The 225,358-nt window shown below is 72.3% G+C and carries 219 protein-coding genes, 4 tRNA genes, 3 pseudogenes and 1 riboswitch (2 of these 227 only partly in view); of the genes and pseudogenes, 81 read left to right on the plus strand and 145 right to left on the minus strand.

Annotated features, from left to right (window positions below; genetic code table 11):
* The 3 genes from V6U89_RS03765 to mshB all read right to left on the minus strand — a co-directional run.
* A protein-coding gene (locus V6U89_RS03765) for a hypothetical protein (protein WP_334569175.1) crosses the window boundary here: on the minus strand, positions 1–318 show its 5' portion. It extends 147 nt beyond the left edge of the window; the window shows 318 of its 465 coding nt (coding positions 1–318); its start codon is at positions 316–318; its stop codon lies off the left edge, out of view.
* A gap of 81 nt (positions 319–399) precedes the next feature.
* Entirely contained in the window at positions 400–837 is a 438-nt protein-coding gene (locus V6U89_RS03770; RefSeq protein WP_334569419.1) for a hypothetical protein, read from the minus strand.
* A gap of 17 nt (positions 838–854) precedes the next feature.
* A complete protein-coding gene (gene mshB / locus V6U89_RS03775; RefSeq protein WP_334569176.1) occupies positions 855–1,778 on the minus strand; it encodes an N-acetyl-1-D-myo-inositol-2-amino-2-deoxy-alpha-D-glucopyranoside deacetylase in 924 nt (307 codons plus the stop codon).
* 87 nt (positions 1,779–1,865) lie between these two features.
* Here mshB and V6U89_RS03780 point away from each other — a divergent pair, with 87 nt between their 5' ends.
* Positions 1,866–4,007 (plus strand): prolyl oligopeptidase family serine peptidase, encoded by a 2,142-nt coding sequence (locus tag V6U89_RS03780; RefSeq protein WP_334569177.1) that lies wholly within the window; start codon positions 1,866–1,868, stop codon positions 4,005–4,007.
* A gap of 56 nt (positions 4,008–4,063) precedes the next feature.
* Here the strand turns inward: V6U89_RS03780 and V6U89_RS03785 are convergent, their stop codons facing one another.
* From V6U89_RS03785 to V6U89_RS03805, 5 genes are all read right to left on the minus strand, one after another.
* On the minus strand, positions 4,064–5,806 hold the full coding sequence (locus tag V6U89_RS03785) for an ABC transporter substrate-binding protein (RefSeq protein ID WP_334569178.1): 1,743 nt from the start codon (positions 5,804–5,806) through the stop codon (positions 4,064–4,066).
* 155 nt (positions 5,807–5,961) lie between these two features.
* Positions 5,962–6,948, minus strand: coding sequence for an ABC transporter permease (locus V6U89_RS03790; protein WP_334569179.1), 987 nt, complete (start codon positions 6,946–6,948; stop codon positions 5,962–5,964).
* A 10-nt stretch (positions 6,949–6,958) separates the two neighbouring features.
* The gene (locus V6U89_RS03795; RefSeq protein WP_334569180.1) at positions 6,959–7,969 is read right to left on the minus strand and encodes an ABC transporter permease; all 1,011 of its coding nucleotides are present in this window, start codon (positions 7,967–7,969) and stop codon (positions 6,959–6,961) included.
* Positions 7,966–9,093 (minus strand): ABC transporter ATP-binding protein, encoded by a 1,128-nt coding sequence (locus V6U89_RS03800; protein WP_334569181.1) that lies wholly within the window; start codon positions 9,091–9,093, stop codon positions 7,966–7,968. The genes V6U89_RS03795 and V6U89_RS03800 overlap by 4 nt, the downstream gene beginning before the upstream one ends.
* The gene (locus V6U89_RS03805; RefSeq protein WP_334569420.1) at positions 9,090–10,145 is read right to left on the minus strand and encodes an ABC transporter ATP-binding protein; all 1,056 of its coding nucleotides are present in this window, start codon (positions 10,143–10,145) and stop codon (positions 9,090–9,092) included. Before V6U89_RS03805 ends, V6U89_RS03800 begins: the two co-directional genes overlap by 4 nt.
* 286 nt (positions 10,146–10,431) lie before the next feature.
* On the opposite strand from V6U89_RS03805, the gene V6U89_RS03810 reads away from it, so the two are divergent.
* The 6 genes from V6U89_RS03810 (at position 10,432) to V6U89_RS03835 (ending at position 17,922) form a co-directional block, all read left to right on the plus strand.
* Entirely contained in the window at positions 10,432–10,980 is a 549-nt protein-coding gene (locus tag V6U89_RS03810) for a Uma2 family endonuclease (protein ID WP_334569182.1), read from the plus strand.
* Between the two features lie 33 nt (positions 10,981–11,013).
* On the plus strand, positions 11,014–12,450 hold the full coding sequence (locus tag V6U89_RS03815; RefSeq protein WP_334569183.1) for a TldD/PmbA family protein: 1,437 nt from the start codon (positions 11,014–11,016) through the stop codon (positions 12,448–12,450).
* Positions 12,447–13,853, plus strand: coding sequence for a TldD/PmbA family protein (locus tag V6U89_RS03820; RefSeq protein WP_334569185.1), 1,407 nt, complete (start codon positions 12,447–12,449; stop codon positions 13,851–13,853). The genes V6U89_RS03815 and V6U89_RS03820 overlap by 4 nt, the downstream gene beginning before the upstream one ends.
* A 268-nt stretch (positions 13,854–14,121) precedes the next feature.
* Positions 14,122–14,925 carry a hypothetical protein gene (locus V6U89_RS03825; protein ID WP_334569187.1) on the plus strand — a complete coding sequence of 268 codons (804 nt, stop codon included), beginning with the start codon at positions 14,122–14,124 and terminating at the stop codon, positions 14,923–14,925.
* Positions 14,926–14,938: 13 nt separating this feature from the next.
* Positions 14,939–16,855, plus strand: a complete 1,917-nt coding sequence (locus V6U89_RS03830) for a fumarate reductase/succinate dehydrogenase flavoprotein subunit (protein ID WP_334569188.1) — start codon at positions 14,939–14,941, stop codon at positions 16,853–16,855.
* A complete protein-coding gene (locus tag V6U89_RS03835; RefSeq protein ID WP_334569189.1) occupies positions 16,855–17,922 on the plus strand; it encodes a succinate dehydrogenase/fumarate reductase iron-sulfur subunit in 1,068 nt (355 codons plus the stop codon). Before V6U89_RS03830 ends, V6U89_RS03835 begins: the two co-directional genes overlap by 1 nt.
* Before the next feature lie 91 nt (positions 17,923–18,013).
* Here the strand turns inward: V6U89_RS03835 and V6U89_RS03840 are convergent, their stop codons facing one another.
* Complete coding sequence (locus V6U89_RS03840; RefSeq protein ID WP_442933865.1) at positions 18,014–18,403, minus strand: (deoxy)nucleoside triphosphate pyrophosphohydrolase; 390 nt, start codon at positions 18,401–18,403, stop codon at positions 18,014–18,016.
* 238 nt (positions 18,404–18,641) lie between these two features.
* Between V6U89_RS03840 and V6U89_RS03845 the strand changes: the two genes are divergently transcribed.
* Positions 18,642–18,950 carry a 4a-hydroxytetrahydrobiopterin dehydratase gene (locus V6U89_RS03845; RefSeq protein ID WP_334569191.1) on the plus strand — a complete coding sequence of 103 codons (309 nt, stop codon included), beginning with the start codon at positions 18,642–18,644 and terminating at the stop codon, positions 18,948–18,950.
* A gap of 297 nt (positions 18,951–19,247) precedes the next feature.
* Positions 19,248–19,586 carry a hypothetical protein gene (locus V6U89_RS03850; protein WP_334569192.1) on the plus strand — a complete coding sequence of 113 codons (339 nt, stop codon included), beginning with the start codon at positions 19,248–19,250 and terminating at the stop codon, positions 19,584–19,586.
* Positions 19,587–19,650: 64 nt separating this feature from the next.
* Here V6U89_RS03850 and V6U89_RS03855 read toward each other — a convergent pair whose 3' ends face one another.
* Positions 19,651–20,724, minus strand: coding sequence for a DUF4190 domain-containing protein (locus V6U89_RS03855; protein WP_334569193.1), 1,074 nt, complete (start codon positions 20,722–20,724; stop codon positions 19,651–19,653).
* 85 nt (positions 20,725–20,809) lie between these two features.
* On the opposite strand from V6U89_RS03855, the gene V6U89_RS03860 reads away from it, so the two are divergent.
* From V6U89_RS03860 to V6U89_RS03870, 3 genes are all read left to right on the plus strand, one after another.
* A complete protein-coding gene (locus V6U89_RS03860; protein ID WP_088960401.1) occupies positions 20,810–21,172 on the plus strand; it encodes a PH domain-containing protein in 363 nt (120 codons plus the stop codon).
* A gap of 34 nt (positions 21,173–21,206) precedes the next feature.
* Positions 21,207–21,860 carry a class I SAM-dependent methyltransferase gene (locus tag V6U89_RS03865; protein WP_334569194.1) on the plus strand — a complete coding sequence of 218 codons (654 nt, stop codon included), beginning with the start codon at positions 21,207–21,209 and terminating at the stop codon, positions 21,858–21,860.
* A gap of 231 nt (positions 21,861–22,091) precedes the next feature.
* Positions 22,092–22,901, plus strand: coding sequence for a permease-like cell division protein FtsX (locus V6U89_RS03870; protein WP_334569196.1), 810 nt, complete (start codon positions 22,092–22,094; stop codon positions 22,899–22,901).
* 3 nt (positions 22,902–22,904) lie between these two features.
* On the opposite strand, the gene V6U89_RS03875 is transcribed toward V6U89_RS03870, so the two are convergent.
* Entirely contained in the window at positions 22,905–23,414 is a 510-nt protein-coding gene (locus V6U89_RS03875) for a hypothetical protein (protein ID WP_334569197.1), read from the minus strand.
* 246 nt (positions 23,415–23,660) lie between these two features.
* Here V6U89_RS03875 and V6U89_RS03880 point away from each other — a divergent pair, with 246 nt between their 5' ends.
* Entirely contained in the window at positions 23,661–24,188 is a 528-nt protein-coding gene (locus tag V6U89_RS03880) for a hypothetical protein (protein ID WP_334569198.1), read from the plus strand.
* A 71-nt stretch (positions 24,189–24,259) separates the two neighbouring features.
* Here the strand turns inward: V6U89_RS03880 and V6U89_RS03885 are convergent, their stop codons facing one another.
* Entirely contained in the window at positions 24,260–24,394 is a 135-nt protein-coding gene (locus V6U89_RS03885; protein ID WP_334569199.1) for a hypothetical protein, read from the minus strand.
* A 300-nt stretch (positions 24,395–24,694) separates the two neighbouring features.
* On the opposite strand from V6U89_RS03885, the gene V6U89_RS30160 reads away from it, so the two are divergent.
* Both V6U89_RS30160 and V6U89_RS03890 read left to right on the plus strand, forming a co-directional pair.
* Positions 24,695–24,949: a zinc finger domain-containing protein gene (locus V6U89_RS30160; protein ID WP_442933856.1), complete on the plus strand. Its 255-nt coding sequence runs from the start codon at positions 24,695–24,697 to the stop codon at positions 24,947–24,949.
* 155 nt (positions 24,950–25,104) lie between these two features.
* Positions 25,105–25,464 (plus strand): hypothetical protein, encoded by a 360-nt coding sequence (locus V6U89_RS03890; RefSeq protein WP_334569200.1) that lies wholly within the window; start codon positions 25,105–25,107, stop codon positions 25,462–25,464.
* A gap of 196 nt (positions 25,465–25,660) precedes the next feature.
* Here the strand turns inward: V6U89_RS03890 and V6U89_RS03895 are convergent, their stop codons facing one another.
* The 3 genes from V6U89_RS03895 to ychF form a co-directional block, all read right to left on the minus strand.
* Positions 25,661–26,440 (minus strand): hypothetical protein, encoded by a 780-nt coding sequence (locus tag V6U89_RS03895; protein WP_334569201.1) that lies wholly within the window; start codon positions 26,438–26,440, stop codon positions 25,661–25,663.
* Positions 26,404–26,991, minus strand: a complete 588-nt coding sequence (locus tag V6U89_RS03900; protein WP_334569202.1) for a SigE family RNA polymerase sigma factor — start codon at positions 26,989–26,991, stop codon at positions 26,404–26,406. Before V6U89_RS03900 ends, V6U89_RS03895 begins: the two co-directional genes overlap by 37 nt.
* 254 nt (positions 26,992–27,245) lie before the next feature.
* On the minus strand, positions 27,246–28,331 hold the full coding sequence (gene ychF / locus V6U89_RS03905) for a redox-regulated ATPase YchF (protein WP_334569203.1): 1,086 nt from the start codon (positions 28,329–28,331) through the stop codon (positions 27,246–27,248).
* Between the two features lie 104 nt (positions 28,332–28,435).
* On the opposite strand from ychF, the gene V6U89_RS03910 reads away from it, so the two are divergent.
* Entirely contained in the window at positions 28,436–29,020 is a 585-nt protein-coding gene (locus V6U89_RS03910; RefSeq protein ID WP_334569204.1) for an exonuclease, read from the plus strand.
* Positions 29,021–29,067: 47 nt separating this feature from the next.
* Here the strand turns inward: V6U89_RS03910 and V6U89_RS03915 are convergent, their stop codons facing one another.
* The gene (locus V6U89_RS03915; RefSeq protein WP_334569205.1) at positions 29,068–29,802 is read right to left on the minus strand and encodes a peptidase E; all 735 of its coding nucleotides are present in this window, start codon (positions 29,800–29,802) and stop codon (positions 29,068–29,070) included.
* A gap of 68 nt (positions 29,803–29,870) precedes the next feature.
* The gene (locus V6U89_RS03920) at positions 29,871–30,410 is read right to left on the minus strand and encodes a MarR family winged helix-turn-helix transcriptional regulator (RefSeq protein WP_334569206.1); all 540 of its coding nucleotides are present in this window, start codon (positions 30,408–30,410) and stop codon (positions 29,871–29,873) included.
* 52 nt (positions 30,411–30,462) lie between these two features.
* Here V6U89_RS03920 and V6U89_RS03925 point away from each other — a divergent pair.
* A pseudogene (locus V6U89_RS03925) lies at positions 30,463–31,284 on the plus strand (EamA family transporter); the annotation flags it as partial.
* A 77-nt stretch (positions 31,285–31,361) separates the two neighbouring features.
* Here V6U89_RS03925 and V6U89_RS03930 read toward each other — a convergent pair.
* Positions 31,362–31,811: a hypothetical protein gene (locus V6U89_RS03930; RefSeq protein ID WP_334569207.1), complete on the minus strand. Its 450-nt coding sequence runs from the start codon at positions 31,809–31,811 to the stop codon at positions 31,362–31,364.
* A 174-nt stretch (positions 31,812–31,985) separates the two neighbouring features.
* Here V6U89_RS03930 and V6U89_RS03935 point away from each other — a divergent pair, with 174 nt between their 5' ends.
* The 8 genes from V6U89_RS03935 (at position 31,986) to valS (ending at position 43,252) form a co-directional block, all read left to right on the plus strand.
* Positions 31,986–32,495, plus strand: a complete 510-nt coding sequence (locus tag V6U89_RS03935; protein WP_334569208.1) for a SigE family RNA polymerase sigma factor — start codon at positions 31,986–31,988, stop codon at positions 32,493–32,495.
* Positions 32,492–32,953, plus strand: a complete 462-nt coding sequence (locus V6U89_RS03940) for a hypothetical protein (RefSeq protein ID WP_334569209.1) — start codon at positions 32,492–32,494, stop codon at positions 32,951–32,953. The genes V6U89_RS03935 and V6U89_RS03940 overlap by 4 nt, the downstream gene beginning before the upstream one ends.
* A 154-nt stretch (positions 32,954–33,107) precedes the next feature.
* Positions 33,108–34,616 (plus strand): DNA-3-methyladenine glycosylase 2 family protein, encoded by a 1,509-nt coding sequence (locus tag V6U89_RS03945; RefSeq protein ID WP_334569210.1) that lies wholly within the window; start codon positions 33,108–33,110, stop codon positions 34,614–34,616.
* Positions 34,613–35,122: a methylated-DNA--[protein]-cysteine S-methyltransferase gene (locus V6U89_RS03950; RefSeq protein WP_334569211.1), complete on the plus strand. Its 510-nt coding sequence runs from the start codon at positions 34,613–34,615 to the stop codon at positions 35,120–35,122. Before V6U89_RS03945 ends, V6U89_RS03950 begins: the two co-directional genes overlap by 4 nt.
* Before the next feature lie 37 nt (positions 35,123–35,159).
* The gene (locus V6U89_RS03955) at positions 35,160–36,965 is read left to right on the plus strand and encodes an ABC transporter ATP-binding protein (RefSeq protein WP_334569213.1); all 1,806 of its coding nucleotides are present in this window, start codon (positions 35,160–35,162) and stop codon (positions 36,963–36,965) included.
* Positions 36,962–38,836, plus strand: a complete 1,875-nt coding sequence (locus tag V6U89_RS03960; protein WP_334569214.1) for an ABC transporter ATP-binding protein — start codon at positions 36,962–36,964, stop codon at positions 38,834–38,836. The genes V6U89_RS03955 and V6U89_RS03960 overlap by 4 nt, the downstream gene beginning before the upstream one ends.
* A 194-nt stretch (positions 38,837–39,030) precedes the next feature.
* On the plus strand, positions 39,031–40,578 hold the full coding sequence (locus tag V6U89_RS03965) for a S1 family peptidase (protein WP_334569216.1): 1,548 nt from the start codon (positions 39,031–39,033) through the stop codon (positions 40,576–40,578).
* A gap of 55 nt (positions 40,579–40,633) precedes the next feature.
* Entirely contained in the window at positions 40,634–43,252 is a 2,619-nt protein-coding gene (gene valS / locus V6U89_RS03970) for a valine--tRNA ligase (RefSeq protein ID WP_334569217.1), read from the plus strand.
* A gap of 125 nt (positions 43,253–43,377) precedes the next feature.
* Here the strand turns inward: valS and V6U89_RS03975 are convergent, their stop codons facing one another.
* From V6U89_RS03975 to V6U89_RS03990, 4 genes are read right to left on the minus strand one after another with little or no spacing between them, the layout of a single operon-like run.
* Positions 43,378–44,088, minus strand: coding sequence for an ABC transporter permease subunit (locus V6U89_RS03975; protein WP_334569218.1), 711 nt, complete (start codon positions 44,086–44,088; stop codon positions 43,378–43,380).
* The gene (locus V6U89_RS03980) at positions 44,088–45,047 is read right to left on the minus strand and encodes an ABC transporter ATP-binding protein (protein WP_334569219.1); all 960 of its coding nucleotides are present in this window, start codon (positions 45,045–45,047) and stop codon (positions 44,088–44,090) included. Before V6U89_RS03980 ends, V6U89_RS03975 begins: the two co-directional genes overlap by 1 nt.
* Positions 45,044–45,925, minus strand: a complete 882-nt coding sequence (locus V6U89_RS03985) for an ABC transporter permease (protein ID WP_334569220.1) — start codon at positions 45,923–45,925, stop codon at positions 45,044–45,046. The genes V6U89_RS03980 and V6U89_RS03985 overlap by 4 nt, the downstream gene beginning before the upstream one ends.
* Entirely contained in the window at positions 45,918–46,832 is a 915-nt protein-coding gene (locus tag V6U89_RS03990) for an ABC transporter ATP-binding protein (protein ID WP_334569221.1), read from the minus strand. The genes V6U89_RS03985 and V6U89_RS03990 overlap by 8 nt, the downstream gene beginning before the upstream one ends.
* 178 nt (positions 46,833–47,010) lie before the next feature.
* Between V6U89_RS03990 and V6U89_RS03995 the strand changes: the two genes are divergently transcribed.
* The 4 genes from V6U89_RS03995 to galT all read left to right on the plus strand — a co-directional run bounded on the left by V6U89_RS03995 (position 47,011) and on the right by galT (position 51,199).
* Positions 47,011–47,580 (plus strand): DM13 domain-containing protein, encoded by a 570-nt coding sequence (locus V6U89_RS03995; RefSeq protein WP_334569222.1) that lies wholly within the window; start codon positions 47,011–47,013, stop codon positions 47,578–47,580.
* Positions 47,581–47,677: 97 nt separating this feature from the next.
* Complete coding sequence (gene cysC / locus V6U89_RS04000) at positions 47,678–49,210, plus strand: adenylyl-sulfate kinase (protein ID WP_334569223.1); 1,533 nt, start codon at positions 47,678–47,680, stop codon at positions 49,208–49,210.
* 109 nt (positions 49,211–49,319) lie between these two features.
* Positions 49,320–50,126, plus strand: a complete 807-nt coding sequence (locus V6U89_RS04005) for a DeoR/GlpR family DNA-binding transcription regulator (protein WP_334569224.1) — start codon at positions 49,320–49,322, stop codon at positions 50,124–50,126.
* Entirely contained in the window at positions 50,123–51,199 is a 1,077-nt protein-coding gene (gene galT / locus V6U89_RS04010) for a galactose-1-phosphate uridylyltransferase (protein WP_334569225.1), read from the plus strand. The genes V6U89_RS04005 and galT overlap by 4 nt, the downstream gene beginning before the upstream one ends.
* Positions 51,200–51,589: 390 nt before the next feature.
* On the opposite strand, the gene V6U89_RS04015 is transcribed toward galT, so the two are convergent.
* A complete protein-coding gene (locus tag V6U89_RS04015; RefSeq protein ID WP_280836870.1) occupies positions 51,590–52,807 on the minus strand; it encodes an NADP-dependent isocitrate dehydrogenase in 1,218 nt (405 codons plus the stop codon).
* Positions 52,808–52,942: 135 nt separating this feature from the next.
* On the opposite strand from V6U89_RS04015, the gene V6U89_RS04020 reads away from it, so the two are divergent.
* Complete coding sequence (locus tag V6U89_RS04020) at positions 52,943–53,776, plus strand: MBL fold metallo-hydrolase (protein WP_334569226.1); 834 nt, start codon at positions 52,943–52,945, stop codon at positions 53,774–53,776.
* Between the two features lie 138 nt (positions 53,777–53,914).
* Here V6U89_RS04020 and mdh read toward each other — a convergent pair whose 3' ends face one another.
* Positions 53,915–54,865, minus strand: a complete 951-nt coding sequence (mdh, locus tag V6U89_RS04025; RefSeq protein WP_334569227.1) for a malate dehydrogenase — start codon at positions 54,863–54,865, stop codon at positions 53,915–53,917.
* Between the two features lie 101 nt (positions 54,866–54,966).
* Entirely contained in the window at positions 54,967–55,827 is an 861-nt protein-coding gene (locus V6U89_RS04030; RefSeq protein ID WP_334569228.1) for a bifunctional methylenetetrahydrofolate dehydrogenase/methenyltetrahydrofolate cyclohydrolase, read from the minus strand.
* Between the two features lie 404 nt (positions 55,828–56,231).
* Here V6U89_RS04030 and V6U89_RS04035 point away from each other — a divergent pair, with 404 nt between their 5' ends.
* The 5 genes from V6U89_RS04035 to V6U89_RS04055 all read left to right on the plus strand — a co-directional run bounded on the left by V6U89_RS04035 (position 56,232) and on the right by V6U89_RS04055 (position 61,863).
* Entirely contained in the window at positions 56,232–57,836 is a 1,605-nt protein-coding gene (locus V6U89_RS04035; RefSeq protein ID WP_334569230.1) for a peptide ABC transporter substrate-binding protein, read from the plus strand.
* 79 nt (positions 57,837–57,915) lie between these two features.
* Positions 57,916–58,854 carry an ABC transporter permease gene (locus V6U89_RS04040; protein ID WP_154941917.1) on the plus strand — a complete coding sequence of 313 codons (939 nt, stop codon included), beginning with the start codon at positions 57,916–57,918 and terminating at the stop codon, positions 58,852–58,854.
* The gene (locus V6U89_RS04045) at positions 58,847–59,803 is read left to right on the plus strand and encodes an ABC transporter permease (RefSeq protein ID WP_334569231.1); all 957 of its coding nucleotides are present in this window, start codon (positions 58,847–58,849) and stop codon (positions 59,801–59,803) included. The genes V6U89_RS04040 and V6U89_RS04045 overlap by 8 nt, the downstream gene beginning before the upstream one ends.
* A gap of 7 nt (positions 59,804–59,810) precedes the next feature.
* Entirely contained in the window at positions 59,811–60,848 is a 1,038-nt protein-coding gene (locus V6U89_RS04050) for an ABC transporter ATP-binding protein (protein ID WP_210779651.1), read from the plus strand.
* Positions 60,832–61,863, plus strand: coding sequence for an ABC transporter ATP-binding protein (locus tag V6U89_RS04055; RefSeq protein WP_334569232.1), 1,032 nt, complete (start codon positions 60,832–60,834; stop codon positions 61,861–61,863). The genes V6U89_RS04050 and V6U89_RS04055 overlap by 17 nt, the downstream gene beginning before the upstream one ends.
* A gap of 118 nt (positions 61,864–61,981) precedes the next feature.
* On the opposite strand, the gene purH is transcribed toward V6U89_RS04055, so the two are convergent.
* Both purH and purN read right to left on the minus strand, forming a co-directional pair.
* Positions 61,982–63,553, minus strand: coding sequence for a bifunctional phosphoribosylaminoimidazolecarboxamide formyltransferase/IMP cyclohydrolase (purH, locus tag V6U89_RS04060; RefSeq protein ID WP_334569233.1), 1,572 nt, complete (start codon positions 63,551–63,553; stop codon positions 61,982–61,984).
* Entirely contained in the window at positions 63,550–64,170 is a 621-nt protein-coding gene (purN, locus tag V6U89_RS04065) for a phosphoribosylglycinamide formyltransferase (RefSeq protein ID WP_334569235.1), read from the minus strand. Before purN ends, purH begins: the two co-directional genes overlap by 4 nt.
* 176 nt (positions 64,171–64,346) lie before the next feature.
* Here purN and V6U89_RS04070 point away from each other — a divergent pair, with 176 nt between their 5' ends.
* On the plus strand, positions 64,347–64,652 hold the full coding sequence (locus V6U89_RS04070; RefSeq protein ID WP_334569237.1) for a CD225/dispanin family protein: 306 nt from the start codon (positions 64,347–64,349) through the stop codon (positions 64,650–64,652).
* A 26-nt stretch (positions 64,653–64,678) separates the two neighbouring features.
* Positions 64,679–65,269 (plus strand): DUF4190 domain-containing protein, encoded by a 591-nt coding sequence (locus tag V6U89_RS04075; protein ID WP_334569239.1) that lies wholly within the window; start codon positions 64,679–64,681, stop codon positions 65,267–65,269.
* Positions 65,270–65,643: 374 nt separating this feature from the next.
* Here V6U89_RS04075 and V6U89_RS04080 read toward each other — a convergent pair whose 3' ends face one another.
* Entirely contained in the window at positions 65,644–67,059 is a 1,416-nt protein-coding gene (locus tag V6U89_RS04080; protein WP_334569240.1) for a cell division protein PerM, read from the minus strand.
* Between the two features lie 156 nt (positions 67,060–67,215).
* On the opposite strand from V6U89_RS04080, the gene V6U89_RS04085 reads away from it, so the two are divergent.
* Positions 67,216–67,479, plus strand: coding sequence for a DUF4190 domain-containing protein (locus V6U89_RS04085; RefSeq protein WP_334569241.1), 264 nt, complete (start codon positions 67,216–67,218; stop codon positions 67,477–67,479).
* Positions 67,480–67,590: 111 nt separating this feature from the next.
* Here the strand turns inward: V6U89_RS04085 and sucD are convergent, their stop codons facing one another.
* The 3 genes from sucD to V6U89_RS04100 form a co-directional block, all read right to left on the minus strand.
* On the minus strand, positions 67,591–68,478 hold the full coding sequence (sucD, locus tag V6U89_RS04090; RefSeq protein WP_334569242.1) for a succinate--CoA ligase subunit alpha: 888 nt from the start codon (positions 68,476–68,478) through the stop codon (positions 67,591–67,593).
* 2 nt (positions 68,479–68,480) lie between these two features.
* Positions 68,481–69,659: an ADP-forming succinate--CoA ligase subunit beta gene (gene sucC / locus V6U89_RS04095; protein ID WP_179801801.1), complete on the minus strand. Its 1,179-nt coding sequence runs from the start codon at positions 69,657–69,659 to the stop codon at positions 68,481–68,483.
* 527 nt (positions 69,660–70,186) lie between these two features.
* Positions 70,187–70,591, minus strand: coding sequence for a cobalamin B12-binding domain-containing protein (locus tag V6U89_RS04100; RefSeq protein WP_154941907.1), 405 nt, complete (start codon positions 70,589–70,591; stop codon positions 70,187–70,189).
* A 384-nt stretch (positions 70,592–70,975) separates the two neighbouring features.
* Here V6U89_RS04100 and V6U89_RS04105 point away from each other — a divergent pair, with 384 nt between their 5' ends.
* Complete coding sequence (locus V6U89_RS04105) at positions 70,976–71,692, plus strand: M23 family metallopeptidase (protein WP_334569243.1); 717 nt, start codon at positions 70,976–70,978, stop codon at positions 71,690–71,692.
* Between the two features lie 262 nt (positions 71,693–71,954).
* Entirely contained in the window at positions 71,955–72,725 is a 771-nt protein-coding gene (locus tag V6U89_RS04110; RefSeq protein ID WP_334569244.1) for a M23 family metallopeptidase, read from the plus strand.
* Between the two features lie 58 nt (positions 72,726–72,783).
* On the opposite strand, the gene pcrA is transcribed toward V6U89_RS04110, so the two are convergent.
* Positions 72,784–75,189, minus strand: coding sequence for a DNA helicase PcrA (pcrA, locus tag V6U89_RS04115; RefSeq protein WP_334569245.1), 2,406 nt, complete (start codon positions 75,187–75,189; stop codon positions 72,784–72,786).
* Between the two features lie 201 nt (positions 75,190–75,390).
* On the opposite strand from pcrA, the gene V6U89_RS04120 reads away from it, so the two are divergent.
* Entirely contained in the window at positions 75,391–77,244 is a 1,854-nt protein-coding gene (locus tag V6U89_RS04120; RefSeq protein WP_334569246.1) for a bifunctional metallophosphatase/5'-nucleotidase, read from the plus strand.
* A gap of 260 nt (positions 77,245–77,504) precedes the next feature.
* Positions 77,505–77,846, plus strand: a complete 342-nt coding sequence (locus V6U89_RS04125) for a chorismate mutase (protein WP_154941902.1) — start codon at positions 77,505–77,507, stop codon at positions 77,844–77,846.
* A 187-nt stretch (positions 77,847–78,033) separates the two neighbouring features.
* Here V6U89_RS04125 and V6U89_RS04130 read toward each other — a convergent pair whose 3' ends face one another.
* From V6U89_RS04130 to V6U89_RS04165, 8 genes are all read right to left on the minus strand, one after another.
* Positions 78,034–79,047, minus strand: a complete 1,014-nt coding sequence (locus tag V6U89_RS04130) for an ABC transporter ATP-binding protein (protein ID WP_334569247.1) — start codon at positions 79,045–79,047, stop codon at positions 78,034–78,036.
* Positions 79,040–80,068, minus strand: a complete 1,029-nt coding sequence (locus tag V6U89_RS04135; protein WP_334569422.1) for an ABC transporter ATP-binding protein — start codon at positions 80,066–80,068, stop codon at positions 79,040–79,042. Before V6U89_RS04135 ends, V6U89_RS04130 begins: the two co-directional genes overlap by 8 nt.
* A gap of 26 nt (positions 80,069–80,094) precedes the next feature.
* Positions 80,095–81,072: an ABC transporter permease gene (locus tag V6U89_RS04140; protein WP_334569248.1), complete on the minus strand. Its 978-nt coding sequence runs from the start codon at positions 81,070–81,072 to the stop codon at positions 80,095–80,097.
* A gap of 72 nt (positions 81,073–81,144) precedes the next feature.
* Positions 81,145–82,071 (minus strand): ABC transporter permease, encoded by a 927-nt coding sequence (locus V6U89_RS04145; RefSeq protein WP_334569249.1) that lies wholly within the window; start codon positions 82,069–82,071, stop codon positions 81,145–81,147.
* 143 nt (positions 82,072–82,214) lie between these two features.
* Complete coding sequence (locus tag V6U89_RS04150) at positions 82,215–83,855, minus strand: peptide ABC transporter substrate-binding protein (protein WP_334569250.1); 1,641 nt, start codon at positions 83,853–83,855, stop codon at positions 82,215–82,217.
* A gap of 687 nt (positions 83,856–84,542) precedes the next feature.
* A complete protein-coding gene (locus tag V6U89_RS04155; protein WP_334569251.1) occupies positions 84,543–85,715 on the minus strand; it encodes a thioester domain-containing protein in 1,173 nt (390 codons plus the stop codon).
* 184 nt (positions 85,716–85,899) lie between these two features.
* The gene (locus tag V6U89_RS04160; RefSeq protein ID WP_334569252.1) at positions 85,900–86,586 is read right to left on the minus strand and encodes a response regulator transcription factor; all 687 of its coding nucleotides are present in this window, start codon (positions 86,584–86,586) and stop codon (positions 85,900–85,902) included.
* A gap of 2 nt (positions 86,587–86,588) precedes the next feature.
* On the minus strand, positions 86,589–87,830 hold the full coding sequence (locus V6U89_RS04165; protein WP_442933857.1) for a PspC domain-containing protein: 1,242 nt from the start codon (positions 87,828–87,830) through the stop codon (positions 86,589–86,591).
* A gap of 198 nt (positions 87,831–88,028) precedes the next feature.
* On the opposite strand from V6U89_RS04165, the gene V6U89_RS04170 reads away from it, so the two are divergent.
* The 3 genes from V6U89_RS04170 (at position 88,029) to V6U89_RS04180 (ending at position 91,952) form a co-directional block, all read left to right on the plus strand.
* Entirely contained in the window at positions 88,029–89,624 is a 1,596-nt protein-coding gene (locus V6U89_RS04170) for a PspC domain-containing protein (protein WP_334569253.1), read from the plus strand.
* On the plus strand, positions 89,621–90,418 hold the full coding sequence (locus V6U89_RS04175) for a hypothetical protein (RefSeq protein WP_334569438.1): 798 nt from the start codon (positions 89,621–89,623) through the stop codon (positions 90,416–90,418). The genes V6U89_RS04170 and V6U89_RS04175 overlap by 4 nt, the downstream gene beginning before the upstream one ends.
* 286 nt (positions 90,419–90,704) lie before the next feature.
* Positions 90,705–91,952 (plus strand): phosphatidylserine decarboxylase, encoded by a 1,248-nt coding sequence (locus tag V6U89_RS04180; protein ID WP_334569255.1) that lies wholly within the window; start codon positions 90,705–90,707, stop codon positions 91,950–91,952.
* A 58-nt stretch (positions 91,953–92,010) separates the two neighbouring features.
* On the opposite strand, the gene V6U89_RS04185 is transcribed toward V6U89_RS04180, so the two are convergent.
* The 3 genes from V6U89_RS04185 to V6U89_RS04195 form a co-directional block, all read right to left on the minus strand.
* Positions 92,011–92,841 carry a CDP-alcohol phosphatidyltransferase family protein gene (locus V6U89_RS04185; protein WP_374103704.1) on the minus strand — a complete coding sequence of 277 codons (831 nt, stop codon included), beginning with the start codon at positions 92,839–92,841 and terminating at the stop codon, positions 92,011–92,013.
* Positions 92,842–93,278: 437 nt separating this feature from the next.
* Positions 93,279–94,190 (minus strand): NUDIX hydrolase, encoded by a 912-nt coding sequence (locus V6U89_RS04190; RefSeq protein WP_334569256.1) that lies wholly within the window; start codon positions 94,188–94,190, stop codon positions 93,279–93,281.
* A 112-nt stretch (positions 94,191–94,302) separates the two neighbouring features.
* Complete coding sequence (locus tag V6U89_RS04195; RefSeq protein ID WP_334569257.1) at positions 94,303–95,250, minus strand: NUDIX hydrolase; 948 nt, start codon at positions 95,248–95,250, stop codon at positions 94,303–94,305.
* Between the two features lie 144 nt (positions 95,251–95,394).
* On the opposite strand from V6U89_RS04195, the gene V6U89_RS04200 reads away from it, so the two are divergent.
* Positions 95,395–95,760, plus strand: coding sequence for a PspC domain-containing protein (locus tag V6U89_RS04200; RefSeq protein ID WP_334569258.1), 366 nt, complete (start codon positions 95,395–95,397; stop codon positions 95,758–95,760).
* 10 nt (positions 95,761–95,770) lie between these two features.
* Here the strand turns inward: V6U89_RS04200 and guaA are convergent, their stop codons facing one another.
* Complete coding sequence (gene guaA, locus V6U89_RS04205; protein ID WP_334569259.1) at positions 95,771–97,327, minus strand: glutamine-hydrolyzing GMP synthase; 1,557 nt, start codon at positions 97,325–97,327, stop codon at positions 95,771–95,773.
* Positions 97,328–97,483: 156 nt separating this feature from the next.
* The gene (locus tag V6U89_RS04210; protein ID WP_334569260.1) at positions 97,484–99,181 is read right to left on the minus strand and encodes a GMC family oxidoreductase; all 1,698 of its coding nucleotides are present in this window, start codon (positions 99,179–99,181) and stop codon (positions 97,484–97,486) included.
* Positions 99,182–99,318: 137 nt separating this feature from the next.
* On the opposite strand from V6U89_RS04210, the gene V6U89_RS04215 reads away from it, so the two are divergent.
* Positions 99,319–100,443 (plus strand): LCP family protein, encoded by a 1,125-nt coding sequence (locus V6U89_RS04215; protein ID WP_334569261.1) that lies wholly within the window; start codon positions 99,319–99,321, stop codon positions 100,441–100,443.
* On the opposite strand, the gene V6U89_RS04220 is transcribed toward V6U89_RS04215, so the two are convergent.
* The 4 genes from V6U89_RS04220 to guaB all read right to left on the minus strand — a co-directional run bounded on the left by V6U89_RS04220 (position 100,440) and on the right by guaB (position 106,121).
* Positions 100,440–101,888, minus strand: coding sequence for a M1 family metallopeptidase (locus V6U89_RS04220; protein WP_334569426.1), 1,449 nt, complete (start codon positions 101,886–101,888; stop codon positions 100,440–100,442). The two genes, V6U89_RS04215 and V6U89_RS04220, sit on opposite strands and share 4 nt — an antisense overlap.
* 61 nt (positions 101,889–101,949) lie before the next feature.
* Positions 101,950–103,359 carry a M1 family metallopeptidase gene (locus V6U89_RS04225; RefSeq protein ID WP_334569262.1) on the minus strand — a complete coding sequence of 470 codons (1,410 nt, stop codon included), beginning with the start codon at positions 103,357–103,359 and terminating at the stop codon, positions 101,950–101,952.
* Between the two features lie 50 nt (positions 103,360–103,409).
* Positions 103,410–104,528, minus strand: coding sequence for a GuaB3 family IMP dehydrogenase-related protein (locus V6U89_RS04230; protein ID WP_088960331.1), 1,119 nt, complete (start codon positions 104,526–104,528; stop codon positions 103,410–103,412).
* Positions 104,529–104,558: 30 nt separating this feature from the next.
* A complete protein-coding gene (gene guaB, locus V6U89_RS04235) occupies positions 104,559–106,121 on the minus strand; it encodes an IMP dehydrogenase (RefSeq protein ID WP_334569263.1) in 1,563 nt (520 codons plus the stop codon).
* Between the two features lie 196 nt (positions 106,122–106,317).
* On the opposite strand from guaB, the gene V6U89_RS04240 reads away from it, so the two are divergent.
* On the plus strand, positions 106,318–106,728 hold the full coding sequence (locus V6U89_RS04240) for a DUF5319 domain-containing protein (protein WP_334569265.1): 411 nt from the start codon (positions 106,318–106,320) through the stop codon (positions 106,726–106,728).
* 35 nt (positions 106,729–106,763) lie between these two features.
* Here V6U89_RS04240 and V6U89_RS04245 read toward each other — a convergent pair whose 3' ends face one another.
* The gene (locus tag V6U89_RS04245) at positions 106,764–107,582 is read right to left on the minus strand and encodes a helix-turn-helix transcriptional regulator (RefSeq protein ID WP_334569268.1); all 819 of its coding nucleotides are present in this window, start codon (positions 107,580–107,582) and stop codon (positions 106,764–106,766) included.
* A 254-nt stretch (positions 107,583–107,836) separates the two neighbouring features.
* Between V6U89_RS04245 and V6U89_RS04250 the strand changes: the two genes are divergently transcribed.
* Positions 107,837–108,220 (plus strand): WhiB family transcriptional regulator, encoded by a 384-nt coding sequence (locus tag V6U89_RS04250; RefSeq protein ID WP_154941882.1) that lies wholly within the window; start codon positions 107,837–107,839, stop codon positions 108,218–108,220.
* Between the two features lie 432 nt (positions 108,221–108,652).
* On the opposite strand, the gene V6U89_RS04255 is transcribed toward V6U89_RS04250, so the two are convergent.
* The 3 genes from V6U89_RS04255 to groES all read right to left on the minus strand — a co-directional run bounded on the left by V6U89_RS04255 (position 108,653) and on the right by groES (position 112,546).
* Entirely contained in the window at positions 108,653–110,392 is a 1,740-nt protein-coding gene (locus V6U89_RS04255; RefSeq protein WP_442933858.1) for a molybdopterin-dependent oxidoreductase, read from the minus strand.
* A gap of 128 nt (positions 110,393–110,520) precedes the next feature.
* Complete coding sequence (groL, locus tag V6U89_RS04260; protein WP_334569269.1) at positions 110,521–112,161, minus strand: chaperonin GroEL; 1,641 nt, start codon at positions 112,159–112,161, stop codon at positions 110,521–110,523.
* A gap of 70 nt (positions 112,162–112,231) precedes the next feature.
* Positions 112,232–112,546 (minus strand): co-chaperone GroES, encoded by a 315-nt coding sequence (gene groES, locus V6U89_RS04265; protein ID WP_084757526.1) that lies wholly within the window; start codon positions 112,544–112,546, stop codon positions 112,232–112,234.
* A 320-nt stretch (positions 112,547–112,866) separates the two neighbouring features.
* Here groES and V6U89_RS04270 point away from each other — a divergent pair, with 320 nt between their 5' ends.
* The 8 genes from V6U89_RS04270 to V6U89_RS04305 all read left to right on the plus strand — a co-directional run bounded on the left by V6U89_RS04270 (position 112,867) and on the right by V6U89_RS04305 (position 120,436).
* A complete protein-coding gene (locus V6U89_RS04270; RefSeq protein ID WP_334569270.1) occupies positions 112,867–114,054 on the plus strand; it encodes a THUMP-like domain-containing protein in 1,188 nt (395 codons plus the stop codon).
* A gap of 28 nt (positions 114,055–114,082) precedes the next feature.
* Positions 114,083–114,562, plus strand: coding sequence for a Cys-tRNA(Pro) deacylase (ybaK, locus tag V6U89_RS04275; protein ID WP_334569271.1), 480 nt, complete (start codon positions 114,083–114,085; stop codon positions 114,560–114,562).
* Positions 114,563–114,808: 246 nt separating this feature from the next.
* Positions 114,809–115,906 (plus strand): sugar ABC transporter substrate-binding protein, encoded by a 1,098-nt coding sequence (locus V6U89_RS04280; RefSeq protein ID WP_334569273.1) that lies wholly within the window; start codon positions 114,809–114,811, stop codon positions 115,904–115,906.
* A gap of 33 nt (positions 115,907–115,939) precedes the next feature.
* The gene (locus V6U89_RS04285; protein WP_210775402.1) at positions 115,940–116,764 is read left to right on the plus strand and encodes an ATP-binding cassette domain-containing protein; all 825 of its coding nucleotides are present in this window, start codon (positions 115,940–115,942) and stop codon (positions 116,762–116,764) included.
* Entirely contained in the window at positions 116,761–118,020 is a 1,260-nt protein-coding gene (locus V6U89_RS04290) for a sugar ABC transporter permease (RefSeq protein WP_334569275.1), read from the plus strand. The genes V6U89_RS04285 and V6U89_RS04290 overlap by 4 nt, the downstream gene beginning before the upstream one ends.
* A gap of 19 nt (positions 118,021–118,039) precedes the next feature.
* Positions 118,040–119,221, plus strand: coding sequence for an ROK family protein (locus V6U89_RS04295; protein ID WP_334569276.1), 1,182 nt, complete (start codon positions 118,040–118,042; stop codon positions 119,219–119,221).
* A 44-nt stretch (positions 119,222–119,265) separates the two neighbouring features.
* Positions 119,266–119,562: a DUF1707 SHOCT-like domain-containing protein gene (locus V6U89_RS04300; protein WP_334569277.1), complete on the plus strand. Its 297-nt coding sequence runs from the start codon at positions 119,266–119,268 to the stop codon at positions 119,560–119,562.
* Positions 119,563–119,698: 136 nt separating this feature from the next.
* Entirely contained in the window at positions 119,699–120,436 is a 738-nt protein-coding gene (locus V6U89_RS04305) for a DUF4142 domain-containing protein (protein WP_334569279.1), read from the plus strand.
* 51 nt (positions 120,437–120,487) lie between these two features.
* Here the strand turns inward: V6U89_RS04305 and V6U89_RS04310 are convergent, their stop codons facing one another.
* The 4 genes from V6U89_RS04310 to tsaB are packed head-to-tail and all read right to left on the minus strand — an operon-like array spanning position 120,488 to position 122,962.
* Positions 120,488–120,742, minus strand: coding sequence for a hypothetical protein (locus V6U89_RS04310; RefSeq protein WP_179805953.1), 255 nt, complete (start codon positions 120,740–120,742; stop codon positions 120,488–120,490).
* A gap of 23 nt (positions 120,743–120,765) precedes the next feature.
* The gene (gene tsaD, locus V6U89_RS04315; protein WP_238449178.1) at positions 120,766–121,812 is read right to left on the minus strand and encodes a tRNA (adenosine(37)-N6)-threonylcarbamoyltransferase complex transferase subunit TsaD; all 1,047 of its coding nucleotides are present in this window, start codon (positions 121,810–121,812) and stop codon (positions 120,766–120,768) included.
* The gene (gene rimI / locus V6U89_RS04320; protein ID WP_334569281.1) at positions 121,812–122,288 is read right to left on the minus strand and encodes a ribosomal protein S18-alanine N-acetyltransferase; all 477 of its coding nucleotides are present in this window, start codon (positions 122,286–122,288) and stop codon (positions 121,812–121,814) included. Before rimI ends, tsaD begins: the two co-directional genes overlap by 1 nt.
* A complete protein-coding gene (tsaB, locus tag V6U89_RS04325; protein WP_334569282.1) occupies positions 122,285–122,962 on the minus strand; it encodes a tRNA (adenosine(37)-N6)-threonylcarbamoyltransferase complex dimerization subunit type 1 TsaB in 678 nt (225 codons plus the stop codon). Before tsaB ends, rimI begins: the two co-directional genes overlap by 4 nt.
* A gap of 175 nt (positions 122,963–123,137) precedes the next feature.
* On the opposite strand from tsaB, the gene V6U89_RS04330 reads away from it, so the two are divergent.
* Positions 123,138–123,839: a helix-turn-helix domain-containing protein gene (locus V6U89_RS04330; RefSeq protein ID WP_334569283.1), complete on the plus strand. Its 702-nt coding sequence runs from the start codon at positions 123,138–123,140 to the stop codon at positions 123,837–123,839.
* Here the strand turns inward: V6U89_RS04330 and V6U89_RS04335 are convergent.
* The 6 genes from V6U89_RS04335 to V6U89_RS04360 form a co-directional block, all read right to left on the minus strand.
* Complete coding sequence (locus V6U89_RS04335; RefSeq protein ID WP_334569284.1) at positions 123,828–124,529, minus strand: uracil-DNA glycosylase; 702 nt, start codon at positions 124,527–124,529, stop codon at positions 123,828–123,830. The two genes, V6U89_RS04330 and V6U89_RS04335, sit on opposite strands and share 12 nt — an antisense overlap.
* A gap of 53 nt (positions 124,530–124,582) precedes the next feature.
* A complete protein-coding gene (gene tsaE / locus V6U89_RS04340; protein ID WP_334569285.1) occupies positions 124,583–125,065 on the minus strand; it encodes a tRNA (adenosine(37)-N6)-threonylcarbamoyltransferase complex ATPase subunit type 1 TsaE in 483 nt (160 codons plus the stop codon).
* A complete protein-coding gene (locus V6U89_RS04345; RefSeq protein ID WP_334569286.1) occupies positions 125,062–126,153 on the minus strand; it encodes an alpha/beta fold hydrolase in 1,092 nt (363 codons plus the stop codon). The genes tsaE and V6U89_RS04345 overlap by 4 nt, the downstream gene beginning before the upstream one ends.
* The gene (alr, locus tag V6U89_RS04350; RefSeq protein ID WP_334569287.1) at positions 126,150–127,268 is read right to left on the minus strand and encodes an alanine racemase; all 1,119 of its coding nucleotides are present in this window, start codon (positions 127,266–127,268) and stop codon (positions 126,150–126,152) included. Before alr ends, V6U89_RS04345 begins: the two co-directional genes overlap by 4 nt.
* Before the next feature lie 88 nt (positions 127,269–127,356).
* Entirely contained in the window at positions 127,357–128,829 is a 1,473-nt protein-coding gene (locus V6U89_RS04355; RefSeq protein WP_334569288.1) for an NAD(P)H-hydrate dehydratase, read from the minus strand.
* 55 nt (positions 128,830–128,884) lie between these two features.
* Positions 128,885–129,253, minus strand: a complete 369-nt coding sequence (locus tag V6U89_RS04360) for a holo-ACP synthase (RefSeq protein ID WP_088960309.1) — start codon at positions 129,251–129,253, stop codon at positions 128,885–128,887.
* Positions 129,254–129,420: 167 nt separating this feature from the next.
* On the opposite strand from V6U89_RS04360, the gene V6U89_RS04365 reads away from it, so the two are divergent.
* Both V6U89_RS04365 and V6U89_RS04370 read left to right on the plus strand, forming a co-directional pair.
* Positions 129,421–129,717, plus strand: coding sequence for a hypothetical protein (locus V6U89_RS04365; protein WP_334569289.1), 297 nt, complete (start codon positions 129,421–129,423; stop codon positions 129,715–129,717).
* A complete protein-coding gene (locus V6U89_RS04370) occupies positions 129,714–131,459 on the plus strand; it encodes an alpha/beta hydrolase (protein ID WP_334569290.1) in 1,746 nt (581 codons plus the stop codon). Before V6U89_RS04365 ends, V6U89_RS04370 begins: the two co-directional genes overlap by 4 nt.
* Positions 131,460–131,611: 152 nt before the next feature.
* On the opposite strand, the gene glmS is transcribed toward V6U89_RS04370, so the two are convergent.
* Positions 131,612–133,525, minus strand: a complete 1,914-nt coding sequence (gene glmS / locus V6U89_RS04375; protein ID WP_334569293.1) for a glutamine--fructose-6-phosphate transaminase (isomerizing) — start codon at positions 133,523–133,525, stop codon at positions 131,612–131,614.
* Between the two features lie 241 nt (positions 133,526–133,766).
* Here glmS and V6U89_RS04380 point away from each other — a divergent pair, with 241 nt between their 5' ends.
* The 4 genes from V6U89_RS04380 (at position 133,767) to V6U89_RS04395 (ending at position 138,568) form a co-directional block, all read left to right on the plus strand.
* Positions 133,767–134,828 carry an MmpS family transport accessory protein gene (locus tag V6U89_RS04380; protein ID WP_334569294.1) on the plus strand — a complete coding sequence of 354 codons (1,062 nt, stop codon included), beginning with the start codon at positions 133,767–133,769 and terminating at the stop codon, positions 134,826–134,828.
* A gap of 31 nt (positions 134,829–134,859) precedes the next feature.
* Entirely contained in the window at positions 134,860–136,095 is a 1,236-nt protein-coding gene (locus tag V6U89_RS04385) for a pyridoxal phosphate-dependent aminotransferase (RefSeq protein WP_334569295.1), read from the plus strand.
* Positions 136,092–137,201 carry a threonine aldolase family protein gene (locus tag V6U89_RS04390; RefSeq protein WP_334569296.1) on the plus strand — a complete coding sequence of 370 codons (1,110 nt, stop codon included), beginning with the start codon at positions 136,092–136,094 and terminating at the stop codon, positions 137,199–137,201. Before V6U89_RS04385 ends, V6U89_RS04390 begins: the two co-directional genes overlap by 4 nt.
* Before the next feature lie 416 nt (positions 137,202–137,617).
* Positions 137,618–138,568, plus strand: a complete 951-nt coding sequence (locus tag V6U89_RS04395; protein ID WP_334569298.1) for an aldo/keto reductase — start codon at positions 137,618–137,620, stop codon at positions 138,566–138,568.
* 122 nt (positions 138,569–138,690) lie between these two features.
* On the opposite strand, the gene glmM is transcribed toward V6U89_RS04395, so the two are convergent.
* The 7 genes from glmM to V6U89_RS04430 all read right to left on the minus strand — a co-directional run bounded on the left by glmM (position 138,691) and on the right by V6U89_RS04430 (position 144,242).
* Positions 138,691–140,046, minus strand: a complete 1,356-nt coding sequence (gene glmM / locus V6U89_RS04400) for a phosphoglucosamine mutase (protein ID WP_334569300.1) — start codon at positions 140,044–140,046, stop codon at positions 138,691–138,693.
* 113 nt (positions 140,047–140,159) lie between these two features.
* Positions 140,160–140,624, minus strand: coding sequence for a 30S ribosomal protein S9 (gene rpsI, locus V6U89_RS04405; protein WP_334569302.1), 465 nt, complete (start codon positions 140,622–140,624; stop codon positions 140,160–140,162).
* Positions 140,625–140,644: 20 nt separating this feature from the next.
* Entirely contained in the window at positions 140,645–141,088 is a 444-nt protein-coding gene (rplM, locus tag V6U89_RS04410; RefSeq protein WP_154941857.1) for a 50S ribosomal protein L13, read from the minus strand.
* A gap of 191 nt (positions 141,089–141,279) precedes the next feature.
* Entirely contained in the window at positions 141,280–142,662 is a 1,383-nt protein-coding gene (locus V6U89_RS04415) for a nitrate/nitrite transporter (protein ID WP_442933859.1), read from the minus strand.
* A gap of 124 nt (positions 142,663–142,786) precedes the next feature.
* Positions 142,787–143,080 carry a type II toxin-antitoxin system PemK/MazF family toxin gene (locus V6U89_RS04420; RefSeq protein ID WP_088960296.1) on the minus strand — a complete coding sequence of 98 codons (294 nt, stop codon included), beginning with the start codon at positions 143,078–143,080 and terminating at the stop codon, positions 142,787–142,789.
* On the minus strand, positions 143,070–143,327 hold the full coding sequence (locus V6U89_RS04425; RefSeq protein WP_132230932.1) for a DUF6364 family protein: 258 nt from the start codon (positions 143,325–143,327) through the stop codon (positions 143,070–143,072). The genes V6U89_RS04420 and V6U89_RS04425 overlap by 11 nt, the downstream gene beginning before the upstream one ends.
* A gap of 213 nt (positions 143,328–143,540) precedes the next feature.
* Positions 143,541–144,242, minus strand: coding sequence for a class I SAM-dependent methyltransferase (locus V6U89_RS04430; protein WP_334569304.1), 702 nt, complete (start codon positions 144,240–144,242; stop codon positions 143,541–143,543).
* A 146-nt stretch (positions 144,243–144,388) separates the two neighbouring features.
* Between V6U89_RS04430 and V6U89_RS04435 the strand changes: the two genes are divergently transcribed.
* From V6U89_RS04435 to V6U89_RS04455, 5 genes are read left to right on the plus strand one after another with little or no spacing between them, the layout of a single operon-like run.
* Positions 144,389–146,497: a molybdopterin oxidoreductase family protein gene (locus V6U89_RS04435; RefSeq protein ID WP_334569305.1), complete on the plus strand. Its 2,109-nt coding sequence runs from the start codon at positions 144,389–144,391 to the stop codon at positions 146,495–146,497.
* The gene (locus V6U89_RS04440) at positions 146,494–147,924 is read left to right on the plus strand and encodes an FAD-dependent oxidoreductase (protein WP_334569307.1); all 1,431 of its coding nucleotides are present in this window, start codon (positions 146,494–146,496) and stop codon (positions 147,922–147,924) included. Before V6U89_RS04435 ends, V6U89_RS04440 begins: the two co-directional genes overlap by 4 nt.
* Before the next feature lie 55 nt (positions 147,925–147,979).
* Positions 147,980–150,514, plus strand: a complete 2,535-nt coding sequence (gene nirB / locus V6U89_RS04445; protein WP_334569308.1) for a nitrite reductase large subunit NirB — start codon at positions 147,980–147,982, stop codon at positions 150,512–150,514.
* A 32-nt stretch (positions 150,515–150,546) separates the two neighbouring features.
* Complete coding sequence (nirD, locus tag V6U89_RS04450) at positions 150,547–150,894, plus strand: nitrite reductase small subunit NirD (protein ID WP_334569309.1); 348 nt, start codon at positions 150,547–150,549, stop codon at positions 150,892–150,894.
* Positions 150,894–151,982, plus strand: a complete 1,089-nt coding sequence (locus tag V6U89_RS04455; protein WP_334569310.1) for a uroporphyrinogen-III synthase — start codon at positions 150,894–150,896, stop codon at positions 151,980–151,982. Before nirD ends, V6U89_RS04455 begins: the two co-directional genes overlap by 1 nt.
* Positions 151,983–151,995: 13 nt before the next feature.
* Here the strand turns inward: V6U89_RS04455 and V6U89_RS04460 are convergent, their stop codons facing one another.
* The 4 genes from V6U89_RS04460 to V6U89_RS04475 form a co-directional block, all read right to left on the minus strand.
* Entirely contained in the window at positions 151,996–152,616 is a 621-nt protein-coding gene (locus V6U89_RS04460; protein WP_088960288.1) for a GTP-binding protein, read from the minus strand.
* A complete protein-coding gene (locus V6U89_RS04465; protein WP_088960287.1) occupies positions 152,597–152,959 on the minus strand; it encodes a DUF742 domain-containing protein in 363 nt (120 codons plus the stop codon). Before V6U89_RS04465 ends, V6U89_RS04460 begins: the two co-directional genes overlap by 20 nt.
* A gap of 89 nt (positions 152,960–153,048) precedes the next feature.
* Positions 153,049–153,456: a roadblock/LC7 domain-containing protein gene (locus tag V6U89_RS04470; protein ID WP_007465177.1), complete on the minus strand. Its 408-nt coding sequence runs from the start codon at positions 153,454–153,456 to the stop codon at positions 153,049–153,051.
* Positions 153,453–156,686 carry a sensor histidine kinase gene (locus V6U89_RS04475; protein ID WP_334569311.1) on the minus strand — a complete coding sequence of 1,078 codons (3,234 nt, stop codon included), beginning with the start codon at positions 156,684–156,686 and terminating at the stop codon, positions 153,453–153,455. Before V6U89_RS04475 ends, V6U89_RS04470 begins: the two co-directional genes overlap by 4 nt.
* Before the next feature lie 435 nt (positions 156,687–157,121).
* On the opposite strand from V6U89_RS04475, the gene V6U89_RS04480 reads away from it, so the two are divergent.
* Complete coding sequence (locus tag V6U89_RS04480; RefSeq protein WP_334569312.1) at positions 157,122–158,303, plus strand: ABC transporter substrate-binding protein; 1,182 nt, start codon at positions 157,122–157,124, stop codon at positions 158,301–158,303.
* 130 nt (positions 158,304–158,433) lie between these two features.
* On the opposite strand, the gene V6U89_RS04485 is transcribed toward V6U89_RS04480, so the two are convergent.
* Together V6U89_RS04485 and V6U89_RS04490 are read right to left on the minus strand one after the other, a co-directional pair.
* Positions 158,434–159,324: an ABC transporter permease gene (locus tag V6U89_RS04485; RefSeq protein WP_442933860.1), complete on the minus strand. Its 891-nt coding sequence runs from the start codon at positions 159,322–159,324 to the stop codon at positions 158,434–158,436.
* Positions 159,325–159,427: 103 nt separating this feature from the next.
* A complete protein-coding gene (locus V6U89_RS04490; RefSeq protein WP_334569315.1) occupies positions 159,428–160,456 on the minus strand; it encodes an ABC transporter substrate-binding protein in 1,029 nt (342 codons plus the stop codon).
* Between the two features lie 268 nt (positions 160,457–160,724).
* Here V6U89_RS04490 and V6U89_RS04495 point away from each other — a divergent pair, with 268 nt between their 5' ends.
* The 4 genes from V6U89_RS04495 (at position 160,725) to V6U89_RS04510 (ending at position 165,959) form a co-directional block, all read left to right on the plus strand.
* Positions 160,725–161,504: an ABC transporter ATP-binding protein gene (locus V6U89_RS04495; protein WP_334569318.1), complete on the plus strand. Its 780-nt coding sequence runs from the start codon at positions 160,725–160,727 to the stop codon at positions 161,502–161,504.
* 2 nt (positions 161,505–161,506) lie between these two features.
* The gene (locus tag V6U89_RS04500; RefSeq protein WP_334569431.1) at positions 161,507–162,457 is read left to right on the plus strand and encodes an LLM class F420-dependent oxidoreductase; all 951 of its coding nucleotides are present in this window, start codon (positions 161,507–161,509) and stop codon (positions 162,455–162,457) included.
* The gene (locus V6U89_RS04505; RefSeq protein ID WP_154941843.1) at positions 162,454–162,762 is read left to right on the plus strand and encodes a cupin; all 309 of its coding nucleotides are present in this window, start codon (positions 162,454–162,456) and stop codon (positions 162,760–162,762) included. The genes V6U89_RS04500 and V6U89_RS04505 overlap by 4 nt, the downstream gene beginning before the upstream one ends.
* A gap of 65 nt (positions 162,763–162,827) precedes the next feature.
* Positions 162,828–165,959: a hypothetical protein gene (locus V6U89_RS04510; RefSeq protein WP_334569320.1), complete on the plus strand. Its 3,132-nt coding sequence runs from the start codon at positions 162,828–162,830 to the stop codon at positions 165,957–165,959.
* A 58-nt stretch (positions 165,960–166,017) separates the two neighbouring features.
* Here the strand turns inward: V6U89_RS04510 and thiC are convergent, their stop codons facing one another.
* The 10 genes and pseudogenes from thiC to V6U89_RS04560 all read right to left on the minus strand — a co-directional run bounded on the left by thiC (position 166,018) and on the right by V6U89_RS04560 (position 175,834).
* Positions 166,018–167,610, minus strand: a complete 1,593-nt coding sequence (gene thiC / locus V6U89_RS04515) for a phosphomethylpyrimidine synthase ThiC (protein ID WP_334569321.1) — start codon at positions 167,608–167,610, stop codon at positions 166,018–166,020.
* A gap of 17 nt (positions 167,611–167,627) precedes the next feature.
* Entirely contained in the window at positions 167,628–168,416 is a 789-nt protein-coding gene (gene thiD / locus V6U89_RS04520) for a bifunctional hydroxymethylpyrimidine kinase/phosphomethylpyrimidine kinase (RefSeq protein WP_334569322.1), read from the minus strand.
* Between the two features lie 248 nt (positions 168,417–168,664).
* Positions 168,665–169,258, minus strand: a pseudogene (locus V6U89_RS04525) (thiamine phosphate synthase); the annotation flags it as partial.
* A gap of 131 nt (positions 169,259–169,389) precedes the next feature.
* A complete protein-coding gene (locus tag V6U89_RS04530; protein WP_334569323.1) occupies positions 169,390–170,169 on the minus strand; it encodes a thiazole synthase in 780 nt (259 codons plus the stop codon).
* Positions 170,166–170,366: a sulfur carrier protein ThiS gene (gene thiS / locus V6U89_RS04535; protein ID WP_088960276.1), complete on the minus strand. Its 201-nt coding sequence runs from the start codon at positions 170,364–170,366 to the stop codon at positions 170,166–170,168. The genes V6U89_RS04530 and thiS overlap by 4 nt, the downstream gene beginning before the upstream one ends.
* The gene (gene thiO, locus V6U89_RS04540; protein WP_334569324.1) at positions 170,357–171,496 is read right to left on the minus strand and encodes a glycine oxidase ThiO; all 1,140 of its coding nucleotides are present in this window, start codon (positions 171,494–171,496) and stop codon (positions 170,357–170,359) included. Before thiO ends, thiS begins: the two co-directional genes overlap by 10 nt.
* Complete coding sequence (gene thiE / locus V6U89_RS04545) at positions 171,490–172,116, minus strand: thiamine phosphate synthase (RefSeq protein WP_334569326.1); 627 nt, start codon at positions 172,114–172,116, stop codon at positions 171,490–171,492. The genes thiO and thiE overlap by 7 nt, the downstream gene beginning before the upstream one ends.
* Positions 172,111–172,219: riboswitch (TPP riboswitch) on the minus strand. (Overlaps the previous gene by 6 nt.)
* Positions 172,220–172,462: 243 nt before the next feature.
* Complete coding sequence (locus V6U89_RS04550) at positions 172,463–173,425, minus strand: aldo/keto reductase (RefSeq protein WP_334569327.1); 963 nt, start codon at positions 173,423–173,425, stop codon at positions 172,463–172,465.
* 82 nt (positions 173,426–173,507) lie between these two features.
* Entirely contained in the window at positions 173,508–175,187 is a 1,680-nt protein-coding gene (locus V6U89_RS04555) for an ABC-F family ATP-binding cassette domain-containing protein (protein ID WP_334569328.1), read from the minus strand.
* Positions 175,188–175,228: 41 nt separating this feature from the next.
* Positions 175,229–175,834 carry a class I SAM-dependent methyltransferase gene (locus V6U89_RS04560; protein ID WP_334569432.1) on the minus strand — a complete coding sequence of 202 codons (606 nt, stop codon included), beginning with the start codon at positions 175,832–175,834 and terminating at the stop codon, positions 175,229–175,231.
* Between the two features lie 127 nt (positions 175,835–175,961).
* Here V6U89_RS04560 and V6U89_RS04565 point away from each other — a divergent pair, with 127 nt between their 5' ends.
* Positions 175,962–177,047, plus strand: coding sequence for a hypothetical protein (locus V6U89_RS04565; protein WP_334569329.1), 1,086 nt, complete (start codon positions 175,962–175,964; stop codon positions 177,045–177,047).
* A gap of 174 nt (positions 177,048–177,221) precedes the next feature.
* On the opposite strand, the gene truA is transcribed toward V6U89_RS04565, so the two are convergent.
* The 58 genes from truA to V6U89_RS04855 form a co-directional block, all read right to left on the minus strand.
* Entirely contained in the window at positions 177,222–178,052 is an 831-nt protein-coding gene (truA, locus tag V6U89_RS04570) for a tRNA pseudouridine(38-40) synthase TruA (protein ID WP_334569330.1), read from the minus strand.
* 74 nt (positions 178,053–178,126) lie between these two features.
* Complete coding sequence (rplQ, locus tag V6U89_RS04575; protein ID WP_334569331.1) at positions 178,127–178,687, minus strand: 50S ribosomal protein L17; 561 nt, start codon at positions 178,685–178,687, stop codon at positions 178,127–178,129.
* A 34-nt stretch (positions 178,688–178,721) separates the two neighbouring features.
* A complete protein-coding gene (locus tag V6U89_RS04580) occupies positions 178,722–179,744 on the minus strand; it encodes a DNA-directed RNA polymerase subunit alpha (protein ID WP_007073009.1) in 1,023 nt (340 codons plus the stop codon).
* 96 nt (positions 179,745–179,840) lie between these two features.
* Positions 179,841–180,467 carry a 30S ribosomal protein S4 gene (rpsD, locus tag V6U89_RS04585; protein ID WP_334569332.1) on the minus strand — a complete coding sequence of 209 codons (627 nt, stop codon included), beginning with the start codon at positions 180,465–180,467 and terminating at the stop codon, positions 179,841–179,843.
* 14 nt (positions 180,468–180,481) lie between these two features.
* Positions 180,482–180,889: a 30S ribosomal protein S11 gene (gene rpsK, locus V6U89_RS04590; RefSeq protein ID WP_013288613.1), complete on the minus strand. Its 408-nt coding sequence runs from the start codon at positions 180,887–180,889 to the stop codon at positions 180,482–180,484.
* Positions 180,890–180,907: 18 nt separating this feature from the next.
* The gene (rpsM, locus tag V6U89_RS04595; RefSeq protein WP_091079342.1) at positions 180,908–181,288 is read right to left on the minus strand and encodes a 30S ribosomal protein S13; all 381 of its coding nucleotides are present in this window, start codon (positions 181,286–181,288) and stop codon (positions 180,908–180,910) included.
* A gap of 261 nt (positions 181,289–181,549) precedes the next feature.
* Positions 181,550–181,663 carry a 50S ribosomal protein L36 gene (gene rpmJ / locus V6U89_RS04600; protein WP_012184307.1) on the minus strand — a complete coding sequence of 38 codons (114 nt, stop codon included), beginning with the start codon at positions 181,661–181,663 and terminating at the stop codon, positions 181,550–181,552.
* A gap of 93 nt (positions 181,664–181,756) precedes the next feature.
* Positions 181,757–181,978 carry a translation initiation factor IF-1 gene (gene infA / locus V6U89_RS04605; RefSeq protein WP_007073013.1) on the minus strand — a complete coding sequence of 74 codons (222 nt, stop codon included), beginning with the start codon at positions 181,976–181,978 and terminating at the stop codon, positions 181,757–181,759.
* A gap of 356 nt (positions 181,979–182,334) precedes the next feature.
* Positions 182,335–183,186 carry a type I methionyl aminopeptidase gene (gene map, locus V6U89_RS04610; protein ID WP_334569333.1) on the minus strand — a complete coding sequence of 284 codons (852 nt, stop codon included), beginning with the start codon at positions 183,184–183,186 and terminating at the stop codon, positions 182,335–182,337.
* 94 nt (positions 183,187–183,280) lie between these two features.
* On the minus strand, positions 183,281–183,934 hold the full coding sequence (locus V6U89_RS04615; RefSeq protein WP_088960266.1) for an adenylate kinase: 654 nt from the start codon (positions 183,932–183,934) through the stop codon (positions 183,281–183,283).
* Positions 183,935–185,263: a preprotein translocase subunit SecY gene (secY, locus tag V6U89_RS04620; RefSeq protein WP_334569334.1), complete on the minus strand. Its 1,329-nt coding sequence runs from the start codon at positions 185,261–185,263 to the stop codon at positions 183,935–183,937.
* Positions 185,264–185,495: 232 nt separating this feature from the next.
* On the minus strand, positions 185,496–185,939 hold the full coding sequence (gene rplO / locus V6U89_RS04625) for a 50S ribosomal protein L15 (RefSeq protein WP_280836956.1): 444 nt from the start codon (positions 185,937–185,939) through the stop codon (positions 185,496–185,498).
* Complete coding sequence (rpmD, locus tag V6U89_RS04630) at positions 185,939–186,121, minus strand: 50S ribosomal protein L30 (RefSeq protein ID WP_088960263.1); 183 nt, start codon at positions 186,119–186,121, stop codon at positions 185,939–185,941. The genes rplO and rpmD overlap by 1 nt, the downstream gene beginning before the upstream one ends.
* A complete protein-coding gene (gene rpsE, locus V6U89_RS04635; protein WP_334569335.1) occupies positions 186,121–186,735 on the minus strand; it encodes a 30S ribosomal protein S5 in 615 nt (204 codons plus the stop codon). The genes rpmD and rpsE overlap by 1 nt, the downstream gene beginning before the upstream one ends.
* 33 nt (positions 186,736–186,768) lie before the next feature.
* On the minus strand, positions 186,769–187,158 hold the full coding sequence (rplR, locus tag V6U89_RS04640; RefSeq protein WP_088960261.1) for a 50S ribosomal protein L18: 390 nt from the start codon (positions 187,156–187,158) through the stop codon (positions 186,769–186,771).
* Positions 187,155–187,697 (minus strand): 50S ribosomal protein L6, encoded by a 543-nt coding sequence (gene rplF, locus V6U89_RS04645; RefSeq protein WP_154941823.1) that lies wholly within the window; start codon positions 187,695–187,697, stop codon positions 187,155–187,157. The genes rplR and rplF overlap by 4 nt, the downstream gene beginning before the upstream one ends.
* A 16-nt stretch (positions 187,698–187,713) precedes the next feature.
* Positions 187,714–188,121, minus strand: a complete 408-nt coding sequence (gene rpsH, locus V6U89_RS04650) for a 30S ribosomal protein S8 (protein ID WP_013288624.1) — start codon at positions 188,119–188,121, stop codon at positions 187,714–187,716.
* A 96-nt stretch (positions 188,122–188,217) separates the two neighbouring features.
* Complete coding sequence (locus V6U89_RS04655) at positions 188,218–188,403, minus strand: type Z 30S ribosomal protein S14 (protein ID WP_007465272.1); 186 nt, start codon at positions 188,401–188,403, stop codon at positions 188,218–188,220.
* Between the two features lie 4 nt (positions 188,404–188,407).
* The gene (gene rplE, locus V6U89_RS04660) at positions 188,408–188,977 is read right to left on the minus strand and encodes a 50S ribosomal protein L5 (protein ID WP_154941822.1); all 570 of its coding nucleotides are present in this window, start codon (positions 188,975–188,977) and stop codon (positions 188,408–188,410) included.
* Positions 188,977–189,297 (minus strand): 50S ribosomal protein L24, encoded by a 321-nt coding sequence (gene rplX, locus V6U89_RS04665; RefSeq protein WP_207914040.1) that lies wholly within the window; start codon positions 189,295–189,297, stop codon positions 188,977–188,979. Before rplX ends, rplE begins: the two co-directional genes overlap by 1 nt.
* On the minus strand, positions 189,294–189,662 hold the full coding sequence (rplN, locus tag V6U89_RS04670) for a 50S ribosomal protein L14 (RefSeq protein WP_007073026.1): 369 nt from the start codon (positions 189,660–189,662) through the stop codon (positions 189,294–189,296). Before rplN ends, rplX begins: the two co-directional genes overlap by 4 nt.
* Before the next feature lie 98 nt (positions 189,663–189,760).
* Positions 189,761–190,036, minus strand: a complete 276-nt coding sequence (rpsQ, locus tag V6U89_RS04675) for a 30S ribosomal protein S17 (RefSeq protein ID WP_091262798.1) — start codon at positions 190,034–190,036, stop codon at positions 189,761–189,763.
* On the minus strand, positions 190,033–190,269 hold the full coding sequence (rpmC, locus tag V6U89_RS04680; protein WP_013288628.1) for a 50S ribosomal protein L29: 237 nt from the start codon (positions 190,267–190,269) through the stop codon (positions 190,033–190,035). The genes rpsQ and rpmC overlap by 4 nt, the downstream gene beginning before the upstream one ends.
* The gene (rplP, locus tag V6U89_RS04685) at positions 190,269–190,694 is read right to left on the minus strand and encodes a 50S ribosomal protein L16 (protein WP_073834927.1); all 426 of its coding nucleotides are present in this window, start codon (positions 190,692–190,694) and stop codon (positions 190,269–190,271) included. The genes rpmC and rplP overlap by 1 nt, the downstream gene beginning before the upstream one ends.
* Before the next feature lie 3 nt (positions 190,695–190,697).
* Positions 190,698–191,570: a 30S ribosomal protein S3 gene (gene rpsC, locus V6U89_RS04690; RefSeq protein ID WP_334569337.1), complete on the minus strand. Its 873-nt coding sequence runs from the start codon at positions 191,568–191,570 to the stop codon at positions 190,698–190,700.
* On the minus strand, positions 191,570–192,028 hold the full coding sequence (gene rplV, locus V6U89_RS04695; protein ID WP_088960255.1) for a 50S ribosomal protein L22: 459 nt from the start codon (positions 192,026–192,028) through the stop codon (positions 191,570–191,572). Before rplV ends, rpsC begins: the two co-directional genes overlap by 1 nt.
* Before the next feature lie 40 nt (positions 192,029–192,068).
* Positions 192,069–192,350: a 30S ribosomal protein S19 gene (rpsS, locus tag V6U89_RS04700; RefSeq protein WP_007073032.1), complete on the minus strand. Its 282-nt coding sequence runs from the start codon at positions 192,348–192,350 to the stop codon at positions 192,069–192,071.
* A gap of 12 nt (positions 192,351–192,362) precedes the next feature.
* Positions 192,363–193,202 (minus strand): 50S ribosomal protein L2, encoded by an 840-nt coding sequence (gene rplB / locus V6U89_RS04705; RefSeq protein ID WP_088998353.1) that lies wholly within the window; start codon positions 193,200–193,202, stop codon positions 192,363–192,365.
* 12 nt (positions 193,203–193,214) lie between these two features.
* A complete protein-coding gene (gene rplW, locus V6U89_RS04710) occupies positions 193,215–193,517 on the minus strand; it encodes a 50S ribosomal protein L23 (RefSeq protein ID WP_073834931.1) in 303 nt (100 codons plus the stop codon).
* Positions 193,514–194,164 carry a 50S ribosomal protein L4 gene (rplD, locus tag V6U89_RS04715; protein WP_154941819.1) on the minus strand — a complete coding sequence of 217 codons (651 nt, stop codon included), beginning with the start codon at positions 194,162–194,164 and terminating at the stop codon, positions 193,514–193,516. The genes rplW and rplD overlap by 4 nt, the downstream gene beginning before the upstream one ends.
* Positions 194,161–194,826 carry a 50S ribosomal protein L3 gene (gene rplC, locus V6U89_RS04720; RefSeq protein WP_334569339.1) on the minus strand — a complete coding sequence of 222 codons (666 nt, stop codon included), beginning with the start codon at positions 194,824–194,826 and terminating at the stop codon, positions 194,161–194,163. The genes rplD and rplC overlap by 4 nt, the downstream gene beginning before the upstream one ends.
* Positions 194,827–194,837: 11 nt before the next feature.
* A complete protein-coding gene (rpsJ, locus tag V6U89_RS04725; RefSeq protein ID WP_007073037.1) occupies positions 194,838–195,146 on the minus strand; it encodes a 30S ribosomal protein S10 in 309 nt (102 codons plus the stop codon).
* Positions 195,147–195,499: 353 nt separating this feature from the next.
* Entirely contained in the window at positions 195,500–196,693 is a 1,194-nt protein-coding gene (tuf, locus tag V6U89_RS04730) for an elongation factor Tu (protein ID WP_334569340.1), read from the minus strand.
* Between the two features lie 222 nt (positions 196,694–196,915).
* On the minus strand, positions 196,916–199,012 hold the full coding sequence (gene fusA / locus V6U89_RS04735) for an elongation factor G (RefSeq protein WP_334569341.1): 2,097 nt from the start codon (positions 199,010–199,012) through the stop codon (positions 196,916–196,918).
* 75 nt (positions 199,013–199,087) lie between these two features.
* A complete protein-coding gene (rpsG, locus tag V6U89_RS04740; RefSeq protein ID WP_088647009.1) occupies positions 199,088–199,558 on the minus strand; it encodes a 30S ribosomal protein S7 in 471 nt (156 codons plus the stop codon).
* 1 nt (position 199,559) lies between these two features.
* Complete coding sequence (rpsL, locus tag V6U89_RS04745; protein WP_007465318.1) at positions 199,560–199,934, minus strand: 30S ribosomal protein S12; 375 nt, start codon at positions 199,932–199,934, stop codon at positions 199,560–199,562.
* A 470-nt stretch (positions 199,935–200,404) separates the two neighbouring features.
* Entirely contained in the window at positions 200,405–200,776 is a 372-nt protein-coding gene (locus V6U89_RS04750) for a hypothetical protein (RefSeq protein WP_334569433.1), read from the minus strand.
* Between the two features lie 544 nt (positions 200,777–201,320).
* Positions 201,321–201,689, minus strand: coding sequence for a hypothetical protein (locus V6U89_RS04755; RefSeq protein WP_154941815.1), 369 nt, complete (start codon positions 201,687–201,689; stop codon positions 201,321–201,323).
* A 118-nt stretch (positions 201,690–201,807) separates the two neighbouring features.
* Positions 201,808–205,695, minus strand: coding sequence for a DNA-directed RNA polymerase subunit beta' (locus tag V6U89_RS04760; protein ID WP_334569343.1), 3,888 nt, complete (start codon positions 205,693–205,695; stop codon positions 201,808–201,810).
* An 80-nt stretch (positions 205,696–205,775) separates the two neighbouring features.
* Positions 205,776–209,207: a DNA-directed RNA polymerase subunit beta gene (gene rpoB, locus V6U89_RS04765; protein ID WP_334569345.1), complete on the minus strand. Its 3,432-nt coding sequence runs from the start codon at positions 209,205–209,207 to the stop codon at positions 205,776–205,778.
* A 573-nt stretch (positions 209,208–209,780) separates the two neighbouring features.
* Positions 209,781–210,164, minus strand: coding sequence for a 50S ribosomal protein L7/L12 (gene rplL / locus V6U89_RS04770; protein WP_334569346.1), 384 nt, complete (start codon positions 210,162–210,164; stop codon positions 209,781–209,783).
* A 54-nt stretch (positions 210,165–210,218) separates the two neighbouring features.
* Positions 210,219–210,764 (minus strand): 50S ribosomal protein L10, encoded by a 546-nt coding sequence (rplJ, locus tag V6U89_RS04775; RefSeq protein WP_210775457.1) that lies wholly within the window; start codon positions 210,762–210,764, stop codon positions 210,219–210,221.
* Between the two features lie 356 nt (positions 210,765–211,120).
* Entirely contained in the window at positions 211,121–211,381 is a 261-nt protein-coding gene (locus V6U89_RS04780) for a hypothetical protein (protein ID WP_442933861.1), read from the minus strand.
* Positions 211,378–212,193 carry an ABC transporter ATP-binding protein gene (locus V6U89_RS04785; protein WP_334569348.1) on the minus strand — a complete coding sequence of 272 codons (816 nt, stop codon included), beginning with the start codon at positions 212,191–212,193 and terminating at the stop codon, positions 211,378–211,380. Before V6U89_RS04785 ends, V6U89_RS04780 begins: the two co-directional genes overlap by 4 nt.
* A gap of 79 nt (positions 212,194–212,272) precedes the next feature.
* Positions 212,273–212,989, minus strand: a complete 717-nt coding sequence (gene rplA / locus V6U89_RS04790; RefSeq protein WP_334569349.1) for a 50S ribosomal protein L1 — start codon at positions 212,987–212,989, stop codon at positions 212,273–212,275.
* Between the two features lie 83 nt (positions 212,990–213,072).
* On the minus strand, positions 213,073–213,504 hold the full coding sequence (gene rplK / locus V6U89_RS04795; protein ID WP_088960243.1) for a 50S ribosomal protein L11: 432 nt from the start codon (positions 213,502–213,504) through the stop codon (positions 213,073–213,075).
* Positions 213,505–213,700: 196 nt separating this feature from the next.
* Positions 213,701–214,423, minus strand: coding sequence for a transcription termination/antitermination protein NusG (gene nusG / locus V6U89_RS04800; RefSeq protein WP_334569350.1), 723 nt, complete (start codon positions 214,421–214,423; stop codon positions 213,701–213,703).
* 38 nt (positions 214,424–214,461) lie between these two features.
* On the minus strand, positions 214,462–214,866 hold the full coding sequence (gene secE, locus V6U89_RS04805; RefSeq protein WP_179801891.1) for a preprotein translocase subunit SecE: 405 nt from the start codon (positions 214,864–214,866) through the stop codon (positions 214,462–214,464).
* A 212-nt stretch (positions 214,867–215,078) separates the two neighbouring features.
* A tRNA-Trp gene (locus V6U89_RS04810) sits at positions 215,079–215,151 on the minus strand.
* Positions 215,152–215,278: 127 nt separating this feature from the next.
* A complete protein-coding gene (locus V6U89_RS04815; RefSeq protein WP_334569351.1) occupies positions 215,279–215,671 on the minus strand; it encodes a MaoC family dehydratase in 393 nt (130 codons plus the stop codon).
* A 1-nt stretch (position 215,672) separates the two neighbouring features.
* The gene (locus V6U89_RS04820; RefSeq protein WP_334569352.1) at positions 215,673–216,119 is read right to left on the minus strand and encodes a MaoC family dehydratase N-terminal domain-containing protein; all 447 of its coding nucleotides are present in this window, start codon (positions 216,117–216,119) and stop codon (positions 215,673–215,675) included.
* Positions 216,120–216,247: 128 nt separating this feature from the next.
* Positions 216,248–216,415, minus strand: coding sequence for a 50S ribosomal protein L33 (gene rpmG / locus V6U89_RS04825; RefSeq protein ID WP_013288652.1), 168 nt, complete (start codon positions 216,413–216,415; stop codon positions 216,248–216,250).
* 132 nt (positions 216,416–216,547) lie between these two features.
* Positions 216,548–216,620, minus strand: a tRNA-Met gene (locus V6U89_RS04830).
* Positions 216,621–216,646: 26 nt separating this feature from the next.
* A tRNA-Thr gene (locus V6U89_RS04835) sits at positions 216,647–216,719 on the minus strand.
* Between the two features lie 96 nt (positions 216,720–216,815).
* On the minus strand, positions 216,816–219,344 hold the full coding sequence (locus V6U89_RS04840; RefSeq protein WP_334569354.1) for a putative bifunctional diguanylate cyclase/phosphodiesterase: 2,529 nt from the start codon (positions 219,342–219,344) through the stop codon (positions 216,816–216,818).
* Positions 219,345–220,005: 661 nt separating this feature from the next.
* Positions 220,006–220,293: a DUF1905 domain-containing protein gene (locus V6U89_RS04845; protein WP_334569355.1), complete on the minus strand. Its 288-nt coding sequence runs from the start codon at positions 220,291–220,293 to the stop codon at positions 220,006–220,008.
* A gap of 521 nt (positions 220,294–220,814) precedes the next feature.
* Entirely contained in the window at positions 220,815–221,771 is a 957-nt protein-coding gene (locus tag V6U89_RS04850) for a sulfotransferase family protein (RefSeq protein WP_334569356.1), read from the minus strand.
* Between the two features lie 538 nt (positions 221,772–222,309).
* A tRNA-Tyr gene (locus tag V6U89_RS04855) sits at positions 222,310–222,393 on the minus strand.
* Positions 222,394–222,542: 149 nt separating this feature from the next.
* Here V6U89_RS04855 and V6U89_RS04860 point away from each other — a divergent pair.
* The 6 genes and pseudogenes from V6U89_RS04860 to V6U89_RS04885 all read left to right on the plus strand — a co-directional run.
* The gene (locus tag V6U89_RS04860) at positions 222,543–223,037 is read left to right on the plus strand and encodes a YajQ family cyclic di-GMP-binding protein (RefSeq protein ID WP_334569357.1); all 495 of its coding nucleotides are present in this window, start codon (positions 222,543–222,545) and stop codon (positions 223,035–223,037) included.
* A 176-nt stretch (positions 223,038–223,213) separates the two neighbouring features.
* Positions 223,214–223,561, plus strand: a complete 348-nt coding sequence (locus V6U89_RS04865; RefSeq protein WP_334569358.1) for a hypothetical protein — start codon at positions 223,214–223,216, stop codon at positions 223,559–223,561.
* Positions 223,558–223,644: pseudogene (locus tag V6U89_RS04870) on the plus strand (MerR family transcriptional regulator); the annotation flags it as partial. The gene V6U89_RS04865 and the pseudogene V6U89_RS04870, both read left to right, overlap by 4 nt.
* 4 nt (positions 223,645–223,648) lie before the next feature.
* Positions 223,649–223,915, plus strand: a complete 267-nt coding sequence (locus tag V6U89_RS04875; protein ID WP_334569359.1) for a MerR family DNA-binding protein — start codon at positions 223,649–223,651, stop codon at positions 223,913–223,915.
* Entirely contained in the window at positions 223,867–224,175 is a 309-nt protein-coding gene (locus V6U89_RS04880; protein WP_334569439.1) for a hypothetical protein, read from the plus strand. Before V6U89_RS04875 ends, V6U89_RS04880 begins: the two co-directional genes overlap by 49 nt.
* 747 nt (positions 224,176–224,922) lie before the next feature.
* Positions 224,923–225,358: the 5' portion of an FIMAH domain-containing protein gene (locus tag V6U89_RS04885; RefSeq protein ID WP_334569360.1), read on the plus strand. It continues 119 nt past the right edge of the window; 436 of the gene's 555 nt are visible here — the first part of the coding sequence; its start codon is at positions 224,923–224,925; the stop codon falls past the right edge of the window.

Below are 225,358 nucleotides of genomic sequence, written 5' to 3' on the forward strand. Positions count from 1 at the left end.
CTGGGCGAAGAACAGCCCGGCGCCCCCGCCGAACGGGTTGTCGCCGACCAGCAGCGGCCCGACCAGCACGGTCAACAGCAGCGCCACCAGCACCGCCGCACCGACGTCGGCGCCCCAGGCGCCCACCGGGCGGGTACGGCCCTGCACGAAGACGACCCCGGCGAGGATCAGCCCGATCACCACGAACATGCCCAGCGATACCCGGTCGGCGGCGGTGTCGTTCCCGTCGAAGCCGAGCTTGATGATCACCCGAGCCGCCACGTTGACCGCGAACAGCGCCCCCGCGAGCACACCGACCGCGCGCCACCGATTCCCCATCGCACGCCTCCCGCCGTACCGCCCGCCCCACCGGCGAGCCTTCTGGCAGGAATGTCTACCACCACAGGCGGTGCGGCGTCATCACCCGTCGTGACGTCGTTGCGGCGGGCCGAGGATCTGCCGGAACGCCATCACCGCGAAGGTCATCGCGCCGGCGGTGATCATGCCCAGGCCGACCCAGTTGTCGCCGGCGACGAGCAGGTCGCCCTCGGTGGTGCGGACCGCCGCCACGGCCATCAGCACGAACCACGGCAACGCCGGCAGCGCCACCGCCCACTTGCGGCCGACCGTGGCGTACGCGAACCAGCTCACCGCGATCGCCGCGCCGATGGTGACCAGCACCGACACCCCGATCAGGTGACCGCCCACCCGGATGGTGGACAGCAGCAGCCCGAGCAGCGCCACCAGCACCCCGCCGACCACCGAGACCAGCCCGCCGGCGATCCGCAGGGCGACGTCGAGCAGCCGCGCGGACCGGCCCGGGGGCGGCGGGGTGACCTGCTCCTCGACCACCGTCATCGGCGCGGCGGGCAGGGTCACCGGAGCCCGGCCACCGCGACCGGGGAGCGATCGGTGTCGTCCGCGGCCAGCCCGGCGAAGAGGTCGTCCTCCCAGCCGTACGGGCCCTTGCCGGGGCCCTTCTCGCCCACCGCGAGGGTGAAGTACTCCACGCCCATGAACTCGGCGCCGAAGTTGCCGGCGATCGAGTACAGCCACGAGCTGGCCGGGATCTGGGTGGCGTGCGCGCGCATCGCCGCCTCCTTGGCGGCATGCTGGTCGGTGGCGTCGATCCGCGCGGCGATCTCCGGATCGGGCGTACCGAAGGGCAGCTCGTCTGCGCTGTCGATGCCGTCGAAGGGGTTGTCGGACGCCTCGGTGAAGGCGGTCAGGCCGGCCTCCAGCACGCTGCGCGGCATGGCCGTCCAGTAGACCTTGGCCGGGGCGAAGCCCTCGGCGGCGGCCAGCTCGTGCGCCCGCATCGCCACCCGGTGGGCCTGAATGTGGTCGGGGTGGCCGTAGAAGCCGTTCGGGTCGTACGTGATCATGACCTGCGGGCGGACCTCGCGCATGATCTCCACCAGGTGCCCGGCGGCCTCGTCGAGGTCGGCCTGCCAGAAGGCCCGGGGGTGCTCGTTGGTGGCGAGCCCCATCATGCCGGAGTCGCGGTAGCGGCCGGCGCCGCCGAGGAAGCGGTGGTCGGTGACGCCGAGCGCGGCACAGGCGGCCGCCAGCTCGCCGATCCGGTAGCCGCCGAGCTGGTCGGCCTCGGCGGCGGCGAGCTGCGCCAGCTCCGGCACGTGGATCTCGCCCTCCTCGCCGAGCGTGCAGGTCACCAGCGTGACGTGGGCGCCGCTGGCGGCGTACCAGGCCATCGTCGAGCCGGTGCCGATGGACTCGTCGTCGGGGTGCGCGTGAACCAGCAGAAGGCGTCGATCGGGCAGCGTCGTCACGTCCGTCACTCTAACCGGCGGTCTCCGTCCGCCGAGCCTGACGCGTCCGCCCAGGTCGGCCACATCACGTCGCGAGCCGCCCTACGATCTGGAGCTGTGGACTTTCCCGAGCTGGCCGCCCGTACCCGTCGGTTCAGCCACGGGGCGCCGCGCGCCGTTTCCGTGGCCGACGACGGTTCCCGGGTGGTCTTCCTCCGCTCGGGCGGTCCCGAGGACCCGGCCGAGCAACTCTGGTCGCTGGAGGTCGCCAGCGGCGAGGAGCGGCTGATCGCCGACCCGGCCGCGCTGCTCGGCGCCGACACCGAACCGGGCGCGCTCGCCCCCGGCGAGCGGGCACTGCGCGAACGGCTGCGGCTCAGCAGCGCCGGCATCGGCTCGTACGCCCTCGACGCCGCCGGCCGGGTGGCGGTCTTCGCGCTGGCCGGCCGGCTGTTCCGGGCCGACCTCGTGCACGGCGACGTGGTCGAGGTGGAGACCGTCGGGCCGGTGATCGACCCGCGGCCGGACCCGACCGGCGAGCGGCTGGCGTACGTCACCGACGCCGCCGAGGGGGTGCGCCGGGGCCAGCTGCGGGTGGTCGAGTCCGACGGCACCGACAGCCTGCTGGCCGGCGAGGACTCCGGCGTGACCTGGGGGCTGGCCGAGCACGTCGCGGCCGAGGAGTTCGACCGGTTCCGCGGCTACTGGTGGGCGCCGGACGGCCGGTCGGTGCTGGCCGCCCGGGTGGACGAGTCCCGGCTGCCGCGCTGGCACCTGCACGACCCGGCCGACCCGACGAGCCCGCCGACCACGGTCGCGTACCCCCGGGCCGGCGGGCCGAACGCCGAGGTCAGCCTGCACCTGCTCGACCTCGACGGCGGCTGGGTCGACGTGCACTGGGACCGGGAGACCTACCCCTACCTGGCCTCGGTGGGCTGGGCCGACGGCGGGCCGCTGATCACGGTGCTGCGCCGCTCGCAGCAGCACGGTCTGGTGCTGGCCGTGGACCCGCGCACCGGGGAGACCCAGGTGCACGCCGAGCTGGCCGACCCGCGCTGGGTGGAGCCGATCCCGGGCACGCCGGCGCACCTGCCGGACGGCCGGGTGCTGGTCGGCGGGGAGCTGGCCCACGACGGGTACGACGCCCGCTGCCTCTTCGCCGACGGCACCCTGCTCACCCCGCCCTCGCTCTACGTACGCCGGGTGGTGGGGCGGCTGCCCACCGGCGGCGGCCCGGCGGACCTGCTGGTCGAGGCGAGCGAGGGCGAGCCGAGCCAGCGCCACCTGTACCGGGTCCGCACGGTGATCGGCGGCGGCGTGGACGCCCGTCGGATGAGCGGCACCCCCGGCTGGCACACCGCCGCGGTCGGCGGGGACGTGCTGGTGGTGGGCACCGCCTCGCTGGACGACGCGGGGACGAGCTGGTCGGTCTGGCGCGGTGACCGGGAGGTGGCCCAGTTGCGCTCGCTGGCCGCCACCCCGCCGTACGCCCCGCGCCCGATGCTGGTCCGGGTGACCGACCGGCGGCTGCCGTCCGGCGTGCTCTACCCGAGCGACCACGTCAAGGGCACCCGGTTGCCGGTGCTGCTGGATGTGTACGGCGGCCCGGGGCACCAGGAGGTGGTGGCCGCCCGGGCGGCCTGGCTGGAACGGCAGTGGTGGGCCGACTCCGGCTTCGCGGTGGTGACCGTCGACAACCGGGGCACCCCGGGGGTGGCGCCCTCGTTCGAGAAGGCGGTACACCGCCGGCTGGCCGACGTGATCCTGGCCGACCAGGTGGACGCGCTGACCGCGCTGGCCGGCAAGCACCCGGACCTGGACCTGGACCGGGTGGCGATCCGGGGCTGGTCGTTCGGCGGCTGGCTGGCCGGGCTGGCCGTGCTGCGGCACCCGGAGCTGTTCCGCTGCGGCATCGCCGGCGCGCCGGTCACCGACTGGCACCTGTACGACACCGCCTACACCGAGCGCTACCTGGGCCTGCCGGACGACGGGATCGACGTGTACGGCCACCACTCGCTGGTGGAGCTGGCCGCCGAGCCGCTGCTCGAGTCGGAGCAGGCCCGGCCGCTGCTGCTGGTGCACGGCCTGGCCGACGACAACGTGGTGGCCGCGCACACGCTGCGGCTGTCGGCGGCGCTGCTGGCCACCGGGCGCCCGCACGCGGTGCTGCCGCTGACCGGGGCCAGCCATATGGCCGCCGACGGGCTGTCCGAGCGGCTGCTCCGGCTGGAGCTGGACTTCCTGCGTACGCACCTCTGACTCGCGGAAGGCCCCGGCCGACACCGTTGTCGACCGGGGCCCGTCCCTACCGCGAGTTACTGCTTGACGTACGCGTTCACGAAGGCCGGGTAGCCGAAGACGCTGGAGATGAAAACCCCGCCCGCCTTGGAGCCGTGCACGACGTAGGCCACGTCGACGTAGAGCGGCACCACCGGCGCGTGCTCCTTCATGATCCGCTCATCGAGCTTGCCCCACTCCGGGCCCTGGTCGGCCGGGGACATGGCCAGGATCCGGTCGAACTCGGCGTTGATGGCCGGGTCGTTGAAGTAGGACTGGTTGCTGTTGCCCTCGGCCTTGATCGACCGGCCGTCGTAGAGCACCGGCAGGATGGACGCGCCGCTCGGCCAGTCCGCCGCCCAGTTGCCGATGTACAGGTCCCAGGGGTTGTTCTTCTTCTTGATCTCGTCGAGCTTGGCGTCGTCCGGGATGTTCCGGATCGTGATCTTGAAGCCGGCCTTCTCCAGGTTGCTCTTGATCTGGGTGGCCATCTCCTGCTCCTCCGAGTCGTCGGAGGCGCCGAGGACGAGCTGCGGCGTCTGGCCGCCGAGCAGTTCCTTGGCCTTGTCGATGTCGCCGCTGGCGCCTGCCGGGTAGGCGTCGTACGCCTTGTAGCCGATCGTCGCCGGCGGCATCAGCGTGGTCAGCGGGGCCGCCACGGTGGAGCCACCGATGGTCTTGATCAGGCCGTCGCGGTCGATGGCGTAGTTGAGCGCCTGCCGGACCTTGAGGTCGGTGACCCGCTGGGTGTTGATGACCAGCTGGTTGGCGCTCGGCGTCGGGGAGAGGATGGTCCGCGACTTCAGGTTGGCGTCACCGGCGACCTTGGCCACCAGCGAGGCGGGCACGAAGTTCCACGCGACCGCGCTCTGGTCCGCGCCGTTGTCGGCGATCACCCGGTTGTTCGCGGCGTCGGCGGTCGGGCCGAACGTCCAGACGAACTGGTCCGGGTACTGGTGCCGCACCGGGTCGGTCTTCGGGTCCCAGTTCGGGTTGCGGTCCAGGGTCAGCTGCACGCCGACCTGGTGCTTGGCGACCTTGTACGGCCCCGACGAGAACGGCTTCTGGTCGAGGTTGACGCCGGTGTCCATCTCGGGCTTGAGCGGCGCGGTGGTCGGCAGCGAGACGGCGAACGGCAGGTCGCAGCGGGGCTTGGCGAACTCGAAGCGCAGGGTCTTCGGGTCCGGTGTGGTCAGGCCCGGGGGCAGCCCGGTCTTGTTCTTCTTGAAGTCCCACTTGGTGTCGAACTGCGGGCTGTCGACCAGCCACTCCTGAATGTAGGTCGGGCCGCCGGGCAGGTCCGGGTCGAAGGAGCGGGCGATGCCGTACGCGATCTCCTTGGCGGTGATCGCGCTGCCGTCCTCGAACTTCACCCCGTCCTTGATCTTGAATTCCCAGACCTTGCAGTCGTTGTTGACGTTGGTGCCGGGCGTCTCGGCCAGGTCACCGACGAGCACCAGGCCGCCCTTGCCGTCGTCCTTCCAGGTGGTCAGGTAGCGGGCGAAGAGCGGGTTGGCCATCAGGCCGGCGAACGAGTACGTCCGCTGCGGGTCCAGGTGGGAGATGGGGGTCTCCCGGATGATGCTGAAGGTGCCGCCCTTCTGGGCCCCCTCGACCTCGGCCGCCGGCCCCTGGGAGTCCTTCGGGTCGGTCGCGATCACCCCGGTCTGCTTCCGGTTGTTGTCCACCGACGGACCGTCGTCGGTGTTCTTCGTGCACGCGCCCAACGCCACAACCAGTGCGATGGCGCCGGATGCGGCTGCCGCCACCCGTGGTCGCATGTCGTACCTCCTCCACCGTGTGCTCTGCGGGCGCCGGGCGGGGAACCGCCGACGTCCCGAGGATCGTAAAGAAGAAAACCTTCGAGTTGTGTAACAGTTGTCGATAAATTTCAACGACTCGTACCTCGGGTGTCCGCTCCCGACCCGCGACGGCCTCAGCCCAGCCGGACCCGCGGGTCGATCGCGGCGTAGAGCAGGTCCACCACCAGGTTGGCGACCACCACGAAGAAGGCCGAGATCAGCACGGTGGCCATGATGGTGGGCAGGTCACCGCCCTTGACCGCGTCCACGGCGGTACGCCCCAGCCCGGTCAGGCCGAAGGTCAGCTCGGTGATCACCGTGCCGCCCAGCGCCCCGCCGACGTCCAACCCGGCGATGGTGACCACCGGGGTGATCGCCGCGCGCAGCGCGTGCCGCCCGTACACCTGGGGTTTGGCCAGGCCCTTGGCCCGCGCGGTCCGGACGAAGTCCTCCGAGAGCGTCTCCAGCATCTGCGCCCGGGACAGCCGGGCGTAGATGGCGGAGAAGAGGAAGGCCAGCGCGACCCAGGCGAGCACCAGCCCGCTCGCCCACCTGAGCGGGTTGTCGAGGATCGACGTGTAGCCGGGCACCGGCAGCAGCCGCGTGGTGTAGACGAAGACCAGCAGCAGCATCGCGCCGACGAAGTAGAGCTGCAACGAGGCGCCGGTCAGCGAGAAGCCGATCGCGGCCCGGTCCACCCAGGTGCCCCGGCGCAGCGCGGAGATCATGCCGAGGCCCACCCCGAGCAGCAACCAGAGGATCGCCGCCGGGATCACGATGCTCAGCGTCACCGGCAGCACCCGGGCGATGGTGTCGGAAACCGCCTCGTTGGCCACGTACGACCAGCCCAGGCAGGGGGCGTCACACCGCCCGCCCTGGGCGCTGCCCAGGTCCCGGCCGGTGAAGATGCCCTTCATGTAGCCGGCGTACTGGGTGACGAGCGGGTCGCGCAGCCCCAACTCCTGGCGTACCCGCTCCAGCCGCTCCGGGTTGCAGTTCTTCGGGCACATGCCGTTGACCGGGTCGCGGGGCAGCGCGAAGAACATCAGGAAGGTCAGCACGCTCACCACGAAGAGGGTGAGGGCGGCGGAGAAGATCCGCGTGATCAGGAAACGGGCCATGTCGGCACCCCTACCGCGACGACTTCGGGTCGAGCGCGTCGCGCAGCGCGTCCCCGAAGAGGTTGAAGGCCAGCACCAGCGCGAAGATGGTGACGCCGGGGAAGAAGACGTACGCCGGGTCGGTCTGGAGGTAGTCCAGGCTCCGGTAGATCATCCGGCCGAAGCTCGGCGTCTCGTCGGTCAGGCCGACCCCGATGAAGGCCAGCGCCGCCTCGCTGGTGATGAACTGCGGCACCGCCAGCGAGAAGGCCACCAGGATCGGCGCCCAGATGTTCGGCAGCAGTTGCCGGAAGAGCATGTGCCCCAGGCCGGCGCCGCTGGCCCGGGCCGCCTCGACGAACTCCCGCTCGCGCAGGGCGATCACCTGCCCGCGGACCAGCCGGGCGGTGCTGGTCCAGCCGAAGACCGCGAAGATCGCGATCAGCATCGCCACGCCGAACGCCTCGGGCACCGCGTCGCGCTCGCCGTAGAAGCGCAGCACCAGCGTCGGCATCAGGGCCAGCGCGATGATCAGGAACGGCATGGCCAGCACCAGGTCGGTGATCCAGGTGATCACCGCGTCGACCCAGCCGCCCAGGTAGCCGGCGACGACACCGAGCGTCACGCCGAGCGCGGTGCTGAGCACCGCCGCCGAGAAGGCGATCAGCAGGGAGGTCCGCAGCCCGTACACCATCCGGATGAAGATGTCCCGGCCGGTGCCGGGCTCCAGCCCGAACCAGTGCTCGCCGGAGATGCCGCCCAGGTAGCCCAGCGGCATGCCGCAGCACCGGTCCAGCTTGTCCTTGAAGTCCTCGCCGGGGCCGACGCCGTACACCATGGACAGCAGCGGGGCGATCAGCGCGACCACCACGAAGAAGACCAGCAGGGCGGCACTGACCCGGGCGGTCCGGTCCCGGCGCAGCCGGGCCAGGGCGAGCTGCCCGGGCGACCGGCCGACGACGCCTCTGCTCCGCGGCGCGTCGCCCTCGCCGCCGGACTCGATCTCGGCCAGCGCCACGCCCTCGACCGGGGACAGGCTCACTTCGCCACCTCCTCGCCGCTCGCGCCCACCGAACCGGCAGGGGGCGTTGACCTGGCCGGAGCCGCCGACTCCACCGACTCCGCTCGCCGCGCCGGGACGACCGGGCCGGCGGCGGCCACCGGGCCGACCTCCGGGCTCGTGCCGGCCGGCTCCCCTTCCGGGAAGTGGCAGGCGGTGGCCTGCCGGCCCCGGTCCCGGGGCGCCAGGGCCGGTTCCTCGGTGGCGCAGACGTCCTGCGCCTTCCAGCAGCGGGTCCGGAACCGGCAGCCCGAGGGCGGGTCCAGCGGTGTCGGGACGTCGCCGGCCAGCCGGATCCGCCCGGCCGGGCCGAGCGCCGTCACGTCCGGGATCGCCGACAGCAGGGCCCGGGTGTACGGATGCTGCGGCCGTTCGTAGATGTCGGTCCGGTCGCCGATCTCGACGATCCGGCCGAGGTACATGACGGCGACCCGCTGGCAGAAGTGCCGCACCACGGCCAGGTCGTGGGCGATGAACACGAACGCCAGGTCGAGGTCGCGTTGCAGGTCCCGGAGCAGGTTGATCACCTGCGCCTGGATCGAGACGTCCAGCGCGGAGACCGGCTCGTCGGCGACGATCAGCTTGGGCCGCAGCGCCAGCGCCCGGGCGATGCCGATGCGCTGCCGCTGCCCGCCGGAGAACTCGTGCGGGTAGCGGTTGTAGTGCTCCGGGTTCAGCCCGACCAGCTCCAGCAGTTCCTGCACCCGCTTGCGCACCCCGCCGGGCGGCTCGATGCCGTTGACCTGCAGCGGCATCGCCACGATCCGGCCCACGGTGTGCCGGGGGTTCAGCGAGGCGTACGGGTCCTGGAAGATGATCTGGAGGTCCTGCCGCAGCGGCCGCAGCTCCCGCCGCCGGGCGTGGGTGATGTCCCGGCCGGCGAACTCGATGGTCCCGGCGCTGGGCTCCAGCAGCCGCACCAGCATCCGGCCGGTGGTGGTCTTGCCGCAGCCGGACTCCCCGACCAGGCCCAGGGTCTCCCCCGGCCGCACGTCGAAGTCCAACCCGTCGACCGCCCGCACCAGCCCCCGGCTGCGCAGTCCGGTGCGCACCGGGAAGTGCTTGGTCAGCCCGCGCACCCGCAGCAGCGGTTCGGTCTCACTCATCGGGCCACCCCCACCTGTGCCACGTCCTCCTGGTAGAGCCGGGTGCGCTCCTGCGCCGACAGGTGACAGGCGACCAGGTGGCCGGCCTCGCCCGCCGGCCCCAGCTCGGGCACCTCGGTGCGCGAGCGGTCACCGTTGCGGCCGGCGTACCGGCAGCGCGGGTGGAACGCGCAGCCCGACGGCAGGTTGATCAGCGAGGGCGGCGTGCCGGGGATCGGCAGCAGGTCCGCGTCCGCGTCGCCGTGCAGCGAGGGCACGCTCGACAGCAACCCCCAGGTGTACGGGTGCTGCGGGCGCCGCAGCACCTGCTCGACCGTGCCCCGCTCGACCGCCCGGCCCCCGTACATGACCAGCACGTCGTCGGCGACCTGGGAGACCACGCCCAGGTCGTGGGTGATCAGGATGATCGCCGAGTGGAACTCGGCCTGCAGGTCGGTGAGCAGGTCCAGGATCTGCGCCTGCACGGTCACGTCGAGGGCGGTGGTCGGCTCGTCGGCGATCAGCAGGTCCGGGTCGTTGACCAGCGCCATCGCGATCATCGCCCGCTGCCGCATGCCGCCGGAGAACTCGTGCGGGTACTGGTCGAAGCGGCGCGCCGGCTGCGGGATGCCGACCCGGCCGAGCATGTCGACCGCCCGGGTACGCGCCTCCCGCCGGCCCGCCCCCGGGTGGTGCACCCGGTACGCCTCGGCGATCTGCCGGCCCACGGTGTAGTAGGGGTGCAGCGCCGACAGCGGGTCCTGGAAGATCATCGCCAGGTCGCGGCCGCGCAGCCGGCGCACCTCCTCGTCCCCGAGGCCGACCAGTTGCCGACCGCCGAGGGTGATCTCCCCGGTGATGGTGGTCCGCTTCGGGTCGTGCAGGCCCAGGATGGCCAGCGAGGTGACGCTCTTGCCCGAGCCGGACTCGCCGACGATGCCGAGGGTGCGCCCGCGCGCCACGTCGAAGGAGATCCCGTCCACGGCCCGGACCACGCCGTCGGTGGTGGCGAAACTGACCCGCAGGTCGTCGACGCGCAGGTGGGGCGCCTCGGCGGCGCGCTGCTCCGGCACGCCGGGGCGGTCGTCCGACTGCCCGGACGGCACGGATTCCGGACTGTCCACGACCGCCTCCCTCAGGTTGTAGAGAACCTACAACAAAGCTCCGAGGGTGAAAATAAGCTACAGCGGCGGAGCTGTCAGCGGGCCACAGCGTAACGAGTCGACAACGGGCGTGAACAGCCCTCACCAGGACATCCACCGCGGCAACTCGATGTCGTCGGCCCACGCTCGCACGTCAGGTGCGACGATGGTCGCGGCGGGCACGGAAGGATTCGACGCCAGAGAGGTGGAGGTGACGATGACCGCGGCGGTGTTCGACCACGACGGCCCGTGGACCGAAGAGGAGTACCTCGCCCTCGGCGAGACGCAGCAACGCGTCGAACTCTTCGACGGGAGCCTCCACGTGACCCCAGCCCCCACTCCACGCCACCAGCGCATCTCGCGCAAACTGGGCAACATCCTCGAAGCTGCGGCCGAGACCGCCGGGCTAGAACTCCTGGAGGCGGTGAACGTCCGGCTCCGACCGGGCCGGATCCCCATTCCCGATCTCGTCATCACCGGGCCGGTCGACCTGGACGAACTCATCATCGACGCGGTCGACGTCCGGCTCATCTGCGAGATCATCTCGCCGAGCAACGCGGCCACCGACAAGGTGCTCAAGATGCACTACTACGCCGCCGCCGGCATCGAGTGGTACCTCCTCATCGAGCAGGAGACCGGCACGTTGCACCTCTACCGGCGGCAGGGCAGCCACTACGTGGAGCAGTCGGTGACCAAGCCAGGTGACACGTTGGAGCTGAGCGAGCCGGTGAAGGCCACCATCCGGCCGGAGGAGCTCGTCCCCTGACGAAGGTCGGTCGGCTCGCCTAGGGTCGGGCGCATGACCGAGTTCGACGCGGCCTCCGCCGCCGTCCAGGCCGCCCTCGACGCGGGCGCCCGGTACGTGGACGCCCGGGTGATGCACCGCCGCTACGAGTCGATGTCGGCCCGCAACGGCGCCATCGAAGAGCTGACCCAGGACGAGAGCATCGGCCTGGGGGTGCGGGCGCTGGTCGGGTCGAGCTGGGGCTTCCACGCCGTACCCGAGCTGTCCGACGCCGCGGCCCGCGATGCCGGCCGGCGCGCCGCGGCGGTCGCCGCCGCGAGCGCGCGGGTGCCCGGCCCGCCGATCGACCTGGTGCCGACCGAGGCGGCCGTGGCGAGCTGGGCCTCCGAATGCCGGGTCGACCCGCTCGGGGTCGCCCTCTCCGCCAAGGGCGACCTGCTGGTCGGGGCCACCGCGACGATGCGGGAGCACGGCGCCGACCTGGCCGAGGGGCTCTACCAGGTCTGGGACACCGCCAAGTGGTTCGTCTCCAGCGAGGGGCACCGGATCGATCAGCGCATCCGCGAGTGCGGCGGCGGCATCTCGGCCACCTCGATCGGTGACGGGGAGACCCAGCGCCGCTCCTACCCCAGTTACCGCGGCCAGTACGGCACCACCGGCTGGGAGTTGGTCGAGTCGCTGGACCTCGCGGCGCACGCCGCCCGCATCGCCGAGGAGTCCCGGGCCCTGCTCACCGCGCCCGAGTGCCCGGCCGGCGAGACCGACCTCATCCTCGGCGGCGAACAGCTCGCCCTGCAGATCCACGAGTCGGTCGGCCACGCCATCGAGCTGGACCGCATCCTCGGCTGGGAGGCCGCCTTCGCCGGCACGTCCTGGTTGGACCTCGCCCAGCTCGGCACGCTGCGCTACGGCTCCGAGCTGATGAACGTCACCATCGACCCGACCATCCCCGGCGCGCTGGGCAGCTTCGGCTTCGACGACGAGGGCTCCCCGGCGGTCAAGCGGGACGCGGTCCGCGAGGGGCGCTGGGTGGGGGTGCTCGCCGGCCGGGACTCGGCCGCGGTCGCCGGTCTCGACTACGGCGGCAGCGTACGGGCCGACGGCTGGGCCCGGCTGCCGATGGTGCGGATGACCAACGTCGGCCTGGAGCCCGGCCCGCACACCCTCGACGAGATCATCGCCGCCACCGACGACGGCGTGCTGATGGACGTCAACCGCTCCTGGTCGATCGACGACAAGCGGCTCAACTTCCAGTTCGGCTGCGAGATCGGCTGGGAGGTGAAGAAGGGCCGGCGCGGGCGGATGCTGCGCAACCCCACCTACACCGGCATCGGCCCGCTCTTCTGGCGCTCGATGGACATGCTCTCCGCCGAGACCGTCTCCTGGGGCACGCCCAACTGCGGGAAGGGCCAGCCCGGCCAGGTCGGCCACACCGGCCACCCGGCCGCCCCGGCCCGCTTCCGTTCCGTCCGAGTGGGGGTGCACGCATGACCGAGCTGGACGTCGCCGGTCAGGTGGTGGAGCTGGTCCACCGGCTGGCCGGCTTTGACGCGCAGGCCGAGGTGGCGGTGACCCGGCACGACCTGGCGCTGACCCGGTTCGCCAACTCCTTCATCCACCAGAACGTGGCCGAGTCCGGTGTCGCGGTGCGGCTGCGCCTGCACGTCGACGGCCGGACCGCCGCCGGCGGTGGCAGCCTGGTCGACGCCGACGGCCTGCACGCGCTGGTCGAACGGACGGTGGCGGCGGCGCGGCTCTGCCCGCCGGACCCGGCCTGGCCGGGGTTGACCCCGCCCACGGCGGTGCGCTCCAGCGGCCTGCTCGACGAGGACACCGCCTACGCCGAGCCGGACGCGCGGGCCAACCGGGTCCGCGCCTTCGTCGACGCGGTGGGCGGCCTCGAGGCGGCCGGCTACTGCCGGACGTCGTACCGGTCCGGGGCGTTCGCCAACACCGCCGGCCACACCGCGCAGGGCCGCACCACCGAGGCGGCGATGGACGGCATCGCCCGCGCCGGCGGCGCGGACGGGGTGGCCCGGCTCTGCACCGACCGCCTGGCCGACCTCGACGGGGCGGCGCTGGGCGCCCGGGCCGCCGGCAAGGCGCGCGCCGCCGCCGACCCGGTGGAGCTGCCCCCGGGCCGGTACGAGGTGGTGCTGGAGCCAGCGGCCGTGGGTGACCTGCTGCAGAACTTCGCCTGGTACGGCTTCAACGGCAAGCGGTACGCCGAGCGGCAGTCCTTCGCCGAGCCGGGCACCGCCCAGTTCGACCCGTCGGTGACCCTGGTCGACGACCCGCTGCACGCCTCCGCCCTCCCGTACGACCTGGAGGGCACCGCCCGGCGGGCGCTGTCGCTGGTCGAGGGCGGGGTGACCCGCGCGGTGGCACACGACCGGCGCAGCGGCGCCGAGGTGGGCACCGGGTCCACCGGCCACGGCATGGTCGGCGCGTCCACCTTCGGCCCGATCCCGCGCAACCTCCGCCTGCTCGCCGCGGCCGGCCCGGCCGGGCGGCCCGACGGCGGCGCCGAGGTCACGCCCGGGGCGGGGGCGGACGGGGCGGTGGCGGACGCGGACACTGCCGCGCTGGTCGCCGGGATGGAGCGCGGGCTGCTGGTCAGCGACTTCTGGTACACCCGGGTGCTCGATCCGAAGAGTCTGGTGATCACGGGGCTGACCCGCAACGGGGTGTGGCTGGTCGAGGACGGCGTACCGACCCGGGCGGTCCGCGACTTCCGGTTCACCGAGTCGTACCCGCGGGCGCTGGCGCCGGGCGCGTTGCTCGGCCTCGGGCGACGGCCGGTCCGCCAGCCGGACCGGCTGGACGGGGTCTGGTGGGAGGCGCCGGCGCTGCGCCTGGCGGCGTGGAACTTCACCGGCGGCGCCTCCGGCTGACCGTCCGGCGTCGACCGGAGACGATCTTTTCCAGCCGACGAACATTGATCATGCTCCGGGTCTTTCCAACGTGCGGGACACACGGGACACTGCGTTGCGCGGCCGGGCCGTGGAGATCGGCGTAACGTGTGTCACTTAGCTGCGCCGTCATGCCGGTGCGGTCGTTGGTGTGCGCAAAGACGTGGCAGTGGACCCAGTCCCACCGGTCCGCTGACCGAACGGAACGTGATCCGCCGCCCGCGAGGGCCCCGTCAGGGAGACGACTCGAATGACATCAACGGCAACGAGGCCGCTGGCGCGGGCGCGCGCCGCCATCGCGGCGAAGACGTTGCGGACCGACCGGTGGTGGCTCGCCCCACTGCTCACCTTCCTCGGGCTCAGCGCCTGGGTCGCGTACGCGACGGTCCGGGTCTTCATGCACAAGTGGTACTGGGTCGACGCGTACCACTACCTGACCCCGTTCTACTCTCCCTGCGTCACCGAGCGGTGCACCGAGGGCTCCTCGCACTTCGGCAGCTTCCTGCCCGGCTGGTGGATCATCCCGGACGCCGCGCTGACCCTGCCGTTCCTGCTGTTGTTCCGGTTGACCTGCTACTACTACCGCAAGGCGTACTACCGCTCGTTCTGGCTGTCGCCGCCGGCGTGCGCGGTGCCGGACGGGCACAAGGCGTACAGCGGCGAGACCCGGTTCCCGCTGCTCGGGCAGAACCTGCACCGCTACTTCTTCTACGCCGCCGCGATCATCTCGCTGATCAACACCTGGGACGCGATCCTGGCCTTCCACTCGCCGAAGGGCTTCGGCTTCGGGCTGGGCAACCTCATCCTGCTCGGCAACGTGGTGATGCTGTGGGCGTACACCATCTCCTGCCACTCCTGCCGGCACATCATCGGCGGGCGGCTCAAGCACTTCTCGAAGGCTCCGATGCGGTACAAGGCCTGGACCTTCGTCTCCGCCCTGAACGTCCGGCACATGCAGCTCGCCTGGATCACCCTCGGCACCCTCGCCCTGACGGACTTCTACGTCATGGCGGTCGCGGCCGGCTGGTTCAACGACCTGCGGTTCATCAACTAGAGGGCGCCTGGACATGACGACTACCACTCGCATCGAACGACACCACTACGACGTCGTCGTGATCGGAGCCGGCGGCGCCGGCCTGCGCGCGGCGATCGAGGCCCGGCTGGCGGGCAAGAAGACCGCCATCATCTCCAAGTCGCTCTTCGGCAAGGCGCACACCGTGATGGCCGAGGGTGGCGCGGCGGCCGCCATGGGGAACGTGAACAACCGGGACAACTGGCAGGTCCACTTCCGCGACACCATGCGCGGCGGCAAGTTCCTCAACAACTTCCGGATGGCCGAGCTGCACGCGAAGGAGTCGCCGCAGCGGATCTGGGAGCTGGAGACGTACGGGGCGCTCTTCGACCGCACCAAGGACGGGAAGATCTCCCAGCGCAACTTCGGCGGTCACGAGTACCCGCGGCTGGCGCACGTCGGCGACCGCACCGGCCTGGAGCTGATCCGCACCCTCCAGCAGAAGATCGTCTCCCTCCAGCAGGAGGACAAGCGCGACCACGGCGACTACGAGGCCCGGATCAAGGTCTTCTCCGAGACCACGATCACCGAGCTGCTGCTCGACGGTGACCGGGTCGCCGGCGCGTTCGGCTACTACCGGGAGTCCGGCGAGTTCGTCCTCTTCGAGGCACCGGCGGTGGTGCTGGCCACCGGCGGCGTCGGCCGGTCCTACAAGGTCACCTCGAACTCCTGGGAGTACACCGGGGACGGTCACGCGCTGGCGCTGCGCGCCGGGGCGACGCTGATCAACATGGAGTTCCTCCAGTTCCATCCCACCGGCATGGTCTGGCCGCCCTCGGTGAAGGGCATCCTGGTCACCGAGTCGGTGCGCGGCGACGGCGGCGTGCTGAAGAACTCCGAGGGCAAGCGGTTCATGTTCGACTACGTCCCCGACGTCTTCCGCAAGCAGTACGCGGAGACCGAGGAGGAGGCGGACCGCTGGTACACCGACCCGGACAACAACCGGCGCCCACCGGAGCTGCTCCCCCGCGACGAGGTCGCCCGCGCGATCAACAGCGAGGTCAAGGCCGGCCGGGGTACGCCCGCGGGCGGCGTCTACCTGGACATCGCCTCCCGCCGCTCGGCCGAGGAGATCCGTCGCCGGCTGCCCTCGATGTACCACCAGTTCAAGGAGCTGGCCGACGTCGACATCACCGCCGAGCCGATGGAGGTCGGCCCGACCTGTCACTACGTGATGGGTGGCGTGGAGGTGGACCCGGACTCGGGCGCCGCGTACGGCACCGTGCGCGGGCTCTTCGCCGCGGGTGAGGTCTCCGGGGGCATGCACGGCTCGAACCGGCTCGGCGGCAATTCCCTGTCCGACCTGCTGGTCTTCGGCAAGCGGGCCGGGGGGCACGCGGCGTCGTACGCCGAGCAGCTCGGCGCGCGGCCGAAGGTGTCGATCGGCGCGGTGGAGGCGGCGGTGGAGACGGCGCTGGCACCGCTGCAGCGGGACACCGGCGAGAGCCCGTACACCCTTCAGCAGGACCTCCAGGCGGTGATGGGGGATCTGGTCGGGATCATCCGGCGGGAGGGTGAGCTGGTCGACGCGCTGCGCCGGCTGGCGGAGCTGCGTGAGCGGGTGGCCAAGGTCAGCGCCAGCGGCGGCCGGCGCTACAACCCGGGCTGGCACCTGGCCCTGGACCTGCGCAACATGCTGGTGGTGTCGGAGTGCACCGCGAAGGCGGCGCTGGAGCGGCAGGAGTCCCGCGGCGGGCACACCCGGGAGGACTTCCCGGCGATGGAGCCGAAGTGGCGGAGGGTCAACCTGGTCTGCTCGCTGGACGGCGACACCGTACGCCTGGACCACAAGCCGCTGCCGACGATGCGGCCGGAGCTGATCGGCCTCTTCGACCGTGCCGAGCTGGCCAAGTACCTGACCGACGAGGAGCTCGCGGAGTTCGACGCCCTCGCTGAGGAGGCGGGCAAGTAATGGGCAACAAGCGACAGTTCCGGATCTGGCGGGGCGACGAGACCGGCGGCGACCTGCAGGACTACACGGTCGAGGTGAACGAGGGCGAGGTGGTCCTCGACGTCATCCACCGGCTCCAGGCCACCGACGCGCCCGACCTCGCCTGCCGGTGGAACTGCAAGGCGGGCAAGTGCGGCTCCTGCTCGATGGAGATCAACGGCAAGCCGCGGCTGAGCTGCATGACCCGGATGTCGACCTTCGAGGAGGCCGAGACGGTCACGGTGACCCCGCTGCGCACCTTCCCGGTCATCCGGGACCTGGTCACCGACGTCTCGTTCAACTACGAGAAGGCCCGGGAGATGCCGGCCTTCGCGCCGCCGGCCGACGTGGCGCCCGGGGACTACCGGATGCAGCAGGTCGACGTGGAGCGCTCGCAGGAGTTCCGCAAGTGCATCGAGTGCTTCCTGTGCCAGACCGTCTGCCACGTGATCCGCGACCACGAGGAGAACAAGCAGGCCTTCGCCGGCCCCCGGTTCTTCATCCGGGCGGCGGAGCTGGACATGCACCCGCTGGACGCGAAGACGGACCGCAAGGATTACGCGCAGGCCGAGCAGGGGCTGGGCTTCTGCAACATCACCAAGTGCTGCACCGAGGTCTGCCCCGAGCACATCAAGATCACGGACAACGGGATCATCCCCATGAAGGAGCGGGTCGTCGACCGCAGGTACGATCCCCTCGTGTGGCTTGGTAGCAAGATCTTCCGTCGGGGTGACACGCCCCAGAGCACCGCGGGCAGCGCGGGGAAGGAGTCCGCGGTGCACAGCGGCGCTCGTCAGAGTGGGGTCCACTCGCACGCGGGAGGTTCGCACGATCCGCTCGCCGAGGTGCAGGCCCAGCAGGGTGTGAACTGGCACCGCGAGGTCCCGCACCCGACCGCCCCGGCGGTCGACGCCACCGGCCGGCTGCCGCTGACGGAGCTGACCTTCGACCGGGCGGCGGCGCCGTCCCCGTTCGGCGACGACGTCACCTTCCCGCTGCCGCCGGAGCACCTCAACTTCGCTCACCCGAGCCAGGACGAGAAGCACTGATCAGGGCAAGCATCGACGGGGGCCGCGGCGACAGCCGCCGGCCCCCGTCCCCTTTCCGCCCCCCTGTCGCTTTCCCCGCCTCGTCCCGGGGTCAGGGGGCGGTCAGGAGGAGGGGGCGGAGGGCGGCGACGATGGGGGCGTCGGCGGGGAGCCAGATGACGGTGTCCAGCTCGGCGGCGGAGAGCCAGCGCATGGCCTGGTGCTCCAGCGCCTTCGGCTGGTCGTCGTGCAGGAGCCGGGCCGCGTACACCTTGAGCACCGAGCGGCCGTGGGCCATCCGGACGTCGCGCCCCACGCGGTCGCCGATCTCGACGCGTACGGCCAACTCCTCGGCGCACTCACGGGCCAGCGCGGCGGTCTCGCTCTCGCCCGGCTCGACCTTGCCGCCGGGGAACTCGTACATCCCGGCCACCTCCGGCGGCGCCGACCGCGCGCAGGCCAGCACCCGCCCGTCGCGGATGATCGCCGCCCCGACGATCACCTTCGGCTCGCGCCGCTCGTCCTGTCCGCTTCCGCCTACCCGTTCGGTCCGCACGGGCGTCCAGCGTGCCAGATCAATCGTCGGTTTGGGTACCGTCCCCGACCGGTAGGTCAGCAGAACACGGAAGTGTGGGCGTGGACACACCGTCCCACTGACGACAGACTAGGGAACATCGCGAGGGACACGGGACGGCGACGATTTGGCCACAAGCCGGCAACGACGCCTGGGAGGTGCGGTGATGCGCGGGCTGTTCAACACCCGGGCGAAGCACGACTACCTCAGCGACGCGCTGACGCTCCTCACCGGTTGGACCCGGGAGGGTGAGCAGATCCGGCGGACCCTCGTGATGGACGACACCCAGCACGCGGCGCTGACCGAACGCGTCAAGGTGGTCGCGGACGCGCTCCGGCTACGTCCCGAGATCAGTCGCCGGGACGAGGAGACCCAGATCCGGGTCGGGCATGGCGACGGTGAGCCGCTGACCGAGGGCGAGGTCCTGCTGGCGGCCCGCATCGAGGACGCGTACCGGGCGGTCACCGCTTCCTGAGCGGCGCCCGTCGAGGCCCCAGCCCGGTGGCAGGTGTCCATCGTCGGCCCCCGTCCCCCACCGCCGAGGTGATCGGCGGCGTCGCTGCCAGCCTAGGGCTCACCGCCCGGCCTCGCCGGAACGTGCGGGACCGGGCCGGCCGAGTGGCCGGTCGGCAAGGTCCCTCGCCCCCTCCTGAAACTTTCCTGAAAATCTGTCGTTTCGGTGAAGTCACCCAGGGTACAAGCTTTGGCACGGGCAGGCAGAAAGAGCCCGTAGAGGACCAAACACCCCGAAGTTATCCCCCTTGGAGCTGACATGACCACGCCCACCGGCACCAACGTCACCACCCACGGCGTGGACCACCACGGCGACCACCTCGGTCACCACGACGTGCGGGTCGCCCGTCGGCACGGCGACGAGACCAAGCCTTCGTGGAAGACCACCGAGCTCGCCGTCTACCTGCTCTCCGTGATCGGCGTGCTGATCGCCTCGAACGCCGTCGGCGACGGCGCCGCCAACAACGGCGGGGACTACTTCGCCGCCGACAAGGCCTGGTGGTACATCACCCTGCTGACCATCGGTTACCTGGTCAGCCGGGGCCTGGCGAAGTCGGGCAGCCGCACCCGCGACGACGACCCGCGCACCAACCACTGACGACCGCACCTCCGCAGCCCCGCCGCGCCGCGTCCCCCGACGCGACCGGCGGGGCTCGCGCCTGTCAGCGCGCCGGTTCGCCCTGCACGGTGGACAGACCCAGGGCCCGGCGTACGGCCAGCTCCGTCTGCGGCTCGCGACGCTGCTCGGCCTGCGCCACCAACCGGAGCGTCTGGTCACGGTCGGCGGACTTCTCGGCGTCCCGCCAGTACGCCGCGGCCTCCTGCGCCTCGGCGATCAGCTTCTCCATCGGCTCCTTGACCTGCGCCGGCCACGTCTGGGCGCTGAGCGCGAGCCAGAACCGGCCGTTGGCCGTCGCCGTGCGGGCCACCATGGCGCGCAGCTCGGCCGGCGCGGCGGTCGGGCCCTGGGCGGCGAGGACGGCCCGGGCCTCGTCGAGCTCGCGGGTCGCCATCAGGTAGGCCAGCTGCTCGGGGCGGACCACGGTGGCGTCCTGGCGCAGCTGCCGGGTCAACGGCGTCGACCCGGCGGCCAGATAGCAGGTGATCTGCGGATAGGTCGGCCACTCGACCCGCGACGGGACGTACCAGCGCAGCCGCACGTCCGGCGGGAGCGAGAGCGGGTCGAGGACATAGCTGCGCTGCTGCTGCCGGCAGGCCGTCTCGGCCCGCGCCGACAGCGCGGCCGTGCCCGGGTACGCCTCGCCGGCGTGCCGAACGTAGGCGGGCAGGCGGTCGACCAGCTCCGCGTCGTGCGGCGCGGTGCAGGGCACCGTGGTGACCTCCTCCGGCGCGGTGCGCGTACCCGTGGGGGTGTCGTCGACGCGGAAGCAGTCACCCGCCCGCAGCCCTCGGACGCCGACCGGCGGGTCGGGCCGGGACACCACCTGAGTGAGGACCAGTACCAGCGCCAGCGCCCAGACGCCGCAGAGCACCAGCCCGGCGACCGCCAGGCCCCGGCCCCGCTCCCCGGTCCGCCTGATCCGGCGCAGCGCGACCACCCCGAGCACCGCCCCCAGCACGCCGCCGAGCAGTCCGAGGACGAAGGCGGCGATCGCCAGGCGGTTCAGCCGCCCGTGCGACGCCCGGGGCCCCGCCCACGGCTCCCACTCGCCCCCGGCCGCCTCGACGAGGCCGGGCGACGCCGGTTGCCTCGACCTGGTCTCATCCATGGTCATGTCGCGTTCCTTCCCCCGTGTCCCCGGTGCGGCGTGCAGACTAGTCGACCGGGCCGGCTGGCGTCCGCTTCCTACCGTGGGATCCATGGCCAATGCGACGTACGACCGCAAGGAGCAGTTCCAGCAGATCCAGAGTGGACTGCTCGACGGAGAGCAGATCATCGCCGTCTACGACGCCGTCGGCACCGGCACCGGGTTCATCGGGCTCACCGACCGGCGCGTGATCATCCAGGACCGGTCGTTCATCGGCAAGCGGTACGCCATCACCAGCATCCCGTACTCGAAGATCACCAGCGTGAGCGTGGTGAGCAACAAGTCGTGGGGCGGCTCGTTCTTCTCCACCGGAGCGATCGCCGTCCACGTCGGCACGCACACCTACGAGGTGGAGTTCCGGGGCGCGCAGAAGAGCCACCACGTGCACAACGTGATCCTGCACTACATCTCCTGACTCCCCATTGGCGCGACCCTGGCAGGCTCGTGGCATGTCTCAGGCGACAGACCACGACCGCATACGCCGGAGCTACGACACGGTGGCCGAGGCGTACTGGGAACGCATCGGCGACGAACTGGCCGGCAAGCCCCTCGACCGGGCGCTGCTCGCGGCCCTCGTCGAGGGGGTCGGCGACGCTCCGGTGGCCGACCTCGGGTGCGGACCCGGGCACGTGGCGGCCTGGCTGGCGGAGCGCGGCGTCACCGCCGTCGGCGTCGACCTCTCCCCCGCGATGGTCGCCGCCGGCCGGCGCAGGTACCCGGAGGTGGAGTTCCGCCAGGGCGACCTGCTGAGCCTGCCGGCGGCGGACGGCGAGTTCGGCGCGGCGGTGGCGCTCTACTCGGTCATCCACCTGCGCCCGGCGGAGCTGCGGCCGGCGTTCGCCGAGATGCGGCGGGTGCTGCGGCCCGGCGGCTCGCTGCTGGTCGCGTTCCACCTGGGCACCGAGGTGCAGCGGCTGACCGACTGGTGGGGCCTTGAGGTCGATGTGGACTTCCACTACCACGAGGTGGAGACCGTCGCCGGGGCACTGCGCGAGGCCGGTTTCACCGAGGAGGCCCGGCTGGAACGGGCACACCACCCGCAGGAGGGCGAGACGCAGCGCTGCTACCTGCTGGTCCGGCGCCCGGACGAGGGGACGAGCTGAGCGGGCGTGTCGGGGGCCGTCGCCAGGGTGCGGCGATGACCGGAGAACAGCTCACGCCCCCGCCCTGCTGCGGGAGGCCCACGCCGGTGGCTTCGACTACGCCGGCGGCGACGGCATCGATTTCGAGCCGGTGATCGACTTTCTCTGCCGCTGAGGCCGGGTCGGTCCGGGGCGCCACACGGTGTGAGTTGGCGCCCCCACGACTCGTTGCCGGTTGGCTAGGGTGCTCGGGTGCGTAGATCGGCTTCCGTCCTGGCCGCGCTCCTGGCGGCCGCCCTGCTGAGCGGCTGCACCGGCGGGCCCTCGGCCGAGGACCGGCCCGTGAACCTGAAGGCCCGGGTGTTCCTGAGCACCGACGCCAGTGACGCCCAGGCGAAGGCCGTCGAGACCCACCTGCGCGGCGTCCCGGACATCACCGGCCTGACCTTCATCACCCGCGAGCTGGCGTACGAGAGGATGCGAGCGGACCTGAAGGACCGTCCGGACCTGCTGGAGACGCTCACGCCCGGGCACATGCCGCAGTCGTACGAGTTCACCATGCCGACCCGCCGGATCTTCGAGCGCACCTACCAGGGGCCGCTCCGCGGTGAACTACGAAAGCTCGACGGCGTCGACTCGATCGTCTTCCCGGGCAGGAAGTCGCAGCCGTCGGTGGACGAGTGCGTGATGAGCGTCCGTACGGCGGCCGATCCGGCGCCGAAGCTCGACATCGTCGTCTTCCTCATGAACGAGGCGTCCGAGGCGGAGAGGCAGGCGGTGCAGTCACGCCTGCGCGCGGTGCCGGGCGCGAGCGACGTACGGCTGCGCAGCCGGGAGGAGGGGTACGAGATCCTCAAGGAGAGCTACCGGGACGTCGCCCCCGAGATCGCCGCCTCTGCCAAGCCGGAGGACCTGCCGGAGGCGCTGGTCCTGACCATGGTGGACCGCGACGCGGTGTTCCGCGCCAACGACGATCGGATCGACGAGCAGGTCTGTCGCCTGACCGGGGTCGAACGGGTCATCGTCCCGCCGAAGCCGCTGGCCCGCCGGCATTCGGCATAACCGTCAGCACTGGTCGAGGCGGCGGAACTCGTCGACGGAGACGGTCTCCCCGGCGCGCCAGGTCCGCACCATCCCCGAGCGGAGCTGCGGGTCGGCCAGCACCTCCTCGGGTACGAAGCTGACGCCGTCCAGCTTCCCGTCCCCGGAGCCCGGGCCGGTCAGCACGCCGGCCAGGACGTACTCGTGGTCGGCGGTCAACGCCCGCGGGTCCTGCCCCGGTCCGGGCTGCCGCGGCCAATCGTCCGTCCAGGCGTCCCCCGGATCGCCCAGCACGACGCTGTCGGGACGGTCGTCGCCCGCCGGCCGGAGGGTCACCCGTACCTCGCCGTGCGAGACGTCGGTCAGGGTCAGGTGGTCCAGCTCCTGGTCGGGACAGACCGCCATCAGGCCGACGACGCGTCCCTGCGGGTCGACGCTCACGCCCAGCTCGCCACGCAGGCGCGGGGTGCAGCCCGCGAGACCGCACCCGACCAGAATCAGGGCCGTCGCGACGGCCACCGGGCGCTTGCGCATCTCGTCCCCCAGGGGTGCGGCTCTCCTCACCCTAGGAACGCCCGGACACAGGCGGGTCACAGTGGAGCCACCCCTGCGGTCAGGGCCGGCACCTGGCTGCTCGCAGATGACGACGAGCGATGGGTACGGCTCGACCTCGGCGTGAGCCGGCCGGCGACGCAGACGGTCCTGTCCGACCGCCCCACTAGGGTCGGGTCGGTCCTCGGGAGATCGCGAGCCCGGCCAACGGTCGACAGGAGAATGAACGTGGGTGCTTCAGGTTGGTCGTACAGCGTCGCCTACCAGCCGGACGTCGCCGCCGCGCTCCGGCAGCTACGTCAGGACGTGTACGACCGGGGCGAGTACTACCGCGAGGAGCCGGACCCGACGCACGCCCTGGCCGAGGACGAGTTCCGCGCGACGCTCGATCCCGCGCACGACGACAGCGGAATCAACGAGTTCCTGCTGAACGATTGGCAAGCCGCGCAGCGGCGGCCCCGGCCGGTCGACCCGGACTCGCTGCTCGCCGCGCAACCGTACTCGGGTACGCACTCCGTCATCGACATGGTCGACGGCGTCTCGGACGAGCCGACGGCGTGCACCGTGTCCCCGCTGACCGGCGAGCAGTTGCTCGCTTACTTCGGCACTGTTCACCCCGCGCCGGACCAGGTCCTCGCGTGGATGAAGAGCTTCGATCCCTACCCGATCCGGGAACGCTGGGAGGGCGTCTACGTCGTCAGCTACGTCGACGGCCACCCGGACCAGATCCACTTCACCGGGTTCTCCGGCGACTGACCCATCGACTCCCAGGACAAGGCTCCTCGCCACCGGCCGGGTGGCCGTTCAGCCCCCGGCCGGTCGCGGTATCACTGGAAACGCCTGCCGGGCCTTCTGGCACCGGTCGGCTTGTTGATCACGGAATCCTTGGCTCGGCGGCGCACCACGATCGCGCTCGCTCTCCGCCGCAACCCCTTCAGGATCCTGTCCTTCATCGCCAGCATCCCCTCTCGCGTACGTCAGATCAGTCGTGCACGTTTCCGCACCGGACAATCGATCCTTCGCGTACCTCAGTCCGCGTACCCGATGAGGCTGCAGCCATTCATCAGCGTCGGGTCACACTGCCCCTGGCCGACGTCGGCTGGCAGACCGAACGCCCCGACCACCGCGCCTGACCCGAAGAGACAGGTCGGAACCGGACAAGCGTCACCGTCGGGCTGGCTTCCTGGCAGGCCCGTATCGCGCTTTTCCGCAGGTCAACAGGGGGTGCGTGTGACGGCAAGCAGAGCGGGAAGGTCAGTCGGATGACCGACCCAGGGGAGCTGGCGCGAAGCGCGCTCCAGCGAATCCACCAGGCTGCCGTGAGACATCGGGACCTTGAGCTGCACCACGCGGCCGATGACATCGTCCGAGCGGCCCAGGCGAGGGGCCTCGATACGGGGTCCGTCGAGTCGTACCGCCCCTGCCCGGTGTGCGGTGCTGAGCCGGGACAGTTGTGCATGAGCGTCCCTGACCGCCCAGTGCAGCCGGGCAACATGCACGTTGAGCGCATGCAATAGGGCCACTTTCCGTTCCCTCCAAGCGGGCACAGCACGCCGTCATTCGATCCAGCGGATCCACCGGGCCGCCGAGAGCTTGCCGGCGCGGCTTCTCGTCCCTTGAGGCGATGATTGCGTCCCTCCTCGGCTGCCATGTCATTGGTACCGTTGGTGCCGTGCCCACAGCCGGAAATCTGGCGGCACCGCTGCCGACACCTCCGCGCCGAACCGTGGCAGCGGTGGTGACGAGCCTGATCGGGGCTGTTCCCGGAGTGGCCCTGTCGCTTGCTCCGCTGGCACTCATTCATCAGTACGTGGAGGTGTTCGCGGCCACCGCCACGCCGGACAGCGGATTCAACATCTACACCCTCGGGGCGCTGGCCTGCTTGGCGCTCGGCGGCTTGCTGCTGGTGAGCGCGCTTGTGTCGTTGTTCTTCCGGCAGACCCGGGCGCTCGGTATCGGGTACCTGTCAGGGCTCGTAGCCGGGCCGGTCTCCTTCATGTTTGTCCTCGTGGTCGCGAGGCTGGCCGCATAGGGCCTGCAGAGCGGCATCATCCTCACTGTCTACCGTCGACCCGCCCTTCTGGGGAGCGGGCCGTCGCCGTACGAGCCATCAAGGAGACCTTGACGGCTCGTACGGACGTTGGCCGGTCGGCCGGTGGTCTGCTCGGCTCGCCCGGGCACGACCCGTCGTCATCGGCGAGGCGGGCCCGAGCCAGTTACTTGGACGATCACGTATGGGCGTGGGCCGGCGGTTTGACCTTCACCGGAGTGCCGTAGTCGGACAGTTCGGTGACCACGTGCAGGTGGTAGGTGAAGACCTTCCCCCTGGTGACGGACACCGTACGGTCGTAGGCCACCTTCGCGATCCGCTTGTCCCCGCCCAGCGTCACCTGGCCCACGAGACGGTCGACGGCGCCCCGCGAGGGAACGTCCTTCACCTGGACCTCGAAGTGGTAGGCGCCATCGGGGGCCTCGGTGACCTTGGCCCCGGCCCGCCGGAGGGTACCGAACAGCCCCTGCGGATCCGCCGAAGCGGTCAGGCCACCGCCCAACGCGAGGTCGTAGTCCAGGTTGGCTTGCTGGCCCGGGTATCGGCTCCAAACGATCTTACCGTTGTCAGGCGCGGTGCCGTCCCGGGCGCCGATGTACCGGACGCCGTTGACCAGCCGCTCATGTTCGAAGCCCGCAGCGACCATGGGACGCAGACCCGTGTACGGCGAATCCAGGTAGCCCGTGGCCGTTGCCGGATCGAAGGCTCCCTTGGTCACCCAGCTCGGGCTCACCGGCTCGGGCAGTTCATTCTTCGGCGGGAGCTTGTCCTTCACGGTGGTCGTGACCTTCACCCGGTAACTGATGTTTCCGCTGGCCGCGGCAGCTGCGGCGAGCCGCAGCTGCGGCGTGTCGGCCGTCGTCGCCGGCGGCCGCTCGGCAACCGGCCCGGGCGGGACTGCCGTGCCGCCGGTGCCCACGGTCAAGGCCGCGGCCAGCACCCCGGCCACACCGACCACGCCGGCGGCGTACGCGGTGCGGTGCAAGGCGGTGCGCCGCCGGTGCCGTCGAGCGGCCTCCCCCAGTACGTCACGGGTGAACGCCAAGCCGGCGACCTGGTCCCGCATCCCGACGTCGACTTGACGGTGCCAACCGAGCAGCCGAGCATCTCGGCGGCTTCGGATTCGCTGAACTGCTCCCAGTAGCGGAGCACCAGCACGGCCCACTGCCGCGGCGGCAGCATGGCCAGCGCCTGGATGACTGCCTGCCGGAGGTGCAGCGCATCGGTACCGTCCGCCTGGCCCGGTGGCTCGATCTCGGCCAACACCTCCGGCCGGCGCCTGCGGAGCCGCCACCGGTCAACGGCAAGGTGGTACAGCGTGCGACGCAGGTACCCCTCCCTGTCGCCCTGTACCCGGCTCCAGTTCCGCATCAGCCGCTCCAGCGCCACCTGCAAGAGGTCTTCCCCGGCGACCCGGCTGCCGGTCAGCAGTACCGCCGTCGCGAGGAGCGCACCGCCGCGTTCGGCGACGAGGACGTCCAACCCGTCGAAGCGTTTCTTCCGCCGCACCCGATCTCCCGTCCCCACCAAGGACGACGGGTACGGCCCGAAGGTTGACTGGCCGGCGACGTTTTTCGGCCCCCCGACCTCGCGCACGGCACGGCACGGCGGCGGGTTCAACTTCCGCGCCGCACACCCGGGTCAGTCCAAGCCGGTTGCCGAAGGGGGCGGTGCGATCTACGCGGCTGCGGTGCTGGATCGGCGTCGGCGAGCGCTCCCGGTGTGGCTCAGAGCGACGGCCCAACCGCCTGAAGGGGCCGCAATCAGACGTTGAAGCGGAACTCCACCACGTCGCCGTCCTGCATGACGTACTCCTTGCCCTCGATCCGGACCTTGCCGGCGGCCTTGGCCGCCGCCATCGATCCGGCCTCGACCAGGTCGGCGTAGGAGACGACCTCGGCCTTGATGAAGCCGCGCTGGAAGTCGCTGTGGATGACGCCCGCGGCCTCCGGCGCGGTCGCGCCGACCGGGACGGTCCAGGCGCGCGCCTCCTTGGGGCCCGCCGTCAGGTACGTCTGAAGCCCGAGCGTGCGGAAACCGATCCGGACGAGCTGGTCCAGGCCGGGCTCGTTCTGCCCGATCGACTCCAGCAGCTCGCGGGCCTCCTCCTCGGGCAGGTCCACCAGCTCGGCCTCGATCTTGGCGTCCATGAAGACCGCCTCGGCGGGCGCGACCAGCGCGCGCAGCTCGTCGAGGAACTCGGCGTTGGCCAGCTCGGCCTCGTCGACGTTGAAGACGTACAGGAAGGGCTTGGTGGTGAGCAGGTGCAGCTCGCGCAGGTGCTCCAGCTCGATCTTCGCGGCGGCGGCGCCGGCGTAGAGCGTGGTACCGCGGTCGAGGACGTCGACGGCGGCCTTGGCGGCGGCGACCGCAGCGGCCCGGTCCTTGCGGAGCTTGGCCTCCTTCTCCAGCCGCGGCAGCGCCTTCTCCAGGGTCTGCAGGTCGGCGAGGATCAGCTCGGTGTTGATCGTCTCGATGTCGTCGGCCGGGGAGACCTTGCCGTCGACGTGCACCACGTTCGGGTCGGAGAACGCGCGCACCACCTGGCAGATCGCCGAGGCGTCGCGGATGTTGGCCAGGAAGGCGTTGCCCCGGCCCTGCCCCTTGGAGGCGCCCCGCACCAGGCCGGCGATGTCGACGAACGACACCGGCGCCGGCAGCACCTTCTGCGAGGAGAAGATCTCGGCGAGCTTGGCCAGCCGCTCGTCCGGCAGCCCGACCACGCCGACGTTGGGCTCGATCGTGGCGAACGGGTAGTTCGCGGCGAGCACGTCGTTCTTGGTGAGCGCGTTGAACAGGGTGCTCTTGCCGACGTTGGGCAGGCCGACGATGCCGATGGTGAGACTCACGACGAGCCAGCTTACGCCGGTGTCCGCCGACCCCCGGCAGGTAGGCCCACCAGCCGGGCGAAAAGACGTCCCGGGTACGCCGGGAGCGTTGCTAGCCTGCCCGGATGACGAGCGGGGCGGGCGAGCGGCTGCCGGAGCTGTACGTGGCGGTGGACGTCGAGGCGGACGGCCCGATCCCCGGCCCGTACAGCATGATCTCGCTGGGCATGGCGGTGGCCGGGCGACCGGACCTCACCTTCTACACCGAGCTGAAGCCGATCTCCGAGGAGTTCGTGCCGGCCGCCCTCGCGGTCTCCGGGCTCGACCGGGACCGGCTGCTGCGGGAGGCGCCCACCGCCGAGGAGGCGATGGGAGCCGCCACGAGCTGGGTCAACGGGCTGCGCCGGATCGGCCGGCCGGTCTTCCTGGCCGCGCCGGCCGTCTGGGACGGCATGTTCGTGCACTGGTACTTCGTCCGGTTCACCGGCCGCAGCCCGTTCGGCGCGACCGGCTCCGGCGTGGACCTGCGCAGCTGGTGGATGGGGCGGACCGGCTGCGAGTGGGTGCGGACCCGCAAGGGGATCATCAAGCACGAGCTGGGCCTGACCGACGTGCCGCACACCCACCACGCCGGGGAGGACGCGGCCGAGCTGGCCCAGGTCTTCGACGCCGCGCTCCGGCACCGCCCCGGGCGGGCCGAGGCGGGCTGAACCCGGGCCGCACAGTCCGCGTACCAGAAGGGGCCGGCGACCGGCGCTCAGGCGGTGAGCAGCCGGGGTTCGATCCGGGTCTCCCGGGCGCCGCCCGCGCCGTCCGGGGTCAGCTCGTACGCGGCCACGCCCTCGCGGTCGGCGACCGCCTCGGCCAGCCGGGTACCCCGGTAGACCAGCCCCACCCCGTCGTCGGTGCAGTGGCTGACCGGCAGGGTGCCGTCGCCGACCAGCCGGTGCATCAGCGGGCGGCGCTGCTCCTCGCTGTCGTAGTGCACCCCGTTGCCGTACGGCAGCCACCCGAGGCCGTCGGTGAAGGCCCGCAGCGTGCGGCCGAAGCTGTCGGTGGCGCCGCCGACGTGCCAGCAGATCGAGCCGGCGGAGACGCCGCCGAGCACCACGCCGGCCTCCCAGCACTCGCGCAGGATCTCCGGCAGGCCGTGCACCCGCCAGACGGCGCAGAGGTTGGCGACACTGCCGCCGCCGACCCAGATGATGTCCTGGGCGAGCAGGTGGGCCCGGATGTCGTCGACGGTCGGCATCGGGAACAGCGCCAGGTGGGACGGGCGGAAGCGGGTGCCGGCGAAGGCGCCGTAGAAGACGGTGAACGCGGTGGGCTGGTCGCCGACCGCCTGGTTGAGGTAGCAGATCTTCGGCTCGTCGGCCCCGGCCAGCTCGGCCATCAGGTCGAAGACCGGCCCGGGCTTCGCGTCCCAGGGGCCACGGTCCCGGCTGCTGAAGCCCATGCTGGTCGCGACGATGGTGGGTTCGCTGGCGGGCACGGATGATCCTTCCGTCGGGTGGCTGACGCCCCCATCCTGCGTCATCGCCGGCCCGGCCGTCGGCCCGGTCAGCCCGCTTCGGCGGCGGCGAGCAGTGCGCGCAGCAGATCGCCGAGGCGGGTCTGGTCCGCCGGGGGCAGCGCGTCGAGGATCCGTCGCTGCACCGCCAGGCCCGCCTCGGCGGCCTCCTCGACCGCGCGGCGGCCGGTGTCGGTCAGGGTCACCCGCAGGCCCCGCCGGTCGGCGGGGTCGGGCGCGCGGCGCAGCAGCCCGGCCCGTTCCAGCCGGTCGAGCCGGCCGGTCATCCCGCCCGAGGTGAGCATCAACGTGGCGGCCAACTCCTTCGGTGCCAGCGTGTAGGGCTCGCCGCTGCGGCGCAGCGCGGCCAGCACGTCGAACTCGCCACGGCCGATGCCCCAGTCGGCGTAGACGCGCTCCTGCGCGTCGCCGACGATCCGGGCCAGCCGGTAGATCCGGCCGAAGACCGCCATCGGCTCGGGTCGCATCCCGGCGCGCTCGCGCCGCCACTGCTCGACGATGAGGTCGACGTCGTCCCGGTCGGTCACCCCCGGATTGTGCCCCACGTCGCCCTTCCGCTTTTCGCTCACGGATGATTAGCTTAGCACTAAGCTACTTACTTCAAAGGGAATCGAGTGCCCGATGAGCCGTCGCCGCACCGACATCGCGTTGACCGCCCTCGCGCCCACCGTCTGGGGCACCACCTACCTGGTCACCTCCGAGCTGCTGCCGCCGGACCGGCCACTCTGGTCCGGCGCGCTGCGGGCGCTCCCCGCCGGGCTGCTGCTGCTCGCGCTGACCCGCCGCCGGCCGCACCGCTCCTGGTGGTGGCGGGCCGCCCTGCTCGGCGCGCTGAACATCGGCGCGTTCTTCCCGCTGCTCTTCCTCGCGGCGTACCGGCTGCCGGGCGGGACCGCCGCCGTGCTCGGCGCCGCCCAGCCGCTGCTCGTCACCGGCCTCACCGTGCTGGTGCTGCGGGACCGGCCGCACCGGCTCGCCCTGCTGGCCGCCGTGGCCGCCCCGCTGGGCGTCGCGCTGGTCGTGCTCCGGCCGGACGCCGGCACCGACCCGCTCGGCGTGGCCGCCGGCCTGGCCGGCACCGCCGCGATGGCCACCGGGCTGGTGCTCACCCGCCGCTGGGGCCGGCCGGCCGGGATCAGCACCCTCGCCGCCACGAGCTGGCAGCTCACCGCCGGCGGCCTGCTGGTCACGCCGGTCGCCGTCGCGGTCGAGGGCCCGCCGCCGGCCCCGGACGGCCCGGCCCTGCTCGGGTACGCCTGGCTCGGGCTGGTCGGCACCGCACTGGCGTACGTGCTGTGGTTCCGCGGCGCGGCGCGGCTGCCGTTGACGCAGGTCTCCGTGCTCGGCGCGCTGAGCCCGCTGACCGCCGCCGCGCTGGGCTGGCTCGTGCTGGACCAGGCGCTCAGCCCGACCCAGCTCACCGGCTTCGCGCTGGCGGTGGCGGCGATGGTGGTGGCGCAACTGCCCGCCCGTCCCGGTGGGATGGCGTCCGGACCCGTCGGCCGCCTCGGCGGGGCGGGTCAGCCGGCCAGACGCCAGTCCGCCCCGAGGGCGTCGGCCTCCGGCAGCGCCCCGGCGGGCAGCTCGGCGGCCGCGGCCAGCGGCAGGGTGAACCGGTGCGCGGCGGACGGGTCGGCCGCGTACGACTCGCCGAGCATCCAGCGCACCTCGTCGGCCGTCCAGCCCAGCCCGCGCCGGCCGGCGATCTCGCGGACCAGCCGCAGCCCCGGGCGGGTGTCGTCGTCGTAGAAGCGCATGCACCAGTGGTGCGCCCACATGCCCAGCGCCCGCAGGCCGGCCGGATCCAGCGACGCGGCGAGCCGGCCGCACGCCGTCTCCCCGAAGGGGCGCCCCGGCTCACCGACCCGGTCCCGCTCGATCGCCCCGTACGCCGCCGGCGCCACCGCCCGCATCCGGTCGTAGAAGCCCTGCACCACCGCGCGGTCGAGCCGTGCCCGCCCCGACCGCATCAGCGGGCACCCCGCCCGGCCACGCTCGCCATCGCCCCCGCACCCTTCTTGAGTTGGTGGCCGGACCGTACCGACCACTACCGACAATTTCTCGCGTCCGATTCCTTGCCACGCAACGGATAGCTGGCCCGAGCTGCGGCGTCTGTATCGGTAGGAGCGAACCGGGGAGGATGTGTGGACGACGACGAACGGGCCCGGCTGGCCGAGTTCGTGGCGAGCCGTACGCCGGCGCTGATGCGGGTCGCGTACCTGCTCACCGGCGACCGGCACGCGGCGGAGGACCTGGTCCAGTCGGCGCTGGCGCGGACGATCCCGCGCTGGCGGACGCTGCGCAACGCCGACCCCGAGGGCTACCTGCGCACGGTCATGTACCGGGAGCAGGTGAGCTGGTGGCGGCGGCTGCGCCGGTCCCGGGAGTCGCTGCTCACCGGCGCGCACGAGGTGCCCGCCGCCGATCCCAGCGGCGGCACCGACCTGCGGCTGGCCATGCGGGCGGCGCTGCGGCACCTGCCGCCGGCCCAGCGGACCGTGGTGGTCCTGCGCTACTACGAGGACCTCACCGAGACCCAGGTGGCCCAGGTGCTGGGCTGCTCGGTCGGCACCGTCCGCAGCCGTACCCACCGCGCGGTCGCCCGGCTGCGCGAGCTCCTGCCGGATGTCGAACTGCTGGAGGTACGGCGATGACGTCCCCCCTCGAAGACCTGATCCGCACCACCCTGACCGACCTAGCCGAGGAGGCCCCGACAGTGCAGGACCAGTTGCCGCCGGCGGAACGACGGGCCCGGACCCGACGCCGCGCCACGATCACCATGGGCGCGGTGGGCACGCTCGCCGCCGTCCTGATCGCCGCCCCGCTCGCCATCGCCCAGACCGGCTCGGACGCCCCGCGCCCGGCCGCCCCCACCGCCCCGACCCCGGCGCCGCGCTCGGCCGAGCCGATCCCCTCCCCCAGCTCCGAGACACCCGCGCCCCGGCCACCGCTGCCCGGCCCGTCCACTCCGCAGACTCCCCCGCCGGGCGTCCCGAGCCCCGTCCGAGCCGTGCCGTCGGCCAGCCCGGCGCAGCCTGACGCATTCCGGTTGCCGGGGGTGCCGAGCCCGATCGACACCGGGACGCCGCGCCTCAGCCCGTCCCCGCGCTGACCCCGCGAACGCGCTTCCGGGCGACCCTGCGCCCGGGGCGCGAACGCCATGCGCCCGGTGCCCCGGCCGGCTGTCGGCCGGGGTGTCGGGCGGCACCACGCCCAGGTCCGATTCCCGCGAGCCATCGGCCTGACCAGCGGGCATCATCGGTGGCGTGGAATTGGACTTCGAACGGTGCTACCGGGCCGTGGACAGCCGTGACCAGCGCTTCGACGGCTGGTTCTACACCGGCGTGACGTCGACCGGGATCTACTGCCGGCCGTCCTGCCCGGCGATGACGCCGAAGCGGCAGAACGTCCGGTTCTTTCCGTCGGCCGCCGCCGCGCAGGGCGCCGGGCTACGCGCCTGCCGCCGCTGCCGCCCGGACGCGGCGCCCGGCTCGCCGCAGTGGGACGTCCGGGCCGACGTGGTGGGTCGGGCCGTCCGGCTGATCGCCGACGGGGTGGTCGACCGGGACGGCGTACCGGGGCTGGCCACCCGGCTCGGCTACACCGAGCGGCACCTGCACCGGATGCTCCGCGCCGAACTGGGCGCGGGCCCGCTGGCGCTGGCCCGGGCCCAGCGGGCGCAGACCGCCCGCACCCTGATCGAGACGACCGGGCTGGGGATGGCGGAGATCGCCTTCGCGGCCGGGTTCGGCAGCGTCCGGCAGTTCAACGACACGGTCCGCGAGGTCTTCGGCACCGCCCCGTCGGAGCTGCGGGTGGCGCGGGGCGGCCGGCCGGTGGCGGGCGGCGCGGGGACGATCACGCTGCGGCTGGCGTACCGGCCACCGCTGCACGCCGCCGCACTGCTGGACTTCCTCGCGCTCCGCGCGCTGCCGGGCGTGGAGGAGGTACGCGACGGGACGTACCGCCGGGGGTTGCGACTGCCGCACGGCGCCGCGGAGGTGGCGCTGACCCCGGCGGCCGGCCACGTCTCGGCGACCCTGCGCCTGGCCGACATGCGCGACCTGGCCCCCGCGGTGGCCCGCTGCCGCCGGCTGCTCGACCTCGACGCGGACCCGCAGGCCATCGACGAGACCCTGGCCGCGGACCCGGCCCTGACGGCCGCGGTGGCGGCCGAGCCCGGCATCCGCCTGCCCCGCGCGGTGGACGGCTTCGAGGCGGCCCTGCGCGCCGTGGTCGGCCAGCAGGTCTCTGTCCGCTCCGCCCGCACCACCCTCACCCGCCTCCTCACGGCCGCCCGCCCCCTGAACACCCCCGATGATCATGAAGTTGTTGCCCCCGACGATGGCGTGTCGCGACAACAACCTCATGATCACGGCGCGGGCGCGGAGGGCGGGCTGCGGGGGTTCCTCCGGGCGGAGGAGGTGGCGGGGCTGCCGGACGGGGCGTTCGGGATGCCGGCGGGGCGGCGGGAGACGGTGCGCGCGCTGGCCCGGGCGGTCGCCTCCGGCGAGATCGACCTCGACCCGGGCGGGGACCGGGAGGAGGTCGTGCGGCGGCTGACCGCGGTGCCGGGGATCGGGGCATGGACCGCCGGCTACGTGGCCATGCGGGCCCTCGGCGACCCGGACGTCCTGCTCCCCACCGACCTGGCGGTACGCCGGGGCGCCGCCGCCCTCGGCCTGCCCACCGACCCGAAGACCCTCGACACCCACGCCGAACGCTGGCGCCCCTGGCGCTCGTACGCGGTGATCCGACTCTGGAGAGCAGCATGAGCATCGACAGCACCGTCATCGATACCCCCGCCGGCCCGCTGAGCATCCTGGCCGGCCCGGACGGAGCCGTCCGGGCGGCCGGCTTCACCCCGGCCCCGGAGACCCTGCTCCCGCTCGTGCACCCGAGCCTGCGCGGGACGCTGCGGCACCGCGCCGACCTCGGCCCGGTCACCGTCGCCGTCCGGTCCTACCTGGACGGCGACCTGACCGCCATCGACGGGGTGCCGGTGCGGCAGCACAGCGGCGGGGCGTTCATGACCCACGCCTGGGAGGTGCTGCGCGAGGTGAAGCCGGGCGAGCCCTTGACGTACACCGGGTTCGCCGGGCTGGCTGGCCGGCCGGCCGCCGTACGGGCGGCGGCCGCCGCCTGCGCCCGCAACGCCGCCGCCCTCTTCGTCCCCTGCCACCGGGTGCTGCGCACCGACGGGACGCTCGGCGGCTACCGCTGGGGGCTGGACGTGAAGAAGTGGCTTCTCGGGCATGAGCGGCGGTTGACGGCAAGCTGACACCGGCACCGCTCCCAGCTGACGCTACGGTCGGGTAGTGCCTGCGCAGCGTGATGGCGACCCCGCCATACCGGTGCAGGTCCACCCGCGCCCGCTGCACAACCTCCGGCGACTGGGCCCCTACCTGCGCCCGTACGCGGGCGAGTACTGCTGGCTGCTGCTCGCGGCGCTGGCCGCCACCGCGGCCAGCCTGGCGGTGCCGCTGGTGGTGCAGCGGGTGGTCGACGGCCCGATCGCCCGGCACGACGCCGACGGGCTGCTCCGCCTCGGCGGCCTGGCGCTGCTGCTCGGGCTCGCCGAGGCGATGCTGATCTTCATCCGGCGGTGGACCCAGTCCTCCTCCTCGGTGGGCATGGAGTCCGCGATCCGCGCCGACATCTACGCCCACCTGCAACGGCTCCCGGCGGGCTTCCACGACCGGTGGCAGTCCGGCCAGCTGCTCTCCCGGATCACCAGCGACCTGTCGGTGATCCGCCGGTTCCTCTCCTTCGGCCTGCTCTTCCTGGTGCTCAACCTGGTCACCTACCTCGCGGTGGTGGCCCTGCTGATCCGGCTGCACGGCCCGCTGGGCCTGCTGGTGGCGGCCAGCGCGGTGCCGCTGTTCCTGATCAGTCGCCGGTTCGCCCGGCACTACCACGCCGCGTCCCGCCGGATGCAGGACCAGCAGGGCGACGTGGCCACCCTGGTCGAGGAGACCGCGCAGGGCCTGCGCACCATGAAGGCGTACGGGCGGGGGCCGGAACTGGCCGCCCGGTTCGGCGAGCGGGCCCGGACGCTGCACGACATCGGCGTCGACAAGGCCCGGCTGCTGGCCCGCACCTCCGCGCTGTTCGACCTGGTGCCCAACCTGACCCTGGGCGTGGTGCTGGTCTGCGGGGCGGCGCTCGCCGCCCGGGGCACCCTCACCATCGGCGAGCTGGTCGCCTTCGTCAGCCTGCAACTGATGCTGATCTGGCCGGTGCAGTCGCTGGGCTGGATCATCGCGAACGCCCAGGAGGCGGCGACCGCGGCCGACCGGATCCAGGAGGTACTCGACACCCCGCCGTCCATCGTGGACGCGCCGCACGCGGTCACGCTCGCCCCGACGGAAGTGCGGGGCGAGCTGCGCTTCGAAGGCGTCTCGTTCCGCTACCCCGGCGCCCCGCAGCCGGTGCTGCGGGAGATCGAGCTGACCCTGGAGCCGGGCGAGACGCTGGCGCTGGTGGGCGCGACCGGCAGCGGCAAGAGCACCCTGCTCTCCCTGGTGCCCCGGCTGCACGAGGTGACCGGCGGGCGGATCACCCTGGACGGGCACGACCTGCGTGACCTGCGGCTGGCCTCGCTGCGCCGGCTGGTCGGGGTGGCCTTCGAGGAGCCGACGCTGTTCTCCATGTCGGTCTGGGAGAACCTCACCCTGGGCCGCCCGGACGCCGACGAGGCGGAGGTCCGCGCCGCGCTGGCGCTGGCCCAGGCCGACTTCGCGTTCGACCTGCCGTGGGGGCTGGCGACCCGGGTCGGCGAGCAGGGGCTGTCGCTCTCCGGCGGACAGCGGCAACGGCTCGCGCTGGCCCGGGCGGTGCTCGGCCGGCCCGCGCTGCTCGTGCTCGACGACCCGCTCTCCGCCCTGGACGTGCACACCGAGGCGCTGGTCGAGGCGGCGCTGAGACGGGTACTGCGGGACACCACGGCGCTGCTGGTGGTGCACCGCCCGTCGACCGTCGCGCTGGCCGACCGGGTGGCGCTGCTCGACGGGGGCCGGATCGCCGCGGTGGGGCGGCACTCCGAACTGCTCGCCACCGTGCCGGCGTACCGGGCGGTGCTCTCCGCCGAGCCGAACTCCGCGCCCGGCCTGGTGCGCTCGTGACACCCCGGCTGCCCCGGCAGCGGGCCGAGCCACCGGATGTGTCCCGCTGGCGGGGGCTGGCCACCGACCCGGACGCCGACCGCAGCCGCGCCGAGGACACCACACCCGAGGCGGTGGCCCGGCTGCGCGCCCGCAGCCGGGTGCTGCTGGGCGAGCTGCTCCGCCCGCATCGGGGCCGGCTGGGCCTGGCCGCAGGCCTGCTGCTGGCGCAGAACGCGGCCGCCATGTCCGGGCCGTACCTGGTCATGCTCGGCATCGACCGGGCCATCGCGCCGCTGCGGGCCGGCGACGCGCGCCCGCTGGCCGCCGTCGCCGGCGCCTTCGTGGTCGCGGCGGTGACCGAGTACGCGGCCCGGCGCGGCTTCCTCACCCTCTCCGCGCGGATCGGCCAGGCCGTCCTGCTGGAGCTGCGCCGGCGGGTGTACGGGCACTTCCTGCGCCTCTCGGTGGGCTTCCACGAGCGCTACACCTCGGGCCGGGTGGTGTCCCGGCTGACCAGCGATCTGGAGTCCATCGCCGAGCTCGTCGACGGCGGCATCGACAGCCTGGTGACCGCCGCACTGACGGTGCTCTCCGTGGCCGCCATCCTGCTCTGGCTGGACCTGCCGCTGGCCGCGGTCACCCTGCTCGCCTTCCCGTTCCTCTACCTGCTGTCCCGCTGGTTCGCCCGCGCGTCGGCCGACGCGTACCGGCGCAGCCGGGAGGCGGTGGCGCTGGTCATCGTCCACTTCGTGGAGTCGCTGCGGGGCATCCGCGCTGTGCAGGCGTACCGCCGGGAACCGCGCAACCAGCAGATCTTCGGGGCGGTCAACGACGGGTACCGGCGGGCCAACCTGCGGGCGTTCCGGCTGATCGCCACGTACTCGCCGGGGATCAAGGTGATCGGCAACGTCACCGGGGCGGTGGTGCTCGGGTACGGCGGCTGGCGGGTGCTCGACGGTGCGACGGAGGTGGGGGTGCTCGCCGCCTTCCTGCTCTACCTGCGCCGCTTCTTCGAACCGATGCAGGAGCTGAGCCAGTTCTACAACTCGTTGCAGTCGGCGACGGCGGCGCTGGAGAAGCTGGCCGGGGTGCTCGACGAGCGGCCCGGCGTACCCGAACCGGCGCAGCCGGTGCCGCTGCCCAGCGGGCCGGGGCGCGGGGCGGTGGCGTTCCGGTCGGTCTCCTTCGGCTACCGGCCGGGCACGCCGATCCTGGTCGGGCTGGACCTGCGGGTGCCGGCCGGGCAGACGGTCGCGCTGATCGGGCCGACCGGAGCCGGAAAGTCCACCGTCGCCAAGCTGCTGGCCCGCTTCCACGACCCGGACAGCGGCAGCGTCGAGCTGGACGGGATCGACCTGCGCGACCTGGCCGACCCGGAACTGCGCCGCGCGGTGGTGCTGGTGACCCAGGAGAACCACCTGTTCAGCGGCACGGTGGCGGAGAACATCCGGTTCGGCCGCCCGGGCGCCGACGACGCGGCGGTGCAGGCCGCCGCGCGGGCGATCGGCGCGCACGACTTCATCGCCGCGCTCTCCGACGGGTACGCCACCGAGGTGCACCGGCGCGGCGGCCGGCTCTCCGCCGGGCAGCGGCAGCTCGTCGCGTTCGCCCGGGCGTTCCTGGCCGACCCGCGGGTGCTGATCCTCGACGAGGCGACCTCGTCGCTGGACGTGCCGACCGAGCGGCTGGTACAGCGGGCGCTCGCCACCGTGCTGCGCGACCGCACCGCGCTGGTGATCGCGCACCGGCTCTCCACCGTGGAGACCGCCGACCGGGTACTGGTCCTCGACGGTGGTCGGGTGGTGGAGGACGGACCGCCCGCGCGGCTCGCCGCCGCCGGCGGCCGGTACGCCGCCCTGCACCGGCAGTGGCGCGACTCGCTGGTCTGAACCGCCGGTCCCCGGGGCGCCGGCGCGACGACGCGGGCAACCCGGGGGCCCGTCGCCCGGCTAGACTGCCGGGCGTCGATCGGCCCGGCGATCGCCCAAGGGCGACGTCCGGTGGGACCGGTCAGGCACAGCCGAACACACGGGGAGGTTGCGGCGTGCGGATCCGACGACGAGTGGTTGTCGCGGCAGCGTTGGTGGTCAGCACGGTGGGCGCGGCGACGGTCGCCCTGGCGCGGGAGGACGACGCCGGTCCGGCGCCGGCCGCCGCGCCGGCGGGCGCGGTCGAATCGGCCACCGCCGGGACGACCCCGGCGGACGCGGCGCCCAGTGCGGACAGCGGCATCGGCAGCCAAGCCGGCGCGGGCCGCTCCACCGTGGACACCCGACCGGTCACGGCCGTCGGGCGGCCCGCCGGTGAGGTGGCGAAGGACGCGCCTGCCTCGGTGGCCTACCTGAGCGACCGCTACCGGGTCAGCCAGGACGAGGCAGCCCGCCGGGTCGCCCTCCAGGAACTCTCCGCGCCGCTCGCGGCCACCCTCGCCACGAGGTATCCCACCGAGTACGCCGGCATGTGGCTGGACCAGGCCGGCGGCGGCGTGCTGACCATCGCGGCCACCGACCCGGCCCCGGTCACCACGGCGGTCGCCGGGGTGCCGGACGCCACCCACGTGAAGGTCGTCCCGGCGCGCCACTCGCTGCGCGAGCTCACCGAGGCGGCGGCCCGCGTGGCCGGCGCGCTCGACGCGACCGCCGGCACCGACGTGGTGGTCGACGAGCAGGCCAACGAGGTTCTGGTGCTCACCGGCGGCGCGGTCGCCGCGGACGACGCTCGGCTGGCCGGCGCGATCGAGGCCGCCGGGGTGCCGGCCCGGACCCGGCAGCTACCGGCCGCGATCGAGAAGTCGTGCAACCCGCTCAACTGCGCCCAGGCGCCGATGCGCGGCGGCATCCGGCTGGACGTGCCCCGGGACGACGACACGGTCGGCGGCTGCACCAGCGGCTTCAACCTGCGGGCCCGGTCCGGGCGGTACTACGTGCTGACCGCCGGGCACTGCGTGGTCGGCGGGCGGCACACCGAACTCGACCGGACCTGGCACCAGTTCCTCGGCCCGAAGGTGCCGGTCGGCGTGGAGTCCACCAGTCCGGTGCTCGCCGAGAACACCACCACCCACGACTACGCGGTGATCCCGTACCAGGACGGCGCGATCGACCGGTGGGCGTACCCACGGCGCAGCGGTGGCGACCAGGCCAGCCTGGTCAACTACTGGTGCGTGACGGGCAACCCGGCCCCGGCCTGCGCCACCAAGGGCAGCCACGACGTGAAGATCACCGGCTACACCGCCTACAGCGCGGTGCAGGTCGGTTGGGTGGTCTGCGCGACCGGCTCGGCGTACACGCCCAAGGCGGGCGAGGTGTACGTCGACTCCGGGGCCGGCGCCGGTTACGTTCCCGGCACCCGCTGCGGCACGGTCACCAGCAAGACCAACGGCCGCATCGGCGTGCGGGTCTGCGCCCGCCCCGGTGACAGCGGCGGGCCGCTCTTCACCGAGTCCGACGGCCGGGCGCTCGGCATCCTGAACGACGGCGACCCGGGCAGCGGCGCCTGCACGAACCCGAACGAGCAGAACTACTACATGCCGGTCTCCACCGTCCTGGACCGGGTGAACGCCAACACCGGCCTCGGCATGCAGCTCGCCACCCGTGGCCCGCTGCTCACCCCGATCGGCTCCACGAACCGTTAGGCGACACCGTCGATAAGCCGTGGGCAGCGCGACGCGGGCTGCCTACGATCGACGGATGACTGATACGGCGAGGACGGCCCGCGCCGGCGTCCCCGAGCGTCCGACCCTGGACGGGCTCGAGGAGACCTGGGCGCGCCACTGGCAGGAGGAGGGCACGTACGCGTTCGACCGCTCGAAGGAGCGGTCGGACGTGTACGCCATCGACACCCCGCCGCCGACCGTATCGGGCGAGCTGCACATGGGGCACGTCTTCTCGTACACCCACACCGACATGGTGGCCCGCTTCCAGCGGATGCGCGGCCGGACGGTCTTCTACCCGATGGGCTGGGACGACAACGGCCTGCCCACCGAACGACGGGTGCAGAACGTCTACGGGGTGCGCTGCGACCCGTCCCTGCCGTACGACCCGCACTGGCAACCGCCGGCGACGCCGGTCAGCGAGGAGCGGCGGAAGGACCCGACGCCGATCGACCGGCGCAATTTCGTGGCGCTGTGCGAGCGGCTGACCGCCGCCGACGAGCAGGTCTTCGAGGCGCTGTGGCGGCGACTCGGGCTGTCGGTGGACTGGTCGCTGACGTACACGACGATCGGGCGGGTGGCGCGGGCGACGAGCCAGCGGGCGTTCCTGCGGAACCTGGCCCGGGGCGAGGCGTACCAGGCGGAGGCGCCGACGCTCTGGGACGTCGGCTTCGCCACCGCGGTGGCCCAGGCGGAGCTGGAGGACCGGGAGCGGCCCGGGGCGTACCACCGGCTGCGGTTCACCGGGCCCGGCGGGCGCGAGGTGCTGATCGACACCACCCGGCCGGAGCTGCTGCCGGCCTGCGTGGCGCTGGTCTGCCACCCCGACGACGAGCGGTACGCGGACCTGGTGGGCCGCTCGGTGCGGAGCCCGGTCTTCGCGGTCGAGGTGCCGGTGCACGCGCATCCGGTGGCGGACCCGGCCAAGGGCACCGGCATCGCCATGGTCTGCACCTTCGGCGACCTGACGGACGTGACCTGGTGGCGGGAACTCCAGCTGGACACCCGGGTGGTGATCGGCCGGGACGGCCGGCTGCTGCCGGAGCCGCCGCACGGGGTGCCGGCCGAGCCGTACGCCGCCCTGGCCGGGCAGACCGTCAACGGCGCCCGGCGAACGATGGTGCAGCTGCTGGCCGACGCCGGTGACCTGGTCGGCGAGCCGCGCGCGATCACCCACCCGGTGAAGTTCTACGAGCGCGGCGACCGGCCACTGGAGATCGTCTCGACCCGCCAGTGGTACCTGCGCAACGGCGGGCGGGACGCCGGCCTGCGCGAGGAGCTGCTGGCCCGGGGCGGCGAGCTGCGCTGGGTGCCGGAGCACATGAAGCACCGGTACGACCACTGGGTGGGCGGGCTGACCGGTGACTGGCTGGTCAGTCGGCAGCGCTTCTTCGGGGTGCCGGTGCCGGTGTGGTACCGGCTCGACGACGTTGGCGAGCCGGACTGGTCCCACCCTCTCACACCGGACGAGGCGATGTTGCCGGTCGATCCGTCCAGCGATCCGGCGCCCGGTTTCGAGGAGTCGCAGCGCGGGCTGCCGGGTGGCTTCATCGGCGACCCGGACGTGCTGGACACCTGGGCGACCTCCTCGCTGACCCCGCAGATCGTCGGCGGGTGGGAGACCGACCCGGACCTGTTCAGCCGGGTCTTCCCGATGGACCTGCGCCCGCAGGGGCAGGAGATCATCCGGACCTGGCTCTTCTCGACGGTGGTCCGGGCCCACCTGGAGCACGGCGTGCTGCCCTGGCGGGACGCGGTGCTCTCCGGCTGGATCCTCGACCCGGACCGGAAGAAGATGTCCAAGTCGAAGGGGAACGTGGTCACCCCGATGGCGCTGCTGGAGCAGCACGGTTCCGACGCGGTGCGGTACTGGGCGGCCAACGGCAAGCCCGGCATGGACCTGGCCTTCGACCCGGCGCAGATCAAGGTGGGCCGGCGGCTCGCCACCAAGCTGCTCAACGCCTCCCGGTTCGCCCTGGGGCTGGGCGCCGCGGACGCGTTGCGCGCCCCGTACGACAACTCCAGCTCGGCGCGTCTGACGCCGCGCCGCGACCTGGAGCTGTCGGCCACCGCGCCGCTGGACACCGCCATGCTCGCCGAGCTCTCCGACGTGGTCGCCGCCGCGACGTCCGCCTTCGACGCGTACGACCACACGGCGGCGCTCCAGGTCACCGAGGCGTTCTTCTGGCGGTTCTGCGACGACTACATCGAGCTGGTGAAGGAGCGCGCCTACGGCTCCGGGCCGGGTGCCGAATCGGCGCGGGCGGCGCTGGCGACCGCGCTGTCGGTGCAGTTGCGACTCTTCGCCCCGGTCCTGCCGTACGTGGCCGAGGAGGTCTGGTCCTGGTGGCGGTACGGCTCGGTGCACCGGGCCACCTGGCCGACCACGTACGAGGTGGGGCGGGCGGTCGAGGGCCCCGCCGACCCGCAACTGCTGCGGCTGGCCGGGGACGCACTCGGCCAGGTGCGCCGGGCCAAGTCGGAACGGAAGCTGTCCATGAAGGCGGAGGTGCCGCTGGCCGAGGCGCTCGGCCCCGCCGCCCTGCTGGAGCAGCTCACCCTGATCGCCGACGACCTCCGCGCCGCCGGCCGCATCGCCAAACTCGACCTGCTCCCCGACCGCACCCCCGAACTGGTCATCGCCTCCGCCTTCTAACCCCCGCCCCCACCCCGCCCCCGAGATGCCCCCACTTTCAGAGAAGGAGTGGCCATTCAGCGCGCTGAGGCCACTCTTTCTCTGAAACTGCATCCCGGGGGGCGGGGGGTGGGGGGTGGGTGGGGTCAGCTGGTTTCGCCGGCCATGGAGAAGGAGCGGAGGCGGTCGATCGCCAGGACGGTGAAGCCCACCGCGACGACGCCGGTCAGCACGGCCGCGACGGGGACGGAGACGGTGGTGGAGAGCAGGTCGGTGGGGGCCATCCGGTCGGCCATGGCGACCACCCACTGCTGGATCGAGAGCACCTTGGTGCCGCGGACGAAGTTGCCCAGCAGCCCCTCCCACATCAGCACGTAGACCAGCCCGAGCAGGACCGGCCGCCGGGTGACCAGGCTCAGCGCCAGGAACAGCGCCGAGTACGCCAGCGCGCCGAGCGCCGAGGCGGCGGCGAGGGCCAGCCCGAGGCGTACCGAATCGGCGAGCACGCCCGCGACGAAGAGCGGCACGGCGACGGTGGTCGCGCTGACCACGGTGGCCACCGCCAGCTTCGGCAGCACGATCTGCCAGCGCGGCAGCGGCTTGGTGAGGATGTGCACCACGGTGCCGTCGTCGATCTCGGCCCCCAGCACGCCGGTGCCCACGATCAGGGCGACCACCGGCAGCACCACGGCCAGGCCGAGGCCCACCAGCACCGGCGGCCCCCAGTCAGCCGGCTCGACCCCGAGCGACCGGCAGAGCATCGCCAGCCCGAGCATCAGGAGCGGCAACGGCAGCAGGATCAGGAAGCGACGCCGGCCGAACAGCCCGCGCGCGGTGATCCAGGAAACGGTCGACATCAGGCCTCCACCAGGTAGGAGAAGACGCTCTCCAGGGACTCGTCCTCGGGCAGCAACTGCCGGACCCGGACGCCGTGGGCCAGCGCGATCTTCGGTAGCGCCCGGGTGAAGGCGCCGTAGTCGCCGGCCTTGACGGTCAGGCCGGTGCGGTCCAGCTCGACCCCGGTGACCGAGGGCTCGGCCATCAGCGCGACCGCCAACGCCCGGTCGTCGGTGGAGCGGACGGTGAACACGTGCGGCCGGTTGGTCATCAGCCGGCGGATGGTCCGGAAGTCCCCGGAGGCGGCGAGCCGGCCGGCCACCATCACCTGCACGGTGCCGGAGACCTGCTCGACCTCCTCCAGGATGTGCGAGCTGAACAGGATGGTCCGGCCGGCGTCGCCGAGGGAGTGCAGCAGCCCCATCATGTGCAGCCGCTGGCGCGGGTCCATCCCGTTGAACGGCTCGTCGAGCAGCAGCACCTGCGGGTCGTGCACCAGCGCCGCGGCGACCCGCGCGCGCTGCCGCATGCCCTTGGAGTACGTCCCGATCCGCCGGTCCTGGGCCTCCTCCAGCTCGACCAGGGCGATCGCCCGCCGGGCTGCCGCCGCCGGGTCGGGCAGCCGGTGCAGCTTCGCGCTGGCCAGCACGAACTCGTACGCGGTGAGGAAGGTGTGCACCGCCTCCCGCTCGCTGACCAGCCCGAGCCGGCGGTAGACCTCCGGGTGGCGCCAGGTCGGCTCGCCGTCCAGGGTCACCGCGCCGCGGGACGGGGCGAGGAAGCCGGCCATCATGTGCAGCAACGTCGTCTTGCCGGCGCCGTTCGGGCCGAGCAGGCCGGTGACCCCGGGGCCCAGCCGCATGGTGATGTCGTTGACCGCCACCACGTTGCCGTACCAGCGGGACACCCCGGCCAGGTCGAGGGTGCTGGTGGCGGTGGTCGGGACGCTCGCCGTGGGATCGGCGCTGATCGTGGTCATCGGGCGGCCACCTTCCGGTATCGCAGCAGCAGCAGGGCGACGCAGCCGGCGACCAGCAGCACGGCGGCGAGGGCGTAGACCGGGCCGAAGCCGCCGATGTCCGGTCCACCCTGGTCCTCGGAGACCAGCAGGTCGCCCAGTGACCAGATGCCCACCCCCTGCACGATGGTCGACGGGGAGCCCAGTCCGGCCAGCTCATTGACGGTGCGGGAGGGCAGGATGGACAGGGTGCCGACGATCGGGGTGGTCATCAGGAAGACCGCCACGATCCCGCCGGCCGCGAACGCCCGCTTGCCGGTGAGCGAGGCGACCAGCAGGCCGACCGAGGCGAAGACGACCGCCCAGAGGCCGGCGTAGAGCAGCCCCGGCAGCAGGTCGAGCAGCTCGTTCCAGACGCCGCGCATCCCGTCACCGGTGGTGAAGGCCGCGCCGAGGAACATCACCAGCTGCGGCCCGCCGAGCAGCAGCCAGAGCGCGCTGATCAGGGCCAGCAGCTTGGCCAGCGCGTAGTCGCCGCGCGGCAGCGGCCGGGAGAAGTACAGCGGCAGCACGCCGCTGCGCAGGTCGCGGGAGACCAGCTCCGGCGCGGCCACCGCGGCGAAGAAGATGACCAGCCAGCTCATCGAGTCGGCGAACTGGGCGTACGTCATCACCACCTCGCCGATCTGGCTGCGCACCGCGGTGGCGCCGGCGGCCACCATGGTGACGATGCCGACCACCAGCCAGGGGAAGATCTTGGCCTTGGCGCTGCGGCCCAGCCCGAAGGCGGTCCGCAGGCCGTGCAGGTAGAGCGCGCCGAAGACGTGCCGGCGGCCGAGGCGGGGGCCGGTGTAGCGCTGGTAGCCGATGTCGTGGATGACGCCGGTCGGCTCAGACATGGCTGGGCTCCCTCGTGGCGAAGAGTTCGGCCACCCGGTGCCGCCGCTGGTCGAGCCGGTGCAGCGGCAGGTCCAGCTCGGCGACCGCGCCGAGGATCAGGTCGTAGGTGGCCTCGTCGGCGAGCGGGACGAGCAGCATCCGCCCGTCCCGGCTGACCGGCAGGTCGAGCGCGGCGAGCCGGGAGGCCAGTTCGTCCGTACCCTCGCTGACCTCGACGGCGAGCACGTCGGTGGCGGAGGTCATGGCGGCGATCGGGCCGGCCCGCAGCAGCCGACCACCGTCGATGGCGACCAGCGTGTCGCAGATCCGCTCCACCTCGCCGAGCAGGTGCGAGCAGACCAGCACGGAGATGCCGAACTCGGTGCCGATCCGGTGCACCAGGGCGAGCATGTCGTCCCGGCCGGCCGGGTCGAGGCCGTTGGTCGGCTCGTCGAGGAGCAGCAGGTCCGGGTCGTGCACCAGGGCCTGGGCCAGCTTGACCCGCTGCTTCATGCCGGTCGAGTAGCCGCCGACCGGCCGGTAGCGCTCCTCGTAGAGGCCGACGTGCCGCAGCGCCTCGGACGCCCGCTCGCGGGCCGTCGTCCGGGGCAGCCCGCTGATCCGGCCGAGGTGGGTGACCAGCTCGGCGGCGGTGAGGTCGGGCGGCAGCGCGTCGTGCTCGGGCATGTAACCCACCCGGGCCCGGACGGCCGCCGGGTCGGTGGTCGGGTCGAGGCCGAGGACGGAGACTCGGCCGCTGGTCGGGGCGAGCAGGCCCAGCAGGATCTTGATCAGGGTCGACTTGCCGGCGCCGTTCGCGCCCACCAGGCCGATGATCCCGGGCTCCACCGCGACGGTCAGGTCGGCCAACGCGGTGACCCGCCCCCCGTACGTCTTGGTCAGCGACTCGGTCGCTATGAGTGTCACGCCCGTCAGCGTAGGAAGCCGACGCCCGCGCGGGTATCAGGAATCGCCCGGGGTCGCCCCTGAGAACCCGTCCGGGGGACACCGGTCGGATTCCGCGCCCGGGCCCGAGCGGCCGGTAAGGGTTTCGTAACCCGGCGGCGGGATGACCGGGGCGGCCGGGCCCGGCAGACTGGACGACGTGGTCACCCGCCTGCTGCGTACCCCGCTGACCTGGGCCGTCGTCGTCGTGCTCGCCGCCGGGGCGGCCGTCGGGCTGTGGTGGTTCCAGCCCTGGAAGGCGGTCACCGACACCCGGGTCGCCGAGCGGCTGTCCGACGTGGACGTGGCCACCACGCCGTCGGCCGGTCCCGCTCCGACGGGGGGCGCGGGACCGGCCGGGCCGACGCCGACCCCGGCGGGGCCGGCGCTGCTCAGCCGGGGAGAGTTCGTCACCCACGAGCACGACACCTCGGGCACCGCCCGGGTCGTCCGCGCCGGCGACGGGCGGCACCGGCTGGAACTGGTGGGTCTGGCCACCTCCAACGGCCCCGACCTGCGGGTCTGGCTGACCGATCAGCCGGTCCGCGCCGGCTGGGACGTCTTCGACGACGGCCGGTGGGTCGAGCTGGGCCGACTCAAGGGCAACCGTGGCGACCAGGCGTACGACATCCCGCCGGGCACCGACCTGGCCGGGCTGACCAGCGTGTCCATCTGGTGCAAGCGGTTCGCGGTCTCGTTCGGGGCCGCCCCGCTCACCCCGACCGGTTGAGCCGTCCCCAACCGCCCGGCCCGCAGTGGAGTGGCGCTCTCGACCGATCGCCGGTCGGCTGCGAAACTGTGTGCCGGTCAGCGAGTGAGGGGTACGGATGAGCAACGGGTGGGTGCTGCCCGACGAGGTGCTTCGGGACGCGCCGGCGTACACGCCGCGCCCGGGTGAGCTGGCCGATCTGGAGCTGTTGCTGACCGGGGCGTACGCGCCGCTGGCCGGCTTCATGACCCGCGCCGACCTGGCCTCGCTGCAGCGTCGCGGCCGGCTCGCCGACGGCACGCCGTGGCCGGTGCCGGTGACCCTCCAGGTGCCGGCGGCGCTGGCGGCCGGGCTGGACCCGGCCGACCCGGGGCGCCGCACGCTGGTGCTCAGCGACGGCGAGGGCGCACCGGTGGCCGCGCTGGAGGTCGCCGACGTCTGGGCGGCCCGCGAGGGCGTGGCCGGGGTGGGCGGCCCGGTCCGCCGGCTCGGCGACGGCGGGCACGGCCCGTTCCAGCGGCTGCGCCGCAACCCGGAGGAGGTCCGGGCGCTGCTGCCTCCGGGCCGGGTGCTCGGCGTGATCGCCGACCGGCCCCTGCACCGGCCGCAGCTGGCGCAGATCGCGCACGCCGCCCGTACCCTGGGCGCCCACCTGCTGGTGATGATCCCGGTGGGCGAGGGGGCCGGCTCGGGCGGCGTGCCGCCGGAGGCCCTGGTGCGCAGCGTCTTCGCCGCCCGCGACCGGATGCCCCCGGCGACCCTGGTCGCGGTGCCGATGCCGCGCGGCCGCGACGAGATCGGCGACGCCCTGCTGCGGGCCCGGATCTCCGCCGCGTACGGGGTGACCCACCTGCTCTCCACCGGTGAGATGCTCTCCGGCGCGGGCCTGCGGGTGCTGGTTCCCCGCGAGCTGGCCTACGACAACCGGGACGGGCAGTGGCGCTGGCGGGAGGACATCCCACCGCGCAACCGGCGGCTGGCGCTGCGCCAGGAGGAGATCGACGACCTGCTGGACCGGGGCTTCCCGCTGCCCGAGTGGCACACCCCGCCGGCGGTGGCCAAGGAGCTGAGCCGGGCCCGCCCGCCGCGGCGGCACCGGGGCCTGGTGGTCTTCCTGACCGGCCTGTCCGGCTCCGGCAAGTCGACCATCGCCCGCGGGCTGGCGGACGTGCTGCGGGAGCAGGGCGACCGCACGGTGACCCTGCTCGACGGCGACGTGGTGCGCCGGGAGCTGTCGGCGGGGCTGGGCTTCAGCCGGGCGGACCGGGACGCCAACGTCCGCCGGATCGGCTGGGTGGCCGCCGAGGTCGCCCGGCACCGGGGGGTGGGCATCTGCTGCCCGATCGCCCCGTACGCCCAGGCGCGGGCGACCGCCCGGGAGATGGCGCTGGCGGCGGGGGCCGGTTTCGTGCTGGTCCACGTGGCCACCCCGCTGGAGGTCTGCGAGCGGCGGGACCGCAAGGGCCTGTACGCCCGGGCCCGGGCCGGCCTGCTCACCGGGATGACCGGCGTCGACGACCCGTACGAGGAGCCGACCGACGCCGAGATCGTGGTCGACACCACCGACCTGGCCGTCGACGAGGCGGTGCTGTCGGTGCTGAACCACCTCACCGAGACCGGCTGGGTGGAGCCCCGCCTCCAGTCCGCCTGATTCCCGTCAGGGTCACCTTTCGTCGCTGCCCCCTGCGCGCTAGTGTTCATCTTTGTTGGAACACGTTCGAGCGCGTGTGAGAGTGCGCGGGAGCCGGAGGTACGGACGGATGCTGGCGCGGCAGCGGCAGGCGGCCATCCTCGACCGGGTCCGCACCACCGGTGGCGTCCGGGTCACCGAGCTGGCGGCGGAGTTCGGCGTCTCCGACATGACCATCCGGCGTGACCTGGAGACGCTGCACGAGCAGGGCCTGCTGGCCAAGGTGCACGGCGGCGCCACCGTTCCCGGCTCCAGCTCCACCGACGAGCCGGGTTTCCACGCCAAGTCGGTGCGGCAGCTCGTGGAGAAGGCCGCCATCGCGGGCCGGGCCGCCGAGCTGGTCCGCCCCGGCGCGGCGGTCGCGCTCTCGGCCGGCACCACCACCGCCGAACTGGCCCGCCGCCTGGTGGATGTGCCCGGGCTGACCGTGGTGACCAACTCGCTGCCGGTGGCCGAGATCCTGCACGCGCAGGGCCGCCCCGACCAGACCGTGGTGCTCACCGGCGGGGTGCGCACCCCGTCCGACGCGCTGGTCGGCCCGCTGGCCGTGGAGGCGATCCGCTCGCTGCACCTGGACCTGCTCTTCCTCGGCGTACACGGGATCACCGAGCGGGCCGGTTTCACCACGCCGAACCTGATGGAGGCGGAGACCGACCGGGCCCTGGTGGCCGCGGCCGACCGGCTGGTGGTGCTGGCCGACCACACCAAGTGGGGCACCGTGGGCATCTGCTCGATCGTCGGCCTCGCCGCCGCCGACGTGCTGGTCACCGACGACCGGCTGGCTCCCGAGGCGCGCCGGGTACTGGACGAGAAGGTGGGAGAGCTGGTGGTCGTGGCGAGCACGGGCCGGGCGACGACGGAGGGGACGGCGCGGTGAAGCGTACGGCGATCGAACTGGCGGACGGCCGCGAGCTGATCTACTTCGACGAACGGGACGACGCGGTCCGCGACCAGCCGGACCGGCGCGAGCTGCCCCCTCCCCCGCCCGCCTCCCAGCTGCGGTACGACCCGCTGACCGACGAGTGGGTGGCGGTGGCGGTGCACCGGCAGACCCGCACCTTCCTCCCCCCGGCCGACCAGTGCCCGCTCTGCCCCACCCGCGGCGACCGGCTCAGCGAGATCCCGGCCCCCGACTACGACGTGGCCGTGTTCGAGAACCGGTTCCCCTCGCTCAGCCAGCGGGTGGCCGACGAGCCGGCCGAGATGACCCCGTTCACCCCGGTACGCCCGGGCCGGGGCCGCTGCGAGGTGGTCTGCTTCACCGACGACCACAACGCCTCGTTCGCCAGCCTGCCACCGCGCCGGGTGCGCACCGTGCTGGACGCGCTGGCCGACCGGACCGTGGCGCTCGCCGAGCTGCCCGGGGTCGAGCAGGTGTTCTGCTTCGAGAACCGGGGCGTGGAGATCGGGGTGACCCTGCACCACCCGCACGGGCAAATCTACGCGTACCCGTTCGTGCCGCCGCGGACCCGGTCGCTGCTGGCCGCCGCCCGCCGGCACGCCGAGCGCACCGGCGGGGGCAACCTCTACGCCGACGTGCTCGCCGCCGAGCGGGCCGCCGGCAACCGGGTGGTCACCAGCAACGAGCACTGGACGGCGTACGTCCCGGCGGCCGCCCGCTGGCCGTTCGAGGTGCACGTGGCGCCGCACCGGCCGGTGCCCGACATCCCGGCGTTGACCGACGCCGAGCGGGACGCGTTCGGCCCGCTCTACCTGGATGTGCTGCGCCGCTTCGACGGGCTCTTCGACCTGCCGATGCCGTACATCGCGGCCTGGCACCAGGCACCGGTGCGGATCGACCGGGAGCTGGGTCACCTGCACCTTCAGCTGTTCAGCATCCGGCGGGCCAAGGACAAGCTGAAGTACCTGGCCGGCTCGGAGTCCGGCATGGGGGTCTTCATCAACGACATCGCGCCCGAGCGGGCCGCGGAGCTGCTTCGCGCCACCTGACCCCGGCCCGGGTCCCGGCGGCGAGTCGGGCGGCGAGTGCGGCCGCGCCCGGGAAACAGGGCGCGGGGGGCCCGGGACAGGGCCCCCCGCAGGGAAGGGACGGCTGGCTGTGCGCGACAGCCGGGAAGGTTTGGCTGATCGGCACTCGTGCCGCGAGGCGACCGCGGTCAACCTTCCTGGACGAGACTGGCATCACGTCCACCCACTTCAACGACCCACGCCCACCTCGGTGACGCCGGGGGCCACGGCCACGGATTGATCGCCACCGTTCGCGGCGGGTCGCGCGGATCCGCTCGATCGGACACCGCGACCCGCCGCAGACCGCTCCCCGGGGTACGACGGAGCCCGCCGGCGGAGGCCGGCGGGCCCGGTCGGTGACACGTACGAGGATCAGGCGGAGAGCTTGCGCGCCAGGTTCTCGTCGAGCGCGTTCATGAACTCGTCGGTGGTCAGCCACGGGGCGTCCCGCGAGATGAGCAGCGAGAGGTCCTTGGTCATCTGGCCGCCCTCGACGGTGTCGACGATGACCTGCTCCAGGGTGTTGGCGAACTCGGTGACCGCCGGGGTGCCGTCCAGCTTGCCCCGGTGGGCCAGGCCCCGGGTCCAGGCGTAGATCGACGCGATCGGGTTGGTCGAGGTCTTCTCGCCCTTCTGCCACTGCCGGTAGTGCCGGGTGACCGTGCCGTGCGCGGCCTCGGCCTCGACGGTGCGGCCGTCCGGGGAGAGCAGGACCGAGGTCATCAGGCCGAGCGAGCCGAAGCCCTGCGCGACGGTGTCGGACTGCACGTCACCGTCGTAGTTCTTGCAGGCCCAGACGTAGCCGCCCTCCCACTTGAGCGCGGCGGCGACCATGTCGTCGATCAGCCGGTGCTCGTAGGTGATGCCGGCGGCGTCGAACTCGGCCTTGAACTCGTTCTCGAACACCTCGGCGAAGATGTCCTTGAACCGGCCGTCGTACGCCTTGAGGATCGTGTTCTTGGTGGACAGGTAGACCGGGTAGTTGCGGTCCAGGCCGTACCGGAACGAGGCCCGGGCGAAGTCCCGGATCGACTCGTCGAAGTTGTACATGCCCATGGCGATGCCGCCGCCGGGGAAGTTGGCGACCTCCATCTCCATCGGGGCGCCGCCGTCGGCCGGGGTGTAGGTGATGGTCACCGTGCCCGGGCCGGGGACGACGAAGTCGGTGGCCTTGTACTGGTCACCGTGGGCGTGCCGGCCGATGATGATCGGCTTGGTCCAGCCGGGCACGAGCCGCGGCACGTTGGACATGATGATCGGCTCGCGGAAGACGACGCCGCCGAGGATGTTGCGGATGGTGCCGTTCGGCGACCGCCACATCTTCTTCAGGCCGAACTCCTCCACCCGGGCCTCGTCCGGGGTGATGGTCGCGCACTTGACGCCGACGCCGTGCTCCTTGATGGCGTTGGCGGCGTCGACGGTGACCTGGTCGTTCGTCTCGTCGCGGTGCTGGATCGAGAGGTCGTAGTAGTGCAGGTCGACGTCGAGGTAGGGCAGGATCAGCTGCTCACGGATCTGCTTCCAGATGATCCGGGTCATCTCGTCGCCGTCGAGTTCCACGACCGGGTTGTTTACCTTGATCTTCGCCATCGACCGGCGCTCCTCTCGGGGGACACGTGCTCAAGCAGTACGAGCGTACTGGAAACGGGCCGGCACCCCCCAGCCGGCCTCGGTCGGCCGGATAACCGGATGCCCGGCACGGGAGTTCACTGGCACCATCGCCCGATGCCACTGAGCCGCACCCTCGGGTCTATCACGGTCACCGCGCTCACCGACGGCGAGGGGGCGTTCTTCCAGCCCCGCGCCGAGGCGTTCCCCGACGCCACCGCGGCGCACTGGCGCGAGGCGGACCGGCGCGACCCCACCTCGGTCACCCCCGACGGCCGCTGGTGGCTGCCGTTCCGCAGCTTCGCGGTGCGCGCCGGCGACGGGCCGGTCACGCTGGTCGACGCCGGCATCGGACCGGCCGGCTCGCCCGCCGCGAGCTGGGCGCCGGTGCCGGGGCGGCTCCCCGCCGAACTGGCCGCCGCCGGCATCGACCCCGCCGACGTGCGCACCGTCGTCCTCACCCACCTGCACAGCGACCACATCGGCTGGGCGGTCACCGGCACGCCCGGCCGCCCGTACTTCCCGAACGCCGACTACCTGGTGCAGCGGGCCGAGTTGGACGCGATGGAGACGATCAATCCGGGGCTGCCGGCCGGCCTGGTCGCCCCGTTACGCGCCGCCGGCCAGCTCCGGGTGGTCGACGGCGACACCCCGCTCACCCCGGAGGTACGCCTGCTGAGCACCCCCGGACACACCCCCGGCCACCAGTCGGTGCTCATCGACTCCGGCGACGAGCGCCTCCTGCTCACCGGCGACCTCCTGGTGCACGCCGTGCAACTCGTCGACCCCGACCTGGCGTACGCCCACGAGGAGGACCCGGCCACCGCCCGCACCTCCCGCACCACCCTCCTGCGCACGCTCGCCACGGCCCCCACCCCCACCCACCTGGCCACCCCCCACCTGGGCACCCCCTTCACCCCCCTCCAACCCCACCTCCCGTCGCCCCGGTGATCATGAAGTTATTGCTGCGACACGCCGGGCGGACCGGCAACAACTCCATGATCGACGAGGTGGGGAGCCGAGGGTGGGGATGGTGAAGGGGGCACGCCGGTGGGTACCGGCGTGCCCCCTTCGGGTGGTGCTGGTGGATCACATGCTGGCGATGTCGCTCTGCTTGGCGCGGACGGCCTCCGCGGCCTCCTTCAGGCTGGCCAGCTCGTCGGCGTCCAGATCGGTCTCGACGACCCGCTTGACGCCCTCGGCGCCGATCTCGGCCTCGACGCCCAGGTAGACGCCGGAGATTCCGTACTCGCCGTCGACCCAGGCACAGACCGGCATGACGTCGCCGGAGTCCTCCGCGACGGCCTTGGCCATCCGGGCGGCGGCAGCCGACGGGGCGTAGTACGCCGAGCCGGTCTTCAGCAGCGCCACGACCTCGGCGCCACCGTTGCGGGTCTTGACGACCAGCTCCTCGATCTGCTCGGCCGGCATCGCGTCGCGCAGCGGCTTGCCGTTCACCGTGCTCTTCGACGGCACCGGGACCATGGTGTCGCCGTGCGAGCCGAGGGTCAGGGTCTTGACCGACTTCACCGGCACCTGGAGGGCCTCGGCGACGAAGTTGGTGAACCGGGCGGTGTCGAGCATGCCGGCCTGGCCGAGCACCCGGTTCTTCGGGAACTGGGTGGCGAGCTGGGCCAGCGCGGTCATCTCGTCCAGCGGGTTGGAGACCACGATGACGACCGCGTTCGGGGCGTACTTGGCGACGTTCTCGGCTACCTGACGGACGATCTTGGCGTTCGTCTCCAGCAGGTCCATCCGGCTCATGCCCGGCTTGCGCGGCAGGCCGGCGGTGATCACGACGACGTCCGAGCCCTCGATGGCCTCGTAGCCCTCGCCGTTCGGGCCGGTGGTGACGCCGACGACCTTGGTCTCGAAGCCCTCGATCGCGCGGGACTGGTTGAGGTCCAGCGCGAGACCCGCCGGCTTGCCCTCCACGATGTCGGTGATCACGACGGTGTCGAAGACGTCGTACTCGGCCAGGCGCTGTGCGGTGGTGGAGCCGTAGAAGCCGGCCCCGACGACAGTGACCTTCTTACCCATGGTCGTCCCACTCCCTGCTACCAGTCGGTTTTCCGGACCGTATCAGCCATCCTGGCACCGATCCGGGCAGGGGCGGACGGTTATGACACCGATGGGCGTCCTCAGCCCCGCTCGGCGCGTTCCACCACGTTGGTGAGCAGCATGGCGCGGGTCATCGGCCCGACGCCGCCGGGCATCGGGACCACCTTGCCGGCCGCCTCGGCCGCCTCCGGGTCCACGTCCCCGGTGTACCGGCCCTTGCCGTCCGCGCCGATCACCCGGGTGATGCCGACGTCGACCACCGTCGCGCCCGGCGTGATCATGTCGGCGGTGAGCAGCCCGGGTACGCCCGCGGCGACGATCACGATCTCGGCGGCGCGGGTGTGCGCGGCGAGGTCGAGGGTGCCGGTGTGGCACAGGGTCACGGTGGCGTTCTCGCTGCGCCGGGTGAGCAGCAGGCCCAGCGGGCGGCCGACCGTGTTGCCCCGGCCGACCACGGCGACCGTCGCACCGCGCAGCGGTACGTCGTGCCGGCGCAGCAGCTCGACGATCCCGCGCGGGGTGCAGGGCAGCGGGGCGTCGTAGCCGAGCACCAGCCGGCCGAGGTTGACCGGGTGCAGGCCGTCCGCGTCCTTGTCCGGGTCGATCATCTCCAGCACGCGCTGGGTGTCCAGGTGGGGCGGGAGCGGCAACTGGACGATGTAGCCGTGGCAGGCCGGGTCGGCGTTCAGCTCGGCGAGGACCGCGTCGACCTGCTGCTGGGTGGCGTCGGCGGGCAGCTCGCGGCGGATGGAGGCGATTCCGACCTCGGCGCAGTCCCGGTGCTTGCCGTTGACGTACGCCTGGGATCCCGGGTCGGCCCCGACCAGGACGGTGCCGAGGCCCGGGGTGATGCCGCGCTCCGCGAGCGCCTTGACCCGCGTCCGCAACTCGTCCTTGATCTCTGCCGCGGTCGCCTTGCCGTCCAGGATCGTCGCCGTCACGTCCCGATCGTCTCACGGCGACGGCCGCTGGTTGGGACGACGACCAACCGTGACTTTCCGTTACGTGGGTTTAATCACCGAGAGTTACCTCATGTGGGGTCCGCCACAACTCGGGACGGACAGCGGATCATGAACCGACACAGAGCAGACAGCCGGCCGACAACCGCGCACGGCGGTCGGCAGCGCCCCACCGACGCGGAAGGCCAGCCTTCGAAACCGACATTGAGCAGCGCCTTCACATAGCAGAGGGGTGGCAGGGCGACAAGACGGGGGCGAGCCTTCCGTTACTGGTTCGCAACGCTCTCGTTGCCGAACAGCCGGTCGCGACCTACCGTTGCCAAACGTTGCGCAGCGTTACCCAGCGCCGGGCCAGACTGCGCAGCGTGAGGAGATGAGGAGACTCAATGCGAGTTCGTAGGCTTGCCGCCTGGACCGCTCTCCCGCTCGCGGTGACGCTTGGCCTGGTGGCCTGCGGCTCGGGCGGCGACGGCGGATCAGGGCAGAGCGACCCCAACGCGGCCGTGCGGATCGAGATCGCCGAGCCGCAGCACCTGGTGCCCACCAACACCAACGAGACCAGTGGTTCGCAGGTGCTCGCCGCCCTGTTCAGCCCGCTGGTCGACTATGACGAGGCCAACAAGCCGTACGAGGTGGCGGCCGAGTCGGTGACGTCGTCGGACAACAAGGTCTGGACGATCAAGCTGAAGGACGGCTACACCTTCCACAACGGCGAGAAGGTCACGGCCGAGAACTACATCGACGCCTGGAACTACGGCGCGTACGCCCCGAACGGCCAGAACTCGAGCTACTTCTTCGAGAAGGTCGCCGGCTACGCGGACCTGCAGGGCGAGAAGCCGGCCGCGAAGACGCTGTCCGGGCTGAAGAAGGTCGACGACCGCACCTTCACCGTGACGCTGACCGAGCCGTACAGCGAGTTCAAGACGATGCTCGGCTACACCGCCTTCTACCCGCTGCCGAAGGCGGCCTTCTCCGCCCCGGGCGTGCTGGCCGAGGGCTACGAGCAGGCGCCGATCGGTCAGGGCCCGTTCAAGATCAAGGGCAGCTGGCAGCACGACGCAAAGGTCGAGGTCGAGAAGTACGACGCCTTCCCCGGCCAGAAGCCGAAGGTGGCCGGCGTCGAGTTCCGGATCTACCAGCAGCCGACCGCGGCCTACGCGGACGTGCTGTCGGACAACCTGGACGTCATCAAGACCATCCCGACCGAGAGCCTGTCGACGGCCGCCACCGACCTCGGTGACCGGTTCCAGCAGAGCCCGGCCTCGTCGCTGCAGGTGCTGGCGTTCCCGACGTTCCAGAAGGAATTCAGCAAGCCGGAGGTCCGCAAGGCGATCTCCATGGCGATCGACCGGGACGAGATCACCAAGTCGATCTTCAAGGACTCGCAGCAGCCGGCCCGTTCCTTCGTCTCGCCGGTCGTGGCCGGCTACCGGGAGAACACCATCGGCGCGGCGGGCGAGTTCGACCCGGCCAAGGCCAAGGCGATGTACCAGGCCGCGGGCGGCCCGTCCAAGATCGAGCTGTCGTACAACGGCGACGGCGGTCACAAGGACTGGATCGACGCGACCTGCAACCAGCTCAAGGCCAACCTGGGCGTGGAGTGCGTCGGCACCGCCGAGCCCAAGTTCGCGGACCTGCTGACCAAGCTCAAGGCGAAGCAGCCGGTCGGCCTGTTCCGGATGGGCTGGGTCATGGACTACCCGTCCATGGAGAACTACCTGGGCCCGCTGTACAGCACCAACGGTTCCTCGAACTACTACGGCTACAGCAACCCCGAGTTCGACAAGCTGCTGGCCGAGGGCGCCAAGGCGCCGACCGAGGAAGAGGCGATCAAGAAGTACCAGGCGGCGGAGGACCTCCTGGCCGAGGACCTGCCGGTGATCCCGCTGCGGTACGGCCAGAACAACTTCGGGCACTCGACCAAGGTCACGAACGTGGAGATGGATCTCTTCGACCGGGTCGACCTGCTGAAGATCGAGGCCGTCAAGTAACAGCGCTGGTGGGGTCGGGTCACCGGGAGGTGGCCCGACCCGCCACGCCCTTCGCCCCTTTTCAGAGAGACTTCACAGTATGTTCCGCTTTATTCTGCGGCGACTGCTCCAGATGGTCCTCGCCTTCTTCGGGACCACGCTGATCGTCTACGCACTGATGTTCGCCGGTCAGGGTGACCCGATCCAGGCGCTCGCCGGCGAACGCCCGGTCACCGCCGCCCAGCGGGCATACCTGACTGAGAAGTTCCACCTCGACCAGACCGGGGTGGGCGGATTCTTCTACCGCTACTTCGACTACATCAAGAACCTGCTCCAGGGTGACCTCGGGCAGTCGCTGACCGGCCGCCAGATCGGCGACATCCTCGCCGCCGCCTGGCCGGTGACGGTCAAGCTGGCGCTCATCGCGATGGCCGTGACGATCCTGTTCGGCGTCACCGCGGGTGTGCTCGCCGGCATCCGCCGGGCCAGCATCTTCGACAACTCGACGCTGGTGCTGACCCTGCTGGTGCTCGGCATCCCGACCATCGTGCTGGCCCCGCTGGCGCAGTACCTCCTCGGCGTCAAGTGGCAGCTCTTCCCGCCCACCGCCGGCGCCGAGCCCGACCTGTACGCGCTGCTGCTCCCCGGCATCGTGCTCGGCTCGCTCTCGCTGGCCACCGCGCTGCGGCTGACCCGGACCTCGGTGGCGGAGAACCTGCGCGCCGACTACGTCCGGACGGCCCGCTCGAAGGGCCTGGTCAAGCGGCGGATCGTCAGCGTGCACGTGCTGCGCAACTCGCTCATCCCGGTGGTCACCTTTCTCGGCGTCGAGCTGGGCAACCTGATGAGCGGCGCGATCATCACCGAGGGCGTGTTCAACATCCCCGGCGTCGGCTTCAACCTCTTCCGCGGCATCCGCACCGAGGACGGCCCGCTGGTGGTGGGCATCGTCAGCGTGCTCGTCGTGGTCTACCTCCTGTCCAACCTGGTGGTGGACGTCCTGTACGCCGTACTCGACCCGAGGATTCGCTATGAGTGACTTCGAGACCGTGGCGGCCACGGAGAACCAGGCCGCGCGGCGGGGCGTGTCCGGCGAGCCCGGGGCGCCCAACCAGATCGGCGCGCCGCAGAAGGCCCGCAGCCTGGCCGGTGACGCCTGGCGCGACCTGCGCCGCAATCCGATCTTCTGGATCAGCCTCACCCTGGTCGTGGTGGTCGCCGCGATGGCCGCCGTACCCTCCCTCTTCACCGCCAACGACCCGCGCGACTGCCTGCTCTCCCGGCAGCACGACGGGGCGTCCGGCGGGGCCATCTTCGGGTACGACTTCCAGGGCTGCGACACGTACGCCCGGGCGGTCTACGGCGCCCGCGCCTCGCTGCTGGTCGGCGCGCTCTCCGCGCTGCTCACCGGCACCATCGCGCTGGTCATCGGCATGCTGGCCGGCTACTTCGGCCGCTGGGTCGACGCGGTGCTCTCCCGCGTGATCGACATCGTGCTCGGCATCCCGCTGCTGCTCGCCGCGATCGTGCTGCTCAAGCGGGTGAGCACCAGCAGCGACAACGTCCGGCTGTTCGCGGTGATCTTCGTGCTGGCGGTGCTCGGCTGGACCACCGCGGCCCGGGTGGTCCGCTCCTCGGTGATCACCGCCAAGGAGCAGGACTACGTGGCGGCGGCCCGGATGCTCGGCGCCGGCAACGGCCGGATCATGTGGCGGCACATCCTGCCGAACGCGCTCGCCCCGGCGATCGTGGTGCTCACCATCGCGCTCGGCTCGTTCATCGCCGCCGAGGCGACGCTGAGCTTCCTCGGCATCGGTCTCAAGGCCCCGACCATCTCCTGGGGCATCGACATCGACGCCGGCCGGGTGCACATGCGCGAGGCGGCGACGCCGCTGGTCGTCCCCTCCGCCTTCCTCGCGCTGACCGTCCTCGCCTTCATCATGCTGGGCGACGCCATCCGCGACGCCTTCGACCCGAAGCTCCGGTGAGAACCTCATGACCCAGTCCGCTGTCCACCCGACGCCGGCCTCCCCCACGCCCGAGGGCGGCCACCTGCTCGACATCCGGGACCTGCACGTCGAGTTCCGGACGAGCGAGGGCGTCGCCAAGGTGATCAACGGCGTCTCCTACCACCTGGACGCCGGCGAGACCCTCGCGGTGCTCGGCGAGTCCGGCTCCGGCAAGTCGGTCACCGCCCAGGCGATCATGGGCATCCTCGACACACCGCCGGCGGTGATCCGCTCCGGTCAGATCCTCTACCAGGGTCGGGACCTGCTGAAGCAGTCGGAGGAGCAGCGCCGCCAGGTGCGGGGCAAGGAGATCGCGATGATCTTCCAGGACGCCCTGTCCGCGCTGAACCCGGTCTTCGGAGTCGGCTGGCAGATCGGCGAGACGCTGCGCCAGCGCGAGGGGATGTCCAAGGCGGACGCCCGGCGGCGCGCCGTCGAGCTGATGGACCTGGTCCGGATCCCGGCCGCGGCGAAGCGGCTCGGCGACTACCCGCACCAGTTCTCCGGCGGCATGCGGCAACGCGTCATGATCGCGATGGCGCTGGCGATGAACCCGAAGGTGCTGATCGCCGACGAGCCCACCACCGCGCTGGACGTCACCGTGCAGGCCCAGATCATGGACCTGCTGGCCGACCTGCGGCGGGACCTCAACATGGCGATGATCCTGATCACCCACGACCTCGGCGTGGTCGCCGGCGTCGCGGACCGGATCGCGGTCATGTACGCCGGCCGGATCGTCGAGCACGCCGACGTCCGGTCGCTGTACCGGTCGCCCGCCCACCCGTACACCAAGGGCCTGCTGGAGTCGATCCCGCGCATGGACGTGCGCGGCCAGGAGTTGTCGACGATCAAGGGGCTGCCGCCGAACCTGATGCGGATCCCCTCCGGCTGCCCGTTCCACCCCCGGTGCCCGTACGTGCAGCAGGTCTGCGTGGACGTGGTGCCACACGACCTGGTCCTCGGCGACGGCCGGACCAGCGCGTGCCACTTCGCGCAGGAGGTCCGAGATGACAGCGCCCGCTAGCCCGACCAAGGTCCGCGGCGAGACCATCCTCTCCGTCGACAACCTGGTCAAGCACTTCCCGATCACCCAGGGCGTGCTGTTCCAGAAGCAGACCGGCGCGGTCCGGGCCGTCGACGGGGTCAGCTTCGAGCTGCGCCGGGGCGAGACCCTGGGCATCGTGGGCGAGTCCGGCTGCGGCAAGTCGACCCTGGCCCGACTGCTGATGCGGCTGGAGACGCCCACCTCCGGCGGGGCCACCCTGGAGGGGAAGGATCTGTTCAAGGCCTCCGGGGCCGAGCTGCGTCGACTGCGGCGCAACATGCAGATGGTGATGCAGGACCCGTACACCTCGCTCAACCCGCGGATGACGGTCGGCGACATCATCGGCGAGCCGTTCGACATCCACCCGGAGGCGGCGCCGAAGGGCAGCAAGCAGCGGCGGGTGCAGGAGCTGCTGGACGTGGTCGGGCTCAACCCGGAGCACGTCAACCGCTACCCGCACCAGTTCTCCGGCGGCCAGCGGCAGCGCATCGGCATCGCCCGGGCGCTCGCCCTGCGGCCCGAGGTGATCGTCTGCGACGAGCCGGTCTCCGCGCTGGACGTCTCCATCCAGGCGCAGGTGATCAACCTGCTGGAGCAGCTCCAGGACGAGTTCGGGCTGTCCTACATCTTCATCGCGCACGACCTGTCGGTGGTCCGGCACATCTCGGACCGGGTCGCGGTGATGTACCTCGGCAAGATCGTGGAGATCGGCACCGAGGACGAGATCTACGAGCGGGCCACCCACCCGTACACCCAGGCGCTGCTCTCGGCGGTGCCGGTGCCGGACCCGGACGTCCGCAACGACCGGACCATCATCCGGCTCACCGGCGACGTGCCGAGCCCGGCCGATCCGCCGTCGGGCTGCCGCTTCCGCACCCGCTGCTGGAAGGCCCAGGAGGTCTGCGCCCGCGAGGAACCGCTGTCGGTCTCCCGGGCCGCCGACCCCCACCCCTCCGCCTGCCACTTCGCCGAACTCCGCCCCACCCTCCCCTGACCCACCCTCCCCGGGTTCCCGCCGTCGATCATGAAGTTGTTGTCCCGGCACGCCGTGGTGCCGGGCGACAACTTCATGATCGACGGGTCCAGGGTGGGGGGCCCGGCGGTGGGGTTGGTCAGTGGAAGAAGTGCCGGGTGCCGGTGAGGTACATGGTCACGCCGGCCTCCTTGCACGCGGCGATGACCTCCTCGTCGCGGATGGAGCCGCCGGGCTGCACGATCGCGCGTACGCCCGCCTCGATGAGGATCTTCGGGCCGTCGGCGAACGGGAAGAACGCGTCCGAGGCGCAGACCGCGCCGCGGGCCCGCTCGGCGCCGGCCCGGTCGACCGCCAGCCGGGCCGAGTCCACCCGGTTGACCTGCCCCATGCCGACCCCGACGGTGGCACCGTCGTGCGCCAGCAGGATCGCGTTGCTCTTCACCGCGCGGACCGCCCGCCAGGCGAAGGCCAGGTCCCGCAGGGTGTCCTCGTCGGCGGGGTCGCCGGTGGCCAGCCGCCAGTTCGCCGGGTCGTCGCCCTCGGCGTCGACCCTGTCCCGCAGCTGCACCAGGACACCGCCGGTGACCTGCCGCCACTCCGCCGGCAACGGGTCGAAGGCCGGGGCGTGCAGCAGCCGGATGTTCTTCTTGGCCTGGAGGATCTCCGCAGCGCCCTCGTCGTAACCGGGGGCGACCACGACCTCGGTGAAGATGTCGGCCACCTGCCGGGCCATCTCGACGCTGACCGGGCGGTTGACGGCGATCACCCCGCCGTAGGCCGACACCGGGTCGCAGGCGTGCGCCCGGCGGTGCGCCTCGGCCACGTCCGCGCCGACCGCGATGCCGCACGGGTTGGCGTGCTTGATGATCGCCACCGCCGGCTGGTCGGTGAAGTCGTTCGCGGCCCGCCAGGCCGCGTCGGCGTCGACGTAGTTGTTGTAGGACATCTCCTTGCCGTGCAGCTGCTCGGCCTGGGCCAGGCCGGCGGGGCTGGACGGGTCGGCGTAGACGGCCGCCGCCTGGTGCGGGTTCTCCCCGTAGCGCAGCACCGCCCGGCGACGCAGGCTCAACCCGGCGAACTGCGGCCACCCGCCGGCGGCCGGGGCCAGGGTGGTGGCGAACCACTCGGCCACGGCGACGTCGTACTCGGCGATGTCGGCGAAGGCGCGGGCGGCGAGCGCCCGGCGCTGCGCCAGCGTGAAGCCGCCGTCGGCGAGGGCGGCCACCAGGGCCGGGTACGAAGCCGGGTCGGTCACCACCGCGACCGAGGCGTGGTTCTTGGCGGCGGCCCGGACCATCGCCGGCCCGCCGATGTCGATCTGCTCCACGCACTCGTCCTGGCTCGCGCCGGAGGCGACCGTGGCCTGGAACGGGTAGAGGTTGGAGACCAGCAGGTCGACCCCGGCGATGCCGTGCTCGTCGAGCTGAGCGGCGTGGGTGTCCTTGCGCAGATCGGCCAGGAGACCGCCGTGGATCTTCGGGTGCAGGGTCTTCACCCGGCCGTCGAGGATCTCCGGGAAGCCGGTCACCTGCTCGACGGGGGTCACCGGCACCCCCGCGCCCGAGATGGTGGACGCGGTGCTGCCGGTCGAGACGATCTCCACCCCGGCGTCGTGCAGGGCCCGGGCCAGCTCGACCAGGCCGCTCTTGTCGTAGACGCTGACCAGTGCCCGCCTGATCGGGCGACGCTCGTCCTGAGTGGAACTCACGGGACCGTGACCTTTCTTCCGGTGATCGTCCAACCTTCGCGGACCAGCCGACCGACCTGCTCGACGAGCTGGCGCCGCTCGGCGGACTTGATGCGCTCGGTGAGCGTCTCCACGTCGTCGTCGTCGCGTACCAGCACGGCGACCTGCGCGACGATCGGGCCGGTGTCCATCCCGGCGTCGACGAAGAAGAGCGTGGCCCCGGTGACCTTGACGCCGTAGGCGAGCGCGTCCCGGGGGCCGTGGATGCCGGGGAACGCCGGCAGCAGGGTGTTGTGCGTGTTCAGGTAGCGGTCACCGAAGGCGGCCAGGAAGTGCGGCCCGACCAGCTTCAGGAAGCCGGCCGAGATCACCAGGTCGGGTCGGTGCTCGGCGACGTGCGCGGTGAGCGCGAGGTCCCAGTCCTCCCGGGACGGGTGGTCCTTGACCCGGTCGACGAAGGTCGGCACCCCGGCGGCGGCGGCCCGGTCCAGTCCGGCGATCCCGTCGCGGTCGGCGCCGACGGCCACCACCCGGGCCCCGTACGCGGGGTCGGCGGTGGCGTCGAGCAGCGCCTGGAGGTTGCTGCCGGAGCCGGAGACGAGGACGACGAGGCGGGCGACGGACGCGGGCTCGGTCACGCGGCCACCCTATCGGGCAGGTCAGGACTCCCAGCGATCGGGCAGCGGCGAATCGGGTGATCACGCGAGTGGCACGTACGCGATACGCTGCCCGTCGCTCGGTGGCTGCCGTCCGGCCCGCCGCCGCACCCTTCAAATGATCAGGCACGGACAGTGCCGACGGAGCGAGGAGCACCATGCAGCCCGGTTACCCCAACCCCGCGCAGCAGCCGCCGATCAACAACAACATGACGATGTCCATCGTGGCCATCTTCTTCTTCTGGCCGCTCGCCATCCCGGCCATCATCAACGCCTCCAAGGTCAACCCGCTGCTCCAGCAGGGTGACTACGCGGGCGCCCAGGCGGCGGCGAACGAGTCGAAGAAGTGGTCGAAGTGGGCCATCATCATCGGCGCCGTCTGGCTCGTGATCGTCCTGCTGTGCTGCCTCGCCGGTGGTCTGGCCGGGATCATGGGCTCCGACACCAGCAGCAGCAGCTACTGACGATCACCGACTGAGGAGCATCCGCCATGCAGCCCGGACCCCCCGGTCAGGACCCGTACGGCCAGCAGCCCCCGCACGACCCGTACGGCCCGCCCGCCTCCGGGCAGCCCTACGGCCAGCCGTACGGGCAGCCGCAGGACCCGTACGCCCCGCCGCCGCAGGCCCCGTACGGCCAGCAGCCCACCTCGGGCCAGCCGTACGGGCAGCCGGTCTCCGGTGACCCCTACGGCCAGCCCACCTCGGGCCAGCCCTACGGGGCGCCGGGCCAGCCGTACGGGCAGCAGCCCTACCAGGATCCGTACGGCCAGCAGCCCTACGGCATGCCGGCGTACCCGAACGCGGGCTACCCGCAGCCCCAGGGCCAGCAGAACACGCTGGGCCTGGTGTCGATGATCCTGGGCATCGTCTCCATCCCGATGGTCTGCTGCTACCTCGGCATCCCGCTGGGCATCGCCGCGGTGATCACCGGATGGCTGGGCCGGCAGAAGGCGGCCCAGGGGCTGGCCAACAACGGCGGTCAGGCCCTCGCGGGTCTGATCTGCGGCGGAATCGGTCTGGCGCTGGGGATCCTGCAGATCGTGGCGCTCGCCGCCAACATCGCCTTGCCGAACTCCTGAGTCGACATCCTGGAAGGGGCGTCCCGGATCTTCGGGGCGCCCCTTCCGCCGTCCCGGCCCCGCGCGCACCGGTCGCCACCGGGCACGTCGCAGGCCGCAGCAGCGGAGTGAGCCTGGCCGTGGGTCAGCGGGTCAGGCGCGGGAGGCCGGGCGGGTCGGGCGCAGCCACGCGGCCAGCAGCCGGGTGAGCGGGCCGGGCGCGGGTCCGGCGGGTCAGGCGCGGGAGGCCGGGCGGGTCGGGCGCAGCCACGCGGCCAGCAGCCGGGTGAGCGGGCCGGGCGCGGGTCCGGCGGGTCAGGCGCGGGAGGCCGGGCGGGTCGGGCGCAGCCACGCGGCCAGCAGCCGGGTGAGCGGGTCGACCATGGATCGGCGGGTCAGGCGCGAGGTGCCGGGCGGGCGAGCACCCGGGCGGCGGCGGCCCCGAGCAGCGCGCCGGCCGTGACCACCGCGGCGGAGACGGCGGCCACCTGCCAGGGGACCGGGCCGATCTCGGCCAGCCGGCCTCCGCCGAGCGACCCGCCGGAAGCCGCGGCGGCGAGGCCGGCGAGCAGGCCGACCACCGGGCCGGCGAGCGCCGCCGGGCCGAGTAGCGCACCCCACTGCGGCACCGCGCGCTCGTCCGCCTCGCGGAGCAGCCGCCGGGCGAGCAGCCAGCCGGCGGCCATCCCGGCCAGCACCGGCACCGCGAGCAGCGCCGCCCCGAACCCGTCGACCGGGCCACTGGGCAGCCCGGCGAGCAGGGGTACGGCCGGCAGCGCGCCCACCGAGACCTCGCTGGTGCGCACCGCCGTGCCGGCGCCGACGGCGAAGCCGGGCCCGAGCAGGTACGCGGTCGACCAGATCGTGGCGTTCGGCGCGTAGGCGAGGCTGATCAGGGTGATGCCGGCCTGCCCGGCCACCCCGGTCCGGTACGCGCCGATCATGTCGGCGGCGTCGCCCCCGCCGGTCGCCACCGCCAGCCCGGCCGCGCCGGCTCCCGCCCCGAGCAGCAGCAGCCCGGCGACCAACCCGGTACGCACCCCGTCGCGCAGCACCGCCGGCGCACGCTCGGCGAGCAGGCCGGCCACGCCGGTGGTGCGCACCGCCCCGACCAGCGCGGCGAGCGCGCCGAAGATCGCGTGGGTGACGCCGGCGCGGACCGGGGAGACCCGCAGGTCGCCGGTGCTCACCAGCACCGCGGCGAGGGCGCCGAGCAGCCCGTACCCGAGGCCGACGGCGACCGCGGCGGTGAGTGCCTGGCGGGGCGAGCGCCCGCCCCGCGCGCCCATGGCCCGGCTGGTGTGCACGCCGGCCCGGGTCAGCCGCCAGAACGCTAGCCCGGAGAGCAACAGCGGGACCAGGCCGAGCGGACCGGCGGTGGTCTGCAGCGGCACCCCGTGGCCGAGCAGCCAGCCGGACAGCCCGGCGCGCAGCGCACCGCCGACGGAGCCGGCGTCCTCGCTGAACTGGGCCAGCCCCAGCACGACGGCGACCGGCAGGTACGACGTGAGCGCCGCCCAGCCCGCGGCGACCGCGGCGGCGACGACGAGCGGCGCCCGCCCCCGACCCGACTCCGGCCGGCGGGGCGCGGGCACCCGGCCACCGGACGCGGGCCGGCCTCCGGGTCGGTCGTGCTCTCGGCGGCCATCCTCTCGGCGGCCGTCGGTCCGGCGGGCGTCCTCCCGGCGGGCGTCGTCGGTCCGGCGGGCGTCGTCGGTCCGGCCGGCGCCGGCCGGGCGGGCATCGTCCCGGCGGGCGTCGGCGCGGACGCCGGCGGGACGGCGGGGCTGATCAGGGGTGACCGAGGACATCGGGTCTACTCTGGCACGCCGCGCGGGTGGCGGCTGCCCGGCGGCCCCACCTGGCCCCGGCGAGTTCCGTGATCCACCGGTTTCCGAACCGGAATGCGGTCTAGCCTCGGCGCAGGACGCGACTGCAGTCGCGGCACGAAGCGCTGGGAGGAAGCCGTGAACGCGCCGTACCCGCCGCCCCCGCCGCCGCCGGCGGCCGGCAAGGACCGCACCACGCTGTGGGGCGTGCTCGGCATCGTCCTGGGCCTGATCTGCTGCGGCATCCTGGGCATCATCTTCGGTTACCTGTCGATCCGTGACGCGAAGCGGTACAACCAGTCCCCGGTGCTCGGCTACCTGGCGATCGCCTTCGGCGTGCTCAACATCATCGGTACCGCGATCTGGCGGGCCAGCGGGACGTACCCGCTCTGGGACGACTGAGGGGGCCGACCGTCGCCGGCCGACCCCCTCGGTGTCTCACCCCTCCGCCCAGCGGCGGACGGTGCTGCTGACGGCCGCCGTTGGGCGGCCCACGGTGCTGCTGCCGGCCGCTCAGCGGCCGGCCATGATCTCCCGCATCAGCTTGGCGGTCTCGGTCGGCGTCTTGCCGACCTTGACGCCGACGGCCTCCAGGGCCGCCTGCTTCGCCTCGGCGGTGCCCGCCGAGCCGGAGATGATCGCGCCGGCGTGCCCCATGGTCTTGCCGGGAGGCGCGGTGAAGCCGGCGATGTAGCCGACCACCGGCTTGGTGACGTTGGCCTTGATGAACTCGGCGGCCCGCTCCTCGGCGTCACCGCCGATCTCACCGATCATCACGATGGCGTCGGTCTCCGGGTCGGCCTCGAACGCGGCGAGGGCGTCGATGTGGGTGGTCCCGATGATCGGGTCACCGCCGATGCCGACGCAGGTCGAGAAGCCGATGTCGCGCAGCTCGTACATCATCTGGTAGGTCAGCGTGCCGCTCTTGCTGACCAGGCCGATCCGGCCGGAGCCGGTGATGTCGGCCGGGATGATGCCGGCGTTGGAGGCGCCCGGCGAAGCGATGCCCGGGCAGTTCGGGCCGATGATCCGGGTCCGCTCGCCCTTGCTCACGTTGTACGCCCAGAAGGCGGCGGTGTCGTGCACCGGGACGCCCTCGGTGATCACCACGGCCAGCGGGATCTCGGCGTCGATCGCCTCGACCACGGCGCCCTTGGTGAACTGCGGTGGCACGAAGATGACCGTGACGTCGGCCCCGGTCTCCTTCATCGCGTCCGCGACGGAGGCGAAGACCGGCAGCTCGGCGCCGTCGAAGTCGACCGTCTGGCCCGCCTTGCGCGGGTTGACGCCGCCGACCACGTTGGTGCCCGCGGCGAGCATCCGCCGGGTGTGCTTGGAACCCTCGGAACCGGTCATCCCCTGGACGATGACCTTCGAGTCCTTGGTCAGCCAGATAGCCATGATCAGACCCCCGCAGCTGCCAGCTCGGCGGCCCGCTCGGCCGCGCCGTCCATGGTGTCGACCCGCTGGATCAGCGGGTTGTTCGCGCCGTCGAGGATCGCCCGACCGGCCTCGGCGTTGTTGCCGTCGAGGCGGACGACGAGCGGCTTGGTGGCCTTCTCGCCCCGCTGCTCCAGCAGGGCCAGCGCCTGCACGATGCCGTTGGCGACCGCGTCGCAGGCGGTGATGCCGCCGAAGACGTTGACGAAGACGCTCTTCACCGACGGGTCGGAGAGCACGATCTCCAGGCCGTTGGCCATCACCTCGGCGCTCGCGCCACCGCCGATGTCGAGGAAGTTCGCCGGCTTGACGTTGCCGTGCCGCTCGCCCGCGTAGGCGACCACGTCGAGCGTGGACATGACCAGGCCCGCGCCGTTGCCGATGATGCCGACCTCGCCGTCGAGCTTGACGTAGTTGAGGTCCTTCTCCTTGGCGGCCTGCTCCAGCGGGTCCACCGCGGCCTGGTCGACCAGGGCCTCATGGTCCGGGTGCCGGAAGCCGGCGTTCTCGTCGAGGGTGATCTTGGCGTCGAGCAGCAGCAGCTTGCCGTCGCCCGTCTTGGCCAGCGGGTTCACCTCGACCAGCGTGGCGTCCTCGGCGACGAAGGCCTTCCACAGGCCCACCGCGACCTCGACGACCTGGTCGGCGACCTCGGCCGGGAAGCCGGCGGCGTCGACGATCTCGCGGGCCTTCGCCTCGTCCACGCCCTTGACGGCGTCGATCGGGGCCTTGACCACCTTGTCGGGGGTCTCCGCGGCGACCTGCTCGATGTCCATGCCGCCGGCGACGCTGGCGATGCAGAGGAAGGTGCGGTTCGCCCGGTCGAGCAGGTACGAGAAGTAGTACTCCTCGGCCACGTCCGCGGTCACAGTGATCATGACCTTGTGGACGGTGTGACCCTTGATGTCCATGCCGAGGATGTCGGTGGCGCGAGCCACCGTCTCCTCCGCGCCCTCGGCCAGCTTGACGCCGCCGGCCTTGCCTCGGCCGCCGACCTTCACCTGCGCCTTGACGACCACCCGACCGCCGAGGCGTTCGGCGATCGCGCGGGCCTCCTCCGGGGTAGTGGCGACGCCGCCGGCGAGCACGGGCAACCCGTGCCGCTCGAACAGGTCCCGCCCCTGGTACTCGTACAGGTCCACGATTGCGCGTCCCGTCCCGTCTCCGCGGCGCGCCGTCGCGCCGCCACCAGCGTTGTGGAAACTCCGTTGACGCCCGTCATCAGTTGAAACGGGCCATCGGCCGCAGCCTAGCGAGATGAGCACCAGCGGCAACCGAGCGGGTGCGCGGTGTGCGGTAATGCACAGCGCGCCGCCCACGACTCGCCGGTGCGCGGGCCCGGCCGGCAACCGCCGCGAAGGATGTCGTGGACGACGCGTAACCCCCTGGTGGGGGCGTCGTTGAGTCTGATGTCGGAGCGCTGATTCAGCGCGAGGACGGGAGCGGCCGATGCCCTGTCGGTCGAGGGGTGGCGGCGGGGCATCGTGCATAGAAGGGCCGGGCGTGTGAGGGGTGCGTCCGGCCCTTCCCCCGTGCCCGGATCCGGCCGACCCTTCCAGCAGCGATCGGCCCACTCCAGGTACGCCGATGGCGGCATCCACCGGATGCCGCCACCTGCGCGATATGGAGTCGATCAGGGTGCCGGGCACGGCCCGGCGTTGCGCAGCCGTCAGGCGACGGACTGGGCCACGTTCCCCCGGACCCACTCGACGATCGACTGGGTCGTCGCGCCCGGGGTGAAGATCTTCGCCACGCCGAGCTGCTGGAGCTCGGGGATGTCGGCGTCCGGGATGATGCCGCCGCCGAAGACGACGATGTCCCGGGCGTCCCGCTCGGCGAGCAGTTCCAGCACCCGCCGGAAGAGCGTCATGTGCGCCCCGGAGAGCACGGAGAGGCCGACCGCGTCGGCGTCCTCCTGAATGGCGGTCTCCACGATCTGCTCCGGGGTCTGGTGCAGGCCGGTGTAGATGACCTCCATGCCGGCGTCGCGCAGGGCACGCGCGACCACCTTGGCGCCGCGGTCGTGGCCGTCGAGGCCCGGCTTCGCGACGACGACCCGGATACGAGAGCTCATCAGCACACCTTTCACGGGCTCCGCGGCTATCACCTGAACGAACGGTAACCCGCCCGGTCGGGGGCGGGAAATCCGGGCCGCACCCCTACCGTCCGGCGGCCCCCCGAGAAAGCCGGACGCCTCCGCCGAACGGTCACTCTGCGCGACGAACGGGCAGTAACGGGGACGGCCGTCCGGCGTACCGAGCTATGACAATGATGGACGGAAAGGGACAGAAAGACTCACCGATTCGGCGGTTCCGCTTGTGACCGGCGCGGCGGAGGGCTAACGTGTCCACGGTTGTCATCAGGTCCACGGACGGGTGACGACGCGACCAACGGACGTCGACCGAGCTTGGTCGAACGGCCGGAGATCGCATCGGATCCCCGACAACGGAGGGTGTGCGTGCGCCAGCGCCTGTCGTCTGAGCCCGATAGATATCGCGGCCGCCGTCGCGTACCCACCCCCCCGCGCAGCCGCTACGCGGCGGTCGTCACCACCGCGTTCGTCGGCGCCGGCATCGTCGCGCTGGGCGCGAACGCGCTCCCCGACGCCAAGAGCGTGAGCCCGTCGGTCCTGGACGAGCTCAAGCAGGCCTCGATCACCAGCCAGGACGCGGCGGCCCGCGCCGACGCCGCCGACCGCGCCTCCCGCGACACCAACCGGGACGCCGAGGTCAACGCCGGCGACCAGGACCCGTGGCTGCTGCCCCTGCAGGGCTACGACTTCAACTCCCCGTACGGGATGCGCTGGGGCAAGCTGCACACCGGCATCGACCTGGTCGCCGCCGAGGGCACCCCCTACGTCGCCATCCACTCCGGCACCGTCACTAAGGCCGGCTGGTTCGGCGGGTACGGCTACGCCGTGATCGTCCAGCACGCCGACGGCAGCGAGGCCATCTACGGCCACTCCTCCACGGTGAACGTCAAGGAGGGGCAGCAGGTCAAGGCGGGCGACCAGCTCGGCCTGGTCGGCAACACCGGCCACTCGTACGGCTCCCACCTGCACCTGGAGATCCATGTCAAGGGCGAGCCGCGGGACCCGGTGCCGTGGCTCCAGGAGCGCGGAGTGGACATCAAGCTGCAAGTCGAGGCATATTACAGTGAGGTAGCGGGTTCCTGACGCTCCGTATCGCCCGCTGACCGCCCGGATCATCCGATCCGGGCGGTTTTTCGTGCCCGGAAGTCTGCTGGGTCACAGTGCGGACTGTGACCGACGCCATCGCCCGGCAAGATCAGTTATCGGGACAGAAGCGGCCATTCCGTCATAAGGGCGGACAGTTGCCCCGGCGGCCTCCGGCGGCCCTGCCGTACCCGTACCCACCGCGGACCCGGTCGACATCCAGGATGGGCAGGTCCCAGCCCCCTGAGTGTGAAGGTCAGCCGTGCAGGAAGACACCCCCACCCAGAACGAGAAGACCGTGGCCGCCCCGGCCCGGCACCGGCTGCGGAAGCGGCGCGGCGGGCGCGCCCTCGTCGTCGGCGCGGTCGCGCTGGTCGGCCTCGGCCTCGCCGGCGCCTCCACCGTCGCGTTCGACCGCGACGCCCCCGCCCCCACCGCCGTCTCGCTGGACGCCGCGTCCCGCGCCGAGGACGCCGCCCGCGCCGACCGTTCGGCCCGCGAGTCCGCGACCCCGGCCACCCCGTCGGCCAGCCCGACCACCGCCGGCCCGACCGCCAGCCCGTCGGCCACCCCGACGAGGAAGGCCACCCCGAAGCCGAAGCCGACGGTCCGGAAGACGACGAAGCCGAAGCCGTCCTGGGTCATCCCGATGGCCGGCGCGGAGATCACCTCCTGCTACGGGCAACGCTGGGGCACCCTGCACGCCGGCATCGACTTCGCGATGCCCGCCGGCACCCCCATCCGCGCCGCCGCAGCGGGCACCGTGGTCAAGGCCGGCGACGCCGGCGACGGGTACGGCAACTCGGTCTTCGTCGACCACGGCAACGGCTACCTGACCCACTACGCCCACCAGAGCAGCCTCAAGGTCGGCGTCGGGGACAAGGTCAGCGCCGGCGAGGTGATCGGCTACGAGGGCTCGACCGGCGACTCGACCGGCCCGCACCTGCACTTCGAGGTGCACAAGGGTCAGATGTGGAACCAGATCGACCCGGCGCCGTTCCTGCGCGCCCGGGGCGTCGACGTGGCCTGCTGAGCCCGTCGAGGACACGTGCGGGCCCGGTCCGGCGGTTCGCCGGGCCGGGCCCTGTCGTTCAGAGCTTGTCGATCGGGGCGTGCCGCAGCACCAGCCACATCGTCTGGTCACCGAAGTCGATCTGCGCCCGCGCGCCCGGCCCGTGCCCCTCCACCGCGAGCACCCGACCGAGGCCGTAGCGCTGGTGGTTGACCCGGTCCCCCGCCGCCACCTTGGGTCCCTGCGGCAGCTCGCTGGCGGTGGCCAGCCGACTGCCGTCCACCCCGAGCCGCTTCGCCAGCTCCGCCGCCTTCGGCGTACCCCCGGCGAAGCCACCGCGCGCGCCGGGCGCGCGGTCCGCGCGGCCACCGACGCCGCCGCCCCCGCCGGCCCACGAGGTGTACGACCCCTCGGTGCGCTCCCAGCGGACCAGTTCCGGCGGCAGCTCCTCCAGGAACCGCGACGGCGGGTTGTAGGCCGGCTGCCCCCAGGCCGAGCGGGTGACCGCCCGGGAGAGATAGAGCCGCTGCCGGGCCCGGGTGATGCCCACGTACGCCAGCCGGCGCTCCTCCTCCAGCTCCCGGCTGTCGCCGAGCGAGCGCAGGTGCGGGAAGACGCCGTCCTCCAGCCCGGTCAGGAAGACCACCGGGAACTCCAGGCCCTTGGCCGTGTGCAGCGTCATCAGGGTGACCACGCCCTGGTGGTCCGGATCGTCGGCGGGGATCTGGTCGGCGTCGGCGACCAGCGCCACCTGCTCCAGGAACCCGGCCACCGTGGCCCGCTCGCCCTCGGCGCCCAGCGCCTCGATCCGCTCGGTGTACTCGCGGGCGACGCTGACCAGTTCCTGGAGGTTGTCCACCCGGCCGGCGTCCTGCGGGTCGAGGCTCTCCTCCAGCTCGGTGAGATAGCCCGAGCGGGTCAACAGCGCCTCCAGCACCTCCTCCGGGGTGCCGGTCTCGGCCAGCTCCCGCGCGCCGTCGAGCAGCGCGACGAAGTCGGCGATGCCGTTGGCCGCGCGGGTGGAGATGCCCGGCGCCTCCCGGGCCCGCCGCAGCGCGGCCCCGAACGAGATCCGGTCGCGGCTGGAGAGGGCCTCCACGCACGCCTCGGCGCGGTCGCCGATGCCCCGGCGCGGGGTGTTGAGCACCCGGCGCAGGCTGACCGTGTCGTCGTCGTTGACCACCGCGCGCAGGTAGGCCAGCGCGTCGCGGACCTCCTTGCGCTCGTAGAAGCGGACCCCGCCGACCACCTTGTAGGGCAGTCCGGCCCGGATGAACACCTCTTCGAAGACCCGGGACTGGGCGTTGGTGCGGTAGAAGACGGCGACGTCGCCGGGGCGGGTGTCACCGGCGTCGACCAGCCGGTCGATCTCCCGGCCCACCCAGTCCGCCTCGGCGTGCTCGGTGTCGGCGACGTAGCCGACGATCTGCTCGCCGGCCCCGGCGTCGCTCCACAGCCGCTTGGGCTTGCGGGAGGTGTTCCGGTCGATCACCGCGTTGGCGGCGTTGAGGATGGTCTGGGTGGAGCGGTAGTTCTGCTCCAGCAGGATCGTCCGGGCGTCGGTGAAGTCCCGCTCGAACTCCAGGATGTTGCGGATGGTCGCGCCCCGGAACGCGTAGATCGACTGGTCGGCGTCGCCCACCACGCAGAGCTCGGCCGGCGCGATCCCCTCGGTGCCCGAGACCAGCTCCTTGATCAGCGTGTACTGCGCGTGGTTGGTGTCCTGGTACTCGTCGACCAGGACGTGCCGGAACCGGCGGCGGTAGCTCTCGGCGACGTGCGGGTGCGACTGGAGCAGGTGCACCGTCGTCATGATCAGGTCGTCGAAGTCCAGCGCGTGGGCCTCGCGCAGCCGGCGCTGGTAGAGCGTGTACGCCTCGGCCAGCGCCCGCTCGTTGGGGCCCTTGGCCCGGGCGGCGAACGCCTCCGGGTCGACCAGCTCGTTCTTCAGGTTGGAGACCTGGGCGGCCAGCCCGCGCGCCGGGTAGCGCTTCGGGTCGAGGTCCAGCTCCCGGGTGACCAGCTGCATGAGCCGGCGCGAGTCGTCGGCGTCGTAGATCGAGAAGGTCGACTTGAGCCCGGCGTGCTCGTGCTCGGCGCGCAGGATCCGCACGCAGGCGGAGTGGAACGTCGACACCCACATCAGCCGGGCCCGCGGGCCGACCAGGTGGGCCACCCGCTCCTTCATCTCGCCGGCGGCCTTGTTGGTGAAGGTGATCGCGATGATCTCGCCGGGGTGCACGTCCCGCGCGGCGAGCAGGTACGCGATCCGGTGGGTGAGCACCCGGGTCTTGCCGGAGCCGGCGCCGGCCACGATCAGCAGCGGGGAGCCGGCGTGGGTCACCGCGTCCCGCTGGGGGCCGTTGAGCCCCTCGACCAGGGCCTGCGGATCGAGGTGCGCGGCGGAGGACCCGGGCCGACGCGCCGGCGGGCGGGCAGGCTCGGGCGCGGGCGGGGAGGCGGGGATGTCGAAGAGAGGATGCATCGCAGGGCGAGTCTATGCCGCCGGCCGGACACTTCCCGCCCGCGCACGCCCCGGCGCGACGGCGCGGTCCCGGGCCCGCCCGGGGTCGGCGTGCTGAGACCAAGCTGTCACGGCGTCACCTCTGGTGCCTTCGTCCCCGAAGCGCAACGATGACGGTGAAAGCCCCGACTACTCCCCCGTACACGTCCTGGGAGAACAACCATGACTCCACCGCGCTCGCGCGGTCGGGCCCTGCTGCGTCATGTCGCCGCACCGGCCCTCGCGCTGGCCGTCGTGGCCAGCCTGCCCGCCACCGGACGGCCCGGACCGCAACCGGCCGCCACCGACCCGACGGCCGGCCTGGCCCCGGTCGCCGTCTCCTACGCCACGCCCACCGGCGGCGAGGTCAAGGGCAACTTCCTGAGCTACAACGACTTCCACGGCGCCATCGACCCGCCCGGCGGCAGCGGGGCCGCGGTCAACGGCACCCCCGCCGGCGGCGTGGAATACCTGGCGACCTGGCTGAAGAAGCTGCGCGCCGACGCCGCGGCCGAGGGCCGGCGCACCACCACCGTCGGCGCCGGTGACCTGATCGGCGCCACGCCGCTGGTCAGCGCGGCCTTCCACGACGAGCCGACCATCGAGCTGATGGACGAGGTCGGGCTGGAGATCAGCTCGGTCGGCAACCACGAGTTCGACGAGGGCGTCGCCGAGCTGATCCGGATCAACAAGGGCGGCTGCCACCCGGTCGACGGCTGCCAGGACGCCGACGGCTTCGCCGGCGCGAAGTTCACCTACCTCGCCGCCAACACGCTCGACCGGAAGACCGGCCTGCCGATCCTGCCCCCGGTGGACGTGAAGTTCGTCGACGGCGTGCCGGTCGGCTTCGTCGGCGTGACCCTGGAGGGCACCCCGGGCATCGTGAACCCGGCCGGCATCGCCTCGGTGCGGTTCGCCGACGAGGTCCGGACCGCCAACAAGTGGGGCGGGCTGCTCAAGCTCTTCGGCATCCGGGCGATGGTGCTGCTGGTGCACGAGGGCGGTGCCCAGTCCCCACCGCCGGCCGCCCCAGGCGTCTCGGACTGCGCCAACTTCTCCGGCCCGATCGTGGACATCGTTCGCGGCCTGCGACCGGAGTTCGGCCTGGTGGTCTCCGGGCACACCCACCGCTTCTACTCCTGCTCGCTGCCGAACTCCTCGGGGGCGCAGAGCGTGGTCACCAGCGCCGGCAGCAACGGGCAGCTGATCACCGACATCGACTACTCGCTGGACCGGCGCACCGGCCGGTTCACCGGCATCTCCGCCCGCAACGTGGTGGTGGAGAACGGCGTCCGCAACGCGGACGGCAGCTGGCAGCAGAGCGCCCCCGGCGTCTACGTCCGCAACCCGGAGCTGGTCGACGCGGGCGCCAAGGTGCTGGCCGACAAGTACCGGGCCGCGGTCGCGCCGATCGCCAACCGGGTGGTGGGCAGGATCAGCGCGGACATCGTCCGGGACGCCAGGCCCAACGGCGAGAGCCCGCTCGGTGACGTGATCGCCGACGCGCAGCTCGCGTACACGAAGGGCGACGGGGCGCAGCTGGCGCTGATGAACCCCGGCGGCGTGCGGGCCTCCCTGTCGTACGCGGCGTCGGCCGGCGGCGAGGCGCCGGGCGAGGTGACCTACGGCGAGGCGTTCACCGTCCAGCCGTTCAACAACCTGGTGGTCACCCAGACGCTGACCGGCGCGCAGCTCAAGAGCGTGCTGGAGCAGCAGTTCGTCGGCTACCAGGGGCAGACCACCCAGCGGATCCTCCAGGTCTCCGCCGGGGTGACCTACTCCTACGACAGCACCGCCCCGGCCGGCTCGCGGGTCAGCGCGCTGGCGCTGAACGGCGTCGCGGTCGACCCGGCGGCCAGCTACCGGGTCACCACGAACGACTTCCTCGCCAACGGCGGGGACGGGTTCACCGAGCTGACGGCGGGCACCGGCCGCACCACCGCCCCCGGCTTCGACGTGGACGCGCTGGTGGCCCACCTGGGCGCGGGCGCGCCGGTGGCCCCGGGCCCGGCCGACCGGATCACCCGGCTGGGCTGAGCGGACGTCGCCCGGCCCCGGCGTCGGGGCCGGGCGACCTTCCCAACTGGTGGCGGAATCCTTGCGCGGCCGTACCGGCGGTCGGCATACTCGATTCCGTGTTCGGTCAGCGCTTCTACTTTTACTACGGCACCGGGAGTCCGGCAGCCGTGGGTCGCGCCTGATCAACCAGACCTACGAAAGCCCCGGGCTCCTGGAGTCCGGGGCTTTTCGCGTTCCGGGTTCCCGACACCGGGCACGACGTCAGAGAGGTACGACCGATGATGACAGACGTGGCGGAACAGAGCGGCAACACGGCACGCTCCCGGGCGGGCGACGGCCGGAACGCGGCACCCGGGTTCGGCACCGACGAGCCCGCGGCGGCGGCCCGGATCGCGGCCATCCGGGAGCGCATCGACGAGATCGATCGGACGCTGATCGGGCTGTGGCAGGAGCGGGCAGAACTCTCCCAGCAGGTCGGTGCCACCCGGATGGCCTCCGGCGGCACCCGGCTGGTGCTGTCCCGGGAGCGGGAGATCCTGGAGCGGTTCCGGCAGGCGCTCGGCGCCGACGGCACCCAGCTGGCCCTGCTGCTGCTGCGCGCCGGCCGCGGACCGCTGTGACGGGTGCCGCCGGCCCGGGAGCCGGGCGGGACGCCGGGCCCGCCGTCCTGTGGCGTACCCGCTGCCGGCCCTGACCGACGGCACGGCCGGGCCGTGGGCGGGCGCCCGGCCCGGCGGCGGCCGGGCTCGGATACGACGAACCGCCTGCCGGCGTCACGCGGACGCCGGCAGGCGGTTCGGAGGAGTCTCACACCTCGTGGGTGGCGACGATCTCCCGCTTCTCGGCGAAGTGGCAGGCGCTCGGGTGGTCCGAGCCCTGCCGGATCTGCAGCAGCGGCGGCTGCTCGGCGCAGATGTCCTGCGCCTTCCAGCACCGGGTGCGGAACCGGCAGCCCGAGGGCGGGCTGATCGGCGAGGGGACGTCACCGGTGAGCCGGATGATCGCCTTGTTGTCCCGCAGCGTCGGGTCCGGCACCGGTACCGCCGACAGCAGCGCCTGGGTGTACGGGTGGGTCGGCCCCTCGTAGATCTCGTCCTCGGTGCCGATCTCCACGATCTTGCCGAGGTACATCACCGCGACCCGGTCGGAGAGGTGACGCACCACCGACAGGTCGTGGGCGATGAACACGTAGGACAGGCCGAGCTCGCTCTGGAGCTTCTCCAGCAGGTTCATCACCTGCGCCTGGATCGAGACGTCCAGGGCCGAGACGGGCTCGTCACAGATGATGATCTCGGGTCGCAGGGCGAGCGCCCGGGCGATGCCGATGCGCTGGCGCTGACCGCCGGAGAACTGGTGCGGGTACCGGTTGATGTGCTCCGGGTTGAGGCCCACCAGGTCGAGCAGTTCCTTGACCTTGTCCCGACGGCTGCCCTTCGGCGCCACCTCCGGGTGGATCTCGAACGGCTCGCCGATCAGGTCACCGACCGTCATCCGCGGGTTGAGCGAGGTGTACGGGTCCTGCATGACCAGCTGGATCTGCCGGCGCAGCCGACGCAGCGCGCCGCCGGACAGCTTGGAGATGTCCTGGCCCTTGTAGAGCACGTGGCCGGCGGTCGGCTTCTCCAGGTTCATCAGCACCCGGCTCAGCGTCGACTTGCCGCACCCGGACTCGCCCACCACGCCCAGGGTCTCACCGGCCCGCAGGTCGAACGAGACGCCGTCGACGGCCTTGACGTGACCGATGGTCTTCTTGAACACCACACCGCGGGTGACGGGGTAGTGCTTGACCAGGTCGCGTACCTCGAGGATGTTCTCAGACACGGTTCACCAGCTCCTCGGCGAAGTGGCAGGCGCTGGCCCGACCGGCGCCGATCTGCAGCAACGGGGGGAGCTTCTCGCGGCACACCGGCTGCGCCATCGGGCAGCGCGGGTTGAACGGGCAGCCCGGCGGGATGTTCATCAGGTTCGGCGGGAGCCCCTTGATCGTGCGGAGCTGCTGGCCCTTCTCGTCCAGGCGGGGGATCGAGTCGAGCAGCCCGAGCGTGTAGGGGTGCGCCGGCTTGGCGTACAGGTCGTACACGTCGGCTTCCTCGACGATCCGACCGGCGTACATGACCGCGATCCGGTCCGCGACGTCGGCGACCACGCCGAGGTCGTGGGTGATCAGGATCATGCCCATCCGCCGCTCCCGCTGGAGCTCGCCGAGCAGATCCATGATCTGGGCCTGCACGGTCACGTCCAGCGCGGTGGTCGGCTCGTCGGCGATCAGCACCTCCGGGTCGAGCGCCAGCGACATCGCGATCATCGCGCGCTGCCGCATACCGCCGGAGAACTGGTGCGGGTAGTTGCTGAACCGGCCCTTGGCGTTCGGGATTTTGACCTGGTCGAGCATCTCGATCGCGCGCTTCTTGGCGTCCGCGCGGCTCATGCCGCGACGGATGCGGAACTGCTCGGCGATCTGGAACCCGACGGTGAAGACGGGGTTCAGCGCGGAGAGCGAGTCCTGGAAGATCATCGCGATGCCCTCGCCGCGGATGCGGCGGCGCTCCTCGGCGGACATCCGGAGCATGTCCTTGCCGTGGAAGCGGACCTGACCACCGGTCACGTACCCCGGCGGCATGTCCAGGATGCCCATGATGGTCTGCGCGGTGACGCTCTTGCCGGAGCCGGACTCGCCGAGCACGGCGAGGGTCTCCCCCGCGTCGACGTGGTAGGTGACTCCGTTGATGACCTTGGCGACGCCGTCCCGGGTGCGGAACTCCACCCGCAGGTCGTCGACCTCGAGCAGCCGGCCCGAGGGGCGGCCGGATCCGTCGGCGCCCGGCGCGGTCTGCTCGGACACGAGAATGTCGGACAACTCAGTCTCCCCTAGCGGAGTTTCGGATCGAGGGCCTCGCGGACGGCCTCACCGAGCATGACGAAGCTCAGCACGGCGGTCACGAGGAACGCGGAGGGGAAGAAGAGCAGGAACGGCGACGGCCGCAGGTAGTTCTGCGCTTCGTTGATCATGATTCCCCAGGAGACCACCGGGCTCTTCAGGCCGATGCCCAGGAAGGAGAGCGTGGCCTCGGCGCCGATGAACGAGCCGATCATGATCGTCCCGTACACCAGCAGCGGCGCCAGGCAGTTCGGCAGCAGGTGCTTGAGGATGATCCGGCCGGTGCCGGCGCCCATGGCGCGCGCCGCGACGATGTAGTCGGCCTCCTTGGTGGCCAGCACCGAGGAGCGCATCAGCCGCATGACCACCGGCCAGCTCAGCAGCACGAGCGAGGCGATGACCAGACCCTTGATCTGCCACTCGCTGTTGCTCGAACCCGCGCCGTTGAAGGTGGTCAGGATGACGATGGCGCCGAGCACGAACGGCAGGCCGAAGAAGACGTCGGCGATCCGGGAGAGCAGGCCGTCGACCCAGCCGCCCTTGTAGCCGGCGATGATGCCCATCGTCCCGCCGATCAGCATGGTGCCGATCACCGAGAGCAGCGACACCACGATCGAGGCGTTGGCGCCGTAGATGACCCGGGCGAAGACGTCGCGACCCTGCACGTCGTAGCCGAACAAGGCGTCGCCCCCGGGCTCCACCCGGCTACGGGAGAGCGCGCCGTCCGTCGGGTCAACCGAGGTGAACAGCGACGGGAAGATCGACATCACCACGAACAGCAGGATGAACGTGGCGGAGATCCAGAACAGCGGCTTGCGCCGCAGGTCCCGCCAGGCGTCACCGAGCAGGCCGCGGGGCTTCTCCTTGCGGGCGCCCTCCGGCTGACCCGCGGTGACCGGCGCACCGACCTCGGCCGGCTGCTCCGGACGGGGGGTGCTGACGATGGAAGCGGCACTCGGGTCACTCATGCCCGCACCTCCCTCTGCTCAACGCGGGCCTGGTTGCCCGCGCACGTGGCGATGATGGTTCGTTCCAGGCGCTCACTCATAGCGGATCCTCGGGTCCAGGGCGGCGTAGAGCAGGTCCACCAGGAGGTTCATCAGGAGGTAGACGAGCACCAGGACGACCACGATGGAGACAACCGTAGCGCTTTCCTTGGTGACGATCGCCCGGAGAACCTGGCGGCCGATGCCGTTGATGCCGAAGATGCCCTCGGTGATGATCGCGCCACCCATCAGGGCGCCGAGGTCGGTGCCGAGCAGCGTCACCACCGGGATCAGGGAGTTGCGCAGCAGGTGGATGCCGACCACCCGGCGCATGGGCAGGCCCTTGGCGATGGCGGTCCGCACGTAGTCGGCCCGGCGGTTCTCCGCGATGCTGGTACGCGAGACCCGGGCGATGTACGCCATCGACGCGCTGCCCAGCACGAAGCCTGGGAGGATCAGTTCGGAGAGGCGCATCTCGTTCGAGACCGTCGGGGTGACGATGCCCCACTTGACGCCGAAGAGCCACTGGAGCACGAAGCCGACGACGAAGACCGGCAGCGCGATCAGGAAGAGCGTCGAGACCAGGACCAGGTTGTCCAGGAAGCCGTTGCGGCGCAGACCGGTGAGCACACCGGCGGTGAGACCGATGAGCGCCTCGATGAGCAGGGCGACCGCGGCCAGCTTCAGGGTGTTGGGGTACGACGTCGCGATGATGTCGTTGACCGAGCGCCCGGACCAGGTCGAGCCGAAGTCCCCCTGGAAGAGGTTCTTCATGTAGACGGCGTACTGCACGAAAAACGGCTCGTCGAGGTGGTACTTCTCGGTCATCATGGCGATGTAGTTCTCCGGGCAGCCCCGATCACCGCACTTGCCGGCGAACGGATCACCGGGAACCGCCCAGACGAGCGCGTAGATCATTAACGTCGTCCCGATGAAGACGGGGACGAGTTGGAGCAGCCGTCTCAACAGATAACGGCCCATGGGGTGGTCCTCCAGACAGGGGGCGCGTCGGACGGCCGACACGAGTGACAACGTTGCGAGGGAATGTTGTACACCCCCTCGCGGAACGGCCCCGGGTCGGGCTCACCGGTAGGCGAGCCCGACCCGGGGTCAGACCGTTCGGATCAGAGCTCGACCGAGGTGATGTCAAGCTCGCCGACGTTGGTCAGCTCCATCTTCTTGATCTTCTCCGAGTGGCCGGACTGCTGGCCACCGAAGTAGACCGGGACAGTCGGGACGTCGGCGTCGATCTTCGCAACGGCCTGCTCGAACAGCGCGTGCGAGGCCTCGAGGCTCGGGGCACCGCTGGCCTGCTTGGCCAGGGCGTCGACCTCGGGGTTGCTGTACAGACCGTCGTTCGAGGAACCACCGGTCACGTAGAGCGGGTTGACCCAGTTCTCAACGTCCGGGTAGTCCTGCTGCCAGCCGGCGCGGTACATGCCGTCCATCTTGTGGGCGTTGATGTTCTGGCGGAACACCGCGAAGGTCGGCACACCGGTGGCGACGGCGTCGATGCCCAGGTTGGTCTTGATCTGCTGCGCGACGGCCTCCATCCACTCCTTGTGGCTGGCGTCCGCGTTGTAGTAGAGCTTCAGCTGGCCCTTGAAGCCGCCGGACTTGGCGTACAGCGCCTTGGCCTGCTCCACGTCGAACTTGCAAGCGGTGCAGTTGCCCGGCTTGGCGCCCGGGGTCAGCGGGTTGGCCCAGCTGTCGGCCGGCTTGCGGTTGCCGAAGAAGATCTTGTCGCTGATCTCCTGGCGGTTGATCGACAGCGAGATCGCCTTACGCAGGTCCGCGTTCTTGAAGCGGGCGTCGTAGATCGGGAAGGCGATGATGCCGGTCACCGGGGTGGTGGAGGAGATGGCCCGGTCGCCCAGGTCGTTCTTCCAGTTGTCACCCGCGAGGGAGGAGACCGGAACCTGCTGCTGGAAGTCCAGGTTGCCGGAGACCAGGTCGTTGTAGGCCGCCGTGTCGTCCTGGTAGATCTTGACGGTGACGTCCTTGATCTTCATCTTGTCGCGCAGGGAGTAGTCGTCGAACCGCGTCAGCTTGATCGCGACGTTGTTCTCCCAGGACACGAACTTGACCGGGCCGTTACCGATCGGCTTCTTGCCGAAGTCCTCCGCCTTGCCGGCGAAGAAGGCGTCCGGCAGCGGCATGAAGGTGCTGTAGCCGAGCTTGGTCGGGAACACGGCGGTCGGCGCGGCCAGCGTGACCTCGAAGTTCCAGTCGTCGACGACCTTCAGGCCGGACATGGTCTTCGACTTGGGCTCGGGGGCCTTCTTCGGGCCGTCCTCGTCCGGGTCGGTGGTGTTGACGTCCGCGAAGCCCGCGATGTCGGCGAAGAAGCTGGAGTTCTGCGCGCCGTTCGGCGAGTAGGCGCCCCAGTTCCAGGCGTCCACGAAGTTCTTGGCCTTGACGACGGTGCCGTCGTGGAACTTCGTGTTCTGCTTGATCTTGATCTTGTAGACCTTGGAGTCGGTCGTCTCGATCGACTCGGCCAGCGCGTTCTGCGGCGCGCCACCGTTGTTCGGGTACTCGACCAGGCCGGTGAACAGCCAGTCGATGATCTTGCCGCCACCGGTCTCGGTGGTGTTGGACGGAACCAGGGGGTTCTCCGGCTCCGTACCGTCGACGACGATGCTGCCGTCAGAACTCTTGGCGGCGGTCTCGCCGCCGTCGTCGTTGGTGGAGCAGCCGGACGCGATGAGCGCGAATGCCGCGCCCACGGCGATGGCGCCGCTCGCCCGCTTCGAGACTCTCATTCCGAGGGGCCTCCTCTTTCGTAACCTGGTTCCGTCGTGGGTTTCACGCACGCATGGGGGGTGACGCCGCCGGTGACCCCGTGTCGCAGGTCACCGGTACTACCGCAGAGAAATCGGGACACCCCAGGGGGACCGATCCGCCGGGCCACCGCACCACTGGAGCTCGACACCGCGCACGCTCGACGGCCACGAACCGCACTGGTGGGCGGTGCCGTGGTCGGCGGGACGTACGGGGTGCCTCACGCCAGGGGTGAGGTGCTGCCACTGTGACACCCACCGGCCCATTACGTGAAGGTGCCGTTATCAAGCCGTTAGTTGCCCGCCACGTTGCCGATACTTGAGAAAAGATCATGAAGTGCCCTGGTCGTACCGCTCTGAGCAGGTAAGACAGCAAGGCACCGCATCTCCGCACCACCCGTGGGCTCGGGGCCTGTGAGCTTCCCCGCCTCCGCTCCGGCGCCCTCCGACGTCCACCGAGCGCTGGCCGTTCTTGCCCATCCGGATGATGTCGACTTCGGCTGTGCGGGCACCATAGCAGGCTGGGTGGAGAGCGACGTAGCCGTGCCGTACCTGTTTCGTCACCCGCGGCGACGCCTGCGGCTTCGACGCCCACCGCGCGCCCGGCCGGGCCGGAACGGACTCCGGCCCCGGCACCACAGGGGTGCCGGGGCCGGAGGGGGTGGTTCGTCAGGCGGTGAAACGCACCTTGCGGCGGCGGACCACCAGCAGGGCGACCGCACCCACGGCCAGCAGCAGCACGCCGGCGGCGGTTGCGGCCGCGATCGGCGAACCGGTCAGCGGCAGGTCCCCGCCGTTACCGGCCGGCGAGGTGGACGGCGCCGGGCTCTCCCCCGGAGTCGACGGCGAGGGCGACTCGACCGGGGTCGACGGCGAGGGCGACGCCGACGGGGTGGTCGGGGACGCCGACGGGCTGGCGGGTGCGGCGGCGAAGCTCGCCACGGCGTCGGCGGTGACGGTGGCGCCGGCGCTGCCGCCGAGGATCAGCTTCTGCTTCCTGTCCTTGCCGCCGGAGAAGAGGAAGACCCGGCCGAAGGAGACCGAGTCCTGGGCGGAAACGGTCACGGTGACCGAGCCGGGATCGGTCGCGGTCAGCCAGAAGGCCCCGCCGTTGGTGGTCGTGGTGACCGGCTTGCCGGCGGCGTCGACGGCGCTGCCGCCGGAGACCTTCAGCGCGATCTCGCCCGCCGGGCCCTTGACGGTGAACGGGCCCGCCTTGCCACCGACGGTGGCGGTGGCCTTCGCCGGGTCGATGCTCAGCTCGGCCTTCGGCTCCGGCTGGTTGGTCGCGTTCGCCACCAGATAGTCGTGGATCTTCTTGATCACGCCGTACTCGGCGGCGTCGCCCAGGCCCTGCTCCCAGTCGCCCAGCTCGACGCCGTCACTGAAGTGCCAGACGGCGGTCTGGGTGCCGAAGTAGAGCAGGGTGTCGCGCCGCTTCTCGCCCAGCCCGGCCGGCAGGTCCGTCCCGGCCGCCTTGAGCAGCGCCGGCACCTCCGCGTTCGGGTAGCCGTGGGTGAGCACCCACTGCACCTTGCCGAGGTTCTCGACCTCCGACTGGCTCCAGGTGCCCTCGGTGTACTCACCGTCGCGGGCCACCGGAGTGTGGAAGTCGATGCAGAAGACCGGCACCGTGCCGTCCTTGAGCTCCAGCGCGAGCGCCGAGGTCGACAGCGTCTGCTTGTCGAGCTTCAGCACCACGCCGGTGTCCTTCACCGCCCGCGCCACGCCGGTCGCCGGTGCCTCGGCGGCGGCCGGAGCGGCCGAGCCCAGCACCATCGCGCTGCCGGCGACGAGCGCCGTGGCGATTCCGGCCCAGCGTCGTCCCAGTTGTCCGAACATCAACGTCGTACACCTCTCCCCAGGGGTGGGCCCGCATCCGGCGGGCCTGCACAGGTCGCCGTTCTCGCGGGGTTTCGCACCACCCGCACGCGAGAAAAACGCGACGGGGCATTATGCGACATGAGTGGATCTCTTGTCAGGCCCTGGGGTTGTTCGGTCCGATTGTGTGGGATCGGCCCTGCCGTCACACCAGCCGGCGGTCCGCCGCCCAGCGGGAGAGCTCGTACCGGTTGGACATCTGGAGCTTGCGCAGCACGTTGGACACGTGCGTCTCGACCGTCTTGATCGAGATGAACAACTCCTTGGCGATCTCCTTGTACGCGTACCCGCGGGCCAGCAGGCGCAGCACCTCCCGCTCCCGGTTGGTGAGCTGGTCCAGCTCCGGGTCGGCGACCGGCGCGTCGGGGCGGGCCGCGAAGGCGTCCAGCACGAACCCGGCCAGCCGGGGGCTGAACACGGCGTCGCCATCGGCCACCCGACGGATCGCGGCGGTCAGCTCGTCCGGCGAGATGGTCTTGGTGACGTAGCCCCGGGCGCCCGCCCGGATCAGGCCGATCACGTCCTCGGCGGCGTCGGACACGCTCAACGCCAGGAACTTGACCTGCGGATGGGTCCGCCGCATCGCGTCCAGCACCGCCCGGCCGCCCCCATCGGGCATGTGCACGTCCAGCAGCACCACGTCGGGCTGGGTCGCGGCGATCCGGGCGAGCGCCTCGGCCACCGTGCTCGCCTCCCCCACCACCTCGACGTGCGCGCCCAGCTCGGCCCGGACGCCCGCCCGGAACATGGCGTGGTCGTCGACGAGGAAGACCCGCAGCCGCTCCACCCGGGCGTCCGTGCCCTCGACCGGTTCCATCGACTGCTCCGCCATGATCATTTTTCCCTCTCCGCCGTGGAGCCGTTGCCGGTGATCGGCAGGATCAACCGGACCTCGGTTCCCTCTCCCGGCCCGGACCGGATCTCCGCCCGGCCGCCGTGCCGCTGCATCCGCCCGACGATCGATCCTCGTACGCCGTGCCGGTGATCCTCCACCGTATCCGGGTCGAAGCCCTTGCCCCGGTCCCGCACGAAGACGCTCACCTGCTCCGGCTCGACCTCGGCGTAGAGCGACACGGTCTGCACCCCGGCGTGCCGGGCCGCGTTGACCAGCGCCTCCCGGGCCGCCGCCACCAGCGCGCCGACCCGCTCGTCGGTCTCCCGGTCGCCCACCACCACCGCCTCGACGGTGATCGCAAAGGTGTCCTCCACCTCGGCGGCGGCCTGCTCCAGCGCGGCGGCGAAGCGTTCGGTGGGCGAGCCGGTGGGCTTGTAGAGCCAGTTGCGCAGCGAGCGCTCCTGGCCCCGGGCCAGCCGCTGCACCGCCTTGACGTCGGTGGCGTTGCGCTGGATCAGGGCCAGGGTGTGCAGCACCTGGTCGTGGACCATCGCGGCCAGCTCGGCGCGTTCCTGCTCGCGGATGCGCCCCTCCCGCTCCGAGCGGAGCTGGTTGTACGTCCGCCACAGCACCGGCGCCGCCACCACACCGACGCCGGCCAGCCCGACCAGCGCGAAGATCACGCCGTTGACCACCGCGTCGAAGTTCTGCACCGGGGAGTAGACCGCCGCCACGCCGATGATGCCGACCGCGACCAGCACCCCGCCGCCGGCGAAGCGGAGCACGAACGCCCGCCGGTCGCTCTCCTCGACCACCGCGCCGAGCCAGGGCACCGGCATCGAGTCGCCCCACTGCCGGCGGCGCTCCGGCGCGGACTGGTGCCAGATCACGCCGGCGCCCACCGCGATGATCGCAACCAGCCAACCGGCGGTGCCGGTCGCGCCCACCGAGTCGAAGACCAGCACCTGCATCAGCAGCACGCCCAGCCCGATCAGCACGAACGGCAGCAGCTGCGACAGGTCCCGGCGGGGCGGCGCGGCGGTGTCGCCGGGACGCAGCGGGACCACCGCCCAGAAGGCGGCGTAGAGCAGCAGCCCCAGGCCGCTGAGGCCGAGCAGGACCATGAAGGCGACCCGTACCCGCAGCACCGGGATGCCGAGGTGGTCGGCGATGCCGGCGGCCACGCCGGCGGCCATCCGGTGCTCGGGTGCCCGGTAGAGGCGGGGCGGTGGGGTCGTCACGGTGCTGATCGGAGGCTCCCCTGTTCAGGGCCGGTGCGGCGCAGGTGCCGGGGTCGTCCGGCTCCGGTCCGATCGTCACACGGGGCGACGCCCGGCGACCACGGGGACGCCCCGGACATTCCCGCCCCCGGGATCTCAGGGTGGGGTCAGGGTCGGGTCCTGAGGACGCTCGGGCGTCCGGCGCAGCAGGATCGGAGCATGACCGAGGAAGCTGCCCCGCCGCCCCGCCCGTGGGCGACCGGGCCGGAGAGTCCGCCGCCCACCACCACCGGCGCGCCGGGCCCGTGGGCCTCCGCCCACGGCGGCCAGACGCCACCGGACGGGGGGTACGCCCCGCCGCCGTCGGGCGGCGCCGGCTTCACCTCGCGGTACGGGCTGGTCCGGCCGCGAGAGGGCCGCTACCTGGCCGGGGTCTGCGCGGCGATCGGCCGGGCCACCAACACCGACCCCGTGCTCTGGCGGGTGATCCTCGCCGTGCTCGGCTTCTTCGGCGGCGTCGGCATCCTGCTCTACGTGGCGGCCCTGCTGGTCATCCCCGGCGAGGGCGACAGCGCCTCCCCGGTGGAGTCGATGCTCGGCCGGGGCCGGTCCAGCATGTCGCCGGTCACCGTCATCGTGCTGAGCATCCTGGTCGCGGTGAGCTTCGGCTTCATCGTCACGGACGCGTTCCGGGCCGTCCTGCTCGGCGCGGCGATCCTCATCGGCGGCGCGCTGCTGCTCAACCGGGACGGCCGCACCCCGCCCGCCGCCGTCCCCACCGGACCGCCGGCCCCGGCCAGCGCCCCACCCGGCCCGGTGCCACCGGTCAGCTACCCCGCGCCCGGCCTCTTCACCCCGGCGCCGCCGGCCCCGACCGGGCTCGCCCCGACCGCACCGCTGCCGGTCACCGTGCCAGCGGAGCGCACCGCCGAGCAGACCGCCTGGTCACCCGCGCTGCCGACCGCACCGCCCGGCGCCCGACCGGACGCCCCGACCGCCGCCTGGCCGGCCGCGCCGGGGACGGCCGAGCCCGCGCCGGTCACCTGGCCGCCGATCGCCGAGCCGACCGTCCCGGCGCCGCCGGTGGGCGCGGCGGTGCCCGCCGGCGGCTACCGCCCGCCGTTCGCGCCGCGCGGACCGTACGCCGGGCCGCCTTCGCCGCCCCCACCCCCGCCGCCCCGGGTGAAGCCCCCGAAGCGGCCGCGCGAGCGGTCGGCGCTCGGCGCGGTGACCTTTTCGCTGATCTTCCTCGCCCTGGGCGTGGTGGCCATCCTGGACCTGCTGGACGTCTTCCCGGTCGGCGCTGCGGCCTACTTCGCGGCGGCGCTGGCCACCATCGGCCTCGGGCTGCTGGCGGGCACCTGGTTCGGCCGGGCCCGCTGGCTGATCGCGCTGGGGCTGGTGACCGCGGCGGCGCTGGGGGTGGCCACGGTGGCCGAGTCCTACGACCGGATCCGCGGCGTGGACGGCAACGTCACCTGGGCCCCCACGGACGTCCGCGACCTGGCCACCCGCTACGAGAACAGCTTCGGCGACGCCACGCTGGACCTGCGGGGGATCAACTTCGACAAGCGGACCACCGAGATCACCGTCGTGGTCAACTTCGGTGAGGCGACGATCGTGGTGCCGCCGAACGTCGACGTGACCACGGTGACCGACGTCAACGCCGGGGACGCCACGGTCTTCGGCCGGCGCTCGGGCGGGCTGGACGGGCGCTCCCGGGAGAGCACCGACCTCGGTCCGGACGGGGCCGGTGGCGGCACACTGCGTCTCAACGTCCACGTCAACGCCGGCAACCTGGAGGTGACCCGGTGAGGGTGCACCGCACGGACCTCGTCTCGCTCGCCTTCGGGCTGCTCTTTCTCGGGCTCTCCGTCTGGTGGCTGCTCGCCCAGATCCTCGGCCTCGCCCTGCCCCCGGTGGGTTGGTTCCTGGCCGGCGCGCTGGTGGTGATCGGGCTGCTCGGCCTGGTCGGCGCGCTGCGGTCGGGCCGGCACGACCGGGAGGCCCCGCCGGCCGCCGAGCCGGAGCCGACCGAGCCCGACCCGTCCGCCGCCGGCTGGCCGGCCCCGCCCGCCGGGCCGCGGGACACCGCCGACGGGTCCCCCGGGCCGACCGACACCACGATCGGGGACCGGGAGCCGGTGGCCGCCCCGGCCGACCTCCGGTACCCGCGGGACGACGAGGCCGTCCCCACCCGCTGGGAGACCACCGAGACCCCGGGTGCCGAGCGGGAGACCGCCGAGATCCACTACACCGACGCCGGAACGGACGAGGACGCGCCCACCCGCCCACCGGTGACGGGGCAGGAGACGGCGGCGCTCGGCACGGCCGGAGAGCAGACCGCCGAGGTCCTGTTCGCCGGTCCGGACGACGCCACCGCCCCGGTGTGGGGACCGGACGGGACCGGTGACCGCTTCACCGAGCCGCAGACCCGGGCGATCGGGTCGGCCGGCGAGGCGGACGAGTGGGCCACGGCGGCGATCAGCGACCGGCCCGCCGAGGCGGTCGAGGACCGGGCGGCCGACGCGCCGGACGACCGGCCCCGCTGGTCGCCCGCCGCGCCGGTCAGCGGCCCGCCGGCCGGGGAACGCCGCGCGCCGGAGTAGGGCCCGTGTCAGAGCCCCTTGGCCGGCCTGCGGCGGGCTCAGGCGGACTCCGCCTCGGCGCGACCGAGGACTTTGACACAGGCCCAACCGCGGCGGTGCGATCGCCGTCGCCGGGCTCGTATGCTGGCCGGTGGAGATCCCGCCTCCGCCGGCCGGCCGCGCCGGCGGGCCTCGTCCGCGGCCGAGCGGTCCGACCACCGGTCCCGGCCGGGGCCGAGCGGACCAGGTCGCCCGTGGCGGTCCCGCCGCGACAGCCCGTCTCTACCTCGTCAGGAGCCCGTCCGACATGACCCAGTCCCCCGCCGAGCGCACCCCCGGCCGGTCCGGTCCGGTCCGCATCGGCGAGCGCGCCGCCCGTACCCTCGTCACCGAGCTGGCCCGGCGTAACGACCCGAAGGCCGCCCTCCTGGTCGACGCGTCCCCGGAGTCCGCGGTGCTCGCCGCGGCGATCGACGCGCTGCTGCCCGGCGACACGCTCACCGTCGTGCCGGCCGAGCCGGCCGGCGCCGGCGCGCTGCGCGAGCACGTGACGGCCCAGGGTCGCTGGGTCGCCGACCGGGTACGCGTCGTCGACTCGCTCGCCGAGGCGGACGCCGCCGAGGTGGTCATCGCCGCCGAGCCGCTGACCGGCACCGCGGAGCAGGCCCGGACGACCGTCGACGGCCTGGTCAAGTACCTCGGCGAGGGCGCGCTGCTCAGCGTGGCCGCGCCGGTGTTCCGGACCGAGGGCGCCGCCGCCGAGCTGGACCGCCAGGGCGTGCTGCACGGGGTCGGCACCGACCTGGTGCTGCGCAACTCCCCGCCGGTACGGGTGCACCACCTGCGCTTCACCCCGGCCAGCCCCGCGCTCGCCGCCCGGCTGGCCCCCGCCCACCGGCCCTCCAGCGTGCCGTTGACCCGCGGCATGCACATCGACTCCAACGGCGTCGCCGCGGCCGGCATCGCCCTCGGGCTGGCCGCCGTGGCCCGCGCGGTACGTCCGAAGTCCAAGCTCTGGCTGCTGCCGGCGCTGGCCGCGGGCCCGGTGGCCGCCTTCTTCCGGGACCCGGAGCGGGACGTCCCGGAGGACCCGTCGGCCGTGGTCGCGGCCGCCGACGGTCAGGTCCTCTCCGTGCAGCGGCTGCACGACGAGCGGTTCGGCGACGGCGAGTGGCTGCGGATCGCGGTCTTCCTGTCGGTGCTGGACGTGCACGTCAACCGCGCGCCGGTACCCGGCAAGGTGGTCGACTACTTCGTCGCCGACGGCGGCTTCGTCAACGCGATGAAGCCGGACGCCGAGCACAACGTGGCCGCGTACACGGTGCTGGACACCGACCACGGCACGGTGGTGGTGGCGCAGCGCACCGGGCTGATCGCCCGGCGGATCGTGCAGCGGGCGCCGATCGGCGCGCTGCTGGCCCGGGGCGAGCGCTTCGGCCTGATCCGGTTCGGCTCGCGCACCGACGTCTACCTGCCGGCCGACGCGGCGGAGCCGCTGGTCGGGCCGGGCGACAAGGTGGTCGGCGGGTCGACGATCATCGCCCGCTGGCGCTGACGGAACGCGAGAAGGGGCGCCGCGGTCGCGGCGCCCCTTCTGCGTACGTGCGGGTAAATCAGGCGGTGCGGCGCTGGTGCAGCCAGAGCAGCGGGCCGCTGACCAGGTAGCCCACCACCACCAGGGCGAAGGTGAGCCGGATGTCGACCAGCGCGCCGATCACCGGGGCCAGCCACAGCCACGGCGGCAGCTTGAGCAGCCGGGCGAGCTTCGCGTACGGGAAGCTGGAGACCATCGCGAAGGCCAGCAGCGCCACCCCGGCGATCTGCACCACGGCGGGCAGCGGCAGGCCGATCGCGACCGTGAGGGCGAGCACCGCCGCCGCCATGGTCGTCGGCACCCCGCAGAAGAACCGGCCGTCCTTCGGTGAGACGTTGAACCGGGCCAGCCGGATCGCGGCGCAGGCCGCGACGAGGGCCGCGGCCACCGCGGCGGCCGCCGTGGGGGCCGACCCGGCCAGCGACGCGTAGACCACCACGGGGGCGGCCAGGCCGAACGAGCACATGTCGGCCAGCGAGTCCATCTGGGCGCCGAACGGGCTGGCCACGCCGAGCTTGCGGGCGAGCGCGCCGTCGAGGCCGTCGAAGACGACGCAGGCGATGAGCAGGAGCGCCGCGACCCGGGCCTCGCCGGCCATCGCCACGAAGATCGCGTTGATGCCGAGCATCAGGCTGGCCAGCGTGCAGGCGTTGACCAGCGCGAACTTCATCCGGCGCGACGCGGTGCGCTCGCCGGGAAGCAGCGGGATCGACATCGCCGACGAGTCGTCGTCCACCGACGGAGCGGGGGCGAGGGCCGGGCTGACCGGCATGACCGCCTCGATCTCCGCGCGGCGGGCGCGGTCGAAGCCGTACCGGCGGGGCCGGTCGACGAGGTGCTCGGGGACCACCAGCTCGGCGCCGATACGCGGGTCGCCGTCACGGCGGCCCACCCGGACCAGCAGCACCTGCCGGGCGAACGTGCTGCTGCGGCGCAACCGGCCCGCCCAGCGACGCCCGGCGGGGCGCGGACTGTCAGTCGTACGACGCCGGCGCCATAGGGCTCTCGGCACGTTTTCCTCCATCACCGGATCGACTGGCCGCCCACGGGGGACGGGTGTCCGGCTGTCTCGTGCCGGACCGCTCTTGGCCCGGCAGCCCGTTCAAGCGGTGTACACCATTGCACAGGGAAGTGGTGGTTGGCGATAGCTGCCGGCGGTACTTATATCTCCGTTAAACCGCGCGAACCGCTGCCTTATTCCCATCTCGGGCTTCATCGCCCGTTTTCTCCGCCAACCTCACTTACGACTGTACCGGAGCACCCTCGCAAGGGCCCGGCGAGCGACGGCTATCGCCCCCGACGTCCGGTTGCCAGGGCGGCGACCTCGGTCAGCGACAGCTTCGCCACCTGCGCCGACGTGAACCAGCCCGCCTCCGCGGTCGACCCGCCGGCCAGTTCGGTCACCTCCGGCTCGGTGGGCGCGGAGACCAGCACCCGGTAGACCACCCGCACGGCGTGCCAGTCCAGCGGGCGCCCCTCCGGCCCGAGCGCCGCGGGGTTGTGCAGATTGTCGACGGTCAACAGGTCGACAACCGTCCCGAGCTGCCCGGACTCCTCCACCAGCTCACGCAGCAGCCCGGCGGCCGGCTGCTCGCCGTGATCCGTGCCACCGCCGGGCAGGTGCCACCGGCCGGCACCCGGGTAACCCGGCGCGATCCGGGTCAGCAGGATCCGGCCCGCGTGGTCGGTGACCAGCCCGTACGCGGCGAACCGCTGGCGCCGGTCGGCGGGCGGGGCGGTCGGCCCGGCCGGCAGCGCGCCGGGCAGGCCGGCCGGCAGGGGCGTGACCGGTAGGCCGAGCAGCTCGGCGGTGAACGGCATCAGCGGCAGCGCGGCGGCCTCGTCCGGCGTGCACCAGGCCAGCTCGTCGCTGCCGCCGGCCGGCTCCGGGCGCAGCTCGCCGCCATGCTGCTCGACGTCGAAGATCAGCCGGTCGGTGTGCACGGCGACGCCCTCGGCGCGGAACGTGGTGACGTCGGCCAGGGCGGCCCGCACCCCGGTCACCTCGACGGTCAGCCCGGTCTCCTCGGCGAACTCGCGGACCACCGCCCGCGCCGGGTGCTCCGCGTGCTCGACGCCGCCCCCCGGCAGCTGCCACACGCCCGGAAACGGACAGCGGGCGGCTCCCCGGGCCAGCAGCACCCGCCCCGAGGCGTTTCGCAGCACCCCGTACGCCCCGACCCTGCGCCGCTGTTCCACGCCCACCACGCTCCCCCGCCGTCCGGCCACCCGGCCGTCGATCATGAGGTTAGCGGCAGGCGGGGAGCGGTATCAGGTGGTCGAAGCCCCAGGCTCGACGGCGGACCGAAGGTCAGGTGAGGCGGGCGGCCTGGACGGCTTCGGCGGTGACCTCGGTGAGCCGGTCGGTGGGGAGGGCACCCAGCTCCTCGCGGGCGAACCAGCGGGCCTCGCAGGTGGAGCCGCCGACGTCGGCGACGGTGGGCGGGGCGGGCTGGTCGACCACCACCCGGTAGAAGGCGCGCACCCCGTGCCAGTCGATCGGGTAACCCTCCGGGCCGAGCGAGGCGGCGTCCCGGTGGCTGGCCACGCCGAGCAGCTCGACCAGGCGGCCGGTCTGGCCGGTCTCCTCCACCAGCTCCCGGATCAGCGCCGCGCCGGGCTGCTCGCCGTAGTCGGTGCCGCCGCCGGGCAGGTGCCAGCAGCCGGCCCCCGGATACCCGTCGGAGACCCGGGTCAGCAGCACCCGGTCGTCGGGGTCGGTCACCACCGCGTACGCGGCGAAGCGCTGCGCCCGGTGCAGGCCGTCCGGGCCGGGCACGGCGTAGAAGGAGGGGAACTCCGGCGGCTCGTCCGGGACGACGTCGGCGGAGGAGGCGGGCAGGCCGAGGGCGCGTGCGGTGAACGAGCGCAGCGGCAGCACGCGGGCCTCGTCGAGGGTGTACCAACGGGCGAGGTCGGTGGGGCGCTCCACCCGGTCGGTGAGGGTGCCACCGCGCACCGAGACCCGGTAGAGCAGGCGGTCGGTGTGGATGGTGATGCCCCGCTCCGGCAGGGCCCGCATGTCGGCGAGGACGTCCTCCAGGCCGGAGACGGCGACCGAGAGCCCGGTCTCGGCGGCGGTCTCCCGGACGACGGTGTGCTTCGGGTCCTCACCGTGGTCGACCGCCCCACCGGGCAGGGACCACACGCCGGGGGTGCCGGAGCGCTCCGATGCGCGGACCAGCAACACTCGGCCGACTGAATCAGCACAGACTGCGTATGCCGCGATCCTGCGGAGCGGCTCCAGCAAGGTGGTCACGGAGCCAAATTCTCCCCGCCCACGGTTACCTGGATCGAAAAGAGTCAGATTCCTGACTCAAGGCTGGCAGGTCAGGGATCGGTCAGGGTAGGGATCCGGGCGGTCACCGAGGTCGGCCGGCCGGCCCGCGCGGAACGTGGAGACATGACCTCGACAACCACCCCCCAGGCCCCGTACAAGCAGCTCCGCCGACCCACCACCGACCGGATGGTGGCCGGCGTCGCCAGCGGCCTCGGCCGCTATTTCGCCGTCGACCCCACCCTGGTCCGGGTGGTCTTCGCGGTGGCGACCCTGCTCACCGGCGGGTTCGCCGCGCTGGCGTACCCGATCATGTGGTTCCTGATGCCCGAGGAGCCGGCGGGCGCGCCCGCCTGGCCGCACCCGACGGGCGCCGCGCCGCACGGCACGCCGCCCACCCCGGGGTACGTCTCGCCGCCGGCCCCGACCACGCGGCCCGAGCCGCCGACCGTCGCGCAGCCGACCTACCCGCAGCAGCCGCCGACGGCGTGAGCCGACCGGCTCACTCCCACTCGATGGTGCCCGGCGGCTTGCTGGTCACGTCCAGGACCACCCGGTTGACCTCGGCGACCTCGTTGGTGATCCGGGTGGAGATCCGGGCGACCACCTCGTAGGGCAGCCGGGACCAGTCGGCGGTCATCGCGTCCTCGCTGGAGACCGGGCGCAGCACCACGGGATGCCCGTAGCTGCGCCCGTCACCCTGCACGCCGACGCTGCGCACGTCGGCCAGGAGGACCACCGGGAACTGCCAGACGCCCCGGTCCAGGCCGGCGGCGGAGAGCTCCTCGCGGGCGATCAGGTCCGCCTGGCGGAGCAGGTCCAGTCGCTCCTGGTCGACCGCGCCGATGATCCGGATGGCCAGGCCCGGGCCCGGGAACGGGTGCCGCCAGACCATCGCCTCGGGCAGGCCGAGCTGGAGGCCGAGCGCCCGCACCTCGTCCTTGAACAGCGTGCGCAGCGGCTCGACCAGGGCGAACTTGAGGTCCTCCGGCAGGCCGCCGACGTTGTGGTGACTCTTGATGTTGGCGGTGCCGGTCCCGCCGCCGGACTCCACCACGTCGGGGTAGAGGGTGCCCTGCACCAGGAACTCGACGTCGCCGTGCGAGGCGATCTCGCGGGCGGCGGCCTCGAAGACCCGGATGAACTCCCGGCCGATGATCTTCCGCTTCTGCTCCGGGTCGGTGACCCCGGCCAGCGCGCCGAGGAACCGCTCCTGCGCGTCGACCACCTTCAGCGTGATGCCGGTCGCCGCGACGTAGTCCTTCTCCACCTGCTCGGCCTCGCCGGCGCGCAGCAGGCCGTGGTCGACGAAGACGCAGGTGAGCTGGTCACCGACCGCCTTGTGCACCAGCGCCGCAGCGACCGCGGAGTCCACGCCGCCGCTCAGGCCGCAGATGACCTCCTTGTCGCCGACCTGCTCGCGGATCCGGGCGACCTGCTCGTCGATGATGTTCTCGGGCGTCCAGGTCGGCTCGATGCCGGCGATGTCGTACAGGAAGCGGGTCAGCATCTCCTGGCCGTGCGCGGTGTGCCCGACCTCCGGGTGGAACTGCACGCCGGCCCGGCGGCCGGCCAGGTCCTCGAAGGCGGCGACCGGGGCGCCGGCCGACTCGGCGGTCACCGTGAAGCCCTCGGGGGCCTCGGTCACGCAGTCGCCGTGGCTCATCCAGACCGGCAGGTCGGCCGGCAGATCGCGGAGCAGCACACCCGGGTCGAGGAGGCGGGGGCGCAGCGGGGTGCCGCCGTACTCGCGGTTGCCGGTCTTCGCGACCGTGCCGCCGAGCGCCTGGGCCATCGCCTGGAAGCCGTAGCAGATGCCGAAGACCGGCACGCCGGAGTCGAACATCCCGGCGTCGATCTGCGGAGCGTCCGGCGCGTAGACGCTGGACGGGCCGCCGGACAGGATGATCGCGGCCGGGTCCTTCGCCAGCATCTCGGCGACCGGCATCGAATGCGGGACGATCTCCGAGTAGACCTTCGCCTCGCGCACCCGGCGCGCGATGAGCTGGGCGTACTGGGCTCCGAAGTCCACCACCAGGACGGGGCGAGGCGTGCTCATGTGCAGAAAGCCTACCGACAGTCACCCCCGGCCCGGGCAGCGGCCGGGCTCCGGGCGTGCCACGTCACGTCCGGAGCCGGTCAACCGGCCGATCGCCCCACCGCCGCCGCACCACCGGCCGGCCGTCCGCCGGTGCCCGCGGTCCGGCTGGGGCGGTCAGCCGCGCAGCGCGGCCGGGGCGTCCGCCGGCACCGCCGGGCGCCGCGGGGGTACGGGCGCCACCCGCCGGTACGCCTCGCCGAGGGGCGGACGGGGATCGTTCTCGCCCTTGTTCGGCCAGAAGGACATCGCCCGCTCCGCCTGGGCGGTGATCGTCAGCGACGGGTTCACGCCGAGGTTCGCCGAGACCGCCGCCCCGTCCACCACGTGCAGCCCCGGGTGGCCGTAGACCCGGTGCCACGGGTCGATGACCCCGTCGGCCGGGGACGCCCCGATCACCGCCCCGCCGAGGATGTGCGCGGTCATCGGGATGTTGAAGGGCTCGGTGAGCGCGCCGCCCGGCGTACCGCCGATCTCCTCGGCGAGCAGCCGGACCGCCTGGTTGCCGGCCGGGATCCAGGTCGGGTTGGGCGCGCCGTGGCCCGGGCCGGTGACCAGTCGCCGGCCGAAGAGGCCGCGCCGGAACCGGGTGGTCAGCGAGTTGTCCACCGACTGCATCACCAGGGCGATCACCGTCCGCTCCGACCAGCCGCGCACCGACAGCATCCGGGCCGCCAGCCCGGGTTGCCGGACGATGCTGCCCAGCCAACGTCGGGCCCGGTGCGGGCCGCCGTCGACCAGCAGCGACTGGAGCAGCCCCATCGCGTTCGAGCCGCGGCCGTAGCGCACCGGCTCGATGTGGGTCTGCGGGTCGGGGTGGAAGGAGCTGGTGATCGCCACCCCCTCGGTGAAGTCCACCCCCTCGGCGCGGGCCCGCTGACGGGGCACCGAGGCGCCGAGGATCGCCTCGGAGTTGGTCCGGGTCAGCTCGCCGAGCCGGTCGGAGAGGCCGGGCAGCGCCCCGGTCGCCTTCATCTCGTGCAGCAGCCGCTGGGTGCCCAGCGCCCCGGCGGCGAGGACCACCTGGTCGGCGTGGATGACCTGCCGGCGCCGCCGCAACCAGGCACCCGTCCGCTCGGTGTGCACCTCGTACCCGCCGTCGGGAGCCGGCCGGACGGCGGTCACCGTGGTCAGCGGGTGGACCTCGACGCCGAGCCGCTCGGCCAGCCAGAGGTAGTTCTTGACCAGGGTGTTCTTCGCGCCGTGCCGACAGCCGGTCATGCAGGAGCCGCAGTGCGTGCAGCCGGTGCGCTCCGGGCCGACGCCGCCGAAGTACGGGTCCGGCACCCGCTGGCCGGGGCGGCCGATGTGCACGCCCACCGGGGTGGCGTGGAAGGTCCGGCCGACCCCCATCCGCTCGGCGACCGCGCGCATCGCCCGGTCCGCGCCGGTGTCGACCGGGTACGTGGTGACGCCGAGCATCCGCTTCGCCTGGTCGTAGTGGCGGGCCAGCTCGTCGCGCCAGTCGGTGATGCCGCGCCACTGCGCGTCGTCGTAGAAGGCGTCCAGCGGCTCGTAGAGGGTGTTGGCGTAGACCAGCGAGCCGCCGCCCACCCCCGCCCCGGAGAGCACCATGACCCCGCCGCCGGCCCTGCGGTCGGCCGAGCGGAGCAGCGTGATCCGTTGCAGGCCGTAGCAGCCGAGCTTCGGCGCCCAGAGGAAGCGCCGGGCCCGCCAGGAGGTCTGGGGGAACTCGTCGTCGGCGAACCGCCGACCGGCCTCCAGAACACCGACGGTGTAACCCTTCTCGGCCAGCCGGAGCGCGGTGACGCTGCCGCCGAAACCGGACCCGATGACGACCACGTCGTACCGCATGAACGCATCATTACCGCTGAGTAGCCATCGCGCCAGCGCCAGTTTTCGCGCGATCATGCTCGCGTCCACCGATCCGTCAGGCCACGCCCGCAACTCGGGGCCCTCGTCGGAGCGTTGTCCCAACGGGGGTGTCGAGCATGGCTCACGAGACAGGGGCGCGACGACCGCGCCGGGCGCTGCTGCTGGCCGCCCTCGCCGCGGTGGTCCTGGTCGCCGGGGGCGCCCTGGTGGTGAACCGGCTGGTCAGCGACGACGGGCCGCAGCGCCGGCCGGGCCCGGTCGCCACCACCGCCACCGCCACACCCGGCACCGCCCCGGAGCCCAGCCCGACCGCCCCGCCCGGGGCCGGCATCACCGGGCCGCTCAACCTGCTGCTGGTCGGGGTGGACACCCGGGTCAGCGTCCCCGGGTGGGAGCCGCACAGCGACGCGGTGCTGGTGCTGCACGTGCCGGCCGGGCTGGACCGGGCGTACCTCTTCTCGCTCCCCCGCGACCTGCTGGTGGACATCCCGGCCTTCCCCGCCTCGGGCTACAAGGGCGGGAGGACCAAGCTCACCCACGCGATGAGCTACGGCAGCCGGGTGCCGGGCAAGCCCAAGGAGCACCGCGTCGCCCAGGGGTACGAGCTGCTGCGCAGCACGGTCAGCGGGTACACCGGGCTGCGGTTCGACGCCGGCGCGGTGATCACCTTCGGCGGCTTCGACAAGCTGGTGGACACCCTGGGCGGGGTGGACCTCTACGTCGACGAACGGGTGGTCTCGCTGCACCGCCGCCCGGACGGCAAGCACCGCGACCCGGCGCCCTCCGGCGGCGGCTACGTCGGGCCGCAGATGGTCTACGAGAAGGGCCAGCGGCACCTCAACGGCTGGCAGGCGCTGGACTACGCCCGCCAGCGCTACATCGCCGGCGGCGACTACGCCCGGCAGCGCCACCAGCAGCAGCTCATCCGGGCGCTGACCGCCAAGATCCTCGACGAGAACCTGGCCCGCCAGCCGGACCGGGTCCAGCAGGTGGTCGACGCGCTCGGCGACACCCTGATCTACGCCGGCGGTCCCCGCATCGTCGACATCGCGTACGCCCTCGGCGGGCTGAGCGTCGACCGCTTCACCCCGGTCGCGCTCCCCGGCAGCGGGGTGGGCAAGGGCCGCGCGTACCGGGGTGAGGAGCTCAAGCCGCTCGGCCGGCAGTTCCTCACCGCGCTGAAGGCCGGCGACGCCGAGAAGTTCCTCGCCGCCCACCCCGAGCTACGGGTGAAGAACTAGATTCGCTTCGGGGCCGGCGGCCGTTCGGTGCCGTGCAGCCAGGCGGCGAAGAGCTTGTCCAGTTGCTTGCCGGAGACCCGCTCGGCGAGCGCGACGAACTCGTCGGTGGTGGCGTTGCCGTTGCGCTTCTCCGCCGCCCAGGTCTTCAGGATCTTGAAGAACGCCCGGTCGCCGACCGCCACCCGCAGGGCGTGCACGGTCATCCCGCCGCGCTGGTAGACCGACTCGCTGAACAGGTTCTGCCGACCGGGCTTCGCCGGCGGCGTCTGCCAGAGGCGGCTGGACGAACCGGCGTACCGCCGGTCGAAGGCGGCCTGGGCGGTGCCGGTGCCCCGGTGCTCGGCCCAGAGCCACTCGGCGTAGGTGGCCAGCCCCTCGTTGAGCCAGATGTCCTGCCACTTCGCCAGCGAGACGCTGTTGCCGAACCACTGGTGGGCCAGCTCGTGGGCGACCACGCCGGTGTTCTCGCCGCCCCGGAAGAAGCCCGCCCCGTAGACCGGGCGGCTCTGCGTCTCCAGCGCGTACCGGATCCGCTCGTCGGCGACCACCACGCCGCCGTACGCGGCGAACGGGTACGGCCCGAAGACGCTCTCCAGGTAGTCGGCGACCTCGGTGGTGCGGGCCATCGACGCGTCGGCGGCCCCCTTGCCGAGCTTGGTGCTCACCGCGCTGAACACCGGCCGTCCCTTGTGCTCGCCGGTCTCGACCCGGTAGTCCCCGATCACCACGGTGCTCAGGTAGCTGGCCATCGGGGCGGCCTCGGACCACTTCCAGGTGGTCCAGCCGTCGGCGTCCGAGCGCCCCTTCGGCACCCCGTTGCTGACCGCGGTCAGCCCCTTCGGGACGGTGATCTCGACGTCGTAGCTCGCCTTGTCCGAGGGGTGGTCGTTGACCGGGAACCAGGTGCTCGCCGACTCCGGCTGGCCGAGCGCGATCGCGCCGTCGGTGGTGTGCAGCCAGCCGCCCTCGCCGAGCACCTCGTTGGCCAGCGGCTCCGGCTTCCCCTCATAGTTGATCTCGGCGGTGAAGCCGTTGCCGGCGGTCAGCCCGGCGGCCGGCGTGACCACCAGCTCGTCGGCCTCGCGGGCGTGCCGGGCCGGCGTGCCGTCCACGGTCACCTTCCGCACCGTCAGCCCGGCCAGGTCCAGGTGGAACGCGGACAGGTTGGCGGTGGCGGTGGCCTGCACGGTGGCGGTGCCGCTGAGCCGGTCGGTCGCCGGGTCGTAGCGGACCTTGACGGTGTACCGCCCGACGTCGTACCCGCTGTTGCCGTAGCTCGGGAAGTAGGCGTCGCCGACGCCGGCCGCGCCCGGTGCGAACTGCCGCCCGGTCGTCGGGGCCGGTGCCGCGGCCGGCGCCGGCCGCGGCTCCGGGTCGGACCCGCACCCGGCGAGCCCGAGGGCCGCCACCGTCACCAGTCCGACGCCCCGCCGCATCCGCGCCATGGCCACCCGGCACCTCCCCGTGTCGTCGGCGGCAGCCTACCGACCGGCGGTCACCCGCGGGTCACGGCAGGGCGGGCGCGACGCCGCCGGCCAGCCAGGCGTCCAGCAGGGGGCGCAGCGGGCGGCCGGCGACCCGCTCGGCGTACCCGGCGAAGTCGGCGGTGCTGGCGACGCCGCCGCGCCGCTCCTCGGTCCAGCCGCTCAGCAGGCGGAAGAACGTCTCGTCGCCGACGGTCCGGCGCAGCGCGTGCACCGCGAGGGCACCCCGCTGGTAGACCCCGTCGCCGAACATCGCCGCCCGCCCGGGGTCGACCGCCGGCTGGGACCAGTCGGTGACGGCGTGCCGCAGCTCGAAGGCACGCTGCGCGGTCCGGCCGCCGTCGTGCTCCGTCCACAGCCATTCCGCGTACGTGGCGAAGCCCTCGTTGAGCCAGATGTCCTGCCAGCTCGCCAGCGAGACGCTGTTGCCGAACCACTGGTGGGCCAGCTCGTGGACCACCACCGACGGGTTGGGCCGGCCGCCGGAGAAGAAGCCCGGCCCGTAGACCGGGCGGGACTGGGTCTCCAACGCGTACCCGATCCGGCTGTCGGTCACCACGATGCCGCCGTAGGAGTCGAACGGGTACGGCCCGAACCGGCTGGCGAGGAAGTCCGCTATCTCGCCGGTACGGGCCAGCGAGGCCGCCTCGGGGCCGGTCGCCGGCAGGGCGGCCGGCACCGCCGTGACCATCGGTCGACCGCCGTGGGTGCCGGTCTCAACCCGGTAGTCGCCGATCACCAGGGTGGTCAGGTAGCTGGCCATCGGCGCGCGCTCGGCCCACCGCCAGGTGGTCCAGCCGCCGGTGCTGCTCCGCTCCCCCGGTACCCCGTTGCTGAGCGCGGCCAGCCCGTCGGGGACCGTCACCTCGATGTCGTAGGTGGCCTTGTCGGACGGATGGTCGTTGACCGGGAACCAGGTGGCCGCCGACTCGGGCTGGCCGAGCACGATCGCCCCGTCGGCGGTGTGCAGGAACCCGCCGCTGCCCAGCTCGCCGTCGGGCACAGCGGTCGGCACCCCGGCGTAGTCGACCTCGACGGTGAACCCGGTGCCGCGGGGCAGCCCCCGCGACGGCGTGATCACCAGCTCGCTGCCGTCGCGGCGGTGCCGGGCCGCCGCCCCGGAGACGGTCACCCCCGAGACGTCCAGCCCGATCAGGTCCAGGTTGAACCGGGAGAGGTTGCCGGTGGCGGTCGCGGTGACGGTGGCCCGGCCGGTCAACCGGTCGGTCGCCGGGTCGTACCGCACCCGCAGCCGGTAGCCGGAGACGTCGTAGCCGCCGTTGCCCCGGCCCGGGACGTAGGGGTCACCGGCGTCGGCGGCGCCGGGCCGGAACTCGTTGCGGTCGTCGCGGTCGGAGGTACAACCGGCGGTCGCCACCGTCGTCGCCGCCACGACGGCGGCGAGCAGAAACCTGGACCGGATACGACGCACCGGCCGAGCCTAATCGGCGCGACCGGTGCATCGGGGCGGTTTTGTCCGGGTCAGCGGTCCAGGACCAGGCCGACCTTCTGGAACTCCTTGAGGTCGCGGTAGCCGCACTTGGCCATCGCGCGGCGCAGCCCGCCGAAGAGGTTGAGCTGGCCGTCCGGCTCGTCGGCCGGGCCGAAGAGCAGCTGTTCCATCGAGCCCAGCGGCTCGCCGGCGATCTCGAACGCGCCGCGCGGCAGCGACGGGTGGCTGGCGGCCGAGTGCCACCAGGCGCCACCGGCGGGCGCCTCCGCGCAGAGCGACAGCGCCTCGCCGAGCATCACCGCGTCCGCGCCGCAGCCCAGGGCCTTGGCGATGTCGCCGGAGGTCTGGATGTCGCCGTCGGCGATCAGGTGCACGTACCGGCCGCCGGTCTCGTCCAGGTAGTCGCGGCGGGCCGCAGCGGCGTCGGCGATCGCGGTCGCCATCGGCACCCGGATGCCCAGCACCGACTCGGTGGTCGACCAGTCGTCGCCGCCGATACCGACGATCACGCCGGCCGCGCCCGTCCGCATCAGGTGCAGCGCCGTCTTGTAGTCGGTGCAGCCGCCCACCACGACCGGCAGGTCGAGGTCGGCGATGAACTCCTTGAGGTTCAGCGGCTCATCGGTGGTCGAGACGTGCTCGGCCGAGACGATGGTGCCCTGGATGACCAGGATGTCGACGCCGGCGTCGAGGATCACCGGGGCCAGCGCCAGGGTGTGCTGCGGGGAGACCCGGACGGCCACCGTGCCGCCGCCGGCGCGCAGCTCGCGCACCCGCTCGGCGATCAGGTCGGGGCGGATCGGCTCGGAGTAGACCTCCTGGAGCCGCTTGGTCGCCCGGGCGTCCTCGCCGAGGCCGGCCAGCTCCTCCAGGACCTTGGTCGGGTTCTCGTACCGGGTCCACAGGCCCTCGACGTTGAGCACGCCGAGCCCGCCGAGCTGGCCGAGCCGGACGGCGGTGGCCGGGCTCATCGTGGCGTCCGACGGGTGCCCGACGCAGGGAATGCCGAACTGGTACGCGTCGAGCTGCCAGCTGGTGGAGACGTCGTCGACGTCCCGGGTCCGGCGGCTCGGCACGATGGCGATGTCGTCCAGGTGGTAGCCGCGCTGCGCGGTCTTGCCCAGCCCGATCTCGACCACGTCACGCATGGGGGACTCCAGGTGGTTGGGGGTGATGGGTCAGCGGGAGTGGTAGTTGGGCGCCTCGACGGTCATCTGGATGTCGTGCGGGTGGCTCTCCTTGAGCCCGGCCGCCGTGATCCGGATGAGCTGGCCGCGGCGGTGCAGCTCGGGGATGCTCTCCGCGCCGACGTACCCCATCGCGGCGCGCAGCCCACCGATGAGCTGGTGGGCGACCGCGGAGAGCGGCCCCCGGTAGGGCACCTGGCCCTCGACGCCCTCGGGGACGAGCTTGTCCTCGGCGAGCACATCCTGCTGGAAGTAGCGGTCCTTGGAGTAGGACTTGCCCTGGCCGCGGGACTGCATCGCGCCGAGCGAGCCCATCCCCCGGTACGCCTTGTACTGCTTGCCGTTGATGAAGATCAGCTCGCCGGGGCTCTCCTCGCAGCCGGCCAGCAGGCTGCCGAGCATCACCGTGTCGGCACCGGCCACCAGCGCCTTGGCGATGTCCCCGGAGTACTGGATGCCGCCGTCGCCGATCACCGGCACACCGGCCGGGCGGGCGGCCCGCGCGGCCTCCATGATCGCGGTGATCTGCGGTACGCCCACCCCGGCGACGATCCGGGTGGTGCAGATCGCGCCCGGGCCGACACCCACCTTCACGCCGTCGGCGCCCGCGTCGACCAGCGCCTTCGCCCCGGCGTACGTGGCGATGTTGCCACCGACGATGTCGATGCCGACGTCCTTCTTGAGCTGGCGGACCATGTCCAGCACCGCCCGCTGGTGACCGTGCGCGGTGTCCACGATGATCACGTCGACGCCGGCGTCCACCAGCGTCCGGGCCCGCTTGTACGCGTCGTCGCCCACGCCGACCGCCGCGGCGACCCGGAGCCGGCCCGCCTCGTCCTTGGTGGCGTTCGGGTACTGCTCGCTCTTGGTGAAGTCCTTGACGGTGATCAGCCCGCGCAGCCGGCCCGAGTCGTCCACGATCGGCAGCTTCTCCACCTTGTGCCGGCGGAGCAGGTCGAGGGCCTCGTCCTTGCTCACCCCGACCGGAGCGGTGATCAGCGGGGTACGGGTCATGATCTCGTGGACCGGGGTCTCCGGCGCGGAGACGAACCGCATGTCCCGGTTGGTGACGATGCCGACCAGCTGCCCGTCGCCGTCGACCACCGGTACGCCGGAGATGCGGTAGCGGCCGCAGAGCTCGTCGACCTCGCGGAGGGTGTCGTCCGGGCTGGCGGTCACCGGGTTGGTGATCATGCCGGACTCGGAGCGCTTGACCAGGTCGACCTGGAGCGCCTGGTCCTCCAGCGAGAGGTTGCGGTGCAGCACCCCGATGCCGCCCTGGCGGGCCATCGCGATCGCCATCCGCGCCTCGGTGACCGTGTCCATCGCGCTGGACAGCAGCGGCACGGTCAGCTCGATGTTGCGGGTGAGCCGGGTGCGGGTGTTGACCCGGCTGGGCACGACGTCCGACTCGCCCGGCTGGAGCAGCACGTCGTCGAAGGTCAGACCGAGCGGCACCACCCGCGCCGAGCCGGCCGGCAGCTCCGGCAGGTGACCACCCGGCTCGCCGTTGCCGACGCCGCCGGGAAGATCAGTGCTGGGCGAATTCTCCACGATTGCTCTCCTGAGCTGCTCGGACGGGCTTCAGCGAGGTGGCGCGCGCGGGCACCGGCGCACGCCGAGGTGACGGCGCGTCGCTTCATCGTACCCATTGAGCTGGGCCGGCCCCGGCGGTGCCGGCGCGGGTCGGCGAGGCCACAGGCGTGGCCGGGGGGACGCGTCCGGCGAGCGTTGGGACTACGGTGAGGGGGTGCACGACGAGCCCATCGACCCGTTCAACGGCGACCCGGCCGATCCGGCTGCTGGCCTGCACGATCCCCGTGAGGACGACCAGCTCGACCCGCTGACGGAGGTCGAGCGCCAGGACGTCCTGGAGGACCTGGCCGACCTGGAGATCTACCAGGCCCTGCTGTCGCCGATCGGGGTGCGCGGGCTGGTGATCGAGTGCGAGGACTGCCGCGAGCCGCACTACTTCGACTGGGACCTGCTCCGGGGCAACCTGCGCCACCTGCTCAGCTCCGGCCGGCCGCGGGTGCACGAGCCGGCCTACGACCCCGACCCCGACCACTACGTCACCTGGGACTACGCCCGCGGCTACGCCGACGGGGTGCACGACACGCTGACCGAGGCGGCCGAGGAGGAGTCCCCCTCCGACGACTGAGCCCGGACGGCTGGGCCCGAGCGCGGGCGGCCGGCTCAGGCGACCAGGCCGGCACGGAAACCCGCGGCCACCGCGTGCGCGCGGTCCCGGGCGCCGAGCTTGCGGAACAGCCGTCGGGCGTGCGTCTTGACGGTGTCCTCCGAGACGAACAGCTCCCGCCCGATCTCGGCGTTGCTCTTCCCCTCGGCCATCCCGAGCAGCACCTGGAGCTCCCGCTCGGTCAGTCCGACGGCGCCACGGCCGCTGCGCGCGCCGGGTGCGCCCCGCCGGCCGGTGGGCGCGGGCACCTCCGGCTCGGCGGCGGCCTCCGACTCGGCCTCGTCGTCGCCGCGCTGCACCGGCACCACCGACGGCCCCCCGGGCCCCTCGGCCGCGGACCAGCCCGGGCCCGGCTGGCCCGGGTTGCGCCCGGCCGAGGGCCGGGGCGGGGCGCCGACCGCGGCGGTGTCCCGGGCCGGGTCGGTGACCCGGTTCCGGGCCGTCCGGCCCGGCGCGGAGAGCAGCAGCAGCGCCTTGGCCACCGCGCTGGTCAGGTCGTGGTCGGTGCCCTGGATCAGACCCCGGGCCCCGGCGTTGATCGTCGCCGCGGCGGCCTCGGACTCCTCGGCGCCGAGCAGCAGCACGGCGGCCTGCGGCGCGCGGGCGAGCACCCGGCGGACGAAGCCGGCGCTGTCGGGTCGGGTGAGGGCGGTGTCGGCGAGTACGACGTCGACGGGGCGCTCGGCCAGCCGCAGCATCACCTCGGGGTCGGAGACGGCGGTCCGCACGACCGCGGCCAGGCCGAGCCGGGCGGCGGCCGAGGTCAACTGCTGCGCGGCGAGCGGTGTCCGGACGCAGACGAGAACGGTACGCACGGTGGTCTCCTCTCCGCAGAGAGCAGACCATGGCCGGCTGGGCCGGGGGGGAGGTTCCGGGCAATCCTCCGAACTTTTCCGACATCCAGGGCATATGCCGCGACTTGTCCGAGGTTTTCGATCACAGAAGTGTGAGTCGGGGAAAGGTCGGGTACCGAGACGCCAGGCCGGAAACGGTGCGCCTGCGCGGACCGCCGCCCGGACACCGGATGCGAACGAGACCTCCGCGGTGCCGCGCGGGAGGAGGGGTGCTGATGTCGAACGTACGTAGACTGCCCGGACCCATCGTCGACCTGTGGGACTGGCAGCGGCTCGGTGCCTGCCGGGGCCGCGACAGCGCGCAGTTCTTCCACCCCGATGGCGAGCGCGGCTCCTCACGGCTGCGCCGCGAGTCCGGCGCCAAGGCCGTCTGCCGGGCCTGCCCGGTCCGGGCCGAGTGCGCCGCCCACGCGCTGTCCGTCCGCGAGCCGTACGGCGTCTGGGGCGGCTTCAGCGAGTCCGAGCGGCTGCGGCTGCTCGCGCTGGGCTGGGAGGACCTGGCCGACCGCCGGCAGACCCGGGTCGACATCGCCCGGCTGGAGGCCCGCCTGGGCCGCCCCCACAAGTCCGCCGTGCCGGACCAGCGCAAGGTCGCCTGACCCGGCCGAGAGACCCCGACCGACGCCGCGCTCCGCAACCGGAGCGCGGCGTCGGCGCGTCTCAAGCCTGGGAATCTGGTTGGGCGGCCACGTCCCATCTGGTCCCACTCTGATCCGGTCCTGGTCCTGGTCCTGGTCCCCGTCCCGGTCTGGTCCCCGTCCCGGTCTGGTCCCCGTCCCGGTCTGGTCCGGGTTCGGGCGGCGGGTGGGTCGACGACGCTACGGACCTGATGAGGTGAACGGATCAGCCACGCCTGCCGCAGGGCGGTCGCCCCCCGGGTGCCGAACCGCGCCCGGTCCGGCCGCCGGGGCGACTCCGTTTGCGGCGCGTCGGGGTGTCGCAGCCGTCGGACACCGCGACACACCGCAAACGGCGAACTCGCGTGCGCGAACCGGTCAGGACCGGCGCACCCGGGGTGGCCGGGCCGGGGGTCAGCGGACGGTGACCTTGACCGTGTGCCAGCCGGTGGCGCCGTCCGGCTCGACCGGCTGCTCCCGACCGGTCTGCGTCTCGCCGGTGGCATCCGTCGCCCGCACCTGGAGGGTGTGCTCGCCCGGGGTGGCGTCCCAGCGCCAGGACCACTGCACCCAGGTGTCCACCGACACCGTCGGGGCGAGCGTCGCCGCCCGCCACGGGCCGCCGTCGACGCGTACCTCCACCCGGCTGATCCCCCGGTGCTGGGCCCAGGCCACCCCGGCCACCATCACCGGGCCGGTGCTGAGCCGGTTGCGCGGGCGGGGCGTGTCGATCCGGGACTGCGTCTTGACCGGTCCCCGCGCCGACCAGCCCCGCGGCACCCAGTACGCGTCGAAGTCGGCGAAGCTGGTCAGCTCCAGCTCGGTCACCCACTTGCACGCCGAGACGTAGCCGTACAGGCCGGGCACCACCATGCGGACCGGGAAGCCGTGCTCGACCGGCAGCGGCTCGCCGTTCATCCCGACCGCCAGCAGGGCGTCCCGCCCGTCCCGCAGCACCGCCGTCGGGGTGCCACAGGTCCAGCCGTCGACCGAACGCCCCACCACCTGGTCCGCGCCCTCCTCCGGGTCCGCCTCGTCCAACAGCTCCTTGAGGGGTACGCCCAACCACCGGGCGTTGCCGATCAGGCCCCCGCCCACCTCGTTGGAGACGCAGGCCAGGGTCACGTACCGCTCCACCATCGGCCGGGCGAGCAGGTCGGCGAAGCTCAGCTCGATCGGGTTGCGCACCCGCCCGTGGATGCGCAGCCGCCAGCTCTCCGGGTCGACCTGCGGCACCACCAGGGCGGTGTCGATCCGGTAGAACCCGGTGTTCGAGGTGACGTACGGGGCGAGCTGCGCCAGCGACAGGTCGGCGCCGGCCGGGACGACCGGGGCCGCCGCCGACGGGGTGGGCAGCGCGACCGCCCGGCGGGCCGCCGACACGCCCCGACGACCGGCGAGCCAGTGCCCGCCCAGCCCGGCCACGGCGGCCCCGCCGGCCAGCACGCCCACCCCGCGCAGGAACCGGCGCCGCGACTCCGGGTCGGTGGTCTCCAACGGCTCCCACCCGACGGGTGGACGGCTCACCGGATCGGGGCCGGGATTGCCTTCCGGACCGAAGGCGGGGTCGGGTGCCGGCTCCGCGCCGGCAGCCGGGCCAGGTACCGCCTCCGCGCCGGCGGCCGGGCCAGGTACACCCTCCGCGCCGGCGGCCGGGGCGGGCGCGGCCGGCGTCGACGGGCCGGGCAGGGGTGTCGGCGGGGTCCAGGGCCACGGGTCGACCGCCAGCGGGCCGGCGAGGAAGGCCCAGAGCACCAGCCCGCCGAGCCCGGCCCCGACCAGCGAGGGCAGCGCGTCGGCGGCATCCGCGCCGGCCCGGGTGAGGGCGGCGGCCACGCCGAGCCCGGCGAAGGCCGCGATGCCGGCCAGGCCGATCCACAGCCGGCGGACCGCCAGCACGCCGAGGAGCGCGGCGAACGCGGCGAGCAACAGCGCCGTCCCGACCAGCAGGGCGATCTTGTCGTAGGTGCCGAACAGGGTGATGGCGAACTGCTTCAACGGCTCGGGTACGACGTCCACGACCAGCCCGCCGACCGCGATCAGCGGGGCGGACCGGGGGCCGGTCAGGACCGCGACCGGCTCGGCGACGCCGATGGCCACGGTGGCGGCCGTGATCCCGGCGAGCGCGGCGAGGCCGCGGGGCGTGGTGCTCATCGGACCAGTGTTGTCGATCAACCGGACCGACCGCCAACCACGTCAGCGTTCCGTAATGCCCCCACGGACGCGTCAGGGCGCACCGTCTCCGCGGAGACGGTGCGCCCTGGGTCGGCGTACGCCGTGGGTCAGAAACCCGGGCCGTGCTGGTGACCGTGGCCGTGGCCGTGCCCACCGGCGGCGGCCGGCTCGGCCTTCTCCGGCTTCTCCACCACGAGGCTCTCGGTGGTGAGCAGCAGGCCGGCGATCGAGGCGGCGTTGGTGACCGCGTTGCGGGTCACCTTCACCGGGTCGATGATGCCGGACTTCACCAGGTCGACGTACTGGCCGGTGGCGGCGTCGAGGCCGTTGCCCCACTCCTTGCCGGCGACCTTCTGCACCACCACGTAGCCGTCGTGGCCGGCGTTCTGGGCGATCCAGCGCAGCGGCTCGACCAGCGCCTTGCGGACGATCGAGACGCCGGTCTTCTCGTCACCGGTCAGGCCCAGGTCGTCGGCGAGCACCGGCAGGACCTGCGCCAGGGCGGCACCACCACCGGGCACCGTGCCCTCCTCGACGGCGGCCTTGGTCGCGGCGATGGCGTCCTCGATGCGGTGCTTGCGCTCCTTCATCTCGACCTCGGTCGCCGCGCCCACCTTGATGACCGCGATGCCACCGGAGAGCTTCGCCAGCCGCTCGGCCAGCTTCTCCCGGTCCCACTCGGAGTCCGAGGCCTCGATCTCCTTGCGGATCTGCGCGACCCGGTCGGCGACCTCGGAGGACTGGCCGCCACCGTCGACGACGGTGGTGTTCTCCTTGTCGACCACGACGCGCCGGGCGCTGCCGAGCACCTCCAGGCCGACCTGGTCGAGCTTGTAGCCCAGCTCCGGGGCGACCAGCTCGGCGCCGGTCAGGATCGCCATGTCCTGGAGCATCGCCTTGCGGCGGTCGCCGAAGCCGGGGGCCTTCACCGCGCAGACCTTGATGGTCTTGCGGATCGAGTTGACCACCAGGGTCGACAGCGCCTGGCCCTCGACGTCCTCGGCGATGATCAGCAGCGGCTTGCTGTTCTGGAGGACCTTCTCCAGCAGCGGCAGCAGCTCCTCGATCGCCGAGATCTTCTGCGTGGTGATCAGGATGTACGGGTCCTCCAGGACCGCCTCCTGCGACTCCACGTCGGTGACGAAGTTCGGCGAGATGAAGCCCTTGTCGAACTGCAGACCCTCGGTCACCTCCAGCTCGGTGGTGAGCGCGGAGCCCTCCTCGACGGTGATGACACCGTCGCGGCCGACCTTCTCCATCGCCTCGGCGATCAGCTCGCCGATGGTGGCGTCCTGCGCGGAGATGGTGGCGACGTTCGCGACCGCCTCCTTGCTGGCGACCTCGACGGCCCGCTCGAGCAGCGCCTCGGAGACCTTGGCGGCCGCCGCGTCGATGCCCCGCTTGAGACCGGACGGGTTGGCCCCGGCGGTCACGTTGCGCAGGCCCTCGCGGACCATGGCCTGGGCCAGCACGGTCGCGGTGGTGGTCCCGTCGCCAGCGACGTCGTTGGTCTTCGTCGCCACCTCCTTGACCAGCTGCGCGCCGAGGTTCTCGTAGGGGTTGGTGAGCTCGATCTCCTTGGCGATGGTCACGCCGTCGTTGGTGATCGTGGGCGCACCGAATTTCTTGTCCAGGACGACGTTGCGCCCGCGCGGGCCGAGGGTGACCTTGACCGTGTCCGCGAGGGCGTTGACACCGTGCTCGAGCAGGTGTCGGGCGTCGTCCGAGAAGCTCAGGATCTTCGCCATGAATGTCCCTTCGAAGCGCCGTTGCCCCGGCCCGGCGAGCCGGACCGGGGCAACGACACTGATCGGTTGCTTACTTCTCGATGACCGCGAGGACGTCGCGGGCGGAGAGCACCAGGTACTCCTCGCCGGCGTACTTGACCTCGGTGCCGCCGTACTTCGAGTAGAGAACGGTGTCGCCGACCTTGACGTCGAGCGGCACGCGGTTGCCGTTGTCGTCGATCCGGCCCGGGCCGACAGCGAGGACGGTGCCCTCCTGCGGCTTCTCCTTGGCGGTGTCGGGGATCACGATGCCCGACGCCGTGGTGGTCTCAGCCTCGTTCGCCTGGACCACGATCCGGTCCTCGAGCGGCTTGATCGCAACCTTGGTCGCGGTAGTCACGGGCATACCCTCCTGGGGTACTGGTTTCGTTACCGGTCGACCGGAGCCGACCAGCGTCAATCTGCCACATGCCACCGGGCGGGGCCGTCGTCGCGGGTGCCGGTCCGCCTGGCGTTCAGCGCCCGCGCCGGATGGCCCGGGAGCTGGCACCCTCCGGGTGAGAGTGCTAATCGCAGGTTATTCCTCGGCTAGCACTCCGTCAAGGAGAGTGCCAGCGCGTCGGCGTCGAACGGCCCCGATCGACTCCCGTTTGCGGCGTGTCGGCCACCCGGCCGGTGAGCTGGGGGCGGAGGGGTGGGGGTGGGGCGGGTCGGGAGAATGGACGGGTGGACATCGACCAGCTCGCCGCGCTGCGTACCCCCGAGGGGTCGGCCGCGCTCGCCGCGGCGGCCGAGCTGGCCGGCGGCGACCCGCTGACCTCTGCCGCCGCGCTGCGCACCGCCGGGGTGCCGGCCGGGCTGGCCGCCGCCGCGCTGACCCAGGCCGAGCTGCGCCGCCGGGCGGTGGCCAAGTTCGGGCCGGAGGCCGTCGGGATGTTCTTCACCCGGGCCGGGCTGGAGCAGGCCACCCGCCGGCCGGTCGCGGACCGGCGCGCCGCGCGGCTGCGCGCCGCCGGTGTGCGCACCCTCGCCGACCTCGGGTGCGGCCTCGGCGCCGACGCGCTCGCCGCCGCCCGCGCCGGCATCCGGGTGTACGGGGTGGAGGCCGACCCGGTGACCGCCGCGATGGCCGCCGCGAACGCCGAGGCGGCCGGGCTGGCCGAGGAGTTCACCGTGGAGTACGGCGACGCGACGGCGTTCGATGTGACCCGGGTGGACGGGGTGTTCTGCGACCCGGCACGCCGCCGGGCGGGCACCGGCCGGCGGATCTTCGACCCGAACGCCTACTCGCCACCCTGGGACTTCGTCGTCCGGCTGGCCGAGCGGGTGCCGTACACGGTGGTGAAGGTGGCCCCCGGGATCGACCACGCGTTGATCCCGGCGGGCGCCGAGGCGGAGTGGGTGAGCGTGGACGGCGACCTGGTCGAGGCGGCGCTCTGGTGCGGCCTGCTCGCCGAGGTGCCCCGCCGGGCCACCGTGCTGCGCGGCGACGTCGCGCACCGGCTCACCGGCTCGGGCGCGGCGGAGGCGGCCGTCGGTCCCACCCGCCGCTTCCTGTACGACCCGGACCCGGCCGTGGTCCGCGCGCACCTGGTCGCCGAGCTGGCCGACACCCTCGACGCGACGATCGCCGACCCGAGCATCGCCTACCTGTACGCGGACACCCCGACCGCGACCCCGTTCGCTCGCTGCCTGGAGGTCACCGACGTGCTGCCGTTCTCGCTCAAGCGGCTGCGCGCGCTGCTGCGGGAGCGCCGGGTCGGCCGGGTGGAGATCCTCAAGCGCGGCTCGGCGCTGGAGCCGGAGAAGCTGCGCCGCGACCTGAGGTTGGCCGGCGACGCGGCGGCGAGCCTGGTGCTCACCCGGGTTGCGGGGGCGCCGACCGTGCTGGTCTGCCGGCCCGTCGCGAGCTGACGTCCGGCGTCCGGTTAGCGTGACCGGCATGGCGGGACAGGGCACTCCGGCGACGGCGCTGCTGGCGAAGCGGAAGATCCGGCACAGCACCCACCCGTACGACGTCTCCCCCGACGCGCCGAACTACGGCGGGCTGGTCGCCGAGGCGCTCGGGGTGCCGCCGCAGCGGGTGTTCAAGTCACTGGTCACCGAGGTGGACGGGGCGCTGACGGTGGCCGTCGTCCCGGTCACCGGCGAACTGGACCTCAAGGCGCTGGCCGCGGCCGTCGGCGGCAAGCGGGCGACGATGGCCGACCGGGCGGCCGCCGAGCGGGCCACCGGCTACGTCCGGGGTGGGATCAGCCCGCTCGGCCAGCGCAGGCGGCTGCCCACGGTGCTGGATTCCTCGGCGCTGGCGTACGACACCATCTACGTCTCGGCCGGCCGTCGCGGCCTCCAGCTCCAACTGGCCCCGGCCGATCTGATCGCGCTGACCGACGCCACCACCGCGGCCCTCGCCGCCCATTGATCAGTTCCGGCCGCCGCAAAAGGAAATCGGCACCGGTGTGGAAACAGATTCTCCACGCCGAAACCCGTCGGGCGGCAGAGCGGATCGGACCTGCGGAGATCGCGCCTTTTCCCGCGTTACGGGATCGTTACGGCGGTCCGCCAAACTCGTGAGCTCGGCAGTCTTGCGCCGCCGACACGGGTGGCAATACGTTGCCGCTCACAACAAACCAGCCTGCCACCACCACCCCCGAAAGGACCCGTGCAGATGCGCAAGGGCCTCCTCGCACTCACCGTCGTCGGCCTGCTGGCCGCCAACGGCGTGGCCGGTTGCGGCGACCAGCTCAGCGGCGGCGACGCGGCCGATGGCGCCAGGAAACCGAAGATCGGCGTGATCCTGCCCGACAGCAGGACCTCCGCCCGCTGGGAGGGCGCGGACCGCAGATTTCTCGAGGAGGCGTTCGACGCCGCCGGAATCGACTCCGACATCCAGAACGCGCAGGGTGACAAGAGCCAGTTCTCCAACATCGCCGAACAGATGATCACCAATGGCGCGACCGTCCTGATGATCGTCAATCTGGATTCCGGCACCGGCAAGGCGGTGCTGGAGAAGGCGCGGTCGCAGGGCATCGCCACCATCGACTACGACCGGCTCACCCTCGGCGGCTCGGCGCAGTACTACGTCAGCTTCGACAACGAGGCGGTGGGCAAGCTCCAGGGCCAGGGCCTGGCCCGGTGCCTGACCGAGCAGGGCGCCCGGAAGCCGGTCGTCGCCTTCCTCAACGGCTCACCGACGGACAACAACGCCACCCTGTTCAAGAACGGCTACGACTCGGTCCTCAAGCCGAAGTTCGACGCCGGGGAGTTCCGCCGCGGCCCGGACCAGTCGGTGCCGGACTGGAACAACGCCCAGGCCGGGGTCATCTTCGAACAGATGCTCACCCAGACCGAGGGCCGGATCGACGGTGTCCTCGCGGCCAACGACGGCCTCGGCAACGCGGCCATCTCGGTGCTGAAGAAGAACAAGCTCAACGGCAGGATCCCGGTGACCGGTCAGGACGCCACGACCCAGGGGCTGCGGAACATCCTCGCCGGCGACCAGTGCATGACCGTCTACAAGGCCATCAAGGACGAGGCGAAGGCCGCCGCCGACCTGGCCATCGCGCTGGCCAACGGGGAGCGGAAGGAGACCGGCCAGACGGTCCGGGATCCGGAGAGCGGTCGCGCCGTGGACGCCATCCTGCTCACCCCCAGGGCCATCTACGCCGACGACGTCAAGGACGTGATCGCCGACGGCTTCGTCACCCGGGACGAGGTCTGCTCCGGCGAGTACGCCAAGCTCTGCGCCGCCGCCGGCGTCAACTGACGGCATCCCTGCCGACGCGCAAAGGAGAACCCCGTGTCCGCCACCCCCCTGCTGGAACTGCGCGGGATCGACAAGAGCTTCGGTCCCGTGCAGGTCCTGCGTGACGTCGCTCTCTCCGTTCACCCGGGCGAGGTGACCGCGCTGGTCGGCGACAACGGCGCCGGGAAGTCCACCCTGGTCAAGTGCATCAGCGGTATCCACCCGACGGACTCCGGCGAGTTCCTCTTCGAGGGCCGCCCGGTCACCGTCAGCAGTCCCCGGGACGCCGCCGCGCTCGGCATCGACGTCGTCTACCAGGACCTCGCGCTCTGCGACAACCTCGACATCGTGCAGAACATGTTCCTCGGGCGCGAGAAGCGCCGCGGGATCGCGCTCGACGAACCCACCATGGAGCAGATGGCCGCCGAGACGCTCGCCGGGCTGGGCGTACGCAACCTCAAGTCGCTGCGCCAGCACATCTCCAGCCTCTCCGGCGGCCAGCGGCAGACCGTCGCCATCGCCAAGGCCGTGCTCTGGAACAGCCGGCTGGTCATCCTCGACGAGCCGACCGCCGCGCTCGGCCTCGCGCAGACCGCGCAGGTCCTGGAGATAGTCCGCCGGCTGGCGGACAACGGCCTGGCCGTGGTGCTCATCTCGCACAACATGAACGACGTCTTCGCCATCTCCGACCGGATCGCCGCCCTCTACCTCGGCCAGATGCTCGCCCAGGTGAAGACCACCGACATCACCCACTCGCAGGTCGTCGAGCTGATCACCACCGGCCGCTCCCGCCACCTCGGCCTGGGCGCCGGGCCGGACGCGGGCGGCACGCGCGACGGCAGCGAACCAGCCCACCTGACCCCGGGAGCAGTCCGATGACCACCACCCTCCTGCCGCGGGACGGGCTCGGGGCCGGCACCCCGACGCCGACCGTCGGCGAACACGTCCGCGACTACCTCGCCCGGGTACGCGGGGGCGACCTCGGCTCGCTGCCGGCCGTCATCGGCCTCACCGTGCTCTGCCTGGCCTTCGCGACCGTCCGGCCGGTCTTCTTCTCGGCGGCCAACTTCGCCAACCTGTTCACCCAGGGCGCCGCGGTCACCGTGATCGCGATGGGTCTGATCTTCGTGCTGCTGCTCGGCGAGATCGACCTCTCCGCCGGCTTCGCTAGCGGCGTCTGCGCCACCGTGCTGGCCAACGTGCTCAGCGTGCTCGGCTACCCCTGGTACGTCGCGGTCCTCGCCGCCATCGGCGCCGGGGTCCTCATCGGCCTGACCATCGGCGTCCTGGTGGCCAAGGTCGGCATCCCGTCCTTCCTGGTCAGCCTGGCCGGCTTCCTCGCCTTCCAGGGCATCGTGCTGCTCCTGATGAAGGAGGGCACCAACATCTCGATCGACGATCAGGTGATCATCGCGATCGAGAACAACTACGTGCCGCCGGCGATCGGGTGGCTGCTGGCCGGCGTCGCCGTCGCCGGGTACGGCGCCGTGCAGTTCCTGCGCCACCGCAACCGGGCCACCCGGGGCCTGGTCACCGAGCCGGTCGCCGTGGTGGCCGCCCGGGTCGCCGGGCTGGCCCTCCTGCTCGGCTGCGCCGTCGGAGTCCTCAACCAGGAACGCAGCATCAACACGGCGATCAGCTCGACCAGGGGAATGCCCGTGGTCGTACCGCTGATCGGGGCCCTGCTGGTCTTCTGGACCTTCGTGCTCAACCGCACCGCGTACGGCCGGCACCTGTACGCGGTGGGCGGCAACCCGGAGGCCGCTCGGCGGGCCGGGATCAACGTGGACCGCCTGAAGATCTCCGCCTTCGTCATCTGCTCCAGCATGGCGGCCGTCGGCGGCATCATCGCCGCCAGCAAGGACCGCTCGGTCGACCCGAACACCGGCGGCAGCAACGTCCTGCTCTACGCGGTCGGCGCGGCGGTCATCGGCGGCACCAGCCTCTTCGGCGGCAAGGGGCGGATGATCCACGCGGTACTCGGCGGCGCGGTGGTGGCTGTCATCATCAATGGCATGGGCCTGCTGGACCTCAGCTCCGGCCTCAAGTACACCTCGACCGGACTGGTGCTGCTGCTGGCCGCGGGCGTCGACGCACTGTCGCGGCGCCGTTCCGTCGCCACCGGCACGCGCTGACCACGGAGTACCGACAACGATGCGGGTAGGACCGAGCCAGGACGAGATCCGGCGGCAGAACCTCGGGGCTCTGCTGCGGCACGTGCACGTCCACGGCGCGACCTCCCGCGCGGAACTGACCACCACCCTCGGGCTCAACCGCAGCACCATCGGCGCGCTCACCGCCGACCTGGCCGGCGCCGGGCTGGTCAGCGAGGGGACGCCGAAGGAGACCGGTCGCGCCGGCCGGCCGTCGCTGGTCGTCCGGCCCGAGTCGGCCCGGGTCTACGCGTACGCGTACAGCATCGAGGTGGACCGGCTGCGGGCCGCGCGGGTCGGTCTCGGCGGTGAGGTGCTCGACCGCCGGGACCTGGACCGGCCGCGCGGCCTGGACGCCGGGGAGACCGCGCCGCTGCTGGCCGGCGCGCTCAAGGAGATGCACCAGCACGTGGCACCCGGCTCGCTCTGCGTCGGCGCCGGGGTGGCGGTGTGCGGCATGGTCCGCCGCGACGACGGGCTGGTCCGCCTCGGCCCGGCCACCGGCTGGGTGGACGAGCCGATCGGCACGGCGCTCGCCACCGAGCTGGGCATCGACGTGCCCGTCACGGTGGGCAACGTGGCGGACATGGCCGCCTTCGCCGAGCACGCCCGGGGCGTCGCGGCCGGCTGCGACAACGTCATCTACCTGTACGGCGACGTCGGCGTCGGGGCCGGCATCATCGCGGGCGGGCGGCGGCTCACCGGCCACGGCGGCTACGGCGGCGAGGTCGGACACATGGTGGTGGTCCGCGACGGCGCCCCCTGCGAGTGCGGCTCCCGGGGCTGCTGGGAGACCGAGATCGGCGAGCACGGGCTGCTCCGCGCCGCCGGCCGTTCGGACGCCCGCGGCCGCGACGCGCTGCTGGCCCTCTTCGACGCCGCCGACCGGGGCGACGCCCGGGCCCAGACGGCGGTACGCCGGGCCGGCGACTGGCTCGGCTTCGGGGTGGCGAACCTGGTCAACATCTTCAACCCGGAGATGGTCATCTTCGGCGGCACCATGCGCGACCTCTACCTGGCCGCCGCCGCCCAGGTCCGCAGCCGGCTCAACTCGATGGGGCTGCCCGCCTGCCTGGAACACGTCCGGCTGCGCACCCCCAAGCTCGGCGCGGACGCGGCGCTGATCGGCGCGGCGGAGCTGGCCTTCGAACGGCTCCTCGCCGACCCGCTCGACGCCGGCTGACCGGCGGCTCCCGCCGACGCCCCGGCCTGCGTACCCTGTCGCACGTGGACGTCCAGCTGCGCGCCTCCGACGACGACCGGCACCGGGTGGTCGCCGAGCTGCAACGGCACACCGGCGCCGGGCGGCTCACCCTGGACGAGTTCTCCGATCGCGTCGCCGCGGTCTGGACGGCGCGCACCCTGGGCGAGCTGGCCGACCTCACCCGCGACCTGCCCACGGCACCCGCGCCGGCCGGGGCGGGCGACGCCACCGGGCACGGCCGGCGGGAACTCCTGGTGCTCTTCGCGGTCGCCGCGGCCACCCTGCTGCTGCTCGGGATCTTCATGGCGCTGTCCCGCTGACCGGCATCCCGGCGCTGACTTGTCGCTCAGCATCGGTGAACTGATCGGGTCGGTGGTCCGTACCAGTGGACGGACGGGCAGCCGGGTGCGCTGCCCGGCGTGACACGTACGGCCCGGACCGAGGAGGCACCGCAGGATGGCACCGCTGGAATCCGCACGTCGTCGGCCAGGGCACCGGACCCACCGGGTGGCGGTGCTGCTCATCGCGCTGGTGGCGGGGCTCGGCGTCCTGCCCGGGGTGGCCGTGGCCGCACCGGGCAACCAGATCAACGCCGCCGACATGACGCTGCTCAACGGGGTACGGCTGGCCGGGCTCTGGGAGATGCCGGCCGGGCAGATGGCCGCCGAGAAGGGGGTGTCCCCCCGGGTGCGGGAGATCGGGGCCGAGATCGCCCGCCAGCACGGGGTGCTCGACCAGTTGGTCGTCAACGCCGCCAACAAGCTGGGCACCACTCTGCCGACGGATCCCACCTCCGAGCAGAAGGGGTGGCTGACCGAGATGCAGGAGGCGAACGGTAACCAGTTCGATCAGATCTTCGTCACCCGGCTCCGGGTGGCGCACGGCAAGATCTTCCCGGTGATCGGCGCGGTCCGGGCCAGCACCCGGGACGCCACCGTCCGCAAGCTCGCCGACGAGGCCAACAAGTTCGTCACCGACCACATGACGATGCTGGAGAGCACCGGGCTGGTCCGCTGGCAGCAGATGCCGCCGGCCGCGCTGCCGCCCGCCCAGAGCGACTCGCTGATCGCCGCCGCCAAGGCCGGCGCCCCCGCCCCGTCGGTCGGGGTCAGCACCACCATCGTCTGGGCCGTCTTCCTGCTCGCCCTCGGCGTCGGCGGGGTCTCCACCTGGCGCATCCTGCGCCGCAGCTGACCGGCGGAACGCGTCGGCGGCCGGGTTCCGTCGGAGCCCGGCCGCCGTTAGTCAGCGGTCGACCTGGGTGAAGTCCCAGGAGTGCGGGGGCCGGGCGACCAGCATGGCCGGCGGCTCGGGCAGTGGCCGGGGGCTGCTCCGCCACTTGGAGACGACCACCACCCGGTGGTCGGTGGAGGAGAAGACCTCGCTGGACAGGTGCAGCGGGTCGTGTTCCAGCTCCGGCAGGGCGGTGTCGCACACCCAGGTGATCAGGTCGGCGAAGCCGTACGGCTCCGCGCGCGCCTCCCACATCCGCACGATCACGTCGGCGCTCCCCTTCCGTGCCGTCATACGCTGACCGTGGTCAGCGGCAGGGCCGAGTCGGCCGGCAGGTCCAACCGGCTCGGCGTCACCCCCGCCGCGACCAGGTGCGAACCGAGCGCCGCGACCATGGCGCCGTTGTCGGTGCAGAGCTTCGGCCGGGGTACGCGGACCCGGATACCGTGCTTCGCCGCACGGTGCTCGGCCATCGCCCGCAGCCGCGAGTTGGCGGCCACTCCCCCGCCGATCACCAGCGTCTCGATCCCGTTGGCCCGGCAGGCGTCGAGCGCCTTGGCGGTCAGCACGTCGCAGACCGCCTCCTGGAAGGAGGCCGCCACGTCGGCCACCGGCACCGGCTCGCCGGCCCGCTGGCGTGCCTCCACCCAACGGGCGACGGCGGTCTTCAGGCCGGAGAACGAGAAGTCGTACCGGTGGGCGGCGAGGTCCTTGGCGGCGGTGAGACCGCGCGGGAATCCGATCGCCGCCGGGTCGCCGGCCCGGGCCTCCCGGTCGATGTACGGGCCGCCGGGGAAGGGCAGTCCGAGCAGGCGGGCGACCTTGTCGAAGGCCTCCCCCGCCGCGTCGTCGATGGTCGCGCCGAGCGGGGTGACCCCGCGGGCGAGGTCGTCGACGAGCAGCAGGGACGAGTGCCCGCCGGAGACCAGCATGGCGACCGCCGGCTCGGGCAGCGGACCGTGCTCCAGGGTGTCCACGGCGACGTGCGCGGCGAGGTGGTTCACCCCGTACACCGGCTTCTCGGCGGCCAGCGCGTAACCCTTGGCGGCGGCCACGCCGACCAGCAGCGCGCCGGCCAGCCCCGGACCGGAGGTCACCGCGATCGCGTCGATGTCGGCGAGCGTCACGCCCGCCTCCGTCAGCGCCCGGTCCATGGTGGGCACGATCGCCTCCAGGTGCGCGCGGCTGGCCACCTCGGGCACCACGCCGCCGAACCGGGCGTGCTGCTCGACGCTGGAGGCGATCGCGTCGGCGAGCAGGGTGTGCCCGCGCACGATGCCGACACCGGTCTCGTCGCAGGAGGTCTCGATCCCCAGGACCAGGGGCTCGTCAGCCATCAGTCGTCCGTCCCGTCCTCGGTCGGGGCCGCGACGCGCCGCATGACCAGCGCGTCGGTGTTGCTCGGTTGGTAGTAGCCACGGCGGACGCCGATCGGCTCGAAGCCGTACGTGGCGTAGAGCTTCTGGGCGGGAGCGTTGTCCGCCGCCACCTCCAGCAGGACGGTGCGGACGTCGCGCCGGGCCGCCTCGGCGAGCAGGTCCTCCAGCAGCAGCCGGCCGACGCCGCGCCGCTGGGCGTCCCGCTGGACGGCGATGTTCTGCACCCAGGCCTCGTCCGGCTGGACGGTCAGCCCCGCGTACCCGAGCACCGTGCCGTCGACGTCGGTGGCGACCCGGTACCAGTGGCCGCTGGCCAGCTCGTTCCAGAACATCGCCGGGGACCACTGCTCGGCGCCGAAGAGGTCCGCCTCGATCGGCAGCACCTCGTCGACGTGCCACCAGCGGAACCGGGTCAGTCGTACCGGCGTGCTCACGGCAGGACCGACTTGCGGGCGGTCGCCGCCACCGCGTCCGGCCGGCGCAGGTAGAGCGGGGTGAGCACCTCCGTCGGCGCCCCGGCCCGGATCCGCTCGGCGGCCAGCGCGGCCAGCGCGGTGGCGTCGGGGTAGCGCGGCTCGATCCGCAGCGGCAGGTCGAGCACGTCGGCGTACCGGTGGGCGCCGTCGCCCACGGCGGCGGTGACGGCCAGGCCGCGGGCCCGTTCGGCGGCGACCGCGGGGGTGTCGACGTTCGGCCCGGCGATCCGCTGGCCGGCGCCGTCGTAGACGGCCCAGTAGATCTCCCGGCGGCGGGCGTCGCTGGCCGCGAGGACCGGTTCGCCGAGCGCCGCCGGGTGGCCGATGGCGTCCAGCGAGCAGACGCCGTACGTGGGAATGCCGAGCACCTGACCCATCGTGGCGGCGGTGACCAGGCCGACCCGCAGCCCGGTGAACGGGCCGGGACCGAGCCCGGCGACGATCGCGCCCAGGTCACGCGGGCGTGCGTCGGCGTCGGCGAGCACCGCGTCCACCTGCGGCGCGAGCAGTTCGCCGTGGGCCCGCACGTCGACCGTGCAGCGGTGCGCCCGCGGCACGACCCCGTCCGCCGAGACCTCCACCAGCGCCGCGGTCACCGCGGGGGTCGAGGAGTCCACCACCAGTACGAGCACGGTATGCCAGCCTAGTCGGCCGGCCGGTCACCCCCGGTCACACCCCGTCGAAGGGGTCCGTCATCACGCTGGGTGACCTCGTGGGGGCACAGGACCGGTGTGAGCGTGATACCTCAGAGTCATCAATATGCCTCTGAGGTATCGCGCTCACCCCGGCATGGCCCACCATTCCGGGATGCCCTCGCGTCTGGTCACCCTCCTCAGCGACGTCGTGCGCCGCGAACGGGAGGCGCACGAGCTGAGCCAGCGGGAGCTGGCCGAACTGGCCTCCGTGAGCCAGGCGACGGTGGCCCGGATCGAACGCGGTGACCGCAGCCCCGGCGTCGACGTGTTGGAGCGCCTGCTCGCCGCCATGGGTGTGCAGCTCACCGTCGCGGTGGAGCCACTCGACGCCCACCTCGACGCGCGGATCGACGAGCTGGCCGCGCGGCCCGTCGCCGAGCGGATCGCGCAGGCCGGCCTCGACCGGGTGCTGGACCGGCTCGGCGACCTCCCGCACGTGCTCACCGGTAGCTGCGCCGCGCTGCTGCAGGGTGCGGCCGTGCCGGTGACCGAGATCGAGATCGCCGTCAGGTGGGCGGACTCCGCCCGGTTCACCCAGTGGCTCGCCGACGGCTACGGGCAGCGCTGGAACGCGCAGTGGCGGGAGTTCGGCTACCTGCGGCTGGAGCCGGAGGAGCCCGGCGAACACCTGTGGCGGACGATCTCCGGCGACGTCCGGGCCACCATGTGCGACGAGTTGCCGGAGGCCATCGAGGTGCGGCACGGGGACCGGAGCTACCCGGTGGTGCCGCTGGTCGCGCTGGAACTCAGCAATCCCCGCACCGCGGAACTGCTGCGCCGCCACCGCCAGCGGACGGCCGGGTCAGCCGGCTGAGCGCTCCCAGTCGACGGTGGGCAGACCGGCGTCGGCGAGCGCCTTGTTCGCGGCGCTGAACGGGCGGCTGCCGAGGAAGCCACGGGGGTTCATCGGGCTGGGGTGCCCGGCCTCCAGCACCACGTGCTGCGGGTTGGTGACCAGGGCGGCCTTCTTGCGCGCGTAGCCGCCCCAGAGCAGGAACACCACCCGCTGCTCCATCGCGTCGAGCGCCCGGATGGTGGCGTCGGTGAACTCCTCCCACCCCTTGTTGCCGTGCGAGCCCGGGGTGGCCTGGCGGACGGTCAGCACCGCGTTGAGCAGCAGCACGCCCTGCGCCGCCCAGCCGTTGAGGTTGCCGCTGCGCGGCTTCGGCACGCCGAGGTCCTCGCCCAGCTCCTTGAAGACGTTGCGCAGGGACGGCGGCACCGTCACCCCGTCGCGGACGCTGAAGCTGAGCCCGTGCGCCTGCCCGGCCCGGTGGTAGGGGTCCTGCCCGAGGATCAGCACCCGGGTCTCCCGCGGCGCGCACAGCCGGAAGGCGGAGAAGAGGTCCTCCACCGGCGGGAAGACGGTCTGGGTGGCGTACTCCCGGGCGACGAACTCGGCCAGCGCGGCGGTGCGGGCCGGGTCCAGGTGCGGGGTGAGCACGGAACGCCACTCCTCCGGCAGCAGCGCCAGCAGGTCGAGGGCGGGGGTGTCGTCGGGCATCGGCAACCTTTCGCAGTCTGTGCCGGCACTCTAGGCAGCGGGTACGACAGCCCTCAGCGCAGGGCTTCCAGGCGCCGCGCCCAGTCGCCCCCCACCGGCTCCAGCTCGACCAGCCGGGTGTCGTCCTCCCGCCGGTCGAGGCGTACCCGCAGGTGGGCGTCGACCAGCTGTTCGACCAGCCCCTCGCCCCACTCGACCACGGTCACCGAGTCGTCCACCGACGCGTCCAGGTCCAGGTCGTCGATCTCGGCCCGCGGGTCGGCCGCGTCGCCCAACCGGTACGCGTCGGCGTGCACCAGGGCCACCGTCCCGCCCCGGGCCGGGTCCGGCCGGTGCACCCGGGCGATCACGAAGGTCGGCGAGGTGATGGCGCCCAGCACCCCCAGCCCGGCGCCGATGCCCTGGGTCAGCGCGGTCTTGCCGGCGCCCAGCGGGCCGGTGAGCAGCAGCAGGTCGCCGGCGTGCAGCACCCCGGCCAGCCGGCGGCCGAACGCGTGGGTGTCCTCGACCGTCGGCAGCGTGACGGTCAGCGTCACAGCCCCTCCAGGAAGTCCCAGAGCGCCTTGTTGACCTCGTCGGCGTGTTCCAGCATCACCACGTGCCCGCTGTCGTTGACCTTGACGTACCGGGCGTGCGGCAGCCGGCGCACGATCTCCTCCGAGTGGGTCACCGGCGTGATCATGTCCTTGTCACCGACCACGACCAGCACCGGCGTGCCGCTGAGCGCGGCCAGCGCCGGGAAGCGCGAGTGCGTGGCGAGGGTACGCAGGTAGCGGGTGACCGTGTCGGCGGAGGTCCGCGAGTTCATCTCCTCCACATAGGAGACCAGGGCCGGGCTGGGCTTACGGGTGCCGAAGCCGTACTTGCGGGTCAGCAGCCAGGCGACGTTGGAGGTGGACTTCCGGGCCCGGTCGATGACCGTGCCGCCGTACCGGGTGGCGTTGCTCATCATGTAGAGCACCGGCGCGCCGACCCGGCCGATCAGCGCCGGGGCCACCAGCTTGGTCTCCGCGAGCAGGCCGCCGGAGGTGGCCATCAGCACCGTGCCGACCACCCGGTCGCCGAACATCTCCGGGTACAGCTCGGCGAAGGCCATGATGGTCATCCCGCCCATCGAGTGGCCGACCAGCACCAGCGGGCCCTCCGGGGCGGTCCGGTCGATCACCCGGCGCAGGGTGCGGCCCAGCGCGGCGAGGTCGTACTCGCCGCTCTCCAGCCGCCCGGAGCGGCCGTGACCGGGCTGGTCGTACGCGACGATCCGGTGCTCGCCCCGCTCGGCGAGCAGCTTGCGCTGGAAGTGGAACGTCCCCATGTCCAGGCAGAAGCCGTGCACCAGCACCACGGTCGGCCGCCCCGGCGCCGGACGGGTCGGCTCGATCACCTCGACGTGGATGTCGGTGCCGTCCGGCAGCTCCAGCCGGAACGCGTCGTCGTACCGCTGCTCGCCGAAGACCTCGTGCGCGTACCGGTCGGTGGGGTCGGCCTTGAGCCGGCGGACCAGGGCACGCTCGCTCACCACGCCCGCGGCGAGCCCCGCGGCGGCGACGCCGACCGCGGCCCCGACCACGCCGGCGACCCTGCCGGCGGCGGTGCGCGGTCGGGGGATCCGGTAGCGCTGGCTCACGGCCGCTCGCCGTCGTAGACCCGGGGCACCCGGCTGCTGCCGAAGCGGGTGACAATCTCGTAGTTGATGGTGCCGACCGCCTCGGCCCAGTCGTCGGCGGTGGGCTCGCCGTCCGCGCCGCTGCCGAAGAGGGTGGCCACCTCCCCGGCCGCCACCGCGTCCTCGCCGCAGTCGAGCACGAACTGGTCCATGCAGACCCGGCCGGAGATGGTGCGCCGCTTCCCGCCGAGCTGCACCGGCCCGACGTTGGAGGCGTGCCGGGGCACCCCGTCGGCGTAGCCGAGCGGCACCACGGCCAGGTTCGCCTCCCGCCCGGTGGTGTAGGTGTGACCGTAGGAGACGCCGGTGCCCTCGGGCACCCGCTTGGTCAGCATCACCCGGGCCCGGCCGGTCATCGCCGGACGCAGCCCGAAGCGCTCCCCCGCCACCGGCGAGAGCCCGTAGACGGCGATCCCCGGGCGGACCAGGTCGAAGTGGGTGTCCGGGCGGGTCAGGGTGGCCGCCGAGTTGGCCAGGTGCCGGTAGCGCGGGCGCAGCCCGGCCCGCTCGACCATGGCCAGCCCCTCGTGGAAGACCGCGAGCTGGCGGTCGGTGGTGGGGTGGCCGGGCGAGTCCGCGTACACGAAGTGGCTCCACACGCCGACCACCTCGACCAGGCCGTCGGCCTGGGCCTTCGCGGCGGCCTCCAGCAGGGTCGGCCAGTCGGCGACGGTGGCCCCGCCCCGGGACAGCCCGGTGTCGATCTTCAGGTGCAGCCGGGCCGGGCGGTCCGCCCGGCGGCTCGCCTCGATCATCTCGTCCAGCTGCGGCAGGCTGGCGGCGCCCAGGTCGACCCCGGCCGCGACGCCCTCGTGCAGCGGCAGCCCGGGAGCGAGCAGCCAGGCCAGCACCGGCGCGGTGATCCCCGCCCGGCGCAGGGTCAGCGCCTCGTCCAGCGTGCAGACCCCGAGCCAGTCCGCCCCGGCGTCGAGCGCGGCACGGGCCGACGGGACCATGCCGTGGCCGTACCCGTCGCCCTTCACCACCGCCATCAGCTCGGCGCTCGTACCCGACCGGAGCCGGGCCACGTTGTCACGGATCGCGTCGAGATCGACGCGTACCTCGGCCTGCCACATACGCCCAGCCTACTTGCGTCGGTGATCACACGACCGGGCTCCCGCCCGGGTCGGCGACCCGCGCCACGCCGGGGAGCGCGACCGGGGCTCAGTCCACCAGCGGGGCCAGCACCGGGCGCAGGGCGGCCGCCACGTCGGACGCGGTCACCGGCCCACCCCGGGCCGCCTCCCGTCCGGCCAGCCCGTGCAGGTACGCGGCCGTCGCCGCCGCCCGTTCCGGGGCCAGCCCGGCGGCGAGCAGCGAGCCGAGCAGCCCGGCCAGCACGTCACCGGTGCCTCCGGTGGCCAGCGCGGAGGTGCCGGTCGGGTTGACGTACGCCCGGCCGTCCGGCGTGCCGATCACCGTGCGGTCCCCCTTGAGCAGGACCGTCGCGTTCATCCAGGCGGCCAGCCGCAGCGCGGCGGAGACCCGGTCGGCACCCGGCTCCTCCCCGCAGAGCCGGGCGAACTCGCGGTCGTGCGGGGTGACCACGGTCGGGGCGTCCCGATTGCGCAGCCGGTCGGCGAGCGAGCCGTCCACCAGCAGGGTGAGCGCGTCCGCGTCGAGCACCACCGGCACCGGCGCGGAGAGCACCGCGCGCAGCTCGGGGGCGGCGTCCTCACCGGTGCCCAGCCCGGAACCGCAGACCCAGGCCTGGACCCGGCCGGCGTCGGCGACCCGCCCGGTGGCGATCACCGACGGGTGCTGGTGCAACACCTCCGCGCGGGCCCCACCGGCGTAGCGGACCATGCCGGTCGGCCCGGCCAGGGCGCCACCCACCGAGAGCACCGCCGCGCCCGGGTACGTCGCCGACCCGGTCGCCACCCCGACCACGCCCCGGCTGTACTTCTCCGAGGCCGGGCCGAGCCGGGGCCACCACTCGACCATGTCCGACCACTCGGTCACCCGCAGCGCCGGTGACCCGCGCAGCCACGGCTCCAGCCCGATGTCGACCAGCTCCACCTGCCCGGCGAGGGCGGCGGCCGGCCCGACCACCAGGGCGGGCTTGAGCGCCCCGAAGGCCACCGTCACGTCGGCCCGCACCGCGCTGTGCCGGCCGGAGGCGGTCAGCGGCACGTGGCCGGTGTCCACCGCCACCCCGCTCGGCACGTCCACCGCGACCACGGTCGCCCGCGCGCCGTCGCGCCCGCAGTACCGGACCAGGCTGGCCGCGAGCTGCTCGGCGGTCTCCCGCAGCCCGCCGGTGCCACCGATCCCGACGATGCCGTCGAGCACCAGGTCGACCATGGCCGGGGGCCGGTCGACCAGCCGCCCGCCGGCGGCGCGCAGCGCCGCCACCCCCTCGGCGTGCGCCCGGCCAGGGGTCAGCAGCAGCGCCGACACGGCGACCCCGCGTCGGGCCAGCAGCGCCCCGGCGTACAGCGCGTCACCGCCGTTGTCGCCGGTGCCGACCAGCAGCAGGACCCGCGCGCCGTACACCCCGCCCCGGTCGGCGAGGAGCAGGGCGCACCGCCGGGCCAGCCCGGCCGCGGCCCGCTTCATCAGCGTCCCGGGCGGGAGGGTGGCCATCAGGCCGGCCTCCGCCGCGCGTACGTCCGCGACCCGCCACACCGGTTTCATGCCACACCGTCCCGTCTGTCACCTCGCGGGCCGGCCCGGGGGCCCGCCCGGCCGATCAGCGTTCCGCGACCACCATGGCCGAGGCGATCCCGCCGTCGTGCGACAGCGAGAGATGCCAGCGGTTGATCCCGCGCTCCACCGCGGCGGCGGCCACGGTGCCGGAGACGGTGAGCCAGGGCCGACCGTCCGGGTCCGGCACGATCTCGCAGTCGTGCCAGCTCAGGCCGGCCGGGGCACCCAGCGCCTTGGCGACCGCCTCCTTGGCGGCGAACCGGGCGGCCATCGACTCCGGGGAGCGGGGATTGCCGGAGCGGGTGTACCGCTCCGCCTCGGTGAAGAGCCGGTCGGCGAGCAGCGGCGTGCGGGCCAGCGCCCGGGCGAACCGGTCCACCAGCACGACGTCGATGCCGACCGCGACGATCACGACGCTCACCCTACCGGCGGGAAGGGCGGCAGATTAGCTGCCTGCTCGGCTGTGGGCAACGCCTGTGGAAAACCCTCGGGTACGACCACCGCCCGCCGTCCACAGGCCCTCCCGGTGACCCGTGCCGCTGCCTAGCGTCGACGTGGTGCTGACTCAAGGGGGCGCGGGTGGACGGCGAGCCGGTGCAGGTGCGGGCCGCGGTGCTGCGTGAGGTGGCGGGCGGGCTCGCCGACGAGGCGTACGCGCTGGCGCACGGACTGGTCGGCGTGCCCGGGCTGGTGGTGGCGGCGGCCGAGTGGCGGGCGGCGGCCGCGCTGACCCGGCTGGAGTCCGCGGTGCACGACTGGCACGGCGCGCTCGCCGCCCGGATGGCGGAGGCCGGCTCCGCGCTGCGCGCCGCCGCCGAAGGGTACGACGCCGCCGACGACCGCGCGGCCGGCCGGCTCGCCGGGCTGCCCCGATGACCGGGTACGCGCAGCTCTGGCGCGCCGCCCCCGGCAAGTGGGGTGCGGCCGGGGCGGCCTGGCGCGGGCTGGCCGACCCGGTGCGGCGCCGCCGCGCGGCGCTGACCGACTGCGCGGCGACCCTGCGCGCGGACTGGTCGGGCGGGGCCGCCGGGGCGGCCGACGGGCGGCTCGACGCGCTCCGGGGCGAGCTGACCGCGCTGCTGCCCGCCCTGATCGAGGCCGACCAGGTGCTGGCCGAGTTCGCCGGCCGGCTCCGGGTGGCGAAGGCCCGGCTGGCGGAGGCGGTGGCGCTCGCCGACCGCACCGGCGTGCTCGTCGACCGCCTCGGCCGGGTCAGCGCGGCTCCGCCCAGCGCGCCGACCTGGGCCGGCCCGGAGGCCGGTGTCCTGCCCGGCGCCGGGCTCCGCTCGGGTGCACCGCCGGGCGGCCGGTCCCTGCCCGGCGGGCGGACCGGGTCGGGCCCGGGCGCGATGCCGGGGCTGGGCGCCGGCGCGGACATCGGAGCGGCGGCCGGGCCGGGCGGGCGGGCCGGGCCGCTGGCGCTGGACCAGGTGGCCGCCGCGCTGCGGGACGCGCTGGCGCTGGCCGACGCGGCGGACCGGGAGGCGGCGGCCCGACTGGACGAGCTCAGCGCGGCGGCCCGCGGCGGCTGGGCCGACCCACCGCCACCGGGCCGGCCGCCGGCCGACGCCGACCCGGCGACCGTCCGGGCCTGGTGGGCGGGGCTCACCCCGGCCCAGCGACGTTGGCTGGTGCGGCACGAGCCGGGCCGGGTCGGGCGGCTCGACGGGGTGCCGGTCGCCGCCCGGGACGTGGCCAACCGGCTGCTGCTCGACGACCGGCGGGAGGCACTGCTCACCGCGCGGCGGGAGTTGCTGGGCCGGCCGGCCCCCGGCCCGGCGGAGTGGGCCGGGCTGCGCCGCCTCGACGCGGGACTGGCCGGCCTCGACGGGCTCGCCGGGCGGCTGACGACGGCGGAGCCACCCCGGTCGTACCTGCTGGGGCTGGATCCGACCGGGGACGGGCGGGCGATCGTGGCCCTCGGCAACCCGGACCGCGCCGACCGGGTGCTGACCTACGTGCCGGGGATGACCACCGACCTCGCCGACGCCCCGGCCGAGCTGGGCCGGGCCGGTCGGGTGCTGTCCCGCTGCGCCGGCCTCGCGCCGGGGCGGGAGACGGCGGCGGTGCTCTGGCTGGACTACGACGCGCCGGACTTCCTGCCGGAGGCGGCCCGGCCCAGCCAGGCCGGGGACGCCGGGCCTGCGCTGCACCGCTTCCAGGAGGGGCTGCGCGCGACCCACGAGGGCGCACCGGCCCGGCAGACGGTGCTGGGGCACAGCTACGGGTCGCTGGTGGTGGGCACCGCCGCGCGGGACCACGGTCTCGACGCGGACGCCCTGGTCTTCGTGGGCTCGCCGGGGGTCGGGGTGGACCGGGCCGAGGCGCTGCGCCTGCCGCCGGAGCGGGTCTGGGCGAGCACCGCGCCGGACGACGTGATCCGGCTGGTGGAGCCGCCCGGGCAGCTCACCGGCCGGGCGGTGCTGGCGGCGTCGCCGCTGGCCACGGCGGTGTCGCTGCTCCGCCCCGACGACCACGAGCTGTGGTTCGGCCACGACCCCAGCGACCCGGGCTTCGGCGGGCGCACCTTCCCCAGCGGCCGGTACGGCCACACCGGTTACTGGGAGGCCGGCAACCCGGCGCTGGACGGGATGGCTCGGATCGTGCTCGGCCGGTGACCGGCTCGACCCGTGCCGTCGGTGGCTGCGCCGGGCCGACGCGGGCGGCCCCGGTCGTCCGGGTCGGCCGGGCCACTGCCGAGCGGGCGGAACGACCGGACCCCGCCGGCCGTGGTCACGGCGGGCGGGGTCCGGTGGACGCTGGCGTCAGGTCACTCCACGGTGACCGACTTGGCCAGGTTGCGCGGCTGGTCCACGTCGTGCCCCCGGGCCGCGGCGATCTCGGCGGCGAGCACCTGCAGCGGCACGGTGGTGACCAGCGGGGCCAGCAGGGTCGGCGTACGCGGGACGTAGATCAGGTGGTCGGCGTAGCGGACGACCGCCTCGTCGCCCTCCTCCGCGATCACGATGGTCCGGGCGCCCCGGGCGCGGACCTCCTGGATGTTGGAGACGACCTTGTCGTGCAGCATGCCCCGGCCGACCGGCGACGGCACCACGCAGATCACCGGGGTGCCCTTGTCGATCAGCGCGATCGGGCCGTGCTTGAGCTCGCCGGCGGCGAAGCCCTCGGCGTGCATGTACGCCAACTCCTTGAGCTTGAGCGCGCCCTCCAGGGCCACCGGGTAGCCGACGTGCCGGCCGATGAAGAGCACGGTCGGCTCGGACTTCAGCTCCCGGGCCAGCTCGCGTACCGGCTCGATCCGGTCCAGCAGCTCGCGCAGCTTGCCCGGCATCTCCTGGAGCTGGGCCACCACCGCGCCCACCTCGTCGGCGAACTTGATCCCGCGCACCTGGGCCAGGTGCAGGCCGATCAGGTAGCAGGCGACGAGCTGGGTGAGGAAGGCCTTGGTGGAGGCGACGGCGATCTCCGGCCCGCCGTGGGTGTAGAGCACGGCGTCCGACTCGCGGGGGATGGTCGAGCCGTTGGTGTTGCAGATGGCCAGCACCCGGGCCTTCTGCTCCTTGGCGTGGCGCAGCGCCATCAGGGTGTCCATCGTCTCGCCGGACTGCGAGATCACCACGATCAGCGTGGACCGGTCGAGGACCGGGTCGCGGTAGCGGAACTCGCTGGCCAGTTCGACCTCGCACGGGATCCGGGTCCAGTGCTCGATGGCGTACTTGGCGACCAGACCGGAGTGGTACGCCGTGCCGCAGGCCACGATGAAGATCTTGTCGACGTCGCGCAGGTCCTGGTCGCTGAGGCGGACCTCGTCGAGGGCGATCTCACCGGTCTCGGTGAGCCGGCCCAGCAGCGTGTCGGCGATCGCCTGCGGCTGCTCCTCGATCTCCTTGAGCATGAACCAGTCGTAGCCGCCCTTCTCCGCGGCCGAGGAGTCCCAGTCGATGTGGAAGTCCTTGCCGGTGGCGGGCTGACCGGCGAAGTCGGTGATCTCGATGCTGTCGCCGGTGATCAGGACGATCTGGTCCTGGCCCAGCTCGACCGCCTCACGGGTGTGCTCGATGAACGCGGCCACGTCGCTGGCCAGGTAGTTCTCCCCGTCGCCGCGCCCCACGACCAGCGGCGAGTTGCGCCGGGCGCCGACCACCGCGCCGGGGATGCCGGCGTCGACGGCCAGCAGGGTGAAGGCGCCCTCCAGCCGCTGGCAGACGACCCGCATGGCCGAGGCCAGCAGCTGCGGGCTGTCGGCCTCGCCGGCCCCGCGCAGGTCGGCCAGCGCCGCCGACAGCAGGTGGGCGGCGCACTCGGTGTCGGTGTCGCTGGTGAACTGGACGCCGTCGGCCTCCAGCTCCGCCCGGAGCTTGGCGAAGTTCTCGATGATGCCGTTGTGGATCACGGCGACCCGGCCGTCGGGGGCCAGGTGCGGGTGGGCGTTGCGGTCGGTCGGACCGCCGTGGGTGGCCCAGCGGGTGTGCCCGATGCCGGTGGTGCCGTCCCCGATGCCGATCGGGCTGGCGGCGCAGTCGTCGGGGTTGTTGGCGGCGCGCTCGGAGAGCACCTTCTCCAGGTTGGCCAGCTTGCCGGCCTTCTTCTCGGTCAGCAGTTCGTCATCGCAGACGATCGCCACGCCGGCCGAGTCGTAGCCGCGGTACTCCAGCCGCCGCAGTCCGTCGAGCACGATGCCGAGCGCCGGGCGCGAGCCGGCGTAACCCACGATTCCACACATGGTCCGCAGCCTAACCCAGTTTCGCTCATCGCGCGTGCGCGGAAGTCGGCTAAACAATCACTGAATTTGAGCGATCGGCCGGTAACGGGCGTCCTGCGGACAACCCTGCCCGCCGTCCGCCCGGGCCACCGGGGCCGACGGGGTTGCGGGCCCGCCCCCGGTACGACAGTCTTCCGGCGGATCCGGCACGTCCTCGGGCGGCCCGTTCGTCCCGTTCCCCTCGCCCGTCTGCGGAGCAGCCATGTCCGACCCGTCCTCGCCCGAGCCCTCGCCGCCCGCACCGCAGGCCTCCGAGCCGTCGCCCGCCGCCCCGGTCGCGCCGTCGGCCCCGACGGCCGGCTCCGCCCCGGCTGACCCGACCGCCCCACCGGCCCCCTCGCCGTCCACCTGGACGCCGCCGGACCCGCTGGCCGCGCCGCAGCCCTGGACTGCGCCGGACCCGTGGGCGGCCCCGTCGACTCCCGCGCCGCCGCCGGCTCTCTCCGCCGACCCGGCCACATCTCCGGGCGCGTCAGGGCTCGACGGCTCCGCCGCCTCGGGCGCGGACGCCCGGCCGCCGGCCCCGCCGGCCGCACCCCGGCCCGCGACGCCCCCCGCCGGGCCGCACGCCGCATCGGCCGGGCCCTTCGCCGCGCCCCCCGGCGGGCCGGGCAGCTTCCCCGGCGGTCCGGCCGGACCGGGTACGCCGCCCGCCGGCTGGCCCCCGGCCGGGTACCCGTCGCCCTACCCGCCGTCCGGCTATCCGCCGCCCTACGCGTACCCCGGGTACCGGCCGGCACCCGACCCGGCCCAGGGACGTCGGGTCGTGGGCATCGTCATCGCCGTCGTCGCGGTGCTCGTCCTCGGCGTGTGCGGGTGCCTGGGCGTGGGCAGCGTGCTGGTCGGGCGGTACACCCCGACCGCCGACGATCCGTACTACGACAACCCGGACCCGTACTACGGCGACGACTACGACGAGGAGAGCGCCGCCCCGACCTGGACGCCGCCGACCCCCAGCGAGCCGGCGACGGCGGCCGCCACGCCGTCGACCGGCCGCGGCCGGTTCGTGGTGTCGTACGAGGTGACCGGCGAGGGGCGCGGCGACGTCCAGTACTACGACGCCAACGGCGAGTTCATCCGGCTCGAAGGCGTGCGGCTGCCCTGGCGGCAGCAGATCCGCACCGACGACCCGGAGCGGGTGCTGGTGATGGCCTGGAACAGCGCCGACGAGGGAAGCGTCGCCTGCTCCGCCCGGGTCGGCGACCGCCGGCCGGTGACCGACGCCGGGGAGCCGGGATACCAGGTCAGGTGCGGGGCCCACTGAGGTCGGTGCCGCGCGCCGTAGGCTGGCCGGCGTGACGACGCCAGATGTCGACCCGCTCGTGGCCCGGATGCGCCCGTTCGGCACCACCATCTTCGCCGAGATGTCCGCGCTGGCCGTCCGCACCGGCGCGGTCAACCTCGGGCAGGGCTTCCCGGACAGCGACGGCCCGCCGGAGATGCTGGCCGCGGCGGCCGAGGCGCTGCGCGGCGGGCAGAACCAGTACCCGCCGGGTCCGGGCATCCCCGCGCTGCGCCGGGCCGTCGCCGACCACCAGCGCCGTTTCCACGGACTGGAGTACGACCCGGACGGCGAGGTCGTGGTCACCGCCGGCGCCACCGAGGCGATCGCCGCCAGCATCCTCGCCCTCTGCGAGCCCGGCGACGAGGTGGTGTGCTTCGAGCCGTACTACGACTCGTACGCGGCCTCCATCGCGCTGGCCGGCGCGGTCCGGCGGCCGGTGACGCTGCGTCCCGGCGCAGCTTACGCCGATGACCGGCTGGTCGGCCGCGCCGGCCGGGACGACGGCCGGTACGCCTTCGACCCGGCGGCGCTGCGCGCCGCGTTCGGCCCGCGGACCCGGCTGGTGCTGCTGAACTCCCCGCACAATCCGACCGGGAAGGTCTTCACTCCCGACGAGCTGGCCCTGGTCGCCGAGCTCTGCCAGGAGCACGACGCGTACGCGGTCACCGACGAGGTGTACGAGCACCTGGTCTTTCCTGACGCCGCCGCACCGCACGTGCCCCTGGCCACCCTGCCCGGGATGCGGGACCGGACGCTGCGCATCTCGTCGGCGGGCAAGACCTTCTCCTGCACGGGTTGGAAGGTCGGCTGGGCGAGCGGCCCGGCTCCCCTGGTCTCGGCGGTGCTGCGGGTCAAGCAGTTCCTGACCTTCGTCAACGCGGCCCCGCTGCAACCGGCGGTCGCCGTGGCGCTGGCCCTGCCGGACGCCTACTTCATCGACTTCCAGGAGGGCATGCGCCGGCGCCGGGACCAGCTCGTCGCCGGGCTGACCGACGCGGGCTTCGACGTGCTGACGCCGGAGGGGACGTACTTCGTCACCGCCGACGTGACCGCGCTGGGCGGTCGGGACGGGGTGGAGTTCTGCCGGTCGCTGCCCGAGCGGTGCGGCGTGGTCGCGGTGCCCACCCAGGTCTTCTACGACGACCCCGAGGCGGGCCGGCGGCTGGTCCGGTTCGCCTTCTGCAAGCGCCCCGACGTGCTCACCGAGGCGGTCACCCGCCTGCGCAGACTGAAGGAGGCCCGATGACCGACGGGTACGCCGAACGGGTCCGCCGGCTCAGCGCGCTGCGCGGCTGCGACACCGTGCTCTCCGGGGCCCGGCCGCCCTCGGTCGTCGAGCAGCTCGACACGATCCGCGCCGCCGCCTCCGACGAGCTGCTGCCGGACTTCTACGGCGAGGGCGGCGCGGTCGAGGCGGTGGAGCACCGGGTGGCCGACCTGCTCGGCACCGAGGCAGCCACCTTCTTCGCCACCGGCACGATGGCCCAGCAGGTCGCCATGCGCTACGGCGCCGAGGTGACCGGGCGCAGCGCGGTCGGCCTGCACCCGCTGAGCCACCCGCTGGTGCACGAACGGGACGCGTACGCGGTGCTCGGCGGGCTGCGGGCGGTGCTCACCACGGCGGCCCCGCGCAACCCGACCGCCGAGGAGGTCGCCGCGCTCGACGAGCCGGTCGGCAGCCTGCTGCTCGAACTACCGCTGCGCGACGCCGGTTTCGTGCTGCCGAGCTGGGACGAGCTGGTGGCCGTGGTCGGGACGGCCCGGGACCGGGGCGCCCGGGTGCACCTCGACGGTGCCCGGCTCTGGGAGTCCACCGTCCACCTCGGTCGGTCCCTGGCCGAGATCGCGGCTCTCGCCGACAGCGTCTACGTCTCGTTCTACAAGTCCCTCGGCGGTCACTCCGGGGCCGTGCTGGCCGGCTCGGCCGACCTGGTCCGCTACGCGCGGGCCTGGCGGCACCGGTACGGCGGCACGGTCTTCCAGCAGTGGCCGGCGGCGCTGGCCGCCCTCGCCGGCCTGGACCGGGAGCTGCCGCGGCTGGCCGGCTACGTCGGGCACGCGAAGGTGGTGGCCGCGGCGCTGGCCGGCCTGCCCGGCGCGCGGGTGTATCCCGCGCCGCCGCACACCCACCAGTTCCGGCTGTGGCTGCCGCATCCGGCCGGCGCGCTGAACGACGCCAACCTCGCCCTCGCCGAGGAGGAGAAGGCGTGGTTCGTCGGCGGCTGGCAGGACGCCGAGGTGCCGGGGCTGGCGATGGCCGAGGTCACCGTGGCCGGGCCGGCGACGGAGCTGGACGCCGATCAGGTGGTCGAGCTGGGCGGGCGGTTCCTCCGCCGGGTCCGCACCGCCTGACGGCCGGCGGCGGGCGTCGTCGGAGATGACGATCTCGTAGGGCGGAGTTGCGCGCTGTGGTCGGCACGGTGAGCGCCAACGGCCGCGCGCAGGCCAGCGCGAGCGGCCCCTGAATCTCGGCTCCGTCCATTTTCCCCCGTTGTTCATTTCCGGTTGGCCCCGCCGAGGTGTGTGGCGCGGTCCACCCCGGCCCACCCGGCGCATCGATCGGCGGACAACCTCGGCCGACCCGACAATCGCACCGCTCACCAGCGCATATCCATTGCGTGTGGAATTCCCCTGCGAGCTACAAATGAGCTACCCCGTCATGAGTGGTTGATGTCAATACCCTGTCACATCTTCACACCTGCATCCAATGACGGCGGGTGATAGCCTGACCCGAGCCCGATTGCAACCAATTCCGCATAGGGGAGAACATGCGCTACACACGGCTCGGCGGCGACGGTCCGCAAATACGAGCCATCGGCCTCGGCTGCATGGGGATGTCCTGGGGATACGACGAGGACGGGCGCGACGACGACCATTCCGTCGCGGTCATCCACCGGGCGATCGAGCTGGGCTGCAATTTTCTCGACACGGCGGACCTGTACGGCCCGTTCACCAACGAACGCCTGGTCGGCCGGGCGCTGCGCGGGCGCCGTGACCAGGTCGTGCTGGCGACCAAGGGCGGCCTGCTGACCGACGACAGCCGGGCGGTGCACCGCAACGGACGCCCCGAGCACCTGCGAGCGGCGTGCGAGGCGAGCCTGCTCAGACTGGGTGTGGACCATGTCGACCTCTACCAGTTGCACCGCGTCGACCCGGCCGTTCCGATCGAGGAGAGCTGGGGGACGCTGTCCGAGCTGGTGACCGAGGGCAAGGCCCGGATGATCGGGTTGTCCGAGGTGGCGGTCGACGAGATACGGCGGGCCGAGGAGATCCACCCGGTCGCCAGCGTCCAGTCCGAGCTGTCCCTGTGGACGCGTGAGCCGCTGGATTCGGTCCTGCCGTACTGCACAGAAAAACAGATTACATTTGTGCCGTTCGCGCCGCTCGGCCGCGGTTTCCTCACCGGTCGTTTCGCCGGCACCGCCGACCTGCCGGTCCGGGACGGCCGACGCAACCTGCCACGTTTCCAACCGGATACAATTTCCGCAAATCAAGAAATCGCCCGGCGAATTGTTCGTATCAGTTCCGAAATGGGTTCGACACCTGCCCAAGTGGCGCTCGCCTGGCTACTGGCGCTCGCCGACAACGTGGTTCCCATTCCGGGCACGAAGACGCTCAGTCATCTGGAAGACAACATGGCCGCGGATTCGATCACCCTGACCGAGGAGGCGCGTTCGGCACTCGACGCCCTCCCCGAGCCCGTGGGCTCCAGGTACTGAGCCGGCACACATTCCGCGACGCAATTCGAGCGACGGTTGCCGCCCACATCTCGGGCGGCAACCGTCGCTCGGTATCGACGGCCGACCGGCTGTGCCGGCCGGCCGGAGACGCGAAGAGACGGTCAGGCGGTCGGGCTGGCGGCGCGTACGTGCTCGGCGATCCGCTCGGCGACCGAACGGGCGGTCGCCTCGGTGGCGGCCTCCACCATCACCCGCACCAGCGGCTCGGTGCCGGACGGGCGCAGCAGCACCCGGCCGGTCTCGCCCAGCTCGGCCTCGGCGCGCTCCACCTCGGCCCGTACCTCGGGGGCGCTGGCGCCGACGGTGCGGTCACCGACCGGCACGTTGATCAGCACCTGCGGCAGCTTCGTCACCACCGAGGCCAGCTCGGCCAGCGACTTGCCGGTGGCGGCGAGCCGCGACATCAGGTGCAGCCCGGTGAGCACGCCGTCGCCCGTGGTGGCGTACGCCGGCATGACGATGTGACCGCTCTGCTCGCCGCCGAGGGCGAGGCCGGAGGCGCGCAGCTCCTCCAGGACGTACCGGTCGCCGACCTTGGTCTCGACCAGCCCGATGCCCGCCGCGGACATCGCCAGGCGCAGGCCGAGGTTGCTCATCACGGTCGCGACCAGGGTGTCCTGGGCGAGCGTGCCGGCCTCCCGCATGGCGAGGGCGAGAATCGCCATCACCTGGTCGCCGTCGACCTCGTCACCGTCGGCGGTCACCGCGACGCACCGGTCGGCGTCGCCGTCGTGCGCGATGCCCAGGTGGGCGCCGTGCTCGACGACGGCGGCGCGCAGCCCGTCGATGTGGTTGGAACCGCAGTCGTCGTTGATGTTGAGCCCGTCCGGCTCGGCGTGGATGGCGATCACCTCGGCGCCCGCCTCCCGGTACGCCACCGGCGCCACCTCGGCGGCGGCGCCGTTGGCGCAGTCGACCACCACCTTGATCCCGTCCAGCCGGTGCGGCACCGTGCCGACCAGGTGCTGCACGTAGTGGTCGGCGCCGTCGAGCAGGTCGTGCACCCGGCCGACGCCGGCGCCGATCGGCCGGTCCCAGGCGGTGGTGGCATTCGCCTCGACGGCCGCCTCGATCCGCATCTCGATCTCGTCCGGCAGCTTGTGCCCGCCGGCGGCGAAGAGCTTGATCCCGTTGTCCGGCATCGGGTTGTGCGAGGCGGAGAGCATCACGCCGAGGTCGGCCTTGGCCTCGGCGGTGAGGAAGGCGACCGCCGGGGTCGGCAGCACGCCGACCCGGACCACGTTGGCCCCGGCGCTGGTGAGCCCGGCGACCACGGCCGCCTCCAGCATCTCGCCGCTGGCCCGGGTGTCCCGGCCGACCACGGCGAGCGGGGGATGCGTCTTGTCCGACTCGGCCAGCGTGTGCGCGGCGGCCACCGCCACCGCCAGCGCCAACTCGGGGGTGAGATCCGCGTTCGCCCGCCCGCGTACGCCGTCCGTGCCGAACAACCGGCCCATACCCGCCAACCTCCGATGAAAGGGTCCCAGGGGAAACGGCGGACGGCCGGGCCACCTCCCGTGTGGGGAGGTGATCCCGGCCGTCCGTCAGAAGTACAACGTGTCGCTGATGATCAGCGCTTCGAGTACTGAGGAGCCTTACGGGCCTTCTTGAGGCCGTACTTCTTGCTCTCCTTGACCCGGGCGTCCCGGGTCAGGAAGCCGGCCTTCTTCAGGGCCGGGCGGTCGTCCGGCTCGTTGACGATCAACGCCCGGGCGATGGCCAGCCGCAGCGCACCGGCCTGGCCGGTGGTGCCGCCGCCACGCAGGTTGGCGATGACGTCGAACGCCTCGGGCTTCTCGGCGGTGACCAGCGGGTCCTTGATGAGCTGCTGGTGCACCTTGCTCGGGAAGTAGGCCTCGAGGTCCCGGCCGTTGCAGGTGATCTTGCCGCTGCCGGGGACGATGCGCACCCGGACGATGGCCTCCTTGCGCCGACCCACGGTCTGGATGGGGCGGTCACCACGAGGCGCGCGGGCGATGGGCGCCGGCGCCTCGGTGGCCTCGGGGGCGACCTCGGTCTCGGTGATGTCGGTCATGCTGTTTCCTTCGCCCGCGCTCACTGCGCGATCTGCTTGATCTCGAACGGCACCGGCTGCTGAGCGCCGTGCGGGTGCTCGGCACCGGCGTAGACCTTCAGCTTCTTGATGAGCTGACGGCCGAGCTTGTTGTGCGGGAGCATGCCCTTCACGGCCAGCTCGATGGCCCGCTCGGGACGCTTGGTCAGCAGCTCGTCGTAGCCGACCTGCTTGAGACCACCCGGGTAACCGGAGTGGCGGTAGGCGATCTTGGTCTGACGCTTGTTGCCGGTCAACGCAACCTTGCCCGCGTTCACGATGACGACGAAGTCGCCCGTGTCGACGTGCGGCGCGAAAGTCGGCTTGTGCTTGCCGCGCAGCAGCGTGGCGGCGTGGGTGGCCAGGCGGCCCAGCACGACATCAGAGGCGTCGATAACGTGCCACTGACGCTCGATCTCACCCGGCTTCGGGCTGTACGTACGCACAGGTCTACCTTGTCTCGTCGTCGGTCTGGGGTCGCGCGCCGAGGTGACCAGGCGCGCACGAACGACCAAGCGTACCTGATGCGGCACGCCTCTGGATGTCGTACAACAGCAGGCAACGATACCCGGCGCCCCGTCGGCAGGTCAAAACGGGGGGTCACCCAGCGTGGCATGCGACGTGACGATGGTACAGGTCACACCCCGGCCAGCCGGCGCGGGCCCGGGCGCAGGTACACCGCCCAGGTCAGGGCGAAGCAGAGCGCGTACCAGCCGATGAAGGCCAGGTACGCCGCGTCGGCGTTGCCGGAGGTCAGGAACGACTGCCGGAAGGCGATGTTGACCAGCACCCCACCGGACGCGCCGACCGCCCCGGCGATGCCGATCAGTGACCCGGAAAGCCGGCGGGCCCGCCGCTCGGCCGCCTCGGGGTCGCCGGTCAGCTCCCCCTCGGCCGCCGCCTTGGCGCGGAAGATCGCCGGGATCATCTTGTACGTCGATCCGTTGCCGATCCCGGAGAAGACGAAGAGCGCCAGGAACCCGGTGAGGTAGAGCGGGAACGACTGCTCCCGGGCCGCGTACAGCACCAGCCCGGCGCCCAGGGCCATCGCCACGAAGTTCCAGAAGGTGACCCGGGCCCCGCCGAGCCGGTCGGCCAACTGGCCGCCGAGCGGCCGGATCAGCGACCCGATCAGCGGGCCGAGGAAGGTCAGCCAGGCGGCGTCGACCGGGGTCGGGAAGCGCTCGGCGAACTGGAGCTGGAGCACCTGCCCGAAGGCGAAGCCGAAGCCGATGAAGGAGCCGAAGGTGCCGATGTAGAGCAACGACATCACCCAGGTGTGCGGTTGGCGGGCCGCCTCGCGCAGCGCGCCCGGCTCGTTGTGGGCGTTGGGGAGGTTGTCCAGCCAGCGCGCCGAGGCCAGCGCGGCCAGCACGATCAGCGGCAGGTAGACCGCCGGCACCAGCCGGGGGTACGCCGCCCCCGCGGTGGCCAGCACGGCGAGCCCGACCAGCTGCACCGCCGGTACGCCGAGGTTGCCCCCACCGGCGTTGAGCCCCAGCGCGCGGCCCTTGAGCCGGTCCGGGAAGAAGAGGTTGATGTTCGCCATCGAGGAGGCGAAGTTGCCCCCGCCGACCCCGGTGAGGCAGGCCAGCACCATCAGCGTGGTGTACGACACCCCCGGCTCCAGCAGCACCGTCATCGGCACCGCCGGCACCAGCAGCAACAGGGCGCTGACGATGGTCCAGTTCCGGCCGCCGAAGCGGGCCACCGCCAGCGTGTAGGGCAGCCGCAGCACCGCGCCCAGCGCGGCCGGCACGGCGGTGAGGAGGAACTTGCCCGCCGGGTCGATGCCGTACGCGGGCCCGAGGAAGAGCACGGTGACCGACCAGAGGCTCCACACGGAGAACCCGACGTGCTCGGCGAAGATCGACACCCACAGGTTGCGGCGGGCGATCGGCGCCCCGGTCGTCCCCCAGAACGTCGGGTCCTCGGGGCGCCAGTCGTCGATCCGGTGCCGGCGCCCGGCGGCGGCCGTGGGGTCGGCGGGGGCTGTTGTCGTGGGGGCGAGCGTGCTCACGGCGGCTCCTCCTGGTCGATGTGACGTCCAGAAGGTTAGGAACGGCCGGTTACCCGGCCGTGCCTGTCGCGGGTCGTTCCGGAAACGGAGATCGCACGTCGGCCGCCGGGCGGTGGTGAGGCGGTCAGAGCTGCTGGAGGATGCGCAGCGCCCGTCCCACCCGCTGCATGGTCTCGGTGTCGGCGACGTCGACGCACTCGGTGAACCACTTCTTCATCGGCGAGGAGAGCCGGTCGGGCATCACCACGTACCCGCCCATCGGCACGGCGAGCGGAGAGTCCCGCAGCAGCGCCGTCTCGACCACCTCGGCCACCATGACGATCGGCACGTCGGTGGAGTTGTAGACGTCGGTGCTGATCACCAGCCCGAGCCGTTCCCGGGCGCCCTCGATCCGCCAGATCTCGCCCCTACGCAGCACGCGGGCGTCCGCCGAAGAGCGCGTCGTCGACCATGCCGACCTCCCGGGCGTCGGCGAGCGCGGCGGCCTCCAGGTCGAGCCCCGCCCGGCCGACCGCGGCGGCGTGCGCGGTGAAGACCTCGCGCAGCGCCTTCTCCCGGGCCGCCTGGTCCATCCACGCGGAGAGCGACAACCCCTCGCGCTTGGCGAACCGGCGTGCCTCCTCGATCGTCTCGTCGGAGAACGACAGAGTCACCTTGGCAGTCATGCCACAGAGACTACCCTCTGGTATGACCACCAGTCATCCCACTCCCCGCCCACCACCGAACCGGTCAAATCACCCCCATCACCCGTCCCCCGCACTCCCCACCCACTGGCGCACTTTCCGAGAAAGAGTGGCTATTCCGCCTCGACTAGCCACTCTTTCTCGGAAAGCGCGCGGACCTCGGGGGACGCGAGTGCGGGGAGTTGGGGGTGGGGGTCAGGTGGGCGGGCGGGTGCCGCCGAGGACGGCGAAGCGCCACGCCTTGAAGAAGCAGTCCACGTCGACCAGCCCGGCCTCGGCGAGCCAGCGGCACTGCGCGTCCACCGGCGCCGGCCGGTCGTGCCGCATCCGCTCCCGGGCGGCGGCCAGCTCCGCGTCGTCGGACCCGAGCGTGCTGGCCTGGGCCACCCAGATCTCGTCGTAGCGACGGTCCAGGGCGGGGGTGGGGCCGGCCACCTGTTCGGCGTTGACGAACACCCCGCCGGGCGTCAGCGCCTCGGCGGCGCGCCGGTAGAGGGCGCGCTTGCCGTCGTCGTCGAGGTGGTGGACGGCCAGGGCGGTAACCACCGCGTCGTACCGGCCGGCGGGGAGCGGGTCGGCCAGGTCGGCGACCACCGTCCGGTGCGGCACGCCCCGGGCGGCCAGCGCGTCGGCGGCCACCGCCAGCATCCGCGGGGCGCCGTCGAGCAGGGTCACCCGGACCCCGGGCAGCGCCGCGGTGAGCAGCAGCGAGAGCAGCCCGGTGCCCGCGCCCAGGTCCAGCACCTCGGGGGTACGCCCCGCGGCCAGCGCGGCCCGCAGCGGCACGGCCGCCACCTCCACCGCCGTGCCGTAGAAGTCGTCGAAGCGCGGCACCAGGCGGCGTCTGGCCTGGTCGTAGCTGCCGGCCACCGCGTCGAACGCCGCCGTCACGCTCATCGTCGCCTCCCGCATTTCAGGACAGATATCCCATATTCTAGGCCCACCGACCGGCCGGCTGCCCGCGTGCGGTGTGAGGCGCTCTTGACAGGACCGAAACAGACGGGACCCGGACCGGAAACCGCCCCCCGGCACGCTTCACTGGCATGACAGACCGTGCCCGCTCCGCGACCCGATCGGGGGGCGACCCCCGACAGGCGGAGACGCACTGCCCGTACTGCGCCCTGCAGTGCGGGATGGTCCTGCGCGAGACCGGCGACCGGGTGGAGGTGCTTCCCCGCCAGTTCCCCACCAACCGGGGCGGGCTGTGCCAGAAGGGCTGGACCGCCGCCGAGCTGCTGGACCACCGGGACCGGCTGACCACCCCCCTGGTACGCGACCCGGCCACCGGCGAGCTGCGCCCGGCGACCTGGGCGGCCGCGCTCGACCGGATCGCCGCCGGCATCCGCGCCGTCCAGGCCGGACACGGCCGCGACGCGGTCGCGGTCTTCGGCGGCGGCGGGCTCACCAACGAGAAGGCGTACGCGCTCGGCAAGTTCGCCCGGGTGGCGCTGCGTACCCGGCACATCGACTACAACGGCCGGTGGTGCATGTCCTCGGCCGCCGCGGCCGGGATCCGCGCCTTCGGCGTCGACCGGGGGCTGCCCTTCCCGCTGGCCGACCTCGGCCGGGCCGAGACCCTGCTGCTGGTCGGCGCCAACCCGGCGGAGACCATGCCGCCGCTGATGCGCCACCTGGCCGACCAGCGGGACCGCGGCGGACGCCTGATCGTCGTCGACCCCCGGGTCACCGCCACCGCCCGGCAGGCCGACCTGCACCTGCAACCGCTGCCCGGCACCGACCTCGCGGTGGCCAACGCGCTGCTGCACATCGCGCTCACCGAGGGCCTCATCGACAAGGACTACGTCGCCGCCCGGACCACCGGCTTCGACGAGGTACGTCGCACGGTCGCCGGCTACTGGCCGGCGGAGGTGGAACGGCTCTCCGGAGTGCCGGTGGCCGACCTGGAGGCGACCGCCCGCGCGCTGGGCACCGCCGGCAGCGCGATCATCCTCACCGCCCGGGGCGCGGAACAGCACGCCAAGGGGGTCGACACCGTCAGCGCCTTCGTCAACCTGGCGCTCGCCCTCGGCCTGCCCGGCCGCCCCGGCTCCGGCTACGGCTGCCTGACCGGCCAGGGCAACGGCCAGGGCGGCCGGGAACACGGGCAGAAGGCCGACCAGCTGCCCGGGTACCGGAAGATCGACGACCCGGCGGCCCGGGAACACGTGGCGGGCGTGTGGGGGGTCGACCCCGAGGACCTGCCCGGGCCGGGCGTGCCGGCATACCAGCTGCTCGACTCGCTCGGCACTCCCGGCGGCCCCCGGGCGATGCTGGTCTTCGGCTCCAACCCGGTGGTCTCCGCGCCCCGGGCCGCCCGGATCGAGTCCCGGCTGCGCGGGCTCGACCTGCTGGTGGTGGCCGACTTCCTGCTCTCCGAGACGGCCGCCCTCGCCGACGTGGTGCTGCCCGTCGCGCAGTGGGCCGAGGAGGACGGCACGATGACCAACCTGGAGGGTCGGGTGCTGCGCCGCCGGGCGCTGCGCGAGCCGCCGCCCGGGGTCCGGAGCGACCTGGCGGTCCTCGCCGAGCTGGCCGACCGGCTTGACGCCCCGGCGTCCTTCCCGACCGACCCGGCCGAGGTCTTCACCGAGCTGCGCCGGGCCTCGGCCGGCGGCGTCGCCGACTACGCCGGGGTGAGCTGGGAGCGGATCGAGGCCGACGAGGGGGTCTTCTGGCCCTGCCCCGACCCCGCCGGGCCGGACACGCCCCGGCTCTTCGCCGACTCCTTCGCCACCCCGGACGGCCGGGCCCGGTTCCAGCCGGTGACCCACCGGCCCGCCGCCGAGCCGGTCTGCGCCGACTATCCACTGCACTTCACCACCGGTCGGGTGCTCGCCCAGTACCAGTCCGGCACTCAGACCCGGCGGGTCGCCGCGCTGCGCCGGGCCGCTCCCGGCGGCTTCGTCGAGCTGCACCCCGACCTCGCCGACCGGCTCGGGGTGACCGAGGGCGACGAGGTGCGGGTCGCCTCCCGGCGGGGCGAACTGCGCGCGCCGGCTCGGCTCACCCCGACGATCCGGCCGGACACCGTCTTCGCGCCGTTCCACTGGGGCGGCGCGGCCCGGGCCAACTCCGTGACCAACGACGCGACGGACCCGGTCTCCGGGATGCCCGAATTCAAGATCTGCGCCGTACGGGTGGAGAAAGCATGAACGTGGTCATCGTGGGATACGGCATGGCCGGGTCCCGCCTCGCCGCCGAACTGCATGCCCGGGACGGGGACCGGAAGGTCACCGTGCTCGGGGCGGAGCCGCACCGAGCGTACAACCGGATCATGCTCTCCACCCTGCTGGCGGGAAAGGTCGCCGAGCCGGACGTGGAGCTGGCCGAGGTGGCCGGGCAGGGCGTCGACGTGCGTACCGGGGTGCAGGTGACCGGGATCGACCGGGACGCCCGCGTGGTCCACACCGACGACGGCGACCGGATCCCGTACGACCACCTGGTGCTCGCCACCGGCAGCCGGGCCATCGTGCCGCCGCTGCCCGGCCTGGACCCGGCCGACCTGCCGGAGCGGGTGGTCCCGTTCCGCACGCTGGACGACTGCCGGCGGATCCTCGCCGCCGCCGAGAGCGCCCGCAGCGCCCTGGTGCTCGGCGGCGGGCTGCTCGGGCTGGAGGCGGCGCGCGGGCTCGCCGCCCGGGGGCTCGACGTCGGCGTGGTGCACCCGGTGCCGTACCTGATGGAACGCCAGCTCGACCCGACCGGGGCGGCCGTGCTGGCCGGCACCCTCGCCGGCCTCGGGGTGACCACCCACCTGGCCGTCGCGGCCACCGGCGTGGCGGCGGACGCCGACGGGGTACGCCTCGACCTGGCCGACGGCCGGTCGCTCTCGGCCGACCTGCTGGTGATCTCCTGCGGGGTACGCCCCGACACCGCGCTGGCCGCCGCGGCCGGGCTGGCCGTGGAGCGGGGTGTGGTGGTCGACGACCAGCTGCGCACCGGCGACCCCTGCATCTCGGCGATCGGCGACTGCGCCCAGCACGACGGCACGCTGACCGGGCTGGTCGCGCCGGCCTGGGCGCAGGCCCGCGTGCTGGCCCAGGCGCTCACCGGCGAGGACCCGGCCGCCCGTTACCGGCCCCGGCCGGTGGTGACCCGGCTCAAGGCGGCCGGCATCGACCTCGCCGCGATGGGCGACCCCGCCGGTGGCCCGGGCGAGGAGCTGACCTTCGCCGACCCGGCCCGGGGCACGTACGCCCGGCTGCGCATCCACGAGGAGCGGCTGACCGCCGCGATCCTGCTCGGCGACAACCCGTCGGTCGGCACGGTGGTGCAGCTCTTCGACCGGGGCGCGCCGGTGCCGGCCGACCGGCGGGCGCTGCTGCTGGGCCGCGCGCTGGGCGGGACCGCGGCCGCGCCGGCGGAGTCCCCGGCGCTGATGCCGGACGCGGCCACCGTCTGCCAGTGCAACGACGTGCGCAAGGGCGCGCTGGTCGCCTGCTGGCGGGCCGGGGCCCGGACGGTGGACGAGGTGGTGGCGACCACCCGGGCCGCCACCGGCTGCGGCGGCTGCCGGGACGCGGTCGCCGGCATCGTCGACTGGCTCTCCGAGGCGGACTCGGTGGGGGCGACCCGATGACCCGACGGAAAGCGATCGAGGGACCTGACGTGACGGACCCCGAGGAGGTGACGCGATGACCGGCGGACGATTGGTCGTCGTCGGCAACGGCATGGTCGGACAACGGTTCGTCGAGGCGCTGCGCGCCCGCGACCACGACCGGCGGTGGCGGGTGACGGTGCTCGCCGAGGAACACCGGGCGGCGTACGACCGGGTGCGGCTCTCGGCGTTCTTCGACGGGGTGGGTGCCGACGAGCTGAACCTGCACACCCCCGACGACGGGGTCGACCTGCGCCTCGGCGAGGCCGTCACCGGCGTCGACCGGGAACGCCGGGTGGTGACCACCGCGGCCGGCGAACACCCGTACGACGCGCTGGTGCTGGCCACCGGGTCGTACCCGTTCGTGCCGCCGGTGGACGGCACGGCGCTGCCCGGGGTCTTCGTCTACCGCACCCTGGACGACCTGGAGGCGATCCGGGCGCACGCCCGGGGTCGGCGCACCGGCGCGGTGATCGGCGGCGGCCTGCTCGGCCTGGAGGCGGCCAACGCCCTGCGCCTGCTCGGCCTGGCCACCCACGTGGTCGAGTTCGCGCCCCGGCTGATGCCGGTGCAGGTCGACGAGGCGGGTGGCGCGATGCTGCGCCGCTACGTCGAGGAGCTGGGGGCGGTCACCACCCACCTCGGGGTGGCGACCACCGCGCTGCGCCCCGGCCCGGACGGCGTCGTGGCCGGGCTGGAGCTCTCCGACGGCAGCACGATCGACGCGGAACTGGTCGTGGTGGCCGCCGGCATCCGCCCCCGCGACGAGCTGGCCCGGGCCGCCGGGCTGCCGCTGGGCCCGCGCGGCGGGGTGCTGGTCGACGCGACCTGCCGCAGCGACGACGAGCGGATCTGGGCGGTGGGCGAGTGCGCGGCGGTCGACGGCACCTGCCACGGCCTGGTCGCCCCCGGGTACGCGATGGCCGAGGTCGTCGCCGACCGGTTGCTCGGCGGGTCGGCGACCTTCCCCGGGGCGGACACCGCCACCAAGCTCAAGCTGCTCGGCGTGGACGTGGCCTCGTTCGGCGACGCGCACGGCACGACGCCGGGCTGCCTGGACGTGACCTTCACCGACCCGGCTACCCGGTCGTACGCGAAGCTGGTCCTCTCCGACGACGCGCAGACGCTGCTCGGCGGCGTGCTGGTCGGGGACGCGAGCGCCTACCCCACGCTACGGGCCAGCGTCGGCGGGCCGCTGCCCGCTCCCCCGCTGGCGCTGCTGGCCCCGGCCGGCGGGGCGGGCGCCGGGGCCGGGGCGCTGCCCGGCGCGGCGCAGGTCTGCTCCTGCAACGCGGTGACCCGCGACGACATCGACACCGCGATCGCCGGCGGCGCGACCGACGTGCCGGCGCTGAAGGCGTGCACGCGGGCCGGCACCAGCTGCGGATCGTGTGTGCCGATGCTGAAGCAACTGCTCGACGCGGCCGGGGTGAAGCAGTCCACCGCGCTCTGCGAGCACTTCGACGCCAGCCGGCAGGAACTCTTCGACATCGTCCGGGTACGCGGCATCCGGACCTTCTCCGGGCTCATCGCCGAGCACGGGCGGGGGCGCGGCTGCGACATCTGCAAGCCGGTGGTGGCCTCGATCCTGGCCTCGCTCGGCACCGGGCACGTGCTCGACGGCGAGCAGGCCTCGTTGCAGGACACCAACGACCACTTCCTGGCCAACCTGCAACGCGACGGCAGCTACTCGGTGGTGCCCCGGATTCCCGGCGGGGAGATCACCCCGGAGAAGCTGATCGTGATCGGTGAGGTGGCCCGCGACTTCCGGCTCTACACGAAGATCACCGGCGGGCAGCGGATCGACCTGTTCGGCGCCCGGGTCGAGCAACTGCCGCAGATCTGGCGCCGGCTGGTCGACGCGGGCTTCGAGTCCGGCCACGCGTACGGCAAGGCGCTGCGGACGGTGAAGTCCTGCGTCGGCGAGACCTGGTGCCGGTACGGGGTGCAGGACTCGGTCGGCCTGGCCATCGCGCTGGAGCTGCGCTACCGGGGCCTGCGCGCCCCCCACAAGATCAAGTCGGCGGTCTCCGGCTGCGCCCGGGAGTGCGCCGAGGCCCGCAGCAAGGACTTCGGCATCATCGCCACCGACACCGGCTGGAACCTCTACGTCGGCGGCAACGGTGGCTTCCGGCCCCGGCACGCCGACCTCTTCGCCACCGACCTGTCCACGGAAGCGCTGGTTCAGCTGATCGACAGGTTTTTGATGTATTACATCCGCACCGCCGACCGGCTGCAACGCACCGCCGCCTGGATCGAGGCGATGGACGGCGGCCTCGACCACCTGCGCTCGGTGATCGTGGACGACTCGCTCGGGCTCTGCGCCGAACTCGACGCGGCGATGGCCCGGCACGTGGCGGCCTACTCCGACGAGTGGCGCGACGTCCTGGACGACCCGGAGCGGCTGCGCCGCTTCACCTCCTTCGTCAACGCGCCGGACGTGCCCGACCCGTCGATCAGCTTCGCCGTCGAGCGCGGGCAACCGGTGCCCGCGCGCGGCGCACCACCCACCCCGGCGGCCGAGCGCCGCCGCCAGCCGGTCGCCCTCGGCCTTCCGGAGGTACGTCGATGAGCCCGACGAGCACCGTGGACGGAGGCCGGGCGATGAGCCTGACGAGCACCCTGGACTGGACGGTCGTCTGCCCCGTCGACCGGTTGGATCCCGACCGGGGCGTCGCCGCGCTGGTCGACGGCGTACAGGTGGCGCTCTTCTCCACCGGCGGCGAACTCTTCGCGGTCGACAACCTCGACCCGGTCGGCGGCGCGTACGTGATGTCCCGGGGCATCGTGGGCAGCCGCGGCGGGGTGCCGACCCTCGCCTCCCCGCTGCACAAGCAGGTGTACGACCTGCGTACCGGACGCTGCCTGGACCTGCCCGGCGTGACGCTGCCCGTGCACCGGGTCCGCTGCCGGGACGGGCTGGTCGAGGTGCGGCTGCGACAGGAGGAGTGATGCGGGAGGAACTGGCCGGCTTCACCATCGGGGTCACCGCCGACCGGCGGCGCGACGAACTGGCCGCGCTGCTGCAACGCCGCGGCGCCCGGGTGGTGCTCGCCCCGGCCCTGCGGATCGTGCCGCTGGCCGACGACAGCGACCTGCGCGAGGCCACCCGCGCCTGCCTGGACCGGCCGCCGGACATCCTGATGGCGAACACCGGCATCGGGATGCGCGGCTGGCTGGAGGCGGCCGAGGGCTGGGGGCTCGCCGAGCCGCTGCGCTCGGTGCTGTCCCGGTCGTACGTGGTGGCCCGGGGGCCGAAGGCGCGCGGCGCGATCCGGGCCGCCGGGCTGCACGACGAGTGGTCGCCGGAGTCGGAGAGCTGCGACGAGGTGATCGACCACCTGCGGGCACGTGGGGTGGCCGGTCAGGTCATCGCGATGCAGCTGCACGGCGACCGGCAGCCGGAGTGCACCGAGGCGCTGGAGGCGGCCGGGGCCACCGTGATCGAGGTGCCGGTCTACCGCTGGGCGCCGCCCACCGACCCGGCCCCGCTGCACCGGCTGATCGACCTGGTCGCCGGCCGGCTGGTCGACGCCGTCACCTTCACCTCCGCGCCGGCGGCGGAGGCGCTGCTGCGGGCGGCCGGCGACCGGTCCGAGACGGTGCTGGAGGCGCTGCGCTCAGACGTGCTCGCCAGCTGCGTCGGCGCGGTCACCGCGGAGCCGCTGGTGCGCCGGGGAGTGCCGGTCAGCGCGCCCGCCCGGGCCCGCCTCGGGGCGCTGGTCCGGCAGATCGTCGACGAGCTGCCCCGCCGTACGGTGACCGTCAAGGCCGCCGGGCACCTGCTGACCCTGCGCGGGCACGCGGCCGTGGTCGACGGGGAGCTGCGGCCGCTCGCGCCCGCTCCGATGGCGGTGCTCCGGGCGCTCGCCGCGTCGCCCGGCCGGGTGCTGTCCCGCACCGCGCTGCTGCGGACCCTGCCCCGGGGCGCGGACGAGCACGCGGTGGAGATGGCGGTGGCCCGGCTGCGGGTCGGGCTGCAGGCCCCCAGCGTGGTGCAGACCGTGGTCAAGCGGGGCTACCGCCTCCGGGTCGAGTAGACCCGGAGGCGGTTCAGCCCACCGGGGCGTAGCCCCGACCGTGCTCGGACTCCAGCCGCAGCATGGCGTGCTCGACCACGGTCACCAGCACCTGCTTCACCGAGTCCCGCCGCCGGGCGTCGCACATCACCAGCGGCACGTCCGGCGAGATGGCCAGCGCCTCGCGGACCTCCTCCGGCTCGTACTGCGGCGCGTCGTCGAACCGGTTCAGCGCCACCACGTACGGCAGGTTCCGGTTCTCGAAGTAGTCCAGCGGCGCGAAGGCGTCCGTGATCCGGCGGGTGTCCACCAGCACGGCGGCGCCCACCGCCCCCCGGATGATCTCGTCCCACATGAACCAGAACCGGGTCTGCCCGGGAGTGCCGAACAGGTACAGGATCAGATCCTGCGCCATGGTGATCCGGCCGAAGTCCATGGCGACCGTGGTGGTCTCCTTGCCGGGCACCTTCGACGGGTCGTCGATGCCCACGCCGGCCGCCGTCATCAGCGCCTCGGTGGTCAGCGGCGTGATCTCGGAGATGGCGCCGACCATTGTCGTCTTGCCCACGCCGAAGCCACCCGCGACCACGATCTTCGCGGAGATGATCTCCCGGCTGCGGCGCGCCCCGGCGGGGTCATAGTTCGCGAAGTCCACTTAGCACCCTTCCCAGCAGGTTCATCCGCTCCTCGTAGCCCTCGGCCGGAGCGGCAGTGTGTAGCGTCAGCAGGCCCTCGGCCACCATGTCGGCGACCAGCACCCGGGTGACGCCCAGCGGCATCCGGGTGTACGCGGCGATTTCCGCCAGCGACTGTGCCCGGCCCTCGCAGACCGTGGCGATGCGGTACTTGTCGTGCCCGGCGAAGCGCGCTTCCGCACTCTGGGTGAGGCTGGCCGACAGCACCGCCTCCAGGGCGATGTCCCGGCTCGGCTCGGTACGGCCCCGGGTGACCGCGTACGGCCGCACCAACGCCCCGCGTGGGTCCCGCCGGGGTTCCATCCGCCATCACCTCCCTCCGCCCGGAGCGCACCGGCACCGGATCGCCTGTCCCTCGCCGGGCGCGAGCGCGCCCGGCGTCGTACCGCCGCCTACGACCGCACGGCGTCGCGGGGCAGCGGCACCAGCGCGGCGCCCACCCGCTCGACGAGCAGCGCCATCTCGTAGCCGACCTGCCCGACGTCGCAGCTGCGCGCCGCGAGCACGGCCATCGACGACCCGTCACTGATCGACATCAGGAACAGGTAGCCGCTGTCCATCTCGATCACCGTCTGGAGCACACCGCCCGCGCTGAACATCCGGGCGGCCCCCTCGGTCAGGCTCACCACGCCGGAGGTGATCGCGGCGAGTTGGTCCGCCCGGTCCCCCGGTAGGTCCCGCGACGAGGCGAGCAGCAGCCCGTCCGCGGACACCGCCACCACGTGGGCGATACCCGCCACGCTGTCGGCGAAGTTGGTGAGCAGCCAACCCATGTCCTGCATGGCAGCTGGCCTGTTCATCGGCGCGTCTCCTTGGTCGAGGTGCTGTTCTGGTCCGTACCGGCCGAACGGCCGCGCTGCACCCCGCGGTGGTAGGCGGAGAGCAGGCCGCGGACCTCGTCGGGGGTGCGGCGGCTACGGTCCCGCCCGTCCTTCGGCTCGATGCCGCCGGGGACGAGTTGGGCCTGGGGCACCCGCTTCGGCAGGCCGGAGCGGGTGGTGCCGCCGGTGGCCGGCTCGGCGGCCCGGGTGGCCCGGGACCAGCCTTCGTCGGCCGCCGTCCGCCAGGCGTCCGACTCCGCGGGTGGCGGGGTGGCGGGCTCCGTGGGCGGCGGGGCGGTGGGGGTCGCCGGCGGCGCGGACGGCGCCGCCTGCGGGACGTACGACGGGGGCGGCGACGCGACCGGCGGCTGCCCGGCGGCCGAGCCGACGGACTCGGTGCCGGCGGCGGGCGACCCCACGGACGGGGCGCCGGCCGCGTTCGGGGCGCTCGGCACCCGGGTCGGCAGCGGCGGTCGGCCGGGCTTCGCGGCGGAGGCGTCGGCCCGCGGCTCGTCGAAGTTGGGCCGGGTGAAGATCGCGGTGGCGTCGTCCCCGTGGGACCGGAACCAGACCGCCTCCATCTCGCGGAAGATCGGCGAGTCGGCCGGCCGGGTCGGGCGGGCCACCACCGGCACGGCCGGGGCCGGCGGGCTGTACGGCATCGCCGGGATCTCCGCCGCGACCGGGGTCGCCGGGGCGGACGGTGCCGCCGGTGCCGCCCCGAACGGCGTGAACGGCGGGGGCGCCGGGGTGAACGGTTCCGCCGGTGCCGACGGCACGCCGGCGACCGGCCCGAGGGGCAGCGCCGGGGCGGCGTCGGCGGCCGGGGTCCGCTTCGGCAGCCTCGGCCGCGGGTCGACCAGGGGCTGGGCCCCCGTCGGGTAGCCGGCTCCGTACGCCGGCTCGGCCGGGGCGGCCGAGAACGGCAGCGCGGAGGTGGGCGCCGCGGAGGCCGGCACGGCGGACGTCGGCACGGCCGAGGCGGGCACGGCGGAGGTGGGCGCGGACGGCGGGACCTGGCCGCCGAGCGTCACCGCCGGGGCGGTGTGCCGCGCGTCGACCGGCGGCTGCCAGGGCGCCGGAGCCGGCGGGGCGGCCCGCCACTGGTCGGTCAACGTCGCCGCGCCGGTACGCCCGCTGGTCAGCGAATCGCCGAGGCCGGCCGGGGTGAGCGGCGGCTGCTCGACCGCCAGCGGCTGGCGCGAGCGGGGCAGCGACTGGTCCCGGCCCCGGTGGGCGGGCAGCACCACGGTCGAGGTGGGGAGCGTCACCTGGGCGACAGTGCCGCCCTCGACGTTGCGCCGAAGCTCGACCCGGATGCCGTACCGGGAGGCGAGTCGGCTCACCACGGCCAGACCCATCAACCGGAACGCGGCCACGTCCACGCTCGGCGGCGCGGCCAGCCGGCGGTTGAGCGAGTCGAGCTGCTCGTCGGTGAGGCCCAGACCCCGGTCCTCGATCTGGATCAGCACGTAGTCGCGGATCCGGCGGCCGTCGGCGACCACGGTGGTGGTCGGCGGCGAGAAGCGGGTGGCGTTGTCGAGCAGTTCGGCGACCAGGCGGACCACGTCGTTGACGGCGTGCGCGGAGACCGAGATGTCGGTGTCGACGGTGCCGAACTCGATGCGGTTGTAGAGCTCGACCTCGGACTGGGCGGCCCGCAGGACGTCGACCAGCAGCGCGTCGTCGCGGCGGGGCACCGCGGAGTCGGCGCCGGCCAGGACGAGCAGGTTCTCGTCGTTGCGGCGCATCCGGGTGGCCAGGTGGTCGAGCTCGAAGAGCTGGGCGAGGCGCTTCGGGTCCTCCTCGCTGCGCTCGATCGCGTCCAGCTCGCCGATCATCCGGTCGACCAGCGTCTGACTGCGCCGGGCCAGGTTGAGGAACATCGCCGAGACGCTGGTACGCAGGGCGGCCTGTTCGGCGGCGACCCGGACCGCCTCGCGGTGCACGACGTTGAAGGCCAGCGCCACCTGGCCGACCTCGTCGCGGTTGCGCAGCCGGATCGGGTCGCGGACCTGGCGCACGATCTCGTCCACGCCGCCCTCGCCGACGCTGCCCATGTTCTGCAGCCGCCGCACGGCGTCCGGCAGGTCGTGGTTGGCCACCGACAGGGCGCCCTCGCGCAGTCGCCGCAGCGAATGGTTGAGCGAGCGGGCCAGCACCACGGCGAGCGAGACGGCGATGATCAGGGTGAGCAGCACCAGCGCAGACTCGATGACGGCCTGCCGGATGACATCACTGCGGGCCTGCTCGGCCCGGTCGAGCAGGCGGTCCTGAAGCTGGATCTCGGCCCACCGCATCAGGTCGTTGACCGAGCCGATCGAGGCGCTCGCGTCGGCCGCGCCGACCAGTGGCTGCTGCCCCACCGAGCGGGTGATGTCGGCGGCCACCCGGTCGGCGAGGCCGACCGCGTCGCCGGAGACGGTGCCCTCGACGAGGGCCCGCTGGTCCGGGTCGGCGGCCAGGGAGAAGGCGACCAGCGCCTCCTGCTGGCCGGTCAGCGTGGTGACGAAGGCGGAGAACTGCTCCTCGTCGATCCGGCCGGCGCTCAGCGCGGTGTAGGCGACCGCCTCCTCCTCGGCGACGGCCGCCTTGGCGCGGCTGAACGCGGCCACCGCGCGGCGGGCGTCGGCGAGGCTCTCCTGACCGGGGAGCTGGGCCAGGGCGTCGCCGTACGAGACGAGGTCGGTCAGGACGATGCCGTAGCGCAGGGTGGCCTCGGCCACCGGCATCTGCCGACGGTCGAGCACCTCCTGGCGGGTGCCGTTGAGCGTCTCCAGGTGATCGTCGATGACCTTGAGCCGGTCGCGGACGGCCGCCGGGACCTCGCCGATCCTGCCGCGCTCGGCGCGGTACTCCGTGATCCGCTGGTCGGTGGCGCGGACCCGCAGGTTGTAGTCGTCGGCCTTCTGCTGCGGGGTGGCCAGGTAGCCGGCCGCCGCCATCCGCTCCTTGTGCAGATCCTGGGTGAGCGCGGAGACGTCGACGGAGAGCGCGGTCAGCGACCGGATCCGGGTGGCGTCGTACGCGCCCTCACCGGTGGAGATGAGTCGGATAGTTGCCAGAGCAATGACGGCGGCGACCGGAACCACCAGAATGAGGGCGAGCTTGGAGCGGATCCGCGCGTCCCTCAGTCGGGGCAGCCGCCGCCCCCGGTCGCGCGGGGCGGCGTCGCCGATTTCGGGCAGGGTCGTCGGTCCGGTGCTCACGACATCGCCTCCGTCGTATCTTCCACGCCTGACCCGCCGACCCGTGCCTGGTGCAGCGGAGAGCGCCACGCGCGGCACGGCCGCGATTTCATCAGAGAAGATCGCGTTTGGGAAGCCGCAGTGCGGCAGGAAACGGTCAACCGGCGGCCTCGTCGCCCTTTGGCCTCATTGTCGCCCACGCTCTGAACAGGCATTCTCACTCCAGAGTGGCCGATCGCCTCGCCGAAGTGAGCGTCGGTAAATATCTGATTACCCCAACATGTGGGAAAGCCGTCCCGAAACCACATCGGGCCCCCGCGCTTGACCGCGGAGCCCGGCATTGGCAAGGTTTTGCAGGCTTCGCGCACACCGTACGGCAGACAATCCCGTATCTCCACTGAGGACGGACTAGCGGCGGTGACCGGGCAGCGCCCGCGCCGCACCTGGAGGACTGAGTTGAGCCCCATCCGCTCCGCGACCATCGTGGCGCTCGCATCGGCCGTACTGGCCACCACGCTCACCGGCTGTTCGTTCGGGGCGGGGCAGGAGGACACCAGCCCCATCGTCATCGCCGCGGACCTCGAACTCTCCGGCGCGGCGGCCCCGGTCGGCAAGGCGTACCAGCGCGCGCTGGAACTGAAGATCGAGCAGCTGAACAGGTCCGGCGCCCTGGGCAGCCGAAAGATCCGGCTCCAGGTGAAGGACAACCGTTCCGACGCCAGTGAGTCACTGCGGAACATCACCGACTTCAGCGGCGATTCCAAGGTGAGCGGGATCATCATGGGCGGTTGCAACGAATGCGCCGTCGGCGCCGTCCTCACCATCAACGAGAAGAAGATCCCCACCATCGCGCTCGCCCCGTCCAGCGCGATCTCCACCCCGGTCGCCGAGCGGCGGTACGTCTTCAAACTGGCCCCCAACGCCGCCGACAGCGCCGCGGCGCTCACCACGGAACTGCGCCGAAAGGGCATCCGTAAGGTCGCCGTGCTGCACAGCGACGACGACTACGGCCGGGAGGGCCTGACCGCACTGCGCGGCGAGTTCGACAAGGCCAAGATCCGGCTGGTCCGCAACGAGGCGGTGCGCACCACCGACACCGACGTCAGCCAGCCGGTCCGCCTGCTCACCTCCGGCGAGGCGCAGGCGCTGCTGCTCTGGACCCCGCCGGAGCAGGCCTCCCTCGCCGCGACCACCGCGCAGGAGGCGGGCTTCTCCGGGTCGCTCTTCCTCGACGCGGCCGCCGCCGGCGACCTCTTCCTCGGCAACGCCGCCCGGTCCACCGAGCGGGCCACCCTGATCTTCACCCAGACCATGGTGATCGACGACGTCATCGCCACCACCCCGGCCAAGGCCGCCCGGCGGCAGTGGTTCCAGGACTACACCGCCCGGTTCGGCGGCTACAACGGCTTCTCGTCCTTCGCCGCCGACGCGGTCCAGCTGATCGCCGACGCCGCGCTGCGGGCCGGCGGCCCGGCCGACCAGGTCAACCGGGACGGCATCCGGGACGTGCTGGAGACGTCCCAGATGGACGGGCTGTCCGGGCCGATCCGGATGACGCCGGACAACCACTCCGGGCTGATGCCCCAGGCGTTGACGACGCTGGTCGCCCGGGGTGGGCGCTGGCGGCTGGCGGGCTGAGGGGCGGTGTGGCCCACCGGTCCCCGGCTCCGGGCGGTCAGGCTTGAGCCCTGCGCCGGGGACGGTGGGCCACACCTCGGGCGATCTCGCAACTCCAACGGTTGACGTCGTGGTCAACGGTCGACGCGGGTCAGCGGGCGCTGGTGGTGGCCCGTACCCAGGGCAGGGCGAGGCGCTCGACCAGGGAGAGGGCGGCGTAGAGCAGGATGCTCATCGCCGCGATGAGCACGATCGCCGCCCAGGCGGTGGCGGTGTCCCCGATGCCGTTGTACTGCAGGATCTGGTAGCCGAGGCCCGGCTTGTCGGAGTAGAACTCGCCGATCACCGCGCCGATGGCGGCCAGCGGCATCGCCACCTTCAGCCCGACGAAGATCTGCGGCAGCGCGGCCGGGAAGCGCACCTTGCGGAACGCCTGCCACCACGAGGCGTTCAGCGACCGGGCCAGCTCGGCCAGGTCCGCCGGGGTGGTGGTGAGCCCGGTCGCGGTGGAGAGCACGATCGGGAAGAAGCAGAGCAGGAAGACCATGGTCAGGATCGGCTTCTCGCCCCAGCCGACCGAGACCACCAGCAGCGGCCCGAGGGCGATCTTCGGGACCGCGTTGACCGCCACCAGCAGCGGCGCGAACATCCGCTCGGCCCGCCGGGAGGCGGCCAGCGCCATCCCGATCAGCACCCCGGCGGCGGCGGAGAGCACGAAGCCCACCAGCGTCATCAGCGTGGTGATCCCCAGCGCCGGCAGCAGCACGTCGGCGGCCGCGGTCAGCGCCGCCCAGACGTCCTGCGGTGGCGGCAGGGACGCCGGATGGACCAGCTTCAGCCCCGAGGTGACCAGCCACCAGACGGTCACCGCGATCACCAGGCCGAGCAGCGGCAGGCCGACCGTCGCCGGGCGTACCCCCGGGCGCCGCGATGCCGCGGCGGCCGGTGGCGTGGTCGGGGTCGCCACCCCGGGCGCGTCGGCCGCGGCGCCCGTGTCGCGCTCCGCCTCCCCCGCTCCGGAGCGGGTACGGATCTGCGTCACGTGTCCCATCCTCTCCTGCCGGCCGGGGGCCGGCACGGGCACGGGGGTGCGGTCACCGGTCGCTGTCCCGGTGACCGCACCCCCGTGGCACGGTCGGTGTCGATCAGGCCTTCGGCGTCAGGCTGAAGTCGATGATCTGGTCCGGGGTGATGTTCTGCTTGAGCGCGCCGGCGCCCTGGAGCAGCGCGATGCTCTTGGCGACCCGCTCGTTGTCCAGGGTGCCGATGGCGGTGCCGGAGTTGCTGGACCGGACGTACCCGGCCATCAGCTGGAGCTCGGCGGCGGCCGCGGCCGGATTGGTCGCCGGGACGTTCTTCTTCAGCAGCTCGGCGGCCTCCTGCGGGTTGCCCAGGGCGTACTCCAGGCCCTTGAGCAGTGCGGCGGTGAACCGCTTGACCATCTCCGGCTTCTCCTTGGCCAGCTTGGTCGAGGTGATCAGGGCGTTGCCGTAGAGGTCCTGCATGACCTCGCTGTACGGCAGGACGACCGGCTTCTTCTTGGTCACCGCCTCGACGGTGGGCTGGCCGACCACGAACTGGCCGATGCCGTCGACCGTGCCGGAGGCCAGGGTGCCCATCAGGGTCTGTGCCTCACCGTTGACCCAGGTCACCTTGCTGGCGTCGACGCCGGCGAGGCGGGCGTACGTCGGGAAGAGCTGGCGGACCACGGAGGTGGGGGTGTCGGCGAGCTTCTTGCCCTCCAGGTCCTTCGGCGTGGCGATGTTCTTGCCCTCGACGGTGACCACGGCGGCCATGGTGCGCTGCTGGATGGCCGCCACCGCCACGAAGTCCTTGGCGGCGCCGTTGCCGAGCTGGAGCAGGCCACCGGTCAGGTCGATCGGGCCGAAGTCGGCCTGACCGCCGACGACGGTCTGGATGACCGAGCCGGTGCCCTGGCCCGGCTTGATCTCCACGTCGAAGCCGGCCTCCTTGAAGAAGCCCTTCTCCTTCGCCACCCAGGCGTACGAGTCACGGCCGAAGTTGCCGAAGGAGGTCAGGTAGGTCACCTTCTCCAACGCCTTGCCGTCACCGCCCTTGGCGTCGGAGTCGTCCGAGCCGCTGCTGCACGCGGAGACCAGGGCGAGGGCGGTGGCCAGGGCGGCCGCGGCGACCGTACGGGTCAGCCTTCTCATCAGTGCACCATGTCCTTTCCGACCGGGTCATGCCACCCGGAGGGGTTGTCGGTCCGGCGGTTTCGGCGTGAAGGGGGGAGCCGACGCCACCGTCGTGAAGGGACTCTTCGCGGGCACAGCGTACGAGAGACCCACCGTCACGACACCAGTCGCACCGGGTTGCGGAACGGAAACAACTGAGCGTCCACCCCGGACTGTTGGCAAGTGCCACACGCCCGATAGCCTTTGTCGGATTCCTGACCGCCCACTCAGGGGAGGCCCGCCGGACATGATCCGACTCGCCGAGGTGTCGCGTACCTTCGACGGCCGCTCCGGCCGGGTCGAGGCGCTGCGCGGCATCGACCTGACGGTCGCCGAGGGCGAGTTCGTCGCGGTGCTGGGCCGCTCCGGCTGCGGAAAGTCCACCCTGCTGCGCATGGTCGCCGGGCTGCTGCCGGTGACCAGCGGCGAGATCACCGTGGGCGGCACGGCGGTCACCCGGCCCCGCCAGGACATCGCGATGCTCTTCCAGCGCCCCGCCCTGCTCCCCTGGCGCACGGTGCTGGACAACGTCCTGCTGCCGGTGGAGATCTTCGGCTGGAGCCGGGCGAAGCACCGCGACCGGGCCCGCCAGCTGCTGGAGATGGCCGGCCTCGGCGGCTTCGAGAAGCGGCTGCCGCACGAGCTCTCCGGCGGCATGCAGCAGCGGGTGTCGCTCTGCCGGTCGCTGATCGGCGAGCCGCGGGTGATGCTGATGGACGAGCCCTTCTCCGCCCTGGACGCGCTCACCCGCGAGGAACTCTCCGGCGAACTGCAACGCGTGCACATGGAGACCGGAGCCACCGTCGCCTTCGTCACCCACTCCATCGACGAGGCGGTGCTGCTGGCCGACCGGGTGGTCGTGCTCAGCCCCCGCCCGGGGCGGATCCGCAGGATCGTCGAGGTGACCATCCCCCGACCGCGCACCCTCGGCCGCAACGCCCACCTGGCCGACGTCGCCCGGGTCAGCGCCGAACTGCACGAACTGCTGATGGAACGCGAGACGCCGGCCGTGGCGGAGGGCCGATGAGCATGCGGGTGGCCGTCTTCGTCGAGCCGCACCGCGGTGCCAGCTACGACGACCAGCTCCGGTTCGCCCGGCTGGTGGAAGCGGGCGGCTTCGACGGGTTCCTGCGGGCCGACCACTACCAGGCGATGGGCGACGAGCCGGGGTTGCCCGGTCCGACCGACGCCTGGCTGACCCTCGCCGCGCTGGCCCGGGAGACCACCCGGATCCGGCTCGGGACGCTGGTCACCTCGGCCACCTTCCGGCTGCCCGGGCCGCTGGCCGTGATGGTGGCCCAGGTGGACCAGATGAGCGGCGGCCGGGTCGAGCTGGGGATCGGCGCCGGCTGGTACGAGCGTGAGCACACCTCGTACGGCATCCCGTTCCCGGCCGTGGGTGAGCGCTTCGACCGGCTGGCCGAACAGCTGGAGATCATCACCGGGCTGTGGCGGACCCCGGTCGGCGACACCTACACCCACCTCGGCGACCACTACCGGCTGGTGGACGCGCCCGCGCTGCCCAAGCCCGTGCAACGGCCCGGTCCGCCGGTGATCGTCGGCGGGCGCGGCCCGAAGCGCACCCCCGAACTGGCCGCCCGGTACGCCGACGAGTTCAACATGCCCTTCACGTCGGTGGAGGAGACCGCCGGCGCGTACGAGCGGGTCCGCGAGGCGTGCGACCGGACCGGGCGTGCCGAGTCGGGGCGGGCCCCGCTGGTGCTCTCCGCCGGCGTGGTGGTGGCGATCGGGCGGACCGACGCCGAGGCCCGCCGCCGGGCGGAGCCGCTGCACGTCAAGAGCGCCCTGCCGCCGGAGGACCCGGTGGTCGGCTCCCCCGCGCAACTCGTCGACCGGCTCGGCGAGTTCGCCGCGATCGGCGCCACCCGGGTCCACCTGCGCCTGATCGAACTCGACGACCTCGACCACCTGGAGCTCATCGCCGCCGAGGTGCTCCCCCAACTGAACGGAACGCGATGACCGACGTGGTCGACGGTACGGAACTCGGCCCGGTGGGCCAGGAGATCGTCTTCGAGAACGAGCGGGTACGGGTGTGGCACATCCGCCTGGAGCCGGGTGAGCGGCAGCCGCTGCACCGGCACGACCACCCGTACCTGGTGGTGGCCGTCCAGGGGGCGAAGAACGTGGTGCAGACGATCGACGGCACCCGGATCGACGCCGACGAGCCCACCGGCGGGGTGGTCTACCGGGATCCGGGCGCGGTCCACATGCTCACCAACGTCGGCGACACCACGTATCTGGCCCGTCTCGTCGAGTTGAAGTAACCCCAGGCAGCCGCCCCGCCGCGCCACAGTGGCGATCGGGGGCACCGGGCCGTAACGTGCGCGACATGGCCTTTCGGACGTGGGGCAAGCTGCTGTTCACCGCATTCGGGGTGAGCGTGCTGGCCGGAGCCGGTCAGCTCGGCATCGCGTACGGGTTCGGGATCGTACGACTCAACGGCGCGTTCACGGATGTGAACCGGTGGCCGGCCCAGCTCGCCTGGGTCGGCTGGTTCGCCGTGACCGCCGCCGTGGTCGGCGCCGTGGTCACCGTCCGGCTCGCCCGCCGCGTCGGGCTGTCGGACGGCACCGGCGCACAACTCGCCGTCTCCGGCGCGGCCGCACTCGGCGCGACCGTCGTCGCCCCGCTCTGCATGCAACCCGCCCGGGCCGCGGAGCTGAGCACCGTCGACCCGGTCTGGGCGGTCGGGATCTGCGCGGTCGTCGGCGCGGTGGTCGGCGCGGGCGCCGCCTCGGCCGTGCTGCTCCGGCCGCCGCTGGGCTGGAACGTCGCCCTGCTGACCGGCGCGGTCTGGCTGATCGCGCTGGTCTCCGTCGCGCCGGCACTGCTGTCCACCGGGGTGCTGCGCTCCGTACGCCTCGGCGTGCTGGAGCCCTCCTGGTTGGACGCGGACGCGGCGCAGCGGCTGGCCATGCTGACCCTCCCCGCGGTGGCACTGCTGGCCGGCGCGGCGACCGGTGCGCTGGCCCGCTGGCGCGGGCACGTCCCGCTGGTCAGCGGGGCGGCCGGGGTGGCCGGCCCGGTGCTGCTCGCCTTCGCCTACCTGACCGCCGGCCCCGGCGACTCCGCCGACCGCTACCAGCTCGCCCCGTACTACGGCGCGGTGATCGCCGTCGCGGCCGGCGCCCTGGGCTCGGCCGCCGCCACGCTGCTGCGCTGGCCGCTCTTCCCGGCGACCGCCGCCGGGAACGCCGCCGGGAACGCCGCCGGAGCCGACGACGCCATCGAGCCGACCGACATCCTGCGCCCGCTGCCCGACAGCCCGGCCCTGAGCAGCGCCGCCGGCGACGGTTCAGCCACCGCGGACCTGGCCGGCGCCGCCGGCACGGGCACCCTGCCGACGTCCGGCACGCCGACCGGCGCCGACCGGGCCGCGACCCGGGCGACCGGGCCGACCCCGGCGCACTGGGACTGGCCGGTCACCCCCGGCACCCCGACCCCGTCCGGTACGCGCCCGGACAGCGGTTTCGCCCTCGACGCCCCGGCCGGTGACCCGGCGTCGGCGACCTGGCCGGAGCCGACCGGCCGGATACCGGACGAGCCGCCGTACGGCGACCTGCCGACAGGCCCGAGCCGCGCGCCACAGGCCGACGCCGCCGGCGCGGTGGGTGCCCCGCAGCCCCGGAACCGTCGCGGTACGCCGGAGTCCCGGTGGACGGCCGGCCCGACCGCGCCGACCGACGAGCGCGCGTCCCTCGCCGGTCACCGGGTGGAGCCGACGGCGTGGGACGCCGCGGCGGACCGGGAGGCGCCGGCGGAGCGGGCCGGCGGGGTCGACGTCGGGGACGGAGCCGACTGGGACGGTACGGCCAGCCGGATCCCGCCGGCGGTGTCCACCGGGGAGCCGGTGGTGGGCAGTTCATCCGCGCCGGCCCCGTCCGACGGGTTGCGAACGGTCGACCCGATCCAGGTGCCACCGACAGCCGACCCGGCCCAGGTCGCACCGGCTGCCGTTCCGTCCGACGGGCCGCGTGCGGCCGATCCGGTCCAGGTTGCTCGGGCCGCCGGTCCGGCCGACGCGCCGGCAGCGGACGCCGAGGTCACACCGCAGGTCGCGGTCGGGTCTGTGGCGGTCCCACAGGTAGCGGACCGGGCCGAGCAGCCGAACCGCGCCAAGGAGACGGCAGCCACCACTCACCGCACCGCGACCGAGCAGCCGCTCGACACCGAGCAGACGGCAGTGACCACCGACCGCACCGAGCCGGCCGAGCCCACCACCGTCACCCCTCGGCCCCGACCGAAGCGGACCCGCAAGGCCCGCTCCGCCGGGTCGGGGGAGCCGGTCGCCACCAACGCCAGCGGCGCCGGATCGGACGACCCGGTGGCGGCCACCTCCACCACGACCAGCGACGCCGGATCGGACCGCCCGGTGGCGGCCACCCTCGCCACCACCGGCGACGCGGCGCCGGCCACCGACGCGGGTCCCCCGGCTGCCGCCACCGGCTCCGCCGTTCCTGCCGCTGCCGCCGGCTCGGCCGCTGCGGTCACCGACCGGAAGGGCTCGGCGAAGCGGGCGGTCCACCCCGCGCCGGACCCGACAGCCGCCCCCGAGCCGGCCGACTCCCCCGCTCCGGCCCCCACCGCCCGTTCCGGTGCGGACACCGCCCCGGCCGACGACCCCGAGCGCGCGCTCGACCGGCCCAGGCTCGACCGCCCCGGGCTCGATCGGGCACTCGACCGGAACCGCCTCGACGAGCCGGAACTCGACCCAGCCCGGCTCGTCGAAGCCGGCCGTGGCACCACCGGACCCGGCCCGGCCACGCCCGACCCGGCACGGTTCGACCCGGCAGGACTCGACTCGGCCCACTCCGAGTACCCCTCGGCCGGGTCCGCCAGGGACGACCTCCGCGACGCGCCGGTTCCCCGGTCCAGCGCGCGGCCGTCGGGCGCGGACCGCAACCCGGCGCGCCACGACCCGCCCACCACCGGTGCCACTCCCGCGACCGCAGACCCGGCGCCCCGCCCCCGGCACCAACTGCCCGACCTGAACAGCGCGGCGAGCTGGAACGCCTTCACCGCTCCCCGTCCCGCGCCGGCGCCGCCCCGCGCCGCCCTGCCCTTCCCGGACCACGGCCCGGAGGAGGAACCGAAGCCGGTCACCTTCCGCTGGGACGCGGACGACTCCCGGCCCGAGACCCCCCGTACGGCGAGCCGGTCGATCGACCTGCCCGCCGCCGAGGTGCCCGGTGCCGACCCTCGCGGGGCCGAGCCGCCGTCGGAGGTCGAGCCGGAGCCGGCGACCGACCGGTCCCGACCGAAGCGGAGCCTGTTCCGCCGCAACAAGGCGCGCGGCGCCGAGCCGCCGGCCGAGAGCCCGGAGGCGGAGCCGCTCGCCGCGCAGGACGAGGAGTACGTCGACTGGGTGGCCGGCCTGAGCCGCCCGCTGGCCGACAACGAGCCGGAGACGGAGAGCGGCCGCCGCTCGCTGCGGTCCAGCGGCCGGCACCACCGGGACTGAGGAGGCGCAACGGTCCGGCGACGGGGTCCACCGTCGCCGGACCGGCGTGGTTCAAGGGTCAGGCCATCGGCAGGTACACCCGGCCGCCGGAGGAGAGGAACTCCGCGGACTTGTCCTGCATGCCGCGCGCGGCGTAGTCCTTCAGCTCCTGGGTGATCTTCATGGAGCAGAACTTCGGCCCGCACATCGAGCAGAAGTGCGCGGTCTTCGCCGGCTCGGCCGGCAGCGTCGCGTCGTGGTACGACCGGGCGGTCTCCGGGTCCAGCGACAGGTTGAACTGATCCTCCCAGCGGAACTCGAACCGGGCCTTGGACAGCGCGTCGTCCCAGGCCTGCGCGCCGGGGTGGCCCTTGGCCAGGTCGGCCGCGTGCGCCGCGATCTTGTACGCGATCACGCCCGCCTTCACGTCGTCCCGGTCCGGCAGCCCGAGGTGCTCCTTCGGGGTGACGTAGCAGAGCATCGCGGTGCCGAACATGCCGATCATCGCCGCGCCGATGGCCGAGGTGATGTGGTCGTACGCGGGGGCGATGTCCGTGGTCAGCGGGCCGAGCGTGTAGAACGGCGCCTCGTGGCACCACTCCTGCTGGAGGTCCACGTTCTCCTTGATCTTGTGCATCGGGACGTGGCCCGGGCCCTCGATCATGACCTGCACGTCGTACTCCCAGGCGATCTTCGTCAGCTCGCCGAGGGTCCGCAGCTCGGCGAACTGGGCCTCGTCGTTGGCGTCCGCGATCGACCCGGGCCGCAGCCCGTCGCCGAGGGAGAACGTCACGTCGTACCGCGCCAGGATCTCGCACAGCTCCCGGAAGTTGGTGTAGAGGAAGTTCTCCTCGTGGTGCGCCAGGCACCAGGCCGCCATGATCGACCCGCCCCGGGAGACGATCCCGGTCACCCGGTCCACGGCCAGCGGCACGTACGGCAGCAGCACCCCGGCGTGCACGGTCATGTAGTCGACGCCCTGCTCGGCCTGCTCGACGACGGTCTCCCGGAACACCTCCCAGCTCAGCTGCACCGGGTCGCCGCCGACCTTCTCCAGCGCCTGGTAGATCGGCACGGTCCCGATCGGCACCGGCGAGTTGCGCACGATGGCCTCGCGGGTCTCGTGGATCCGCTTCCCGGTGGACAGGTCCATCACGGTGTCGGCGCCCCACCGGGTCGCCCAGGTCAGCTTCTCCACCTCCTCCGCGACCGACGAGGTGACCGCGGAGGTGCCGATGTTGGCGTTCACCTTCACCAGGAACGCCTTGCCGATGATCGCCGGCTCGCACTCCGGGTGGTTGACGTTGAGCGGCAGCACCGCGCGGCCGGCGGCGATCTCGTCCCGGACGAACTCCGGCGCCATCCCCTCCCGGATCGCCACGAACTCCATCTCGGGCGTGACGACCCCGGCGCGGGCGTACGCGAGCTGGGTGGGCCGCTTCCCGTCCGCCCCGGCCAACGGCGTGCCGGCACCCCGGACCGGGGCCACGTCACCGCGCTCGGCGATCCACCCCCCGCGCAGCGGCGGCAGCCCCACCTCCGGATCGGAGCCCGGGCCGGAGGTGTCGTAGCGGCGCAGCGGCGGGTTGTCCCCGGTCAGCTCCACCTCGGCGAACGGCACCCGGACGTCCGGCCGCGACCCCTCGACGTAGACCTTGCGACGTGCCTGCATGACAGCCTCCCTGATGGTCAACAGGACCAGCCGAAGTGGTCCAGCGGGCCGCGTCCCGCGCCCAGTTCCCAGTCCCGCGCGCCGGTCAGCGCACGGGTGACGTACTCCTTGGCGGCGGCGACCGCGACCGGCACCGGGTCGCCCGCCGCCAGCCGGACGGCGATCGCCGCCGAGAACGAGCAGCCGGTGCCGTGGGTGTGCCGGGTGCGCACCCGGGGCGCACGCAGCAGGATGGTCGTCCCGCCGCCGCACAGCACGTCGACCGACTCGCCGCCGGCGTCCACGTCACCGCCGGTCACCACCACGTGCGCCGGGCCACCGGCGGCGATCGCCTCGGCGGCGACCGCCATCTCCTCCACCGTGGTCACCGGGCGTCCGGTGAGGGCGGCGGCCTCCGCGCAGTTCGGCGTCGCCACCTCCGCGTACGGCAGCAGCCGCTCGACCGCCTCCACCACGCCGAGCGAATGTCCACTGGTGGCGACCAGCACCGGGTCGACGACCAGGTACGGCAGCCGGCCCGCCTTCGCCGCCTCGGCCACGGCGTCGGCGACCGCCGGGGTGCCGAGCATCCCGGTCTTCACCGCCCGGACCCGGAAATCGCCGAGCACGCTGTCGAGCTGCTCGGTGACCGTTCGCGGGGGCAACGGCAGCACGGCGTCGACGCCCCGGGTGTTCTGCGCGGTGACGGCCGTGATCACGCTGGTCCCGTACGCGCCGAGAGCGGCGAAGACCTTGAGATCGGCCTGGATGCCGGCGCCGGCGCCGGAGTCCGAGCCGGCGATGGTGAGGACGGTCGTCGGCGTCACTGGTTCTCTCCTGGGGTCGCTGTTGGACGCCGCCTGTCCCAGTTCGTCGAGGTCGGCGTGAAGGGCTGCGGCCGACCGTGCGGGATCCTCGTTGTCGCTGTGAGGGGCTGCGGCCGACCGTGCCCACTCCGGGCGGTCGGGCTCGATCCCTGCGTGGGCACGGTCGGCCGCAGCCCCGGGTCGGAGACCTCCGCGCGGGCGTGCCGGCTTCGCGGCACCGGGGCGAGCGCGAGCGCCGCTGATGTGGTGGCGGCGCTGGCTGCTCCGAAGGCCCCGGTCAGGGTGGTGGCTGCCTGGGTGGGGTCTTCGGCTCGCATGATGGCGCCGAGCACGGCCACGCCGACGGCTCCCGCCTCGACGCATGCGTGCACCTGGTCGGGGGTGTCGATGCCGCCGAGGGCGAGGATCGGTACGGGGCTGGCCTGGATCAGCTCGGCGAGCCCGGCTGCCTGCAGGGGTGGGCCGTATCCCGGTTTGGTTCTGCTGGGGAAGACGGGTGAGAGGGTGGCGTAGTCCTCTGTGGTGAGTCGGGCCAGTTCGGCGCGGTCGTGGCAGGAACGGCCCACCAGGCCGAGGGCCGGTGGCGGGTAGGGGCCGGCCGACGGCAGGTGGACGGCGTCGCCGTCCAGGGGATCGGGGCCGGCGACGAGCAGGGTGCCGTTGGCCTCGGCGAGGAGTGGACGCAGCGCGGCGGCGAGGGCGGCGCGTTCGGCGCGGGGCAGGTCCTTCTCGCGCAGCACCACCCAGCGCACTCCCCCGGCCACCGCCGCCGCGACCACCTCCGGCAACGGCCGCCGGGCCTGCCACCGGTCGGTGAGCAGCACCAGGCCGGAGGGCACCACCGGACGGGCGGGTCCGGTCGCGGCGAGCCGCCCCGAGCCGGCTCGACGCGGGTCCGTGCGCGTCCCGGCGGGGCGTGGACCACGCACTCCGCCCGCCTCGGGCGGCCCGTCGACCACCTGCCGCGTCGCGCTCACAGGTCGGGCCTTCCCTCGTCGGGGGTGGAGGCGAGGGCGTGGAAGCGGCGGGCGATCCGCCCGGCGCCGTACGCGAGCCGGCCCGCCTCCACCGCGTACCGCATGGCGGTGGCCATCGCCACCGGGTCGGCGGCCCGGGTGACCGCGCTGGCCAGCAGCACCGCGTCGCAGCCCAGCTCCATGGCGAGTGCCGCGTCGGAGGCGGTGCCGATGCCGGCGTCGAGGATCACCGGCACGGCCACGCTCTGCCGGATCAGCCGGATGTGGTGCGGGTTGGTCACGCCCAGCCCGGAGCCGATCGGCGCGCCGGCCGGCATCACCGCGGCGCAGCCCACGTCGGCCAGCCGGCGGGCCAGGATCGGGTCGTCGGAGGTGTACGGCAGCACGGTGAACCCGTCGGCGACCAGTTCCTCGGCGGCGCGCAGCAGCTCCACCCCGTCGGGCAGCAGCGTCCGCTCGTCGCCGATCACCTCCAGCTTCACCCAGTCGGTGTCGAACGCCTCCCGGGCCAGGTGGGCCACCTTCACCGCCTCGCCGGCGGTGTAGCAGCCGGCGGTGTTCGGCAGCAGCCGCACCCCGCACCGGTCCAGCACGTCGAGCAGCCCGCCGGCCGCCGCGGGGGTGGTGTCCACCCGGCGCAGGGCCACGGTGACCAGCTCGGTGCCGGAGGCCCGGACGGCCTGCTCCAGCACGTGCAGGTTGGCCGCGCCGCCGGTGCCGAGGATGAGCCGCGAGGAGAGGGTGACGGTGCCGATGGTGAGCGTCACGCCGCTCACCCGCCCTGGGCGGCGCTGAGCACCTCGACCCGGTCGCCGTCGCGCAGCACGGTCGCCGGCCAGCCGGTGCGGGGCACCACCTCACCGTTCACCGCCACCGCGAGGCCACGCCGCTGCTCGGTGACCGCGCGGACCAGGTCCGCCACGGTCGACCCGCCGGGCAGGTCCCGGCCGGCACCGTTGACGATCAGTTGCACGTCTCCTCCTCGGGGGTGGGTGCGATCCGGTCCCGGCCGGCGGCTCGGGCGGCGGCGCCGGCGGTGAACCGGTCCGGCGCGAAGGGGGCGAGCAGCGGGTCCGCCGCGCCGGTGACCACCAGCTCGGCGATCAGGTCGGCGGTGACCGGGGTGAGCAGGATGCCGTGCCGGTGGTGGCCGGTGGCGACCAGCACACCGGGCCGGCCGGGCAGCGGCCCCAGGATCGGCGCGTTGTCCGGCGTACCGGGGCGCAGCCCGGCGGCGGCCTCCACCAGGTCGTACTCGGCGAGGTCGGGCACCAGGTCGACGGCGGCGCGGAGCAGCCGCAGCACCGCCCCGGCGGTCACCTCGGTGTCGGCGCGCTCCTCGACGGTCGCCCCGAGGACCACCTCGCCGTCCGCGCGCGGCACCAGGTACACCGACTCGCCGTCGGCGTACCCCCGGATCACGTGCCGGAAGTCCGGCGTGCCGCGACCGGGCGCGCGCAGTCGGAGCACCTGCCCCTTCACCGGCCGGACCGGCAGGCCGGTGAGCGCGGCGGCGCCGCAGCCGGCGGCGACCACGGTGACCCGGGCGTCCACGTCGGTGAGACGCGCGACCGCGCCGGGCACCAGCGTCGCCCCGGCCCGCCCGGCCGCCACCCGCAGCGCGGCCACCAACCGCCGGGGGTCGACCTGATGGTCGCCGGGCGCGACCGCGCCGCCGCGCACCCGCGGCGCCAGCGCCGGCTCGCGGTCCCGCAGCTCGGAGGGGCGCAGCGGCGTGATCGGCAGCCCCAACCCCCGCTGGTACGACCAGAGTCGCCGCGCCTCGGCCAGGTCGTCACCGGTGAGCCCGACGACGAGGGTGCCCTCGGTGCGGTGACCGAAGTCGGTGCCGGCGGCCTCGGCCAGCTCGGCGGCGAAGCCCGGCCAGCGGGCGGCCGACTCGGTGAGCAGCCCGGTCAGCTCGTGCTCCCCGAAGTACGCCTCGGCGACCGGCGCGAGCATCCCGGCGGCCACGTGGGACGCGCCGGAGCCGGGGGCGGGATCGTGCACGACGACGCGCAGCCCCCGCGCGGCGCAGCGCCAGGCGATCGCCAGCCCGACCGGTCCCGCCCCCACCACGGCGACGTCCGGTCGGGTCAGCACGTCAGCGCCCCGAGCAGCTCGGCGGTAGCTCGGGCCGGATCCGTTGATCCGGACAGCGCTCCCACCACCGCCACCCCGTACGCCCCGGCGGCCCGCAGCGCCGGCACCGACGCGGCGGTCACCCCACCGATGGCGATCACCGGCACGGCGACGGCCTCGGCGACGGCGCGTACCCCGTCCGGGCCGATCGGGGCCGGCAGGCCGGCCTTCGTGGTGGTGGCGTGGCAGGGGCCCACGCCCAGGTAGCTGGCCCCGGCGGCGACCGCCTCGGTGGCGGTGACCGGTTCCCGGGCGGTGGCGCCGAGCACGGCGGCGGCGCCGAGCACCCGGCGGGCCGCCCCGACCGGCAGGTCGTCCGCGCCGACGTGGCCCCCGGCGGCGCCGACCGCGAGCGCCACGTGCAGCCGGTCGTTGACCAGGCACGGCACCCCGTACGGCGCGCAGAGCGCGAGCACCCGGCGGGCCAGGTCGTACGCCTGCCGGTCGGTGGCGTCGTCGTCCACCCGGACCTGCACGACCAGCTCGGCGCGGGCCACCGGCAGGGCGGCGCGCAGCACGGCGAGCGGGTCACGCCCCGGCCGGGTGTCGGTGATCAGATGCAGTCGTCCCAGGGACGGCACGGCAACGCTCCTCCCTGCGCCGGCATTACCCGGATCAGGTTCGACGGTCGGGGGCTTCAGCCCCCCTCTCAGCCCGGTGCACCGGGCTCCCGTGGGTCACTTGCGGCATACCGTACGACGGATGCGCCGATCCGCCAAGGGCGGGGGTGCGCTTTTCCCACGGACCGTCTCAACTCGACGGTGCGGGCAGCGCGTCACGGACCGCTCACGCCATGCTGTCCGGTTGGCCCTGAGTGGACGGACCGGGCACGAAGGAGCGGGGCACCCTCGGCGGCGTCGCAACGACTCCGAGGTGCCCCGCTCACGGGTGGTGCGACCGCCGGCGGGCGGGCCGACCGGCCGACGGTCAGAGGATGGCGTCGAGGGCGGCCAGGTCCTCGTCGGTGGGCTGCCAGGTGCCCGCTTCGGCGTTCGCCCGCACCTGCTCCGGCGTGGTGGCGCCGGCGATCACCGAGGTCACCGCCGGACGGGCGGCCAGCCCACCGATCGCCACCTGGAGCATCGACAGGCCGCGCTCGCCGGCGTACGCCTCGATGGCCTCGATGGTGTCCCAGTCCGCCGCGGCGAGGCGCTGGGCGTACCGGCCGCCGCCGGAGAGCCGGCTGCCCGCGGGCGGCGCCTCGTTGCGCTTGTACTTGCCGGTGAGCAGACCGTTGGCGAGCGGGAAGAACGGCAGCATGCCCAGGCCGAACCGCTCGCAGGCGGGCACGATCTCGGTCTCGACGGAGCGTTCCAGCAGGGAGTAGTGGTTCTGCGCGGAGATGAAGCGGGCCCGGCCGTTGGAGGAGGCGACCCAGTCGGCGTCGGCGATCTGCCAGCCGGCGAAGTTGGAGTTGCCGAGGTAGCGGACCTTGCCGGCGCGGACGAGGTCGTCCAGGGCGGCGAGCGTCTCGTCGATCGGGGTGCCCGGGTCGGGCTCGTGCATCTGGTACAGGTCGATGTGGTCGGTGCCGAGCCGGCGCAGCGACGCCTCCACGGCCCGGGCGATGTAGCGGCGCGCACCCCGGGCGCCGTGGTCGGGGCCGTTCCTGCCGTGCATGTCCATGCCGAACTTGGTGGCCACCACCACGTCGTCCCGGCGCCCCTTGAGCGCCTGCCCGAGCAGCTCCTCGGAGCCGCCCTGCGGTTCGCCGTAGATGTCGGCGGTGTCGAAGAAGTTGATCCCGGCGTCGAGGGCGGCGTCGACCACCGCCCGGGTGCCGTCGAGGTCGAGCTTGCGGCCGAAGTTGTTGCAGCCGATGCCGACCACGGACACCACGAGCCCCGAGTCGCCCAACCGGCGGTAGGTCATCTCAGTCACGAGATCCACCCTATGCCCGCCGCGAGCGACGGGTCCCGCGACCGCCCGCCCCGGGGAGGGCGCCGGCCCGGGGCGGGGCGGCATCGACCCGTCAGCGCACGTCCCAGACCGGCTCCGGCGTCTCCACCACCTCGCCGTCGCCGCCGAACAGCACGAACCGGTCGAAGGACCGGGTGAACCAGCGGTCGTGGGTGACCGCGACCACCGTTCCGGAGAACGCGGCCAGCCCGGCCTCCAGCGCCTCGGCGGAGGCGAGGTCGAGGTTGTCCGTCGGCTCGTCGAGCAGCAGCAGGGTCGCCCCGGACAGTTCCAGCAGCAGCACCAGGAAACGCGCCTGCTGCCCGCCGGAGAGGGTGCCGAAGCGCTGGTCGCCCTGCGCGGCCAGCTCGTACCGGGACAGCGCCGCCATCGCGGCGTGCCGGTCCATCCCGGCCCGGTGATCGTCGCCCCGCCAGAGGATCTCGACCAGGGTCTTCGCCACCAGCTCGGGCCGGTCGTGGGTCTGGGAGAAGTGGCCGGGCCGGACCCGCGCGCCGAGCCGGACCGTGCCGTCGTGGGCGACCGGGGCCAACGCGGCCGCGCCGTCGACCGGGCCGTTGGCCGGGTCCGGGTCGGTGCCGCCCCGGGCCAGCAGCCGCAGGAAGTGCGACTTCCCCGTCCCGTTGGCGCCGAGCACGGCGACCCGGTCGCCGTACCAGAGCTCCAGGTCGAACGGGTAGGTCAGGCCGTCGAGCTCCAGCTGGTCGCAGATGACCGCGCGCTTGCCGGTCCGCCCGCCGGCCAGGCGCATCCGGATGTCCTGGTCCTTCGGGGGTACGGGCGGCGGCCCGGCCTCCTCGAACTTGCGAAGCCGGGTCTGCGCCGCCTGGTAACGCGACGCCATCCCGTCGTTGTACGCGGCCTTCTGCTTGTACATCAGCATCAGCTCGCGCAGCTTCTGGTGTTCCTCGTCCCAGCGTTTGCGCAGCTCGTCGAGGCGGGCGTGCCGGGCCACCCGGGCGTCGTACCAGCTGGCGAAGCCCGCCGGGTGCACCCAGGCGCTGCCGCCCTCGACGGCGACCACCCGGTCGGCGGTCTGCGCCAGCAGTTCCCGGTCGTGCGAGACGTAGAGCACGGACTTGCCGGACTCGCGCAGCCGCGCCTCCAGCCAGCGCTTGCCGGGCACGTCGAGGAAGTTGTCCGGCTCGTCGAGGAGCAGTACCTCGTCGGTGCCGCGCAGCAGCAGTTCCAGGGCGAAGCGCTTCTGCTGGCCGCCGGAGAGGGTCCGCACCGGGCGGTCCCTGGCGGCGTCCCAGGACAGGTCCAGCACGATGGTGGCGACCGTGTCGAAGAGCACCTCGGCGTCGTACCCGCCGGTCTCGCCCCAGGCGGCCAGCGCGTCCGCGTACGCCAGCTGGGCCTTGCCGGCGGCGGTGCTGTACTTGCCGCGCAGCTCGGTCGACCGCATGGCCGCCTCGGTCTCGGCCAGCCGGCGGCCGGCGTCGCGCAGCGCCGGTGGGGCGAGCGAGAGCGCCAGGTCGGCGAGCGTGGTGTCGTCGCCGATCATGCCGATGAACTGCCGCATCACGCCGAGGCCGCCGGCCCGGGCGACGGCGCCGGTCTTCACCGGCAGGTCGCCGGCGACCATCCGCAACAGCGTCGTCTTGCCGGCGCCGTTCGGGCCGACCAGGGCGACCTTGGCACCCTCACCGACCCGGAACGACACGTCGGCGAAGAGTTCCCGGCCGTCGGGCAGGATGTGCCCGACCCCTGCCACGTCCACGTATCCCACGCCGGCATCCTGCCGGAGCGGGCGGCGCGGGCGACACCCGATTACCGGGTGACCCGCAGCACCCGGTAGCCCTTCTGGCTGGCGTGCCGCTCGACCTGCCAGCCGGCGTCGACCAGCCAGCGGTGCAGCGAGTCGCCGCCGAGGTGGCGGGCGACCACCAGCCAGGCGACGCCGTCCGGGGCGAGCCGGGGCAGCCAGCGGCGCAGCAGCTCGTGCAGCTCGACCTTGCCGATGTGGATCGGCGGGTTGGACCAGATCTGGGCGAAGGTGATGTCGGCCGGGACCTCGTCCGGGGCGACCGCCCGTAGCCGGTCGGCGGCGCCGACCCGGCGGGCGTTCTCGGTGGTGAGGGCGCGGGCCCGCTCGTTGACGTCGACCGCCCAGACGGTGGCGGCCGGTGCGCTGGTGGCCAGCACGCAGCTGATCGGCCCGAAGCCCGAGCCGATGTCGAGCAGGTCACCGCCGACGGTGGCGGTCGGCAGCTCGGCCTTGCGCAGCAGGACGGCGGTGCCGGGGTCGAGCCGGTCGGCGGAGAAGACCCCGCTGGCGGAGGCCAGGGTGTAGTCGCGCCCGGCGACGGAGAACTCGACCTCCCGCGGGCGCGCCGCAGTGGTGGGGTTGGTGGAGAAGTAGTGGTCGCCGGTCACGTCCGGCATTCTCCCACCGGCCCGGCGAGCGGTCGCGGTCGCCTCGGCGGGGAGGGTCACGACGCGCCCGCGCCGGAATTCCCCATTATTACCCCCTAAAGGGGCAATGGCTCCTACTCTGGGCGACATGGTGTATCGGTACGAGTCCGATGAGGACGCCTTCGTGGAGTACCCGCGGTCCGAGTCGGACCTGCCGGAGTTCCCGCCCGGCCCGCCCGCGCCGGCCGGGCCGTCTCCGTCCCGCTTCCCCACCCCGTCACTGCCGCGGACCACCCGGCCGGCCCTCCCGGCCGCCGAACCTGTTCCGGTCCGCCCGTCCGTACAGATCCCGCCGCCACCCGCCCTCCCCCGCGAGTACGCCCCGACCGAGCCGACCGAACCGCCGGAGACGCCCGCGTCCGGCCGGTCCGGCTCCGGGCGCGGCGGTGGTCGGCTGTGGCAGGTGCTCGTCGGTGGCGCGGCGGTGCTGGTCCTGCTCGCGCTCTGCGGCCTCGGCGCGGCGGCCCTGCTCGTCGACCGCACGCCGAGCGACGACCCGACCGCGTCGGCACCGCAGCCCACCACGGCCGCGCCGGTCGACGGGTCGACCGCCGACGACCTCGACTCCCGGGACACCGACCAGCAGCCGCTGACCGCCCGCGAGGTCTTCGCCGGTAAGAAGCTGGTGGTGGCCGACGGACGACCGGCCTACGACGTGCTGAAGACGCACTCCGGCGGCAGTTGCGCGATCGCCGCCACCGGCGAGATCGCCGACATGCTGGTCCGGCTCGGGTGCAGCCAGGTGGTCCGGGGCACGGTGCGCTCCGCCGACGGCGAGCACCTGGCCACCGCCGGCCTGTTCAACCTGACCGACAAGGCCAGCGCGCAACGCGTCCGGGACCGGATCCGGCAGTTGCTCGACGAGCGGCAGGGCCGCTTCCGCGGCCTGGACGCCGGTGACGGCACCGAGGCGCTCACCACCGCCGCGGCCCGGGTCGGCTGGCAGGTCCGCGGCCACTACATCGCCTACTGCCTGGTCGTCCGCACCGACGGCGGTGCCGTGCCGGCCGGCGACACCGCGGTCCGCGACATCATCTACGACCTGATCGAGCTGCACCTCGACAAGGGCGTGCTCGAACGCCGGGCCGCCGGCGGCAGCGCCGTCCAGCCCACCGCGAAGGCGACCGAGGGCACCGGCACCCAGGGCACTCCCGACGGACCGCCGGGCGACTGAGCCGCCGGTCGACGGCGACCCGACGCGAGGCCCGGTCCGAGTCCTGCGGACCGGGCCTCGCCATGTGTTCAGGCCTGCCTGAGCACGGCCCGGTCACCCGTCACGTCGCCTGCGGGCGCGCCGCGCACCGGCCTGGGTGCCTTGGTGCACCGGGTCTCGCGAACCCCCGTGCGCTCAGGCCTCGGTGGGGACGCGGAGGCGGCGGGTGAGGTCGGCGCGGCGGGCGTACTCGGCCGGGTCGTCCGGGTAGCCGACCGCGACCAGGGTCAACCCGTGCGCCGCCGCGACGGTCACCTCGCTGGAGCGTTCCCGCCGGCTCAGCAGGCTCGCCGGCCACGCGACCGGCCGCCGGCCGTCCCCGGCGACCAGCATCGCCCCGACCAGGCTGCGCACCATCGCCTGGCAGAACGCGTCGGCCTGCACGATGGCCACGAGGATGCCGTCCGGGTCGCGCCGCCAGTCCAGCCGGGTCACCTCGCGCAGCGTGGTCGCGTTCTCCTTGCGCCGGCAGTACGCGGCGAAGTCGTGCTCCCCCACCAGCCCGGCCGCGGCGGCGTTCAGCGCCGTCAGGTCCAGCGGCTTCGGCCAGGCGAGGGTGTCGTGCCGGCGCAGCGGCTCGGCGCCCCACGGGGCGTCGGTCACCCGGTACTCGTAGCGGCGGAAGGTCGCCGCGAAGCGGGCGTCGAAGTCGGCGGGCACCTCGCGCATGGCGCGGACCCGCACGTCGGTCGGGAGCAGCCGGGCCAACCGGCGCAGCAGCCGCCCGTCGTGCTCCCGCCACACGGCGGTGGGCAGATCGAGGTGGCAGACCTGACCGGTGGCGTGCACCCCGGCGTCGGTGCGGCCGGCGACGGTGAGCCCGGTCGCCGTGCCCGCGCCGAGGACCAGGTCCAGCGTCTGGGTCAGCACCCCGGCGACCGTCCGCCGGGTCGGCTGGGCGGCCCAGCCGGAGAAGTCCGTGCCGTCGTACGAGACGTCCAGCCGCAGCCGGGTCCGCTCGTCCATCCCGTACCTCCCGTTCACGCCGTCGGGCCCGGCACCCCAGGAAGGGATGCCGGGCCCGACGATGGTGCCTCTGCTCAGGCCTTGTTGTTCTCGTTGGCCTCGTCGCTGTCCTCGCGGGCGGCGTCGGTGTCACCGGACGCCGACACCGGCGGCTCGGCGTCCTGGTCGCCCGAGTTCGACTCCGGGGTCTCCTCGGCCGGCGCGAGCGCCTCGACCTTGTCCTGCTGCGCGGCCTTGCGGGCGGCGGTCTTCTTGTTCGCCTTCGGCTCGGCGACCTGAAGCTCCTCGACCAGCTCGATGACGACCATCGGCGCGTTGTCACCCTTGCGCGGGCCGGTCTTCACGATCCGGGTGTAGCCGCCGTTGCGGTTGGCGTACCGGGGCGCGATCTGGTCGAACAGGGCGTAGACCACGTCCTTGTCCTTGACGACGCCCAGCACCCGCCGCCGCGCGGCCAGGTCACCGCGCTTGGCCTTGGTGATGAGCTGCTCGGCCAGCGGACGCAGCCGCCGGGCCTTCGTCTCGGTGGTCTTGATCTTGCCGTGCTGGAACAGCGCGGTGGCCAGGTTGGCCAGCATCAGCCGCTCGTGCGCGGGGCTGCCGCCGAGGCGGGGGCCCTTGGTGGGCGTGGGCATGCTTGGTGCTCCTCAGGTGTGGCGGCAGCGCGGACTAGAGCTGCTCGGTCTCGCGGTAGTCGTCGGTGTCGTAGTCGGCCTCGCCGAAGGCGTCCACGACGTGCGCCGGGTCGAAGTTCGGAGCCGAGTCCTTCAGCCCGAGACCCATCCCGGCGAGCTTCATCTTGACCTCGTCGATCGACTTCTGACCGAAATTCCGGATGTCGAGGAGGTCGGCCTCGGTACGCCCGATGAGCTCACCAACGGAGTTGATGCCCTCGCGCTTGAGGCAGTTGTAGGAGCGGACGGTGAGGTCCAGCTCCTCGATCGGCAGGGCCAGGTCCGCCGCGAGCTGGGCGTCCTGCGGGGACGGCCCGATGTCGATGCCCTCGGCGGTCTCGTCCAGCTCCCGGGCCAGGCCGAAGAGCTCCACCAGCGTCGAGCCGGCGGAGGCCAGCGCGGTACGCGGGCCCATCGACGGCTTGGTCTCGACGTCGATGATCAGCCGGTCGAAGTCGGTCCGCTGCTCGACCCGGGTCGCCTCGACGCGGTACGTCACCTTGAGCACCGGCGAGTAGATCGAGTCGACCGGGATCCGACCGATCTCGGCGCCGGCCTGCTTGTTCTGCGCCGCCGTGACGTAGCCACGACCCCGCTCGACGGTCAGCTCCATGTCGAGCCGGCCCTTGCCGTTGAGGGTGGCGAGCTTCAGGTCCGGGTTGTGCACCGAGACGCCGGCCGGGGGCTGGATGTCGCCCGCCGTCACGTCGCCCGGGCCCTGCTTGCGCAGGTACATGCTGACCGGCTCGTCGTGCTCGGAGCTGACGCACAGCTCCTTGATGTTCATGACGAGCTCGACCACGTCCTCCTTGACACCGGGGATCGTGGTGAACTCGTGCAGCACACCGTCGATCTTGATCGAGGTGACCGCCGCACCCGGGATGGACGACAGCAGCGTGCGCCGCAGCGAGTTACCCAGGGTGTAGCCGAAACCGGGCTCCAGCGGCTCGATGGTGAACCGGGACCGGGTCTCGTTGATCGACTCCTCGGAGAGGGAGGGTCGCTGGCTGATGAGCATTTCTTCTCTTCTCTTCCGGGACGCCCGCTATATGACGCCCACGACACAAACTGTTCCGGTGGCCCGCCCCGGAGGGCGGGCCACCGCAACGAGCCCTTACTTGGAGTAGAGCTCGACGATCAGCTGCTCCTGGACCTGGGTGTCGATCACCTGGCGGGCCGGGAGCGAGTGCACGAGGATCTTCATCTGGCTCGGGATGGCCTCCAGCCACGCCGGAACCGACCGCGAACCGGCCTGAGCCTGCGCCACCACGAACGGGGTGAGCTCCTTGCTCTTGCCCCGGACCTCGATGATGTCGTGCTCCTTGACGCGGTACGACGGGATGTCGACCTTCTTGCCGTTCACGGTGAAGTGGCCGTGCTTGACCAGCTGGCGGGCCTGGTCACGGGAGCTGGCGTAGCCGGCCCGGTAGACCACGTTGTCCAGCCGCGACTCGAGGATCTGCAGCAGAACCTCACCGGTCTTGGCCTTCTTGCCCACAGCCTCTTCGTAGTAGCCGCGGAACTGCTTCTCCAGCACGCCGTAGACACGGCGGGCCTTCTGCTTCTCACGGAGCTGGAGCAGGTACTCCGTCTCCTTCGTGCGGCCGCGGCCGTGCTGCCCGGGCGGGAACGGCCGGGACTCGAACGGGCACTTCGGACCATCGCACTTGCTGCCCTTGAGGAACAGCTTCATCTTCTCCCGCCGGCAACGGCGGCAGTCAGCACCGGTGTAACGAGCCATCTCTCTCTAACCTCTCAGACCCGGCGACGCTTCGGCGGACGGCATCCGTTGTGCGGCTGCGGGGTGACGTCGGAGATCTGCCCGACCTCGAGGCCCACGGCCTGCAGCGAACGGATGGCGGTCTCCCGGCCGGAGCCGGGGCCCTTGACGAACACGTCGACCTTGCGCATGCCGTGCTCCATCGCCCGACGCGCGGCGGCCTCGGCGGCGAGCTGCGCGGCGAACGGGGTCGACTTGCGGGAGCCCTTGAAGCCCACCTGGCCGGACGAGGCCCAGGAGATGACCGCACCGGTCGGGTCGGTGATCGACACGATGGTGTTGTTGAAGGTGCTCTTGATGTGCGCCTGCCCGTGGGCGACGTTCTTGCGTTCCTTGCGCCGGACCTTCTTGACGGCGGCTCCGGCACGAGCCTTCGGTGGCATAAGTCTGTGCGCTCCTAGTTACTTCTTGCCGGGCTTCTTCTTGCCGGCGACGGTCCGCTTCGGGCCCTTGCGGGTCCGCGCGTTGGTCTTGGTCCGCTGGCCACGCACGGGCAGGCCCCGGCGGTGCCGGATGCCGGCGTAGCAGCCGATCTCGACCTTGCGGCGGATGTCAGCGGCGACCTCGCGGCGCAGGTCGCCTTCAACCTTGTAGTTGCCCTCGATGTGGTTGCGGAGCTGGACCAGCTCCTCATCCGTGAGGTCCCGAACGCGCTTGTCCGGCGAGATGCCGGTAGCGGTGAGCGTCTCCAGGGCGCGGGTACGACCGACCCCGAAGATGTAGGTGAGCGCGATCTCCATCCGCTTCTCGCGGGGGAGGTCGACGCCGACTAGGCGTGCCATGTGCGGGCGTACTCCTCGTGATGTTGTGGCGGAGGTCTGGACCCGTCCCACCCCGCTACCGGCCGACCCGTCCTTCCGACGCTGTCAGCGCCGGCGACCGGGATCGGTCGTGCCCGAGCGGGCCCCGGCCTCCGACCGGGGGTCAACCACGATTGAGTACGCGCTGCGTACCGCTCGCGGCTGGAACGAGCTGATGATGTGCTGTCTGGATCTGCGGCCCGGACCGATCCGACCGGCCGTGTCACGACCGGTGGGACTGGTTCAGCCCTGGCGCTGCTTGTGGCGCGGGTCGGTGCAGATGACCATGACCCGGCCGTGCCGGCGGATCACCCGGCACTTGTTGCAGATCCTCTTGACGCTCGGCTTGACCTTCACGGTTGCCTTACTTCCCATCTGGCCCGGTGGCGCGACCACGCGCGACGCCGGACGTCGAAGACGGACACGGGGACGTCCCGGCCGTCGTCAGGATTACTTGTAGCGGTAGACGATGCGCCCGCGGGTCAGGTCGTACGGCGAGAGTTCGACGACGACCCGGTCCTCCGGCAGGATACGGATGTAGTGCTGCCGCATCTTGCCGCTGATGTGAGCCAGCACCTTGTGGCCGTTCGCGAGCTCCACCCGGAACATTGCGTTCGGCAGGGGCTCGATGACCCGACCCTCGATCTCGATGGCTCCGTCTTTTTTCGGCATGTCCTCCGCTGTCCTGACGTCGGTTACTCCGGACGGCCCACAACGTCTTACACGGGCATCCGACCGAGATCGGAGGGCCCGCGCCAGCCGCGGCTCCGACTCCCACCGAAGCGCGTAGTGGGCATGCCGGAGTGGACGCTGTGCGCCGATCTGAAAGTGTACGCCCGAGTGCGGGCGGTCGCCAAACCGGCCACCCCGCCCGTCACCCGCAGGACGGAAAAGGGACGCGGGCCACATCTCCCCCGCCGCCGCCGGCTCCGGCCGGCAGCCGCGAAACCGCGGATCAGCGTGGCGTCCCCGATCGACCCCGTCGCGCCACGTGAGCCGGTTGTCCGGGTCGACGTCGCGGAGCTGGCTCAGGACGCGGCGGACTCGGCCGGTTGCCGGGCGGTGACCAGGTCGCCCAGTCGGGCGCGCCCGCCGTCGAAGGCGGTCAGCACCCAGACCCCGTCGGGCAGCAGCGCCATCGAGTGCTCCACGTGCACCGCCATCGACCGGTCCCGGGTGACGACCGTCCAGCCGTCGGACAGTTCGACGGTCCGCGGGGAACCCATCGTGATCATCGGCTCGATGGCCAGCGCCAGACCCGGCACCAGGCGCGGGCCCTTGCCCGGCCGCCCGTGGTTGAGCACGTGCGGGTCCTGGTGCATCTCGGTGCCGATGCCGTGCCCGCCGTAGCCGTCGACGATGCCGTACCGGCCGCCCTTGCGGACCGCCTTCTCCACCGCGTGCGAGATGTCGGTCAGCCGGCCCCTGCCGTTGGCGGCGCCCCGCGCGGCGGCGGCGATCCCGGCCCACATGGCGTCCTCCGCCACCTCGGCCATCTTCAGCAGCGCCGGGTCGACCTCGCCCACGGCCACGGTGATCGCGGCGTCGCCGTGCCAGCCGTTCAGCACCGCGCCGCAGTCGATGGAGATCAGGTCGCCGTCGCGGAGCACCTGCTGCGCCGACGGGATGGCGTGCACCACCTGCTCGTTGACCGACGAGCAGATCGAGGCGGGGAAGCCGTGGTAGCCCTTGAACGAGGGAACGGCCCCGGCCTCGCGGATCGTCGACTCGGCGATCGCGTCCAGGTCGGCGGTGCTGACCCCGGGGGCGACCGCCTCCCGCATCCGACGCAGGGCCTCGGCGACCACCAGGCCGGCGGCCCGCATCTTCTCGATCTGGTCGGGGGTCTTCAGCTGGATGTCCAGCTGGGGACGGCGCATGGAGCGGATACCTTTCGTTGCCGGACAGCGATCAGCGGGGCACGTCGCACGTACCCCGCTGATCGCACTCTATCCGCCGGAGCCCGGCAGCACCTCAGCCGCCGTACGACCGCAGCGCGTCGATGGCGCGGACCGTGACGTCCTCCACCGGCCCGGTGGCGTCGATCCCGACCAGCTTGTTCTGGGCGCCGTAGTAGTCGACCAGCGGCGCCGTCTTCTCGGCGTACTCCCGCAGGCGGGCCGCGATCGTCTCCGGCTTGTCGTCGTCCCGCTGGAACAGCTCGGCACCGCAGCGGTCGCAGATGCCCTCGCGGGTGGTGGCGTCGAACTCGACGTGCCAGATCTTGCCGCAGCCGCGGCAGGTGCGCCGGCCGGAGAGCCGCCGGATCACCTCGTCGTCGTCGACGACCAGCTCCAGTACCAGGTCCAGGGCGGTGCCGAGGTCCGCGAGGAGCTTGTCCAGCGCAGCGGCCTGCGGCGTCGTACGCGGGAAGCCGTCGAGCAGGAAGCCCTCGGCGGCGTCCGGCTCGGCGAGCCGGTCCCGGACCATGTTGATGGTGACCTCGTCCGGGACCAGCTTGCCGGCGTCCATGTAGCGTTTGGCCTCGACACCCAGCGGCGTTCCCTGCGAGACGTTCGCCCGGAAGATGTCACCGGTCGAGATCTTCGGCACCGATAGGTGTGCGGCGATGAATTCCGCCTGCGTGCCCTTGCCCGCGCCCGGCGGGCCAACCAGAACGAGTCGCATCTACCGCAGGAACCCTTCGTAGTTCCGCTGCATGAGTTGGCTCTCGATCTGCTTCACGGTCTCCAGACCGACGCCGACCATGATGAGCACAGCGGTGCCGCCGAACGGGAAGTTCTGGAACTGCTGGCTGTTCAGCCAGATGAAGAAGAAGTTCGGCAGGATCGCGACGATGCCCAGGTAGAGCGCGCCCGGCAGGGTGATCCGGCTGAGGATGAAGTCGAGGTACTCGGCGGTCGGCTTGCCGGGGCGGATGCCCGGCACGAAGCCGCCGTACTTCTTCATGTTGTCCGCGACCTCGGTCGGGTTGAACGTGATCGACACGTAGAAGTACGTGAAGAAGATGATCAGCAGGAAGTAGATCACGATGTGCAGCGGCGAGTCGGCCTGCACGATGTTGTTCTGGATCCAGGCCTGGGTCTTGCCCGGGTTGGTCTGGTCGAAGAACTGGAGCGCCAGCTGCGGCAGGTAGAGCAGCGAGGAGGCGAAGATGACCGGGATGACACCCGCCTGGTTGACCTTCAGCGGGATGTAGGTCGAGGTGCCGCCGTACATCCGCCGGCCGATCATCCGCTTGGCGTACTGCACCGGGATCCGGCGCTGCGCCTGCTCGATGAAGCAGACCGCGGTGATGACCAGCAGGACCAGGGCGAGGACGAGGGCGAACTTGCCCCAACCCTCGTTGGTCTTGATCTTCCAGCCCTCGCTGGGGAGCCGGGCGGCGATCGAGGTGAAGATGAGGACGGACATGCCGTTGCCGACGCCACGGTCGGTGATCAGCTCACCGAGCCACATCACCATGCCGGTACCGGCGGTCATCGTCATGACCAGGATGCTCAGCGTCAGCCAGTCCGGGATGCCGGTGCCCTCGGGAATGATCGGGAACTGGTCGCAGCGGTTCTGGAACAGCTGCCCGGAGCGGGCCAGCGCCACGAAGGCCGACGACTGGAGGATGCCCAGACCGAGGGTCAGGTAGCGGGTGTACTGGGTGATCTTCGCCTGGCCGGCCTGACCCTCCTTGCGGAGCTGCTCCAACCGCGGGATGACCACGGTGAGCAGCTGCAGGATGATCGACGCGGTGATGTAGGGCATGATGCCCAGCGCGAAGACCGAGAGCTGCAGCAGTGCGCCGCCGGAGAAGAGGTCCAGCAGGTTCAGCACTCCGGTGCTCTGCCCCTGGAGGGTGTCGAGGCACTTCTGCACGTTGCCGTACGAGACGCCGGGGCTGGGCAGAGTGGCGCCGACACGGTAGACCGCGATGATGCCTACTGTGAACAGCAGCTTCTTGCGCAGGTCAGGCGTACGGAACGCACTGAGAAAGGCGGACAGCAACTTCTTCCTCCTGCGCGAGGCGGGCCGCCGGTGATCCCTGGCGGGGCGGGGTGGGTGCCGGGCGAGTGCCCGATATCCATAGCTGGGAAGGGACTCTAACAGCCCGGTCCCGGTCCGGGCAGATGCGCCCGGCTACATAAACCGAATCCGATGTTACCCGGCGCACACATGCCTGGTAGACCACGGCGCCCGCCCAGTTGGGGACAACTGAGCGGGCGCCATGGGTCGTGCCTTACAGCTCGGTGACGGAGCCACCGGCAGCGGTGATCTTCTCCTTGGCCGACGCGCTGAACCCGTGCGCCGACACCTGGAGGGCCACACCGCCGAGGTCGCCGGTGCCGAGGACCTTGACCGGCTGGCCCTTGCGGACCGCGCCGACCTCGACCAGCTCCTGCGGGCCGACCTGGCCGCCGTTCGGGAAGAGCTCGGCGAGCCGGTCCAGGTTGACCACCTGGAAGACGACCTTGAACTTGTTCTTGAAGCCCTTCATCTTCGGCAGGCGCATGTGGATGGGCATCTGCCCACCCTCGAACGACGCCGGGATGTTCTTGCGGGCCTTGGAACCCTTGGTACCGCGACCGGCGCTCTTGCCCTTGGAGCCCTCACCGCGACCCACCCGGGTCTTCGCGGTCTTGGCACCCGGGGCCGGGCGCAGGTGGTGAACCTTGATCGTCATTACTCGACCTCCTCGACCTTCACGAGGTGGTTGACCGCGAAGATCATGCCGCGAATCTCGGGCCGGTCCTCCTTGACCACCACGTCGTTGATCCGCTTCAGACCGAGCGAACGCAGCGACTCACGCTGGTTCTGCTTGGTGCCGATGCCGGACCGGACCTGGGTGACCTTCAGGCGTGCCATCAGGGAGTCACCCCCGCCCGCGACGCCAGCATGGCGGCCGGCGCGACGTCCTCCACCGGCAGACCACGACGGGTCGCGACGGCCTCGGGGGACTCGAGCCCCTTCAGCGCCGCCACCGTGGCGTGCACGATGTTGATCGGGTTCGACGAGCCGAGGCTCTTGGAGAGCACGTCGTGGATGCCCGCGCACTCCAGCACGGCACGCACCGGCCCACCGGCGATGACCCCGGTACCGGCGGACGCCGGCTTGAGCAGCACGACGCCGGCAGCGGCCTCGCCCTGCACCGGGTGCGGGATCGACTGGCCGATCCGCGGCACCTTGAAGAAGTGCTTCTTGGCCTCCTCGACACCCTTGGCGATCGCCGCGGGCACCTCCTTGGCCTTTCCGTAGCCCACGCCGACCGTGCCGTCGCCGTCGCCCACGATCACCAGGGCGGTGAAGCTGAAGCGACGACCACCCTTCACGACCTTGGCGACGCGGTTGATCGCGACGACCCGCTCGAGGTGCGGGGTCTTCTCGACGGGCGCGTTTCCGCGGCCGCCCTCACGGCGGTTGTCGCGGCGACCACCCTCGTTGCCACCGGACCCGCCGCCACGGCGCTGTTGACCTGGCATCAGCAGCCTTCCTTATCTCTCGTGACGGGGTTTCTAGAACTCGAGCCCGGCTTCGCGGGCGGCGTCGGCAAGCGCGGCGACCCGCCCCGCGTACCGGTTGCCACCGCGGTCGAAGACGACCTTGGAGACGCCGGCGGCCTTGGCGCGCTCGGCGAGCAGGGCGCCGACCTTGCCGGCCAGGGCGCTCTTGTCGCCCTCCGCACCACGCAGCGACGCGTCCAGGGTCGAGGCCGACGCCAGGGTGTGACCCTTGGTGTCGTCCACGATCTGGGCGACGATGTGCCGCAGGGAGCGGGTGACCACCAGGCGGGGACGCTCGGCGGTGCCGCTGACGTTCTTGCGGACCCGGAAGTGCCGGCGCGCACGCCCGACGGCACGCTTGGCGGCGACGCCGCGGCGGCGCTTGAGCAGCGTGGCGCTCACTTCTTACCTGCCTTTCCAGCCTTGCGGCGGATGACCTCGCCCTGGTACTTCACGCCCTTGCCCTTGTAGGGCTCCGGCGGGCGGATCTTCCGGATGTTGGCGGCGACCTCACCGACCTGCTGCTTGTCGATGCCGGCCACGTGGAACAGCGTCGGCTTCTCCACCGTGAAGGTGATGCCGTCCGGAGCCGGCACCAGCACCGGGTGCGAGAACCCGAGCGCGAACTCGAGGTCCTTGCCCTTGGCGGTGACGCGGTAACCGGTACCGGCGATCTCCAGGCTCTTGCGGTAGCCCTCGGTCACACCGACGATCATGTTGGCGACCAGGGTACGGCTGAGGCCGTGCAGTTCCTTGGCCTTGCGCTCGTCGTTCGGCCGGTTGACGTGCACCTGGCCGTCCTCGCCACGCTCCGCCGTGATCGGCTCGGCGAGCGTGTGCGACAGCTCGCCCTTGGGGCCCTTGACCTTCACGGTCTGGCCGTCGATCGTGATGTCGACGCCGGCCGGTACCGGGATCGACTTACGTCCAATACGCGACATTTCTACCTGTCTCCCGTTACCAGACGAAGGCGAGGACTTCCCCGCCAACGCTCCGCTTGCGGGCCTGCCGGTCGGTCAGCAGCCCCTGGGACGTCGAAATGATCGCCACGCCCAGCCCGCCGAGCACCCGCGGGAGCCCGTCCGACTTGGCGTACACCCGGAGACCGGGCTTGGACACGCGCTTGATGCCGGCCAGGCTCCGCTCGCGGTTCTGGCCGTACTTCAGCTCGACGACCAGTCGCTTGCCGACGGCGCCCTCCTCGGGCTCCTCGACCGACCAGGTGGCGATGTAACCCTCGGCCTTGAGGACCTCGGCGATGTTCGCCTTGATCTTCGAGTAGGGCATCGTCACCCGGTCGTGGTACGCCTGGTTGGCGTTACGCAGACGCGTGAGCATGTCTGCGATCGGGTCGGTCATCGTCATGAATTTCGTCAACCTTTCTCGCCGGGGTTCCCCGGGCACTGCCCGGGGCCTACGGCGAAGAGACAGTTCAGCTGACGCGCGAAGCGCGCCGGGCTATTACCAGGAAGCCTTGGACACGCCGGGCAGCTCACCGCGGTGGGCCATCTCCCGGATGCACACCCGGCAGAGACCGAACTTGCGGTAGACCGCCTTCGGACGCCCGCACCGCTGGCAGCGGGTGTACGCGCGAACCGAGAACTTCGGCTTCGCGGCCGCCTTGATGATCAGCGCCTTCTTGGCCATTCGCTCAGTTCTCCTTGAACGGGAAGCCCAGGAGCTTGAGCAGCGCCCGGCCCTCGTCGTCGGTCGTGGCGGTCGTGACCACCGTGATGTCCATGCCCCGCTGGCGATCGATCTTGTCCTGGTCGATCTCGTGGAACACCGACTGCTCGGTCAGACCGAACGTGTAGTTGCCGTGCCCGTCGAGCTTGCGCCCGTCGAGACCGCGGAAGTCGCGGATACGCGGCAGGGCGATCGACAGCAGCCGGTCCAGGAACTCCCACATCCGGTCGCCGCGCAGGGTCACCTTCGCACCGATCGGCATGCCCTCACGCAGCTTGAACTGCGCGATGGACTTAGTCGCCCGCCGCACCTGCGGCTTCTGGCCGGTGATCGTGGCGAGGTCGCGGACCGCGCCGTCGATCAGCTTGGCGTCGCGAGCAGCCTCGCCGACACCCATGTTGACGACGATCTTGACCAGCCGCGGAACCTGCATGGGGTTCGCGTAGCTGTGCTGCTCCTGCAGCTGCGCCACGATCTCGTTACGGTACCGCTCCTTGAGGCGCGGCATGGTCTTGGTTTCGGTAGCCGTGGTCATCACAGGTCCTTACCGGTGCTACGCGCGATGCGGACCTTCTGGCCGTTGTCGTCGATCCGGTACCCGACGCGGGTCGGGTTCCCGTCGGAGTCCAGGACCTGCACGTTGGAGACGTGGATCGGGGCCTCCTGGGTGACGATGCCACCGGTCTTGGCGCCACGCTGGGTGGTGCTGATGCGGGTGTGCTTCTTGACCCGGTTCACGCCCTCGACCAGGACCTTGTCCTGCCGCGGGTAGGCCGCGATGACCTTGCCCTTGGCACCCTTGTCCTTGCCGGCGATGACGACGACCGTGTCGCCCTTCTTGACCTTCACGGTCACAACACCTCCGGCGCGAGAGAGATGATCTTCATGAACCGCTTGTCCCGCAGCTCCCGACCCACCGGGCCGAAGATACGGGTACCGCGCGGGTCCCCGCCGTCCTTGATGATGACGGCGGCGTTCTCGTCGAAGCGGATGTACGAGCCGTCCGGCCGCCGCTTCTCCTTGGCGGTGCGGACGACGACGGCCTTGACCACGTCGCCCTTCTTCACACCAGCACCCGGGATCGCGTCCTTGACGGTGGCCACGATGACGTCGCCGATGCTCGCGTAGCGCCGACCGGAGCCACCGAGAACCCGGATGCACAGGATCTCCCGGGCACCCGTGTTGTCGGCGACGCGCAGTCGCGACTCCTGCTGAATCACGTCTATCTCCTATGTCTGCCGGTTCTCCGGCCGCCCGGAGGCGGCCGGAGCCTGGCGGAACCTGCGCCCGACCGATACCGGCCGAGCTCGAGCCTTCGCTACTTGGCCTTCTCGAGGATCTCCACGAGCCGCCACCGCTTGGTGGCGGAGAGCGGCCGGGTCTCCATGATCAGGACCCGGTCGCCGATACCGGCCGAGTTCTGCTCGTCGTGCACCTTCAGCTTGCTGGTCCGGCGCATGATCTTGCCGTACAGCGCGTGCTTGACCCGGTCCTCGACCTCGACCACGACGGTCTTTTCCATCTTGTCGCTGACCACGAGGCCCTCACGCACCTTGCGGCGGGCCCGCGCGGCGGCGGTGGTGTTCTCGCTCATGATGCAGTCACCTCAGTCGGCGCGGCCGAGAGACCCAGCTCGCGCTCACGCATGATCGTGTAGATCCGGGCGATCTCCCGACGGATGACCTGCAGCCGCCGGTTGTTGTCCAGCTGCCCGGTTGCGGCCTGCACGCGGAGGTTGAACAGCTCCGCCTTGGCCTCACGCAGCTTCGTGACCAGCTCCTCCTCGGAGAGCTCACGCAGCTCGGAAGGCTTGACGCCCGCTGCCATCAGGATTCACCCACTTCGCGCGTAACAATGCGGCACTTCATCGGGAGCTTGTGGATCGCGCGACGCATCGCCTCTCGCGCGATCTGCTCGTTGGGGAAGGACATCTCGAAGAGAACCCGCCCCGGCTTGACGTTCGCGACCCACCACTCGGGCGAGCCCTTACCGGAACCCATGCGGGTTTCCGCCGGCTTCTTGGTGAGGGCCTGGTCCGGGAAGATCGTGATCCAGACCTTGCCACCACGCTTGATGTGGCGGGTCATCGCGATACGGGCCGACTCGATCTGGCGGTTGGTCACGTACGCCGGCTCGAGAGCCTGGATCCCGAACTCGCCGAACACCACCCGGTTACCACCCTTGGACGCGCCGTGGCGGTCCGGGTGGTGCGGCTTGCGGAAGCCCTTCGGGGGCTTGCGCGGCATCAGCATCTGTCAGCCCTCCTGCTGCGTTTCTGCCGGAGCAGCCGCGGCCGAGGCGACAGCAGCACTGTCGATCGGCTCGCCACTCGGCGTCTCGGCCTGCTGAGCGATGGTGGTCGCAGCAGCCCGGCCGGCCTCGGTGCCGCCGGCGGTCGTGCCGGACGAACCCGACCGGCCACGGCGCGGCCGCTCCGGACGGTCGCCACGCTCACCACGACGCGGACGGGACGGACCGGCCTCGGCCGGAGCCTCCCGGCCCGGGACGGCGTCGCCCTTGTAGATCCAGACCTTCACGCCGATCCGGCCGAAGGTGGTACGGGCCTCGAAGAAGCCGTACTCGATGTTGGCCCGCAGCGTGTGCAGCGGGACGCGACCCTCGCGGTAGAACTCGGTCCGGCTCATCTCGGCACCGCCGAGACGACCCGACACCTGGACCCGGATGCCCTTGCAGACCGGGTTCTTCATCGCCGACTGCATCGCCTTGCGCATCGCCCGACGGAAGCTGACCCGGCTCGAGAGCTGCTCGGCGACGCCCTGGGCGACCAGCTGCGCATCCGACTCGGGGTTCTTCACCTCGATGATGTTCAGCTGCACCTGCTTGCCGGTGAGCTTCTCCAGCTCGCCGCGGATCCGGTCGGCCTCCGCACCCTTGCGGCCGATGACGATGCCCGGCCGGGCGGTGTGGATGTCCACGCGGACCCGGTCACGGGTGCGCTCGATGTCGACCTTGGAAATGCCGGCACGCTCGAGGCCCTTGGACATCATCCGGCGGATCTTGACATCCTCGCCGATGTAGTCCTTGTAGAGCTTGTCCGCGAACCAGCGGGACTTCCAGTCGGTCGAGATGCCGAGCCGGAACCCAGTGGGGTGAACCTTCTGACCCATTACTCGGCACCCTCCGTCTTGCTCTCCGTCTCAGCGGCCTCGGCCTGCTTCGCCGGGGCGGCCTTCTTCGCGGCGGCCTTCTTCGGCGCAGCCGGCGCGACCGCCTCGACCGCCACGGTGATGTGGCAGGTGCGCTTGCGGATCCGGTACGCCCGGCCCTGCGCCCGCGGCCGGAACCGCTTCATGGTCGGGCCCTCGTCGACGAACGCCTCGCTGACGAGCAGCGCGTCGGGGTCCAGCCGCTCGTTGTTCTCCGCGTTGGCGATCGCGCTCGCGAGCACCTTGTACACCTGCTCGCTCGCAGCCTGCGGCGCGAACTGCAGCACCGTGAGCGCCTCCTTCGCGGGCAGGCCGCGGACGAGGTTGACCACCCGGCGCGCCTTCATCGGCGAGATGCGCACGTGCCGCGCAACCGCCCGCGCGCCCGGAAGCACCGGAGCGTCGCCCTTTCCTGGCATCGCTGTAACCCCTTGTTCCTCTATCCGTATGCCCGCGGCGTCAGCGCCGACGGCTCTTCCGGTCGTCCTTCTCGTGACCCTTGAACGTGCGGGTCAGCGCGAACTCGCCGAGCTTGTGCCCGACCATCGCCTCGGTCACGAACACCGGGACGTGCTTGCGTCCGTCGTGCACGGCGATCGTGTGACCCAGCATCTCCGGGATGATCGTCGAGCGCCGCGACCAGGTCTTGATGACGTTCTTCGAGCCCTTGTCGTTCTGCGTCTCCACCTTCTTGAGCAGGTGGTCGTCGACGAACGGGCCCTTCTTCAGGCTGCGAGGCATGTCTTATCTCCCTCAGCCGCGCTTACGCGTGGCGTAGCGACGGCGGACGATCAGCCGGTCACTCGGCTGGCCCTTACGACGGGTGCGGCCCTCGGGCTTACCCTGCGGGTTGACCGGGTGGCGACCGCCGGAGGTCTTACCCTCACCACCACCGTGCGGGTGGTCGACCGGGTTCATCGCGACACCACGGACGGTCGGGCGCTTGCCCTTCCACCGCATGCGGCCGGCCTTGCCCCAGTTGATGTTCGACTGGTCGGCGTTGCCGATCTCGCCGATGCTGGCGCGGCAGCGCACGTCCACCCGCCGGATCTCACCGGACGGCATGCGGAGGGTCGCGTACACACCCTCACGGCCGAGCAGCTGGATGCCGACGCCGGCCGAGCGGGCCAGCTTGGCGCCGCCGCCCGGACGAAGCTCCACGTTGTGGATCGTCGTACCGACCGGGATGTTGCGCAGCGGCAGGTTGTTGCCCGGCTTGATGTCGGCACCCGGACCGGACTCGACGCGGTCGCCCTGCTTCAGGTCCTTCGGCGCGATGATGTACCGCTTCTCGCCGTCGGCGTAGTGCAGCAGCGCGATGCGCGCGGTGCGGTTCGGGTCGTACTCGATGTGCGCGACCTTCGCCGGCACGCCGTCCTTGTCGACCCGCTTGAAGTCGATCAGGCGGTACTGCCGCTTGTGGCCGCCACCGTGGTGCCGGGTGGTGATCCGGCCGTGGGCGTTGCGTCCGCCCTTCTTCGGCAGCGGAGCCAGCAGCGACTTCTCGGGCGTCGACCGGGTGATCTCGGCGAAGTCGGCGACGCTGGAGCCACGCCGGCCCGGCGTCGTCGGCTTGTATTTACGGATAGCCATTGTCTACACCCCTCAGCTGACCGGGCCGCCGAAGGCCTCGATACGGTCACCGTCAGCCAGCTTCACGATCGCCCGCTTGGTCGCCTTGCGCTGACCGAAGCCGGTCTTGGTGCGCTTGCGCTTGCCCTCGCGGTTGAGCGTGTTGACCGTCAGGACGCGGACGTTGAAGATCTGCTGGATAGCGATCTTGATCTCGGTCTTGTTGGCGTCCGGGTGCACCAGGAAGGTGTACCAGTTGCGGTTCAGCTCGCTGTAGCTCTTCTCCGAGACGACCGGCGCGACGATGATGTCGCGCGGATCGGCGATCGTGCTCACTTGCCACCCTCCTCGGTGGTCTCGGCGGGAACGCCCAGGAACTCGTCCAGGGCCTCCTTGGTGAAGACCACGTCGTCGGCCACCAGCACGTCGTACGTGTTGAGCTGGCCGGCCTCGATCAGGTGCACCCGCGGCTCGTTGCGCAGCGACACCCAGTTCAGCTCGTCGGCGCTGCTCAGCACGACCAGGACCCGACGGGCCTCGGTCAGCTTCGCCAGCGTGGCCAGAGCGGCCTTGGTCGACGGCTTCTCGCCCGAGACGAAAGCCTCGACGACGTGCACCTGGCCGGCGCGCGCCCGGTCGGAGAGGGCGCCACGCAGGGCGGCGGCCTTCATCTTCTTGGGGGTGCGCTGGCTGTAGTCGCGCGGGACCGGGCCGTGCACCACGCCACCGCCGGCGAACTGCGGCGCGCGGATCGAGCCCTGCCGGGCACGACCGGTGCCCTTCTGCTTGTACGGCTTCTTGCCGCCACCGGCGACCTCGCCGCGGGTCTTGACCTTGTGCGTGCCCTGCCGGGCCGCCGCGAGCTGGGCCACCACGACCTGGTGCATCAGCGCGAGGTTGGCCTGGACGTCGAAGATGTCGGCCGGCAGCTCGACGGAGCCGCTCTTGGCGCCCTCGACGTTGCGGACGTCAACGGTGGTCACTTGGCCGCACCGCCCTTCTTCACCTTGGTCTTGGCCGCGGTACGGACCAGGACCAGCGCGCCCTTGGGGCCGGGGATGGCACCACGGACGAGCAGGAGGTTGTTCTCGGTGTCGACCGCCTGGACGGTCAGGTTCTGGACGGTGTAGCGCACGCCACCCATCCGGCCCGCCATCCGGGTGCCCTTGAAGACGCGACCCGGGGTGGCGCAGGCGCCGATGGAGCCCGGCGAGCGGTGCTTGCGCTCCACACCGTGGCTGGCGCGCAGACCGTGGAAGCCGTGCCGCTTCATCGGGCCGGCGTAGCCCTTGCCCTTGGTCTTGCCGGTGACGTCGATGGCGACGCCGGCCGGGAACTGCTCGACCGTGACCTCCTGGCCCAGCGAGTAGTCCGCGGCGTCCGCGGTGCGCAGCTCGACGATGTGCCGGCGCGGCGCCACGTCCGCCTTCGCGTAGTGCCCGCCCAGCGGCTTCTTGACCTTGCGCGGGTCGATCGTGCCGTAGGCGAGCTGGACTGCGGAGTAACCGTCCTTCTCGGCGCTACGAACCTGGCTGACGACGCACGGGCCGGCCTGAACCACGGTCACCGGGACAACGCGGTTGTTGTCCCAGACCTGGGTCATGCCGAGCTTTGCGCCCAGGATCCCCTTGACTTGCCTGTCCATTTGTCCGGTCCCTACAGCTTGATCTCGATGTCGACGCCAGCCGGCAGGTCGAGGCGCATGAGCGAGTCGACCGTCTTCGGGGTCGGGTCGATGATGTCGATCAGCCGCTTGTGCGTGCGCATCTCGAAGTGCTCGCGCGAGTCCTTGTACTTGTGCGGCGAGCGGATAACGCAGAAACGGTTGATCTCCGTGGGCAGCGGCACCGGGCCCGCGACCTGCGCCCCGGTACGCGTCACCGTCTCGACGATCTTCCGAGCCGAGGAGTCGACGACCTCGTGGTCATAGGCCTTGAGCCGGATGCGGATCTTCTGTCCCGCCATGGTGGCTTCTGTTCCTTCTCTCGATGCCGCTGTGTTGCGGGCGCCTGTACCGGCTGGTACAGGCCCACTTCGCCGACCCCCGCGGTCGGGCGTGTCGCGCCCTCGGGCCAGGCTCCGCCCCGGGACTCCGGAGCGATTCTCAGACCACGCGGTGGGTCAAGGCGCCGATCGCATCACAGCGATCTGGACGCCGTGCGAGGGTGGTTGACCGCCAGGGGCGATCAACCACCCTACGCGCGACTGTTGGTCTCCCGGAGGTCCAGCTCTCACCGGACGCAGGTGACTAACCGTCGTTACGCAACCTGACTAGTATGCCGCACGACCGGCGGCCACGCTAATCGGGGTTACCCAGCTCACTTGAGGATGTTGGTGACGCGACCAGCGCCGACCGTACGTCCACCCTCGCGGATCGCGAACTTGAGGTTCTCCTCCATGGCGATCGGCTGGATCAGCTTCACCGTCATGGTGGTGTTGTCGCCCGGCATGACCATCTCGGTGCCCTCGGGCAGCGTGACGACGCCGGTGACGTCCGTGGTCCGGAAGTAGAACTGCGGACGGTAGTTCTGGAAGAACGGGGTGTGCCGGCCGCCCTCCTCCTTGGAGAGGATGTAGACCGTCGCCTCGAACTCGGTGTGCGGGGTGCTGGTGCCCGGCTTGATGACGACCATGCCGCGCTCGACGTCCTCGCGCTTGATGCCCCGCAGCAGCAGACCGACGTTCTCACCCGCGCGGGCCTCGTCGAGCAGCTTGCGGAACATCTCGATGCCGGTGCAGGTGGTCTTCATCGACTTCTCGCGGATGCCGACGATCTCCACCTCCTCGTTCGGCTTGAGGATGCCGCGCTCGGCGCGACCGGTGACGACGGTGCCACGACCGGTGATCGTGAAGACGTCCTCGATCGGCATGAGGAACGGCTTCTCGGTCTCGCGCTCCGGCTGCGGGATCGCGGTGTCGACAGCGTTCATCAGGTCCAGGAGCTTGCCGGTCCACTCGGGGTCACCCTCGAGGGCCTTCAGCGCCGAGACCCGGACGACCGGCAGGTCGTCACCCGGGTACTCCTGCGCCGACAGCAGCTCGCGGACCTCGAGCTCGACGAGCTCCAGGAGCTCCTCGTCGTCGACCATGTCGCTCTTGTTGAGCGCCACGACGATGTACGGCACACCGACCTGACGGGCCAGCAGCACGTGCTCGCGGGTCTGCGGCATCGGGCCGTCGGTCGCCGCCACCACCAGGATCGCGCCGTCCATCTGCGCGGCACCGGTGATCATGTTCTTGATGTAGTCGGCGTGACCGGGGCAGTCGACGTGCGCGTAGTGACGCGCCTCGGTCTGGTACTCGACGTGCGCGATGGAGATCGTGATGCCGCGGGCCTTCTCCTCCGGCGCCTTGTCGATCTCATCGAACGGCGTGTACGGGTTCAGGTCCGGGAACTGGTCGTGCAGGACCTTGGTGATGGCCGCCGTCAGCGTCGTCTTACCGTGGTCGATGTGACCAATGGTGCCGATGTTGACGTGCGGCTTAGTCCGCTCGAACTTCGCCTTCGCCACTGGTGTCCTCCTGTGGACTTCTTGGTTCGTTCGCCCCGGCGCGCCGATTGGCGCTTAGGACTCTGTCGACAGCCTTTCCGGCCTGGCGGCCGGAGAGCTTTGGTGGGTTCTGCGGCGATGAAGCCTACAGGCCCGGTCTCACACAACCCGATCGAGGTGGCCGCGGGCGGGGAGTGCCCTCCCGCGACCAGCCTCGAACCATCGGATCAACTCAGGTGAGCGTCACTCACCAGTCGCCTTGGCGATGATCTCCTTCGCCACGCTCTGCGGAACCTCGGCGTAGGAGTCGAACTGCATGCTGTAGCTAGCCCGGCCCTGGGTCTTCGACCGCAGGTCGCCGACGTAGCCGAACATCTCCGACAGCGGCACCAGGGCCCGGACGATACGGGCGCCGCTGCGCTCCTCCATCGCCTGGATGATGCCGCGCCGGGAGTTGAGGTCGCCGATGACGTCACCCATGTTCTCCTCAGGAGTGGTGACTTCAACGGCCATCATCGGCTCGAGGAGCGCGGGGTCGGCCTTGCGGGCCGCCTCCTTCATCACCATCGAGCCGGCGATCTTGAATGCCATTTCCGACGAGTCGACCTCGTGGTACTGACCGTCCAGCAGCGTCAGCTTGACACCCACCAGCGGGAAGCCGGCGAGGATGCCGTACTGCATCGCGTCCTGGGCACCCGCGTCCACCGAGGGGATGAACTCCCGGGGGATGCGGCCACCGGTGACGGCGTTGGCGAACTCGTAGGTCGGCGAGTCGTTGTCCAACGGCAGCGGCTCGACGCTCACGATCACGCGGGCGTACTGGCCGGAACCACCGGTCTGCTTCTTGTGGGTGTACTCGATCTTCTCCACCTTGCGGCGGATCGTCTCGCGGTACGCCACCTGCGGCTTGCCGATGTTCGCCTCGACGTTGAACTCGCGGCGCATCCGGTCCACCAGGATGTCCAGGTGCAGCTCGCCCATGCCGGAGATGACCGTCTGACCGGTCTCCTCGTCCAGCTTGACGCGGAAGGTCGGGTCCTCCTCGGCCAGCCGCTGGATGGCGGTGCTGAGCTTCTCCTGGTCGGCCTTGGTCTTCGGCTCGATCGCGACCTCGATGACCGGCTCCGGGAAGGTCATCGACTCCAGGATGACCGGGTTCGCCGGGTCGCAGAGGGTGTCACCGGTGGTGGTCTGCTTGAGACCCTGCACCGCGATGATGTCGCCAGCCTGGGCCGAGCTGCGCTCTTCCCGCTTGTTGGCGTGCATCTGGTAGATCTTGCCGATCCGCTCCTTGCGGTCCTTGGTGGAGTTGACCACCTGGGTACCGGTCTCGACCACGCCGGAGTAGACCCGGACGTAGGTGAGCTTGCCGAGGTGCTTGTCGGTCTGGATCTTGAAAGCGAGGCCGGAGAAGGGCTCCGACTTGGACGGCTTCCGCTGCATCGGGGTCTCGCCGTCGGTGGCCGTACCCTCGATCGCCGGAACGTCCAGCGGCGACGGCAGGAAGTCGACGACGGCGTCGAGCATGGGCTGCACGCCCTTGTTCTTGAACGCCGAGCCGCAGAGCACCGGGTTGGCCTTGCTGGCGATGGTGGCCCGACGGATGGCGGCCTTGATCTCCTCGACGGAGATCTCCTCGCCCTCCAGGTACTTCTCCATCACCGAGTCGTCGACGTCGGCCAGGGTCTCCATCAGCTTCTCGCGCCACTCCGCCGCGGAGTCGGCCAGGTCGGCCGGGATCTCCTCGATGGCGTAGTCCTCACCCTTCTGGGTCTCCCCGCGCCAGGTGAGGGCGCGCATGCCGATCAGGTCGACGACGCCGATGTGGTCGCCCTCGAGGCCGATCGGGATCTGGAGCACCAGCGGGGTGGCGTTGAGCCGGTCGATCATCATCTGCACGCAGCGGAAGAAGTCGGCACCGGTCCGGTCGAGCTTGTTGACGAAGCACATCCGGGGTACGTGGTACTTGTCGGCCTGACGCCAGACGTTCTCCGTCTGCGGCTCCACGCCGGCGACACCGTCGTAGACCGCGACCGCACCGTCCAGCACCCGCAGCGACCGCTCGACCTCGACCGTGAAGTCGACGTGACCGGGCGTGTCGATGATCTGGATCGTGTGGCCCTTCCACTCACACTTGGTGGCAGCGGAGGTGATGGTGATACCACGCTCCTGCTCCTGCTCCATCCAGTCCATGACGGCAGCGCCCTCGTGGACCTCACCGATCTTGTACGTGATACCGGTGTAGAACAGGATCCGCTCGGTGGTCGTGGTCTTACCGGCATCGATGTGCGCCATGATGCCGATGTTGCGTACGTTGGCGAGCGCGTCTGCGGCGGCCACTTCAATCCCTACTTATCGTCGTCTCGACTCAACTGGTGGCGGTTCCGGCGCCGGTCCGGCGCCGGAACCAGGGTGTTACCAGCGGTAGTGCGCGAAGGCCTTGTTGGACTCGGCCATCTTGTGCGTGTCCTCGCGCCGCTTGACGGCGGCACCCAGACCGTTGCTCGCGTCCAGCAGCTCGTTCATCAGCCGCTCGACCATGGTCTTCTCACGACGGGCCTTGGAGTAGGTCACCAGCCAGCGCAGACCGAGGGTGGTCGCGCGGGCCGGACGGACCTCGACCGGCACCTGGTAGGTCGCGCCACCGACACGGCGGCTGCGGACCTCGAGGGTCGGCTTGACGTTGTCCATCGCGCGCTTGAGCGTGACGACCGGGTCGGTGCCGCTCTTCTCGCGGCAGCCCTCCAGGGCGGCGTACACGATGCGCTCGGCGAGCTGACGCTTACCGCGCATCAGGATCTTGTTCACCAGCTGGGTGACCAACGGCGAGTTGTACACCGGGTCAGCGACCAGCGGCTTCCGCGGAGCGGGTCCCTTACGCGGCATGTCAGCTCTTCTCCTTCTTCGCGCCGTACCGGCTGCGCGCCTGCTTGCGGTTGCGGACACCCTGGGTGTCCAGCGAACCGCGGACGATCTTGTACCGCACGCCGGGGAGGTCCTTCACCCGGCCGCCGCGGACGAGCACGATCGAGTGCTCCTGCAGGTTGTGACCGACGCCCGGGATGTAGGCGGTCACCTCGATCTGGCTGCTGAGCTTGACACGAGCGACCTTGCGGAGCGCCGAGTTCGGCTTCTTGGGGGTGGTGGTGTACACGCGGGTGCACACACCGCGCCGCTGAGGGCTGCCCTTCAGCGCCGGGGTCTTGGTCTTGGTCGTCTTGGCCTGGCGGCCCTTTCGGACCAGCTGCTGGATGGTGGGCACCGGGTTTCTCCGCTCCCTTCGGCCGCTCACGCGACCGCGCCGTCTGCTCGTTAGCCGACCTGATGGACGGCTCTCCTACATTCCGACCAGGGCCACCTCACGGAGGTCCCGGCACCCGCGGTCGGGCGTGTCGCCCAGCTCACGGTCCCGGTGCCGTCGCTCGCGCGTCGCACCGGATTCTGTTCGCCGGCACGCGGTGGACCGTGCGCCGGGTCTTGGACTGTGTCGTGCGGCCGCTCGATCGCCGGATGAACCGGGACCCGCGCACGCACGAGTTGCCCGGGCTGGCCCGGGCACAAGGGGAAAGAGTACCTACCACAGCCTCGCAGGTCAAAACGGAATGGTCCGGCGGATCTCAAACCCCGCCGATCGCCCGCCCCGTGGCGCCTGCTCGCCCGTGCTGGGCACCTACGGCTCCAAGTGTACCGGCTGCCCGCGGAAGCGACCCGTCGCCCCCGCCGCGACGGCCGTCACCCGAACTGCAGCAGCAACGCCAGCCCCAGGCCCGCCAGGCAGAGCAGCAGACCCGTCGCCCCGCAGCTGATCCCGGCCGTGGCCAGCCCCCGCCCGGTGAACCGCACGGCCGGCGGCGGTGCCGTCCGCCCGATCTGCCGCCGGGCCAGCAGCCCGGCCACGATCGCGGCCGCCCCGGCCAGCGCGCCCGGCACGGTGAACGCGCCGGCCGCCCAGGCCCCGCCGTACCGCGCCGCCACGACACCGAAGCAGAGCACCAGCACCGACACCAGGATCGACACCACCCCGGCCACCAGCGAGCCCACCGCCGGACCGGAGGTCACCGCCGGCACGTCGAGATGAACGACCCCGAAGGGGGTACCCGGCACCGGATCGACCCGCTTGGGCGGTCTGGGCGCCTCGCGCGGCGGCGGAGGCAACCACCCCGGACCGGGCGGCCACCCGCCGCCCGGCGTCCCACCGAGGTACGCCCCCGCCGGAGACGGCCCCGGGTACGGCCCGGAAACCTGGCCCGGCTGCGCGGGCGAGAACTGCCCGGGATGGCCGCCGAAGGGCTGGCCCGGCGACAACTGCCCGGGGTACGCCGGCGCCGGCGGCGACGCGTACCCGATGGGGGTGGCCTCCGGCGGCGTGCCGGCGGCCCGGCTCGACGGATCGCCCGCGGCGGCCCCCTGCGCCGACCAGGGCGACACCTCCGGCGCGGGGAGCGCGGGCGGGGCCGCACCGGCGGACCCGGGCGCACCCGTCTCCGGGGGCCCGGCGGGCTGGCCGCCCGGGTCGGCTCCCGACGGCGGCGCCGGTTCCGTCACGTGGTCCTCCTGTCGACAAGCCAGATCCCTCGCCGCGCGACGGACACCGGCCAGGCTACCGTCGGCGCGCACCGCCCCGCAGGGCGCGCACGATCACCGGCGCTCAGTCCACGTTCGGGGCGTAGTCCTGCCCGAACGGGGCGTCGGCCAGCCGGACCACGCCGATCACCACCAGCGTCACCACGGCGACCGCGACCAGCACCAGACCCGCCCAAGCCAGCCGCTCCCCCTGCCGCAGCCAGGCCGCGCCGGTGAGGTACCCGCCGGAGGCGTACGCCTCCCGCCGGGCCTGCCGGGCGAGCTGGAGCGCCACCGTCGCGGGTACCACCCCGCCGACGAACAGCCCGGTCAGCGCCCCGATCAGGCCCAGCGCGAAGACGGCGCGAGCCTTGGTCGCGGGCGCCGGGTCGGGGTCGAGCGGGTGGCGTGGCGGCTGGTGCGCCACGGGCAGCTGCCCGGGAGCGGTCGTCATACCCCCATCATGCCCGCCGGCGCACGCCGGGACCGGCCACCTCGGCCCCGAAGACCGACCCACCCCGGGACACGACGAGGCCCCCGGCGGTCACGCCGGGGGCCTCGTCGGTCACTGCTTAGCGGTACGACCCGAAGTCGAAGTCGTCCAGCGGCACAGCCTGCCCGCTGGCCGGCCCGAAGCCGTAGTCGGTCTCCGGGTAGCCGGTCATCGAGTAGACCTTGGCCTTCGCCTCCTCGGTCGGCTCGACCCGGACGTTGCGGTACTTGCTGATGCCCGTACCGGCCGGGATGAGCTTACCGATGATCACGTTCTCCTTGAGGCCGACGAGCGAGTCGCTGCGCGAGTTGATCGCCGCGTCGGTCAGCACCCGGGTGGTCTCCTGGAAGGAGGCCGCCGAGAGCCAGGAGTCGGTGGCCAGCGAGGCCTTGGTGATACCCATCAGCACCGGGCGACCGGCGGCGGGCTCGCCACCCTCGCCGACGAGCCGGCGGTTCTCCGACTCGAACAGCGCCCGGTCGACCAGCACGCCCGGCAGGAACTCGGTCGAGCCGGAGTCGATGACCGTCACCCGCTTGAGCATCTGGCGGATGATGATCTCGATGTGCTTGTCGTGGATGAGCACACCCTGCGAGCGGTAGACCTCCTGGACCTCCTGGGTCAGGTGGACCTGGACCGCGCGCGGGCCGAGGATGCGGAGCAGCTCGTGCGGGTCGATGGTGCCCTCGGTGAGCTTCTCGCCGACCTCGACGTGGTCCCCGTCGTGGGTCCGCAGCTTGACCCGCTTGGAGATCTTGTCGTAGACGATCTCGTCGCTGCCGTCGTCCGGCACCACGATGATCTTCCGCGACCGCTCGCCGTCCTCGATCCGGACCCGGCCCGGGGTGTCGGCGATGGGCGCCTTGCCCTTCGGGATCCGGGCCTCGAAGATCTCCTGGACACGGGGCAGACCCTGGGTGATGTCCTCACCCGCGACACCACCGGTGTGGAAGGTACGCATCGTCAGCTGCGTACCGGGCTCACCGATCGACTGGGCGGCGATGATGCCGACCGCCTCGCCGATGTCGACCGACTTGCCGGTCGGCAGCGAGCGGCCGTAGCAGGCCGCGCAGACGCCCAGCTTCGACTCGCAGGTGAGCACGCTGCGCACCCGGACCGTCTCCGTCCCGGCGGCGACGATCTTGTCGACCAGGATCGAGTTGAGGTCCTGACCGCGCTGCGCCACCACGGTGCCGTCCGGCCCCTTGATGTCGTCGGCCAGGGTCCGGGCGTGCACGCTGGTCTCGGCGTGCGTGTGCACGACCAGCTTGCCGTCCAGCCGCTCGCCGATCTGCATCGGGATCGCCCGGTCCGTGCCGCAGTCCTCCTCGCGGATGATCACGTCCTGCGAGACGTCCACCAGACGACGGGTCAGGTAACCCGAGTCGGCGGTCCGCAGCGCGGTGTCGGCGAGACCCTTACGGGCACCGTGCGTGGAGATGAAGTACTCCAGCACGGACAGACCCTCCCGGTAGCTGGCCTTGATCGGCCGCGGGATGATCTCGCCCTTCGGGTTGGCCACCAGACCACGGATCGCCGCGATCTGCCGGAGCTGGAGCAGGTTACCGCGGGCACCCGAGTGGATCATCTTCCACAGCGGGTTCTCCTGCGGCAGCGCGGTGTCCATCTCCTTGGCGACCTCGTTGGTCGCCTTGGTCCAGATCTCGATGAGCTCGCCGCGACGCTCCTCGGCGGTCATCAGACCACGCTGGTACTGCTTGTCGATCTGGTCGGCGTCCTTCTCGTACCGCGCCAGGATCTCCCGCTTGCGCGGCGGCGCGATGACGTCCTCCATGCCGATGGTGACGCCGGACCAGGTGGCCCAGTGGAAACCGGCCTCCTTGAGCCCGTCCAGGGTGGCCGCGAGGGCCACCTTCGGGAAGCGCTCGGCGAGGTCGTTGACGATCGCGGAGAGCTGGCCCTTGCGGATCTCGTAGTTCACGAAGCGGTAGCCCTGCGGCAGCGTCTCGTTGAACAGGACCCGGCCCAGCGTGGTCTCCACGGTCAGCGGCTCGCCCTCGGCCCAGCCCTCGGGCGCGACCCACGGCTCGGCGCCGGCGCCGTTGTCGACACCGACCACGCCGCGCAGCCGGATCTTGACCGGGGTCTGCAGGTGCAGCTCGCCGCTGTCGAACGCCATCCGCGCCTCGGCGTCCGAGCTGAACGCCCGGCCTTCACCCTTGCCACCCGGGGTGAGGTGGGTGAGGTGGTAGAGACCGATGACCATGTCCTGGGTGGGCATGGTGACCGGCTTGCCGTCGGCCGGCTTGAGGATGTTGTTCGACGACAGCATCAGGATCCGCGCCTCGGCCTGGGCCTCGGCGGACAGCGGCACGTGCACCGCCATCTGGTCACCGTCGAAGTCCGCGTTGAACGCGGTGCAGACGAGCGGGTGGATCTGGATCGCCTTGCCCTCGACCAGCTGCGGCTCGAAGGCCTGGATGCCCAGGCGGTGCAGGGTCGGCGCGCGGTTCAGCAGCACCGGGTGCTCGCCGATGACCTCTTCCAGCACGTCCCACACGACCGGCCGCTGCCGCTCGACCATCCGCTTGGCGGACTTGATGTTCTGGGCGTGGTTGAGGTCCACCAGCCGCTTCATCACGAACGGCTTGAACAGCTCCAGCGCCATCTGCTTGGGCAGGCCGCACTGGTGCAGCTTCAGCTTCGGGCCGACCACGATGACCGAACGGCCGGAGTAGTCGACGCGCTTGCCGAGCAGGTTCTGGCGGAACCGGCCCTGCTTGCCCTTGAGCATGTCGGACAGCGACTTGAGCGGGCGGTTACCCGGACCGGTGACCGGCCGGCCGCGACGGCCGTTGTCGAACAGCGCGTCGACGGCCTCCTGGAGCATCCGCTTCTCGTTGTTGACGATGATCTCGGGCGCGCCGAGGTCGATCAGCCGCTTGAGGCGGTTGTTCCGGTTGATCACGCGGCGGTACAGGTCGTTCAGGTCGGAGGTCGCGAAGCGGCCACCGTCGAGCTGCACCATCGGGCGCAGGTCCGGCGGGATGACCGGGACGCAGTCCAGCACCATGCCGAGCGGCGAGTTGCGGGTGTTCAGGAACGCCGCGACGACCTTGAGCCGCTTGAGCGCCCGGATCTTCCGCTGGCCCTTGCCGGAGCGGATGGTCTCGCGCAGGCTCTCGGCCTCGGCGTCGAGGTCCATGTTCTGGACCAGCGCCTTGATGGCCTCGGCGCCCATGCCGCCGGTGAAGTACTCGCCGAACCGGTCGCGCAGCTCGCGGTAGAGCAGCTCGTCGGTGACCAGCTGCTTCGGCTCCAGCTTGCGGAAGGTGTCCAGCACCTCGTCGAGGCGGTCGATCTCGCGCTGGGCCCGGTCGCGGATCTGGCGCATCTCGCGCTCTCCGCCCTCCTTGACCTTGCGCCGGACGTCCGCCTTGGCACCCTCGGCCTCCAGCTCGGCCAGGTCGGCCTCGAGCTTGGCGGCCCGCTTCTCGATCTCCGAGTCGCGGCTGTTCTCGGACTGCCGCTTCTCGGCCAGGATCTCGTTCTCGATCGTCGAGAGGTCACGGTGACGCGACTCGGCGTCCACGCTCGTCACGACGTACGAGGCGAAGTAGATGATCTTCTCGAGGTCCTTGGGGGCGAGGTCCAGCAGGTAGCCCAGCCGGCTCGGCACGCCCTTGAAGTACCAGATGTGGGTCACCGGAGCGGCGAGCTCGATGTGCCCCATCCGCTCACGACGGACCTTGGAACGGGTCACCTCGACGCCGCAGCGCTCGCAGATGATGCCCTTGAAGCGGACCCGCTTGTACTTACCGCAGTAGCACTCCCAGTCCCGCTGCGGACCGAAGATCTTCTCGCAGAAGAGCCCGTCCTTTTCCGGCTTCAGGGTGCGGTAGTTGATCGTCTCAGGCTTCTTGACCTCACCGTGCGACCACTGACGGATGTCGTCGGCGGTGGCGAGGCCGATGCGCAGCTCGTCGAAGAAGTTGACGTCGAGCACTATGTCCCCTATGTCGTCGTCTGTACTGCTAGCTAGTGGGTGGGGTCGGGAGCCGGCGAGCCGGCTCCCGACCGCTCACCTCAGACCTCTTCGACCGAGCTCGGCTCGCGCCGGGACAGGTCGATGCCCAGCTCCTCCGCGGCCCGGAACACCTCGTCGTCGGTCTCGCGCATCTCCAGGGCCACGCCGTCGCTGGAGAGCACCTCGACGTTGAGGCACAGCGACTGCAGCTCCTTGAGCAGCACCTTGAACGACTCGGGGATGCCCGGCTCGGGGATGTTCTCGCCCTTGACGATCGCCTCGTAGACCTTGACCCGGCCCAGGACGTCGTCGGACTTGATGGTCAGCAGCTCCTGCAGGGCGTAGGCGGCGCCGTACGCCTGCATGGCCCAGCACTCCATCTCACCGAAGCGCTGGCCACCGAACTGCGCCTTACCACCCAGCGGCTGCTGCGTGATCATCGAGTACGGGCCGGTCGACCGGGCGTGGATCTTGTCGTCGACCAGGTGGTTGAGCTTCAGGATGTAGATGTAGCCGACCGCGATCGGGTCCGGCAGCGGCTCACCGGAACGACCGTCGAACAGCTGCGCCTTGCCGGAGGACCCGATCAGCTGCTTGCCGTCCCGGTTGGGCAGGGTCGACGCGAGCAGACCGGAGATCTCCTCCTCACGGGCACCGTCGAAGACCGGGGTGGCCACGTTCGTGTCCCCCTCGGACTCGTGCGCCTCGATCGAGCGGAGCTGGCGCTTCCAATCGGCGTCGTCGCCCTCGACCTTCCAACCGGTCTTGGCCACCCAGCCGAGGTGGGTCTCCAGCACCTGACCGATGTTCATCCGGCTCGGCACACCCAGCGGGTTGAGCACGATGTCGACCGGGGTGCCGTCCTCAAGGAACGGCATGTCCTCGACCGGCAGGATCTTGGAGATGACGCCCTTGTTGCCGTGCCGGCCGGCGAGCTTGTCGCCGTCCTGGATCTTGCGCTTCTGGGCGACGTAGACCCGGACCAGCTCGTTGACGCCCGGCGGCAGCTCGTCGCCGTCCTCGCGGGAGAAGGTACGCACGCCGATGACCGTGCCGGTCTCGCCGTGCGGCACCTTCAGCGAGGTGTCCCGGACCTCGCGCGCCTTCTCACCGAAGATCGCGCGGAGCAGTCGCTCCTCCGGGGTCAGCTCGGTCTCGCCCTTGGGCGTGACCTTGCCGACCAGGATGTCGCCGGGGACGACCTCGGCGCCGATCCGGATGATGCCGCGCTCGTCGAGGTCCGCGAGCATCTCCTCGCTGACGTTCGGGATGTCGCGGGTGATCTCCTCCGGGCCGAGCTTGGTGTCCCGGGCGTCGACCTCGTGCTCCTCGATGTGGATCGAGGTGAGCACGTCCTGCTGCACGAGGCGCTGCGACAGGATGATCGCGTCCTCGTAGTTGTGGCCCTCCCAGCACATGAACGCCACCAGCAGGTTGCGCCCGAGCGCCATCTCGCCCTCGTCGGTGCACGGACCGTCGGCGATGACCTGGCCGGCCTCGACGCGGTCGCCCTCGAAGACGACCGGCTTCTGGTTGACGCAGGAGCCGGCGTTGGAGCGGCGGAACTTGTGCAGCAGGTACGTCCGGCGGTGGCCGTCGTCCTGGTGGATGGTGATGTAGTCGGCGCAGAGGTCCTCGATCACACCACCGACCTCGGCGACGACGACGTCACCGGCGTCGACGGCGGCCCGGTACTCCATGCCGGTGCCGACCAGCGGCGACTCGGCCTTGACCAGCGGCACCGCCTGGCGCTGCATGTTCGCGCCCATCAGGGCCCGGTTGGCGTCGTCGTGCTCGAGGAACGGGATCATCGCGGTCGCGACCGAGGTCATCTGCCGCGGCGAGACGTCCATGTAGTCGACGGCCCCGGGCACCACGTCCTCGGTCTCGCCGCCCTTACGGCGGCACAGGACCCGGTCCTCGGCGAAGGTGCCGTCGGCCTTGAGCGGCGCGTTGGCCTGCGCCTTGACGTACCGGTCCTCCTCGTCCGCGGTCAGGTAGTCGATCTGGTCGGTGACCCGACCCTCGACGACCTTCCGGTACGGCGTCTCGATGAAGCCGAACGGGTTGACCCGGGCGAAGGTGGAGAGCGCGCCGATCAGGCCGATGTTCGGGCCTTCCGGCGTCTCGATCGGGCACATCCGGCCGTAGTGGGACGGGTGCACGTCGCGGACCTCGAAGCCGGCCCGCTCCCGGGACAGACCACCCGGGCCGAGCGCGCTCAGCCGGCGCCGGTGGGTCAGGCCCGCCAGCGGGTTGGTCTGGTCCATGAACTGGGACAGCTGCGACGTACCGAAGAACTCCTTGATCGCCGCCACCACCGGACGGATGTTGATCAGGGTCTGCGGCGTGATCGCCTCGACGTCCTGCGTGGTCATCCGCTCGCGGACGACCCGCTCCATCCGGGACAGGCCGACGCGGACCTGGTTCTGGATCAGCTCGCCGACCGTACGCAGGCGCCGGTTGCCGAAGTGGTCGATGTCGTCGGCCTCGTAGCCGTCCTCACCGGCGTGCAGCCGGCAGAGGTACTCCACGGTGGCGACGATGTCGTCCTCGGTGAGCGTGCCCGTGGTGATCGGGACGTCCACCTCGAGCTTCTTGTTGAACTTGTAACGACCGACCTTGGCGACGTCGTACCGCTTCGGGTTGAAGAAGAGGTTGTCGAGCAGGGTCTGGGCGTTCTCACGGGTCGGCGGCTCGCCAGGGCGGAGCTTCCGGTAGATGTCGAGCAGCGCCTCGTCCTGGCCGGCGATGTGGTCCTTCTCGAGCGTGGTCATCATCAGCTCGGACCAGCCGAACCGCTCACGGATCTGCTCGGCCGACCATCCGATGGCCTTGAGCAGGACCGTGACGGCCTGCCGACGCTTGCGGTCGATGCGGACGCCGACCGTGTCGCGCTTGTCGATGTCGAACTCCAGCCAGGCACCCCGGCTCGGGATGACCTTGACGCTGGAGAGGTCGCGGTCGGAGGTCTTGTCCGGCTGCTTGTCGAAGTAGACGCCCGGGGACCGGACGAGCTGGCTGACCACGACGCGCTCGGTGCCGTTGATGATGAAGGTGCCCTTCGGCGTCATCATCGGGAAGTCACCCATGAACACCGTCTGGCTCTTGATCTCGCCAGTGGTGTTGTTGGTGAACTCCGCGGTCACGAACAGCGGCGCGCAGTAGGTCAGGTCCTTCTCCTTGCACTCCTCGATCGAGGCCTTGACCTCGTCGAAGCGCGGAGCCGAGAAGGAGAGCGACATGGTGCCGGAGAAGTCCTCAATGGGACTGATCTCTTCGAGGATCTCCGCGAGACCCGATCGTGCGTGCGGGTCGTCCGCCGACCGGCCCTGCCAAGCCTCGTTGCCGACGAGCCAGTCGAAGGACTCGTTCTGAATGGCGAGGAGGTTGGGGACCTCGAGGTGTTCGGTGATCCTGCCGAAAGAAACTCGGCGGGGAGCGAAAGCGCTCGACGTACGACTGGTCTTCGCAGGGCGGGAAGCTGCCAAGATGCGTCCTTCCGAGGACCGGTGCTGCAGAACGGCTGGTACGCGTGCACTCCAATGACCCCACCAGAAATATCCGTAAACGGACATTTCCGAGCAGGGGTCAAGTCGGAAGGCAGCGCAAACTAGCAGTGTAGCCGAGAGGCTAACCGCTGTCCAGCCCACCCCGCAGGTCGTCGCGGAACGTGCCTCGGGACCCCGGGAAACCGGGTCTGCCGGGCCGCTCGGAACGCGTCGTTCCTGCGGGCCGCTCGGGTCTCGCGGCGGGTGGTGCTGCCGCTGCCATTACCCAAGTGGTGGCCGTCGCAAGCGCGGAAGGTCTTGCTGGTGTCAGCGTGCCTGGCAGGCCGGTGCCGCGTCAAGGGCCGGTGTCGGGTCGCCGTCCTCTTTCCGCTCAGGGAGCACCGCCGGGCACCGCCGTCATGCCGTACGCCGGGTGCCGGACGTCCTGCTCACGCCGCTGCCACCGGTAGGCACCAACCACAGCGGGCGGTGATCCGTTCCCGGATCACCGCCCGCCGCGATGCGGTGTGCCCCGGCTCACGTGAGCCGGACGCGCGCCTGGTCGTACCTCAATTACTTGAGGGTGACCTTGGCGCCCTCGCCCTCGAGCTTGGCCTTGGCCTTCTCGGCGGTCTCCTTGTTGACCTTCTCCAGGATGGCCTTCGGCGCGGACTCGACCGCGTCCTTGGCCTCCTTGAGGCCCAGGCCGGTCAGCTCGCGCACGACCTTGATGACCTGGATCTTCTTGCCACCGTCGCTTTCGAGGACGACGTCGAACTCGTCCTTCTCCGGCTCGGCCTCGGCCGGGGCAGCAGCGCCACCGGCGGCGGCGACCGCGACCGGAGCGGCGGCGGTGACCTCGAAGGTCTCCTCGAACTGCTTCACGAACTCGGAGAGCTCGATCAGCGTCATCTCCTTGAACGCGTCGAGCAGCTCGTCGGTGCTGAGCTTCGCCATGTCTGGCGTCCTTTCCTGAATCTGTTAGGTAAGAACTGGGTGCGCCGGGAGGCCTCAGGCCGCCTCGGCGCCCTCCTTCTCGCGCTTGTCCTGCAGGGCGGCCGCCAGACGGGCGGTCTTGGAGAGCGGAGCCTGGAACAGGGCCGCGGCCTTGCTCAGGTTGCCCTTCATCGCGCCGGCCAGCTTGGCCAGCAGCACCTCACGGGACTCCAGGTCGGCGAGCTTCGTGACCTCGGCCGCGGAAATGGCCTTGCCCTCGAAGACACCGCCCTTGATGACGAGCTTCGGGTTGGCCTTCGCGAAGTCGCGAAGCCCCTTCGCCGCCTCGACGACGTCGCCCGAAACGAAAGTCAGCGCGGTAGGACCGGTGAACAGCTCGTCGAGGCCGGAGATGCCCGCCTCGGTCGCGGCACGCTTGGCCAGCGTGTTCTTCGCGACCGTGTAGGTGGTCTCCTTGCCGAGCGAGCGCCGCAGCTGGGTGAGCTGGGAAACCGTCAGACCACGGTATTCGGTGAGCACCGCAGCTCCCGCGTTACGGAAGCTCTCGGTCAGCTCAGCGACGGCCGAGGCCTTGTCGGCCCGGATCGGCTTGTCCGCCATGTCCCTCCTCTCTCGTTGCTCGAGGCTGGTCGCCGTCGGCAGGCCGGAGGGCCTTCCGACAGCGGCGGAGGATCACGACAACGAGAAAAGCCCCGGCGCAGGGCGCACGGGGCGAGGGCCGGCACGATCACCATGGTCGGCGGACCACGGACGAGCCGATTTTCGCTTGCCGCCCTGCGCGGGTCGCCCGTCATCGCGGGACCTTCGACCGTGCCGGAGCACGGTGACCAGCGGTCTCTGGGTGGAACTTCGTCATCAGGTTACGCCACGCGACCGTGCGCACCAAATCGCCCCCAGGTGCGCCCGGTCACTCGGGCGCGGCACCTCCCGCCTCGCTCCGGCGGCGGCCGGTCCGCTCAGGGGCGGACCCGGCGCCGCCAGACGTAGCCGGCCAGGACCACCGCCGCCCAGGCCAGCGCGCCGGCCGTGAGCAGGATCCTGGTCTGCCAGGCCAGCACCGGGAAGAGCACCACCGCGGAGACGCCGTACGCCTCCGCGGGCTGGGCCCGGCCGCCGCCGTACAGGACGCCGAGGGCGAGCAGGCCGGCCAGCAGCGGCGCCAGCGCCCGCCCGGTACGCAGGAAGCCGGCCAGCCGCAGGCGCACCAGCGCGCTCACCGGGACACCTCCCGCGCCGGGCCGTCCGCTCCGACACCCTCTCCCGCCGCCGGCTCGGGTGACCCGGCGTCCGGCGGGGCGGCGTCGGGGCGTACCCGCAGGACGTGGTGGCCCTCGGCGCGCAAGCGGGCGACGGCGCCGGCCACCCGCGCGGCCGGGACGGCGACCTCGACCACGGCCATCGGCTCCGCCCCGGCGGACGTCTCCTCGGTCACCACACCGTCCGCGACGGTCCAGCGGCGGGCGCCCGGCAGCCGGACGGTCTCCCCCCGGTGGTCGCTGACCAGCACCGACCCACCGGCCGCCAGCACCTCGTCGACGAGGGCGGGGACCAGCTCACGGGCGGCGGAGTCCAGGCCCTCCCAGGGCTCGTCGAGCACCAGCAGGCCGGGCCGGCGGAGCATCGCCTGGGCCAGTCCGACCTTCTGCGCGGTGCCCTTGGACAGCTCGGGCAGCTTCACGCCCCGCAACCGGGTCAGGCCCAGCCGCTCGGTCCACCGGTCGGCCTCCCGCGCCGCCCCGGGCCGGGACAGCCCGGCGACCCGGCCCATCGCGGTGAGGTAGGTCGCCACGGTGAAGGGCTGGTCGGCGGGGAACCGCTCCGGCACCCAGCCCACGTGGCGGGGCCGGTCGACGACCCGGCCCCGGCCCGGCCGGAGCACCCCGGCCGCGAGCTGGAGCAGGGTGGACTTGCCCACGCCGTTGCGGCCCAGCACGACCGCCACCTCGCCCGGCTCGATCCGGGCCTGCGCCGCCCTCAGCACCCACGGGCCGCGCCGGTGGTACCGGAACCAGACGTCCTCCAGCAGCATGCCGCGAGCCTGCCACAGCGGGACGAACGGCAGGGGCCCCGCCACGAGTCGTGGCGGGGCCCCTGCGCGGGAGTAGTGCTCAGCCCTCGGTCGGGGCCTCGTGCAGGTTCTTCACCAGCTTCGGGTCGACCGGAACGCCCGGGCCCATGGTGGTGGTGAGGACGACCTTCTTGAGGTACGTGCCCTTGGCCGCCGACGGCTTGGCGCGGAGCACCTCGTCGAGGACGGCGGCGTAGTTGTCCACCAGCTGGGTCTCGGAGAACGAGGCCTTGCCGATGATCAGGTGCAGGTTGGAGTGCTTGTCCACCCGGAAGGTGATCTTGCCGCCCTTGATGTCCTGGACGGCCTTGGTGACGTCCATGGTCACCGTGCCCGTCTTCGGGTTCGGCATCAGGCCGCGCGGGCCCAGGATCCGCGCGATCCGGCCGATCTTGGCCATCTGGTCGGGGGTGGCGATCGCGGCGTCGAAGTCCAGCCAACCGCCCTGGATCCGGGCGACGAGCTCGTCCGTGCCCACCTCGTCGGCACCGGCGGCGGCGGCCTCCTCGGCCTTCGCGCCGGCGGCGAACACGATCACGCGGGCGGTCTTACCGGTGCCGTGGGGCAGGTTGACCGTGCCGCGGACCATCTGGTCCGCCTTGCGGGGGTCGACGCCGAGGCGCATCGCGACCTCGACCGTGGCGTCGAACTTGACGTTGGTGGTCTCCTTGGCCAGCTTCACGGCCTCGGCGGGGGTGTAGAGCTTCGACCGGTCGATGACGTCGGCGGCCTTGCGGTAGCTCTTGCTGCGCTGCATTTCTGGTTACTCCTGTGGTCTCTGGCGGGCCGCGGTCATCGCGCGCCCTCCCACGAACTGATCGGGTGAGTGCTCAGACGACGTCAGTCGCTGACGATGATGCCCATCGACCGGGCGGTGCCGGCGATGATCTTCGCAGCCTGGTCGATGTCGTTGGCGTTGAGGTCGACCATCTTCTTCTCGGCGATCTCACGCACCTGGGCCTGCGACACGGAGCCGACCTTGTCCTTCTGCGGGACGCCGGAGCCCTTCTCCACGCCGGCGGCCTTGAGCAGCAGCCGGGCGGCGGGCGGGGTCTTCAGCACGAAGGTGAAGGACCGGTCCTCGTACACGCTGATCTCGGCGGGGACGATGTCGCCCCGCTGGGACTCGGTCTGCGCGTTGTAGGACTTGCAGAACTCCATGATGTTCACGCCGTGCTGACCGAGCGCGGGGCCCACCGGCGGCGCCGGCGTGGCCTGGCCCGCCTTCAGCTGAAGCGTGAACGTCTTGACGAGCTTCTTCTTCGGAGGCATGTCACTTCCTGGGGCTTGGAACTGGGAAAGGTGCCGGGCCGCGGGCGCGCACGGTCAGCGCGATGCGACAGCGACGACGTTCTAGGGTAGCGCAGCGTTGCACCGCCCCGTCCGTCGAGGTCCGTCGAGGTCCAACGAAGGGGCGGAAACGGGTACGCCGGCGGCGGGCAAGAACCCACCGCCGGCGACCCGGACGTCAGATCTTGGCGACCTGGTTGAAGTTCAGCTCGACCGGAGTCTCCCGGCCGAAGATCGACACCAGCACCTTGAGCTTCTGCTGGTCGGCGTTGATCTCACTGATCGTCGCCGGCAGCGAGGCGAACGCGCCGTCGGTGACGGTGACCGAGTCGCCGACCTCGAAGTCGAGGACCCTGACCTCGGGCTTGGCCTTCTTCTCCACCGCCTCGACCGCCGGAGCCAGCCACTTCAGCACCTCGTCGAGGCTCAGCGGCGCCGGCCGGTCGGCCCGGTCGGTGGCACCGACGAAGCCGGTGACCCCCGGCGTGTTGCGCACGCAGGAGTACGACTCGGCGGTCAGCTCCATCCGGACCAGGATGTAGCCCGGGAAGACCTTGGCCTGGACCTGCGACCGCTTGCCGTTCTTGACCTCGACCTCTTCCCGGGTCGGCACCTCGACCTGGTAGATGAACTCCTCCATGTCGAGGGAGGTGATCCGGGTCTCGAGGTTGGTCTTGACCTTGTTCTCGTAGCCGGCGTACGAGTGCACCACGTACCAGTCGCCCGGGGCGTAGCGCAGCTTCTGGCGCAGCTCGGCGACCGGGTCGTACTCCTCGTCCGGGGCCGGCTCGGTGGTCGGGATTTCCGGCTCGCTGGCGGCCTCGACCGACTCGTCGCTCGCCGCCGTCGCCACCGTGGACTGGTCGTCCGTGGTCTCGGCGGTCTCGTCGTACTCAGGCACGCTCGCTCACTTCCGTCACTATCGGCTCAGTCGGCCGGTCAGCTGGGGTTGCCGAAGACCCACAGCACGCCCTTCGCGAAGGCGAAGTCGAGAAGGCCGACGATCGTCAGCATCACCGCGACGAACGTCACCACCACGGCCGTGTAGGTCAGCAGCTCCTTGCGGGTCGGCCAGATGACCTTACGCAGTTCGGCGACCACCTCGCGGAAGAAACGCGCGATGCGGGCGAACAGCCCGATCCGGTCGGTGTCGGTGCGGGTCTTCGGCTTGCTGTCGGCCGAACCGGCACGGGCCCGCGAACGGGTCGCGGTGCCGCCCCGGGAGACCGGCTCGTCCGCGCCGGTGGCGTCGTCGTCGGCGGCCACGTCGTCGACGAGCTCGTCGCGCTCGTCGCGCAGACCCTCGTCGCCGGCGTCCTCGCCGCGCCGCTTGCTCTCGGCCACTTCGCCCTCCGTCGCGGGATATCGGTCGTACGCCCTATGGGCGCACGCGGCGTGTGGTCACGCCGGCCGGACCAGCCGTCCCGCGACGGGCCGCGGCCGGCGGACCGGACGAGGGGGCCCGATGCCTCGGAACCACCCCGCCGATGCCACCACCACGGGCCGGACGCCGCCAGTCGGCGGCGCGACCCACGGGAACGGTCAGGCCTGAGGCGCAGGGGTGACAGGACTTGAACCTGCAGCCTGCGGTTTTGGAGACCGCTGCTCTGCCAATTGAGCTACACCCCTGTGCGGCGACGCTCGCCCCGCTCGACCACGAGGGCCAGGCAGGGGTCACTTGCCCCACGGCGGACCAGTGTACGGGTAGTGCCCCGACTTTCCCAACCGGTACCGCCCGTCACCTGTCCAGCACCGGTCAGCGGGTGGTCCGGACGATCGCCCGGGCCTGTGAGAGGACCTTCTCCCCCAGGCAGGTGGCGGTCACGTCGAGCCTGGTCAGGCCCTCCTCGGTGACCTCCTTCACCACCGCGTTGACCTCGATCTCGGTGCCCTGGTCGTCGTCCGGGACCACCACCGGCCGGGTGAACCGGACGCCGAAGTCGACCACCGCGTCGGGTGCGCCCGCCCAGGTGGTGACAGCCCGACCGACCAGCGCCATGGTGAACATGCCGTGCGCGATCACGCCGGGCAGGCCCACCTTGGTGGCGGTCCGGTCGTTCCAGTGGATCGGGTTGAAGTCGCCGGAGGCGCCCGCGTAACGGACCAGGTCCGCCCGGGTGACCCGGAACGTCTGAGTCGGCAGCTCCATCTCAGGCCTCCCCGCGTACGACGAGCTTGGACCAGACCGCGACCACCGGCTCGCCGGCGACGGTGCGCACGTCGGTGCGGGTGGTCAGGAAGCCGTGCCCGCCCCGGTTGGTGACCTCCTCGATGGTGTTCACGCAGACCAGCTCGTCCCCGGCCACCACCGGACGGGTGTACGCGAAACGCTGGTCGCCGTGCACCACCCGGCTGTAGTCGACGCCCAGCGCCGGGTCCTCGACGATCTGGCGGTTCGCGGCCATCGTGATCACGAAGGGGAAGGTCGGCGGGGCGACCACGTCCGGGTGGCCCAGCGCCTGGGCCGCGTCCGGGTCGTGGTGGGCCGGATCGGTGGCGCCGATCGCGGCGGCGAACTCGCGGATCTTTTCTCGGCCCACCTGATAGGGGGCGGTCGGCGGATAGGTCCGGCCGACGAAGGACGGGTCCAGGGACATGCCGCCGAACCTACACGCAAAGCACGAACGCCGATCCGTACGGGCGGGGCGGCGAAAGTGCCGCGCCATCCGTGCGGATCGGCGTCCGGGAAGTGCTCAGAGACCGGGCCGGCGGGGCCGGCCGCAGGTCAGCGGGTCTCGCGGTGGACCGTGTGCTTGCCGTCCCGGGGGCAGAACTTCTTCAGCTCGATGCGGTCCGGGTCGTTACGACGGTTCTTGCGCGTGATGTAGTTGCGCTCCTTGCACTCCACACACGCCAAAGTGATCTTCGGCCGGACATCGGTCGCCTTCGCCACGGCGGAGTGCCTTCCTCGCTGGGGTATCAACTACGACGCATCAGCCTACGCGGTCGATGCGCGGACATGCAAAGTGGGCGCCAGTGGCGCCCGTTCCACCGGCCGCCGGGAACCAGGCCCGGAGGACGAGAGTAGCGGTGGCCGGACTTGAACCGGCGACACAGCGATTATGAGCCGCTTGCTCTGCCATCTGAGCTACACCGCCGCAGGCGGGTCCAGCCGGACCCTCTGAGCCCCCTTACGGAATCGAACCGTAGACCTTCTCCTTACCATGGAGACGCTCTGCCGACTGAGCTAAGGGGGCCTGCCCGATCACCCCGGAGGGCGTCGCGCAGGGGTAACAGTACATGACCCCGCCGCCGAGGTGAAATCGGATCCCCCTGCCCCGCGTTTCCACAGATCAGGGCACAACCCGCAGTCTCGGCGACTCGCCTGGGGAGATCGTCTCCGGGTCCACCTGGGCGCCGAACCAGGCCTCCAGGCGCTCGTACGGCAGCGGGCGGCTGAACAGGAAGCCCTGGCCGATCTCGCAGCCGATGTCCTGGAGCAGCTCCAGGGTCAGCTCGCTCTCCACGCCCTCGGCCACCACGGCGAGACCGAACTGCTGGGAGAGCGTGACCACGGCGTTGACGATCGCCAGGTCGCCCGGATCCGTGGCCATGCCCTGCACGAAGGAGCGGTCGACCTTGACCTCGTGCACCGGCAGGCGGCGCAGGTGGGCCAGCGAGGAGTCACCGGTGCCGAAGTCGTCCACCGAGAGCCGCACGCCCAGGTCGCGCAGCCGGCGCAGAGTGGGAATCGGCCGGTCGGTGCCGTCCAGCACCCCGGACTCGCGGAGCTCGAGGGTGAGCCGCTGCGGCGGGACGCCGTACTCGGTCAGCAGCTCGCCCACCCGGTCGGGGAAGTGCTGGTCGGTCAGCGTACGCGCGGCGAGGTTGACCGCGACGGCGAGCGGCTGGCCGGTGTGGCTCCAGTCCCGGCTACGCCGCAGCCCCTCCCGCAGCACCACCTCGGTGAGCCGACCCAGCTGGCCGGTGTGCTCGGCGACCGCGACGAAGTCCTCCGGACTCACCGTGCCGTGCGTGGGGTGCTCCCATCGCGCCAGGCACTCGACCCCGACCAACCGCCGGTCGCGCAGCGTCACCTTCGGCTGGAAGTAGACCTCCAGCGCGCCCTCGTCCAGCGCCCGGCGCAGATCGCCGGCGAGGCCGAGCCGGCGCAGCGACCGCGACTCCAGGGCCGGGTTGAACAGCTGCACGCTGCCCGGGACCGACTTGGCCGCCGTCGCGGCCAGATCGACGCGTTGCAGCAGCGAAGCGGCGTCGCTGCCGTGGTCCGGGTGCACGGCCACCCCGACCGCGGTGTCGACGTCGAGGGTGAGGGCGTCGAAGACCATCTCGTCGCGGATCTGCTCGCGCAGTTGGGCGGCCAACTCCAGCGCCGCCTCGGCGTTCTCCAGCCGGAGGGTGACCAGGAATTCGTCGCCGCCGGCGCGGCCCACCAGGGCGGAGGAGGGCGCACAGGCGCGCAGCCGCTCGGCCACCTCGACGAGGACCTTGTCGCCCGCGGCGTGACCGAGGGACTCGTTGACCTGGCGCAGGCCGTCCACGTCGAAGAGCAGCACCGCCACCACCTCGCCCGGCGCGCGGATCTTGACCGCCTCGTCGAGCGCACCGGTGATCCGGCGGCGGTTGGGCAGCTTGGTGAGCGCGTCGTGGTACGCGTCGTGGCGCAGCCGGTCGACCAGGCGGGAATTCTCCAGGGCGACCGCGGCGTGCGCCGCGACCGTCTCGAAGACCGGGGTGTCACCCGGCGTGAAGTGGCCGACGTCGCTGAGCCGGTTGACCACCTCCAGCGTGCCGATCACCGCCTGGCCGGAGCGCAGCGGCACCACGATGGCGTCCTTCACCCCGGCGTCGCGCAGCAGCGCCAACTGCTCCCGGTCCCCGCCCAGCTGCACGCCGAGGGCCACCGCGTGGCGCTGCGCCACCGCCTGCTCCCGCAACGCGGCCGGGAGCTTGGAGAAGTCGAGCAGGCCCGGGCCGTCCACCCGGGCCGTCAGGAGCACCTCGGGATGACGTCCCTGCGCCGGCAGCCAGAGCGTGGCGTACTCGGCCTGCATGAGGGCCCGGATACGGCCGAGCAGCACGTCGGCGAGGGTGCCCTCCTGTCCGCTGTCGGTCATCGCCCGGGCCAGCTCGTACATGTTGCCCAGGGTGCGGTGCTGACGGAGGAACTGCGCGTACGAGCGGTAGACCAGGATGACCGCGACCGCGAGAACCGCGATCAGGAGCACGGACCACCAGGTCGACTGGATGGCGATCAGAACGATCAGCCCCACGACCACGTTGATCATCGAGGTCAGCAGCGGGGCGGTCGCCGTCCGCACCACCTCCAGGCCCGCCTGCCAGCCCTGGAGCAGACTGATCACGCCGGAGACGGCTGCCAGGGCGACGAGCGTGTTCGTGCTGACCGCGACGAACAGGACGATCCAGGTACGCGGACCGACCCCCACCGCCGGAGGAAGCGCCTGAAGCACCAGTCCCGCGAGCGACGCCGCAGCCGCTGCCTTGGCCACGTTGAACCAGACCTTGGGCGGACTCAGCCGCCGGCGCAACTGGCCGATCAGCGCGGCGAGCGCGGCGATCAACACCACCGTCAACGGCGGCAGGAAGTAGAACGCCAGCACCAGCGGGATCTCGGTGACGATCACTTCGAGGGCCTGGCGGCGGATCACGATCTGCAGCGCCTGGATGGCGGCTGCCGCCATCGCCACGAACAGGACAGCGGCGATCGCGAGATTCCCCGGAGGCGGCTCGGCCACCAGGGCGAGAACAACGGAACACAGCGTGGCGAGCAGGGCGAGCGGGCCGGTGATCAGCCATGCCTGGTCCGTCGTTCTACGCGGTGACGGTCGGCCGTCTGGCATCCCGCTCCTCGTGGCTGTTGCGGTACCGACCCCTAGCGGGTGGCGTGGGGACCCGCTTCGACGGCGGTGTGGTTGGCCGCGGGTGCGCCCCACTGGAAGTCCAGTAGGTGGAGCTCGGTGTTGGGACCGGCGAGGCCTGCCGCGAACGCGACAGCAGCCACGAGCGCGACGACGGCGCCAAGCCGGCTAGGCGTTCGACCAGACATCGTTGTGCTCCTGTCAGGGCTTCAATCAGGTGGAGGTTCCACGATGGTGCCACACCCCAACCCACCCGCAAAGCGGACGGACGGCCGATCAGGGCCGCCCGTCCAGCCCGGTCCGGGCGCCGGGTGACAAGTCGCCAGTCGGGACGGCGTCCGGGCCGGCGGGGCAGCCCAGATGCTGCAGCTTCAGCTTTTAGCCGCGATTCGCATCTTCGCCCACGAGCTGCACGATTCCCCCGACACCAGGTCACTCAGGACATCTGGCGACCGAGCGCGACCCTCGGCCACGACCGTCGCATCGACGGCTACCGTCGCCAGGATGCCCGCCGCGGCGTCGAAACGCCAGACCTCCGGGCGATCGATCTGGAACTCGACTCAGTGATTTACGTCAATCGGCTGGCGTCTGGTCGCTTCCCGTCGGCACCCGGCGCGGCACGCCGCGTCTCCACCGGGCCCGGTCAGACGCCGACCACCAGGCGGACCGTCACGGCGTCGCCGACGTTGAGCCCTTCGGCCTTCCGAACGCTCGCCTTCACCGGCACGACGTACCGCCCGTCCTTGGGGAACAGCGAGGTCGTCCACCGGGTCCGCCCGATCCGGGCCGTGACCGGCACCATGCCCCAGCCGTAGCTCACGGACGCGGCGGTCGCGCTCAGCTCCAGGCAGTCCTCGTCCGGGACGGTGACGAAGTGCCAGGGCGCCGGGCCCTTCCAGAACCACACCTCGCCGCTGAACTCCAGCTCCATCGGGCCAGGATAGGAGCGCGCCGGCCGGAGTGGGCAGACGAAAAGGCCCGTGACACGAACTGCCGAAGGCAGCCGCCACCCCGGAGCGTCCACAGGACTCACCCCGGCCTCAAGCGACGTCACGGCCAGCCAAGAGATCGAGGGGCGGAGTCGTGCTTGGGCCCGCAGGTCAGACGTCGGTCTGTTCGGGTGGGAAATCGTCCGGGAAGGCCGCAGCAGCAGTGGACGGGGAGATGCAATCATGGGCCTTCAGTCCCACTCCCAGTCTGGGTCGTCCACGGTCAACGCCTGCGGGATGGTGTCTGCCAGGTGCCGGGGGCCATCGATCCGCCACGAGCGGACACAGCACCCGCAGCCGCCCTCCGATATCGAGGTCACGGCGTAGCGGTGGCGCTCGACCCACGCCTCGGCCTCAGCAACCTCGGTAGGACTATCCGAGCGAGCCATCATGCTGAAACGTGCCACGGAATCACCGTAGCGGGGGCGCGACGCGGCGTCGTCAAGGTGGAGAGCCAGAGCGGTCACTCATATCCCATGGCCGGGATGACCTTGCCGAGTGCTTCTTCGATGAACTCGCGGGTTTCGTCGTCGAATTGGTCGTTGCGGTTCGTCAGCTTGTGCGACTGAAACGTTGAAGGGGTGGCGAAGTCGTCGACGTCGAGCCGTTCGAACAGGGCGCGGCGCTGCCCGGGCCAGTCGGCTGCGAGATCTTCTGCTTTCACCTCGATGTATCGCCTGCCCGTCAGGTCGACCGTGTTCTTCCAGGTGAGCCATCGGTGGTAGACAGGCTTGAGGTAGGCGAGCGCGCCGTCGACGGTGGGCGGTGCCCATGGCTGGGCCAGGTGGGATGCAAGCACTGAGACCGGGTGACGCTTGATGTGCACGATGGTCGCTTCAGGGACCAGTTCCCAGAGGAACTCCATGCACAGCAGGTTGAACGGTGTCTTCTCGCACCAGGTCGGCTTGCCCGCGTCGGCGGCTGCTCCGCCGAACACGGTGTCGATCAGGCCCCGCAAGATTCCGAGCAGCTCGCCCCGGTCGCTGAAATACCTGGGAAGTACCCGCCGGCGGCTCAGCGGCTCGAACGGCCCAGCAGGCCGGTCGGCGTTCCCGAAGCCTTCCGCGGGCGCAGGTTCGTCGTATGTGTACGCGATCAACTGCGGCCAGAGCCGTTGCACCGCGTCCCGGTAGCGCCGCTCGCCGACCAGCTCGGGAACGGTTTTGCCGCGATCGTCGCGCCGGCCGGGCACCCGTACGGTGAGGAAGTCGCTCAGCCGGTGCAGGGCGTCCTCCCCGACGGTGGGGTCGTATCGATCGGTGAGCGCGTCGGCCATGTCCCGCAGGCCACCCGGGTCGATGAGAAACCGGGTCTCCATGGGAATCCGATGGATCAGCGGATGTTCGCCGATGATGTCGGCGATCCGTGACGTTCCCGAACGACCCGTACCCGCAACGAAGATCGGTGAGGGGAAAGGCATGGCGAGCAGTCAAACTCTCAGCCCGGCGCCTGTGCAAGCCATTTATTCCCTTCACCCGCTGCTACGGGCCGGACCCGCACCCGCCGAGCCGAGTGCGTGCCGGATGGCCGCCTCCAACAAGCGAGCAACGAATTATCGAAGCTTCCCAACGCGCCGCATCCCTCACGCACTGATGCACTGATCTCGGCATGACACGGCGTTCATCGCCGGCTAGTTGCTACCTAGCCGACTGAGACCTGTCACCCATGAGTTGACGGAGATCAGCCGCGGATCTCCTCGCCGGGCACCACAAGGGCTACCCGCTCTGCCGCTCGCGCATGCCGCCGAGCAGCCCAGATCGCAACGCCGCTCGCCGCGAGTCCGAGCAGGGAACCAGGGACCGCCAGGAGTTGCCCAGTTAACTCTTCCAAGGCGAGCCTCCCGTGCCCGTTGCGTGCCCGATCGAACGGGCGATCACGGTCAACAGCGGAGCAGACCACCCGGACACGACGAAGGCCTCTGACTTGCGTTTCCGCAGGTCAGAGGCCTTGTCGTTGCCTGGTGGCGGGTAGAGGATTCGAACCTCTGAAGCTTTCGCGACGGATTTACAGTCCGCTCCCATTGGCCGCTCGGGCAACCCGCCAGGGCACACCAACCGCACTCGCGCGCGGCAGCGACGCCAAGGATAGCGGTTGCCCCCGGGGACGTCGCAACCGGGTACGGTCAGGGGGTCGTGCCGCTGGTCAGCGGGCGACGGTACGTGACAGATCGCCGGACAGCAGGAGCATGAGTATGGCAGCGAACCCGTCGTTCGACATCGTGAGCAAGGTCGATCGCCAGGAGGTCGACAACGCCCTCCGTCAGGCGGAGAAGGAGCTCGCGCAGCGGTTCGACTTCCGCGGCACCGGCGCGGAGATCTCCTGGTCGGGCGAGGAGGCGATCAGCCTCCAGGCGGAGACCGAGGAGCGGGTCAGCGCCGCGCTGGACGTCTTCAAGGAGAAGCTGGTCAAGCGGAACATCTCGCTGAAGTCGCTGGACGCCGGCGACCCCCGCTCCTCGGGCAAGGTCTTCAAGATCGACTGCAAGGTGATCCAGGGCATCGACTCGGACAAGGCCAAGGCGATCAGCAAGAAGATCCGCGACGAGGGCCCGAAGGGCGTCCAGGCCCAGATCCAGGGTGACCAGCTGCGCGTCACCGGCAAGAAGAAGGACGACCTGCAGGCCGTCATCGCGCTGCTCAAGGGCGAGGACTTCGGCGTGGCCCTGCAGTTCACCAACTACCGGTAAGGCGCTCTCTGCGCGCAGGTCACCGCTTGGGCCACGTCGCGCTACCTGCGCAACCGTCGTCGGCAATGGTCATCTTTGGTGGGCTTTGTCCGACCTCTGACGGCCTGACGACGGCCTGGATACTTCCACCGATCGGGCTTGCATCCGGTACCCAGGTACAGGCTTACCGTCGGAGTATGAGCGACCGACACGTCACGACGGATGACTCCTGGGCACCGGATGCCTGCACCCTGCCGACCCGCGACCGACCGCTGCGGCTCGCCGAGTTCGATCAGTTCTTCCGCGATGCGGTCCAGGGTGTCGACCGGCTGTCGGCACAGCATCTGCGATTGCGGCTCGCCGGCGCGGGGCAGGTGGAGGAGACCGCGCGGGATCTGACGGCCCGTGAATCGTCCTGCTGTTCGTTCTTCGCTTTCGACATCAGCCCGGACTCGCTGACCCTGGACGTCCGGGTACCGGCGGCACACGTCGACGTCCTCGATGCCCTCGCCGAGCGGGCGACGTCTGTCCGGAGCCAGAAATGACCGGATCGGGGCTGCGCAGCGGCCAGCTGGCCGACGCGGCCGGCGTCAACCTGCAGACGCTGCGCTACCACGAGCGCCGGGGACTACTTGCCTCGCCGCAGCGGTCGCCGGGCGGGCATCGGCTCTACCCCGTCCGACACGGTCACCCTGCTGCGGATCATCAAGACCGCACAGCGCCTCGGCTTCACCCTCAGCGAGGTCGCCGACCTGCTCGACGCGGGCCGACATCGGCACCTCGGCCGACCCGACGCCGGACTCCAGGCGCGGGCAAAGGACAAGTTGCCGACTCGCCGAAAGGAACGACCGTGCCGACACCTGCTGACCGGGCGCGCCGCCTCCTCCCCGCCAGCATGACCGGACTCGCGGGAGCCGCCTGCGCCGCCTGCTGCATCCTGGCGCCACTGCTGGCAGCCGGAGTGCTCGGCGGTGCCGGCTGGGCCGCGGTCAACCGTTTCCTGCCCGGCGTCGCCGTTGCCCTGGCCGTGCTCGCCGGCCTGTCGTTGTGGTGGGCCACCAGACGCCGCCACACCACCGGCTGCGCCGGCGGCAACTGCTCCTGCGGCCAACCCGACCAGCACGACCGCCAGGTGGTCCCGCTACGGTCCGACGCGTGACGGTTGCCGACTCGTCCGTCGCCTACCAGGTCGGCCGCCTCACCCGTGCTGAGCTGGCCGGATGGCGGCGGATCCCGTCGCTGGCCTGATCCGCTACGCTCCTCGCGATGAAGCGGCCGTTCCCCCCGTGACGGCCGCTTCGTCATGTCCACCGGTAGCTGGTGAGCAGGCCCAAGCCATGGGCTCCGGCGGAGTAGGCAATGGACTCAGGTGTAACGCCCCTCGCGTCTCCCACGCCGATGGGACGGGCGGGTGTAGGCGTGGCGCGGTGTAGAGGGGGTTCAGCCTCAGCGGCCCGCCCGGACCAGCCTCGGACGCCCGCCAGGTACGCCGTAGGGAGTTGTCATGGCTCAGTCCGCACGCCGCACGTCGTCCGCTCGGTGGCCCCACGTCAACGTCTCCAACGCCACGCCCTCGACCTCTCCCGGATGGAACTCCCCGACTCGCCCTGTCCCCGTTCTGTCGAGGCGCTCGGATCCGTGGTGGTCGTATTCGATGTTCGGAGGAATCATCCTTGTGGTCGGATCCATTGCTCTCGGCGTGGTGCTGTTGAGCCGATGAAACGAGACACACTTCTCTCTCCGGAAGAGTTCATCCGGACTGCCGTGAGCTGGCGCAGCACCTGTCCCCCGACGGGTGGGGCATGCCGTTGAATTTCGTCGCCTGGATGACCGCGGGGGCTCTGACGTGACTTCCGACTTTCCTGCCACCCCTACCGCTCCCGGCCCGGACTCGGCGACCCGCACGATGCCGATGGTGCGCAGGGGCGGACACCGGCGGCCCGAGCCCGACGCGACGCAGTGGTTCATGTGGGCGGCCGTGGCTGGCGCTCTGGTCGCGGTGCTCCTGGCCGCCATGGTGGTGACGTTCACGGGCGGCGATCCCGAACCGTCCGCCGCCAGGCCGGGGGCCACTGTGGCCAGCGGGGACGTTGCACCTGAGGCTGCTGGATCGGCGATGACCGAGGAACCGTCCGAGTCTCCGTCAGCTACCCCAACGGTGAAGCCGTCCCCCCGGCCAAGCCTGAACGCCGCCCAGCTCATCACGGGGCTGCGCACCACTGTTTCGGGGCTCGCTCAGAACGGGCAGTTGACTCCGAAGGCCGCGCGGGAGCTGACAAGGCGACTGCGGGAAGCGGCCGAGAAGCACGCTGCCGGTGAGGTGGACGGGACCCGGGAAGAGC

The sequence above is a fragment of the Micromonospora sp. CPCC 206171 genome, assembly GCF_036906755.1.
Taxonomy (GTDB): Bacteria; Actinomycetota; Actinomycetes; order Mycobacteriales; family Micromonosporaceae; genus Micromonospora; species Micromonospora purpureochromogenes.

Coding starts and splice junctions, on each gene's coding strand:
- V6U89_RS03770 (WP_334569419.1), bottom strand. CDS start 837: ATGACGGTGGTCGAGGAGCAGGTCACCCCGCCGCCCCCGGGCCGGTCC.
- V6U89_RS03785 (WP_334569178.1), bottom strand. CDS start 5,806: ATGCGACCACGGGTGGCGGCAGCCGCATCCGGCGCCATCGCACTGGTT.
- V6U89_RS03790 (WP_334569179.1), bottom strand. CDS start 6,948: ATGGCCCGTTTCCTGATCACGCGGATCTTCTCCGCCGCCCTCACCCTC.
- V6U89_RS03800 (WP_334569181.1), bottom strand. CDS start 9,093: ATGAGTGAGACCGAACCGCTGCTGCGGGTGCGCGGGCTGACCAAGCAC.
- V6U89_RS03810 (WP_334569182.1), top strand. CDS start 10,432: ATGACCGCGGCGGTGTTCGACCACGACGGCCCGTGGACCGAAGAGGAG.
- V6U89_RS03815 (WP_334569183.1), top strand. CDS start 11,014: ATGACCGAGTTCGACGCGGCCTCCGCCGCCGTCCAGGCCGCCCTCGAC.
- V6U89_RS03820 (WP_334569185.1), top strand. CDS start 12,447: ATGACCGAGCTGGACGTCGCCGGTCAGGTGGTGGAGCTGGTCCACCGG.
- V6U89_RS03825 (WP_334569187.1), top strand. CDS start 14,122: ATGACATCAACGGCAACGAGGCCGCTGGCGCGGGCGCGCGCCGCCATC.
- V6U89_RS03830 (WP_334569188.1), top strand. CDS start 14,939: ATGACGACTACCACTCGCATCGAACGACACCACTACGACGTCGTCGTG.
- V6U89_RS03835 (WP_334569189.1), top strand. CDS start 16,855: ATGGGCAACAAGCGACAGTTCCGGATCTGGCGGGGCGACGAGACCGGC.
- V6U89_RS03845 (WP_334569191.1), top strand. CDS start 18,642: ATGCGCGGGCTGTTCAACACCCGGGCGAAGCACGACTACCTCAGCGAC.
- V6U89_RS03850 (WP_334569192.1), top strand. CDS start 19,248: ATGACCACGCCCACCGGCACCAACGTCACCACCCACGGCGTGGACCAC.
- V6U89_RS03855 (WP_334569193.1), bottom strand. CDS start 20,724: ATGACCATGGATGAGACCAGGTCGAGGCAACCGGCGTCGCCCGGCCTC.
- V6U89_RS03860 (WP_088960401.1), top strand. CDS start 20,810: ATGGCCAATGCGACGTACGACCGCAAGGAGCAGTTCCAGCAGATCCAG.
- V6U89_RS03865 (WP_334569194.1), top strand. CDS start 21,207: ATGTCTCAGGCGACAGACCACGACCGCATACGCCGGAGCTACGACACG.
- V6U89_RS03875 (WP_334569197.1), bottom strand. CDS start 23,414: ATGCGCAAGCGCCCGGTGGCCGTCGCGACGGCCCTGATTCTGGTCGGG.
- V6U89_RS03885 (WP_334569199.1), bottom strand. CDS start 24,394: ATGCTGGCGATGAAGGACAGGATCCTGAAGGGGTTGCGGCGGAGAGCG.
- V6U89_RS30160 (WP_442933856.1), top strand. CDS start 24,695: ATGACCGACCCAGGGGAGCTGGCGCGAAGCGCGCTCCAGCGAATCCAC.
- V6U89_RS03910 (WP_334569204.1), top strand. CDS start 28,436: ATGACGAGCGGGGCGGGCGAGCGGCTGCCGGAGCTGTACGTGGCGGTG.
- V6U89_RS03930 (WP_334569207.1), bottom strand. CDS start 31,811: ATGCGGTCGGGGCGGGCACGGCTCGACCGCGCGGTGGTGCAGGGCTTC.
- V6U89_RS03940 (WP_334569209.1), top strand. CDS start 32,492: ATGACGTCCCCCCTCGAAGACCTGATCCGCACCACCCTGACCGACCTA.
- V6U89_RS03950 (WP_334569211.1), top strand. CDS start 34,613: ATGAGCATCGACAGCACCGTCATCGATACCCCCGCCGGCCCGCTGAGC.
- valS (WP_334569217.1), top strand. CDS start 40,634: ATGACTGATACGGCGAGGACGGCCCGCGCCGGCGTCCCCGAGCGTCCG.
- V6U89_RS03975 (WP_334569218.1), bottom strand. CDS start 44,088: ATGTCGACCGTTTCCTGGATCACCGCGCGCGGGCTGTTCGGCCGGCGT.
- V6U89_RS03980 (WP_334569219.1), bottom strand. CDS start 45,047: ATGACCACGATCAGCGCCGATCCCACGGCGAGCGTCCCGACCACCGCC.
- V6U89_RS03985 (WP_334569220.1), bottom strand. CDS start 45,925: ATGTCTGAGCCGACCGGCGTCATCCACGACATCGGCTACCAGCGCTAC.
- cysC (WP_334569223.1), top strand. CDS start 47,678: ATGAGCAACGGGTGGGTGCTGCCCGACGAGGTGCTTCGGGACGCGCCG.
- V6U89_RS04005 (WP_334569224.1), top strand. CDS start 49,320: ATGCTGGCGCGGCAGCGGCAGGCGGCCATCCTCGACCGGGTCCGCACC.
- V6U89_RS04015 (WP_280836870.1), bottom strand. CDS start 52,807: ATGGCGAAGATCAAGGTAAACAACCCGGTCGTGGAACTCGACGGCGAC.
- V6U89_RS04020 (WP_334569226.1), top strand. CDS start 52,943: ATGCCACTGAGCCGCACCCTCGGGTCTATCACGGTCACCGCGCTCACC.
- mdh (WP_334569227.1), bottom strand. CDS start 54,865: ATGGGTAAGAAGGTCACTGTCGTCGGGGCCGGCTTCTACGGCTCCACC.
- V6U89_RS04035 (WP_334569230.1), top strand. CDS start 56,232: ATGCGAGTTCGTAGGCTTGCCGCCTGGACCGCTCTCCCGCTCGCGGTG.
- V6U89_RS04040 (WP_154941917.1), top strand. CDS start 57,916: ATGTTCCGCTTTATTCTGCGGCGACTGCTCCAGATGGTCCTCGCCTTC.
- V6U89_RS04045 (WP_334569231.1), top strand. CDS start 58,847: ATGAGTGACTTCGAGACCGTGGCGGCCACGGAGAACCAGGCCGCGCGG.
- V6U89_RS04050 (WP_210779651.1), top strand. CDS start 59,811: ATGACCCAGTCCGCTGTCCACCCGACGCCGGCCTCCCCCACGCCCGAG.
- V6U89_RS04055 (WP_334569232.1), top strand. CDS start 60,832: ATGACAGCGCCCGCTAGCCCGACCAAGGTCCGCGGCGAGACCATCCTC.
- V6U89_RS04070 (WP_334569237.1), top strand. CDS start 64,347: ATGCAGCCCGGTTACCCCAACCCCGCGCAGCAGCCGCCGATCAACAAC.
- V6U89_RS04075 (WP_334569239.1), top strand. CDS start 64,679: ATGCAGCCCGGACCCCCCGGTCAGGACCCGTACGGCCAGCAGCCCCCG.
- V6U89_RS04080 (WP_334569240.1), bottom strand. CDS start 67,059: ATGTCCTCGGTCACCCCTGATCAGCCCCGCCGTCCCGCCGGCGTCCGC.
- sucD (WP_334569242.1), bottom strand. CDS start 68,478: ATGGCTATCTGGCTGACCAAGGACTCGAAGGTCATCGTCCAGGGGATG.
- V6U89_RS04100 (WP_154941907.1), bottom strand. CDS start 70,591: ATGAGCTCTCGTATCCGGGTCGTCGTCGCGAAGCCGGGCCTCGACGGC.
- pcrA (WP_334569245.1), bottom strand. CDS start 75,189: ATGCATCCTCTCTTCGACATCCCCGCCTCCCCGCCCGCGCCCGAGCCT.
- V6U89_RS04120 (WP_334569246.1), top strand. CDS start 75,391: ATGACTCCACCGCGCTCGCGCGGTCGGGCCCTGCTGCGTCATGTCGCC.
- V6U89_RS04125 (WP_154941902.1), top strand. CDS start 77,505: ATGATGACAGACGTGGCGGAACAGAGCGGCAACACGGCACGCTCCCGG.
- V6U89_RS04140 (WP_334569248.1), bottom strand. CDS start 81,072: ATGAGTGACCCGAGTGCCGCTTCCATCGTCAGCACCCCCCGTCCGGAG.
- V6U89_RS04145 (WP_334569249.1), bottom strand. CDS start 82,071: ATGGGCCGTTATCTGTTGAGACGGCTGCTCCAACTCGTCCCCGTCTTC.
- V6U89_RS04150 (WP_334569250.1), bottom strand. CDS start 83,855: ATGAGAGTCTCGAAGCGGGCGAGCGGCGCCATCGCCGTGGGCGCGGCA.
- V6U89_RS04155 (WP_334569251.1), bottom strand. CDS start 85,715: ATGTTCGGACAACTGGGACGACGCTGGGCCGGAATCGCCACGGCGCTC.
- V6U89_RS04160 (WP_334569252.1), bottom strand. CDS start 86,586: ATGGCGGAGCAGTCGATGGAACCGGTCGAGGGCACGGACGCCCGGGTG.
- V6U89_RS04170 (WP_334569253.1), top strand. CDS start 88,029: ATGACCGAGGAAGCTGCCCCGCCGCCCCGCCCGTGGGCGACCGGGCCG.
- V6U89_RS04180 (WP_334569255.1), top strand. CDS start 90,705: ATGACCCAGTCCCCCGCCGAGCGCACCCCCGGCCGGTCCGGTCCGGTC.
- V6U89_RS04200 (WP_334569258.1), top strand. CDS start 95,395: ATGACCTCGACAACCACCCCCCAGGCCCCGTACAAGCAGCTCCGCCGA.
- guaA (WP_334569259.1), bottom strand. CDS start 97,327: ATGAGCACGCCTCGCCCCGTCCTGGTGGTGGACTTCGGAGCCCAGTAC.
- V6U89_RS04210 (WP_334569260.1), bottom strand. CDS start 99,181: ATGCGGTACGACGTGGTCGTCATCGGGTCCGGTTTCGGCGGCAGCGTC.
- V6U89_RS04215 (WP_334569261.1), top strand. CDS start 99,319: ATGGCTCACGAGACAGGGGCGCGACGACCGCGCCGGGCGCTGCTGCTG.
- V6U89_RS04220 (WP_334569426.1), bottom strand. CDS start 101,888: ATGGCGCGGATGCGGCGGGGCGTCGGACTGGTGACGGTGGCGGCCCTC.
- V6U89_RS04230 (WP_088960331.1), bottom strand. CDS start 104,528: ATGCGTGACGTGGTCGAGATCGGGCTGGGCAAGACCGCGCAGCGCGGC.
- V6U89_RS04250 (WP_154941882.1), top strand. CDS start 107,837: ATGTCGAACGTACGTAGACTGCCCGGACCCATCGTCGACCTGTGGGAC.
- V6U89_RS04255 (WP_442933858.1), bottom strand. CDS start 110,392: ATGAGCACCACGCCCCGCGGCCTCGCCGCGCTCGCCGGGATCACGGCC.
- groL (WP_334569269.1), bottom strand. CDS start 112,161: ATGGCGAAGATCCTGAGCTTCTCGGACGACGCCCGACACCTGCTCGAG.
- groES (WP_084757526.1), bottom strand. CDS start 112,546: ATGCCCGTGACTACCGCGACCAAGGTTGCGATCAAGCCGCTCGAGGAC.
- ybaK (WP_334569271.1), top strand. CDS start 114,083: ATGGCGGGACAGGGCACTCCGGCGACGGCGCTGCTGGCGAAGCGGAAG.
- V6U89_RS04280 (WP_334569273.1), top strand. CDS start 114,809: ATGCGCAAGGGCCTCCTCGCACTCACCGTCGTCGGCCTGCTGGCCGCC.
- V6U89_RS04290 (WP_334569275.1), top strand. CDS start 116,761: ATGACCACCACCCTCCTGCCGCGGGACGGGCTCGGGGCCGGCACCCCG.
- V6U89_RS04295 (WP_334569276.1), top strand. CDS start 118,040: ATGCGGGTAGGACCGAGCCAGGACGAGATCCGGCGGCAGAACCTCGGG.
- V6U89_RS04305 (WP_334569279.1), top strand. CDS start 119,699: ATGGCACCGCTGGAATCCGCACGTCGTCGGCCAGGGCACCGGACCCAC.
- tsaD (WP_238449178.1), bottom strand. CDS start 121,812: ATGGCTGACGAGCCCCTGGTCCTGGGGATCGAGACCTCCTGCGACGAG.
- V6U89_RS04330 (WP_334569283.1), top strand. CDS start 123,138: ATGCCCTCGCGTCTGGTCACCCTCCTCAGCGACGTCGTGCGCCGCGAA.
- V6U89_RS04335 (WP_334569284.1), bottom strand. CDS start 124,529: ATGCCCGACGACACCCCCGCCCTCGACCTGCTGGCGCTGCTGCCGGAG.
- alr (WP_334569287.1), bottom strand. CDS start 127,268: ATGTGGCAGGCCGAGGTACGCGTCGATCTCGACGCGATCCGTGACAAC.
- V6U89_RS04355 (WP_334569288.1), bottom strand. CDS start 128,829: ATGAAACCGGTGTGGCGGGTCGCGGACGTACGCGCGGCGGAGGCCGGC.
- V6U89_RS04370 (WP_334569290.1), top strand. CDS start 129,714: ATGACCGGGTACGCGCAGCTCTGGCGCGCCGCCCCCGGCAAGTGGGGT.
- glmS (WP_334569293.1), bottom strand. CDS start 133,525: ATGTGTGGAATCGTGGGTTACGCCGGCTCGCGCCCGGCGCTCGGCATC.
- V6U89_RS04380 (WP_334569294.1), top strand. CDS start 133,767: ATGTCCGACCCGTCCTCGCCCGAGCCCTCGCCGCCCGCACCGCAGGCC.
- V6U89_RS04390 (WP_334569296.1), top strand. CDS start 136,092: ATGACCGACGGGTACGCCGAACGGGTCCGCCGGCTCAGCGCGCTGCGC.
- V6U89_RS04395 (WP_334569298.1), top strand. CDS start 137,618: ATGCGCTACACACGGCTCGGCGGCGACGGTCCGCAAATACGAGCCATC.
- glmM (WP_334569300.1), bottom strand. CDS start 140,046: ATGGGCCGGTTGTTCGGCACGGACGGCGTACGCGGGCGGGCGAACGCG.
- rpsI (WP_334569302.1), bottom strand. CDS start 140,624: ATGACCGACATCACCGAGACCGAGGTCGCCCCCGAGGCCACCGAGGCG.
- V6U89_RS04425 (WP_132230932.1), bottom strand. CDS start 143,327: ATGACTGCCAAGGTGACTCTGTCGTTCTCCGACGAGACGATCGAGGAG.
- V6U89_RS04430 (WP_334569304.1), bottom strand. CDS start 144,242: ATGAGCGTGACGGCGGCGTTCGACGCGGTGGCCGGCAGCTACGACCAG.
- V6U89_RS04435 (WP_334569305.1), top strand. CDS start 144,389: ATGACAGACCGTGCCCGCTCCGCGACCCGATCGGGGGGCGACCCCCGA.
- V6U89_RS04440 (WP_334569307.1), top strand. CDS start 146,494: ATGAACGTGGTCATCGTGGGATACGGCATGGCCGGGTCCCGCCTCGCC.
- nirB (WP_334569308.1), top strand. CDS start 147,980: ATGACCGGCGGACGATTGGTCGTCGTCGGCAACGGCATGGTCGGACAA.
- nirD (WP_334569309.1), top strand. CDS start 150,547: ATGAGCCTGACGAGCACCCTGGACTGGACGGTCGTCTGCCCCGTCGAC.
- V6U89_RS04455 (WP_334569310.1), top strand. CDS start 150,894: ATGCGGGAGGAACTGGCCGGCTTCACCATCGGGGTCACCGCCGACCGG.
- V6U89_RS04465 (WP_088960287.1), bottom strand. CDS start 152,959: ATGGAACCCCGGCGGGACCCACGCGGGGCGTTGGTGCGGCCGTACGCG.
- V6U89_RS04470 (WP_007465177.1), bottom strand. CDS start 153,456: ATGAACAGGCCAGCTGCCATGCAGGACATGGGTTGGCTGCTCACCAAC.
- V6U89_RS04490 (WP_334569315.1), bottom strand. CDS start 160,456: ATGAGAAGGCTGACCCGTACGGTCGCCGCGGCCGCCCTGGCCACCGCC.
- V6U89_RS04495 (WP_334569318.1), top strand. CDS start 160,725: ATGATCCGACTCGCCGAGGTGTCGCGTACCTTCGACGGCCGCTCCGGC.
- V6U89_RS04500 (WP_334569431.1), top strand. CDS start 161,507: ATGCGGGTGGCCGTCTTCGTCGAGCCGCACCGCGGTGCCAGCTACGAC.
- V6U89_RS04505 (WP_154941843.1), top strand. CDS start 162,454: ATGACCGACGTGGTCGACGGTACGGAACTCGGCCCGGTGGGCCAGGAG.
- V6U89_RS04510 (WP_334569320.1), top strand. CDS start 162,828: ATGGCCTTTCGGACGTGGGGCAAGCTGCTGTTCACCGCATTCGGGGTG.
- thiC (WP_334569321.1), bottom strand. CDS start 167,610: ATGCAGGCACGTCGCAAGGTCTACGTCGAGGGGTCGCGGCCGGACGTC.
- V6U89_RS04565 (WP_334569329.1), top strand. CDS start 175,962: ATGGTGTATCGGTACGAGTCCGATGAGGACGCCTTCGTGGAGTACCCG.
- truA (WP_334569330.1), bottom strand. CDS start 178,052: ATGGACGAGCGGACCCGGCTGCGGCTGGACGTCTCGTACGACGGCACG.
- rplQ (WP_334569331.1), bottom strand. CDS start 178,687: ATGCCCACGCCCACCAAGGGCCCCCGCCTCGGCGGCAGCCCCGCGCAC.
- V6U89_RS04580 (WP_007073009.1), bottom strand. CDS start 179,744: ATGCTCATCAGCCAGCGACCCTCCCTCTCCGAGGAGTCGATCAACGAG.
- rpsD (WP_334569332.1), bottom strand. CDS start 180,467: ATGGCTCGTTACACCGGTGCTGACTGCCGCCGTTGCCGGCGGGAGAAG.
- rpsK (WP_013288613.1), bottom strand. CDS start 180,889: ATGCCACCGAAGGCTCGTGCCGGAGCCGCCGTCAAGAAGGTCCGGCGC.
- rpsM (WP_091079342.1), bottom strand. CDS start 181,288: ATGGCACGCCTAGTCGGCGTCGACCTCCCCCGCGAGAAGCGGATGGAG.
- infA (WP_007073013.1), bottom strand. CDS start 181,978: ATGCCGAAAAAAGACGGAGCCATCGAGATCGAGGGTCGGGTCATCGAG.
- map (WP_334569333.1), bottom strand. CDS start 183,186: ATGCGCCGTCCCCAGCTGGACATCCAGCTGAAGACCCCCGACCAGATC.
- V6U89_RS04615 (WP_088960266.1), bottom strand. CDS start 183,934: ATGCGACTCGTTCTGGTTGGCCCGCCGGGCGCGGGCAAGGGCACGCAG.
- rplO (WP_280836956.1), bottom strand. CDS start 185,939: ATGACGATCAAGGTTCACCACCTGCGCCCGGCCCCGGGTGCCAAGACC.
- rpmD (WP_088960263.1), bottom strand. CDS start 186,121: ATGGCACGCCTGAAGGTCACCCAGGTCCGGTCCGGCATCGGCACCAAG.
- rpsE (WP_334569335.1), bottom strand. CDS start 186,735: ATGCCAGGTCAACAGCGCCGTGGCGGCGGGTCCGGTGGCAACGAGGGT.
- rplF (WP_154941823.1), bottom strand. CDS start 187,697: ATGTCGCGTATTGGACGTAAGTCGATCCCGGTACCGGCCGGCGTCGAC.
- rpsH (WP_013288624.1), bottom strand. CDS start 188,121: ATGACGATGACCGACCCGATCGCAGACATGCTCACGCGTCTGCGTAAC.
- V6U89_RS04655 (WP_007465272.1), bottom strand. CDS start 188,403: ATGGCCAAGAAGGCGCTGATCATCAAGGCGGCCGCGAAGCCGAAGTTC.
- rplE (WP_154941822.1), bottom strand. CDS start 188,977: ATGACCACGGCTACCGAAACCAAGACCATGCCGCGCCTCAAGGAGCGG.
- rpsQ (WP_091262798.1), bottom strand. CDS start 190,036: ATGAGCGAGAACACCACCGCCGCCGCGCGGGCCCGCCGCAAGGTGCGT.
- rpmC (WP_013288628.1), bottom strand. CDS start 190,269: ATGGCAGCGGGCGTCAAGCCTTCCGAGCTGCGTGAGCTCTCCGAGGAG.
- rplP (WP_073834927.1), bottom strand. CDS start 190,694: ATGCTGATGCCGCGCAAGCCCCCGAAGGGCTTCCGCAAGCCGCACCAC.
- rpsC (WP_334569337.1), bottom strand. CDS start 191,570: ATGGGTCAGAAGGTTCACCCCACTGGGTTCCGGCTCGGCATCTCGACC.
- rplV (WP_088960255.1), bottom strand. CDS start 192,028: ATGCCAGGAAAGGGCGACGCTCCGGTGCTTCCGGGCGCGCGGGCGGTT.
- rpsS (WP_007073032.1), bottom strand. CDS start 192,350: ATGCCTCGCAGCCTGAAGAAGGGCCCGTTCGTCGACGACCACCTGCTC.
- rplB (WP_088998353.1), bottom strand. CDS start 193,202: ATGGCTATCCGTAAATACAAGCCGACGACGCCGGGCCGGCGTGGCTCC.
- rplC (WP_334569339.1), bottom strand. CDS start 194,826: ATGGACAGGCAAGTCAAGGGGATCCTGGGCGCAAAGCTCGGCATGACC.
- rpsJ (WP_007073037.1), bottom strand. CDS start 195,146: ATGGCGGGACAGAAGATCCGCATCCGGCTCAAGGCCTATGACCACGAG.
- rpsG (WP_088647009.1), bottom strand. CDS start 199,558: ATGCCGCGTAAGGGACCCGCTCCGCGGAAGCCGCTGGTCGCTGACCCG.
- V6U89_RS04755 (WP_154941815.1), bottom strand. CDS start 201,689: ATGACGACCGCTCCCGGGCAGCTGCCCGTGGCGCACCAGCCGCCACGC.
- rplL (WP_334569346.1), bottom strand. CDS start 210,164: ATGGCGAAGCTCAGCACCGACGAGCTGCTCGACGCGTTCAAGGAGATG.
- rplJ (WP_210775457.1), bottom strand. CDS start 210,764: ATGGCGGACAAGCCGATCCGGGCCGACAAGGCCTCGGCCGTCGCTGAG.
- V6U89_RS04785 (WP_334569348.1), bottom strand. CDS start 212,193: ATGCTGCTGGAGGACGTCTGGTTCCGGTACCACCGGCGCGGCCCGTGG.
- rplA (WP_334569349.1), bottom strand. CDS start 212,989: ATGCAGCGCAGCAAGAGCTACCGCAAGGCCGCCGACGTCATCGACCGG.
- rplK (WP_088960243.1), bottom strand. CDS start 213,504: ATGCCTCCGAAGAAGAAGCTCGTCAAGACGTTCACGCTTCAGCTGAAG.
- V6U89_RS04815 (WP_334569351.1), bottom strand. CDS start 215,671: ATGGAGCTGCCGACTCAGACGTTCCGGGTCACCCGGGCGGACCTGGTC.
- V6U89_RS04820 (WP_334569352.1), bottom strand. CDS start 216,119: ATGTCCCTGGACCCGTCCTTCGTCGGCCGGACCTATCCGCCGACCGCC.
- V6U89_RS04840 (WP_334569354.1), bottom strand. CDS start 219,344: ATGCCAGACGGCCGACCGTCACCGCGTAGAACGACGGACCAGGCATGG.
- V6U89_RS04845 (WP_334569355.1), bottom strand. CDS start 220,293: ATGGAGCTGGAGTTCAGCGGCGAGGTGTGGTTCTGGAAGGGCCCGGCG.
- V6U89_RS04850 (WP_334569356.1), bottom strand. CDS start 221,771: ATGCCTTTCCCCTCACCGATCTTCGTTGCGGGTACGGGTCGTTCGGGA.
- V6U89_RS04860 (WP_334569357.1), top strand. CDS start 222,543: ATGGCAGCGAACCCGTCGTTCGACATCGTGAGCAAGGTCGATCGCCAG.
- V6U89_RS04865 (WP_334569358.1), top strand. CDS start 223,214: ATGAGCGACCGACACGTCACGACGGATGACTCCTGGGCACCGGATGCC.